Origin of the sequence: Acaryochloris thomasi RCC1774 (assembly GCF_003231495.1) — a bacterium.
GTDB lineage: Bacteria > Cyanobacteriota > Cyanobacteriia > Thermosynechococcales > Thermosynechococcaceae > RCC1774.
In genome coordinates this window covers 57672-288357 of record NZ_PQWO01000005.1, presented here as the reverse complement: position 1 = coordinate 288357, position 230686 = coordinate 57672, and the positions used below count along the sequence as shown (strand labels likewise).

The following is a 230686-nucleotide window of genomic DNA, read 5'->3' as shown; positions in this document are numbered from 1 at the left end:
ACGCCCACAACAGTTGCAAGTGCGGCACCAGAGTTGAGACCAAAGAGGGTTATAGCAGTTGCTATAGCCACTTCAAAGTGATTACTCGCTCCAATTAGAGCAGCCGGAGCCGCATCTTCATAAGTTAACCCCAGCTTTTGCGCCGCCACGTAGCTGATCAAGAAAATGAAATTCGTTTGCAAAAATAAGGGAACCGCAATCAAAACGATGTGGAGCGGATGCTGAACAATCAACTCTCCCTTGAAAGCAAACAGCAGCACCAAGGTCACCAACATTGCAATCACAGCCACCGGACTGAGCCGCTTGAGAAACACACTCTCAAACCAAGCACGACCTTTGTGTTTCAAAATCCAGTAGCGGGAATACATGCCCGCAGCCAACGGCAATCCAACATAGATCAGGACGGATAAAACAATCGTCTGCCAGGGTACAGCCAAATTATTAGACGCCAGTAGCCACCTTCCCAACGGCGCATAAAGGAACAGCATCGCCAAAGAATTTACCGCCACCATCACCAGCGTATGGCCCTGATTGCTATAGGAGAGATACCCCCACATCAGCACCATCGCCGTACAGGGCGCAATCCCCAGCAGAATCGCACCCGCAATATAGGAATCGATTAAAGTGACTTCACTGCCGCGAATCACCTCTGTCCCTGTGATCAGCGGCTGAAAGAGGCGACCTAAGAAAAACTGGGCAAAGGCCACCATCGTAAACGGTTTAATCAACCAGTTGACCACTAAAGTTAAGACCACTGGCTTCGGCGTCCGGGCTGCCCGTCGTGCCTGACCAAAGTCAATTTTGACCATGATCGGGTACATCATGAAAAACAGACAAATAGCGATGGGCACCGACACCTGATAAATACTCCAGGCATCAAGGGTAACCGCCACTTGCGGGAAGAAACGCCCCATAGCGATACCGATCAAAATACATAGAGCCACCCACAGGGTAAGATAGCGCTCAAAAATATTCAGTTGACCACCGGCCTGTACGGCCTTACTCTTTGGCGAGCGCGCTTGAATCATGACAATACAAACCTCAAGTACAGAGAGAATTAGGAACGATAGAAGGCTTCAAATATTGAGAGAGAGGGAACGCGATTTTCGATCTCAGTTCATTCATCGGGCTGAAAGATGCCACAGTCAGTGGCTATCTGTTGCTGACTTATCGCTGTTTCACATCGCTGCACCAGCGGCAGCAGCTCTTCTCGCAGTTTCTGAAGCTGCGCAATCGTCGTTTCAATCTGCTGGAGCTTCTTAAGCAAGCGTTGATGGACCTCACCGCAGGTCAAACCCTGCCCCTCCTGTAGCTGCAGAATTTCTTTGATTTCATCAAGGGTGAGTCCTAGCGCTTTGGCACGCTCAATCAACGACAAACGTTCAATATCCTGCTCAGCAAAGATTCGATAGCCCGATGCATTGCGAGATGGCGATGGAATCAGGCCAATGCGCTCATAGAAATAGAGTGTCTGAGCGTTGAGGTCAAATTGACGGGCAACTTCGCTGACGCGCATGAATTAAACCGGAAGAGAGTTGCAGATGGCTTAATCGTAAACCCTATATCTATGTATAAGGTCAAGCCCGAGAGCGATTAGTCAGCAAGCACAGCAGATGTCGAACCTGAGCATTTCGTTTAAATTCGAGAATATGGACAAGTCTCTGACTCCATCACTTTCGGTACGTCAAGCCCAACCTGATGAGATTTTGAAAATCTTGCGGGTCCAGATTGATGCGTTGAGGGTTCTCTGCGTAAAGGATTACTCATTAGATCAAATCGAAGCCCTCGTTGATCGCAATATTAGCCACTTCAGCCGCGGTGGATATCGGGGTGAAACGACGTTTGTTGCTGAGCTAGAGAATGTAGTGGTTGGAGCCTCCTCTTTGTTGGGACACCGCATCAGTGCTGTTTATATCCATCCTCTCTACAACCGTCAAGGGATAGGAAGCCAGTTACTTGATGCGGTCGAGCACTTGGCATGCTCCCGAAACATCAGGACTTTGCGGGTCACGGCTTCCTTGACAGCCTTCCCCTTCTATAAGGCTAAGGGCTATCAGATCGTGGACGAATCCCATCTTGTGACGAAAGATGGCCTACGAATCCGATGCATTGAAATGATGAAACAAGTGTTGAGTGCTTACTGAAGACTACTCTCCCACCAGCTGCTCATCTGGTGGGAGGCGAACGTAGAAACCTTAGTGGCTTCATGCAAAAAGTCTAATATTCAGGTCAAAGGGTGGTTCGCTAAAATGGGCCTCGTACTCTTTAAGATCCCCTAAATGGAAGCGACTATTAGTCCAGCCAAGCGCTTGAAAAAACTGCAGGCTCGTTTGCGGGGTCTCGTTGGTAAAGCCATTCGAGACTACAACCAGATTGAGGCGGGCGATCGCATCATGGTCTGCCTCTCCGGCGGCAAAGACTCTTATACAATGTTGGACCTATTGTTAGCGCTCCAGCGTAGCGCCCCCATAGACTTTGAGATTCTAGCCGTCAATTTAGATCAAAAACAGCCCGACTTCCCGGCTCATATACTGCCGGAGTATCTAGAGAAGCTGGGAGTTCCCTACCGCGTTGTTGAAGAAGATACCTACAGCACGGTGAAGCGGATTATCCCGGAGGGTAAAACGATGTGCGGTCTCTGCTCTCGCCTGCGCCGGGGGATTCTTTACCGGGTTGCCAACGAAGAAGGGGCCACCAAAATTGCGCTAGGGCATCATCGCGAAGACATAATTGAGACCCTATTTTTAAATATGTTTTACGCAGGCAGGCTAGAGGCGATGCCGCCAAAGTTACTCACCGATGATGGCCGCCATGTTGTAATTCGGCCCTTGGCCTACTGCCCTGAGCAAGATATTCAGCGCTATGCAGATCTGAGACAGTTTCCGATCATTCCCTGTACGCTATGCGGGTCACAGGACAGTCTACAGCGAGTCCAGGTGAAGCGGTTGCTCCAGTCTTGGGAACAAGAGTATCCGGGGCGGACTGCGAGTCTCTTGAGCAGCCTGCAAAATGTTGAACTCTCTCAACTTGCCGATTCCAAAGTCTTTGATTTTGCTTCACTCTCTGGCACGACTGCTCAGACCCATTAATCAGACGGGGAGTCGGTTCGTTGGAGCCTGAGTTTCTCAAAATCTCTTCTAGATACTCAGATACTGGCGCTTGCTGTCTATTGAAACCTGAATGAATGCATGGTGGACCTAAAAATCGAAGTTGCTTTTGATCCGCAACCCAACGAAATCGAATTTGTGGGGCAACAGCTTACCCATTTCAACAGAAGTCATGCAGGTGAGAGCAACTATCGGCGCTTGGCTATCTTTTTAAGAGATACAGAGCAGCAGGTGGTAGGCGGTTTAGTAGGAGAAACTTCTCGACAGTGGCTGCATGTTGACATGCTGTGGGTACATGAGACTTTTCGAAGAAGAGGCTATGGCAGCATTCTCCTAAGCACTGCTGAACAGGAGGCGATAAAGCAAGATTGCCGTTATGCCTATTTAGATACGTTCAGTTTTCAAGCTCCAGATTTCTACCAAAAATGTGGGTACGTTGTCTTTGGAGAACTGCCAGATTTTCCCGAAGGGAGGAGTCGTTTCTTTTTGAAAAAGGAGTTGCAGAGGGTATTGTAATCATCGAATAGCTGTCCGCTCGGAGCTAGATGTTGTCCATCTTGCCTCTAAACTCATCTGACTGAATTTTGCCGTAGTCTAACTTGATGATGCGATCGCAACTCTCAAAATATCGATCATCATGACTGACCACAATCACCGTCTTTCCCTGCTGCTTCAGAGCAGGCACTAACTGCGTATAGAAAACCTCTTTAAACACCGGATCTTGATCAGAGGCCCACTCATCAAAAATATAGATCGGACGATCCTCTAGATAGGCCGTCAACAAAGCCAGACGCTTCCGCTGTCCCTGGGATAAATTAAGCGTCGAGAGCCGTCCATTCTCAATTTTGACCTTGTGGTCAAGTTCCAACAGTTTCAGATAGGTTTGGGCATTGTTATCCTCTAACCCTAAGAAGCGATCGAAAAGATAAAAATCGGCAAACACTGCAGAAAACTGCTGGCGATATTGTTCGCGGTTGCGATCGCAAATCACGTCTCCGTCAAAAACAACCTGTCCCGACTCAGGCTGATATAGACCCGTCAGCAATTTGATCAGCGTAGACTTGCCGCTCCCGTTGCCACCGACAATAAATACAATCTCTCCAGGCCAGAACTGAAGCGTCAGCGGCCCCAATGAGAAGGGATGGTCTCCTCCAAGATAAGTGTGAGTCACGCCCTCAAGCATCCAGGATTGCCACGATGGCTGAGACGAGTCGTTCATCTTGAAACGTTCAGTTGTTTGAGCCGCCAAAGATAGCCCCAAAGACTCCACCTTTGCCAGCGCCACATTCGCCTGCGCAACCTGAGGCAGCAAACCCAAAATTCCATTGATAGGCGTAATCAAAAATAAAATAGTCAGCACATAACTGGTCAACAGTGATGCAGAAATCGTCATAAAGGCAGGGAGCGCAAAAAGGAACAAACCCACCATCAGAAACACCAGCGCAAAGCCCACACCTCCAACAAGGGCATACATCGCCATTCCCCGTAGCCAGTACTTGCGTACCTCCCCCAAAGTCAGCACCAGCTCCTCTGCGAAAAAAGCCTGTCGCCGAACATAGTGCAGCTTCAGCTCCTTCGTTCCAACCGTCACCGCCTGGAAATGCTGAAAGAGTCGATCTTGAACATTGCGAGCCTTAGTAAAAATGCGCTGTCCTTCCGCAATCAAAAACTGCAGCGTGTAGAGAATCACGACCGAAACACCAATCATGATTAAGAAAAGGAGCGGTGAAAGCCAACAGAGATAAACCCAGCAAGCCAATACGATCGCTGAACTCGTGCACAGAATAGAGACAGAAGCCGAAGAGGCAGCGATCGCCTCCACATCCTCTGTCAGCGTGGCCAGTAATTTAGGCACCCCCAACAGCTCAAGATGCTGCAGCGGACAGTTGAGAATCTGACGGGTAAGCTGCAGTCGCAGGGTATACACCACATCCTGCGCCAAAGACGTCAGAACAACTTGAGAGACCGTATAGGTGACCGACAGCAGTCCGCAGAGGCCTAAGAACGACCAGGGTAGCCACGACGGTGGCTGATCCAAATGCAGTAGCGCAAAATTGATGATGGCAATTAAGCCCGCACTACTGCCCCCCGCGAGCAATCCTGTGAACGCAGCCAGTATCACTAGCCAACCTGAGTTTTTCAGCAGCAGACGAAGCAGTGGCATAGGCGATCAGTACAAACCTATATCCTATGCATTTTTAGCTCTCACAATATTTTAGGATCCGTCAGGCTGCAGCCTGACACAATCACAGATTAATCCTTGAGTCCACCCCTCACAAAAAAAATCGCATCTTCCGAGAAAGTGCCTCAGTATAATTAAATAAATTCACTCAATCAGAAGCTAGAAAGAGGCCAACAGGGCAAAGATAGTCATAGCTTTTTAAGAGTTATGCTTCCGAGGCCCAGGCAACATTTAATGTGAAAAATCGACAAAATAGATAAAGGTCAGCTTTTTTTGGGTATTATAGGCAGACGGCGTAAATTATGTCGTTTTACTAAGAAAAGTAAATTGAGTCAAAGGTAATTGATGTTAGACGTAAAAAATCAAACTTATATTAAGCGGCTGAAACACCTTTAAAATCGATAACTTTGCAAGCAGTAGAGCTTTTTATGCTCATGCACTTGGCAATTAGAAGAACGCTTGCGCAACCTTCACATCCTAAAACACAGCAAAGGTATGGAACGGAATATCTTTAACCCCTACGAGCTATTGATTGAGTTATCGAGTTCTCAGGCCACGGGTGTTCTCAAGGCAAGTTATGGTTCGGCTGTTTGGCACATTTATCTATCTAACGGCGATCTTCAATATGCTGACTGTGCCGCCCATACCCTGGCACAACTAAGCTATCTGCTCTGCCGCCAGGGTTTAGAACGAGCTTTGCCCATCTTAAAAGAGGTTCCACAGGTCGCCAAGTCCGCTGGCGAAGCCTCCAACATTAGTCATATCCGCGAGAAAATTCAACAATCAATGTGTTGGCTTGATGAGATGCAGGCATTGGACTCAATGCAGGCTAAACAGCTCATCGAAGATGTAACCCAAGATGCCTTGGAATCATTTTTTTGGCTGCGAGAAGGGCAGGCTAACTGGAAGAAAGGCGCGAGTACACCCAAATGGGTCGCATCAGTACTCAGCGGGACTCCGCTCTTAGAAGTAGCAGACACTATCAAATTTTTGCAGCGGCGAATGAAGGGCTGGCAAGGATGCAGTTCATCACTTTGGTCGCCCTACCAGCGTCCCTATTTATTAGATTTTCGTGACATTAATAAACCCGTTAAAGGCGGGAAATTAGCGCCGGCGGCGCTAACCAAACTAGCGCAGTTGATGAGCCGAGGGCTTAGCATCCGGCAGCTCTCTGTCCTGATAAAGCAGGATGAGCTACATGTGGCTCAACTGCTGGCCCCCTATATCGAACAGGGCGTCATCTTCTTGCGGAACCCTCAACCTCCGTTTGATGCATTGCCAAAGATACCCAGAGCACCTAAGCCACCGGTTGTTCAAGCAGCACCGTCGAAAGAGACTCCCGTTGCGAAGATCATTTGCATTGATGATAGCCCCATCATTCTGGCTGAAATCGAGCGCTTTTTAGCAGGCACTCGATATGCGGTGACCACGGTTAACGATCCGATTCAGGCATCATCGATTATTTTTCGTATTAAACCCGACCTCATTCTGCTCGATATTACGATGCCGAGGGTCAATGGCTACCGTCTGTGCAGTTTACTCAGAAGCAGCGCGATGTTCGATGAGACACCCATCATTATGGTGACAGGGAATACGGGACTGATTGATAAAGCCCGAGCCAGATTGGCAGGGGCGACCGACTATTTCACCAAGCCTTTTACACAACCAGAGCTGCTGAGTCTTGTAGAGCGGTATTTATCGTCACACAATGCTAAGCCAGCGTAAATGAGAATACATTTATGTGATCGTTGATCTTGACATCTCGCTTTCTTTATAAATCTCCCTCAACCTCATCTAGAACCACGAAGGACAACCCATGAGCGCCAAAATCTTAGTCGTCGATGATATGCAAGCGGAACTGGACCTGCTCTGCCAATATCTAACGGAAGAGGGATACACCATTGTGACAGCAGTCAATGGAGCCGAAGCCTTAGAGAAGGTGAAGCAGAATAAGCCGGATGCCATTGTCACGGATTGGATGATGCCTGAGATGGGTGGCTTAGATCTAGCCCGGAAGCTCAGAAAAGACCCTGAAACAGCAGATATTCCTGTGGTGGCCTGCACCGCGAAAGATCGAGATGTTGATCGGATGTGGGCAGCAAAGCAAGGGGTTGAAGCCTATGTCACTAAGCCCTGCACCAAGCAAGAACTCGTGAGCGCCCTTCGGGCAGCAATGAACTAAATGACGGATCAACCCGCGCCCTCAACGGCCTCAACGGCCTCTCTATCTCGACTACAGGAGCTGCTGCCACAGCTCTTTCAGGCCACACAACTGCCAGGGCAGCCCTATCTGCGTTTTGTCCTCACTGAAGGCGTGGGGGCACTGGTGCCGATGGGGGCTGTGCAGGAATCTTTGATTGTTGCGGCAGAGCAAGTCACCACACTGCCCAACATGACACCAGCAGTGATAGGGCTGATGAGTTCGCGGGAGCAGGTGCTCTGTCTTGTGAGTCTGGCACAGATGCTGGGCTATCCCTCTACGATGGGGAGCCTACGGCAATATCCTGTGATTGTTGTTCGCGTCCCCCGCTCTAAGTATCAAGGAGCGGCTGAGGGCGAGACTTTATTGGGGTTAGCTGTGTCTCACATTCAGGGTGTTGTCCGCCTAGAACCCAATCAGCTCCAGGCTAAAACAGAGCTTTGCCCAACCAATTTGAATCCCTACGTCGTGGGGACCAGTCAGCTAGATGGACAGCTCACCTATATCCTAGACGTCCAAACTTTATCAGAAGCCCCGTCTCTCTATTCTTCTACGGCATAGCTCTAGGCTGCGCCGTGACTCGTCAGCTGCTGGCTAGCCGTTGATGTGACTTAGCCCTTTTTTACTCTTTATTGATTTATAAACGGAACGATCATGACGACTCAAAAGGATTTCGTAACCACTAATGCGGTTAGCAGCGGCCATGTCACTGTGGAAGAACAGGTTGAGGCTCCTGTGGCACCAACAGCCAACACAGAGGTAGCAAGGCAGACCGCGCCTGCAGTCACGCTGCGTCGTCGTTTGTTGACAACAATTGTGCCCGTAGCGCTGGCGCCGTTGGCGATCGCAAGTGCCGTTGGCTATACCCAAACAGAAGCACAGCTAAAGGAAAAGGCACTTTTACAGCTCGAAGAAGTCAGTCTACTCACGGCTGAGGCGAGTGAGATTTTCTTGACCGATACCTTGAAGTTTCCTGATTTGATTAGCAGTGACCCCATTTTGCTACAGGCAGTCCAAGCGGGTAATCAGCAGGTGGTCGCAGAAGGACTGGCTCAGAAGCCTGTTGATGCGGTTGAGCAGCAGTTCGCAAATAAGCTGCTCACGCCCAATGCAGCCCTAAATAGCTACCTTAAGCGGGTGACGGAAAATGCAGATCTAGCCCGAGTGGTCGTCACCAGCAAAGATGGTTTTAATGTGGGCTTTAGTCGCCCCACGGATACGTTTGTCCAAAATGAGAAAGTTTGGTGGCAACAGGCTAAAGCCAATGGCCAGGCCATTGAGGAACCCAGATTAGATCAGGTGACCGGGGAGCCGGTCTTGGGGGTTGCTAAGCAAATTAAAGATGTTGCGGGCAACATGATCGGTGTGATGGAAATCACGTTGCCGACCACAGAGCTGGATGAAGCGATTAGTAAGCTGATTATTCCTAACTTGACGGAAACAGAGATTGTCCAAATTGTAGACCCGAGATTAGAAACAAATCAGGTTGTTGATACGATCTCTGCTGAGGGAAGCGATACCGAAAACCAAGACATCACTGGGGGCGCAGATATTTTGACTGCGGCCAATCTCCTTGAAGACTATATCGAGGCAGAGTCAGGAGATCTGAACGCTACGAAGGCACAGATTAGTAATATTGATGGCATGAAGGACGTCACACTAACGGAAAGAGAGGCCGGTGAGTTTAAGTTAGTCTTTGCTGCCTTTACCGACCAAGGTCGTTTTTATAATCTGTCGATTGTTCCGAATACAAAACTGGTTGCGATCGCATCCGTTTCCACTGCAGAAGAAGCCGCCGTTGCCCGAAACCAGTTGCTATTGTTTGCGATTATCGGTTTACTGCTGGGTGCCGTTGTAGTCGCCGTTATTTTCTGGCTCTCCAATACAGTCTCTCAGCCACTCACGGATCTTACGGGCGTTGCCGACGAAGCCGCTGAGGGGAACCTAGAGGTGCAGGCCAAAGAGCAAGGCACCATTGAAACCCGAACCCTGGCTCGCACCTTCAATACGATGGTGGCCGAGGTAAAAGACCTGCTCGGTAAGCAGGAGCAAGCCACTAAAGAGCAGAAAGAGGCCCGCGACAAACTAGAAATGGAGATTTACCAGCTCCTTGACGAAGTAGGCGACGCGGTGGATGGTGACCTCACCGTTCGAGCCAGCTTGAGTTCCATGGAAATGAGTACCGTTGCTGACCTGTTTAACGCCATTATCGACAACCTTAAAGACATCGCTGAACAGGTGAAAGATTCCTCGGTTAAGGTAAATTCCTCCCTAGACGAGAACGGAAATGCAGTTCAGACTCTGGCGGATCAAGCCATTCAAGAAACGGAACGGACCCGAGATACGCTCAGCTCCATTGAGCAGATGTCAATGTCCATTGCGAATGTTTCTGCCAACGCGAGTAAAGCAGCAACCATTTCAGATGAAGCCTACGCCACGGTCCAGGAAGGCAGCACTGCAATGGATCAGACAGTAGACAGTATTCTCGGTCTACGCAACACCGTAGGCGAAACCTCTAAGAAAATTAAGCGGTTGGGCGAATCCTCGCAAAAGATTTCTCAGGTGGTTTCATTGATTGAAGAAATCGCCCTGAAGACCAACCTGCTAGCGATTAACGCCAGTGTTGAGGCCAGTCGAGCTGGCGAGCAAGGTCAAGGTTTCACGGTTGTTGCCGAGCAGGTCGGCGCTCTGGCGGAACAGTCTGCGGCTGCGACCAAAGAAATCGCCCAGATTGTAGCCGGGATTCAGGCTGAAACGAAAGAAGTAACAGAAGCAATGGAAGTCGGCACCACTCAAGTTGTGGATAGTACGCGCCTCGTGGAAGACACCAAAACCAAGCTAGCAGATGTACTCAATCGTTCTCAAGAGATCAACACCTTGATGCAGTCGATTTCGGAGGCAACGACGACGCAAACGGAAACGTCCAGAACGGTGACGGACCTGATGACGGAAATGGCACTTCTGTCAGAGCTGCGGTCAGAATCATCGACCCAAGTGGCTAAATCCATGCAAGATACAGCCACGATTGCCCAAAAGCTAGAGGCCGCTGTCGCTCAGTTTAAGCTCGAAGAAAAGACTGCGGGCTAAACGCTTGCCTTTGCATCCTTTATCTTCCCCAGTACGGGGTCAGCGTAGTGTCCTTGAGCACTGCCTTATTTGCCTAACAGTCCCTTCGCCTTATCAACTCTTTAGTTTGCGATCGCAACTCGCCAAAACATCATGGATACTGACCGACAAATCCAGTACAAATTTCTAGACGAAGCAGAAGACTGCTACGACACTATCGAAGGTGTGCTCCTCGGATTAGCGATGGACGTTGCTGAGGCAAAGAAACTAGATGAGGCACTGCGAGCCGCTCACTCCGTCAAAGGAGGAGCCGCCATGATGGGCCTCTCCGATCTCAGTTCAGTGGCGCACCGTTATGAAGACTCCTTTAAAGTGTTGCGCGTTCATCACGTCGCTAAAAATATTGAAACAGAAGTAGAAACACTGCTGCTTCAAGGATTAGACTGTCTACGGCAAATCGGCAATCGCTATCGAGAAACCACCGATATTGATCAAGATTGGCTCAAAGAAGCCATTCATCCCGTCTTTGACCAGCTCCAGACACACCTAGGCGACGTCACCGACGCAGACGAAGACGCCCTTCTCACCCAAGACGAAGAAGACACCGATCCGGCTTTAATTTTGTTTGAAGACGGGGTCGAAGCCGTTCTCGATCGGGTTGAATCACAGTTCGAGACCTTGTCCGCCCCTCAGCTAGCCACCGAACTGACCACCACCGCCGCAGAGCTAATGGCCTTCGGCCATATGGCTCAGCTTAATGCCTTTATTGAACTCTGCCAGTCGGTCCAGCAATGGGCAGAACAGGTTTCACCGGAGCAAATTCCTGAGCTATCCCAAGCTGCCCTCAAGACCTGGCGACGCTCCCATGCTCTCGTGCTACGCCGTCGGTTTGAAAAACTGCCCAATCAGCTCCAAGACTTCACCCCAAGTCTCACATCAGAAGCGCTCCCTGCCAATGATCTAGACGAAGTAGATACCTTCGCAGATGCCCTCGAAACGCTTGACCTAAACGCCCTACAAACCGATTTCGGTAGCCTAGAATTGCCCGCCGAAGAAAACCTCGAAACACTTTCCATCCCTGTTTCAGCTGAATTGGCTGACGAACTGACGATTGAAACGCCCGATGCTGATGTCTTCGCTGACGCCCTCAGCAATTTTGACGAAGAAGCATTCGCCGATTTGCAGGATGCCTTCAGCGCAGAGTCCTTACAGGCGCTCTCCGAAGCCGAAACCTTAGAAGAAGTCGAACCTGAAACAGTTCAAGAAACAGACCCAGCAGCTATTCCTGAACTTTTAACCGTCGAGAGTGCAGCCCAGGCCCTACAGCAGGCAACGGCCAGCACCCAACCCTCTACTTCTACTGCGGCAGCCCCCATCACCAGCGGCAAAACCGTTCGCGTTCCCGTAGAGCAACTGGAGCAATTCAATACCCTCTTCGGGAAACTGGTCCTAGAGCGCAATACCGTTAACCTGCGCTTAGACCAGCTTCAAACCTTTACCCAACTAATGCGGAAGCGCATTCGCCAGCTAGAGCAATCCAATACCCAGCTTCAGCAGTGGTATGACCGCGCCTCAATGGAAGGGATTGTGCCCACCGAAGGGTCCGTATCTGAGATCCCCAGCACAGCAAAAGATTCCCAACCGCCGGAAGAGCAATCCTCTAGTCAATTTGACGCCCTAGAAATGGACCGGTATACCGACCTCCACCTCATTGCCCAAGAGCAGATCGAAACAATCGTTCAGCTGCAAGAAGTCGGCACTGACGTTGACCTGACCCTGCAAGATATGGGACAGGCCGTCCGCGATCTCAACCAAACCACCCGCTCTTTACAGGGCAACATGACCCGCACACAGATGGTCCCCTTTGGTGAGATTGTGAAACGATTCCCACGGGTAATCCGCGACTTGGGTCTTCAATATGATAAACCTGTGCGATTGGTCATAGAAGGAGAGAACACTCTCATTGACCGGGCTACCGTCGGATCATTATCTCAAACGCTCAACCAGCTCCTGCGAAACGCTTTTGATCACGGCATCGGCAGTCAAGAACGCCGCTCATCGATTGGCAAGCCTGCTGAAGGAACCATTACCATCACTGCCCGCAACCGAGGCACCCAAACAGCCATTACCCTCAGCGACGATGGGGCTGGGATTCGTCTTGATGGGGTGCGAGATCGCCTCCAAGAAATGGGACTCACCCCATCCGAAGTTTCACAAATGTCTGAACCGGACCTGCTCGACTGCATTTTTGAGCCAGGCTTTAGCACCGCCGATCAGGTGACAGAGCTCTCAGGTCGGGGCGTTGGCATGGATATTGTGCGAACCAACCTGCATGAGATTAACGGCGAAGTACAGGTGCAGACGGAGCCTGGTGTCGGCACTACATTTACCGTTGCGGTTCCCTATACCCTATCAATTCTAAGAGTCATGCTGCTAGAGCATTCCGGCCTGATCTTTGCCGTTCCCGGTAACAGCATCCGCGAACTCTTAAGTCTCAGCGCAGAGCAACTGCAACACATTGAGCAATCCCAACAACTCACTTGGCAGAACAGACCGATTCCGGTCATTGACCTAGCCCAGTATTGGGGCTTTAACCATGCTCAAAAGTTCTCTGAGATGCAAGGAGTGCCCGTTATTAACAAACCAACCGTGCTCGTGGTCGGTGAAGGGAATACCATCGGGGGCTTTGAGATTGACCGATTCTGGGGTGAACAGGAAGTCACCATTCGCACAGTTGACAGTCCACTGCCGTTACCACGCGGCTTTGGCAGTTCCACCGTCCTAGGGGACGGCCGTGTAGTGCCCATTGTAGACCCCACCGTGGTGCTGCAATGGTGCCTAGAACAAAAAGCAGCCGGTCTAACGCTGCAGAAGGTCACTCACAACGAATCCTCTGTACCCGCTCAGCAAACCAACACAATCTTAGTGGTGGATGACTCCGTCAACGTTCGTCGCTTTCTAACCAACACCTTTGAGAAAGCGGGCTATCGGGTCGAGCAGGCCAAGGATGGTCAAGATGCCGTCGATAAACTTGAAAGTGGTTTGGTCGTGCAGGCAGTAGTCTGTGATATCGAAATGCCTCGCCTAGATGGTTACGGGGTGCTGGAAGAACTCAAAGGTCAGTCTCGGTTTGAAGAGCTACCCATTGTCATGCTAACTTCGCGCAGCCACGACAAACACCGTAAGATTGCAATGAACTTAGGCGCTTCGGCCTATTTCTCTAAGCCATTCAACGAGCAAGAACTACTGGAAATCCTGGCCAACTTCGTGGCGACACAGACGCCTGAGTATGCATAATGCCCAAGTCATAGTGGGTTCAAAGATCTTTCTCTACGAGTAACTTACTTAACTTCAGCCGTTTGAGGTACTCGCGTAAACCACCAAGCCCAGGCAATCAACACAGCCTGAAAGGGAAGACGTACCCAGTAGGCCACCAGATTATGAGGCATTCCGTCAATCACAAGATCATTGACCGCCATATTCACATTGGCAGGGAAGACGGCAATAAACAGCAGAATCAAGCCCCAGGCGGCATATCGACTCGCGAACGGAATCAGTAAACCCACACCACCCAGAATCTCAAAGACGCCACTAATTTGCACCAGCTCTAGATGATAGGGCAGATAATTGGGCATCATCTGCACAAAAGGGGTGGGCGTCACCCAGTGAGCCACGCCAGCCGCGATCACAAATACGGCCAAGAGGACTCGAAAAATGGTTTTGATGATTTTTGAGTTCATGGTGTACCCATACTGAACGTTGCTATACGCTCTTTGAAAGTAAGGACCTAATCTCTGGACGGTTGGCTGAAAATGCCGAAGGCTGCGGTATATCCATGTAGGAAGGTCGTTCCACCAATGGGACCAATTTCACCATTGCAAAAGAAGCCACTGACCGGAATGTTCTTGATATATCGGTGAAAGAGCTCAGTATCAAAATCAGGCCGATCGTAGAACCCTTCCCCTCGACCGAGACAGTCAAAAAGTAACACTCCAGCAGCAGCGTGATCGCCAATTTGCTTCCTAAGATACTGCTCTAGGAGTGCTTCTAAATCTTCAGCAGAAGCTTCTGCGTCTCTAAGATGGAACTGGATCCGCTGACCAGAACGGATGCGATCGCCAATGGCAACGGCACCAATCCGAGGATCAACGCCGATCAGATTCCGAATCAAAAAGTCACCGGGTTCCAACTTTTGCTTAAACTCGTTGCGAACGACGCCCACCGAAAGCGCGTGCTGCGCCAGCGCTCGGTCCTCTTCATCTAAAGTATCCACCACGCTCTGCAGCGCCTCTAGAGGCGTCTGTTCTTTTCCCGTTTCAGGCAGCTGGTCGAGGTCAAGCGGTGCAAGCTGCTCTTCCACCCGCAGGACAACATTGCGCTCTGCATCGGTAACGCGGTAAGGCTGCCCAATAGGACGACATCCTTGAGCCACGATGGTTTCAACCTTAATATCGCCGCTGAGAGCAACCCCAATCGCACCCTCCCGATAAAGCTGATCGTCACAGAATAGTCCACTGCCGTCGCTTAAGTTAGGGCCGCTGGTCAGACCGCCAATTTTGACGGCTCCAGGATAGGCATAGTCCAGTCCCTGCAGTAGATCGTTAACCTTCGTAGTCGCCGCATCAGCAAGCAGAATGAAGTGAGGTTGATCGGTGGGGTCCACCTGCATCAGATCAACCCACCGATCAGGCGCGCTATCGGGATCAGGTAGGTCTTCTGCCATCAACTGGAAGGTCTGCAGCTTCACACCAGGTAAGGAAGCGAGAGTCAGAGAAACGGCAGGCTGCTCTTCAATTTCTGAGGTCAGCCCTGGGGAGGCTTGGCCAATAATACCGTCCCCCCCACAGCCAATAATGTGGCGCACATTCAGTCGTTCTTGCAGCAGCGGCAGTAGCCGAGGATATTCACTGGTAAAGCTCGTAGAGATGAACAACAGTGCGAGGTCGGCCTGGATCTCAAGGGACTTTTGAGCTTGCCCAATCACGTCATCAAGCGCTGCTTCCAGAGACGGACGCATTGATAATGCACTAACCCACTTCATTCAGCCTCCTTTCGACTTCGCCTTGGCAAAGGCCCACAGAATCCGAAAACGACCGTTAACGTCGTTGAGCGTGTTTATTCGGTCTGATCACGGTCTTCACAATACTCTAAACGATCCGTGTCGCTTTCACTGCCAGATCCCGATCATTCCCGCCGCCAAACCGTTACAGTGATAACAGAAGCGCAATGGCACCCCCTTTCAACTATGCCCCTGGATAACTTACGAACCCTCTATCAGCAGGTCATTCTAGAACGATATAAGAAGCCAAGGCATCGCGGCATAACGGAGCCGGTTCATCGACACCAGCGGGGCCATAATCCCTCCTGCGGCGACACAATTGATCTGACGGTGCAGCTCAATGAGGCCGGTGACAGCATTGAAGATGTCAAATTTGAAGGGGAAGGATGTGCGATCGCAATGTCTTCCGCAGACCTGATGGCCGATGCTGCGCGGGGCAAAACAATTTCTGAGGCCCTAGAAATGGTGCAGCAGTTCCAGAAAATGATGAAGGGTGAGGCCGAGTTCCCCAAAGAGCAGCGGAAGCTCAACGTCATGCAGGGAGTCGCTCAGTTCCCGGTGCGCATAAAATGTGCCACATTAACCTGGCATACCTTGCGGGCGGCACTGGAGCAGACCGAATCTGAATTCATCAGCAACGAGGAGACCTCCTAGATGACCCCAAATAGCATCTTCCTGCAGTATGGCCAGTGGAGTGCCATTTTGATGGCGATCTGCGCCGTGTTCGCGGGTCTGGCCTTCATGTTTAAGTGGGGCTTCCGCTTTCGTATCGTGGGCGCCACCGGATTTTTAGGTGTATTAACCGCAGGGCTATTTGCCCTCAGCCTAGTACCACTGACGCGCACCGCAATTCCAGGAGCGGTCCGGTACTCCTTAATCTATGACTCCGCCGGACCGCAGGCCGTAATTGTGGTGCCGTCTGAGATTACGAAGCCTCAGTTGGAGGCAACTCTACAGCAGGCTGCCAGCAATCTATTCTCCCCTGGACGCACCTCGCAGGGCGCTGATCAGCTCACGATTCGAGCACGTGCCTTAATCCATCCTCACCCTGGCGTCTCAGAAATTGTTGTCCTAGGCCAAGTCAAACGATCGCTCTCCGTTCGTGAAGATGAGAATATGAACGTGGAAATATTTGACGAGCGACTCGCTCAGCTTCCACAGGTTGCCAGTAACGACTCTTAACCGGTTTTCAAACTCGTTTCAGTCCCTCATTTTGATCATGGTACAAGTCACGCGTCCCCGAACCACTGCGATTGCCCCCTCTCAGATTCTGCGGGGAAAAGGAATCCTTGAGAGCTGCGTTGAGGTTTCATCCCTAGGTCAACGCCCCCTCGTGATTGGAGGGAACCACGGTCTCGATCAAGTGCGGTCGTCATTGCAAACAGCACTCGCACATCTGAGCTGGGAAGAAGCGTCCTACGCCCCAGACTGCAGTGAGGCGAGCTTAGAAAAACTCTGTTCAGCAGTCCAAGCACATCAGGCCGACCTAGTCATTGGCGCAGGCGGCGGTAAAGCCCTAGACGCAGCCAAGTGGGTGGGCTATCACTGCCGGCTTCCTGTAGTGACCATCCCCACCTCTGCCGCGACCTGCGCCGCTTGGACAGCACTCTCTAACCTTTACTCCGACAACGGAACCTTCGAGTACGATGTCTCACTCTCCCAATGTCCCAATCTCTTAATTCTTGACTACCAGCTGATTGAAAGCGCACCCCAACGAACCCTGGTCGCCGGAATCGGAGATGCTCTAGCCAAGTGGTATGAAGCCTCCGTCAGCAGCGGTCAGTCTCAAGATACTTTGGTGATTGCTGCCGTACAGCAGGCCCGCGTTCTGCGCGATATTTTGCTGCAAAAATCAGCAGAGGCACTGGCCAGTCCCGGCAGCGATATCTGGTGTCAGGTAGTTGATGCCTCAGTGTTAATGGCGGGCGTGATCGGCGGGCTGGGCGGCGCTCAATGTCGAACAGTTGCTGCCCACGCAGTTCATAACGGCTTGACCCATTTACCTCACCACAAAGGCAGTTTGCATGGGGAAAAAGTTGCCTATGGTATTCTGGTGCAGCTTCGACTCGAAGAAATGCTCCAGGGAAGCCAATTGGCAATGACGGCGCGACACCAGCTTTTAGCGTTTTATCGACAGATTGGCCTGCCCACAACGCTCGCAGATCTGGGGATGGCGGAGGTCTCTCTGCAAGTTTTGATGCAGTCCGCAGACGTGGCCTGTGCCCCTCAGTCCGATCTTCATCATTTGCCCTTTACCGTTGTGCCCGATCAATTAATGGCTGCAATGGTCTCCACGACAGCCCCTATCCCTGGTCGTGTTTCCTGTACTCAGCAGATGAACGGGCTGAACGAGGACTGCCCATGAGCCTAGACTGGATTGCGCCTGCAGAACGACTCAGTGCCTTACCGCCTTACGTCTTTGCCCGCCTAGATGAACTGAAAACTCAAGCGCGTCTGCAGGGGATTGATCTGATTGATTTGGGGATGGGCAACCCCGATGGCTCTGCGCCCCAGCCGGTGATTGATGCTGCGATATCAGCCTTCAAAACCCCGGAGTACCACGGTTACCCTCCCTTCGAAGGCACCGCCAGCTTTCGCAACACGATCACAGACTGGTACCGACGACGCTACGGTGTCGAGCTTGACGCAGACGGTGAAGCGCTGCCGCTGCTAGGTTCCAAAGAAGGACTAACCCATTTAGCGCTGGCCTACGTCAATCCTGGAGACGTTGTTCTAGTTCCCAATCCCGCTTACCCCCCTCACTTTCGTGGCCCCGCCCTGGCCGGGGCCGATTTATACGAGCTATTGCTAAAGCCAGAGAACGATTGGCTCATCGATCTCAACGCTATTCCTGAAGATATCGCGCGTCGTGCAAAGATTCTCTACTTTAATTATCCCTCGAATCCCACAACGGCCGTGGCACCCCGCTCCTTTTTTGAAGAGATGGTGGCCTTTGCCCGCGAGTACAACATTTTACTAGTCCATGATCTCTGCTATGCCGAGCTTTCCTTCGACGGCTATCAACCCGTCAGTCTCCTAGAAATTCCGGGAGGGAAAGATATTGGAGTTGAATTTCATACCCTCTCCAAAACCTACAACATGGCCGGTTGGCGCGTCGGATTTGTGGTTGGGAATCGCCATATTATTCAGGGGCTACGGACCCTCAAAACAAACCTTGACTACGGCATTTTCTCGGTTATTCAATCTGCTGCTGAAACAGCCCTTAACTTACCCGACAGTCATCTCCAGTGGGTGCAAGATCGCTACCGCAACCGACGAGATTTTTTGATCGCAGGTCTAGGAAAATTGGGGTGGCAAATTCCAAAAACCCAGGCCACGATGTATCTTTGGATTCCTTGCCCTGTGGGGATGGGATCCACTGACTTTGCGCTGCAGCTCATTGAGCAAACCGGCATTGTCGTCACGCCGGGGAATGCTTTTGGCTCCGGTGGCGAAGGCTATGTGCGCGTCAGCTTGATTGCTGGAGATGATCGCCTTGCCGAGGCACTAGAGCGTCTTGATGGCGCTGGTATTCGCTATCGAACCCCATAAAGGAGCGCTCTTTGAATTACGACACCCAAATGGGACATTCTCTGGCAAGGGGTAGTTAACAACCAATGACCGTCTCTCGCACGATTTGTCTGGGGTTTTTAGCTCTCATTGTGGTAGGCACCCTATTACTGCTGCTGCCCTTTTCCACGACCAGTGGGCAATGGAATGATCCGCTGGTCGCACTGTTTACGGCAACGTCAGCCGTCTGTGTAACCGGCCACATCGTTGTGGACACCGGCACCTACTTTTCCCGTTGGGGGCAAGGGATTATTCTGGCCCTGATTCAGGTCGGGGGATTGGGCTACATGATGTCCACCACTTTCTTACTATTGCTTCTAGGTCGCAAGTTTGGCCTGCGAGATAAAATTGCGCTTCAGCAATCCCTTGATCGGCGCAAAATGCAGGGAAGCGCTCGACTGGTTCAGTCGATCATTTCTACTATTATCCTATTTGAGCTGACGGGACTGTTCGCGATGCTGTGGGTTTTTGTACCCAACTATGGCTGGTCCCAAGGCCTTTGGCTCTCGCTATTCCATAGCGTGAGCGCTTGGAACAATGCAGGCTTTAGCCTCTTCTCTGATAGCTTGACGGGCTATCAGTCTTCATGGCTGATGCATTTGGTGGTGCCTGCCCTTGTGATTTTTGGCGGTATTGGTTACGAGACGCTGTTCGAGGCTTATCTCTGGGGACGCGATCGCATCTCTGGCAAAGCAGAGCGCATGATTTTTTCCCTTAACTTTCGGGTCGTCATCAGCACTACCGTCGTATTGCTCAGCATGGGCACCGTCGCCTTTTTTCTCACAGAAATTCGGAATCCAGCGACTCTAGGGTCGCTTAATCTCAAACAACAGGTTTTAGCCGCTTGGTTCCAGTCCATGACCGCGAGAACTGCAGGATTCAACTCCATTGACGTGGGCAAGATGAGCACCGCCGGTTTATTCATGACCATTGCCCTAATGTTTGTCGGAGCCAGCCCCGGCGGAACAGGCGGCGGCGTCAAAACAACAACATTACGGATTTTGGCAGGCGCAACCCGAGCCATTCTTCAAGGTCGTGAAGATGTTTGTATGTACGAACGTGAAATTCCCATCTCAATGATTTTAAAAGCCATTGGGGTTTTTCTGGGCTCAATCACAGCGGTGGTCATTATTACCACCCTGATTGCGTTCACTGATCCAGAGATTGGCTTTATTCAGATTTTGTTTGAAGTGGTCTCAGCCTTCGCCACCGTGGGTTTGTCGACAGGCATCACCACCAGCTTATCTGCGACAGCAAAGCTGCTGTTAGTCCTCACGATGTACATGGGTCGAGTAGGGATTCTGCTTTTGATGACGGTCATTTTAGGAGACCCGAAACCAAGAAAAGTACATTACCCAGAGGAGTCTCTGCTAGTCGGCTAGTGTTTTAACTGACCTGCAGCAGAACAGCAAATGCTGATAGCCTTTCAGAGACTGCATGAACAGACTAAAGTTAGAATCAAAGTATTTAGAGATCTATAGTTTTACCTTCTCAAAAGGAATTTAGAGGCTGTTAGCATCTTTCTAAGAGAGCTAGGGGAATCATTGGGTACTCAACATCATGATCCGACACTTTTAAAGCAACCCCTAAAGCTTTGGGCTGACTTTTTTGACGTTAATCTGACAAAACGAGAGATCGAATTAGGAGAATTTTGGGTACCCTACCGTTGGGTCTTGAGAACCCGATCATATTCAGTCTCAGAAAAAAGGCTCACATAGCCATCGGTCCATAGGAGTAGGAATTTATGGCAAAACGATCGCTTTTTGCCACACCTGTCGGTGCCATCAAAGCCAAACAGGCCTTTCAACGCCTTGGGTGGACTCAGGAGTATTTAGCTGCCCAGGTAAGCGTCCAGACCCGGCAACCCATTTGGAAATTTTTCACCGGGAAACCCATTGAGCGACATATTTTTATTGATCTTTGCTTTCAGCTGGACCTGGAATGGCAGGAGATTGCAGGCCTTCCTAGCCCCGACGACCTCAGAGCAACCTCCACGGCGCAAGAGTTAGACGAATGGGTTCAAAGACTGCGAACTTATCAGCAAGGTCAACTACAGGCCCAGTGTGGCATCCTGCAGTCTTCGCTAGACGTAACTCATACGCTGCAGCTCAGTGAGATCTATACCGGCATTCAAACGTTGCCCCAACTGACCCACCAGCGCTGGCTAGAGATTTCTGAGCTACAGACCGCAACGGAATCCACCCGATTTATGCCGGTCCATGACGATTTAACGCAGGGTGCAGAAACCATTAAGGCCCACTCAAAGCTAGTGATTGTGGGTAAACCTGGAGCCGGTAAGACTACTTTTTTACAGCACATTGCCCTTGAGTGCCAAGGCAACCGTCTACGACCGGAATGCATTCCCATTTTTATCCCGCTGCGGATGCTGACGCGCACCGCCCAAGATGATTTCAGCATTGTCGATTACATCAGCCGGGTCTGGAACGGCAGCGGCCTTGCAGATGAGCAACTCGAACGGTTGCTACAGCAGGGCCGTGTACTGATTCTGCTGGATGGCCTTGATGAGGTGGCTCAAGAGAACAGCCAAAGTCTCATTCACCAAATTCAAGACTTTGCCGATCAGTACTATCAATGCCAGATCATTGTCACCTGCCGGATTGCCGCCCAATCCTATTACTTTCGTGGGTTCACCTACGTTGAGCTAGCAGACTTCAATCAGGCCCAAATTGAAGCCTTTGCCCGTCGCTATTTCGTCGCGACGGCCCAGAATTCAAAGACAGCAGGACTCTCTAAAGCCACCCAGTTTTTCGAGCAGCTCCAGCAGCATGAGAATCAGCCGATTCGAGAATTAGTGGTCAGTCCACTGTTGCTCAGCTTGGTCTGTTCTGTTTTTCAGGAGCGGTCTTCCTTTCCCAGCAATCGCGCAAAGCTTTACAAAGCGGCTTTAGATATTCTGCTGGGTCGCTGGGATCAGGCCCGAGGCATCCATCGAGACACGACCTATCAACAGCTCTCGCGGGCGCAAAAAATCACGCTAATGGGGCAGATTGCCGCAACGACCTTTGAGCAGGGCCATTTCTATTTTGAGAAACAGGATGTCCTACGGATTATTGCCGGGTATCTATCCAGTTTTGCCGACGTTAGCTCAGATCCAGAGGTGCTTTGGCAAGCTAGTGAGGCTGTACTGGGCTCCATTGTTCTGCAGCACGGCTTGCTGGTTGAGCGAGCCCGAGATGTCTATTCATTCTCGCATTTGACCTTTCAGGAATATCTCGCCGCTCGCAAAATTGTAGCGACGCCTCCAGCATCTCGCCAGCAAGCGTTGGCGCACTTAGCGACCCATGTCTGTGATGCTCAGTGGCGTGAGGTACTGCTGCTCACCAGCAGCATGCTGCCGGATGCGACCGATCTGGTACAGCAAATCCAGGCTCAAATTCAAGGCTTGGCCCACACAGAATCCTTGCAAAAGTTTCTCGCTGGACTCGATCGCAAGGTAAGTGGGCTAGAGCTCGACTGCAAGCCAGCGGCAGTGAGGGCATTCTACTTCAGTCTGCTGTTTGATCGGGATCTGAACCTTGCGATCGCACTTGATCCAACCCTTGCCAATGACCTGCCTGACGCCTTGGCCCTAGACCTGGCCTTCGTGCGGGCCTTCAACCTCAGCTTGCCATTAGTGAAAGGATCTAGTCTCAAAGAAATTCTCAACTTCAGCTTCGCGTTGGACCTAGAACAGCGGTTTACCTTTGAAACACCACTGCGCCAAAGCTGGCAAGCCCTCAAAGAAAAACTTCCTGACCCCGCCATGGGTGAAATAAATCTCCAGAACTGGTGGCAGACCGATGGGCTCCAATGGGTTGAAAGCTTCCAGGCCTGGCTCACTGAGCATCGTCACCTCAACTGGCCGCCCAAGGGACAAGGACAGCTTCAACAGTACTATCAAGCGAATCAGCGACTAGTAGACTGTCTGAGCGGAGAATGCAGACTCCCTTCCGAGCTGAAATCCCAGCTACAGTCCACAGTCCTGCAGCCCGTCTCGACCCTGCGGCCCGCTAGCCCATGTTCATAGAGATCCGATCACTCAGTGGACATTATGAACAGCCATGAATCAGAGGCGGTCCACCATCTATTAGTCATTCAAGATCAGCAGGGACGATGGTCCGTTGCCCTTCAGGAAGCCACTGGGTCCATTGGTCGCGATGCCAGAAATAACATTATTTTGGATGCTCCGACAGTCTCTCGCCAACATGCGACACTCCTGCGCATTCCACTGCCGCAAGCAGGGCACTATCGATTTCGGCTGGTGGACGGCAACCTCAGCGGGGAAAGGAGCGCAGCCGGTTTAGTGGTCAACGGACAGGCTTGCCTCTGCCATGATTTGCAAACGGGAGACGTGATTCAGTTTGGCGACCAAGCAGAGGCAAAGTACTACGTCGTCTCTCGTCCTCCCGGATGCTCTGATGTCAGAATGTTCGACGATCCCTCAGGATTTTTGCTACCCCAAAATCCTCACAACGATCAGGGCTTCAAAGAGACCAATGATGCCGCCTTAGCCCGTCTCGCTTCCTTCCCTGAACTGATTCCCACACCGATTATTGAGATGAGTGTCGCAGGAGCGATTACGTACCTCAATCCTGCAGCCTTAGCCCAGTTCCCAGATCTTAGAAGCCAGGGAGTACAGCATCCCTTACTGGCTGATCTGCCCTCCATCATCGATTCTTGTTCAGATGAGACGTTGGTTTGCACCACTCGGCTGGGTGAAGTTCTGCTGGAGCAGTCCATTCATTTTTTGCCCAGTAATGGCCTCATTCGTCTATTCGTCACTGACATCACCGAACGGAATAAAATCGAGAGTGACCTCTGGCGGCGCGACCGGCTGCTGCGAGAGGTGATTGCAGCTCAAGATATTAGTTTTGCGGCTCGCTTCAATCGGCTCTTGAAGTTAGGCTGCGAATGGTTTGGGTTATCCACTGGCGTGCTCGCAAAAATGCAGGACGATCAGGTCGAGATTCTGGCAACGCACGGATTACTCACAGCAGAGGATTTGACGTGGGAACTCTCTCAGAACGATCGAGAGCACTGGCGCAATATTCTAAAGACATCGGATCCCGTCGAACAAACGGGCTATTTAGCGGAGAGCAATCCTTTCCTCTCTTCCCTCCCAGACTTACCGATAGTCACCTCCTTTGGCCATCGCGTAGTAGTGAGGGGAGAGGTTTACGGCATCCTCTTTTTTACTAGCCTCGTTCCCTCTTCTCAGGCGTTTCGGGCAGCGGATCGAGAACTGCTGCAGATGATGGCCCAGTGGGTCGGCGGCGAAATCGAGCGTCAGCAGTCGCAGGTCGCACTTCAGCAGCAGCTACGCCGCACGGTGGTCCTCAGACAAATTACCCAAGATATTCGTCAAAGCTTAGACACTCAGCATATTCTGCAAACAGCAGTGAATGAGATGGGTCAGGTCTTTGAGGTCAATCGATGCATTATCCATGCCTATAGTGAGGAACCTGAGCCACAACTTCCCTGCGTGGCTGAGTATTTGACCCCTGGGACCGCTTCAATGCTCAATTTTACAATCCCAGTTGAGGGCAATCAGCATGCACAAACCGTGCTGACCCAGGATACAGCAGTGGTCTCGGAACAAGTAGCAACAGATCCGCTGTTGAAAGACCATCTGGCGTTCTGCGAACAACTGAATGTGCAGTCCATGCTGGCGATTCGAACCTCTTACCAAGGTCAGCCCAACGGTATTGTGGCGCTACATCAATGCGATCGCATCCGTCACTGGCAGCCCGAAGATACTGAGCTGTTCCAATACCTTGCAGATCAGGTGGGATTAGCCCTCGCCCAGGCGCGCCTGCTAGAGCAAGAAACCGACCATCGCCAGCAGCTCGCTCGCCAGAATAAAGCCCTTGCGATCGCACAGCAGGAATCAGAATTAGCCAATCGAGCCAAAAGCCAGTTCTTGGCGACCATGAGCCACGAGATCCGCACCCCCATGAATGCCGTGATTGGGATGGCGGAGCTATTGATGGATACAGGACTGACCGCTCAGCAGCAAGATTTTGCTGAAACCATCACCAAAAGTGGCGAGGCATTGCTAACCCTGCTCAATGACTTACTCGATCTCTCTAAAATCGAGTCCGGAAAGCTGGCATTAAATATCCATCCCCTAGAGATTCGGCAGTGCGTCCAGGAAGTGTTTAATATCCTCCAGTCCCAGGCCGTTGCCAAAGGACTAACGCTAGCGCTGCACATTGACGCGACTGTCCCAGCAGTGGTGATGGGTGATGACCTACGACTGCGGCAAATTTTACTGAACTTGATCAGCAACGCCATTAAGTTTACCGAAACCGGCACCATTTCAGTGACGGTGACGGCCACCACCGTGACGGCAGCCTACGATATTCGTTTTGCAGTCAAAGATACAGGCATTGGCTTGGCGCCTGATCAGCAGTCTCTACTATTTCAGCCCTTCAGCCAGTTAGATGCGTCTATTACCCGTAAATATGGGGGCACGGGCTTGGGCTTAGCGATTTGCCAACAGCTGGTCTTGTTGATGGGGGGCGATATCTGGGCCACCAGCCACGGCAGTGTTGCCGGCGCGCCCCCTCCACAATGGCTGCGAAGGCAGATGCTGAATGATGCTCCTGTTGTCGAGCAACCCTCTGGTTCGACATTCTATTTCACTATCTTGGCCCAGCTTGAGACGGCAGACTGGGTCCAACAGATGTCAGAGACCGTGGAGTCTCTCTTTCAACCTCATGTGCAGGTTCCAGATTTGCCGCAGCACCGCATTTTGGTCGCGGAGGACAACCGCACGAATCAAAAAGTTATTGAGCTGATGCTCGAGAAACTAGGGTACCAGGCGGATATCGTCGATAACGGTGCCGAGGCAGTCGAGGCCCTTCGTTTGCGGTCTTACCGCGTCGTACTGTTGGATATTGAGATGCCTAAAATGGACGGTCTCACGGCAGCTCGGCTCATTTGTGAGCAGTGGCCACCCTCTACAAGACCCTACCTGATTGCCGTTACAGCCTATGCAATGAATGATGACCGCCAGCGATGCTTAGACGCAGGCATGAATGATGTGATCACGAAACCTCTGCGAGGACAGGCTATTCTGCAGGCACTACAGCACGCGTTCCAGGCCCCCGAAATACAGCAACCCCCAGTCCAAGAGCCGCCGCCGGCAGATCAGGATGAAGCTATTTTAGATGGGGAGGTGCTGCAAGCGCTGCGGCAGATGGGGAGTGAACAGGCGCTGACTGAAATTGTCAATCAGTATCTTGAAGATGCGCCCATTAGTTTGCAGAGAGTAGAAGATGCGATCATAATCAAAAACTCAGACGCCCTCCGTCAGGCGGCCCACAGCCTCCGATCCAGCAGCGCAAACCTAGGGGCCTTAGGGTTCGCCCATCTCTGCAAACAGATTGAAGACTTGGGCAAAGCGGGTACGGTTGCCAACGTCACCATTGAACCTCTACGTTCTGAATATCCTAAAGTTAAGGCTGCACTACAGCGAGCCTTTCCGCAGGCCTGAGGAAACGAAGCATGACCGCGCCAGCCCCAGCCTCTCCCGTCGTTCTGATTATTGACGACGATCGCTCTACCCGTGGACTCTTGAATCTCGCCATGTCAACAGAAGGCTATCAAGTGGTGGAAGCCAAAGATGGCGAGCAGGGGCTGGCAGAATATCGGATCAGTCAGCCTAATTTAGTGCTAATGGATGCCGTCATGCCAGGAATGGATGGCTTCAACTGCTGTCAGCGTCTCCGTCAGCTACCAGGGGGCGATCGCGTTCCGCTGCTGATTCTCACGGTGCTGGATGATCAAGCCTCCGTCGATCAGGCCTTTGCTGTCGGGGCCACCGACTACATTACCAAGCCGATTAATTGGCCCGTTCTTTCAGAGCGAGTCCGGAGGCTGTTGGCGACCCACCAAGCTCTGATCACCGCCGAGGCCACGTGCAGCAAACTAGAGGGCTGGACCCAGTGCCTGAGCCAAAGTCTCCATAATCATGACCAAGAGTTGTGGGAACAGCTTCAGCAATTAGTCAATGCTCTGCAGTCCGTCACGTTGACCCATCGTATTCATCTTTGGCAGCAGCAGACTTCACGATGGGTTGAATCAGCAGCACTTCCGTCCCTCGAAAATCCATCCAACTTTGATTTAGCCTTGCAGCCAGATTGGCAGCACAGGCTGCAGCAGGGAGAGATATTAGCCCTTGATCAATTGAGCCTGACGAAGGATCCTGCACCCCCAGCACTCTGGGATAATCTCCAAGCGCTACAAACAAGAGCGCTGGTGGTGGTGCCAATTCTGGCAGAACAGCAGCTCTGGGGAACCCTTTACCTACATTCCCCTCAGCCGGACCCGAACTGGTCTGACACTACGCTTGAACGGCTGGCCGATCTGCAGATCATACTGAAGCTGATTCTGGCTCAGCAGCAATAACAGGGAGAGCATCCCAGGGGCTTCAAGACGCCTCAGCGGAACGGCACCTGCGCCATTAAAACGAGAATCTAAGAAGGATGAAGCTCACAGTTAATCAGATTTTGTTTTGTCCACCTGCGATCGCAAGAACAAACGGAACCCAAGCGGACAGGGGATTCTGTGTATAACGTACAGCGTATAAAACACAATATACATTGAGTATTCTTATAAATTCGCAAATTCCTTTGCGACAAAGCTAAGAGATTGCCTTTGAAGTGGGAATGCTAAGTAAAGCATCAGTTTACTTAGGACAATAGGATCAGTGACAGATGGTTTTTACACCCACTGAAGTAGCCCCTCTTGGGGTGAGTCTCGACCAGCCGGTATCACACAAGCAAAGATATCCATCCAAGCGGAATCACTACAGCTTTTCAGACTTCTTCACCTTCCAGCCAGAGCAGGGGACAATTAATGACTGGCACGAGTCTCGCAATATTTTAGCGAGCGAGGACTTTATTCTAGCTTTAATTGAAGGGCTAGAGCAAGAAGTTGGGAGTGCCTCCAGCGTTATCATGTACAACATTGGTAAAGCTTGGGGAGAGCGTGATGCCGCCTTCTTCCAGAGCTGGTTTGAAAAAGACTATGGCATGGGTTTGCGGCAGTGCAATCCATCCTTTGCTCTAGAAGCCTGGTGGTGGCCGTTTACAAGCCAAGGCTGGGGCAACTGGGATGTGGATCTCAGCGACCAGAAAAATGGATTCATGTTCATCAATATTTTTGACTCTGCCGTGGCCCGCACCTTGGGAGATGTGGGTAAGCCCGTCTGCCATATCTATGCCGGTTTGTTTGCAGGGTTCTTTAGCAACTTAGTCCAAAAAGACATGAGCTGTATCGAGCTACAGTGCTACGCCATGGGCGAAACTTACTGCAAGTTTCTTTTAGGCAAACGCGATCGCATCGACGCCGCTACTTTTTGGCAAAACGAAGGTGCCAGCATGCGCGACATTGAAAAGCGTCTGCACAACGGAGAATACCTGTCATGAGCCGTGACTGGCAATTTTCCACCGTTCAAGAGTTCCTCCGGCAGTGCAACTGGCAGGGCAAAACATTACCCAAAGCCCCAGCCCGAAACACACCCCGACAGCACACACCCCGACAGCACGCACCTCAATCTTGGCAGAGTCAAACCGTCCAAGACTTTCTGAGTCACAGCAACTGGAATGGCAAACTGCAGCCCGTCAAGGCACCCAAAGCAGCCAACCCAACCAACCCAACCCAGACTGTTATCAGTTCCAGTGTCATCAGTTCCATCGCCTTGAACGCGACCCTACCCGTCAACAAATTTTTCAACCTATTTGTTTGGGAAGCCCAGCCTGAAATTGCGGCAGTCCCCAAACTCAACGCCGTCGACCCACCCGTTGACAGCAGTGACTTAAATCTCTCTGACTTCTCTGATTTATTTTAGGGGCCATTATGCACTCTGACTTCCAACAATTTCTGCAGGACGCAGAAGACCATTACCTCACAAACGCTGAGATCACTGACTTTAAACAGCACGTCAGCGCTCTAGAGCAGCGGCTGCAGACCTATGAACTGCTGCGAGACAAAGAACAACAGATCTGGCAACCGATTGCCGATCAGCTTGAGGCCACCTGCCCTAGCGAAAATGCTCAGCGTCAAGAAAAAGCTCTACAGCACTGGATCTCAGCCCTTCGCTACAGCGCGATGGCGATGCTGAGCAACAACCCAGAATTCCTGCGACACCGACTCCTGGAATGGCTCACCGATGTCGTACAGGCCCATCAGCTTGTAGATCTCGAATATCAGCTCAGCCAACTCCTTGAAGCTCGCCTCAAAGAAGTCCTGTCTGCCCATCAGTGGACTTTAATCCAGCCTTATCTAACTCAAACCCAGCAGATCCTGGTGGGTAACGACCTCGTGACCGCAGGCTAATCCCATACCGGAGAACAAAACACCATCATGATTGCAGTTGCTGAATTACTTAACAAAGACCGTTTACCCGGCAATTATTTTGCCCCCGATGCCTACGTACAGGGAGACTTTGAGCTAGGTCTGCTCGAAAATCGCCAGGGCAACCGGCTCATTGCCCTTCCCGACACTCTACTGCAGGCGCTCTACAGCAGCCTAAGAGAGGAAGTGGGTCCATCTGCAGGACTCGTCATGTTCCAGTGCGGACATTGGTGGGGCAAATATTTTTATCGCCGCTTCGCTGAAGAGATCAGCACCTACTATGACAAGCCCTTGGCTGAAATGGAGATGGTGGAGTTTCTCCAGTGCCTCAAGCAGTGCTGGAAAACCTATGGCTGGGGCAATTTGAACCTAGAGTTCAAACACTATGCCCAAGGCTTCATTATCGCAACAGTGGAAAATTCTGCCTTTGCTGCAGTTCAGCAGAGCGACGAGAGTCCCGCAGAACGTCCCACCTGTCATGCAGAAGCGGGCCTACTCAGCACGTTTTTTAGTCAGCTCACCGGCCAGGAACTGCACTGCGTGCAAACCACCTGTGAATCGATGGGTGCACCTGAGAATACCTTTATCTTAGGTCTAGAAGAACGACTGAAAGTAGCGGAAACCGGCATTGAAGAGCAGCAGGACCATGACACGATCATGATGCGCCTAGGACTCGATCAAGCTGAGATTTCTGAGCCCGCATCCGAGCCATCACCCGAGAGCCTGATGCCTGAGGCATCGATGGAGAGCATCGAGACACCCGCCGAGATGCCTGATGCCGCAGCAGAGAGCCTAATGCCGGAGCCAGAGGACTCGGTCGAGATGGCAGAAGCAGATATGGTCCCCTCATCTATGGCTGAGGCAGAAGCACCCGCTGAGATCGCCGCCATCGAAGAACCAGTCATTGCCGCTGCAGAAAGCTTCATGCCAGAGCCGGAGACAGCCATAGAGATGGCTGAGATGCCTGCACCAGCTGAGCCGGAGGCGGCCACAGAAGAGCCACCCACACTAGATTCGGTAGAAGCATCAGAAATGCTGGCAGACCTACCCGATCTCGACAGTCTAGACTTTTCCACAGACATATCTGAGGAAATCGCGGACACAGCCGCGCCTGCCGAGGCAGAACAGCCTGACGCCATCACAGAAGAGGCCACTGATATCTCTGCACCGGAGATGACGGAAGAGCCACAGGAGATGTCTGGAGAAATCACAGACACAGCCGCGCCCGTTGAATTAGAACAGCTGGGCAGCATGACTGAAGAGGCATCTGATGTCTCTATGCCAGAAATGGTGGCAGAGCCACAGGACGAGTCACAGGAGTCCGATCTCTCTCCAGATTCTCTGGAAGCACTGGGCAATCTAGCTGAACTCGCAGATCTCGAGCGTCTTGCCGGTCTTGATGAGCTAGAAAATCTAGGGGCGTAGGGTTAAACCCGTCTAAAGGCCCATCAAGGGCCTCTTTCACTCACTACTCATGTAAAAGGAGCATCTAAGGTGGCGAAGCTTGTCAAGCTGGACCCTATCAATCAGGAGACCGCAATCGCAACGAACGATAATTTGTTGTCGGGGTTATTGCAGCACGATCTCAAGGTGCTGCATGAATGCGGGGGCCGTGGCATGTGCGCCACCTGTCACGTCTACATCAAAGACGGCATGGAGAGCTTGTCGCCCATGAACCGTCGTGAGCAGCGATCTTTAGAGGTGATCACCACCTGCAATCGCATGTCACGTCTCGCCTGCCAAACACGCGTTCTGGGCGAAGGCGTGGTCATCGAGCTACCGTCGGGGATGTACCTCAGCGATATGGCTGATGTCGAAGATTTGATTGGCCGACGGGCTGAACAAAATATTCTCCATCCGCTCAATGGTCAGGTCTTAGTAGAGGAAGGCAAATTGATCACGCGGTCAATGATTAGCCAGCTTGAAGATACGCGCTCTGAAGTCTCGCAGTATCTTAATCAGTCACAAGCCGTATAGGCACCACATTCGTAAGGGGATCTTGAATTATGTTGACACAACTTGCACGGGTCAGTCTGGATGCAGATGGACGCTTTGCCACCGCTACAGAACTCCAGTTTATCAAGGACTATCTAGAGTCTGCCGATCATCGCATCAGCGCCTACGAAAAGATTCGGGATGCTGAAGAGCAGATCATGGATCAGATCGAGGAGAAGGCTTTGGAAAAGAATGCCCGCGTTTTCCATAAGGGCACTCGGGACATGGTCGAAACCTGCCGTCGCGATCGCAAACATCTGCTCAAAAGCTCTGCCGCCGCCATGCTGGTTAGCGACCTCGACCGCCTGCGGGACAGCATGCTGCTCTGGCAACGCACCCTCATCAACGCTTTCCAAGACCAGCAGACCTCACAAATCGTGAGCCAAGTGACGCCCAAGGTCATGGAGCAACAGCTCACACCAGAAGAAGCTAAGCAAATGACGCCAGCCCTCCAGCTCAGCCAAGCGCTGTTGAGCTAAAACCTTTATCAACTTTTCAAGGGATTGAACAAGATTATGCAACACCTATTGAATGCTCAAGCAGAGGCCAAACGGTCCCACTGGCTTAACCATGTCGAGATGATCTCAGTGGTGGGCTCTGTGGGTGGCGCCATTGCCTCGGCAGTGACCAACCAAGTCGTCTTTGCGTCCATTCCGCTGTCGCTCACGGCCACGCTTCATTTGGCAAACCGCCGCCGTCTCACTGAGTCTGCGGGGCAGGTGCGTCAACTGATGATTGCCCAGATCTCACAGCAGGATCAAGAACGGAAGGCTCAGATTGAAACCCTGACTCAAAACGGTCAAAAGCGTAAAGATGCGATCGCAACGCTTACCCAGCAGGACGAAGACAAACAGCTCAGCATCGAAGCCATCACCAAGCAAAATCAGGCCCAACAAAACGCGTTGGAGACCATGAACGAAAAGCTAGAGATCCTCGAAGAGCACGAAGTCGCACTGGTCAAGAAAACGGAAGAACTGCAGGCAGACTCTGATAGTCTCAGAGAGAAAGAACAGAGCCTAGCCACTGCTTTAGAGCAGCTCCACCAAATTGATTTATTTACCCAAATCATCCGCGCGACGCCCAGAGATGCAACCCTTTACTATCGCAGGGGATTGGTCAGAGGAAGCCTTTGTCGCCTAGACGACCAGCGCATTGCCATTGACGATTACTCCCAAGCCATTGCCCTAGATCCCGACTATGCAGACGCTTATTTTCAGCGGGGTGCACTGCGAGGCACAATTGACGAGAAGAAGCACGCCGTGGCCGATTTGCGCATCGCCGCTAAGCTTTACTTTGAAGCAGGTGATTTAGAGCATTATGATGAAGCCATGAGCTTGAGCCAAGAGCAGCATGAACTCGCGCCTGCCGCCGTTGAGATGGAGCCCGAAGCGCCATCTGAAAGTCAGAGCGACGAGCCCCTCGTGATTGGTAGCTTGTTCGATTAAGCCGCAGACCTTGCTCTAGCGGGCAACGAATCAACTCAAACCTGAATAATGAAAACTTGCCCGCTAGGCACCATAGATAAAAATATTGCCGGTCCAAAATATCGCGTTTTAGGACCCATCGGCCAAGGCCAATTTGGTCGAGTGTTCTGCGGCATCCACCGCCAGACAGGAAAGATTGTCGCGCTCAAGCAGCTAGATAATAGCCGGTTAACAACACCACGATTCCTGCATGAACTCAACCTGCTGGCGAGCTTGCAGCACCCAAACATCGTTGCGTTTCATACTCTCGAATACAGTAAGTCGGGTCGCTACCTGGTCATGGACTACTGTGAAGGTGGAACGCTGCGACAGCTCATCGATACGCCTGGGCAACTAAATCTCAAACAATCTCTTCAGCTTGTGATTGACGTCGTAGAGGGTCTTGCCCATGCCCATCAACGCGGAATTGTCCATTGCGACCTGAAACCAGAGAATGTCTTGCTGACGTTGACGGCCACTGGCTGGATGGCTCATCTCTCTGACTTTGGCGTCGCTCGACTGCTGGCTGAACCAGACTCTGAAACTCGACGAGGCGACACCGGCTCCCCAGCCTACATGGCTCCCGAGCGATTTTACAGCAGCTACTCTCCAGCCTCCGATTTTTATGCCGCGGGCGTACTGCTCTATGAGCTAGTGCTCGGACATCGTCCCTTTTCCGGCACGCCGGGCGATCTGATGACGGCCCATCTCAATCAATTCCTCGAGATTCCTGACACCATCCCGACGGTTGTAAGCGATATTATTCGACAAGCGACGCAAAAGCTACCTCAGAAACGCTTCGACTCTGCCCAGTCAATGCTGAAGCTTCTCCGCCTAGCAGCGGCGGCGGAAGAACGCCCCACTCCAATTTCACCACCTTCAGAACTGCCGGTCCTGCATACAACAGCTTTAGCTGCGACTGTTTTGGCCCTCGCAACAGATGCGGATCAACTCTACTGTGGCCTAGATTCACAGGTTACTTGCCAATCCATTACACCCGCAGGCTTTGATGAACCCACACAGTACCCCATAACTCAGGGACGGGTTATGCAAATGTGGAGCAGCCCCCAGGGACTTTTTATTAGAACACAGCGAGCCACTGCTCACGCACTCTGCTGGCGACCCAAAGCGTCTGAAAATGAGGCAGCTCAAGACAGCTCCGTTCACACTTTAGGCACTTGGCAGTCTGAATCATTAAAGATGACAGTCGAATCGGGCGGAGAATGGTTGGGGGTCGCGACTGAAAGCAGTCGTCTAGGGGGCCAATGCCAGATTCTGCGCTTACCAACGCTGCAGCCCCGATGCAGCGTGGCCGGATCGCCAACTCACTGGCTAACGCTGGATGATCGCCGTGGCATCATGGCAATTCCTGAAGCTCAAGGGGTGTGCTTGCGGCTATTCAACCGCCGAGGCAATACGTTTGACTATTGCCGACTGCCTCGACCAATACACCAGCTAATTCAAAGTCAGACGCATCCCTATCAAGTTTTGGCCCTAGCGGCTGAGGCCAGTTTTTGGATCACCCTCAACCCGCTGCGGATCAAGCAGATTGCTCTACCGCTGTCTCCGACCTTTGGTGTTGCGACGCCTTGGGGCTATTTATTGGCAAATCAAACGGGGGGCGTTGCCTTAATTAACGAGTCAGGAGATTTGCTCAGACACCTGAATTTACCTGTGGGCAATCAAGACGTTGTGAGTGAGATCGCATCCCATCAATCTCAGCTAATTGCGGCGACTTGGTCTGGTCAACACGGAGCGTTATACAGCTTTGATCTCCAGCCGTTTATACAATAGAAAGCTGCCGTATTTATACATTAATGACCAAATGCTGTCCCTTCCCCTCTCGGATCTGCAGCACCTTCTAAACTGCCATCTGGCTTGACCAAAATTAGATTGGCATTGCCCCACCCTGAGCCCATGCGAATTGAGTGGCCTCGGTCCTGCAAGTCCTGCACCGTGGCATAATCAAAGCCCCAACGCTCTATCATCAGCGCTTCCGGTCGCCACTGGTGATGCAGTCTCGGCGAGGTGACCGCCTGCTCTGCATCTTGGCCATACACCAGCACATTCAGCAAGATTTGCAGGACCGTCGTGATAATGGTGCTGCCGCCTGGAGCACCGGCAGCCAACCGGAGCTTGCCCCCCTCGGTGACAATGGTTGGAGTCATGCTAGAGAGCGGGATTTTACCCGGTGCGATCGCATTTGCCTCCCCCCCCACCAGTCCAAAAGCGTTGGGAATTCCAGGAGCAGCCGCGAAATCATCCATCTCATTATTGAGAACAATCCCGGTCCCCTCAGCCACAACGCCCGCCCCAAACCCAAGATTGATCGTAAACGTGAGGCTAACGGCATTGCGATCTTTATCGACGACCGTTAGATGGCTCGTATCATTAGACTCTTGTTGCTGGCGAATCGAATCGAGAACCCTAGGGTCAGCAGCCTTGACCTCAGAGGCTGAACGCGCCCGCTGAAGCTGGATTTCTTGTCGCCGCCGGTGGGTATAGGCTGGACTCGTCAACTCCGCCGTCGGCACTGAGACAAAATCAGGATCACCGAGATAGGTCGCTCGGTCAGCATAGGCAATCTTCATCGCCTCTATCAAAACATGCAGAATATCTGGATGATGCCAGCGATCCTGAAAATCTTGATTCTCGACCATCTGCAACATTTGCAACAAATGAACACCACCAGAAGAAGGTGGGGGCATTGAGCACACTCGAGCCTGCTGGAATAGACCACAGACAGGATCACGCCAGGTGGGTCGATAGGATTTCAAATCTTTGAGCGTCACGAGGCCACCGTTGCGAGACATATCCTCCGCAATGTTCATCGCAATCTTGCCCGTATAAAAGCTCTGCGGATCTTTCCCTAGCGATCTCAGCGTTTGCGCCAAATCTCGCTGCACCAACAAATCACCCGCTTGGGGGACTTGATCCTGAGGCAGAAAAATCTGACGCGCCGCCGGATTTTTACGGAAGGTCTCTTGGCGACGCTGAATCGCTTTTGAGAGGCGACTGCTAACGGTAAACCCCTGTGAAGCCAAGAAGATAGAAGGCCGTACCACCTGCGACCAGGACAGCGTTCCGTACTTTTGATGAATCTCAAACAACCCAGCGACAGTACCAGGAACAGCAACCGCAAGATGACCATTGGTGCTAGCTCCTGGCTGCACCTGTCCTTCAGGATCGAGATAAAGATCGCGGTTTGCTTGGAGCGGAGCCTTTTCCCGAAAGTCTAACGCCCTAATCTCGTTCGTCTCAGCCAATCGCAGCAGCAAAAAACCGCCGCCCCCGATTCCGGCAGAGAACGGTTCCACCACTGAAATTGCTAATGTCGTTGCAACAGCTGCATCAACGGCGTTCCCCCCCTGTTGCAGCATCGACAAACCCGCCTGACTCGCGAGCGGATGGGCAGACGCCACCATACCTTGCTGACTGTGCGTAGACTGCGCGACAGCAGCATCGAGCGAAACGAGCGACCCTAGAGCTAGGGCGCAAGCCATGTAGCTTAAGGCTTTATAAACGCGCAATCGGGGCAACAAACCTACGTCAATTAATCGAACTGCGACTGAATATCGGGCTGAGTGCAGGTTCGACTGAGCGCCAATCGAACAGAATCAGACCCAACGCTCTTAGGCACAAACCGTCCGCAAGCGTAGGTGGCATCGGCCAGCGTAGGCTGCAGATCGTACATATAGGCGTAGGGGTTGATTGGCTCGTTTTGATGATAGAGACCATAATGCAGGTGGGGCCCAGTGGAGCGTCCCGTACTGCCGATATACCCCAATAGCTGACCGCGCTTGACTTTCATATTGCGGGCGACAACATACCGACTCAGATGAGCATAGAGGGTTTTATTGCCGTAGCCATGATCAACGACGACATAGTTGCCATTAATGCGAGAAGACTTGGCGCGCTTCACCATGCCATCGGCAGTGGAATAAACGGGCGTTCCGTGAGGGCGAACCAGATCAATTCCCTCATGGAAGTGCAGCCCTTTACCGAAAGGGTTGCGTCGCATCCCAAACTCGGCAGAGATACCGGCCTTGAAAACGGGTACTCCGCGGGGGTGAGCTGCTTCACGGGCTGCGGTTTGCTGAATCATTTCCTGCAGTGCTGGCTCTAGCTTAAGGTTCGGCGGCAAAGACAGAAGGGGATGATTGCGCTTAGAAAACTCGTAAGATAATTCGTGGGGAATGTCTCCGGTGCCTTGATGAGCAGCCTCATGATGCTGATGCTCTTCAGTGCTGTGGCTGTCTGGTATTGAGCTGTGACGAACCTGACTGGATTGCCGCGCGACAACTGCTGTTAACAGAACAATTGGAATGCCTAAAAGGCAGGGACGCACGATTTTCTGGAACGATTGCGCACAACCGGTGAAGAGAGACATTGTCCTCCGAACCCCACGGGGATAAAAGATATGATTTGATTATGCTTAGTAGTATGGGCTGATCTTCAAAAATCAACTTGTATTCTACATTACACAATTTTGGCAATTTCCTCCCCAGAAAGGAAGGAAATCCGTCTTACCGTCAATTGAGAGCGTTTTGTGAAGATTTTAGTGGTCGGCAGCGGCGGTCGAGAACATGCATTGGCCTGGAAGCTACTGCAGTCGTCGAGGGTTAACCAGGTGTTCTGCCTTCCCGGTAATGGTGGCACGGCAGCGCTGAAAAACTGTGAGAACTTGACGCTTGATGCAGATGATTTTGATGCGATCGCAACTTTCACCAAACAGAAAAACATCGCCCTAGTCGTCATTGGTCCCGAACTCCCCCTCGCGGCAGGTCTCACTGACACCTTGCATGAACAAGGCATCGCCGTCTTCGGTCCCACTCAAGCCGGTGCCCAAATTGAGTCCAGCAAATCCTGGGCCAAAGCCCTCATGGAATCGGCGGGCATCCCCACCGCAAAAGCTGCCACCTTCACAGATGCAGCATCAGCCACAGCCTACGTCAAAGAACAGGGCGCACCCATTGTCGTTAAAGCCGATGGTCTTGCCGCCGGAAAAGGCGTCACCGTTGCCCTAACTCTAGAAGCAGCTCTAGACGCCATCAACGAAGTCTTTGCCGGGAAATTCGGGCCAGAATCTCAGATCCTGATCGAAGAGTACCTAACCGGACAAGAAGTCTCCGTTCTTGCCCTCACTGATGGGCAAACCATCCGACCGCTCCTCCCAGCTCAAGACCACAAGCCTATTGGCGAAGGTGACACCGGCCCCAACACAGGCGGAATGGGAGCCTATGCCCCCGTCCCTTGGGTCACAGAGTCACTGCTTCAGCAAATTAAATCCGATGTTCTAGAGCCAACGCTTGAGGCCCTCAAAAGCCGTCAGATCGACTATCGCGGCGTACTATATGCCGGTTTAATCATTACGCCTGACGGTCAGCCAAAGGTGATTGAGTTCAACTGCCGATTCGGAGATCCAGAGACACAAGCAGTCCTGCCACTTTTAGAGACGCCCCTTGCAGACTTATTAAACGCCTGCGCAGAGCAAAAGCTCGCTCAGATGCCCAAAATTGAATGGAAAATAGGATTTGCAGCCTGTGTTGTCATGGCCTCCGGAGGCTATCCAGGTCCCTACCAAAAGCACTACCCGATCACAGGATTAGATGAAGCCGAAGCCACCGGAGCAGTCGTCTTTCATGCAGGCACTCAGCTACAAGAGCAGACCTTGATCACCAGCGGCGGCAGAGTATTGGCCGTCACCGCTGTAGGAAAAACCTTCGAGGATGCCCTTCAGAAATCCTACAAAGCGCTATCACCCATTCAGTTTCAAGAGAGCTATTACCGACGCGATATTGGTCAGCGCGCTCAGCCTAACGGAACTTGACAAGAACTATTTGCAAAAGTGGAATGCACCCACAGAGTGAACCTTGGACAAGGTTTAGAAGGGAATATCATCATAGTTCGGCTCTTCCACTGGCGGCGCAGCTTGAGGTGCAGCCTGCGGCGGCGCTGTTTGAGCAACTGCGGGAGGTGCTGAACGCCCTTGGCTAGCAGTCGTTGGCATACTGGGCACCGATGTGGTCACAGCATTCATTGACATAGGATGAATTCTTGAAGCCGTGACCTCGGCAACCTTCTCTTTAAAGCCTTCGGGTCGGTCAATGCTGTTCATGGTCAGACGGCCCTCGATCACAACTTGGTCGCCCTGCTGATACTGTTCTTGGACCTGCTGCGCCATATTGCCCCAGCTCACCACCTTCACCGTCTCCATCGGATCTTCAGCACGAATGGCTGGAAACTGGACCGTCATCTCTGCAATCGCAGTTTGACCGTCTTGGGTAAATCGCAGCTCTGGCGCTTTGATAATCTCACCCATCAGTACACAGCTATTCATCGCTAGACCCTCTTCGTCCCTTTAGTGAATGACTCAGCAGCAACCCTGCTCCAGAATCCGTACTCAATACTACTATAGTGCTTCAGACAGCAGGCATCGCTTGATCCCCTAAACACCAGAAGCCACCTTGTCGGAGGCTATCTCAGTATCTGGATCACAAACGATGAAATCTTGGACACGCTGGCAATAGTCAGCCAGCCTTGAATCAACCCATTCGCGGTCAGAGCCATTGGCATACAGGTGCACCAAAGGTTCACTAGCATCTGGCAAAATTAGCACCCAGTTATCAGTCTGCGGCTGAATGATCTTCACCCCATCCAGCAGTTCCAGCAATTCTGGCGGATGTGTTTCAATCAGATGACGCATTAACGCCCCCTTGCAAATCCACGGACAGCGTACATCCTGAGCACGGTGGAAAACTTGAGGCAAATCCGCTCTGAGTTGCCCGAGGGGTTGAGACTGCAGCCGCAGCATCTCAATAAGCTTCGCAATGGAAAACATGGCATCAAACCCCGGATGAAGCTGCGGAAAAATAAAGCCGCTTTCGGCACTACCACCCAACACCACGTCAGGATTCTCGCGGCAGGCTTCCATCAGGGCGGTGGGATTGACCTTCGTGCGAATGACTCTAGCATCGTGCCGTCGGGCAACTAAATCAACGGCACTAGAGACATTGACCGGCACCACGACAGTTCCCCGTGAATGAGCCGTTAAGATAATTTCCACCATCAGAGCCGTGAGCTGCTCACCCTCAATGGCGCTACCGGTCTCATCAACTAAAATCAATTGTTCCCCATTCGCGGCCACCTGAACTCCGATGTGAGCCTTGAGAGCTTCGACAACCGGCCCTAATTGCTCCAATAGTTCGGCCCGTTCTTCAGGCGAGGGGTTTGTTTCTCGGAGGCTGGCGTTGAGAACCACGACGTCACAGCCAAACTTATTCAAGAACTGAGGCAGAACAGCCCCCGAAACCGCATAGACATAGTCAATGACGACCTTGAAGTTACCTTCACGAATCGCGTCGGTATTCAGGTGCTTTTCAAAGTCAGTGGCATAGAGTTCGGGAATCTGACTGGGGTAGGTAATCCTGCCAATTTCGTCGATGGGTGCGCGGCGAAAATCTTCTTTGAAGTAAGCCCCTTCGATCTTTTTTTCTTTCCCTTTCGAGACATTGATGCCCTGCTTATCAAAAAACTCAATCAAGATGTAGTCAGACCGGTCAGGGTGAATACGAACGTGGATCCCGCCCGTGACATCGAGGGTACGCACCACGCAACGCGAGATGGGTAAGGCGGTGGCCTCTAGATTCTGAACATTTACGCCCACAGACATTAAACCCGAGACCAAGGACCGTGAGACCATCCGAGAGATGCTGCGCTGGTCGCGCGAGATCACCACTTGAGAGCCAGCCTTCAACGTAGAAGCATAGGCCGCCCCCAATTTGACCGCGAACTCAGGGGTGAAGTCCACGTTGGCTAAGCCCGCCACCCCTCTCTGCCCAAAAAGATTGCGGCGGGCAGTATTGCCCCAAATCAAGTTGATATTTAGCGTAGCGCCGGGTTCTACCCTTTTACTAGGCCATATCCGAACCCCTGAGCTGACCTGGGCTTCTTCACCAATGGCTGACAGGGCACCCACGACAGCACCTTCCAATACATGCGCCCGCCGATCAACCCGTGTCCCCCTCGTCAGCGTGCAGGCCCGTAGATGTGCCTCATCACCGACGGAAACACCGTTCCAAAGAATCGGACGCTTGAGATCAGCATCAGCACCAATAATGACGTTATCGCCAATCACGGTGCCAGGTTCAAGGTTGGTACGAGGGCCAATTCGGCAGTTATCACCCATCAGCACAGGTGGATTGAGCTGAGCGAGTGGATCAATGTAGTTATTTTGCCCCATCCAAATCCCCGCAGCCGTTTCTGGATAGGCAAAGTTGAGCTGCACGGCCCGATGGAGAGCATCATATTGGGCCTCTCGATAGGACTCAAGACTCCCGACATCACACCAATAGCCCTCTGCAACGTAGCCATATAGAGGTTCGCCTTTCTCTAGAAGCAGAGGAAACAAATCATGGGAGAAGTCAGTGGCTTCATCAGTGGGCAGGTAATTGAGAACATCCGGCTCTAAAATATAGATGCCGGTATTAACGGTGTCAGAAAAGATTTCGCTGCTGGAAGGTTTCTCTAGAAATCGGCAGATGCGCTGTTGCTCATCGGTGATCACAACGCCGAACTCCATGGGGTTAGGAACCCGAGCAAGCACGAGGGTTGCCTTGGAGCCTCGCTCTTTATGGAATGCGATCGCATCACTTAAATTAAAGTCAGTGATACAGTCTCCGCTAATGACTAAGAAGGTATCCGTCAACAGGGCTGAGATGTTTTTAACGCAGCCAGCGGTGCCCAGGGGCTGAGCTTCTTCAACCGCATAGGTCATCTGAACACCAAACTGAGACCCATCTCGAAAGTAGTCGCGCATCACATCGGGCAGATAAAACAGTGTGGCGATGATTTCGTAGATTTGGTGACGCTTGAGCAGATTAACAATGTGCTCGGCAATGGGGCGATTGAGAATCGGGACCATTGGCTTCGGGAGGTCGCAGGTCAATGGGCGCAACCGAGTTCCCTCGCCACCGGCCATGAGTACGGCTCTCATTGTTTTGGCTCCATATTATTGGCTCGTTTTTTGCATGAGCAATGCTGCTGCGCTGTCTCTCAATCCTCCTCCGAAGAAAGGAGGGCTTTGGAGCTTCTCGAAGCCGAAGGCTGGGGGGCACTGGCCACCCGACTTGATAGCAGAGCTGCATTGATCAACGCACTGCCAGCCGAGGCCAGCAAGTAGCCAGTGCTTATACTGTGCGTGTCAGACGGGCAGGCTGTAGTGCTTCTACTAAACTGCGGACAGCGGCAATCATCGCCAGTTCACTATTGAGCTGATTGACGGCAGATCCCACACCAATCCCTTGGGCACCGGCCGCAATTGCCAAGGGAGCGGTCACATCGGACAAACCTGAGGCACACATGACCGGCACAGAAACGGCTTTAGAAATTTCAGAGGCGGCGGCTAGGGTTGGGGCCGCTTTTTCAATCAGCCCTAGCGTTCCAGCATGGACAGGCTCGCTACTAGTTCCCCCTTCAGTCTGAATGATGTCAGCACCAGCTGCGACGAGATCAACAGCCAGCTGGACCTGCTGATCTAGCTCCAAAATGTGGGGCACAGTCACCGATAGAGCGACATGGGGGAGATGAGATCGCACCTCTCGGGTCAGCGCCAACACCTCAACAGAACTAAACTGGCGTCCCTGAGCATAGAAACTATCGAAGTTACCAATCTCAATAAGATCGGCACCGGCCTCAACAGCCATCACAAACAGCTTCGTTTCAACAGCGGATACACAGATAGGAAGCTGGGTTTGCTGACGCACCAGCTGAATCAGGTCAGCATCTGCGGCGGTATCAACAAACGTTGCGCCGCCTTGATCTGCAGCTCTGACAACCGCAGCCACTCGCTCATGATCAAAGTTATTGAGACCACTGATAATTTTGAGGGCACTGCTTTGGGCAAACGCGAGCTGCAGGGCAGAGTGCATCATCTTACTTTCGTCCTATCTAGTACTGAAATGCAGAATTTTTAATTTTCGAGATCCCAGAATTTATACCTGTAAAGTAAAAGTACAGGTCTAAACTCCCTTTCATAGTACTGCTTCTAGCTCAAACCAAACCAGCCTAAACAAAGGTAGAGTATGGATGTTGAGCCAGCAAACGCCATGAGCCAGTCGGAAACTCTGTTTAGCAAAATCATCCGCCGCGAAATTCCCGCCGATATTGTGTACGAAGATGATCTTGCGATCGCATTTCGTGACATCACCCCACAAGCGCCGACCCACATTCTCGTGATCCCCAAAAAACCTATCCCTCGAGTCTCTGAAGCCGAAGCGGACGATCAGGCACTTTTAGGCCATTTATTGCTAACGGTCAAAAAAGTCGCTGAGCAGGAAAGCTTAGCGCAGGGTTATCGCGTCGTCATCAACAACGGCAGCGACGGCGGACAAACCGTTGATCATCTGCACCTGCATATTTTGGGCGGACGCCAGATGAAATGGCCCCCTGGCTAAAGCCGGTCTTGGGCTATTCAACCTTGTATATATGTATAAAACCTACCCCCCGATGGCTGGAGGCCGAGGACGCGGATATTGCTCCATTAGCGCTTTGACCTGCTCAGCATGATAAGAACTGCGGGTCAGGGGGGAAGCAACAATCTGCAAAAACCCTAGTTCTTGCCCCGCTGATTCCCAAGCAGCAAACTGGTCAGGATGCACAAAGCTATCGACGCCAAGGTGTTTGGCCGTGGGCTGCAGGTATTGACCAATCGTGAGAATATCGCAGTCCACCTCGCGTAGATCGCGCATTACCGCCCGCACCTCTGCGTCTGTTTCGCTCAGGCCCACCATAATGCCGGATTTTGTATAAACCCAGGGGGCAAGCTGACGGGCGCGTTTTAGGAGATCAAGCGATCGCAAGTAGTCTCCCTGAGGCCGGGTACGTTTATAAAGACGCGGCACCGTCTCTGTATTGTGGTTAAGCACATCTGGCTCAGCCCGCAGGATTGTCTCCAGCGCCTGCCAGTTCCCGCATAAATCGGGGATCAGCACCTCAATCGTTGTCCCTGCAGATATTTCTCGAATCTGCTCAATACAGCGCACAAACTGCGAGGCTCCACCATCGGGTAAATCATCACGATTTACAGAAGTGATCACCACATGGTTTAACCCCATCCGCCGCACGGCCTCAGCCAAGCGATCAGGCTCAGTGGGATCAAGCACCTGAGGCTTCTTTTCAAAATCAATGTCGCAGTAGGGACAGGCACGGGTACAGGCCGGTCCCATAATCAAAAAGGTCGCTGTCCCGTGGTGAAAACACTCGCCAATGTTAGGACAGGAGGCCTCTTCGCAGACCGTGTTCAGCTCTAGGTCTCGCAGAATATCTTTGACGCTGCCCACTCGCTCCCATTGCGGGGCTTTCACTCTTAACCAGTCCGGCTTAACGACCACAGGCTTTCCCAAATTTTCTCTATCGCAGGATTTGATTGTACTGGATTCCTTGCGTGGAAGCTCTCAAAAGCAAGACGAAAGGATTGTCCAGTGATTCGGCTGCCATGGGCATCATTAAATCAACTTCCATAGCGCAGAATTGTGATGCTAGAAACTGGCCTACTCGTTTCCACCGTTCAGCAAGGTTACAACTGGTTAAAAATATGGCATGAGGAACAAGCAACGCCCCCACATCTACCTCGCAATGTCCTGTTGACCTTCCAAAGATTCAAGAAAGCCTACGACACCAAAGATCTTAAGATACTGGCTTCTGTGATATCAGCCAGCTATCAGGGAGATCTATTCGGTGTATCTACTAAAAGTGAATATTTGGAGGTTCAGAGATCCGTCTTCAATTCCCTACCATGGGGAGCATATCCATGCTTAACCGTCAATTTATACAGCATTACTGAAGACACTAACGAAGAGTTTGCAGCCATTATTGATACTCAATCAATGGCGACTGTTCTGGGTATTCCAGTTTTGACATATGACTCTGCCCCTGTTCGCTGCAAGCTCCGTGCCAATAATGGCCTCTGGTCAGTAACAGAGATGTTTGTTGAGCGCCAGCTACTGTGAGGACGAGACTGCGGCCATACAGCTCTCTTTCAGCCTGTATTACAAATAATCTTGAAATCTAGTTCTCGCCCGTATCCCTCCTCATAGAAAAAAGTCGCTAGGGGGATCCAACTAAGCACCATGCAGGCGAAAGTCGAGGTGGAAGCAAGTTGTTATCCTGATCAGTAGCTTCCACACTACGGCGGATGACTGAATCCCTACCCTCATGACACAAACACCTCAAAAAATTTGCATTCTTGGCGGCGGCTTCGGTGGCCTGTTCACGGCCCTGCGGCTCAGTCAGCTTCCCTGGTCCTCTGCCCAGCCTGAGATTACGCTCGTTGACCAAAACGACCACTTTCTCTTCACTCCGTTTCTGTACGAATTGGTGACCGAAGAACTCCAGACCTGGGAAATTGCGCCACCGTTTACCGAACTTCTAGCGAATACCAACGTCCGCTTTGTCCAAGGCGATGTCGAAAAGATTGATTTAGCCACATCCACCGTAGCTCTCAATCAAGGAGCAACGCTGAACTATGATCGACTCGTCCTGGCGCTGGGGGGAGAAACCCCAAAAGATCAGGTATCTGGAGCTGCCGAGCATGCCTTCGCCTTTCGTACCATTGCCGATGCCTATGCGCTAGAAGAAAAACTGCGCCAGCTTGAAGCCACAGACATGGAGAAGATTCGAGTTGCGATCGCAGGAGCTGGCCCCAGCGGTGTTGAGCTGGCTTGCAAAATAGCAGACCGCCTCGGAGAGCGCGGTCGCCTCCGCCTCATTGATCGCGGCCAACAGATATTAGAGACGGCTGATCCCGCCAACCGAGAAGCGGCTCAAAAAGCACTAGAACGCCGCAGTATCTGGCTAGATCAAGAAACAGACATCAAAGATATCACTGCCGATCAGATTTCTTTAGAGTTCAAAGGACAGATTGATACCCTCGACGTAGATTTAGTGCTGTGGACCGTCGGCAATGCCGTTGCCCAGACCATTCAAGCCCTGCCTCTGTCTCACAACGATCAGGGGCAAATTATGACGAACCTAACCCTCCAGGTTTCAGATAATCCCAACATATATGCCCTCGGCGATCTAGCCGACTGCCGCGATCCAAACGGGAAGAAAATTGCGAGTACAGCGCAAGCGGCCCTTCAGCAGGCTGACTGTGCAGCCTGGAATATCTGGGCCTCCTTGACCCATCGCCCCCTCCTTGATTTTCAGTACAACCACCTCGGCGAAATGCTGACCCTGGGGCGAGAAACCGCAGCATTATCTGGTTTTGGCCTCCAGCTAGATGGCCCCCTCGCCTACGTTGCTAGGCGACTGATCTATCTCTATCGCATGCCAACCCTAGAGCATCAGCTCAAGGTCGGCCTCAACTGGCTCTTCAAGCCCCTCTTATCTGAAATCTCTAGCTAGAAACGCTCCTTCAAACAGCGGTATTTGACCTAGCATTACGTCTCAGCACAACTCAGGCGTAATGTAACCGTTTATTAACAGTATGATGGTTTCAGCGTTTGGCTCCATCTCTGTGACTGAGGTGTGGTGAGCGCAGATCTATTCCATCCTGTAAGGAGTAACTGATTTATGACTGAAGACAATGGGTGCCTACGGGTCGGTCAGACCGCCCCTGACTTTACCGCCACGGCAGTATACGACCAGGAGTTTCAAGATGTTAAGCTGTCGAGCTACCGTGGCAACAAGTATGTTGTTGTCTTTTTCTATCCCTTAGACTTCACTTTTGTTTGCCCCACAGAGATCACCGCGTTCAGCGATCGCTACGAAGAATTTAAGTCCCTGAACACAGAAGTGCTCGGAATTTCCGTTGACAGTGAGTTCTCTCATCTAGCCTGGATTCAAACCGATCGCAAATCTGGTGGCGTCGGTGACCTCAACTATCCCCTCATTTCTGACATCAAAAAAGAAATCAGCACGGCCTATAACGTTCTGGAACCTGAAGCCGGTGTTGCCCTCAGAGGCTTGTTCATCATCGACAAAGACGGTGTCATTCAATACGCAACCGTCAACAATCTTGCATTTGGGCGCAGCGTAGACGAAACTCTCCGCATTTTACAGGCCATTCAGCACGTCCAAGCCAATCCTGACGAAGTCTGTCCTGCAGGGTGGACCCCAGGGGCGCAAACGATGAACCCCGATCCCGTCAAATCAAAAGATTACTTCGCCACCGTCTAACACCAGACCAGAAGAAAGCACCGCAAGTTTTCTCACTCTTAAAATACCGATAGTTGTGGCGTCATCGACCTCCCACGGCTATCGGTATTTTTGGCTGCCCGTCCCACCATAAATCTTTTTCACCAAGAGCTTACGGCACATTGTCAACCACTTTCACTACATCTTCATCTATGCGGAGTAGTCTCTTGAGATATTGAGCAGTTATTCTCTCTCGAGGTTGATTCTACAAGGACCTTCTCGAATCTGTACCGATCTCATTGAGGAAAACGTGCACAAAGCTAGTTAGGAACATGTGACGCTCAGTTGTGAAACAATGCACACCTCAGCATCACTCTCAAGAAGGGTTTTGCCTTATGCCAGTATCTTCCAGCCTCAATCATGATCTTGCCTTCAAGCAAGGAGACATTTTGCCGCCATCTGCTGAAAATCTATGGCGCATTGACGAGGGCTTTGTCCGCACACTCACCTGGAATGATGAAGGTGACCTAATCACGCTAGGCGTGTGGGGTGACGGCGATATCGTCGGACGCCCCCTCTCTCAAATTAAGCCCTTCCAGATGGAATGCTTAACGGCAGTAGAAGTTCAGGCAGTATCGCCAACCCAAAACAATGTTCAAGACGCCATGTACTTCCAGATTCGCTGCATGGAAGAATTCCTCAGTATTATTGGCTATAAGCGCGCGCCCTTAAGGCTTTTGAAATTTTTGCAGTGGCTAGCTGCCCGCTTCGGCCGCGATGTCGAACAGGGAAAAATGCTAGATTTACGGCTCACTCACCAGCTTCTCGCTGACATCACAGGCATCACACGCGTAACGGCCACCCGTCTACTGAAGCAATTTGAGCAAGAAGGCCGTTTGACCCGCCTCAAAAAGCATCGAATTTTGCTTAAGGAAGCGCTTTGGCAGCAGAATAATAAGCAGTTACCTGCCGTTCTGCAGGGACTACAGATGGATCCTTCTTAACCAGCCTTCTTAACCAGGATCGATCAGCAGACTACTGGTGATTAACAATTCTGGCGAAACTATCGCCGGTCAAGCTACCACCGCCGACTAACGCTCCGTCAATCTCGGGCTGGGCCATTATTTCGTCCACATTGCCCGGTTTAACGGAGCCACCATACTGAATGGTGACATCTTTATTCGTCAATTGAGAGCGAATCAGACCAATGACTCGGTTTGCTTCGTCTGATGCACAAACGTCCCCAGTACCGATGGACCAGATCGGCTCATAGGCAATGATTAGGTTGTTTTGATCAACGCCATCCAACCCATGCTTGAGCTGACTGAGAATATGTGCTTCTGTTTCACCCTGATCTCGCTGTTGCTTGGACTCACCGACACAGAGAATGGGCGTGAGCTTATGCTTCTGAGCAGCTTTAAGGCGTAGGTTGACCGTCTCATCCGTTTCACCAAAGTACTGCCGACGTTCGCTATGACCAATAATGACGTAACGGACGCTCAGTTCAGTCAGCATTGAGCCAGAAATTTCACCGGTATAGGCCCCTTCAGATTCCCAATGCATATTCTGGGCACCTACCTGTACTCGGCTACCGTGCAGGTTCTGAGAAAGCGTTCCTAGGTCAGTAAAGGGCACACAGAGAATGACGCTTCGATCCTCAGGGGTGGCCTCAAGCAGAGGTAGAAAGGTCTGCAAAAACTCCAGGGTATCGGCCTGGGTTTTATGCATTTTCCAGTTGCCAGCGATCGCAATTTTTCGCACAGTGAATTTAAGTCAGCTCGACTAAAGGTCAACAGTTTTTCAGTTTAAGGGGTCAGGTGACGCTTGGCGATGATTCTTAGTAAAAAGACAGGGCTATGGTGGTGCTTCTAAGGGCAGCGTGCCTAGCCTTCCTTTACGAAAGTCTGTCAGAATCTGATGCGCGGTTCGTTCAATATCGCCTTGATGCTGTTTGTTCGCTAGAGCTTCTAAATATTCTTCACCGGTCGCTTGAGGCTCTAGCTGATAGCGGGACTGGAGCGGGTTTTGCAAACAAAATCCTGGGATACTCTGCAGTTGAAGCCGCTGGAGGTGTTCAATGAACGTGGCGGCAACCAATTGATTATCGTAGGCAGCAGTGCCGATATCGTCGCAGATCGCCAGCTTATAGGCCGCATCTTGATCTTCTAAGAGCGGCGGCAGAACGCCGGGTGTATCTAAGATTTCTAGCTGGTCAGACAGGCGAATCCACCGTAGCTGCCGCGTGACGCCGGGGCGAGGCGCACTGGGAACCACGCGCCGCTTCAGCAAACGATTGATCAGGGCAGATTTGCCCACGTTAGGGAATCCCACAACAACCGCTCTCACGGCTCGAGGGCGCATTCCTCGCTTTTGGCGGCGCTGATTGACCTGAGTCCCTGAAGCTTGAGCGACTTTGGCAACCGCCGCGATGCCTTTACCATGTTGCGCATCGGTAAAATAAGGCGTCAGCTCCTGGGCTTTGAGATACTCTCGCCATCGATCCACCGCACTCACAGGAATCAGATCAACGCGATTCATCACGAGAATATGGGCTTTCTCGCCAATCCACTGGGCAATTTGGGGATGACGGCTGGCGAGGGGAATGCGACAGTCTCGCACTTCTAAGACAACATCAACCCGCTTGAGCTGCTCCACGAGTGCCTTTTCAGCTTTAGCAATGTGGCCGGGATACCATTGAATCGGTGGAGTGCTCATTCAGACTCAACAATCAGAGGATTCAAAGGACTGGCTAGCGGTACTACCGATATCTTCAGGCCCATATTCTCCCTGACTGGAAAAGGTGAGTTCGTCGTTCTGCTGCTCACCACAACCCTTGGCTGTTTTTTCTGCGTCATATTCGTACTCAGCGGCTTTTGTAGGAGGCGCACTTTGCGGCCTATTTGCGCCTGCAGAATTAGGGACCGTCAAGAGGCCGCCAGGAGAAGACAGGACGTCTCTAATACCCTGCTCAACTAAAGTTTGTTCAACGGGGTCCAAAGACTGAGCTTGCGTAGGACAGGCAATACCCGCAAACACACAAAAAATAGCGAAGGGAAATAGTTTAGAGGTGATCACTGACCTGGCACTCCATAAAGACAACAACTGTGAATACAGGCTTTCGTTGCAATACGTGGACATTGACGCGAGACATTTGATTCTATGATCACATATCTACTTTGAGACTGCATACATTTACAACACGAGACTACCGCTGCCACGCAATCAGAATGACGCCACAAACGATGCAGCCTAGCCCTACTAAGCGGCTCAGGGAAATGGCTTCTTGAAAAGCAAAGTAGCCCAACAAAACTGAGACGAGATAAATCAGCGAGGCAGCAGGACCAGCAACGCTAAGACTGACGCGGGTCAAGAGCATGATATAGCTAATGGCACCGAACGCATAGCAGGCCAGTCCCACCAACAAAGCGGGCGTCGTCGCAATGCTGAGCACGTGACTCAGCAGGTTGGTACCTGTGACTTTGCCGAGCTGCAGGGCACCTGACTTTAGGAAAAACTGCCCTGCGCCACTGAACGCAATTGAAATGAGTAGCAGCAAAAATTCTGCGGGTGTCACAAACCTGCGCTGCCTCCTATCGATCGCTGTTTTTATCCCTCACAACTCTAACGCTGGTTGGTGATCAAGACGACCGCGAAAACAAGCAAGGCCCCTACCCAGAAGGTAAAGGCCCTTGCTCAATGAAGTAAAGTCTCTTCGGAACCAGCAGCATCCATACCCCTAAGATGGTTTTTAGGCCCGCTGGTTTGCGCCTTGCCCTTTCGGAACAAGTTGCCATTTCGGAGACTTGGCTGGGCTAATGTGGGGGGTATAACAGCCCGATGAATCCATATTAGAATCTTTATTTTCAGCTTTTAAGCGTGAAAATACGGATTTTCAGCTATTTTCCAGACTCTCGGCTTCCGGGATTATACGGTCGTGCGCTGCGGCACCTCTGTTCTAAAACACAAAGGCCCCTACCCAGAAGGTAAAGGCCCTTGCTTAATGAAGTAAAGTCTCTTCGGAACCAGCAGCATCCATACCCCTAAGATGGTTTTTAGGCCCGCTGGTTTGCGCCTTGCCCTTTCGGAACAAGTTGCCATTTCGGAGACTTGGCTGGGCTAATGCGGGGGGTATGACAGCCCAATGAATCTATAGTAAACCCTAGTTTCAAAGACATTAACCGCGAAAATACGGATATTCTCTTAAATATCGGCGAAAGACACACCGTAAAAACACGGATGTTTTCTTTACACAGAAAAAGTACTGCGCGCTTTGACTCTAATTTTGACTGGGGCGAAGCTTTTGGGTTGTGATAACAAGGCTATCCACAAATTTATCAAGCCGCTCCGCTAATTTGGGGTCCTGGAGATTGCCGCTGGCATCGAAGGCTTGCCAAGCTTGGCCGATGGCGACCTGCTCTGGAATCATCATGGCATGAACCCAACGCGTGATCAGTCGCAGTTGATTGAGCGCATTGCTGTTGGCCTGCCCGCCCAGAACGCTGATGGCTCCGGTAACTTTGCCTGACAAGTGCTCAAAGCTCAGTAGGTCTAAGGCATTCTTCAAAACGCCGCTGACGCCGCCGTGATATTCCGGCGTCACTAAAATCAAGCCATCAGCTTGGCGCACGGCCTGCCTCAGCTTGACAACATCTGGATAGCCTGCGTAGTCATCTTCACCTTTGCAGAAAGGGAGGTTCAGCGTTCGCAGGTCTAGTATCTCCACTTCAGCCCCTAAGGCCTCTGCTCTCTTGAGCGCTAGCTTCAAAGCATCAAATGAGTAAGATTGCGATCGCAAACTTCCACTCATCCCAACCAGTTTTATCATTAAACGTATTCGTAACGACTACACATAAGCTAACAAATTAGCGAAGAGAGCGTTAGGGCGTGGCGGGATCACCACTGCGTAGAATCACTTCTTGCCCTTTGAGAGCAACGAGCTGCAGCACCAATGGACCGGCGGTGAAAACAGGGTTAGGTGCGATCGCCTGAATGGAAACAGGGGTGTTATCATTACGGTCTTTGAGGGCCAAGACAAATCTAAATAGCTCGATTTGCTGGAATGAGCCAACGGTCCCGGTCAGGGGATCGGGCAGCACCCCTGACTGAATGGCCTGCTGATTAGCATCTGAGAACAGAATATTGAGGCGGTTAAGAATCTGTTCATCAGATAAAGCTTCAGGGGTCAAGGACGTCACGGCCAGAGTCTCTTCCGATTCAAGCACCAAGCGATTCACGGCCAATTGAGGTGCCACCAGGACAGTCTCCTCTCCTTCTAGATAGTTGGCTGCTGCTAAAATCCGAATCAGGTAGGGCTTGCCATCGCTAACCTGGCTGACGACTCGCTCAACGGACTGACTCGTAATTTGCACGACCTGCTGATCTGGGGCTAGGTCTGGGGGATTGATGAGCACAATGGCGGCGGTTCGAGCCTGTCTGAGGAGAGTGTTAAGCACTTCGAGAGCCTCCTCACGGGTATCGATGTCCTCAACCACCCCAGAAGACAGCACTTGGCCGGTACGGATAGTAATATTGCCGCGCCGCAACCCAATCAAAAGCGCTTCTACATTTCTTTCAAGGCGCTGGCGGTTGCGCTCTAAAGTCGCCACGTCTTTCTGCAGCTGCGATCGCTGCTGCAGAAGATCGCCTCGCTGGGCATTGGCCTGCTGAAGCTGAGCTTGAGCCTCTACGACGGCGGCTTCAAACTGCTGTTGCTGTACTTCCGCCTGCTGAAGCTGCGTTCGAGCTGTGGCAATAGCATCTGCCAATCGACGGCGCTGTGCTTCTACTCCCTGCAGTCGTTTCTGAGTTTGATTACGCTGCTGAAGAAGGCGCTGCCGTTCAGCCTGAATCTGGCGTTCTTCAGAGACGAGGCGAGAGATTTTCGATCGCAACACCCTCGCCTGCGTGGTCGATTTTCTCAGAGTGTTCTGGGCCTCTCGAAATCGTGCTTGAAACTGCTGCAGCTTCGCTTCGCTTTTTCGCTGACGGCTTACCGAAGTCCGCAGGGTACGATTGACCGCCCGCAGTCGCCGCACTGATTCGGTTAATTCAGCCCTTGCGATCGCAAGCTCATCTTCACTTTGATTTTTCTGTTGCAGCACCTCATCCCGCTCAGCCCTGAACGTACGGAGCTGACGTTGGATAGTCCCGATCCGAAAGATAGCATCCCGGAGTTGACCATTCGTAGCCAGCAAGATCCCCATCGTGGTTGCCGACGTTACGCTCCCCGTCAAAATCGTAATCAACACCGCCGTCTTCTTCGGACGCAGGTTAAATAAACTTAGTCTCGCCTTACCAACACGGGACCCAATTCGGTCGCCCAGTGTCGCAATCACTCCCCCCAAGATGATGATTGACAGAATTAGTAGATAGCCAACCATGAAACTCCAATTGCGAAACGGTTGGTCACTCTAGCAATCTCTCTAGCTGCCGCCGGATATCATCCAGGTTATCCTGCGGCGGGCCAGCCGGCTCCGGTTTTTGATTCTCCTGCCACAGCGTTGCATCCATATTTTGCTCAGGCGGGATTTCTAACTGGCCCTCAGGAACAAACTTGTACCCCAATCCCGACTGCGAACAAATCGCCTTGATTTCCTCTTCATCAATCGGTTCCACCGTCGGCTCCAAGAAATCTTGGGCCTCTAGCAACACCGCAAATCGGGTCGCATCATCCTCAGCCTCAAACGCCAGCACCATATCTTCTCCATCCGGCGGGTTGACCTTGAGCGTATGAATGCCCTCATTATCAGTCCCCACATTGAAAAGCAGAACAAACACTTCCATGATTTCGTCTGGCTAAAGGTCAGTGTGCACGATCTTGACCGATTTAGGCTTTAAAGAGCCGATTAATCTAAGCACCATTTTTCTGTGCCATGATAGCAAGCGCTGGTTCCTCCTGTAGAGTTTTAGCAAACAATCAAGCCGGGTCACACCCAACTCACACCCAGAACATCTACTATATATAACCGCTACACTCGCCCACCCCGCGAGCGCCATAATGTCAGACCCTTCCTCCGAAGTAGAGACTCCCCCTACTTCCTCGCCTCCAACCCGTCCTAGACGTAAGTTTAGACCCGTGCTTAGCCTCCTGCTGTTAGGCATAGGCGGTGGTCTTTGGTGGGGCGATCGCTTCGTCAAACAGGAATTGGCTCCCACCATCGCCAAGGACCTCAGCAAATCTCTTAACCGCCCCGTCAACGTAGGGGACGTCACCGGCTACTCCCTTACCGGCATCGCCATCGGCCCCTCCAGCATTCCCCCCCATGAACAAACGCTCAATGGCCGTACCACCCTCGACAGAGATTCAGTTGAGATCGACGCGGTTAAAGCCAACTTCAACCTCTGGAAGACTCTGTGGACCCGCACCATTGACCTAGACATCACCGTCATTAATCCCCGCCTGTACCTCGATCAGAATCAAGAGGGACAGTGGTTAACCACCCAACTCACGCCTCCCCAAGACAGTAAAAGCTGGCTGAAAACAGAGATTAAAACCGTCCGGCTACGCCAGGGGCAGATCAAGGTGCAGCCTTGGGGCAAAGCGGCCCGGCAGCTCAATCCCCTCAATGGAACCCTTGCGCTCGCTAACAAGAACCAGACACTACGGCTGAACGCCACCGGCACACTTGATTCTGGTGGGCAGGCCACCCTTAAAGCTGACTGGCAGCAACCCGAACAAACCCTGAAGCTATGGGCAAGTCTGAAAGATCTAGATGTCCCGCCCCTACTAGACCTCGCGCCAACCTTACCGATTACCATTAAATCGGGGCGAGTGAGCGGTAACTTAGAGGCTCGTTATCAGCCTGAGCAACCCCTAACTCTGGCCTACAAGGGTCAAATTGAGGCCGCTGACACCACCGTTACCTCCGAGAATATCCGAGTCCAAGCCAGGCGACTGCAGACTGATCTGCAGGTCCAATATCGGCCTAAGGTGCTCCCCAAAATTACCGGTGACGTTCAGGCACAAGACGCCAACGTTTGGGTACCTGAGGATCTATTTTTAGACAACAACCGCCAGCAGCGTCAGAACTTGAGACGCGTCAACGGCACCCTCAAATTTTTAGGCACGCCTCGGCAGCAGGTGCAGTTTGATCTGCGGGGCAACTTGGCCTCTGGCGGACGCCTCAGAACGAAAGGTGCCGCGCTGATTGCGCTCAAGGACCAGAGATCGCTGATCTGGCCGCAGTTGAATCTATTAGTGCAGGGTCGCAACCTCAGCGCCAATATCCTTGATCAGGCTTACAATCTACCGGTTCGTCTCCGTCAGGGTCAGGCGAACGTCAACCTGCTCGTCAAACTTACAAGAGGCAGTCAACCGAACCTGCAGGGCACCGCTACACTCAACAATGTCGCCGGACAGATTGAGGGCCTCCCTCAACCCTTCAGCCAAGCGAACGGCCGACTGCGGCTGCGGGGATTAACCACTCGCTTTGAGAACACCACCGCCCTCTACGGAAAAATCCCGATCCAAGGCGGGGGCTGGATTGATCCCAAACGCGGCTTTAACCTAATGGGCAGAACGGCGGTCATGGAGACCAATTTAGCCCTCAGCGAACTGGGACTGACGAAACTGCCTTTTCCCGTACAGGGCAAAGTACAGGCTCGCAATATTCGCGTAACTGGGGCCTTGAGTGACCCCGTTTTGACAGGAGATATGGTCGCGCCAGGGACGACGATCCTAGACGAGGTCCCCTTTAACCGGCTAACGGCTCAGTTCCGTTTACAGGCTCCCAACCTGACCATCGGAAATATTGTAGGGACGCCCACGCCAGGCGGACAAATCACAGGAGCCGTGGGCTACAATCTGCGACCAGGAGGACAAATCAAGGGATTGTTACAGGCTCAGAACATCCCTGGGGATGCTGTCGCTCGTTTTTACAATGCCGATCCGGGGTTTGCAATTGGCCCAGTACAGGGACCCATTATTCTGTCAGGTCCGGCAGAAGAAGTCGAAACAAAGGTTGAATTTCAGGCGCTGGAGGGCGAATTCCCCACCCAGGGGCAGGTGATCATTCGCAATCAGCTCGCGCGCCTGCAGAACGTGGTCACTCAGCTACCGGGCGGTAATCTCAACATCAACGGTCTGATCGATATTCCCAGGGATCGGGTGCAGGCCAACGTGGAAATTCCGGGTCTCTCGTTGCCCGCCTATGACCCGACGCTACGGGGGCAGATGACGGGACAGTTTGCTTTAACAGCTCCCTTCTCAACGTTTAGCCTCAACAATGCTCAAGGCGTGGGGCGGCTGCGGTTTTCAGAAGGTATTAATCTGGTCGAAGATCCCATTAACGCTCAGGTGGGCTGGAATGGACAGCAACTTTTGGTTCAGCGAGCTACGGCTCCTAACTTCTTAGCCAGTGGCCAGATTGGGGTCAACCTTGACGGCCCTGAGGGACTACAGCTCACAACCTTAGCGCTTAATGTCCAAGCTCAAAAATACGATCTGAGCCGACTCCAGGCACAGGGCATCACGCCTGTTCCGTTGACAGGACGAGCCGATCTGGATGGTCGGCTCACGGGCACGGTGGCGGCCCCTAACTTATTCGCGACGCTGCGCGTCAATCAGTTGGCCGTAACGCGGCTGGCTTTTGAACCATTGAGCGGGCCGATTCGATATAGAGCCGAACAGGGTTTAGATTTGCGGCTGAAAGGGACTCGTGATCGCATCTCCCTCGCCCTCGGTCCCGATCAGCTCCCTCGTTCTTTCGACATCAAGCGCGATCAGGCCATTGCTTTGGGCAGATCTCAGGGCAATGATCTGCGGGTAACGCTGCGCCAGTTTCCGTTAGAGGTGCTCAACCTCCAGGCCGCCAACAACCTTGGCACCGTTTCTGGACTGGCTTCAGGTGATTTCACCGCCAACGTCCGCGCCGCCGCCCTGCAGGGACAGTTTGCCATCGACCGCCCCGGCATCGGCAAGCTACTCGGAAAATCCTTTGCTGGGTCTCTCCGCTATGCCAAAGGCGTAGCCTCCGTCACTGATGCCGATCTAATCTATCGAGACAGCCGTTACCGACTGACGGCCAGCGTCGCCCCTGGCAACAACTTTGAAACATCAGGAGAAATCGAAGTACTGCGCGGCCAGCTAGCCGATTTAGTGCCCGCTTGGCAAATCTTGACTCTGGACAACAAACTCACGGCCCTTGGCTCAGCGGCCGATGTGACAACGGTACCCGTGGGCCTACCCAATGCCCCACTGTTCACGCAACTGCAGCGCCTGACAGAAATAGAGCAGCTCATTGCGAAAGAGAAAGAACAGCAGGAAGAAGCGAGTCCTTTTCCGCCCCTAGAAGACTTAGAAGGACAACTTGTGGGGCAGATTCAGTTCCAGGGATCGACGGCGCGAGGTTTTCAGGGTGACTTTGATCTCAAGAGTGGCTACATTGAATGGCAGCCCTACAGCCTAGACCAGATCGTGGTCCAGGGGCAGTGGCAAGATACAGCGTTCACCTTTGACACCCTGCAGGCGGCCTCAGGCGACAGCATTGCCAAGTTCGAAGGCCAGGTGGGCGGCGAGCGCCAGGGCGGGAAATTGACCTTTGCCAATGTTCCGATTGAGCCCCTCAACCAGTTTTTAGAGTTGCCATTTCAGGTCTCAGGTTCTTTAGAAGGGGCGGCAACGCTGGCCGGAACACTGGCAGACCCCCAGGTTCGCGGACGCTTTTCAGTCACAGAGGCAGCTTTAGATAGAACTCCGGTGCAGCAGGCCCAAGCCGATCTCAATTACAGCCGAGGCCGATTGCAGTTCGATGGTTCAGCCAATGTCAGCAGTCCTGAACCGATTACACTGACCGGCAATATTCCCTATCAGCTCCCGTTCGCAACGGTTGCCCCAGAGAGCGACCAGCTCAATGTGCGGTTAGCCGTTCGTGATCAGGGTCTTTCAGTCTTGAATCTATTTACCGATCAGGTGGCCTGGAGGGAAGGTCAGGGCAATCTCAACGTTGTAGCCCAGGGAACCGTTGCTCGGCCTCAGGTCACGGGGAGTTTACAGGTCAACAACGCCATCATTGCGGCCCAGGCTCTTGATGAGCCGCTCACTAACGTCTCAGGCGATATTCGATTTGAACGCGATCGCATCGCCATTGCCAAGAACCTCAGCGGTCGTTACAGCCAAGGAATCCTGAGGGCCTCCGGGAGTCTACCGCTCTACGCGTCTAGCAGCACCGATCAGCTTCAGGTCAGCCTCCGCAACCTTGATTTGAGCCTCAAGGGGCTCTATCGCGGCCAAATTGGTGGCAACTTAATCGTCACGGGCACGGCATTCAAACCGCAACTGGGGGGCGGCATCACCCTCTCTAAAGGACAGGTGATTCTGCCGGAAACCAGCCCACAGGGAACCGTCGGCAGCAGTCCAGATACGGTCGAGAATGCGATGCCGCTACGGTTTAAAGACTTAAAAGTGACGGTCACGGACACGGTGCGCGTGGCTCAACCCCCCCTTCTCAGTTTTTCGGCGGCGGGAGACGTAATTCTCAACGGCTCCATTGACAACCTTAGCCCTGAGGGGGTTCTTAACTTTCGTCGCGGCACCGTCAATCTCTTCACCAGCCGATTTCGTTTGGATCGGCGGCGAGAGAACTTTGCCCAATTCACGCCGCAGTTCGGGCTAGATCCCTATCTCAGTCTGGGCATGGTCACGACGGTCACCGACGGCGTCGCCAGCCGCCTGTCCACGCTTAATGAAGGCAGTGCGCTGCAGACCAATCCGGTGGGCAATATTGAATCAGTGCGGGTACGGGCCAGCGTGGAAGGGCGCGCCAGTGAACTCACCCGTAATTTCGATCGGGTTCTAGAGCTAGACAGCACCCCCAGCCGCACGGAAGGTGAGATCTTTGCGCTCCTCGGGGGCGGCGTGACCGAATCACTAGAGGAAGGTGATACACAGCTTGCTCTGGTGAACCTTGCCAGTACCGCTGCTCTTACAGGGGTTGAAGGGCTTTTTGATGATGTATTGGGCAGTCGCGGCAGTTTTAGGGTCTTTCCGGTGTTAATTCCCAACGAAGATGACCGCAACCGATCTACGCTAGAGTTTGGAGCCGAGGTGGGCTACGACCTCACCAATAGCTTCTCAGCTTCAGTGCTGCAGATCATCAGCGATCTAGATGAGCCCACTCTCTTTAATCTCAGCTACGAAATTAATGATCAGTTGCGGATTCGTAGCGCTGTCAGTACTGATGGAGAAGCGTTCGGCATTCTGGAGTATCGAATTCGTTTCTAGGCAAATACTATGACTCCAGCAACGTGGATTACGGCTTCTCGGCTGCTGGCCGTCCCCATTCTGCTCTATGGCCTCCAAACACTCGATCCAATGGCGCACTGGATCTGTCTGGGGGTCTTTTTGCTCGCTGCGCTAACCGATTGGCTGGATGGCTATGTTGCCCGTCGCTTTGACCAGGTAACTGAACTAGGTAAGTTCCTTGATCCCCTCGTCGATAAGCTGTTGATTCTCTGTCCGCTAATTGCCTTGGTGGACCTTCAGCAAATTCCGGCCTGGACTGTGGCGGTGCTGCTGACGCGTGAACTTGCGATCGCAGGTTGGCGAGTGCAGCAAACCCAAATCTCGGGCGCGAATCTATGGGGCAAAGCCAAAACCGTCAGCCAAATTGTGGCCGTTTCTCTGCTGATTGCACCCCTGCCCCCAAGCTGGGAATTACCGACGCTGCTGAGCTACGGACTTGCGATCGCATTAACGCTGATTTCAGGTCTCATTTATCTATGGCCACAGCCCTCTGAAGCTTAGGACAACTTATTTTGCAGGCTTGACAAACATATAGGTCATCCCCCCCAAGGTACCTAGCATCACGGCACCCATGACGCCATACAGAATGGGTAGACTCACGCCACCGCTAGACGTAAGACTATCTCTTTGTGCAGAATCACTTCTGTTCGTTTTTGCTTCGCTCATGCCGCCAACACTGCTCAATACAACAGCAGCCCCTAGGGCCATCACAACTCTTTTCATCTCAGTGCTCCAGGATTTATGAAACGGTATCAATAGATACTAAAAATACTCATTACTTCAATAGGTTGCCCTGCACGATATAGATATTCGTCATCCAGAACGTGCACAATTTAAAACTTTATCTTGAGAAGATAGAGACTTGACTCCAATACACTGGATCTTCGATCGCGCTGATACAATACTGACGCTGGTTGAGCTCGTTGTATGACCAATATTGCCCAAGACCCTGAGCGCGAAGAGCGCATCACAATGCAAATTGTCGTGGATGCCTATGACTCAGAAGAGCAAGTTATGGGTTGGTACTACTACTTGCAAGACACAATGCAATTCCCATTCCCAGCCATTCGCGTTAATCAAAAGCGCAATTCTACTGCAGAGAAACATGAGGCGGTGGAAGTGGTCGGCATGGCCACCGAAGAAGAGTGCGAACAGGAAATGTTTGTGGAAATTGCCTTTGAGGGGGACGAATTCGCTGTGCCCTTAATCGAGGTAGAAGCACCAGCAGCAGAAGCCAAAACGCAGCAGGCGATCGAAGACTGGCATTATTGGGTTAATCGGGGCTATTAGTTTGAATAGACAGTTTTTCCCCCGATAAGTGAGCCTGAAGTTTTTCTAAGCTTACGGATGATAAATCCGATAGTTCATAAGTCTGATTCACCTGCGGATACTGCTGCTGGAAAGATCGACTGTAGGCCGGATCATAGTGGTCCTCTAACATTGACTGGACAAATGCTGACCACTGCTGAGTATTAATGAGAGTCGCCCAATGCTGAACTTGGGCCTTGCCGTGACGAGAGATCAAGCGATCCAATTTTTGCTTTAGTTGCTCGGGGTTCTCAATCCATTGCGGATATTCAGCTAGTAAATGATTCACGCGATCGCAAGTCCCCACTTTCAACTCCACCCCCGTCGAGACCTGCATCTTCTTCCACAGCGCTTGAGGTAGATACACCTGACCAATCTTGTTGCTTTCAGCCTCTAGCCATACAGGTTGACTGGGATCTAACTTCTGGAGAGCCGCTAACAATCGAGATTCAAACCCTTTCTGTGTGGGCTGGGGTGAATCGAATAGCACACCGAGCAGTGAGCCACGATGGTTGGCAAGTCCTTCCAGATCGAGGGCTTGGGCTGATAGATTTTGCAGAATGAGCGTTTTAGCCGATCCCGTCAATCCTGCCAAGATCCGGTATTCAAACTGCTCGGGGAGGGTTTCGAGTTGCGATCTCACCCAGGCTCTATACGTCTTATATCCACCTTTGAGTAGCGTCACTCGCCAGCCAATCTGGGTTAACACCAGCGCCATGCTGCCCGAGCGCTGTCCACCTCGCCAGCAATAGATCAGCGGCTGATAATCCTTGGGCTTGTCAGCGAAGTACTGCTGTAGATGGATCGCTATATTTTCAGAGACGAGAGCGGCTCCCAACTTTCGGGCCTTAAAAGGCGACTCTTGTTTATACACCGTTCCCACCTGCGCCCGCTGGTCGTCGTTGAGAACCGGGAGGTTGATGGCTCCAGGGATGTGGTCTTGGGCAAATTCTGCTTGCGATCGCACATCAATAATGTCGCTGTAGATTTCATTCCAGGGCTGATCTGTGAATTGAGGCGTTGGCGTCATCAAATTATCCCTATCGCTAAGCCGGACTCTCGGTGCGGCGCGCTAATACAATACCCAGCAATACAATCATGCCACCCACCCCCTGCCACAGTCCGAGCGCTTCCTTGAATAAAGCCCAGGCCAACAGCGCCGCCACCACCGGCTGCAGCAGCAAACTTAAAGACGAAAAAGCAGTCGGCAAGTGAGCCAAGGCATAGATGATTAAGCTCTGGCCCAGCACTTGAGAAATCACTGCTAAAGCAACGAGCACCAGCCATCCCTGTAGCGTAGTTGGGAAAATCTGATCTCCAGTCATGAGCGCAATGAGCAATAGCAATCCTCCCCCGACTAGGCTTGTCCACAGCGAGACCACCACCGTTGAAAACTGCACCCTCAAGCGAGCGACGGACAACATATAGCCAGCATAAAAAACCGCCGTCAGCAGACCAAGGGCGTCTCCCCACAAATATTGAGCATCCAGCTTCAAGCTTGCGCTGACCAGCAAACAGGCCCCCAGCAGAACCAGGATCACCGCCCCAAAGAATGAACGAGAGCAACGCTGACCCCAGATCAGCCAGCTTCCTAGCACGACAAAGATGGGGGCAAAGTTTGCCAATAGCGTCGCATTTGCCACTGACGTGAGCTGAATCGACCAGTGCCACACGGCCAGATCAGCAGCGAAAAAGGCTCCTGAAATAACTAAGGCTAGGCCCGTGGGTCGCTTTACATTCTCCGATGACTCGGTTTGCATCCACACCCAGAAAAACGGGAGAGCAAGCAGCAAGCGATAGCAGGCCGTGGCAGAAGGCCCCACCTCACTCAAGCGAACTAAAATCGGAGCAAAGCCAATCCCTACCGCTCCACACAACAGAGCAATGAATGGCCCTGCTCCTCCTGACATTTGTTTGATCGACATCCCCTTATCCTAGGGCGATACAGGCCCACCGGGTTCCGCAAACCATCCGCTAAACTTGGGATAAGCAGTGCAAGTCAGAAAAATACGGGCAGACACAGGAAAACAAGCCATGCCTGAAGAGCAAGCCAATCCACCTTATAAAACGATTCCGCACCTGCATGATGCAGCAGGAAAGGTGCTGCCAGACTCTAGACATCGTTCAGCCAATGGTGCTGATTCTGATTCTTCCACGACTCTGTATGAGCAGGACTTTGTGACTTGGGCTGAGACAACGGCTCAGTTATTGCAGCAGCGAAAATTCAGCAACATCGAGTTAGAGAGTCTGATTGAAGAGATACAGGACTTGGCTAGAAGGGATAGACGCCAGCTTCAAAGCCGGTTGTCTGAGTTACTGCTTCACTTGCTTAAGTGGCAATATCAGCCTGAGTTTAGGTCTTACCCGCAAACTGAAAATTCATGGAACGAGAATAGTTGGGCTAGATCCATTGATAAACAAAGAGACGGGATCAGAGATTTACTCAAAGACAGTCCTAGTCTTAAGGCCCTCATATCTGAGTCTTTAGACGAATGCTATACGAGGGCAAGAAAGGGCGCAGCAAGAGAGACTCGAAAATCGATTGAAGTGTTTCCGACATTGTGTCCCTACCAAGAATCTCAAATACTGGATGATAATTTTTGGCCTAACTAGCTTTAGGCCAGCCTCTTTTTCTAACTCATAGCATCTCTTTATGGCCGTATGTTTCAGTGCAAATACGCAACTCTTACTATCAGAAAAATTTAGATTTCTGTGGTAATACTGTTTCGATATTTTTAGCTGATTGAATTGATTTGGCTAGATATTTGTCTGGGTACTATCTGGTTAGCGTATCCTTTTGTATAGTTCCATGGCGACCAGCCGCGACCCTAAAGATCATCCTCAATATCAATATTGGAGCAGTCAAGTAGCTCTGCGGAACAGAGTCTTAATCCTCAGCTCTGAAGATATGCCGGTCTACGAGTTACGGCACCGCTGCACCAACTACGATGATTTGCTGGAGTCTGCTGAATTTCAGGCGCTAGAGGGAGCCGATCGCGTCGCGGCCTATCATGCCCTTCACTACACGGCGACGATGAAGCCGCTGCGCCACCGGGAATATCAGGTTGCAGAGCAACGCAATCAGCTGCTAGAGAAAAAGGCTAAGTACGAAAAAGCTCAGAAAGAAATCAAGAAACTACTGAAGGAAAAGGCTATCCAGCAAGATGAGCAGGAAGACTATATCAAGCGGCTTGAGAAGATCAATGAAACGCTCGTTCAAGACAATCGAGATTGGGAGCAGGTCAACTCAGTTCTAAAGACGGCTAATCTTGAACTGCGAGAAGAGTGCGATCGCATCCGCCAAGACTATGAACAAGCCCTAACAAAAATCAAAGCATTGGAAAAAGATCTAGGCAAAGAAAAGGAGCATCGCGCAAGACTTGCCAAAAACAATCAGTCTCTAGGATCTTACAAAGGCCACTTCAACACACAGAAAGCCAAAAATGTAGACCTGCAGAAAGAGATCGGCACACTCAAAGTCAAACTTCAAAATGTCCAACGCTATGCTGAGGAAATCAAGAATCCTGAGCTACGCGAAATGGCCCAGTTTTAAAAATGGCAAATTCTGTGACACAACAGCAGCTCAAACAGCAAGCCTATCGACTAGCAGGGGTAAAGACAACGTCAGCCCTGAAGAAGAAACACAGCGCACTTTCTACCCTTGATATGCGCCGTAAAGCCTCTTGGGTCAGGGCGATCGAATTATTAGAGAACATTGCCCAAGGCATTCCAGTCTGGGATGGTGCAGCAGACAGCATTGATGGGACGCTCCACAAACTGCTAGATTTTCAGGATCAGCTCGTCGAAGAGATATGTGAGATTAGCCTCAATCAAATCGCGGCAAACAAGGAGTTTATCCTGTGAACCCGACTGAGTATATCGATGTTAGTAAGCTCCCTTCGATGTCCCTCTCAGCAAAGAAGGACTTTCCTGAAATAGCCTGCGTCTATCTGATCATTGACGCCTGTCACCATATTCATTACGTAGGCGGCACCGCCAATTTACGAAAAAGATGGATGAGCCATCACAAATATTCCCCTGCCAGCCTTTTAGACCAGCCTAGATTAGCCTATCTAGAGATCTCCCCCCACCTCGTTTGGGAAACCGAAGCATTTTTGATTCGCACGCTTCAGCCTCAATTGAACCTCAAAACACCCTCTGAGTCAGACTTAGTAAATGCAGCACTGCTTTAGATCATGGAGCCAAATGGCTCTACAAAATGGTTGCTATACTCAGATAGCCAAGTTAATAGCCATTTAATCTATGAATCAGTACTCCATTGCTCAAGCTCGTGATCAGCTTGCCAAGATTATCCATGATGCCGAAGACGGCACACCCATAGAGATTACTCGGCGTGGTAAGCGGGTTGCCATGCTGCTCTCTGCTGACCAATACGATCGCATCTCTACAGGACAGTCCAACTTCTGGGATTCTCTAGTCGAATTCCGCGAGGAACTTGAACGAGAGCAGCTCGATCTAGATCCTGATGAAGTCTTTAAAGATATTCGGGATCAATCTCCGGGGCGTGAGGTCGAGCTGTGACCGCTGCCGTCTTTCTGCTGGATACCAACATTTTCTCCGAAGCGACAAAACTACAGCCCAATCCTCAAGTCTTAGAAAAACTCAAGCAAAATCGCTCAGAAATTGCGACAGCATCGGTTGTTTTGCATGAACTTCTATTTGGCTGCTATCGTTTACCCCGCTCCAAACGTCGTCAAAAACTTGAAGACTACGCCATGACCTCTGTATCACGGACATTACAAATTTTCTCCTACGATGATTCAGCCGCCAAATGTCATGCCGCAGAGCGCTCACGTTTAGCAACAATAGGCCGCACTCCACCCTACATAGATGGGCAAATAGCTGCGATCGCAATCATCAACAACTTAACGCTAGTGACGCGCAATGAATCGGACTACCAAGACTTTCAGCGGTTAAAGATTGAGAACTGGTTCCGTTAACTCCAGACCGACCTTGGTCTTGAATAGCTCCATTATCCACCGGGAGAATCTGTCATCGCAGTCATTCCCCCTAAGTTGTTTTGAACCAACTTAAAAGACTGTTGCAGCGCTTCAAGACGATTATTTGACCAGTGATGCTCGGGTAGGTCATGGAGAATATCCAGGTGCTTCAAGCGCGATTTCACCTGACCATTCGCACCCACCAGAAAAGCAGCATGTCCCTTTCGAGTGGCATCCTTGAGCATATTCTCAATAGCTAGTGAGGCCGTGACCCCCACCCTTGGCACCTCACTCAGATCGAGAATAATCACCTCATATTTCTCTACGATTTTCATGCGCTGAGAGATCGCCTTCGCCGCCCCAAAGCTCATCGGCCCCCCCAGCGAGAACAACAAGACTTGCCCCTTCATCTGGGTCAGCAGATCCTGTTCTGCTTCGGTTAACGATCCGTCATCGGTGGGGTCTGCGATCGTCTTCATGTCCTTCACCTGCAGATCGGTCAACGACTTCACCGTCAGCAAATTAGCGATAAAGGCTCCCACAGCCACCGCCGTGATCAGGTCCACGAAAACCGTCAGGAACAGAACCAGATACATCAGCCCTGCCCCTTTGAGCGAAAGCTTATGGGCTCGCTTTAAGAAAGCCCAATCGATAATATCAATGCCGACCTTGATCAAGATGCCGGCCAAAACGGAGTGCGGAATCGGCTCAGTCAGGCTACTAGCCTGCAGCACAATAATCAACAACACCAGCGCGTGAACCATCCCCGAGAGCGGCGTTCTCCCACCGGCCTGGACGTTGATCACTGTTCGCATCGTGGCCCCGGCTCCCGGCAAGCCGCCAAAGAGGCCCCCCAAAAAATTACCGATTCCTTGTCCGATTAGTTCACGGTCTGAATTGTGTTGGGTCTGGGTGACGTTGTCGGCCACTAGCGAAGTCAGCAGCGAATCGATGGCTCCCAAGGTCGCTAGCATAATACCGTAGCCCAACATCTCTTTGAGAACGGCAACGTTGAAGGTTGGAGGTTGAAAGCTAGGCAGCCCCGCAGGAATCTCACCGATCAGCCGCACGTCAGGATTATCCGGCAGCACAAACACTGACAGCAGCGTACAGATCACCAGGGCCAGCAAAGGGGCCGGAACAACCCGCGTTAACTTAGGCGGCCACAAAAATACAATGGCTAGCGTTAGCAGCCCCAACCCCGCTGAAGTCGGTTCAATATTGGCAAGTACGGCAGGAATCTCGACCACGGATGTCACCACATTGCCTGAAGCGGCTTGCCCCAGCAGGGGACCAATTTGCAGCAGAATGATAATGACGCCAATCCCTGACATAAAGCCAGAGATCACGGTGTAGGGCATCAGGGTAATAAACTTACCGAGCTGGAAGACCCCAAACAAAATTTGAAAGATGCCGCCCAGCATGACGACGGTAAAGGCCATCCCCAAGCCCACATCAACGCCGTACTTAGCCGTCAGCGTGGTCACAATCGTCGCCATCACCACCGTCATTGGCCCGGTCGGACCTGAAATTTGAGAAGGCGTACCCCCGAATAGGGCTGCAAAGAAGCCAACAAAGATAGCGCCGTAGAGACCGTGAATTGCGCCCGCCCCTGAAGAAACGCCGAAAGCCAGCGCTAAAGGGAGCGCGACAATTGCTGCCGTTATGCCACCAAAAAAGTCCCCTCGGAGGTTCTTGAAATGCAGTCCATTGACTAGTTTTAACCGTGAGGGGGGCATTCGATTTTCATCGTACTAACAACAATCGACAGAGCGGAAACTAAGCGATCAACTTTACCTGCCCGGAGTCTAGGTCGTAACGGCCGCCCACGATCTTGAGTTTGCCAGCTTGCGATCGCATCTTAATCAAAGGCGATCGCTGCAGCTTCTCAATTTGGTAAACCACATTGGCCGCGACAGCCTTGTCTACGGTATCACCCGGTTGATCCTTCACTCGTTCCACTGCAGGCAGAATCGCATCGACAAAAGTCCCGATATCACCGGGCAGCGGCTCATATTTCACAGCAGCAGTGACCGCACCGCAGCGCTCATGACCTAGCACCATTAATAGTGGGGTGCCCAGTAGCTCAACAGCGTATTCAATACTACCGATGACCTCCGGGGTCGCAATGTTGCCTGCGACACGCACATCAAAAATATCGCCAATCCCCTGATCAAAGAGAATTTCGACAGGTACGCGGGAGTCGGCACAGGTTAGAACGGTCGCAAAGGGAGACTGGGACTGGGCCACCTCCTGCAATCGTTCTACCGTCTGGTCAGGATAGGTCGGCTTGTGCTGAGCAAAGCGTTGATTACCTGCCATGAGCTGCTTAAGGGCAGCATTGGGGCTGGGGAGCATCACCGCTTGAGCGGGCTGAGCTTTCCATAAGGGACGACTGGCTAACCCCAAAGCCCCTACAGAGACAAGCTTAATCAAGTCTCGACGACCGATAGCGCTAGAGTTTTGATTCATATTCAGACTCCAAAGACTACGGGAGGGCTGCCTCCTAGAGCGCAAACCCTCATGACATTACAGAGAGGCGACACACTTAGTAGAGCGAACCTCCATCACATCAGAGATGTAGCAGGCACCACCAAACTTATTGAGCAGGGGGCGGACGTTACCGACCACATCTTGAACCTGATCCGGCAGACAAAACGCCATGATGTAAATCCCATCCAGCATCGTGAAATCTAAATCTTGAGGGCCGCTGAACAAACCCTTCCCAGCCACATTGCGCATCACCGTATAGCCGTGAACACCGGATTGATCTAGTTTTTCTAAAATTTTGGCAAGTTCAAAGGAATTAGCAACGATCTCAACTTTTTTGGCTAAATGCATTGTTTTATCTCCATAACAGCTCAATGCCGTACAGATACAGCGGAATCCCCACAATAATATTGAAGGGGAACGTCACCGCCAGCGCTGTGGACACATACAGGCTTGGGTTTGCTTCCGGTACCGTCATCCGCATCGCGGCGGGCACGGCAATATAGGAGGCGCTAGCGCACAGTACTGAAAACAGCAGCGCATCCCCCTGGGGCATGTTAATTAGACGGGCAATCAGGATGCCAATGGCAGCATTAACAATGGGGATCAAAATGGCAAAGGAAATCAGAAATGTACCCGTTTTCTGCAAGTCCTTAATCCGCTTGGCCGCGACGAGGCCCATATCCAGCAGAAAGAAGGTGAGCACGCCATAGAATAGCCCTTGGGTAAAGGGGGCTAACACCTCTTCACCATGCTCACCCGTTAAGGCACCAATAATCAGGCTGCCCACGAGCAAAAAGACCGAACTGTTGAGAAAGGCTTCTCGCAAAACTTCAGACCAAGCAAAATCACGGTCGTCGGCGATGGCAAAGAGATTCACCAGAATTAAGCCCACAATGATGGCTGGTGATTCCATAAGTGCGAGGGCGGCGACCATGAACCCGTCAAAGTCGATGCCCAGTTCGGTCAAAAAGGCGCTGGCGGTAATAAAGGTGACGGCACTAATGGAGCCGTAGGTAGCTGCGATCGCTGCCGCGTCGTAGACACCCAGCTTAATTTTGAGAATGAAGTAGGTATAAACGGGCACCAAACTCGCCATAATCATGGCCGCCAGTAGCGTTAAGACCACCTCTTGATTGATGCCGCTTTTAGTGAGTTCGACGCCCCCTTTGAAGCCAATTGCCAGTAAAAGGTAGAGAGAAAATAGTTTAGGAATAGGGGCCGGAATTTCAAGGTCTGACTTGACTAAAACCGCCGTCATTCCTAGGAAAAAGAATAAAACCGGGGGATTAAGAATGTTGGAGATAATTAAACTCACATCCATACTCAACCCTCCTGTCGGCGCATAAAACAGAAGATAAGCATATATTGCCTTCTTAAATTCCTAAATGCTGAATACGCCAATCTTACGCCTGAAGCTGCGGCACTCCACGCTTTACCACCATCATCGATAAGAATCTTTCTATGCCTCTGGATTAGACCAAATGGAAATTCATTCCCTATGAAACGCGACGCCATTTTCTACAAAATTTTTCAACGCTTCCCCAGTCTGTTGTTCACTCTGCTAGACCATCCACCCGATCAGGTCAGGGGCTATCGCTTCGAATCTATTGAAGTAAAAGAACCCAACTTTCGCATCGACGGGGTCTTTCTACCTCCTGAGAATGCCTCTCCCAAAGTGATCTATTTCGCAGAGTTCCAGTTTCAGCCCGATGAATTGCTGTATCACCGCTTTTTCGCGGAGGCACTGCTGTACCTATATCGCAATCCATATTTATACGATGACTGGCGAGGCATCGTGATTTATCCATCTCGGAGCCTAGAGCCAGCAAACACCACCATCCACCGCTCTCTATTGGATAGTCCGCAAGTGCAGCGATTTTACTTGGATGAGTTAGGCGCTCTCGATCAGAAGAATGCCGGGGTTAGTTTGATGCAGTTGACGATTGCCCCCGAGGCCCAACTTGCGGAACAGGCCAAGCAGCTTATCCAACAGGTCAAGCAAGAGGATACCGGGATTCTTGCTAAAAAAGAGATAATTGATGTAATCACCACAATCGCAGTTTACAAATTTGCGAATCTCAGTCGTGAAGAGGTTGAAGCTATGCTGGACATTACATTGAAAGAGACTCGAATTGCTCAAGAACTCAAAGAAGAGGGCCGAGAAGAGGGTCGGGCAGAAATGTTGGCTGTTACGGTTCCTGTGTTACTGAAGGCGGGAATGACGGTTGAGCAGATTGCTAAGCAGTTGAAGGTTGAGGTTGAAGCGGTTCGTCGAGCAGCTCAGGACGATGAGATGAGTGGAAGGGATCGCTGATTCTCTACCCAACCTTGGTCATTTAGAATTCTATATCTACCGTGAATCCATTGAGTAAGGGATGTGGATTCTGATCGGCATAGTGATAGCAAATATTTCTGAGCGCCTCACTATACCTGAAAGCACAAATTAACTTTTCCCATGATGGTGTCTTGCTAAAGTGAATACCTAATTCCTTAGCAGCTCTTCTACAGCCAATGTAGCTATCGTACCTTCGCTTTAATTCTTCCTTATCGATTGGGGGCAGCTCTTGTTCACTGAACAAAAGGGTGTCATCTACGTGCTGCTCAGCCACTTCTTCCAAACGATTTACAGCACCTTGAGCAAGCCCATATATATAGGCAGAGTTTTCAACATCACTTTGGTGATTGTTCTTTAACTTGCTCAAGAGAGCATTAATTCTTTTCTTTCCCATGACTTATATTCAACCCGTATCATCTCTGAGCGCCCTATTAATAGAGGCAGGGTCAGTATGCATTCTTGGGTTTTCTATGCGATCATCGTTTGTGCCATTCTGAATCACTGAAGGCAAAACATTTCCCTGAGATCCCTCTACTACAGGCTGAGGATTATCTCTTCGCCACCACTGAACAATTTGACGAACAGATTTCAGAAATGCAAAGACTCTCTGAGTGAAACTTTGAGATCCCCATTGGGCGTTTGGAGAGTCAAAACCAACGATACCGTCAAACGCATTTGACAAAGTATCTAGATGGCTGCTGAGGTTACCTATCTCTTCCTCAAGTAAATTGATAGCTTCAACTTTTTCTTGAAAAATTTCTTGTTTTTGAGCGGCAAGGCTGTTAATGGCAAGCTGGAGACGACTGGTAGTGTTTTGAAGCTCTGTTATCTCAGTCTTATAGATTTTAATATCGCTTCTATAGTCGTTGTTGTACCGTTTCAGCTGTCCTTGGCTTCGGTTTGTACGTACGAGGTAAGCCCTTATCTCTCGATACATCAAATCTGCTTCAGAGCTATCCAGCCCATCTATAGTTTTCGGGAACTCCGTTGCAGAACGAAATTCTTGAGTATATTGATCTTTACTGTCCATGTTTATGGGCGTCAGTCTTCTCTATGTGCCATGTGTTTCTGTCTTTAAAGTACCCTGCTGCTATTCTGAGTCTACCGTGCAGTCAAAGCTTTAGAGATTGGCACCTGTTGTCGAATCGCGTCAAAGCCCTGAGGACCAGAGACTGTAACACTGCCTCGAAAATCTGATAGGGTGCGCTTCAAAGGCTACAGGATCACTTCATCCCCCCTGTAAACAAAAGCAAGACAATCTCCCTCTTGTATATCTAGTGCCTGACAAGTCCCATGCGGGATTGTGATTTGCCCGCGTCGGCCAACCTTACTTGCATTCATGGCTGACAAATCCAAAATTGACTGACGCTCCTATTCTAGTTGTCTTTTATCTGGGGGTGAATCCGCCCCCAGATAGCTAGAGCGAAGCGCAGATATAGGAATTTGGCTAGCGATCGTCTGGAATTTGAAGCTGCTGCAGATCAGGCAATGCAATCAAGAGTTCTTCGGTCTCTTGTACCTTCTCTTCGATCTTTAATGGAATCTCCATCGGCTTCTCAATCCAGCAGCTCGCAATCGGTAAGGTCTGTTCGAGATCGTCCAGCGGTCGAGGAATGACCATGACGGCGGTGAGTTCACCAATACGCTCGGCTTCATGCATCCCTACATCAACGGCGACGGCCACATTCGCCACCGTTCCGCGAATAATAGCAGTACACAACCCTGATCCAATTTTTTCGTGAGCCGCTAAATGCACGTCGGCAGACTTTAGCATGGCGTCGGCAGCCCCTACCATCGCCGGAAATCCTCGGGTTTCTAGTAGCCCCACAGCTAGATGGCTCAACTGACTATTGCCGCCGCCCTGAGCAAGCTGCGACAGACGACCGCTGATGGGCAATACCGCTTCTAAATTAGGCAAGGGGCGAGGCACGACTAAACTGGTGGCTCTCTGTCCAAACTGCTCAGCCATCTCAACACCAGACTGGACGGCTAAACGCACATCAGCGGTGCGTCCCCGCACAATGGCGGTACAGTAGCCGCCTCCAATTTTTTCATACCCAATTAGGGCAACGCTGGCAGACTTTAGCATCGTGTCGGCAATACCCACAATGGCCGGGAAGCTCTGGGTCGAGACTAATCCTAAGGCTGTATCACGCCATTGATTTTGGGTCTGCTCCTGTCCGGTCATGGAAGATCTCAGAAGGGTTATGAACCGGGCCGATGGGGTAGCAGTTTGTTCAACATGCGTTCGATATGATCTCGCCCAAAGACCACGGAGGTCTGCGCTAAAGATGTGGTCGAGTACCCCGAAACTAACCCATTCGGCGGGGCCGGTTCATTAAATCTAGCAGGTTCTTCAGGCGGTGCAACCGTGGCGTCGGGGGATGCAGCACTTTGACGACCTAACTCACCCAACAGTGAACCGGCGGGAATCACCTGTCCCGGCTCGACGTTGCCGTTGAATATTGTAGTTTTAGGGCCGATGTTAGCTCGGCTACCAATCCGGCCTTTGCCCACCACTAACACTTCAGAGGCGAGGGTTGCCCCTTCACCAATGGCTAAGGTGCCGTGATGGGCATGAATAATGCTACCGGTGCCAATGGAAACACCCGCACCAATCACCAACCGACTGCCGGGATCGGCGAGGAGGAGGACATTGGTTGCGATCGCAACATCTCCATCAACAACCACATCCCCGCTCATCTGGACCTGATTCATGGGCATCTCCATCAGCGCTCAGATAACAGAACGCTAGGGTCTTTGAATCACCGATTCCAGCACCCGCCGCTTCGCCTTCGTATCAATGCCCACGATACGAACATACTCACCCGAATGCTCATTCAAGCAGCTCTCTAACGCTGACATCACAGCAGATTCTTGCTTCGCTTCAATGGGCGCACAGCTATGCCAAGCATTGGCGCGGAACCGTCGCTTATCGGCATGTTCGGTCCCGATCTTGTGTCCCTGCGCTAATAGCTGACGCACCTTAGAGGCCACGTCTGACTGGATAGCGGTCGTGGCTCTCGGAGAAGACGAACCCATGCTAGAGGACTGGCTGTAGGTTGGTGGCCCAGGCTTTGCTGAAGATGAAGAATACCCATTCCGCCCAGCATTACCTGCAGAATGAGAAGAAGATTGCTCACCCGGACGCTGAATAATCTGCTCTTCAACGCGTCGCTTTGCCTGAGTATCAATGCCAATCAGGCGAATATATTCACCGGGATGCTCAGCAGCGCAGGCTTCCAGTGCCGCCATTACCTCTGCAGGACGTTGAGATTCAATGGGAGCGCAGCTATTCCAGGCATTGGCACGGAACCGCCGTGGGCTGGCATGTTCGGTCCCAATTCGATAGCCCTGGCCCAGAAGCTGACGCACGCGAGTGGCGATATCAGGGTCCACTGAAGGATAGGGATCATTTGCTGCAGGCGCAGAAGAAGACCCGGAAGCAGATCGAGAGATGGGCGCAGCGTTATTCTTCGCTGCCTGGGGAGAAGCTCCCTTAACGGGGCGATAGATAATAATTTCTGCAACCCGTCGCTTGGCTTGAGCATCAATCCCAATTAAACGAATATACTCACCGGGATGCTCAGCAACGCACTCATCCAGGCCAATCAAAACATCGGCTTCCCGCTGGGACTTAATGGGAGAGCAGGTATGCCAGGCATTAGCCTTGAACCGACGCGGGCTGGCATGCTCGGTCCCAATCGTATATCCCTGATTGAGAAGCTGGCGGACCTGACCGGCAACATCTGTCGACTTCAGCTTGTTAAAGGCGGGCTGGGCCGCAGGACGAACGGGGGCAGCTGAATATGATTGTGACCCCGAACTCACGTTCACTTCTTCGCCGGGACGTTGAATAACGGTTTCGAGAACGCGACGCTTGGCTTGAGGATCAATGCCTACGAGGCGAACATACTCGCCTTGATGCTCCGCTAGGACAGATTCAAGTTCTGACATTACAGATGATGCTTGATTGGATGCGATCGCACCCCCTGTATTCCAGGCATTGGCCTTAAATCGGCGCGCGTTGGCAAACTCAGTACTAACTTGATAGCCCTGGCGCAGCAGTTGCTGAACCTGAGACAAAATATCGGAACTTGAGGAATGGCTCAATTGATTGCCCCCTTGGTAGGACGGTTGACGACTTTCATTACGAATTGCTTTTTCTTCAGGATGAGAACCGGCTTGATTAACGCCGGCAATGCGGCTGGCAAACTCAACATCAGCAGACTGGACATCAGAGAGGCGGTCGGCCTGCTCTTGGGTCGTAATCACGGCCCCTGACGGCACAAACTTGCCCGGCGGAATCTCAACATCCTGAATTAAGGCGTGCATCATCACGATGCAGCCATCCCCCACCCGAGCATTGAAAATAGTTGAGCGAAATCCAATAAAGCAGCTATCGCCAATAGAGACCGGCCCATGCACCAGAGCCATGTGGGTAATCGATGTGTTTTGACCAATCCACACCGAATACGACTGCTGATCCTTACCCTGCACTTGTCCCTGTTCTAAGCCCTGAATCACAACGCCGTTTTGAACGTTCGTTGAGGGGCCAATGTGAAAAGACTGACCCTTGCCTGCCTGAATCGACGCGCCCGGACCAATCACAACATTGGCTGAAACGCGAATATCTCCCACCAGGGGAGAAGAGGCATGAATAGAGGCCGTCGGATCAATATTGGGGTTGGCTGAACGCTGCGACGGGGCCGCAGGATGTCGAACCACCATGATAGATATCTCCTAACTGGACAGAACCGATGGGGGAAGCCTACTGATACTTCTTGTACAGCGAGCTATTATTCACCGTGACCGTGTCAACAATCGCCACCACTAGGGCATCTAGGGCACGACCATCACTGCGTTCACTCTGGCGAGCCGCGCTGCCACGACTCACCAACACCCACTCATCCGTTCCCGCTCCGACAAAATCTGCCGCCACTTCGTAACTCGGAAGTAGCTCGCCAGATTCGTCAATGAACTGCAATAGCAACAGCTTGCAGCCGGTGAGGCTCGGATCTTTTTGAGTACTGACAACGGTGCCCAAAACTTTTGCAAGCTGCATCGAATCTTACGCCCTAGGGAGAGGGCGGATACCCTGAACGCTCTCGCGGAACTGCTCCACTTCTTCGGTGTAGCGCATCGGCAGCACGTACTCGAGGTTCTCGTGCGGACGGGCAATGATGTGTGTAGACAACACCTGACCGCCATTAACGCGCTTCACGTTCTCGATTCCAGCAGCGACAGAGGCCTGAACTTCGGAGACATCGCCTCGAACAATTACGGTGACGCGACCGCTTCCGATTTTTTCGTAGCCGACCAGCGTGACTCGCGCGGCCTTGACCATCGCATCAGCAGCTTCAACAACGGCTGGGAAACCTAAGGTTTCTACCATACCTACAGCAATTGACATTTAATTTTCTCCCTTGCAAGTTTGAGTTCTAAAAACGATGAGGTAGCGATGGGTGGGGATCTGCACGCTGTGGATCCAAAAAATCACCAAATCGCCAGCATCATCTAGGTTCTAAACTGCTCCACCGATTCTGTGTAGCTCATCGGCAGTACGTATTCCAGGTTTTCGTGGGGACGCGCGATGATGTGTGTTGAGAGCACTTCGCCGCCGTTAACGCGCTTAACGTTCTCAATGCCAGCAGAAACAGACGCCTGAACCTCAGAGACATCGCCTCGAACAATAACCGTCACGCGACCGCTGCCAATCTTCTCGTAACCGACTAGGGTGACGCGGGCAGCTTTAACCATCGCATCGGCGGCTTCAACAACAGCCGGGAAGCCTTTTGTTTCCACCATTCCAACAGCAATTGGCATAATTTCCTCCACAGAAATGCTTTACAGGTTTAAACCCGATGTCAACATCTCGCTGGACATCAGGGCTGTGATAGTTCTTGGCAATACTGGGTTGGCGCTCAGCGCCGTAGTTGCAAGTCTTAACACCAACTTAAGAATATGATTAGAGATGTTCCTTTGGCAATATAAGAGTGGATTATATTTTCAAATTTCATACATCAGCAAAGCTAATAAAGTAAATTTAGACACTTCAACCCCCCGAAGCGCCGTAGTTTAGGGATGACGGGCGGTGAGCAAATATACTCAGGGTGCCTGCGGGGCGGTGGGTTATCTGTGAAAATTGGTCGCGCCTCTTAGGCAAAGCTTAGAGAAACGTAAAGTTACGTGAAATAATGGTTAACGCTAGCCTCCGTTTTCAGGCAGGGCGTCGGGCCTTGATAAGGAATGAAATTGGAAGCTGGTCGTCTCCCAGTCGCGTCATGGATTGGAGACCGCCTTTGACTGTACTGCCTAGAGAGAATAGGTGCGGGTGAAGGGTTACAAACTGCCATCTCTCTGGACATTTTGATGAGTCAACTGCTCCTACAAACAAGCTGGTTAATTCCGATTTATTGCTTTATTGGTTCGGCCCTTTCGATTCCGTGGGCGTCGGGATTGGTGAAGCGAACGGGACCAAGACCCGCAGCCTACGTCAATCTATTGATGACGCTGCTGGCGTTCGCGCATGGAACTTTGGCGTTTCAGGCATCGCTGCATTTTGCTGACGTTACGCTCAAATTTCCTTGGCTGCAGGTTGCAGATATTGACTTCACGTTTTGGATTCATCTTTCATCCACGACGCTGGGGGTGATGGAGTTGGTGACGGGCATGAGTTTGCTGGCTCAGCTCTACGCGCTGGGCTACATGGAAAAAGACTGGTCCGTCGCTCGATTTTTCACTTTGATGGGGTTCTTTGAGGGGGCGTTAAGCGGTTTAGCCATTAGCGATTCGCTGCTGTTGAGCTATGCCCTATTAGAGATGCTGACGCTCTCGACATTTTTGATTGTGGGTTTCTGGTATGCTCAGCCGCTGGTGGTTACGGCGGCCCGAGATGCGTTTTTAACCAAGCGGGTCGGTGATATTTTGCTGCTGTCGGGGATGGTGTCGCTGGCGACTTTCTCCGGCACTCTCAACTTTCCTGAGCTGTATGAATGGAAGGAGACTGCAAATTTATCGCCCATCGTGGCAACGTTTTTGGGTTTCTGCTTAATTGCAGGTCCAATCGGCAAGTGCGCGCAGTTCCCGCTCAATCTGTGGCTTGACGAGGCGATGGAGGGGGCAAACCCAGCATCGATCATGCGAAATACGGTGGTGCTGTCCTGTGGTGCCTATATCTTAATTAAGCTGCAGCCTTTGGTTGCGCTGTCTCCCATCGCGCAAGATGCGCTGATCATTGTCGGGGCGGTGACGGCTATCGGTACGTCGATGATGGCGATCGCACAAATCGACCTCAAGCGCACCCTGTCCCACTCCAGTAGCGCTTACCTGGGTCTTGTGTTTATGGCGGTGGGGCTGAAGTGGACCAATGTGGCGCTGTTGATATTGCTGACCCATGCGATCGCAAAGGGTCTGCTATTCATGTGCGTCGGGGCCATTATTCTCAATACCAATAGTCAGGACCTGCGAGGTTTAGGCGGTCTATGGTCACGGATGCCGGTCACCACAATGTCTTACATCATCGGCTCACTGGGTCTGATCGGTTTATTCCCGTTGGGCGGCTTCTGGGCTTTAGAAGAGGGCATCGCCATTTTTGAAGCCTATGAACCTTGGTACGTGGTGGTCGTGCTGTTTGTAAATGTTCTGTCTGCCATCAACCTGATTCGCGTCTTTCGCCTCGTCTTTTTAGGGGATATTCAGCCCAAGACAAAACGGACCCCAGAGGTAGCCTGGGCGATGGCTGTGCCGATGGTGATCTTGATGGTGGTGACGCTACTGACGCCTTTCTTGATGACCAGCTTGGCGCTGCTGCCCCCCATAGCAAATCTGCGGCTAGCCGGAATTGAGCTGGTTGCTTCTGGAGTTGTGGGCTGCTTGATCGGGGCGCTGATGCCGCTGAGCCGATCTTGGTCGCGTCCGATTCAGCGATATCGCCGGTTTCTTCAGGACTTTTTGGCCTACGATTTTTACACCGAAAAGCTGTACGAAATTACGGTGGTTGCAGCGGTCTCAACGCTCTCTCGCATTGGCGTTTGGGTTGATCGATATATTGTCGATGGCCTCGTTAACTTTGTAGGAGTTGCCTCTCTATTCAGCGGCGAGAGCCTTAAGTACAGCGCCACTGGACAGTCCCAGACCTACGCCCTCACAATTTTGATGGGTGTGGGCCTCATCTCTGGATGCATTATTTATTGGTTTATTTGGTAAGGGGAATTGCTCGCAGAACGTATGCTAAGTGCTCTTATTTGGATTCCACTACTCGGTGCAGCAGTCATTGCGTTGGTACCGGGATTTCAGACTGAAAACCGTGCCCGCCTTTCAGCCTTGGCGATTATCGCAGCGACGCTGGGATTGATTGCCTATCTTGGGCTTCAGTTTGACACCACGCTCGTTGGAGCGCAGTTCACTGAAAATCTGCCCTGGCTGGATGCTCTGGGCCTGAACTACAAACTGGGCATGGATGGCCTTGCGTTCCCGCTGATTGTGCTGAACGCGATTTTGACCGGTATTGCTATTTTGTGTAGCGATCGCAACACCAATCGCCCCCGCCTTTTCTATAGCCTCATCTTGGTGATTTATGGCGCTGTAGCCGGTGCCTTTTTGGCCCAAAATCTGCTCCTATTCTTCATCTTTTACGAGCTAGAACTCATTCCGCTCTATCTGCTGATCGCCATCTGGGGTGGCAAGCGGCGTAGCTATGCGGCCACCAAGTTTTTAATCTATACCGCCGTTTCCGGCATCTTAATTCTGGGCGGATTCCTTGGCATCACTTGGCTCACAGGGGCCACTAGCTTTGATTACGATCCGGCCCTGATTGAAACGCTGTCGATGACGCAGCAGTTTATTTTACTAGGCGCAATTCTGGTTGGGTTTGGCATTAAAGTTCCCTTCGTTCCCTTCCACACGTGGCTCCCCGATGCTCACGTTGAGGCTCCTACACCTGTCTCGGTGCTGCTGGCTGGCGTACTGCTAAAGCTCGGTACCTACGGCTTACTGCGCTTCGGTGTCGGTCTGTTCCCGGATGCTTGGCGGGTGATTGCACCTTATTTGGCGACCTGGGCAGCGGTGAGTGTTTTGTATGGGGCAGTACTTGCGATCGCACAAACTGACATGAAGAAAATGGTCGCCTACAGTTCGGTCAGCCACATGGGCTACATCCTCTTAGCCACCGCTGCAGCAACGCCTCTGAGCCTGGTCGCAACAGTCCTACAGATGGTCAGCCACGGATTAATTTCGGGCCTGCTGTTTGTGCTGGTGGGTATTGTGTATAAAAAGACCGGCACCCGCGATCTGCGAGTTCTCCGGGGTCTGCTAAACCCAGAACGCGGTCTACCCGTCGTCGGCACCCTAATGATTTTAGGCGTCATGGCAAGCGCAGGACAACCTGGCATGGTGGGCTTCATTGCTGAATTTTTAGTGTTTCGCGGTAGTCTAGCGGCGTTCCCGATTCAGACCTATCTCTGCATCGTGGGGACAGGACTGACGGCGGTGTACTTTTTGCTGCTGGTCAACCGCGCCTTTTTTGGTCGCTTAGCCACAGGTGCAAAGGCTAAAGTTGATGACCAAAAAGATGTCTGGATTCCGCAGCCCACAAGCCTTGAGCAAGCGCCCGCATTTGTCTTAGCTGCCTTGATTATCGTTTTGGGTCTGCAGCCCGGTTGGCTCTTAGGCTGGACAGAGACAACAACGATTTCGCTCGTGCCTTCAACCCCTCCGGTGATCCAATTTGTTTCAATGCGTGACCAGTTACCGCCGTCTACGACAAATCAATGACGCTCGGCATCCACAAACGCCGTGTAGATCTACTGCGAGATTAACGCCCCCTCAAGCCAAGATAGAACTCAATTCCAACGTGAATCCAGGCAAAACATCTTCTCCTGATAAATCGGTAGGAGACTGCAGCACCTCAACGTCTTGCCCGAGTCGATAGATTTCGGCCTGTTGGTCTTGAGGATTGATCAGCCAACCTAAACGAACGCCATTCTCGCGATATTCCTGCATCTTGTTCTGGAGTGTGATGAGGCTGTCATTGGCGGAACGGAGTTCCACCACAAAATCAGGGGCCAAGGGCAAAAATTGATTGGGGTTTGCATCTAGAGCCTCGACTCTCTCTTGCTTGACCCAAGCCGCATCAGGAGAGCGATCTGCACCATTAGGGAGCTTGAACCCTGTGGAGGAATCAAAGCCGATCCCTAGCCCGTTTTTTTCTGCCCACTTCCATAACTGCCCTGAGAGGCTGAAGTTTCGTTTACCTGTACCCCATCCGGTGGGTGGCATGATAATTAGTGCTCCTTGAGCTGTGCGCTCAAACCGAATGTCTTGATTGACTTGACAGAGCTGATAGAACTGTTCGTCACTCAGATCAAGGATAGGGTCCAAAGTGAGGGTGAGGGCCGTCATGGGATGCTCTAGGTCTACATATCTGTAGGATAGCTTGTATGAAAGGGTTGCTTTCACTACTGGTCTTTGATTGCAGGTGATGATCCGTTTGGGGTCGAGCCGGAAATATAGGTATCATTGATCCCGAATGCCAAGGACCCTCTGCAATGACTGCTAAGACCCGCCCCGCCAGACCTCATCCCCTCAACACCTACATTGAGCGCCTGCAGGCAGGCGGCGCACTACTGCCCGATAGTCCTGATAACGTTGCGGAGGTGGTGGGCATTCTCAAGAGCTATGGCATTGTTTTAGATGCCTATGCGGTCAATCTAAAGTACATTGGTGACCACCAGTTTTTAGTTATCTTTCCGTTCTTTAAGTACTTCAACGGTGAGGTGAATCCTGCCAAGCTCTTTAAGCACTGGTGGCACGACCGCATCAATTATGAATATGCCGAGTACTGTATGCGCGGCATGATGTGGCACGGGGGCGGTGGGCTAGAACCCTATCTCGACTCAGATGAGTTTAAGCAGATGGCTGAGGTTGCGATCGCAACCCGATTCAAGCGCAACCCTCTTTTCAAAGGCATGGGAAGCATCTTCAAAGACTTCTGGCCTGAGCAGGTCCGGCAGCTCTGCTACACCACCGCCCTCGGTCAGTTTTGGACCGTAATGAGCAAGATTTTCTTAGAACTAAGCGATCGCTTCGACGCAGGTGAGATTAAAACGATCCCCGATGTGGTGCAGCATATTCTCGACGGCCTTGTGGCAGATGCAGCCCTCCCCATCACCTATGCCCCTCTCATCAACGGCAAGCGCTACGAGATTATTCCTGAATCAGCAGGCATCACCTTCTTAATAGATACCGGCGTTCCCTACGTCGAGGCCATTTTCTTCAGAGGCACCCCCTTTCAAGGCACCGTTACCTACAACGCCCAAGAAGATCAGATTCCCATTGACCAGAGCGCTTTTTGCTACGGTGCGCTCTACGCTGACCCTGTCCCCATTGGCGGCTCCGGCATCCCACCAACGCTGTTGATGCAGGATATGCGTCATTACATACCAGACTATTTTACCGACCTCTATAGGCGACAGGGCCGCGATCAAACAGGTCTGAGAGTAAACCTCTGCCAGTCCTTTCAGAAGTCGATGTACTGCGTCACCACCGCCGCTATTTTGGGGCTGGCTCCCCACCCCATTACCTCTCAAGATCCGGCTGAGAAGGAGGCCAACACCGCCTATTTAAAGGGCTGGATGGATCGGTTTATCAAGTCGCGCTTGAGCAATGTGCAGGGGATGCAATTGCCGCAAAAATAGACTAAACGATAGGTTACTTATCACTTCTTACCATCGTGTCGCAGGACTTTACGCACTGCCTCTTGATCTTTGGATTTCCCGGTGCCTAGGATGATGATCTAAGCTGCAACCGTGAGCGTGATCCATGCTAGAGGTAACGGCACATCTACAAATCTTAGAGCTAGAATCTAATGCCTCGCTGGGTGAGATTAAGCAGGCATACAAAGATTTAGTGACCGTTTGGCATCCTGATCGGTTTGGTCATAATCCACGGCTGCGCGAAAAAGCAGAGGGAAAGCTGAAACAGTTTAATCAGGCTTATGAAGCATTGCGATCTTGGCAGGGGCAGTCGCCTTCCAAGTCTTCCCGGAGAGCAGCGGCTCCGCCAGCACAGCAACCACAATCTGCACCCCGTCGTCGCAACCGCTCACGTACCGAAACTAGAACGAAATCGTATCGAAAAACGCCGATGAGCAGCGATAGCCTGATCAGCTTCGCGACAGCTGAATATATTTTGCAGAATTACTGTTTTACAGGCGATCTCAATAGCAATCCGCAGCAGCAGTGTTATCAGGGTGGTCCTTTTGTCTTGAGGGCCTGTGCAGATCCTCCGGAGGTCATGCTGTCAGTCCCCTGCGACTCAGTACGATTTTTTGATCGCATTTTGCTCTCAATTCCCTGCAAATCTGCCGGACATTTTAAGCAGCAAGAAGCGACTAGACTCCTTGAACTGCTTCATGCTCAGCAGAGATGAGAGTTGCTAAGACTTGAGTAGAGGAGTAGCGGTCTAACGAACTGCGCATCACTGGACCGCAACAATGTACGTATTGCGGCTGGTAGTCTATGACTCCCAGTCCATGTGCATGCGCTGGTTAACAGCGTTGCTACCATAATTCTGGATCGCTCAACGATGCTACGCATGATACCTTGAGAGGCTGTTCAGCAGCCCCCGCCTCATTCATGACAATTGCTAGCCACCCGAAAGGATACTGCAACTCGTAAGGTGGCAAATAATGGGTAGCCGTTTCGGCTTTGAACCCGAACTTACCGTAATACTTCGGATCGCCATACACGAAAAGAACATTAACGCCCTTCTTTGAGAGCTGCTCTATGCCGATTTGAATGAGTTGCGCCCCAATTCGACGCTTCTGATAGTTGGGCGTCACGGCAAGTGGAGCCAAGATGTAGCCTTTCAATTTCTGGCTGGTATCAAACGTTACGGGGCTAAAGGCGATGTGACCGACCACCGTGCCATCTATCTCGGCAACTAAGGCAAAGGTTTCGGGACTCGTTTCATCGCTGAGCAGATTAGATGCGAGCGTCGCAACGACCTGCGCTTCGTCCTCAGAGAAGGCGTGTAAGTGCACCTCACGAATCTTGTCACGATCCAGTTTTGTTGCTGTGCGGATTGAAGACATGAGCTGCTAGCAGGTTGGTCTCAGGGGCGCGAGAATGATTTTAAATGTAACCAATAAAGTCCCTGCAGACCCTGGTTAGGCCCATGAGACTCGCTCAACATCATAGTAATTATTTCGCCCTTCATCCTCGTAGGTGCCCAATATGCGAAACTGGGCCTTTCGCAGGATACTTTCGTATTGTTCCCGCCCGAGAGAGCGGCACTCATGACCGGTTTGCATATCAGCCCAGGTCCCAATTTCAATCGGTGCTGTGAACAAGAAACGACCTCCAGGCGATAGAAGTTCGGACACTCGGCTGATTAGGACAACCTGGTCGTCTGCGCTCAAGAGGAAGAGCAGTCCAATAGATATGACTGCACTGAACTTCCGCCCAAAATAGTCACTGTCCAGGGCGCATGTGCATTGAACGGGAATATCTGGAAACCGAACCTTAAACTTGGATATAAGCGTAGGCGAAGAATCGACTGCCCAAAGCTTTAATCCCGCGTTGGCGAGTGTAAGGGTCACTGGAATGCCGCCGCCGCAAGCAATCTCAAGGACATCGCTACCGACAGGAAGTGAGTGTATCCATTGTTCAAGAACATCAATCCCTATCGTCGAACAATCCCGGATATTTAAGAATTTTTGGGCATGATTCTCGTATGCACTTGCTGAATCTGAAACCATATCCTTAAGACAAGAACGGGGGACTAACGTCCAGTTAACCGGCGCTTTACAAGATGTTGTACAGCAAGGCATATAGATTGAGTGACAACTTACGATCCTGAGTAGGCTGAGTGAGTCAAAACTGCAACTACATTGATACGATCACACTAACTTGATACTTGGAAAATGCAATTCTCTTTACCTCATCCAGAGATCCATATTCCTCGCTATCAAAAACCTTACTGACTGATGCTTCATCCGGGTACTCGATCAGAGTCACGTATTGGAATTCATTGGAGCCAACAATGCTATTGGCAAGCTCGAATCGATCGATTATCTTGGCCCCAGCTGACTGCATTAAAGGACCAACGACACTCAGATACTTATTCAACGCGCTTTCAGCACCAACATTCACACTTGTCATCGCCAGTAGTTGTATTGTCACCGCTCGTTCCTAAGAAAGTTTAGCGAGCACCATTTGCTTGCTCGCAAATCTAGATTTTGCCAGACGCGATCTCTCACAGTGCTATACAACGGCCACCCCATCAGGGGCACGACTACTAATTTAAAGCGCTGCTTAAAAACGTGTTTCGAGCGTCCCGCTGCATGGATTTGTCATACAACATTTGGTCGTCGTACTTGAAGAGTCATACCTGGCTTAATACCCACTTCTTCCAGGGTGCGTTCATCCCAATTGGTGCCACGATGCTTGCGAGCAAAGCGAGAACCAATTTGATTATACAATTTTCTATTTTCAGCATTTGCCAAGACCCATTCTCTACCATAACTATGTACCGGTAGGTTATCAACTCTGTGCCACACATATCGAAGAAATAAGCCAATTGATTCGAATTCATCATAAGGTATGTTTATGATTTCTCCTCCATTCCCTGAAATAGGTGTTGTATCCAGGGTAACTGAATGACTTTTCACGAGTTCATTCACGAGTGATTCAACCCTCAGCTCATCATCTTCTACATTCCTAATAGCTTTCTCAGTATTTTCAACCCATTTATCTACCTTCCTGAAACGCCTCTGCATTGCTTCAGAAAAAGCTTCTATTGTTGTATTTCCCTCAAATTCTTTAGGGTGGTAGAACACAATTGGCCTATGCCAAAGTATGTAAAAAAACAAGATAGAAACATGCAAGGGGAAAAAGACAACAAATAGAGTAAGGATTAGTTGAATATGACCGTCTGTTTGTATAGCAACCACGCCAGCTACAGCTTCCGACAAAGAAATAAATAGGGCAATTATCCCAAGCGGAGTCAGTAATTTTTCTTTCATGTTTCTTATTGATCATAAATAGGCGCATGACTATATTTAGCATTCAAATTTTAGTCTGAATAGTCTAACGATTGAAAGTAGGAAATCGTTAGATCCCATACTTAACATGTCTTTTCAAGAAGGTAACACCTCAAACAGCAACATAAGTGCAGATCCGGCAAAACTTCCCGATAGAAACCAGGGTAAGATTAGCTACAGCTTCTGTTCTGAAAGACTTTTAGGCATTTTTTCTCAAAAGCTTGCAAGAGTTTGGGCTGCACTAATCCGCATAACTTCTGTGAACTAAGCGTTGTCCGACAGATTATAGAAGCACAACTGCGATGGAGTTGCGATCGCATCAACAAATTTATCTATTCTTGTTTCCAAGCAAGCGCGAGGAAAGCTCAGAATACTAAGTAATGGCAGCACAGCCCTATGGTTTGTCCAACAGATTTCAAATCTAATGCGCTGAAGAGATCAAGGCGTCCCGCTAAAGGGTTATAGTCTTTCCAGGAGAATTGTGCTGGGCGCAGAAATTGCGCTGGAGGAAATCGCAGTGCCTACTGCTTCCACGAAAAAGCTTTTAGTCATCCTCAATGGTAAGGGTGGCGTTGGGAAAACCACAACCGCTGTCAACCTGGCAGCCGTTCTGGCTGAGGATCATAAGGTTCTACTAGTCGATAGCGATCCGCAGGGTTCGGCGGCTTGGTGGACGCAACGTTCCCCTGACGATGCGCCAAAGTTTGACGTTCAAACTGAAACCGATCCAACGTCGATGAAAGCATTGCGTCGCGATCGCAAGCATGATTTCATCATTGTAGATACGCCCCCTGCCTTAGATTCTGAGACACTTAAAGAAGTCGTCCCTTTGGCCGATTATCTTGTATTACCCACTCCACCAGCACCCATGGACCTCACGGCTCTGATCGAGACGGTGCGGACCCGCGTTAAACCCGTTGGTGTTGACCATCGCGTCTTACTAACGCGAGTAGACCCTCGCAGCCTCCGGGAAGCCCTTGAAGCACAAAACACCCTTAGAGAATTGGGGATTCCAGCCTTCCATGCCTTTGTTAGAGCCTATAAAGCCCACGAGCGAGCGGCCCTAGAAGGCAAGCCCATCACCCAGTGTAAAGGGAAGCAAAGTAAAGAAGCACAGGCGGATTATTACCGCGTTGTTGATGAAATCAAACGAGATTGGGAAAGTTAATGGCGACTAAAAAAGGTTTGGCGGATCTGCTGAGAGAAGAAGTGAAAAAATCTCCAGACTTTGAAGGAGACAGCACTGCAGCGAAAGGAAAGAAACCCGCCGCAGATTCAGCATCAGCAAAGGACAGCGCTATGGACACCCCAAAATCGACCGCCAAAAAGACTGCTGGCCAAGACACAAAATCGACCGCAGCAAAAGCCTCGACAACTGCGAAAAAGAGTAGAACGACGACGCGTAGCCGTCGCACAACAAAGGCAAAAACAGCTGCTAAGCCTACAGCAAGCCGAGGCCGGAAAACGACCGGCTCCACCACGAAATCATCAACTACGGCAAAAACAACTGCAGCCAAGAAGCGGGGTTCAGCCACCGCAGGCACGCAAGCCAATCGTAAGACAACAGCTCGCAAAACGTCCACTGGCAAAGCCTCTACGGCATCTGCAGCGACAGACAGTACCGTGACAACAGCCGCACTGGAGCGGCAGTTAACTGATCTGAAACAAGAACTCAGCATTGCCAAGCAGCAGGAGGTCAACCTGGGAGGGCAGGTAAAAAAACTAGAGGTGGCTTTATCTGATCATCAAACTGCTGTTAAAGCACTCCAGCAGATGGACAAGCTCAAAAAAGAGCTCGATCAGACCAAGAAAGATGCCCTCAAGCTAGCCAAGGAAAATCAGCGCCTCCAGAAGCAGATAGCGAATCAGGAAGCGAAGCCTGCTGCGCCTAAGGCTGAGCCACCTGAGCCGAAGAAAGCTGAAACGGCCCTTGTCGCTGTACCCGCTGCCAGAAGCCGATATCGTTCTTTGCCCAGCCGCCCCGTAATGCCCGATCGCCCGTCGGCAAGGCAAGGAACAGGAACAAAGACAGAGACCTTAGAAACCTGGTGTTTTGACTAATTAGGGTTAACTCATGAAAAACGTACTCGGCATCATTCTGGGCGGCGGTGCAGGAACAAGACTGTATCCACTGACGCAACCGAGAGCCAAGCCCGCTGTCTCTCTGGCGGGCAAATATCGTCTAATTGATATTCCGATCAGCAACTGCATCAACTCTGAGATCACAAAGATCTATGTGCTAACGCAGTTCAACTCAGCTTCACTGAACCGCCATATCAGCCGCACCTACCGCTTCTCAGGCCTCTCTGATGGCTTTACCGAAGTCTTGGCTGCGCAGCAAACGCCCGACTATCCTGACTGGTTTCAGGGAACGGCTGATGCGGTGCGTCAGTATCTATCTCTATTTCGCCAGTGGAACGGTGTAGAAGATGTGATCATTCTTTCGGGTGATCATCTCTATCGCATGGACTACAGCCAGTTTATTCAACACCACCGTGAGACGGGTGCTGATATTACACTGTCGGTGATTCCCATTGATCAAACCCGAGCCTCTAGCTTTGGGTTGATGAAAATCAACGATCAGGGACAGGTCATTGATTTTGCAGAAAAGCCAACAGGAGACGAGCTGGAGCAGATGGCGGTCGATACGACCACTCTGGGTCTGTCTGCAGAAGAGGCTCAGAAAAAGCGATTTATCGCCTCAATGGGCATTTATGTCTTTAAAAAACAGGTGCTCTTTGATCTGTTAGAAAATCTAGCGGACACCACCGATTTCGGGAAAGAGATTATCCCGATGGCAGCGACTGATCACAATGTCCAAGCCTATCTGTTCAATGGCTACTGGGAAGATATTGGGACGATTGAGTCGTTCTACCATGCAAACTTGGCGCTCACGGAGCAACCCCATCCCGCCTTTAGTTTTTATGATGAGCAAGCACCGATTTATACGCGATCGCGTTACCTCCCTCCCAGCAAAATTTTGAACAGCAAGATCACAGAATCGATGATTGGTGATGGCTGTATTTTGAAAGACTGCCAGATTAACCATTCCGTTCTGGGGTTGCGCAGCCGAATTGGCTCTGGGAGCGTGATTGATAACGCCCTAGTGATGGGGGCTGACCACTACGGCTCAGAGCAGGAGCATAGTCCCTTTGACACCATTGCCCCGGTGCCGTTGGGGATTGGCCAAAACTGCCGGATCATGAAGGCAATTGTGGATAAAAATGCCCACATTGGCAACGATGTACAAATTTTCAACAAAGATCGAATTGAAGAAGCTGACCGTGAGGAGCAAGGATTCTATATCCGCAGCGGCATCGTCGTTACGGTTAAAAACGCCGTCATCCATGATGGGACCGTAATTTAAGGCTTTTAGGATGCCTGCATTGCTGCCGTCCATCGGCTGAGTATTGCCTTGCTCGGGCTTTTTCATACAACAATGCCGTATACAACGATGCGCTTCAGGGCTCACCTTCAGCGGAAATAGCGCTGCTGAGAATCATATGCGTCAGTGTCTTCAGCAGCCGCTCTTTCTCCATTGGGATAATTTCCTTGCCGTGCAGCATCTCCTGTAACTGGATGTAATGAACCATTGTGCCCACCACGATGCGGGCCGTCGCCTCTGGATCAGCAAACTTGAGATAGGGCTGAGACGCAAGATACTGGCTGAGAATTTCTAGTCCTGGTTTTGACATATTGCGGACAAAAATCTGGGCCAACTGTGGAAATCGACCTGACTCCCCAATAATCAGCCGAATGAAGGCCAAGTGCTGACCATCTTCAACCATGTGCTCCAGCGCCTTGGTGAAAAAGATCGGTAGGACCTCACGCGGGTCTCCCTGAAGCGTATGCGACCCCAACAAAGTTGAGATCTTCTGCTGAGCCATATTCTTGACCAGGGCTGCGAACAGACTTTCTTTATCTCCAAAATGGCTGTAAACCGTGGCTTTCGAGACACTAGCCGCTGCAGCCACCCGATCCATCGTTGTTGCGGCATAGCCGTGAATTAAAAATTCCTGCATGGCTCCGCCCAAGATGGCATCAGCCTTTTCGGGAGAGAGAGATCGCTTTGCTTTAGCTTCAACCATTACCTTCAAAGAAAAAATGAATCACGACTGTCAGGAGCGTCTTTGGGCGAGCCTTTGTCTCCACTCATGATCATAGAGGACAGCTGCGGCCTCCTGGATGCTCAGCAAAATTGTAGTCGGCACTCGCCTCAAACACGATCAGAACAACAAACGCTATTTGACAAGACTAAACTGATTAGTTTAGTCTAAGTATAGGACACTAAACTAATCAGTTTAGTTCCTGTATAGAAATCTCCCTGCAGGAGTTCAGTAATGGTTCCAGGTTCTGTTAAGACTAGCTCTGCCGCTGCGAAGCCTACCGGACGCTATGGTTTGCCGTTGGTGATCGTTGCTGCGTTCTCTGTGGGTGCGATCGCAAGTTACACCATCCGGCAGGTCCAGCGCTCTGAGCCAGAAGCTCCGATCGCTGAAGTCAAACAGTTCGCGCGTCAAACCGTGACCGCCTTAGGTCGTCTAGAACCCAAGGGAGAAATCGTTAAGCTATCGGCCCCCTCCTCTACCGCTAGCAGTCGAGTTGAGCAGCTTTTAGTCAAAGAGGGAGACCGGGTTACCGCCGGTCAGGTAATTGCGATTTTGGACAGCCGCGATCGCCTCCAGGCCAGTGTTTTGGAGGCACAAGAACGCGTTAGAGTCGCTGAAGCCGAGCTAGCTCGCGTCAAAGCCGGTGCCAAACAGGGTGAACTCAGCGCCCAGCGGGCCGAAATCAATCGACTGGCTGCCCAACAGCAGGGAACCGTAGATGCTCAAAGAGCCACCGTTTCCCGTCTAGAGGCGGAGCTACAGAATGCCACCGCTGAAGCGAGTCGCTACCAGAATCTATACGCTCAGGGGGCGATTTCAACGTCAGAGCGAGACAGTCGGCGACTCACCCAGCAGACCGCCGAGCAGCAGCTTCGAGAAGCTAAAGCCGTCCTCAGTCGCCTACAGACAACGCGATCGCCCGAAATTGATCAGGCTAGAGCCAACCTAGAACGCATTGCTGAAGTCAGACCCGTCGATATCCAGGTGGCCCAGGCCAGTGTGAATCAGTCTATTGCCGCCGTTAAGCAGGCACAGGCGCAGCTTGACCAAGCCTATGTACGCGCCTCCCAGAGTGGCACAGTCTTAGAAATCCATACGCGCCCTGGAGAAGTGGTCTCTGAAGACGGCATTGTTGAGATCGGCCAGACCCGCACCATGTATGCGGTCGCAGAAGTCTATCAAAGCGATATCCAGCATGTGCAGCCGGGTCAAAAGGTGAGGGTCACCAGTGATTCTTTGGCAGGCGAGCTGCAGGGCACCGTGGACTGGATTGACGCCAAGGTGCAGCGCCAAAACGTTGTGAATGCAGACCCCAGCAGCAATATTGATGCGCGGGTGGTTGAAGTCCATGTGCAACTTGATCCAGCCTCCAGTGAGAAAGCGGAGAAGTTCACAAACTTGCAAGTACAGGCGGAGATTAATCTGTGATCGGCTTTATCACGAAACTCAAGCAGCGAACGCCGCTGGGGTGGCTACAGCTCCGGCATGACAAAACACGATTGGCCGTTGCAATTGCCGGGATCACCTTCGCCGACATTCTGATCTTTATGCAACTCGGCTTTATGGGGGCGCTGTTTGAATCCAACGTCAAGCTCCACCGGCAGATCGACGCCGATATTGTTCTTCTTAGTCCCCAGGCCCGTAACCTCAGCAACCTCTCGACCTTTCCTCGACGGCGGCTGTATCAGTCAATGGATGTTCCAGGGATCCAGTCAGCCGATGCCCTTTACATTGGGTTCACTGACTGGAAGCATCCCACAACGCAGAAAAAAACCTCCATGCTACTGGTGGGCATGAATCCCGATCGTCCTGCCTTTATGCTGCCGGAGGTCAGCCAAAATCGAGACAGGATGAAGCTGCCAGATACGTTGCTGTTTGATCGCGGTACCCGAGGCGACTATACCGATCTGATTGCTCAACTGGAGCAGGGGCAAACCGCCACCACTGAAATCGATAAGCGCACCGTCACCATTGACGGTTTATTTGAAGTCGGCGCTTCTTTCACCACAGATGGCGTGCTGATGACCAGCGACCAAAATTTTCTCCGGCTCTTCGGCAGGCGAGAGGCCAGCACCGTCAACCTGGGCTTGGTGAAAGTTGAACCTGGCGCAGATCTAGAGCAGATTGTTGCGACCCTAAATGCTCAGCTACCTGAAGATGTTCAGGCTCTCACCCAAGAAGGCTTTGTCACCTTTGAAACCGACTACATCAAGAAGAATTCCGCCATTAGCTTTGTGTTTAGCCTAGGGGCTGTGATGGGCTTCATTGTGGGCGTTGTGATTGTGTACCAGATTCTGTCTACTGATGTGAACGATCACATGGCAGAGTATGCCACTTTCAAGGCAATGGGCTATCGGCACCGCTATCTGCTGGGCGTCATTTTTGAAGAGGCAGTTATTCTTGCTGCGCTGGGCTTTTTGCCGGGCGTCGGCGTCTCTCTCGGGCTTTATAAGTTGACCAGCGCAGCCACAGCTCTGCCGCTAGCAATGGATCTAGGACGCGTTTTAATCGTCTTTACGTTAACGCTGGTGATGTGTAACGTGTCCGGTGTGGTTGCGACACGACGATTGCAGTCTGCTGATCCCGCTGATATTTTTTAAGATCTATTATCCATTCTCTCCATGTCCATTCACTCCTCAGCCCCCGTCATCTCCATTAACCACCTGGATCATTCCTTTGGTGAAGGCCAGCTTCGTAAGCAGGTGCTCTTCGATATCTGTTTAGAGATTTTTGCCGGAGAGATCGTGATTATGACGGGGCCATCAGGTTCAGGTAAGACGACAATTCTGACAATGGTGGGGGGGTTGCGATCGCCGCAATCAGGCAGTCTTAAACTTCTGGGCCAAGAACTCTGTAATGCATCCTCAGAGAAACTTGTGCAGGCTAGGCGCAACAATGGCTATATCTTTCAGGCCCACAACCTCCATCGCAGCCTCACGGCTTTAGAGAATGTGCGGATGGGGTTAGAGGTGCAGGGAAAGCTGAGCTGGGCAGAGATGCAGACCCGAGCCGTGGAAATGCTCACCCATGTGGGGCTAGGGGATCATGTTCATAAATATCCTGAGAATTTGTCGGGGGGAATGAAGCAGCGGGTTGCGATCGCACGTGCCCTCGTCAGCCATCCGGCTGTTGTCTTAGCCGATGAACCCACAGCCGCCCTTGATAGTAAATCAGGCAGAGACGTTGTGAATTTAATGCAGAAACTTGCGAAAGAGCAGGGCTGCACGATTTTAATGGTCACCCACGACAACCGCATTTTGGATGTCGCCGATCGCATCGTCCATATGGAAGACGGCAGGCTGCAGACCAATACAGTCCTGACAGCAGCTTAAAAAAAGACACCTCGCAGGCCATCAAAAAACGATAATGGCTCTCAGCAAAAGAACTATAGTTGGAAAAGAAGCACTGAGGAGTGCCATAGCGATAGCTGGAATAATGTCTTGAGTGCATCAAAACTTGTCCGTCACCGCGATCTGCTGAATCTTCTGGTCATTGACCGCGCCACCACCGATGAGCTGGGCCGCGTCGAAGTGGTATGGATGCATCCACCTGCCCACCGTGTCCTAGGTTTTATCTGCAAAACAGGACCACTTGGGGGACCGAAGTTAGCGTTCAATCTTAAGCAAATTCACCAGCTCGGGCCAAAAAGCATTGTCGCCAACGGAAACGCGGTGGGCACCAACACCAGCGAAGTCAAACTGTTAGAGTCTTTGATTGGCCTAGAGGTCTGGAGCGATAAAGGCAACAAAATCGGCAAAATCATTGACTGTCTTTTTGACCTCAGATCCGGCGTGATCACCCAATACTTATTTCGCTCAGACGGCTGGCGAGGGGTAACAGGCGGTGTTTATCAACTCCCCACCGGCAGCATCCAACGGTTCGGGAAAAAGCGAGTCTTTGTTTCTGGTACCGTTACCCACAAACCTAAAATTTATCAACCAGGCCTAGAAGAGAAGTTAGCCAAGGCAGGCGATCGCATTCAGTCTCGCTTTGCTGACCTCACTCACCAGGCTAGCGATCAACTCTATCAGGTGACCGACCAAGCCACCCATAGAGTTCAATCCTTAACTGAGCAAGCCACTCAGCAGGTGCAAAGCTTGGGACAGCAGTTGACTGAAGAGACTCAAAATCTGACGCAAACGGCAAAGCAGCGCGGTCAATCGCTCTTCTCGCGGGTTCAAGAGCAAGCTCGCAATCTTGGCGAAGAATTTAGCTTAGAAGATCTGACTTTCACAGACTCCCGGCCATCGCCCCCCGACACCAGTTTGCAAGACGACGACGTTGTCTGGGACTCTCTGAGCCAGGACGATGCTTCTCCAGCAGAGAAGGCTTCGGACCCTTGGGAAGATCTATCTTTAGACGATTCTCAAGTCTCCTCTTTCCCCAATGATCCTCAACTCGTCTCAGCAGATCTCAAAACAGAGCAATCCGATCCCGAAGAACACACCTGGAGTTCAGGCCTCGGAGATATTCCCCTAAAAGATTTAGAGGATGATGATCCGTGGATTTAGCCGCTACCAACCGCAGCAAAGACGCATTGAGTCTCATGCTTGACGGCTTGTTGTGACGGCCAGTACGTGCAGCTGGATTCTCACTTCGCTAGCAATGTTCGCGTTTGCTGGCAACTCTATTCTCTGCCGGTTAGCACTCAAAGAAACAGCCATTGATGCAGGAACATTCACCGCAATTCGGATTCTGTCCGGTGCCTTAGTGCTATGGCTGATCAGCCAGTGGCGTGGCCGGAAAGTCAGGTCTGCTGGCAGTTGGAGATCGGCTGTGGCCCTATTCATCTATGCCACAGCCTTTTCATTTGCATATGTCGAGCTAACGGCAGGCACAGGGGCTTTACTACTGTTTGGGGCAGTACAGGCCACGATGATCGGCTACGGTCTCTGGAAGGGAGAACGCTTAAGCAAGCGTCAGATCTGCGGTTTTATACTCGCATTTGGCGGACTTGTGGGGCTTGTGTTGCCCGGTGTCTCAGCGCCACCAATACTGAGTTCTAGCTTGATGTTGGGCTCTGGTGTGGCCTGGGGAATTTATTCTTTGCGGGGTAGAGGTGCCAGCGACCCCATTCGCGTGACGGCGGGTAATTTTTTGCACGCCGCTCCGTTTGCGGTGGCCTTGGGGATAGCGATGGTTCCAAGCGCTTCATTAGCTGCGATCGCAACAGGTGGCCTATGGGCGATCGCCTCCGGTACCCTGGCCTCGGGCGTTGTCTATACTCTCTGGTACATCGCTCTAAAGAACCTGAAAGCCACCTCTGCCGCCACCGTACAGCTCAGCGTCCCCGTGATCGCAGCCATTGGCGGCATCATTTTCCTAGGAGAGGATCTGACGGTGCGTCTTTTTATAGCTTCCTTCGCCATTTTGGGAGGCATTGCGCTGGCGATTCGCGAAGCTAGGACAAAGTGAATGTGTAGGTGAGCCACACCTTACAAACTATCGACTTCAATCCCTTGTTGCTGCAGCTTGCTGTGTAGCTGAGTGAGCGATCGCTCTGCCCGAACGGCTCGCTGCTGCTCTGCTTGAACCACTTCAGTTGAGTCCTGATCCGCTGCTTCATAACGTGTAAATTGACTGAGAAGCGTACCGATGCGCTGTAAACGCTTGATTTCGAGATCGGCTCTAACGGCATCTTTGGCATTTCTCAACGCGGAACGGGTCAACGATGTTTCGGCAGCTAACTCTTCTAGATCATCGTTTTCTAAAGCCTTCAGATCGATAATGGTGCGTAGACCATTGGTCCGCAGATCCTTGACGCCTTCACCAAAGCAAGCACACAGCTTGGCTTGCAGAATCCAGTCTACGAGCTGTCGAGCACTGTAGGGGGTCTTGAGAATCAGCGGGACAAAATCAGCGGTGGCTAAGTCATAACAGGTATCGATACCTAGCTCTTCTAAGCGCAGGCTGTCATAACTACCAATCCCTTCAATCATCGTTAAAGGCGCTCTGCGAACTGACGGGTGCTCTTCTGACGAGAGCATGGGCACTCGTTCCATTAGCCAGCGCAGCCCCGAACGTGGAAACATGCCAATCAAAAAGGCGAGGGCGGGCCATAGCGTTGCCATAATTTCACCACTTTCGCTCCCTAATAGAGAATCTGTGGCGTTGTACATGACCAGCGCGGTTAGAGAGGCCAGCAGCATCCGAATACCCAGGCTGTAGTAGACAGTAGAGACCAAATCGTTGAGGGAATATCGCTGAAAAATATAGTGCAGTCCCCAGACATAGGCTCCTAAAAAGGCCATGCCAAAAATCAATCGAGAACCGGGTTGGGGGAAATGGAGTACTTCTACTTTCGGAAATTCTGTGAAGCCCAGCTGAGGAGCCAGCAGTAGCATCGATAGACCAATACAGGAGATCACTGTGGCATAGGCAACAGCCCAGAACAGTTGCAGATGTTCACCAAATTTGTGGGATTCTGCTACTACAAAAACGTTGCGATAGTCGCTATCCACCTGCAGCAAATCAAGAATGCGATTAATCTCTAGAGTGCTGCGATCGTGTCGGAAAAGATTGTAACTCAGGGCGGTAAGAGGCAAAAAGGAAGAAAGAACAATGACCGCCGTCATCAGAATCGCCGTGGGTGACATCATAGATCGATCTCCAGGGGCAGATACGAAATTATCGTTGTAGCTGGGTGCTTTTACGCAAGGTGTGGCGGATGAAGGCTGCATCTCCTCTACTGCATTGATGCTCCAATCGCTTAGGGCAGGGCATAATGCAGACACGACTCACTAGAAAACTCGATTGCTATGACTCCAGAGGAACTCCAAGAAATCCTCGACCTTGGAGAAGATCAAGAGCTTGAATTTAAATCCGCAACAGGTGGCTTCCCAAAATCATCTTGGGAAACGGTGTCAGCATTTGCCAACACCGAAGGGGGAACCATCTTTTTGGGTGTTGTAGAGCAAAGTCTTGGTTTCACGATTGAAGGGGTTCGCAACCCCCACTCCATCCTCAAAACCTTTTGGGATAACCACAACAACCCTCAGAAGCTCAGCCATCCCGTCTGCCGAGAAACCGATGTATCCATACTCACGCTTTCAGGCAAAATTCTCGTTAGCATCCATATCCCTCGGGTTGTTCGGCAGCAACGCCCTGTCTATATCAACGGCAACCCTCTAAAGGGCACCTTCAAGCGTAATTATGAAGGCGATTATCGCTGCATAGAAGCCGAAGTCAAACTCATGCTTCGCGATGCTGGCGATAATGCACTGGACGGACAAATTTTAGAAGGGTTTACACTCGACGACTTAGATTCCGAGTCACTAACCGCCTATCGCAATCGATTTGTATCTCGCTCTCCTGAACATCCATTCCTCGCCCAAGACAACCGTGAATTCTTAGAAAGCTTGGGCGGGTGGCGTCGAGATCGAAGTAGCGAACTGAAGGGTGTTACCCTTGCAGGGCTGCTGATGTTTGGAAAAGAACGGAGCTTGCTTGATGCCCTTCCAAACTACCATTTGGACTATCAAGAACAGTTATCCAACGATCCAGATGTTCGTTGGACCTATCGACTTACGCTTGATGGTAAGTGGGCACCCAATTTGTTCAACTTCTACTATCGAATCTATCCTCGACTAGTTGAAGATATCGAAGTCCCTTTTGCTCTTGACGAAACTGCAACTCGTAAAGAAGAAACCCACGTTCATGACGCTTTGAGAGAAGCCTTAGTCAACACCCTGGTTCATGCAGACCACCAGACAACGCGTGCCATTACTATTATTAAACGCGTTGATCAGTTTGTTTTCGTCAACCCCGGACGCCTACGCATTCCTCGTGATCAGCTCTATCGCGGGGGCATGAGTGATGCTCGAAATCCTAATCTCCTCAAAATGTTTCAGATGCTCGGGCTTAGCGAAAAAGCAGGCTCAGGTTTTCCAAAAGTCTTGCGAGCATGGCGAGAACAGTCCTGGCTCATGCCCCTTGTTTCTGAAGATTTGGTCTTAGAAGGAACGATGGTAGGCCTACCATTAGTCAGCATGATTTCTGAAGACGTTAAGCAGGAATTGAAGGCTGTCGTTGGTTGTTCTTACAGCTCACTCGATGAGCTTGGACGACTCATTCTTCTTTTGGCCCGAGGGTTCAACAAAATCCGCAACGCCGATATTCAGCCCTACTGCCAGCAACATCCAAGGGATATTGGAGACAGACTCAAACAATTTGTGGGATCAGGCTGGCTACAAAAAGAAGGCCATGGTCGCGGTACGCAATATCGATGGCCGACTCTTGAAGAGAGAGAATACAGCTCCGAACATACATCAGGTAGCTCCGAACATACATCAGGTAGCTCCGAACATACATCAGGTAGCTCCGAACATACATCAGGTAGCTCCGAACATACATCAGGTAGCTCCGAACATACGTCAGGTAGCTCCGAACATTTGCGTCATTCTCTACAAGCTGATTTGCTTCAAGTTGCAGCACCTGTTAGAGAAACAAAAAAAATTAGTAAGACTCTGGTGGAATCCACTATTCTCAAATTATGTGAGCAGAAATGGCTGACGTTAAGGGAGTTAGCAGAGTTACTTAAGCGTAAGCCTGACACATTGAGAAATCATTACATCACTCCCATGCTCAAAGATGAACGTTTGCAGGCACGGATGCCAAACAACCCTACTCATCCGAGACAAGCTTATCGTCGGGGAAAAACAAAAAATAAAACTTGATGTGCTAACTGCAGCTCTCAACTCAAACTCAGTATGAGATGTGATTGTCGCCCTCATTCTTCTTCGCGAGCAAGTTGCATTGATACATCAAGTGACAAAAAGCGATCGAGGGCTAAATAGACCCAATAGATAGACGATGGTGCTTGCTGCAGTTTCTGAAAACCCAATGCTGCCGTCATTGCTTCAAAACTAGGGTGAATCATCAAGGTATAAAGATCGCAAAGGTTGGGGAAATCTTTCTGCATCTTCAGTAAGGTCTGCTGAGCATCCGCCACAAACTCTGCCCGATAGCACTCAAGGTATGCAGGCTCAATCATCCAGCTCCGAATAAACACCGCCACGCAGGTTTCATCCCCTGGGGTCGCCATCACAAACGGATCAGCATCACTCAAGGAACTCAGGTGCAGTCCTCGATGGGCTACCTCAAAAAAGTTCACTTCAGATTCACTGGCGACAGGGTACAGCAGATAAAACCCCATCGGATTAAGATTGTCGCTACGGCGTAAAACCCGCATTCCCGTTCCATACTGGCCCGCCCATAGGCGCAGAAGTTGAGCGATTCGGTGGGGCGTAGACTGCAGACTTTGGTTCATCCAGCTATAGTTAGTCGCCAGTAGGTTGGCAATCGGAATGGCGTCGCATCGAGGGTCGAAGTCATCAAGCAGCAATTTCACCACAGGTTTGCTATCAGAGCCACCCAGCATTTCAGGAATTTCAGGGATGGCAATTTGCGTGGTGTTACCGTCAAAGGTTTTCTTTAATAATCCCAGAGCCGCTAGCTTGTCGAGAATCAGTCCGGCAGCGCGATCGCTTCCCTGCTCTTTGTTGCTGTAAAACAGGTTGGCCGCTTCTCGATGAGTGCAAGAAATGGGTCCCACTGGGCAGTCAAGCTGAGACAGGGGTGGCTGAAGCTTTGGATTCTCTTGGCGCTTTTGCTGGACCAGTAGATAAACCCATAGCTGTACAAAATACTGCGCTCGAATGCGCGTCAGGCCGACTCGCTTGCGGAGTTTCTCCACAACTGCCTGCTGCTGCTGAGCAGAGAACCAATGATCTGTGAATGCAGGATCGATAGGGGGCTGGCGCATCTGAGCAGTGTGATCACGGCCTATCTATCTTAAGAAACTTCGGAGTACTTCAGACCACTTCTAAAAACTTCTTGATGGTTGGAGTGGGTGGGGGAGAGTTGCGATCGCAACCCAAACTTCATCGCCGCTTCAGCACCACCCTTGCCATACTGCAGTTCAGTTCAGGAGAGCAACATGATATCCCTATTCCAAAACCCACTCCCACCGTAGCTGCATCAACCACCTGATTGACGAGTATCTAGCCATAGCCCCACATCTCATACCCACTAATAGAGCTAAACCCATGAAAACGAACGTCAACGCCACCCACACCAACGCCTGGATTACCCAAACCTGGATCTCTTTTTTCTTATCCATCACCGCCACGGGAATCGGCATCCTTTATTTACCCGTCAACCCATGGGTCAAAGGGTATTTAGGCATGGGCTTTCTATTCTCCATTGGCTCAACCGTCAGTCTTGCCAAAACAATCCGAGACGTAGACGAATCCAAGCGCATGCTGTCGCGGATCGATGAAGCAAAACTAGAGCGATTGCTGGCTGAGTATGATCCCTATCAATCTGCCCAGTAATATAGCGGTACGCGTATTGATTAGGACATCAAAATAGCTGAACACCATATCCGCCAAAGAAGGGCTGTCCTAACTCAGCCGCGTATTGCTATAAAAGCTGATCCTGCCCCATCGAAGCTTCTGGATTGGAGATCTTCTAAAATCGGCACTGCTTCCTAGACAGTAAATATGATCTGCAGCAGGAACAGTCCCAAGGCATGAATGATAAAGACAGAGCCTTATTCATTCACCCAAATTGCTTAGAGTCAAGCCTGGAAAAAGAGCTTATGATAGAGGCAATGAGCCGACTCTAATAATCGTGGCAGATTGACCAATTCTCCATAAAAGAGTTGCTCTTTTTTATTGCTCACGACAAGGCTTCCTATCACCCCTTCACTTTTGCACAGTTGCACTTCGTAATTTCTGCAAGCAGGCTTGCTCTGCGAGACGCGAAATATCGTTAATACTACTCTATGCCTAAGAAAACTCCACCTACCTTCAACTTACTCAGCATTGGTCATCGAGGCGTCGGCAAATCCGTTTTTCTGGCAGGTTGCTACGCTCAACTGCATAAAAGTCGCCTGATGCATTCCAAAGGAAAGTGGTTTGAACCGGCAGATACAAAATCTCGACAAATCCTGCGGGACATGCTGGAGTACATGCAGCGTTCTGGCCGGTATCCATCGGCAACCATGAAGATTACCGATCTTGCCTTTAAGGTAAAGTCGCGGGAGCTGCAGGGAGACTTAACGCTATGTGAGTTTCGCTGGGCCGATATCCCTGGCGAAATTTGTCACTTAGACAACCCAGACTTCAAAGCTCTCATGCTGAACTCACACGGATGCTGTGTGTTTATGGATGCCGCAGCACTTGTGCGGGACACCGATTACTGGGGGCAAATCGAGGAAACAATCAACCAAATAGAAGTCATTTCCACTCTAGCGGATCAGCAAAATATCAGTTATTTCTTCTCTTTGATTTTGACCAAATGTGATCAAATCAATGCTGATACCAATCAAATGGCTGAAATTGAGAAAAAGTGGGAATCGCTCAACACCCGCTTGATGGCATCTAACACAGTTTATCGCCGCTTCAGCACCTTTATCATCCTGGTTCCCACAGGACAAAATATTGCGATTAAGACGGAGGGAACCGCCGATCCAATTTTGTGGCTCGTATCCCAATTGAGTGAGGTCTACAAGACTGAGGAACCTCGCAGCGTCGGGGATAGCGCTGAACCAGCTCCAGAAAGCAATCGACCGACGACAGGACCGACGGCTTCACTCTCGATGCAGTCTAAGGTAGTGATCGCACTGATCAGCGTGAGTGTCATAGCCAGTTTAGGATTTGGGCTGGGAATCATACTGTCTAACCCAGAGCCTAAGAATTCTCCAGATGTTGAGCAGAGTTCCTCTGGAGTGCTGGTTAGAGGGTAGCTGAGAAAGAGACCGCTAGCACCCATTAAAATTGAAGCAATCCTAACCGCTGACTCAGCTATGACTCTTGCCACTGTTGAACACCTCACTCTTGAGGCTTATCTCAATTATGACGATGGCACTAATACCCGTTACGAACTGGTTAATGGAGAACTCACGCCGATGAGTTTGGGGTTGGGTCAGCATGGCGAAATCGCAGATTTCTTAAACAATCAGTTTCGCTCTAATATTTCAGAAAACAAGCAAGACTGGGTTTCTAAACAGATGGTGGTTGGAGTACAGTCTCCTCGGGCAGGTCGCTGGGATACGGTTCGAATACCTGATGTTGTGGTGATGTTGCGCTCTCAATGGCGCAAGCTGCAGAATCGTGAAGCCGTTATTACGTTGAGTGAGCCACCCCCGGTTTTGGTGGTGGAAGTGGTAAGCCAGTCTACGCAATCTATCGACTATCGGGCCAAGCGATCAGAATATAGCGTCCTTGATATTGCGGAATACTGGATCGTCGATCCCACAGAAGCAAAGGTCACCATTTTAAGTCTGAAAGAGGGCTGGTATGACGCAGCTGAATTTACAGGAACAGCTCTTATTGAGTCGGCAACTTTTCCAAGTTTAGATCTAAGTGCAGACCAAATCTTACAGGGAGATCTTTACGTGAACTAATCGTATGTCTTGCTAAGTCTTGACGCCTTGCGGAGCAGCAATCTATCAACGTGATATGGGAAGGATCGCTAACTATCGCGCAGCCACAGCCGCGCTACGGATTCTGGAAGTGAGATCGCAACTCCCTTCACCCTCTCCCAATCAGGCAGGCGATCTCGCTGATTCACAAAATAAATACTCACCAGCGTTAAACACACTCCACCAAACTGAATCGGACTTAGGACCTCTGACAACGCCAAATTACCAAAAATCAAAGCAAACACAGGCGTCAAAAAAGTCAGAGAGCTCAAGCTCGTCAAACTCCCAGTAGACGCAAAATAGAAAAATAGACCGTAGGCTACCGCACTACCAAAAACAGCCGCATAGACCATCAACCACCAAGATGCCGAATCAAGATCGGTCCACTGGTTCGACTCCCATAGCCCCGACCCCAAAAACAGCGTTAGCCCCCCCAGAATCATGTGCCACCCTGTTGCGCTAATCGGGTCGCAATATTCACAAACCTTGCGAATCATCACCGTGCCCACAGCCATTGACAGGGCCGCCACCAGCATCAAGGCTTGACCACTATCAAAAATCTGGCTCCACTGCAGGCTGCTCAAGCTTATAGAGCCGTCAAACCAGTGTCCCTGAAACAACTGCACAATCCATTCATCTGGTAGACCAATGCAGCTAATGCCAGCAATACCAACAGCTAAGCCCAGCCAACCCCACAAACCGATGCGCTCACCGTAGAGCCACAGGGCCAACAGCGCCACCGCTAGGGGCTGAGTATCAATCATCACTGACCCCAGACCTGCATTGGTGCGCACCAAACCAAAAGCCAGAAACCCTTGAAACAGAGTCACGTCTACAAGGGCAAACAGCACAATCCACAGCCATGCTCGCCACCCCTGCGGCTGAGAACGCCCCAACAACAGCGAAACAGCCAGTACTAGAAATCCCGCCGGACCAATTCGCAGACCCGCCAAGAACAGAGGCGTCGTATGCGGGATCACCCCCTTCATAGCAACCATCGCAGTTCCCCAGAAAAAGAAGGGTGCAATCAGCAGCAAACGATCAAAGGGGCGTGGGACAGAACTTAACTGCATTGAAGAGAAATTTTGAAGGATTTTTAATTTAAAGGCCCCAGCTACAGGGGATTCAGACCTTAGCCCTGACAAAGGTACTGGTGGCCAAGAACAGCTCAATCCTAAACGCGGATTGCTCAATATTTTGTAACATTCGTTATAAATTATAGAGGGTGCGGCTCTGAGATCACAATCAGCCCGCTATTCTAGCCAGAAGGTTGAGGGCCAAGAGCCTACCGCTATCGGCAGAAAGCCTCAAGATAGAATAGAACGCTACAGTTATTGACGGAGTAAACATCGACTGCCCATGATTTGGCCCTTTAAGCCTGCTCGCAAACAAATTGCCCGGATCGAAATCAAAGGTGCGATCGCAGGTAAAACCCGTGATCAAGTCCTGGAAGCGATCAAAACCGTAGAAGAAAAAAAATTTCCGGCCCTGTTGTTGCGCATCGACAGCCCTGGCGGCACCGTCGGCGACTCTCAAGAAATCTACAGCGCCCTCAAGCGTCTGGGTGAAAAAACTAAAATTGTTGCTAGTTTTGGCAATATCTCTGCCTCTGGCGGCGTCTACATTGGCGTCGGTGCCCATCACATTATGGCGAATCCCGGCACGATCACCGGCAGCATTGGCGTAATCCTGCGGGGTAACAATTTAGAGGGCTTATTAGATAAAGTGGGGGTCTCCTTCAAAGTCGTGAAGTCTGGACCCTACAAAGACATTCTGGCCTTCGACCGCGAAATCACAGAGCAGGAACAGCAAATTCTGCAGGACATGATTGACAGCAGCTACAGCCAGTTTGTACATACAGTTGCTGAAGGCCGCAATCTAGAGCCAGACGCCGTCAGAACCTTTGCCGATGGTCGCGTGTTTACCGGTCAACAGGCCGTCGATCTCGGTCTCGTCGATCGCCTTGGCACTGAAGAGGATGCCAGACGCTGGACCGCTGAGCTAGCAGGTCTTGACCCAGAGAAGACCAAGACATTCAACATTGAAGCACCCAAGTCACTCTTGAATCGGCTGCGGTCTAGTAACCAGAGCAATCAGTTCCGGCTGCCCTTGACCGATCAGGCGATCAATTGGCTAGAGTTTGAGGTCTCAACCAGTGGTCTGCCGCTGTGGCTTTATCGCCCCTAGACCTGCATCTTGATGTCAACATTAGCTAATACGGAACCAATTTGCCTGTATTGTGAGGCATGATTGAGCTAAGGAGGACGTGCAGTGACGGTGCGAGCGATACGTGGAGCAACCACAGCAACCGATGATTCTGCGATCGCAATTCAAGAGGCTACTTACGAATTGCTCGACATCATCGAAGCCAGGAATCACGATGTTTTGTATTTGCCAGATGTTGTGAGCGTCATCTTTTCAGTCACGCACGATCTGAGACAGATTTTTCCCGCCGCCACTGCTCGCCACCGTCCTGGCTGGGAAAATATTCCTTTGCTAGACGTCCAGCAAATGTATGTCAAGCAAGGTTTACCCAAGTGCATTCGCTGTCTGATCCAGTTCAACACCCTCGACCCTGCCCTCAAAGTCCATCACGTCTACCTCCATCAAGCAAAAGGGTTGAGACCTGACTGGGGTTAACCCTATCGTCTACCCATCGATTAAGAACCCATGAGCAATTCTTCTCCCACTGTTCAAGAGTGTATGACGACAGATCCGATTGCGGTCAAACCATTGGATTTGATCGAAACAGTAATCCAGCTCCTTGAAAAGCATCGGATTAGTGGACTGCCCGTCGTTGACGATCAAAACTATGTCGTTGGCGTGGTGACTGAGGCCGATCTTCTGATCCGTGAATCTCCGCTACAGCCACCCCTACACTTCACATTTTTAGGCAGCATCATCTACTTTGAATCACCCTCACATTTCCACGAGCAGATTAAGAAGTCATTGGGCATGCTAGTTCAGGACGTAATGACCGCTAAACCCGTCACTACAACCCCTGAAACCTCACTGGTTGACGCCGCTCAGATCATGCGCGATAAAAAGGTAAATCGTTTGCCCGTGCTTGATCAGACACAGGCTTTGATCGGTATTCTGACCCGTCACGACTTAATCTGCGCACTCAAGCCCCAGGTTTTTGGTCAGTCCGAAAGCTGAGCGTTTCAGACACAAGTTGCCAGCACAATACAAGCATCATTTACCCCTCTAAGCAAATAAACGATAGACCTATCTGCAATTTTAAGTCGGCGATTAATAAACAATCGCACTATTATTGAAGGGTGCATCGATTGAGGGGTGCATCTGTGCGCGGGGAACAGTATTTATGAGATCCGGGCTATAAAGAACGCCCTATCAGACTATTGAGAGTGAGTTTGCTGGGTTTTGCCTCCTTTGCTCTTGACTATCTCATCATGCCTCTAGACACTTTGGTCTAGGGGGTTCGACACTGCTGTACTGCCGACAATGCTTAATTCCTTCTCTAAAGGGCTTCAGGTCTTCATCTCTTCTACCTTCGTAGATTTGAAAGCCGAACACAGCGCAGCGATTGCAGCAATTCTTAGCTGCGGCCATCAACCAGCGGGTGCCGGTCAGTTCCAAATCCCGGGGGAGCAGCTTTTCCCACGGCCGATCATTGAGCAGTGGATTGATCAGTCCGACGTATACGTTTTGATCTTGGGTCATCGCTATGGTGACCTTGAGCCTGAGATGGACAAAAGCGATGTTCATTTTGAGTATGACTACGCAGTTGCCCAGGGGATGCCCGTGATTGCTTGCCTGATCGCTGGAGATCAGGAGCCGCAGGCAGCAGGCGAAACAGCGGAAAGCATCGACCGGCTGCTGCAGTTTCGACAGCAGGTTCAAGCGCACGACCCCCATTACTGGCATGAGACTCTCGATCTAAAACAGGGCCTAGTCGCCCGCCTCTCTGAGCTCCCTCAGCCCCTCCCAGATCTGTCTGTTGTGCAGCCCAGTCACGGCAACCAGACAGAAGCCTTAAGTGTCATTCTACTCACGCTCCAAACCTGCACTCAATCGATTCACGATGCAACAGCGGCAACCCAAGAGGCCTATCATCTTGCAGAGCAGTCGCTAACGATGGCGATTTCAAGCACAGCATCCGTGCAGGAAACGGTGGCTGATTTGACACAGATTCAGGCAGCCGTTGCTGAGGGTGCCCGCACAGCTAAACGCTTAGGGGAAAGCGCTCAGCAAATGTCGAAGGTCATGAAGCTGGTGAATCAACTGGTCTCTCGCACGAATGTTATTGCCCTGAATGCCAGTATTGAGGTCTCCCGCATGGGAACCCGTGGGGCAGAGTTTACGACGGTGGCGAACGATCTGCGCCAGCTAGCCAACCATACGGCCAAAATCGGAACGGCGGTGGAGCAAATTGTCCAGCCGATGCAGAAAAAAACTAATCTTGTGGTCACGGCTCTGGCAGAAGGGGTACAAGTTGCGATCGCAACCACTCAACCCGCAACACAAACCAGAGCAGCCCTAGAACAGCTCAGCCAAGCCTTAAAACAACTGAATCAAAACATGCAGCTTATCGTTCAATCGACAGCAGAACAAACGGCTGCATCCACCTGCATGACCGAGATTCTGCAATCGCTTGACGTTGGCTTTGATATTCAAAACGACAGCACACCTTGAAGATTTGATCTATAAAAATAGACCAATCTTGCGAATATGGGGTAGTGTTGGGTGACAAGCTCAACACTTCTTAAGATAGGCGTGCCATGCGTGTTTTACTCGTTTACCCCGAATTCCCTCAAAGTTTTTGGTCCTTTGACCAGGCCCTGAACTTGGTGGGTCGCAAAGCACTCCTGCCGCCCTTGGGTCTAGTCACCGTCGCGGCCATCCTGCCCCAAGAGTGGGAATTCAAGCTGGTGGACCGCAACGTCCGTGAGGTCACCGAAGAAGAATGGAATTGGTCTGAGCTGGTGATCCTCTCGGCCATGATTGTGCAGCAAGAAGATTTTGCCGCCCAAATAAAAGAAGCGAAACGGCGCGGAAAGATCGTGGCCGTTGGCGGTCCCCACGCCACATCTCTCCCTAAATTAGCCGAGGCCACTGGCGCAGATTTCCTAGTCTTAGACGAAGGCGAAATCACGCTGCCGCTGTTCGTCGAAGCCCTCGAACGGGGCGAAACCAGCGGGATTATCCGCTCAGAAGACGTCAAACCCGACGTGACCACCACGCCCGTCCCCCGCTTCGACCTGCTGGAGATGGACGCCTACGACAATATGTCGGTGCAGTTCTCACGCGGATGCCCGTTTCAGTGTGAGTTCTGCGACATTATTGTGCTCTACGGCCGCAAGCCGCGCACGAAAACGCCGGAGCAGCTAATCGCCGAACTGCAGTGCCTCTACGACCTGGGCTGGCGACGCAGTATCTTCCTGGTGGACGACAACTTTATTGGCAACAAGCGCAACGTGCGGTTGATGCTCAACGCCCTCAAAGAATGGATGATTGAATACAACTATCCGTTCACCCTCAACACAGAAGCCTCAGTGGATCTCGCCCAGGATACTGACTTCATTGACCTGATGGTGGAATGTAACTTTAATGCTGTCTTCTTAGGTATTGAGACCCCTGACGCCAGCAGCTTGGCTCTGACGCAGAAGTTTCAAAACAATCGCGATCCGCTCTCAGAATCAGTGCACACGATCATGAGCCGAGGGTTGCGGGTGACGGCAGGCTTCATTATTGGCTTTGATGGCGAGAAAACCGGAGCAGGCGATCGCATCATTCAGTTTGTTGAAGAGACCTCTATTAGTCTGGCGATGTTCAGTATGCTGCAGGCGCTCCCCAACACGGCCCTATCCCTGCGGCTCGCCAAAGAGAACCGGCTGATCGATGACGAGGGCACCGGCAACCAGACGAAGCTGATGAACTTCATTCCCACTCGCCCGGTTGAAACGATTGCCGATGAGTACGTGCGCGCCTTCTGGGAACTTTACGATCCAGAAAAATATCTCGACCGCGTCTACCGTCAGTTCAAAATCTTGGGCGAGCCAGGACATAAGACGGCCTCACGCAAGCCCGACCTAGTGACAATCAAAGCCATTGCTACCATCTGCTGGCGACAGGGCGTCCTGCGTAAAACCCGCTGGAAGTTCTGGCCCTATCTATTCAACATGATGCGGCTGAAGCCCAAAAATTGGCAGCTCTATCTGACAATCTGCGCCCTGGGTGAGCACTTCTTAGAGTATCGGCAGTTGGTGCGATCCCAGATTGAAGAGCAGCTTGCTGAATATGTACAGGCAGAATCAGCCCTCAAGCAGCAGCAAGCGAAAGAAGAACAGGCCGATCAGCTTGTTGCATAGCGCTGCTGTATAGCCTTCAATACCCCTCTACTCGTAATGAGACCAAAGCGAGACAACTCTGCTCGCCTGATTCTCTTGATCAATCGAGTAGACAAGATGATGCTGGATGTTGATGCGTCGAGAGTAGTAGCCTTTTAGATTGCCGGAAAGCTTCTCATAGGTCGGCGAATAGGGATTTTGCTTTAGAGCCTCCAGTAGCGTAACTGCATTGCCAGACAATCCAGCAGCTCGGAGCTTTTTCGCATCTTTGAGAGCACGACGACTAAATTCAATCGTCCAGGCCATTGAGTACCTTCATAAATTCCGCTTCAGAAACCCAATCATCAGCCTGCTCCGCCTCTCTAACAGAATCAACCAGACCGGGGACTGACTGCAAATAAAGCGTCTCTTGCAAACTCTCCCAGTCAGCCTTGGATAGCAGGACCGCATCTCCTTTACGACTGGTGATAACGCGTGGCACATGGTCAGTGTTGACCTGCTCTACCAAACCGAACAAGTTGGCTCGGGCCTCGCTAGCATTAACAATTTCCATAACGCTTCCACCATCGTACGACTTATTGTACCAATCTTTATCTAAGCAGCTTAGCCAGCATCAATCAGGGTCGCTAGAGCATCACGGGCAAAGCTTGCCCCGTTTGGGTCACCTTCGATGGTGGCCATTAGGCTCGCTCCCCCAATCAGGAGCAAATACTGCTGTGAAAAGAAGGAAGGGTTTTGCATACCTGCTTCAGATGCTAGCTGCATGACATAGGTTCGAATCGCCTCTCTGACCTTCACCGACACCAGGTGAGCAGGATGGTCGGCATCGGCAATCTCCAAGACAGCGTTGATGAAGGGACAGCCACGGAACTTAGGGTCAGCATACCAATCTTGAAGAACATCAAAGGTCGCAAGCAAGCGCTCTTTGGCCGTGTTGCCTTCGTTGGAAACAGCATCTTCAAACCAGGCCAGCCACTGAGTCGCCCGATACTTCATTACCTCTTCAATCAGCTGGTCCTTGGAAGAGAACCAGCGATAGAGAGTTCTTTTAGCAACACCAGAAGCCGTGATGACTTCATTGATCCCAACGTACTGAATGCCCTTTTGATAGAACAATTCAGACGCAGTCTCCAAAATCTGTTGACGGGCAGCACTCGAATCAGAACGCATGATCTTCCATAGTAGACAGACTTGTCTCCGCAAGGATATATTAGCTACTATTCTGGGTAGACAGGCTTGTCTACCTTATTGAGTTGAGAATTACGATGGAATTTACCATTCACACGATTGAAACCGCTCCAGAAGCGTCTAAGCAGCCCCTGGTTCATGCTCAGGAGACGTTTGGATTTATTCCTAACTTAGAAGGAATTCTGGCCGAGTCTCCAACAGCGTTGCAGAGCGGGATGGCACTTTGGGATTTGTTCGAGGCCAGCAGCTTCTCAACGATTGAGCAGCAGGTTATTTACCTAACCGCGAATTACGAAAATGGCTGTAGTTACTGCGTAGCAGCCCACTCAGGCTTAGCAAAAATGATCGGTATGCCTGCAGAGCATATCGAAGCTCTCCGTATCGGTCAGCCACTATCAGATCAAAAGCTGCAGGCGCTACGTCTGTTCACTCAACGCATGATTGAAGCGCGGGGCTGGCTTCAGGAGCAAGAAATTAGTGATTTCCTCGCTGCAGGGTATACAAAACAGCAGATTCTAGAAGTCATCGTCGGAATTGCTGTTAAAACGATTCACAACTATACGAACCACATTGCCGAAACTCCTTTAGATAAAGAGTTTCAAGCTCACAAGTGGTCTAAACCATAGGGATCCGCAAGAACAAAGCCCGACTGCATCACCATATTGCAACTCATAATCGTTATGAGTATGATTAAAGAGATGTTTGTGATTTGAATTATGAGTACCGTTGCGATGATCTTCGATCAGTCTGCCGCTGCCGGAGGCGGGACAACGGTTGCGATCGCATTTACAGCCAGCCTGATCGCCGGTCTCGGAACAGCCGTAGGGGCCTTACCCGTCTTTTTGCCCATCAACCTCACTGAACGAGTCCAGGGCGTTCTACTGGGGATCGGCGGCGGTATTATGCTAGCGGCTACTGCATTCTCGTTAATCGTTCCAGGGACTGAAGCGGCTATTGATTTGGGTTACTCAAAGGCCACTGCCGCTCTGCTGATGGGCGCAGGCATTCTGATTGGCGGCGGGTTTCTGTGGATAGCTAATCGCTACCTACCCCACGAACACTTCTTCAAAGGTGAAGAGGGTCCAGTCAAGCAAAATCTGCAGCGGATGTGGCTGTTTATTATGGCAATTACGATCCACAACTTTCCTGAAGGGCTAGCGGTTGGGGTGGGCGTTGGGTCCGGTGGCTTAGGCAGCAGTGGTTTAGCTCTCACCGCCGGAATCGGTCTACAAAATATGCCAGAGGGTTTAGTGGTGGCTCTTGCGCTCAGGACGCTTGAGTATTCTGCCCTCTATGCCTTCGGGGTCGCTTTGTTAACAGGTTTAGTGGAACCGATTGGCGGCGCAGTGGGAGCCAGCGTCATTGGCTTAGCTCAGCCCCTTCTACCCTGGGGGATGGCCTTTGCGGCTGGAGCAATGCTGTTCGTGATCAGCGATGAAATTATTCCTGAGACCCACCGCAAGGGCTTTGAGCAGGAGGGCACCCTCGGGATCATGCTGGGGTTTGTGGTGATGATGTGTTTGGATACTGCGCTCGGCTAGCCATTGACCACCGTAAAAGCAACGAATTGGTCACCACACCCACAGAGCTGAAGGCCATCATCGCGGCGGCGGCTGCAGGGCTAAGCAGAATACCAAAGGTGGGCAGCAAAAAGCCTGCGGCTAGAGGAATACCAACGATGTTATAGCCAAAGGCCCAAAAGAGATTTTGCTGAATTTTGCGAAAGGTGGCGCGGCTAAGGCGAATCGCAGACACCACGTCCGAAAGCTGAGAGGCTTGGCCCGCTTTCTGCATCAGGACAATATCGGCTGTTTCTACGGCCACATCGGTGCCTGAGCTAAGGGCAATGCCTACATCGGCCTGGGCTAAGGCAGGAGCATCATTGATGCCGTCCCCCACCATTGCGACGCGCTGGCCTTGAGACTGGAGGGTTGCGATCGCATCTGCTTTCTCTCCCGGTAAAACCTGGGCCTGAACTGCATCAGCATCAAGATCGAGAGATTGGGCCACTGCGATGGCAGTGTCTTGCTGATCACCCGTTAACATCTGGACCTGCAGCCCCATTGTCTTAAGCTGCTTCACGGTGTCTGCTGCCTCAGGTTTTAGGGGATCTTTAATTGCGATCGCACCTTGAAAGCATCCCGAAACTGCTAAATAAATGACGCTATTACCCTGAGCCGATAGCTGCTGTGCTCTTTGCCGGTCTGAGAGGGGCACCTCAATACCCTGCTGACACAACCAGCGCTGACTGCCCAGCAAGACTGGCTCACCCTGTACCCGAGCCGATAGGCCACAGCCCGGAATCGTTTGGCTTTCTTCTGCCTGCAAGGGGGAGATCTGCAGGGACTGCGAGCGCCCTAAAATCGCAGTGGCTAGCGGATGTCGGGTGTCCGTTTCTGCTGCCGCCGCAATTTGCCAGAAGCGCTCACGGCCCAGCGTTGCCGCTTCAGATAGCCAATCGTCAGTGACAACGGGCTGACCTGTCGTCAGCGTCCCGGTCTTATCGAAAACAACGGTATCGACGCGGTGGACCTGCTCCAGTACGTCTCCGCCTCGAATCAAGAGACCTTGCTCGGCCCCAAGACTGGTGCCCACCAGAATTGCGGTGGGGGTGGCTAAACCGAGGGCACAGGGACAGGCAACAACTAAAACTGCGATCGCAAGCTTCAAGCTCAATAGCAGTCCGTGGTTAGAACCAACATCGTGTGCCATTCCATGCATCATCGGTACTGCATGGTAGGCGACTAAATCCGGCCAAAGATGGGTGCCTAATGTGGCCCAGAAAAGCAGCGTTAGAGTTGCGATCGCCATTACCCCGTAGGTGAAATAGCCCGCCACCTGATCGGCCAATCGCTGGACCGGCGCTTTGCGGGTTTGCGCCGTCTCCACAAGATTAATAATTTGAGCCAGCGTCGTACTGGCACCCGTACGCGTCACCACCATCGTGATCGTTCCTGACTGGTTGAGCGTGCCCGCCACCAACTCATCTCCCACAGCCTTCACAGCCGGTAAAGACTCTCCCGTCAGCATCGACTGATCCACCAGCGTTTGCCCCGCCACTAGCTCCCCATCCACCGGAACCTGATCCCCCGGCAGCACCCGCAAATAGGCACCCACGGCCACCTGATCCACAGGGGTTTCCACCGCCTGATCCGTCGGCGCATCCGCCTGCGGCAGTAGATAGGCCTGGGTCGGACGCAGCGCCAGCAAAGCTTCAAGGGCCGCCGTTGCCTGTCCTCTGGCGTAGGCCTCTAGGGTTTGCCCCAGCAAAATCAAGCCCACCACCATCACCGGCGCATCAAAAAAGCAGTCCCACTGCAGAGACGGCCACAGCAGCGCCACGACGCTTGCGCCATAGGCAGTTACGGTCCCCAAGCCCACCAGACTATTCATCGTCGGCGTCCAGCGTCGGAAGCCCTGCCAACCATCCCAGAGAATCTCGCGGCCCGGACCGGCCAGCGCCAAAGTGGCCAGCACCCAGTGGAACCCCATACTCGTCAACCCTGGAATCGCCAAGCCGAAGTGACCCAGATGCCCAATACCCGACAGAATGACCAAGACCACCGCCGTCACCAAACGCTGGAGCTGCTGCACCCAAACCTGACGCCGCTTCTCGTCGTCCCGCCGCTCATCAGTACTCGCTGTCACCTGGCTCGGGAAACCGGCCTCTGTTAGCACCGTCGCCAGTCCATCAGGCTGGGCGAGGTGCGGCTGATATTCAACGGTGGCCTGCTTGGTAACCAAATTAACCACGCTGGAACAAACACCAGGCTGCTGCTGTAGACGATTTTCAACCGCCTGCACACAGCCTGCACATTTCATTCCGTCCACGTTGAGAACCGAGGTGGCAGATTCAGCAGCAGGCCGCTGCAAAGCCGATGTCTTCATAAAGTTAAGGCGCTAGGAGCAGGGTTCGAGGCGGGCCAACAGCATCAGCATCTCGTCAAGAATTGGGGTGAGTTGGCGCCTAGATTGATTGTACTGATTAAAAAAGATAGTGAACGCCAAGGGTGCGAAGGTATCACTGCGAACATAACCCGACAGATTAGAGACCCCCGTCATGCTGCCTGTTTTAACCAAAACGGTCTCCGGCGACAGGCCCGCCAACGCTCGGGAGCGTAGGGATTTTTTGAATACTTCTGCATGGGGTGAGCGGTCCATCGCCTTCAGGGTCTGCACCAGCGCTTCAGGGCTAACCAGGTTGTGTCGAGATAGCCCTGAACCGTCAGCAATGTCGTAGGTCGTCGAATCAATGCTCAGCTTGGTCAGCGTTTGCTTCAGCGTCTGCAGTCCCTGGGTCAGGGTGTCGGAATTAGAAGGCTTCTGGACACCCAAGGTTTTCAAAACGGCCTCAGCGTACAAATTATTGCTGTCTTGATTGATGGTATAGATCAGCTCTGACAGCGGCGGCGACTGAATCTCAGTTAATGTTTGCTCATCAGAGGTATCAGGCTGTTCAACATCTGGATCAGCAATCAGCTGCGTTTTATTGACCTTAATGCCCTGACCTTCGAGCTGTGCCCGCAGCCGTCGCAGAAAATAAGGGCCAGGATCGACAACAGCAATCCAAGATCGGTCAGAATCTCCCCCAGCCCGGAGCTGCCCCAAGACTTCAATCTCCAGCACACCTTCGTTGAAGCGCCGCACAATTTCGGTGTACTCAGGCTCAGACGCAGAGACGGTTCGCGATCGATTGATCAATCGCCACGGTACAGTCGGCTCATGGAGCTGCCATTCCAGCCTCAGCGGCTCACCCAGCACCTGCGGATACAGACGCACCTCGTAGGCGTTTTCGTTGACCATTAGACTGTTGACTGGCGACCCCCATCCGGCCTGGAGGTCTTCCCATTCCCAACTGGGCACTACAGCTGGCCCCTTGAAGACTGTATCGTCACCAATAAGGGTCTTAATACGTCGAACACCTTGGCTATGAAGCGTTTTTGCAATCTTCTGCAGCGTTTGATCTGAAAAACTAGGATCACCTTGACCGACAATTTTCAGGGCGTCGAGAGTGGGCGGCTTGCCAACGCTCTGAACAGGCGTTTTAATTTGATAATCAGGGCCTAGAGCCGTCAAAGCAGCAGCAGTCGTGAGCACCTTTGTCGTAGAGGCGGGTAGAAAAAATCGCTGTGCTTCTCGTGCGTAGAGCGGCTTAGAAGAATTGAGGGGTTGAACAGAAACGCCGATGCGCGCCCGCTGTAGCGCGGGTCGGGCCGCAATTTGATCTAAGGCGGTTTCTAGGTCAGCCGCGCAGATGCGATTATCTTGGCGAACGTCAGGGCGATTAGCCTGGGCATTTCTAAAGTCAGCCGCAAAAACAGAGGAAGCAATCGTCAACCAAACGGTTGCGCAGCACAGGAAAAAACGAGGGGCTGTTGAAGTCATAGGGTCTGCTCTAGAAAATCTGGTTGCTAGCTTAGCTCGAATTCTAGCCTGGGTTCAAAAACGCTATTCTTTGGAAAAAGTAAATCCATTTAAGATAGACATTAGCAATTTAAGACTGTTAGCAAGATAATCTTAGGCATTCAACAGGAGGCAGCAAGAAAAAGAGGACATATTGATCAGTCAATCTTCTGTTATCTCCGCCATCCAAAAAATGACGAACAAGAAAGAGAAATAGTTGATTTTTAGCGAATACCCTATTGTGCTAAGGTTGGCAGCTTGAGTAGAATAGATATTAGTTGAACTCTAATTCTCTAGAGAGACACATTAGAATTTAAGAGGACTAATGTTAGAGTTCAATAGAATATATTGCGTGATACTGCTAGTAGGATAATGACCATGGCTACGAAGAGTGAACCCTTAACCGGTTCAGATTTACTCAATAAAGTTAAAGATCTCAATAATCTAAGTGCCGAAGCTAAAGCGAAAAAGTGCGGCTACTTCACGGTTACGAAAGATGGCGCTGAGCGAGTGAGCATGATGAAGTTCATGAACGCTCTATTAGACGCGGAGGGAGTTGAGCTAGACAGTAAATCATCCAACGGAAACGGTCGCGGAGGCCGGAGTGCCAGCTACCGCATCAGTGTGCAGGCCAATGGTAACTTGCTCATCGGTTCAACCTACACGGAGCGCATGGATTTGAAGCCCGGAGATGAGTTTGAAGTCTCCTTGGGTCGTAAGCATATTCACCTCAAGCAAATTTCTGAGGACGACGAATAGCCGGAAGAGATCAGCGTCAATTGGCTAAGCCTCTGTAATGCTGATCTGACTGATTGACAAAAAAATCTTCAACTCTCTAAGACCATCTAGTCTTGTCACTTTTAAGTTTAAATGGCAAGGTTCGGGTGGTCTTTGCTCGTTTATTGTGGGTGTTATGGCTCTCAAAACACACCGATTCTCTCGCTCAGCTAACACAATTGGGACATATTTGGTCTTAGTTGCGATCGCAACTATCATGCTAATTCCTTTACTTTGGCTAACCCTAACGGCCTTTAAGCCTGCCAGCGAGAGCATATTTCCACAAACTGAGAATATCGTTCAATTCTTCCTAGATTTAAGTCCAAGACAGCCAACCTGGGAAAATTTTGTACGCGTTCTCTGCAATAGCTCGACCCCAGACTGGGATAGCTGTATGCAGGCATTATTTGATATCGATAGTCCCCAGCCCTTCGGACGTTATTTCCTTAATAGCTTTTGGATTGCGACCCTAACGGTCACCCTCAATCTGCTGTTTTGTTCCCTTGCAGCCTATCCGCTCGCTAGACTTGACTTCGCAGGCAAAGACTGGATTTTTACCGCAGTGGTTTCCACCATCATGATTCCGTTTCAGATTGTGATGATTCCGCTTTACGTATTAACAGTAAAGCTGGGCCTGACTAACACTTACCTCGGCGTTATTTTCCCTACTATTGCCTCTGCCTTCGGTATTTTTCTGCTTCGACAAGCCTTTCAGGGTGTACCCAAAGAACTTGAAGAAGCCGCCCGCATTGATGGCTGCACAGAGTTAGGCATCTGGTGGCATGTGATGCTACCGTCGGTGAGACCGGCGCTGGTCACGCTGGCGATTTTTGTCTTCATTGGCTCCTGGAGTGAGTTTCTCTGGCCGTTGCTGGTGCTAGATGAGGTGCAGTCCTACACGCTGCCGTTGGGAGTCGCTCGACTGGCGAGCTTTGACTCCATTGACTGGCGACTGACGGCTGCCGGTTCCGTGATTTCAATTGCGCCCATTTTGCTATTTTTCTTGATTATGCAGCGCTATATTGTTCCCTCTGAGGTGGGCAGCGGTCTCAAGGGCTAGCGCTTGTAGAAAGTCTAAAGCCAGAGACAATGAACCTAACATCGTGGTTTGATCGGTAAAACAATTCATCCTATGGAAACGGCAAGCATGGCTGTGACACTGATTCAGAACTGGCTTACGGAAACGCACCTAATCCATGATGCAATCGCGCAGATAACGCCCCACCTAACACCGCTCGCCCAAACTTACAGCGATGATTTAGGAAGCACGGTTCAAGGGGCCTGGGATAATTTCATTCAGTCGGGGCAAGTTTGGGCCTTACTGATTGGCTTCGTCATCGGCTATATTTTCCGCAGCATTACGTCTTACTAAAATCCACGCGCCGACTCGAAGCCGCAGGGATTTAAACTTCTTAACGGCATAGATCTAGTTGCGAATCACCATCACCATGACGTCGTCTCCTAATTTTGACTTCGGAGGGAGAGGGCTTCTAGATTGCAGTTGCTTTTTATTTTCCACACTATCGACGGAACGTTCACCTTGGCTGCTTCTACTTCCAACCCCCAACCCTGGAGTCAGCGTTTTGAAGGAGCATTGCACCCTGCGATCGCAACTTTCAACGCCAGCATCAGCTTTGATATTGCCCTGATCGAGTACGACATCACGGGTTCTCAAGCCCATGCTCAGATGCTAGCCCAGACAGGAATCATTTCTGAAACCGAAGCTGAGCAGATCACCACAGGTCTGGAGCAGATTCGTCAGGACTACCGCCAGGGCAATTTCCAGCCCGGTGTCGATGCCGAAGACGTCCACTTTGCGGTGGAGCGACGGCTGACAGAACTGATCGGCGACACAGGTAAGAAACTACATACAGCTAGATCGCGAAACGATCAGGTGGGTACCGACATTCGGCTCTACCTGCGAGATCAGATTCAACAAATTCAGGGACTGCTGCACCAGTGGCAAACAACGCTCGTTGAATTAGCGTCAAAGCATGTCGAGACAATGATCCCCGGCTATACCCATCTGCAGCGCGCCCAGCCCCTGAGCTTAGCCCATCACCTATTGGCCTATTTTGAGATGGCCCAGCGAGATCAGCAGCGGTTAAGTGAGATTTGCGATCGCGTTAACGTTTCCCCCCTCGGTTTGGGGGCGTTAGCAGGGACCCCCTTCCCCATCGACCGTCAGTTCACCGCCGACCAGCTTGGATTTGGAGGTTTATACGCCAATAGCCTAGATGGCGTCAGCGATCGTGATTTTGCCATTGAATTTCTCTGCGCCGCCAGCCTAATCATGGTTCACCTGAGCCGTCTTGCCGAAGAAGTGATTTTCTGGGCCTCTGAAGAATTTAAGTTCATCACCCTCAAAGATAGCTGCGCCACCGGCTCCAGCATCATGCCTCAGAAAAAGAACCCCGACGTACCGGAGCTAGTACGGGGCAAAACCGGGCGCGTCTTCGGCCATCTCCAGGGCTTACTGGTGCTGATGAAAGGGCTACCGCTGGCCTACAACAAAGATCTGCAAGAAGACAAAGAAGCAATTTTTGACGGCGTGAATACGGTCAAAGCCTGTCTAGAGGCAATGAACATTCTGATGTCAGAGGGCTTAGAGTTCCGCACCGCTCGGCTGAATACGGCAGTGACCGAAGACTTCTCTAACGCCACCGATGTTGCGGATTATTTAGCCGCCAAGGGCGTTCCCTTTCGAGAGGCTTACAATATAGTCGGTCAGGTGGTTAAAGTTTGTCTGGCTGATGGCAAGCTTCTCAAAGACCTAACGCTTGTTGAGTGGCAAGAGCTTCATCCGCAGTTCAGCGATGATATTTGGGATGCGATCGCACCTCAACAGGTCGTCGCCGCCCGCAACAGCATTGGCGGCACAGGATTTGATCAAGTTCGTAAGGCTCTAGCCAGAGCAACCTCAATTCTCAGCTCTGATAATGCCTAGGATCTACCAGGAAAACCTGTACAGTTGTCTGAATCGGATGACTACGACACAGATCTAATTTTCACTGCGTTCTTCTTATGGAGCCATCATGAGAAGCAGCAGCTCAACCACAAATTTCAGACAGCTTGCACAGTAAAGCACTAGCCCCTTAAGTTTTAGGAAAACAACTCGCACTCCTGATACTCTGCCCCCAGAATTGGGGGGTTGGGGGGGCCAGTGCAAAAAAATTTGCGACGTTCCTATCCACTCGCTGGTCTTGATTCCAAGCAAATCTAAACAGGACTCCAACATGATTGCATCCGCTCCCTTAAGCCAAGCCACCGCTAATTTACCCCCCATTTCTGGCTCAGAAGCAGACCTAGCCCAAATCACGAACCACAGCGATCACATCTATTTATCCCAGACAGACTTAAACCTCGACGCCCTCAAGTCTGGCTTCGCCTGTGCCCTACACATGCATCAGCCGACGATCCCCGCCGGAGCCAACGGAGAGCTGATCTGCAACCTGCAGCATATGTTCGAGCATCCCGACCAAGGGGACAACCACAACGCCGAGACCTTTGCCTGGTGCTATCGCCGCATGGGTGAGTTCATTCCTGAACTAGTTGCCAAGGGCTGCAGTCCTCGGATTATGCTCGACTACTCCGGGAATTTACTCTGGGGTCTGCAGCAGATGGGTCGCCATGATGTCTTAGATGCCCTGAAGAAAATCACCTGCGACACTCAATATCAGCCCTATGTCGAGTGGCTGGGCACCATGTGGAGTCATGCCGTCGCCCCTTCCACACCGATCCCCGATCTGAAGCTCAACATCCAGGCTTGGCAGCAGCACTTTGCCGATCTGTTCGGCGTGGAAGCCCTGAAGCGAGTCAAGGGATTCTCACCCCCAGAAATGCATCTGCCCAACCACCCTGACGCCCTTTATGAATACCTCAAAGCCCTCAAAGAATGCGGCTATCGCTGGCTAATGGTTCAAGAGCATTCCGTCGAGCGCCTGGATGGCTCTGGCCTACACCACGAAGATAAGTACATTCCCAATCGCCTCGTGGCCCGCAACTCTAAGGGTGAAACCGTCAGCATGACGGCCCTGATTAAAACCCAGGGATCAGACACTAAGCTGGTTGCCCAAATGCAGCCCTATCACGAAGCGAAGGGAATGCAGCAACAGCAAATTGGATCTGTCTCTGTGCCGAGCTGCGTCACGCAGATTGCCGATGGCGAGAACGGCGGCGTGATGATGAATGAATTCCCCCGCGACTATCCGCCGGTTTGGGAAAATCTCGATCAGGGGATCGCTGGCTTTAACGGCACTGAATATCTCGAACTCCTGGAGGCCGCTGGCGTCAATCCTGAAGATTATCCAAGCTGTCAGGCGGTGGGACAGCATAAAATTTGGCAGCAGGTCGCGCCGGAGCAAGCCACGCCAGCAGCGGTAGAACAAGCCATCCGAGACTTGACTGAATCTGATCATCAGTTCCATATGGATGGTGCGTCCTGGACGGATGATCTGAGCTGGGTCAAGGGCTACGAAAATGTCCTCGAACCAATGAATCAGCTCAGCGCTAAGTTCCATGCGAAATATGATCCCCTGGTTGCGGCAGATCCAACCGTTACGCAACAGTCCGGTTATCAAGAGGCACTGCTCTACGTGCTGCTGGTGGAAACAAGCTGCTTTCGGTACTGGGGTCAAGGCACCTGGACGGACTATGCCCGAGAACTCTATCGTCGAGGTGAAGCACTGCTGTCATAGCGTTTGCCCGTAATATTACGGAAATCCTAGACACACCGACCTATTGAAAGGCCGTCTGGGAATCCTAAATTGAGGGATTCCAGACGGTTAGTTCATGGCATTGTCGATCCGCAGGTCCTATGCCTGGGCCTATTTGACGATCTTATTTTTGGGGTACACGCTAGCGGGGTGGATCTTGGCAGCCTACGGGGCGCCCAGCTTCGTTTGGATTTTGACGCTGGTGCTGACAGTGCATTTGGCGAAAGCAGGACCAGATGCGATCGCACTTTCGATCACTTGGGTCGTTTCTTTGTTGTGGGGTGCCGCCTATCTGGGGATTCACCCCCAGGATTTTCAATGGGCGACAGGATATGCCTGGGGAATGTCCCTGCTATCGCTGTGGTTTCTGGCCCTGCTGCTCGTAGTGCAATTGGCCTTTGCCAGTCCATTCATACCCAGATATCGAGATCACGAAATGCAGAAGGCATATTTTTTGGTGAAGCTCATCTGGAGCGGCTTAGGAATCGGGGGCCTCACCTACGCATTGGGAGGATTAACGTGGGTCGGTTAACGGGAAGATTACAGTCAAGACAATCAGATCGGGGGCCTACAGCGGAAAAACTGCTACAGCGCTTAGACCCTAAAATTTTCGATAGTCTGACTTCAGAACAAACAACAGCAATAACCACGCTACTGACTCAGATCACGCTTGGCTCCTCGGCTCAGCGACCGAAGATTATCGACATTCGATTTGTCGTTGATCTGATCATCACCCGCTTTTACCTCGTCTTACTGGTGGGCAAAGATCGGCGTCATAGAGAACGATCCCGCCAATCAACAGGTCTCAAAAAAATCGGCAACGCCATCGCCGCAGGGCTGCTCCTAGTAGCAGCTAATTTAGTGATCAGCGCCGTTATTTTACTGAGCGCTTACTTAATAAAGTCAGCGTTGGGTATCGACCTCCTACCCGGACATTTTGCTAGATACCTGCAGCAGCTATAGACCCTTGGCGCTTGAGCTAGAGACGTCCCCTAGATAATAGTCCTCGCCGCCATCGACTTCGCGGAGATCGGCTGCTTTGGAAATCACTCTCATCATAGATTTCGCCCACCAACTCTTCCAAAATATCTTCTAGGGTGACAAGTCCCACGGTGCCGCCATACTCATCAACAACAATGGCAAGATGAAGCTGCTTTTGCAGCATTTCTTTTAAGAGCGCCGCCACCCACTTTGTCTCAGGCACATAGAAGGGCGGATCCATTGCCGATGTGACCGATTGATTACCGTTTGTCTTCAGGGCTTGCAGAGCCTGTTTCAAATGGGTAATGCCGACAATGGCATCTTTAGATTCTTCCTGCACCGGTAGGCGGGAATGTCCGCTCTCCAGGCAGAGATCAATGACATCCTGTAGCGTCGCCTCATGGGAAATCGTGAACATATCAACACGGGGCTTCACCACTTCACGCACCCGCAGCTCATCTAGCTCCAGCGCCTTATTGAGAAGCTGGCGCTGCTGTAGGTCCAGTTGACCTCTACCCCCCAGAACGTCGATCAGAAGCTGCAGATCGCTCACGGACTCAGCCTGCTGCGCCGAGTTGCTGCTCAGGAGTCGAATAGCAAACTGGGCAATGGCTTCAAACATACGCACAATCGGCAGCAGTAGGACTGACAGCCAATAGATGGGTCGTACCACCCACTGAAAAATAGCGCTGGCGTTGCTAATGGCCAGGGACTTGGGGGTGATTTCACCGAAGACGAGCAGCAGAAAGGTGACGACGGCGGTTGCAATTCCGAGTCCAGCCCCACCAAACCAGATCACGAATAGATTGCTGGTCAAAATTGCCGCGAAATTATTAACGAGGTTATTACCGACCAGTAGGGTGGTGATAAATCGCGCCCGCTTTTCCAGAACAAGTCGAAACAGCCCGTCCGTGTCTCCCTGCTCCTGCATTAGGCCCCGCAGCTTCAGGTTGTCCATTGACGTAATGGCGGTTTCTGAGCCAGCAAAGAAGGCGGACAGCAGAAATAAAATGATCAGAGCAACAATGTCTAGCCTGACGTCTCCGAGTAATGGGGCTGTTGCTGCTAGGGGATACGAAAGAAAGGAGGGAATCACAGGCAGCTATAGTGGCGGATGTGATTGATTGTATTATGCCAACCCTGATGCGTCTCAACTATTCATGAGCCCACCTACTGTAATTAAAGCTGCGATCGCAATTCTCTATCAAGACGGGCGATTCTTACTGCAGCTCCGCGATGACATCCCTACGATTGTCTATCCCAACCAGTGGGCCTGCTTTGGCGGTCATATGGATCCGGGCGAAGAGCCTGAAGCGGCCCTCTACCGAGAAGTTGATGAAGAGATCGGCTACACCGTCCCTGAAGCCACTTTCTTCAAGGAGTATCGTGACCCCGGCGTGATTCGCTATGTCTTCGCCTGTCCCCTCACGGTTGAACTTGGCAGCTTAGAACTAAAGGAGGGCTGGGATATGGGATTATTTACCCCTGAGGAAATTCGCATTGGTAGCTGCCGCGCACCCCGGGATGAGCAGCCTCGATCGATTGCGATCCCTCACCAGGCTCTGCTGCTCGACTATATTTAAGCAAAATAGATTGGAATAAAAAAATAAACTTGAGGCACCTGTTTAAAGGGAGTTTGAAATCAGGACACTGACAAAGAGTCAACGTTAGTCATTCTGAGGCTGTGCTCAGCTAGGCGGTCTCCAATTGTCCACAAGCTCCTTCAAATTCATTTTGGGCCTCTTCAAACTGCCCTTGAGCCTCTTTAAATTTCCTTTGAGCCTCTTCAAACTGTCCCTGTGCTTCTTCAAAGTTCCCTTGGGCCAAACTTGCCGCAGCCCCATTCGCTGTTTGCTCAGCTCCGTCTATTGTTTGTCCAGCGTCAACAAAATATACGTCATAGGCATCTTTCGCTTTTGTCTGGGCCTCTTTAAAAGGCTCCTGTGACGAATCTGATCCAGCCTCATTCGCTCTACCTTGCACAGCTTCGTTGAATTTATCCAGAGCGCTTTGTGCTTTTTGCCGAGTCTCTTTTACTTGTTGGTAAGCCTCATCTGCTTTTTGCTGAGCCGCTTTAGCTTCACTTTTAGCCGCTTGTTGCTGGACACTTTGCTCCCCGTTTCCAGATGTTTCTGTATTTCCATCTGCTTGTTGTTGAGTCGCCTGTTGTGAAGCTCCGTCTGACTTCTGCTGAGTTCCGGCTTTGCTATCAGTTGCTTGCCCCTGGGCGTCTCGCTCGCTAGGTTCTTCTTCTGAACTCTTACTCGCCTGTTCTTGAGCAGTCTTTTTCTGTCTCGGAGTCCGCTCAGGCATTTTCAACTGCTCCCTGGCTTTCGCAATCGAACTAGAAGCTCCTTTTTGAATTCCTGTCCAAAGCTTGGTCCCTGCCTCGGAAACTGTGCTGCTGTCAGAATTGTTGTTTGCTTTGGCAAGATCTGAAACACTCTCGGTCACCCTCGATGAGCTACTCCAAATCCATTCAAAAGAAACAAGGACACCACATAGGAGCAGCCACAACAGTGAAACTGACTCTCTCAAGATTTCCCAGGTTCGCTTGAAAAAGTCTTGATAAACCTTTGCTGTATCTTCTCCTGAAATAAGCCGCCACCAATCGGTGGCCTTATCTTTGATCGGACTGCTTGCTGAGTTGCTCATGTAGGATATCTCCGTTCCAGGAAACCTCTTATCGTTACTATGATGGACTGTTCCCTGAACCGGGTCAATCGGTCCAGTCTTGATCGGCAGTGCTGGGATACGGTGAGAAATTTTTGCGATCGCAACTCACCCCCCACCTCTTCCCAAAGCAGCGAGAAGATTAACCTAAAATTTTCTCAAGGTTAATGTTCGGTTTACATCCCGTTGAGTTGGATCGCTATCGCGGTAGAACTAGAGTGAGCTAACCGCCTGAGCCAAAAATTTTTACATCCGCAGGCGATCAGCCATCCGTCCTTTCCCCATGGGGAAGCCCAGCGATGCAAATCGATTTTCACCACGGGGTCACCTACGTCGTCGCCCGACTAGCTGGCTTTGAACACCAAGACGCACAGGTAATTGCCTATTCGGCGCAGTACGTCGATGACGCCACCAACGCTGGCATCATCCGCTTTAACAACGGCACTGAATTCAACCACGTCAGCTCTGCCCACAAATTTTTAGACTACCGAAACTTTCGTGAACTGGCCCATCACCAAGTCTGGATGCCCTTTCACTTTCTCCCCGGAAACGGTGGCCTGCCCGCAGATCAAAGCCCCATCGGTTCATTCATCGACAAACTAATCTGTCGGCCCAACAGCTACATCGCTCAAGATATGGTGGCCGCCTGTATTTCTAATAGCTTATTTAGCACTCACCCCACCCACCCACAATCCCATAGTCTTCACCGCTTAGGCATCACCATGCACGTCTATGCAGATACCTGGGCCCATCAGGGATTTGCAGGCATCAGCCACCCGGTCAACGAAGCCAAAATATTAGTCGATGCCCAGGGTAAAATCGACCAAAAATCAACGGAGCGCGTCAAGCGATATTTCAACAAAAACTTCGTCAACCGATTTGCTCACTTCTTCATCAGCGAAGTCTTTCCCCTCGGCCACGGCGCTGTTTTGAGTAATCCTGATCGCCCCTACCTGAAATGGGGCTACACCAACGGCCTCAATCAGAGAATCATGCGCGATAACCCGACCGATTTTCTCGAAGCCGCCGACCAGATGTGTCGCTGGATGCAGCGCTATCGCATCGGTGACCCCGCTGCCTGCTGTCCCGGCCTACCTCAAGCTGATAAGCAACTCATTGCCAAACTGCTGCAAACGACAACCAAGCGCAGCAGCCGCAGCAGACATAAAATCTGGCTTAGAGCGATCGCAGAAGGCCAATTCAGCTTTGGCAAGACCCAAGTAACCTATAAAGCAAAAGGAAAGGGATCTTGGAAACACCAAGCCCTGGGCACGGAAGCCGTTGTTGATACCGGCGACGAAATTTTTCCGTTTCAGGCCACATTCCTAGACAGCCACTGGAAACGATTCCACGATGCCCTCGAAGAACACCGCACCTACGTTGTCCATAAGCTGCTCCCTAAGTACGGCATCCGCATGGGATCGCAGATTGAGCAGCCTAGCATCCATTAACTATTCGCCTACTCTCGCAACGTCTTGTTGCTGTTCACAATCGCTGGCTTCAAAAACCGAGAAGATAACCACTCCGACCGATTTAAAATACTAATCATCAACCGGCCACATCGCTTGGCAATCTGAGCCACAATCGGGGAAGCCGTCGGCCCACGCAAATTCTCAGTCGTCATCCAATCGCCCGACGCCTGCATCGTCTTGTAATGCTCACAGCGAGTGCAGGGAATATCGTCTCGCGGCTCAGCCTTACCCATCACCATATCCTGGGCATACCCCACCTTTTCCTGGTAGCCCTGCTTCCCATCAGCCTCAAACATATTGCCGAAATCACCCCAGTAGTTGAAACAGCAGCCCAAAACTCGACCATCCCAGTTGACTTGAGGCGACGTCCATAGCTGCTGGCAGATATCTTTGCGGATATACCCAGTGCCGTAGGTTTCAGCATATTCGCTACGGCTAGAAACACCGCTTGAGGTCTGCTGCCGCACCAGTTCCTTATCCTGAATCGGCGAAACCTCCTCATCCCATGAAAGTTTCAGATAAAACTCCATGTTGAGGTCTTTCGCTAATTCTCGGGCCGTCTGAATTTCATGCTCATTGTGACCAAAGGCCACAAACTGCCAGAGCAAGAGTGGAAAGTCAGACTTATAGATCTTCTTATAGTGATTGATGGTTTTGATATTCTCAATCACGCGATCAAAGTCACCGCCGACTCGGTATTGCTTGTAGGTCTCTTGGCTGGCCCCATCAATAGAGCAGTCGATGTGGCGAAACTTATATTTAACGAGATTTTCAAGAACTTCTGGCTTGACCGTATTCAGGTTCGCTCCGTTACTGGCCGTCAGAATCACACCTTTTTGATAGGCATATTTCATAATCTCCGTCAGCTCAGGGTTTAAGAAAATTTCTCCCCAGTTAGACAGCTCAATATGAACAATGGCAGGATTGCGATCGACTAAATCCTTAAAGTTCTTGAACGCTAAAAATCCGCTGCCCAGGTTCTTTTTGGTCTCACCCTGAGCGGTCGGACAAGACGGGCACTTGAGCTGACAAAAGGTTGAAGCTTCTAGACGAATCGAGATTGGCTCTTGAACAACGGTCATCTTCATCTCTCCAGTAAGCGCCTAGGGGACTAGCGTTCATCTTAATACGCTCTTCTGAGAAGCGTATTAACACCCACACGACAGCCAGAGAAAGCTAGCGAATAGAATTCGCGCCTACAGGAACAAAGTCTGCCCGCGCAGACTACATATATCGGGGCTTACAGCAATCCGCGCAGATGCATTTTGCTTGTGTAGCTGCGGTTGAAACCGCTCAAAACCCGGCAGTCAACGGCTGGCGGTCTGGGTTGGTTTACGCGATGGCCGTGGACGATGCTGGAGCGGAAATCTCATATCTAAAGTTGCTAGCCCTGCTCCCAGCGCTTCAGCAATGGTGTTGACGAGGCGATGAATACCGACAGCGCCCAAGGCTAGCCCCACAGAGAGCGTTTGATCGCTAGTCAGAACACCGGGCTGGCTAAGAAGTGTACTGGTCACCAACTCTAAAACCCCAACCCCCCCCGGAACCCCAGGGATAATAAAACCGAGCAGCCAGCCCAATGTATAGATACTCATATATTTGGGTATCAAGAGCGGCTCGATGGGGGTCAGAACGCTGAGGGTGACAATGAACCCCAGCGATCGCACCAAAACAAACAGGATTTGTCCCAGAAGCGGTCTCAGCGGATATCGCTCAAGCTTAATAGCATCAGAGGCATCCGCTGGCTGATTTTTCTTCGACCCTTGGGGCACAAATTTGACGAGCCGCTGCAGAATACGGGGATGAACCACGAGCAAAATCACAATCAGGCCTAAAACTGCAAAGATCTGTTGCTGCTGAGGCACACTCAACAGAGACACAATCACGCCCGAGGCCGCCATCAGCAGGGTATCGAGGACCACGCTCAAAGAGGCAGGTCCGAAGGGAATACCAATGTCTGTAGCCGCAAGGGTGCGGCCATACAGATGAACGACGTTACTGGGTAAATATTTGGCAATATTGGTGGTCAGGTAGATCTGAGCGGCCCAGGCTTTATTCACAGGCTGCCCTAAATCTTGCAAAATCTGGCCCCAGATCCAGCCCGCCCAAACGAACGCCAGCAGCGTAATGCCTGTTGCAAACACGAGACTAGCCCAGGCGGGAGGCGTAATCTGAATGCTGGCGATGCCTTGCCAGTGACTGTGCAGCGTTTTGCCTAAAAAAGCTAGCGCTGCTGCCATGATGAACAGATAGACCCAGCGCTTGTAGCGGCTCCATTTTTGCTTCAACCCGCCCCAGAAATTTTGCATGAATCCCATAATAATGTTGAGGGCAATGGGTCTAAGCCTGGGGAGACAGTCCCTTGGCGGCTAACCACTCTGGATTGAAAAGCTTGGATTGATACCGCGTGCCGCTGTCACACAGAACAGTCACGATCGTGTGCCCCGGCCCCATTTGCTTCGCCAGGGCAACGGCGGCACCCACGTTAATACCGACCGATCCCCCCATGAACAGGCCATCCTGCTGCAGAAGCTGATAAACGACCCGCAGGCATTCAGGGTCGTCGATTTGAATCGCGTCATCAATGGGGGCATCCTGAAGATTGGCGGTGATCCGACTGTTACCGATGCCTTCAGTGACGGAATTACCTTCGGATTTGATTTCTCCGGTTTTCACGTAGCTATACAGACCACTCCCCATTGGATCGGCGAGGACTGTCTTCACTTCAGGGTTTTTCGCTTTCAGGTAGAGGGCAACGCCTGCATAGGTACCGCCAGTGCCGGTCGCGGCAACCCAGGCATCCACTTTGCCATTGGTTTGTTCCCAAATCTCTGGACCCGTGGTTTGATAGTGAGCCTGACGATTAGCAAGATTATCGAACTGATTGGCCCAAACTGCATTCTCGGTTTCTTCGGCTAAGCGACCCGAGAGCTTGACATAGTTGTTGGAGTCACGATAAGGGACGGCCGGGACAGCCCGCACTTCAGCACCTAAGACGCGCAGGGCATCCATTTTTTCTTGGGACTGGGTTTCAGGAATCACAATCAGGCAGCGGTAGCCTTTGGCGTTACAGATATGGGCAAGGCCAATGCCGGTGTTGCCTGCGGTGCCTTCAACTACGGTGCCGCCAGGTTTCAGTAACCCCTTGGCTTCGGCATCTTCGATGATAAAAAGAGCAGCACGATCTTTGACGGATCCACCGGGGTTAAGAAATTCTGCTTTACCGAGAATTTCACAGCCTGTTTCGTCGCTGAAGCTATTCAGACGAATGAGGGGCGTATGGCCGACGGTACCGATGAATCCGCTCTTAATATCCATGAATGATTATTGATGCTGCACGTCTATCATCCCATTGATGATAAACGTTCTGGCGATGGGAAATAGAGGATCCACGGAAAAAGGCTGGGTTCGTTATCATGAGTTTCATGCATCTCCCTGGCCACAGCGCGGATGACGGTCGTATTAAAGGGTTAAATGATCAATTCTCAGGCTAGTGCTGCGTCTCTGAAGCAAACGCTAAAGCGCACGATATTCTTTGATCAAGACCCCAGCCCCGAGCTGTTCGCTATCTTGGCTGTCTATTTCGTCCAGGGTATTTTGGGACTGGCTCGATTAGGGGTCAGTTTTTTTCTTAAGGATGATCTCGGCCTGAGTCCGGCAGCGGTGGCGGCGATGATGGGGATTGCTTCACTGCCTTGGGTGGTCAAGCCGCTGTTTGGCTTTCTGTCGGATAGCCTTCCAATTTTGGGCTATCGTCGCCGGTCTTATTTGGTGCTGTCTGGCATTTTAGGCTGCTTGGCTTGGGTAGCAATGGGAACGGTGGTGAACTCGGCAGTGGCGGCAACGGTTGCGATCGCAACCACTTCAACTTCAACCGCAATCAGCGACGTAATTGCCGACTCAATCGTCGTCGAGCGCATTCGCCAAGAATCGCAAAGTGATGCTGGCTCTCTGCAGTCATTGTGCTGGGGAACAACCGCGTTAGGCGGCGTTGTGACGGCCTACTTCAGCGGCTGGCTGTTAGAGCATTTAAGTACTCGCAGCTTGTTTTTGATCACGGCAACATTTCCGCTGATTGTATGTGCGATCGCAAGTCTGATCATTGAGGCCAAAGCCAATACGCCACCTAGCTTTAAGACCGCTAAGCATCAGATTGTGCAGGTAAAAGATGCGATCGCACAGCCCAGCATCCTGCTGCCGGTGCTCTTCGTCTTTCTATGGCAGGCCACCCCAAACTCTGAATCAGCCTTTTTCTTTTTCACCACCAACGAGTTAGGATTTAACCCCGAATTTCTGGGGCGCGTTCGCCTCGTGACCAGTCTGGCCTCTCTGTTCGGCATTTGGCTCTTTCAGCGGTTCTTCAAAGCCGTCGCCATGCGCACCATCTTTCTGTGGACAACGCTGCTGTCTTCAGCCCTCGGCATGACAACGCTACTGTTAGTCACCCACGCCAATCGCACCCTTGGTATTGACGATCACTGGTTCAGTTTAGGGGACAGCCTGATTTTGACGGTCATGGGTCAGCTTGCCTACATGCCGGTTTTAGTCTTAGCCGCTCGCCTATGCCCAGCAGGAATTGAAGCGACAATGTTCGCTCTGTTAATGTCAATTATTAACTTAGCGGGCATCCTGTCCCATGAATCGGGCGCTCTGCTAATGCATCAACTCGGCGTCACTGAATCCCAATTTCAAAATTTGTGGCTGCTGGTGATGATTACCAACCTCAGTACGCTGTTGCCGCTGCCGCTGTTGCGTTGGCTTCCCAAAGCAGAGCCTGATTCCCAGGATTCTCTGGATTTAGCAACACTGAAGGTTCCGCCTTCTCAACAGGGCGAGATCGAATCAACTGTTCCCCTCTCGCCATAGTTCTCCATCGCCCTGAGCTCTAATTCTCTTAGAGGATGTGTTTAAATCCTCAAGTCCTGTCTCTCTTGTTTCCTTTTCAAGACCGTAGAGGAACAAACCGTTATTAAGCCTGTCTTCAGTAAATATCTGCTGCGCTTGCCCATTCCACAGCCGTTTGATAGCGTTGATCCTAGGAGATCAAGCTCGCACAGTCCCTCAGCCGCAGTCCTGACACGAACCTCTAATCTTCTTTCTTCCAGTCTCAAAACTCGATCCGCCGAGCCAAGATAGGACTCTTGCTCAACATGTATCGTATTTTAATTGCTGACGATGAGCCTCGCATTGCTTCTTTTATTCAAAAGGGGCTAAAGGCCAATGGTTTCACGGTCTCCACATCCCAGAGTGGCGGTGAGGCCTTAAATCTAGTTTTAGGCAGTGACTTCGACCTTCTGATTCTTGACCTGGGGCTGCCTGACAAAGATGGTCTTCAGGTCTTAGAGGAGCTACGCGGCCAAGGTGAAACGCTCCCCGTTATTATTCTGACAGCCCGAGACGATATTCACGATAAAGTGACGGGCTTAGAAAGCGGGGCTGATGACTATGTCACCAAACCATTCCGCTTTGAAGAACTACTGGCGAGGGTCCGGGTTCGCTTACGGGATACCGGTTCATCGAAGGATGACTCACAGATGCTCAGGGTGGGTGAGATCGAACTAGACTTACGCACTCGACGCATTACGGTCGGCGATCGCGTTGTTGATCTACCGGCGCGCGAATTTACGCTAGCAGAAACGTTTTTCCGACATCCTGGTCAAGTCCTCAGCCGCGAACAGCTCCTTGATCGAGTGTGGGGCTACGACTACAGTCCTGGCTCTAACATTGTGGATGTCTATGTCGGCTATCTACGCAAGAAACTCGGAAGTGGCGTTTTTGAAACCATTCGAGGCATGGGATATCGCCTGCGAGCTTAGGGTCTAGATTCATCCGGTAAACAATGCACACCTCTATCTAACATTCGTTCGCATCCTACCCCTTTATGAGAAAGTTCTCATGCAAGCCTTTCGTAACCTTTAGATAGTTACGTCAGAATGAGTATATGTACGGGTCAACGCTTCAATTTTGGGAAGAGCCTAGCTTGGAAGTTAAGAAGACAACCGGGTCAAAATAGCAGTTGTCTACTGTACCGACGGATCTGGTACTTTTTGATGTGTTTGATTTTGATTGTCGAGGATGAACAACGGGTCGTTGCGTTCGTGGATAAAGGTTTACGCCGAAACGGATTCAGGACACGAGTGGCTATAGATGGAGAGCAGGCGCTTCAGGAGTTGCGATCGCAACCTTTCGATCTGATTATCCTGGACCTAGGACTCCCAAAAGTAGACGGCTGGGCCATCCTGCAAGAACTACAGCGACTGGGTAACCAAGGCCCGGTGATTGTTGTGACAGCAGAGATAGATGTGCGCGACGCCGTTTTGCAAACCGGTGCCCATGACTATCTAGCTAAACCCTTTCGTTTTCAAGACTTATTAACCTCCATACAAGCTGCCCTGAGTCTCTAGCCCCTGCTGCCGAGGCAGCGTGAGGATAAAAGTCGAGCCGCTCCCCTGCTGACTGACCAGCTCAATCGTCCCTTGATGGGCTTCTGTGAAAGCTTTGACAATCGCTAATCCCAGCCCCGATCCGTCCACTCGCTGGCCCTCAATGCGGGCAAACCGGTCGAAAATTCGGTGCTGATCGTCTATAGAAATCCCGTCCCCCGTATCCTGAACCCAAAACCGGACCTGAGCAGGCATTTGTCTGTAGCCCAATTCGATCACATCTGTCGGCTGAGTATGCTGTGCGGCATTTCTCAACAGGTTCAGCAACGCCCCAGTCAGCCGCTGGCGATCGGCCACGATTGTTCCAGAGCCTTGACTCGATAGGTGCCAGTTGCGATCTGCTAAGGTTTGAGCTTTGGCAAACAGATCTTGGACGAACGGACTCAGTTCAATCGTTTCACACTGCAAGAAATCAGGACGCTCGGATTTAGCAAGGGCGATCATGTCATTCACAAGCCGCCCCATCCGATCCAGTTCATCAAGGACCAGTTCAATCGTTTCCTGCTGTTCCTTGGGGTCACCATCTATCAGTTCCAGATGACCGCGCACAATCGTAATGGGCGTCCGCAGTTCATGACCCGCATCGTTGACGAAGCGGCGCTGACTGTCGAAGGCTGACTGCAGCCGATTCATCATCGCGTTGAAGATTTGGGAAAGATCTGCCAATTCGCCCGTTCCTTGAACAGAGAGGCGTTGGGAAAGATCTGATTCACTAATATTGCGTGCGGTTTTCGCCAGTTCCCGCACCGGAGCCAGTAACCAGCCCGTGCCGAACCAGGCTAAAAGACAGGAAAGAAACAGCACGCCCGCTGCAACCTGCGCAAAAATGTAAACGCTGGCTAACGCCTCCGACTGCTCACCAGCCGTAGTGTGAGCAACGATAAAAATTCCCTGCTGTTTTCCTTCTAAAAACAGAGGATCTGCTTTGTAGATGATCTTTTCAATCCGAGGATCCTGGGTGAGCCATTCTCCACGACTATACTTATTCACCCTTAGCCAATACTGGAAGAGCTTTGAATCGGGCCGCAGGGGCTTGAATAATCGCGATGGATTAGAACGGTAAAGTTTCTGATCTATCAAAATAATCAGGAAATTATCGTCTTCCGGCAGTTGATTGGCTAAAAACTCATCCACAAATACTTTGAGGTCGGCCTGCGTTTGATTAGGAGATTTTTCCCAGGCAAGATAGGCATCCATGAAGTTTTCCCTAGCCTCTACCAGGTCTTCTCGAACGCGCAGTGAGACTTGCCGCTCAATCAAATGGCGAAATAGAGGAACAGAAAGTCCCATGAACACAAGCATCAGAAAAACGTACAGCAGCAAAATGCGGGTGCGCGTCTGGCGAAAAACCTGCGCTAGCGCTGAGCGAGGGAGAAAAAAGTTCTGGTTTTGCTGCCGTGCCACAAGCCATGCCTCATCAGGGTTCAGCCATTAAAACTCGAAGGTGGTGCGAATCGCTCCCAAGACAATGGGAGACCGATTGGGATCTGCCTCGGGGTTGGTAATTACAACAATCCCTGGGGTGACGGAAATCTGCTCATTCATATGGATTTTATAAAACAGTTCTAGGTGCAGTGAATGAGTAGCGGGGCCTTGGACAGAAATAACCTGGGGCGGATAGCCAATCACAATGCCGCCCACATTGCTGTCTCCCAACAGGTCAGAATATCCCAGCGTAACGGCCCAGTTGAGAATATCAGCTTCGGGACTATTGGACAGATCGGTGGCCGTTGCGCGGGTCAAGCCTGCCCAGCCAGACAAGGTGAACTGGGGCGTTACGTCTGCAGTCGCCTGGATGCCGACGGAGTGAGATGAGATGGCATCACTCTGATCCATAAATGGGTCGTTAGACTGCTCGCTCCCCGTGCCAGTATCCAATCCGTTGAAGCCATAGGCGTAGAGCAGTCCCAGGCTCAGGGTATCCGTGGGTTCGTAGGTGGCCTGGGCAAAGGCAACGTACTCCTCTTCCGGCAGCAGATTCTCGGCATCGCTGAGATAGCCCAAACTGAGTTCGAGATGATCGGTCACTTCATGGGTTAAACCCACACCGGCCCCCCCTCCCTGACGATAGAGCGGATTGCGTTGGCCAAAGCGCGAAACCGAACCGCTGCCGCTACCGCTAAAGAGGGGATTGAGCGGATCAGCAATATCGCTAATGGAGCCGCCGACCACAGGAAGGAAGACTTCGGTGCGATCGCCAATGGGAAATGTGTAATCTAAGCGACTGAGGGCAATCTCATTTTTGTCATCCCCCTGAATCGACAGACGGGCCATATCGGTCCCGAAGACATCATCTAGCTCTGCAACATTGGTGTTCTGGAACCGGAAGCGAAGCTGGTCTTCGCCACTAAAGCTGGTTTCAACATCCAAACGGATTCGACGCCCAAGACTAGGACGGATAGACGCTGACCCAGGACGATCGCCTGCAGCATAGACGAACGCAAATACAGCCTCACCACTGAGCTGAGTCGTGGGCTGGAACTCAACTGTTTCTGGTTCATTCGGGCTATCTACTGGCACCTGTCTGGGAGCAACTTCTTTAGCTTCTGGGACGAGCTGCCACACCGGGGTAATCACTTGTCCTTCTAAACCGGAGGTCTCGTCCTCTGGTGTAGTCACAGAAGGCTGAGCCGCTGCGATGGGGCTAGGCATAACGATCCATCCCACTAGACCCAGACTGAATCGCCAAAAGCATGATGGCATCTGACTATGCACATCGAGGCCGGACGCTATAGTGGCGAAGAGAATGCAGCTTAACCGTGTGGTACGTGTGATACCACTCCACAAAAGCATGAATGCCATCCTCAAGGGAGGTCTGCGGTTGAAATCCAGTATCTTGCATCAGATCGGTCACATCGGCATAGGTAATCGGCACGTCCCCTGGCTGCATGGGTAGCCAATTTTTCTGGGCAGTTTTGCCCAGTTCAGCTTCAATAACCTCGATAAAGCGGAGTAGATTGACGGGGGTGTGATTGCCGATGTTATAGATTTTGTAAGGGGCCGCCGATGTTTGGGGTGGGCGGTGAATGACCCGAACAATGCCTTCAATCACGTCATCAATGTAGGTAAAATCGCGCTCCATATATCCGTGGTTATATACATCTATGGGTTGGTTGGATGCGATCGCATCTACAAACGCAAAATAAGCCATATCGGGCCGCCCCCACGGCCCATAGACCGTAAAGAACCTGAGTCCCGTCACAGGTAAGTCGTATAAATGACTGTAGGAATGGGCCATCAGCTCATTGGCTTTCTTGGTCGCCGCGTAGAGAGAAACCGGATGATCTACGTTGTCTTCAACGGAGGACGGCACTTTGTGACTAGCTCCATATACCGAGCTAGAGGAAGCAAACACTAGGTGCGCAATTTTTTGATGACGACAGCCTTCTAGAACATTGGCAAAACCCACAATATTGCTGTCTATGTAGGCATCAGGATTTTTTATTGAGTATCTAACCCCTGCCTGAGCCGCGAGATGAACGACGCAATCGAAGGTTTGTTCAGAAAATAGGGCTGCTGTGGAGTTGCGATCGCTTAGATCAAAACACTGAAACTGAAAGTTAGGGTGCGACCGGAGCTGAGCCAAGCGGGCCTGCTTGAGATTGACATCATAATAATCATTAAGGTTATCGATGCCGTACACCTGCACCCCATCATGCAAAAGGCGCTGAGCCAAATGGAACCCAATAAACCCAGCAGCACCGGTTACTAAGATGCGCATAACATTGATCCTCTTTGTGAAAGAGCAAAATCAGCAAAGTTCATCGCCTGCAAAATAGGCAGCGGCTGTGATTTGGCATAGTGAACAACATTCACCCGTCCAGCTGCGAGTAATAGCCCCTTACTTAACGATGGATCCCCTCCTAGCACTTGGCTGAGCATCTCCTGCAAAATTTCAGTTTTTGCCACCATCAGCCCCGTCAGCATTTCAGTCCCAACTTGCCCTGAGATTTGCCGCTTATTGAGCGTCTGAAGCCAGAGATGAGGGATATCGGTTCGATTTATCTGCAGCTGCACTGCCTGTGGATTCTGGGCTAGGAGCATTTTTGCTAGCCGCTGTGCCGACTCACCATTGCTGACGCTGAAGGTAATCTCCATCTGATCCAATAGCTTGGGTTGAAGATCAGGGACACCAGTATCCGGCACAAGGAGTAAACGAAGCCCCTGTCGCCCGGCCTTGAGTTTTGGCAAAATTTCACCCAGATGGCTCGTATCATTCATTCCCTCTAGACAGGCAGACTGCTGATACGGAAAATTCAGCACGCTAATGCCGCAGTTAGATTGCTGAAGGGTATGGAACTGATCAGAGGGAATCCCCAAAGCTTGACTAAGCAACGCTTTAATCGTGCCGCCATGACTCACAACTAAAATCGTTTGTCCCGCATGGCGCGGCAGCACCTGCCGCCAGAATCGCCGCGCTTGAGCATAGAGATCCTGAACAGGCCGCCGAGGGCTCACATCTTTAGCCCCCGCCTGCGGCAACATTTCAAAGGTATGGGGACGCTCTATCCAGCAGCGATAGTCGTCAGTTAGCGTTTCCTGCACATGCCGATAGGACAACCCTTCCCATCGCGGCAGGTCAATCTCTTTCAGATCGCCATGCACATTGATGGAGATAGGAGAGCGGCGGCTGAACTTGAATGCCGCTGAGACTTCCTGAGCGGTCTGCTGGGTGCGAAGGAGAGGGCTGACATAAAGGGCAGAGAACGAAATATCATTGAGCGCTAGGCCGGTCTGAAACGCATCCTGACGACCTTGAGCCGTCAGAACTGATGCGTCACTGGAGCCCTGGTAGCGCCCCTGATCGTTATAGGTGCTGCGCCCATGTCGGACCAAAATCACACGGGTGGGGGCAGCATTCGGATTGAAGCACTGTAGTTTCATGATGCAAGTCACAGTAATCGATAGTTGCTGCCCTACGACTGTTCGAAACGCTGGGCATAGCGGTTAAACCAGTAGTTGTTGAACGGCCTTTCTAGACTGATCAAAAGTTTTTCTAGCCAGGGACTGCCCTTACCAAAGGTGAGGTACTGAACAATAGGCTGAATGAGTAATTCATGGCGACGACTACCCAGTCCGGCATAGCGTTTCGTAAAGTACTTATCTTCAGCCAAGTTCCACTTCTGTCGCAGATGGTCGAGGCTCGCGCGGTCCCAACGATCGCTCCAGCGCAGCATGAAGTAGGGCAGGTCTGACCATTGAAAATCGGGTAGCTTAAGCTGACCAAACCGGGCCATCAACCCCGCTTTATTGGAAGCCAGCCCCAACGTATCCGTCGTAACGACGGCTTCCCGCTCGTTATAGATCTCCCCTCCGGTCTGGGCCACCATGAAACAGAAATCAATATGTTCTCGGGTTGCCAACATCCCTTCATCTAGCAGACCGGTCATGGCGAAGGTGTCGGTGCGCACCAACATGCAGTGGAATTCCACATAGTCACACGGGGTACGGTGGAGCTGATCTCGGACATCAGCCACGGCCCGCCCGGTCAAATAAGCAGATTGCTTAATCCGGCGTCGAGCCTGACCGTTTTTAAAGTCGGTCTTGATATAGCACTGACCGCCAGCGTTGTGAATCACCTGGTGAGCCGGATTCCCAATACAGGTGAGGGGGCCAACGACACTGGCATTTGTCTCTGCTGCGCAGTTGACCAGTCTTGTGAGCCAGCCCCGCTTTACAACAACATCATTTTCAATGAAGACAACATATTGGCTGTCGGTGTGGTCGAGAACGTAGCGAAGACCCACATTGCGAGCCTGGTTAGGAGAAAGATAGTGGTCCGTCCTCAAGATTTTGAAAGACTGCGACGTTGCTTTGAGGTAAGTCTGCACCGATTCCGGTGAACAAACATCCACGAAGACTAAGTCGAAAGGATAGTCGGTGTTTGCATAGATGCTCTCCAGAGAGGCACGGGTATAGCTAAACCGCTCTCGCGGGCTAACGACGAGGGTAACTTTGGGTTGAGTCATGTGTCTCCATCCTGAGAAGCTCGGAGTCATAAATTGAAGTAAGGAATGTCTGAAAACTCCTCACCAATGACCCTGAGGCCAAAACCAAATAAGGAAACGAGGTTTTCGTATCTTTTAGAGATAGGGATCGACTCTCTCTGCGAGATCGTGAAACCTACATTCCAGACATTCTTTTGCAATCTGCTATGAGCAATAGCAGTTATCTTCGATCTTCGGATTCACCTGTCAATGGAACGTGAAGAGTCTGTGAGAAAGTTCTCATCATCGGGCTGCAACGGCAGTCTTTCCCGCTGTTTTCGGCAATTTAGTGAGCTGAATCAGATCTTCGCACTCTTTGGGCGTCAGGAGCGCATCTCCCACGGCTGCATTCGCCTGAGCCTGTTCAGGAGACTTAGCACCCGGAATCGCAACGGGCTGCATGGGGTGAGAAATCACAAAGCGTAGGGCCTTAGAAACCATCTCTGATCCAGGCTGCAGAGCAGTTTTAAGCTGTTCGACTTTGGCTAGTTTGCGGTTCAGTTTCTCGCGGCTGCGATCGCTCTCATACCACTCTGACCGCACCGTATCGGTAAACTGGGTCTCGCTTGAATACTTGCCTGAGAGCAGCCCTTTGTGCAGCGGCCCTCGCACCAGCACTCCAATTCCGTGGGCTTGGCAATAGGGCAGAAATTCTTGTTCAGGGTTGCGGCTCAGCAGTGAGTAGTCCACCTCAACCACGCTACAGGTGTTGTGAGTATTGAATCTCTGGAGTACATCTAGCCGATCTGTTGAGATACCATAGGCGCGAATCGTACCGGCATCTTTAAGCTGCTCGAAGCCTTCTAAATAGATGCTGGGGTCTTCAATTTTGCCTTCGTGACAGAGCATCACGTCAATGTAATCCGTCTTGAGTCGGTGGAGTGAGGCATGGGTACAGAGTCGAATCATATCCACCGTGGTCATGGGAACCGTTTGCCCGGTACGGCGGCCCCAGCGCCCAATTTTAGTAACCATGTGGACCTGATCACGAATCCCAATGAGCGCTTTGCCAAGGCGTTCTTCAGACAGTCCCGCTGGAATGCCGTAGGATTCTGCAGTGTCAAAGATATTGACGCCACTGTCGTAGGCACTACGAACGGTTGCTAAGGCAGTGGATTCATCAATTTGTCCCCACTGATTGCCAATATTCCAGGTGCCCATACCGATGGCAGAGAGCATCAGGTCAGTGGTACCTAATTGTCGATAAAGCATAGTGATTGGCCCTTTACTTGGATTGTGTTGATTAGAAAATGAGTTGCGCAGCTCTATTTGTGTTGCGCTTGAACGTTCGGCTTCCCAGGTTTGTGATGTTCTTAGGAATCGCCAGGTGTATTGCACTGCCCCCCGGCCCCCCAATTCTGGGGGGAGAGCTGCTGACTGCATTGCTGCTTAGCGATGAATAGGTGCTGCAGGCTAGGTGATGCTTGAAATCTACAAACTTATGGAGTGCTTCGGATTCGGTTATTAAAGTTATGAACTGGCTTCCTCAATCGTTGCTACAACATGAAGTCTTTGAGTACTCTCCCCCCAGAATTGGGGGGCTGGGGGGGCCAATGCAGAAGCATTCGCGAATTCAGACAGGAGGTCTATTACCTGCAACTGGCGAGGCAATAAAATTCGCTTGATCTCAGCTCGCAAAGCCAATCGATCTGAACGTCAGCAATACATGGAGAGATAAGGATGAAATCTGAATACGACTTTAGTCAAGGTAATCGGGGTGCCATCAGCGCCAGGATGAGCCGATGGAAGAGACGTTCCGCCGAGTTTTGCGAGAAGAACTGGGAAGGGTTGAAAAATCTGCGTCGATCCCCAAAGCTCGGCCCAATGCGTGAGGCTCAGCCATCGCAACGGCATTCGAATGAAGGTTCGTGAGTATCTGATTGAGCTGCTTTTCTAGCTGGAAGAGCTGATTTTCAATCCACTTTTTGGCAGGCTTCCCCAGGAAGGCAAACCGCTTAGCGATGGGTTTGACCAGAGCTTTGCGGCGGCGTTGACCTAACTTTTGATAGCGCTTCTGAAAGTAGCTGCTCTCCTTTAAGTTCCATTTCTTTTGAAAATGAAGGAGATTGCTTAGCTCCCATTGATCACTCCAGCGCAGCATGAAGTAGGGTACGTCAGACGGCTCCAGGGCCGGAGCTGGGGGATGAGTCAAAAAGGTGACAACAGAGGTTGGTTCAAGGTAAATCTGACCACCCGCACGAGTAACCATCATGCAGAAATCAAGGTATTCCTTAGTGCAGCAAAAGCCTTCGTCGAGGGGACCAATGCGGTCAAAGATAGCCGTGCGCACAAGCATGGTGTGGAATTCGACAAAGCCAGTGGGTTGGCGTGGGATGCGATCGCAAACCTCAGCCAGCGGTTGATTTTGAAACGGCGTTTTCTCTTGAAGCTGCCAGCCACCCATCATGCCCAAGGTGCCGGAGGGATTTAGCTCTCCGCGAGCGAAGGCTGTATACATCTCAGGAGCCATATAGGTCCCCCCAGCACAGTGAATCGTTTCATGAACGGGGCGATACTGACACACGAGTGAACCGACAACCGTTGCGCCGGTTTCTTCGGCACAGTCTACTAGGTTGCTGAGCCAGTCTGGGGCAAACACAACATCATTATCGACAAAGACCACATAGGGCGTTTTGACGTGCTGTAAACCTAGATTACGAGCCTGATTAGGAGATAAATAATGCTCAGAACGAATGAGTTGAAAGTCGTGCCTTGGGACCTGAGCTTTGAGGTGAGATCGCAACCCCTCGGGTGAGTTGTTATCGATATAAATCAGCTCAAAGGGAAGCGTCGTGTTTTCATAGAGGCTTTCGAGAGACTCGCGGGCAAATTGAAAGCGCTCTCTGGGGGCAACAATAATGGTGATCTTGGGGTTAGTCATGGGAGTAACCTCTTAGCTAGAAGAGTAATGAAAAATTAGAGATTGGGTACAGCAACTCCTGTCTCTGGGGGCTTTGAAAGACGGAGGATTAAAGCTCGATGCTTTGGGAAAAGTGATCAGTATCCACCGCAGATTGGAGCTGATAGAGAGCCGCATAGTGCTGACCCTTCTGCATCAGTTCTGAATGGGTACCTTGTTCTAGGGCTTGTCCAGACTCGATATAGAGAATCTGATCGAAGTTTCGTGAGGCACTGAGATCGTGGGTAATAAGGATGGTTGTACTATTTTGGGCAAGACGGTTGAGAGCTTCGCTGACCGCTTGCTCACTTTTGTTGTCGAGGCCCACGGTGGGTTCATCAAGAATGACGATCGGGGCTTTACGGATAGCGGCTCTTGCGATCGCAACTCTCTGCCGTTGCCCTCCCGAAAGGGTCACCCCCCGCTCACTCATCATCGTGTCGTAGCCGTTTGGCAAATCCATGATGAAGTCATGGGCATTGGCAAGCTGCGCCGCTTTCCGCACTTCAGCATCCGTGGCCCCCAGCGCACCGTAGGCAATGTTGTCGCGAATGGAAGTGCCGAACAAGATGCTGTCCTGCAGCACAATGCTGATTTGGTTCCGCAGGGATTCAAGCTGGTAGTCTCGCAAATCTTGGCCGTCAATCAAGATTTGGCCGAGCTGTGGATCGTAGAGACGTAGCAGCAGACTGACTAGGGTTGACTTGCCGCCGCCGGATGGTCCGACTAAAGCGATTCGTTGACCGGGCTGTACCTTAAAGTTGAGATCTTTCAGGATAGGCTGATCGATCTGGTAAGCAAAGCTGACGTTGCGGAAGCTGATAGCACCTCGGAAAGGAGGGGCTATGATTGCATCCTTCGCATCCTGCACCGCAGGTTCAACCTTGAGTAGGTCAATCACCCGTTCGGCTGAGACAATCCCCCGCGTAATTTTGGCCATTTGCTTGGCGAGTTCGCGGGTGGGCTTAAAGGCGGTTTTGAGGTAGGTGATGAACACTAACAAATCTCCGGGCGTGGCAGATCCGCGCTGGACGAGATAGACGCCGCGCCAGAGGACTAGAGCGGTTGCGATCGCAACTAAAATCTCTGCCGTCCGCTTCAGCCCTGCCGAGAACTGCTGGGTTCGCGCACTCTCTTCTAGGCTCTTGCGGTTATCGTGAGCAAACACCTGCTCTAGGAGATTTTCCAGCGATAACGCCTGGACCACTTTAATCGCGCCCATTGACTCCGCCGCTGTTGCTGCCATTGCGCTTTCCCGACGTCGCTGACGCTTAGCAACCTGACGAATACGCTTCGTAATTTTCAGGGTTGAGAGCAAAAAGATCGGAAAAACAGCAAGGGCAATCAGCGCCAGCTCCCAATCCATCCAAAACATCACCGCCACCATGCTCACCAACGTGAGCAGATTGATGATTAGAGGCAAAGCATGGTTGACCGTCACATCCCGCAGCCGATCAATATCGCTGGTAATCCGAGTCAGTAAGTCACCACTCTTCGCCTGGTAATGAAACGCTAAAGACAGGCGCTGCAGATGGGCATAGAGCTGGCTGCGAATTTCAGTAATGATGCGACTGGCCGCAATCGACATACTCACAATGCTGATGTAGGCCGAAACCGAACTTAACGCCGCTGTCGCAACAATCGAGAGGGAGAGAAGCAGCACCAGCAGCGTCGGACTGGCATCCCGTAGAAAAGGGAGATCGAGTTCAGCGGTATGGGCATCGGGCAGCAGCACGTAGTCAAAGATTAGCTTCAAGGGCCAGGGACCGAGCAAACGCGCAAAGACTTCAACCACAAGTCCTAAAATCGAGACCAAAATCAGCGCTTTCTCTTTGCGGATCTGAGGCCAGAATTGCAGAAAGACAGTCCGCATTCCAGGGAAAATTTGAGTTGGGGTAAATGTCCAAGGCATTGTGGTTTGCTCCTGACCATTGCAGAAATTCTGAAGAAAACAAAGAGAAAAATGAAGGACGTTCTCACTAAACCACGGACAAAATCCTTTCGATATCGGCAGGGATGTTTAAGGCTTGCTGATAAACCTGCTGCCAGTTCTGTTGCTCAATGGCTGGCGTCAACCGCTGCAGCACAGTCTCTTGAGCGGCCCGTCCCAGTTGCTCACGTAGAAGAGGCTGATCGATCAGTTGCTGCAGAGCGCTGGCGAGTCCCTCAGCATCAGCAGGATTAACGACCCGTCCATTAACGCCATCTTCCAGAATTTCTCCAATGGCATCGACGCTTGTCCCCACCACGGGTCGGGCGGCCAGCATAGCCTCTAACATGGCGTTGGGGCAGCCATCATGGAGTGACGGAATCGCAAAGATATCAATATGGGGGAGATAGGCCAAAGCTTCGTCGTGACTCACTTTGCCCGTAACCAGAACCTGACAGGCCAGGCAGCTTTCGATCTCTTGCATCCAGTATTCGCGCTCTTTTTCGACAAAATCACCAACCAATAACAGCGTCAGGGGTTGACCTTGCAGAGATTGACAGGCATCGAGTAAATACTCCAGCCCCTTCTTGTCACGGAAGCTGCCGACTGAGCCAATGACGGTTCCCTGGAGGCGATGGACCAGTGGAGGCTGGGGTAAGTTGCTGAAATCGAGAGGTGCGATCGCATTCCAAAACGCAGAAGACTTATCTGTAATCCCGGGCACCAAAGTACGGGCGCGATGCATCAACCCTTGGCTTACAAACGTTGTCCAGGTCGAGTTTTCTAAAGTCCAGACAATCTGACCAAACTGCTGCGGGCTAAACAGATGCTTGTGCAGATCAGCCCCGCGCACGCTATTAATGATGGGAATAACTTCTTCTTGTCCCAAAAGAGTGGTGAGAAACCCCATTTCATTGATAAAGAACGCATGGAGTACATCAAACTGATATTGCCGATGTAAACTCTGGAGCTGTCCGTACAGATCACAAAAATAATCCTGTTCCTTCGCTTGAATTGACCGAACCGCAGGCTTGAGACGGTGAACCGTCACCCCTTCCTGCATCGTGGTGTGGCAGCTCTGGCGCTGGAATTCGCCCGCTGCCGCCATTGCCCGCTGATCGCGAAACACAGCCCGGAAGACAGCAACATGCACGTCATAGCCAAGGTCCATCAGCATATGGGCAATTCGCTGAACAGACTCACCCACTCCCCCAATATCAGGCGGAAATTCTAGAGCGGTCATACAAACTTTAGGTTTCATGATGGGTTCCTCAAGACGTAATGAAGCGTTGATTGGGCTTCTTGTATAAGTGGCTGTAGCTTTTGCGCTGGCCCCTCACCCCCCGTGCTGGGGGACTTTAAAATTCTTTTGTCCCTAAACTCTTTGAAGAACTCACTCCAGATTTTGGGCACTCTCCCCCCAAAATTGGGGGGCCGGGGGGGCCAATACAGAATTGAATGCTCAAATCAGAACGATGACTACCTGTGGCTATTGAGAAATAGCTCGGAAAGCTAACTTACGCTGCAGTAGTAATCTGTCGCTTAGAAGGAGCTTTATAGAGAAGCGATCGCAACCGCTCAGATGCATTTCGGGCCCCCTCAAGATTGATGGCATGAGTAGGTTTGGGCTGCGCTAAACGCCGGAGAATGGCATAGGCCAGCGCATAGGGAGACAACTGCCTTGCAGTCAAAAGATCCACGATGTTTCTCTGCGCGAGTAAGGCCGCACGTGACCGTTGCTCATCGGCTTGATCGACTGAAGGCGACGGCACGATCAGCGATCGGACATGCGTTCTGAGCACATTCATCGTCGTGTTGTACCCCCCCAAGCTAATGGAGAGATCTGCCTGCAATAAAGAGCTGATCAGATTGGGCGTAAAGCGACGCAGCGTTAGGTTAGATTTCGTCGCAGCCAGAGCCTGAAGCGCTTCAAACTGCGACACCGGCATGAAGGGGCCGGCAAACGCATAAATGTGATGGGGAATCGCGTCCGTTAGCAGAGGGCTAGCTCCGATGACGGCTTTGAGCAAGGGGTAGCCATCTCTCCCACCCCCGACGCTGGCGACGATGCTGGGTCCCTGTATCTTCTCTTGCAGCATCAATGAGGGCGCTTGCGCGACATAGCCGGTGTAGAACACTTCGCAGTCAAGATCGGCAGCGGTAGGGAAACAAGCGTCTAGAGGCTGGAGGTTGCGATCGCAATGATACAAAACCAAATCATAGTACCGACAAATCTGGTCATGGATTCTGGCCTTTTTTCTGACCATTCCTTTCTCGCTCATCTTCTGAGTCATCACCAGATCTCTGAGGCTACAGACCACCTTCACCTGAGCAGCTTTGGCCCACTCCAGCAGCGGCACTAGCTCAAAAGACATCTTGTACTTACTGAAGGGAAAGCATTCCGTAATCACACAGTCCGGCTGAAACTGGTCACACACCAATAAGAGCCGTTCAATACGCCTAGCTTTGATCGACTCAAGAGACTGCCCAAAAGCGATTAGTTCACCGGCATCCTCTCGCAATGCAGGCAAATAGACGACCTCAGCCCCTGAAGGAACAGTGAAGCCAGTAATCGGCTCTCCTCCAATCACAAGGCAAACCTGAAAGTCTTTGACTAAACTGCGAATAATTTCAGTACTGCGGACAAGGTGTCCCATACCCGCTAGATACTGGCAATAAAACAAAATCTTTTTCATAACAATCAACTCGAATTCACTTCCATCAATCGTGGGAAAGCAACCCAATCTTTCGGCACTTTTCCCCCAGAATTGGGTGGCCGGGGGGCAATGCAGTCTCTAAGCCGCAACCAAGGACGCCCGATCGCTCTGCTCAAAAAGCGATCGCACCAACATCGCTGTCTTCTCAACCCCATCAAGATCAAAGCCAATGACTTGGGGCTGCTGAAGTAGCGCATCCTGCACCCGCTGGGCTAAACGCTCCGGCGTCACGTCAGTTTCTTTAAGCATCTGCACGCGACCCAACTGCTCTAATCGCCGCACCCGCATTGTTTGCTCTTGGTCATCATTGCCGGTGAACGGCAGCATCAGTGCCCGCACGCCCGTTGTCAGAATATTCATCGTCGTGTTGTAGCCCGCCATGTTGACCGAGAGGTCCGCCTGCTGCATGTAGGCCAGCAGATTCGGGGTATAGCGATGGATCGTTAGATTAGAAAAGTCCTGCCCCGCCTGTTTCAAATCCCAAAACACATCATCAGGAACAAAAGGCCCCGCAAACACTTGAATATGATGGGGAATACGTTCTGATAGCCATTCAGCAGCCCTGACCATCCCCCACAATAGAGAGTGACCGAAGCGACCGCCGCCGACACTCACCACAATCATCGGCTCCGTCCGATTTAGGGCCATCTGATCGAGCAGCGTCAGGCGACTCTGCGGCTTCTGGACAACGTAGCCGGTGTAGTGAACCTCACAGTCCAGATCTTTCACTCTTGAAAAGCTGTCCTCTAACGGATGCAGATTCGGATCGCCGTGAATCAAAAGTTGATCAAAATATTGATTCATGAGGCGACAGATCTTGGCCTCATGCTTGGCTTGATCCTGCTTGGTGACCACAATATCTCGCAGGCTGCTGACAATTCTGACACCCCGTTCCTTAGCCGCCTCCATCAGCGGAATCAGCTCAAAGGAAAACCGGCGACGGCCAAAGGGAAACAGTTCCACCACCAGTACATCCGGTTGAAATTGCTCTAGGGTTTGCAGGAGTTGGGACTTGCGATCGCATTCCACCTCCCCTAAATTCCTATGCGGATCCACTGGCTGCAGCTCTCGAAATTCACGATCGGTCTTGATACCCGGCAAGTTGACCACCTGAACCGCAGCCGGAACCGGAAAGCCCTGAATGACCTCACCGCCATTGATAAAGCACACCTGAAACTGATCGGTCAGTCCCCGAACAATTTCCATACTGCGGATCAAATGCCCCATCCCCAGAATGTGCTGGCAGTAAAACATAAGCTTTTTCATCCTGAATCTCCTCAAAAGTGCATGACATAAACCGAAATCGTTGAGACTTTCCCCTCAGAATTGGGGGACTGGGGGGCCAACGCAGAGCCTCCGTTTTTCAAAAAACATCAGACCGTAAGCAAACCAGTCAAAGGACAGGCAGGTGACGGCGAAACCAGCTCTGAAAGATAGTGAGAAATCTGAGGTAAACCGCCAAAATTAAGCGGCTGAGCGGGTGTTCTAGCAGGATCAATGGGGTCAAGCACGGCAGAAAGAAGCGATCGCGGGGTCAGCACTTCGGGATGAATCCCCTGCACCAGTCCTCGCTGCATAAACCGCTCCATGCGAATTAGCTGCTCTTGCGATGGTGAGGTTCGAGGCACCACAACCGCCCGTTTATTCAGGGCCAAGATTTCAGTCAATGTGTTGTATCCCCCCATCGCCACCACGACATCAGCCGCACTGAGGTAGCCTAATAGGTTATCAGTGAAAACCTCCAACGTGACGCCGAGCAGCGGCTCAGCCATTTTTTGGAGGATTGCCTGCTGCTCAACAGGCATCTCAGGCCCGCAAAGAATCAGGCTGCGGAGTTTGATAGCCGGGTCAATGGTTCGAAGTCCCTGCAAATAAGCTTCGACTAAGGGCAAGCCATCCTCACCGCCACCGGGGGTGACCAGCACCAGCGTTTCAGCAGGACTCAGCCGCAGAAATCGACGAACTTCAAAGCGTTGAGGGCGACAGAAGGGCTTGCGAATATAGCCGCAGTAGCGAACTTTACGCGCTGCCGGGAGCGGGAACTGATATTCCTGAGCCAGATCAAAGACCTCCGGCATTCCCACCACCAGCACCTGATCGTAGTGGACCTGTATGGCTTGGTAATATCCCTGGGTCAGCCACTCCTGCCTCATTTTCTCTGGTGCGTCGAGAATATCCCGCAGCAGCAAAACGCACTTAGACTGCGGCAGTTTTCGCTCCATATAGGCAAGGGTATGTGCCAATTCCTGCTGGATACCGTAGGGCTTTTTATCGACCAGCAGCAGGTCGGGCTTGAAGTGCTTGGCTGCAGACAGAATCAGATGAGATCGAAAGACAATCGTTTCATCAGCTGTGGTTTTAAGATATTTTGCCGATAGATCGCCAGATACACCGCGACTAAGACAGGGCAGCTTGATATAGTCCAACCCTTCAGGGAGCCGAAACCCCTGCAGCATCGGAGAACCAGAGACCAACAGAATTGAAAGATTTTGCCAATGCTGCAGCAGGTGCTCACAAATAGCAAGCATTCGGCGGAGATTTCCCAATCCAAAGGCATCATGGGAATAAACCATTAATCTCATAGGACGTTCCTCAGTGAGGGGCTGAAGCACTGATTTGCAATGGCTTCAGTACTTTTTAGAGATAAACAAAGGAGATGGGCGAGCGTGGGGCATCATCGAATGGCACACACCCTAAAAAATTGTCCGTAGCAGCCGCTATCGGGATTCAATATCTACACATTCGCCACTTGCAATGAATCCGGCATTAGATATGTGTGAGAAGAGTTTCATGAGGAAATTCTCACAACAGAAAAGCCACATTCTATCGGCGCAGACCTTTCAGAAACGCTGGCTCGAAGGTCGCCCTTAGGTGTCTCAGAAACACGTGAGGGTCAATCGACGCGCCCCAAGTTCCTCATGGGCTGCGAAAGTACCACGCATTAATATTGATTTTTGTTAAAGAGTTAGAATATTTGCAACGAAGATTTTTAGCTTCCACTCGTGACATCTTTGTTTTGCAAAATGCCCCTGGTTCACCCATCGCTTCATTAGATATGACAACTAGCGCTTCAAGCACCCTAGATCGCAGCTACAGTCTCCAAAACTGGCAAGGCGGTCACCAGTCTCTGAAGGAAGAGTACTCCTACTGGATTGACGAGATTGACGGCCAAATTCCGGCCGATCTGCAAGGCACTCTCTTCCGCAACGGCCCAGGGATGCTAGACGTCAATGGAGAGCTACTACATCATCCCTTTGACGGTGACGGTATGATTTGCGCCATTACATTTGACCAAGGGCGCGCTCACTTTCGCAATCGCTTTGTCCGCACCGAGGGCTACGTCGCCGAGCAGGCTGCAGGCAAGATCCTCTACCGAGGCGTCTTCGGCACCCAAAAACCTGGCGGCTGGATGGCAAACGCCTTCGATCTCAACTTTAAAAATATTGCCAACACCAACGTCATTTACTGGGGCGGCAAGCTCCTTGCCCTTTGGGAAGCCGATCAGCCCTACCGACTCGACCCCGCAACCCTAGAAACTATCGGTTTAGACGACCTCTCTGGGCTACTAAAGCCCAAGACTCCCTTCTCAGCTCACCCCCGCATTGTGCCCGGAACCGATGGCTCCAGACTCGTGAACTTCTCGGTCCAGTCCGGTCCGATTACTAGTATCACGGTGTATGAGTTCGATGAAGCCGGGAAATGCGTCGCTGAGCGCAAGCACACTATTCCTGGTTTTGCCTTTATCCATGACTTTGCGGTCACGGAGCATTACTACATCTTTTTTCAGAACCCGGTCACATTAAATCCTTTTCCTTTCTTAGTGGGCCTCAAGGGCGCAGGGGAATGTTTAGAGTTTCAGCCCAGCCAACCGACAAAGATCTGGCTGATTCCACGCGATGCTCAGCAACCCGTCCAGAAACTCACGACAGATGCCTGCTTCGTCTTTCACCACGCCAATTCCTTCGATCAAGATGGAAAGGTTATCGTTGATTCCGTTTGCTACGACACCTTTCCATCCCTGGATGCGGGTCAAGAATTTCGAGAAATCGATTTTGACACCGTTCCCAGCGGTCAACTTTGGCGATTCACAATCGATCCAGAGGCTCAGACCGTGCAGCGAGAATGCATCACCCAACATAGCTGTGAGTTCCCAACCCTCAACCCGGCCAAGGCCAGCCATCCCTACCAATATCTCTTTATCGGAGCAACCCATACCAGCACTCGCAATGCGCCGCTACAGTCCATTCTCAAGCTTGACCTAAAGTCCGGCGATCAAGAGCAGTGGAGTGCGGCCCCCGAGGGCTTCGTTGGTGAACCCATCTTTGTTCCTAAAGCAGAGGCCGACCGTGAAGATGCAGGCTGGATTTTGAGCCTCATCTACAACGCAGCCAACCATCGCTCTCAACTGCTCATCCTAGATGGAGAGAATATCAGTCAGGGTCCAGTGGCCCGCTTACATTTGACCCACCATGTCCCCTATGGTTTACATGGAACGTTTACACCTCACGTGTTTTCTCCTGTCGACCTCTAGGAAACCTAATGCCTCAGAAACTCCTGTTTGTTTGCCTCGGTAATATCTGTCGCTCTCCCTCTGCAGAAGGGATTATGAATCACCTGATAGCAGAAGCCGGTCTCAGCCAAGAGATCATTTGTGATTCAGCAGGCACTAGCGGATTCCACATTGGCGAACCCGCCGACCGTCGGATGTCAGCAGCAGCTCAACAGCAGGGGTTCACACTAACCAGCCGTAGCCGCAAGTTTGAAGTCAGTGATTTTGAAGAATTTGATTTGATCCTAGCGATGGACCAAGATAACTACGATGCGATGCTGGCCTTAGACCGCACGGGTCGCTATCACCATAAATTGAAAATGATATGTGAATTTTGTCAGAACCACAGCGACCATGATGTTCCCGATCCTTACTATGGCGGTCCTTCAGGATTTACCTACGTGATTGATCTGCTGGCCGACGCTTGTGCAGGTCTATTACATTACTTGACTCAAGAGCAGCGGGCTTAAGCTCTGGCTCTTCGTGACTGCCAATCTCGATTAAGTGATGATCGAGAGCAAAGCGCACAATCTCTGCTCGATTGCTGGTTTCAGTCTTCTGCAGCAGCTTGCTGACGTATTTCTCAATTGTGCGAGGGCTGAGATGGAGATGATCGCCAATTTGAGCGTTGGATAGCCCCTCAGTTAGCAAAACCAGCACCTGCTGTTCGCGGGACGTGAGGTCTAAGGTCAGGTCAGCAGCCTGTGGCACCTGAGTCTGGACCTGCAGTTCCGACTGCACGATTTGAGAGCGATCTAACAGGTTACGAACAACGGCCCCTAGCTCTTCGAGTTCAAAGGGCTTAGGCAAGTAGAGATCGCAGCCAGCTCGGTAGCCTTGGATGCGATCGCAAGTCTCGGTCTTAGAAGTCAGAAAAATCACCGGCATCAGTCGAAAAGCAGGCTGTTTACGAACCTGCCGCATGAGTTCAAATCCATCCATCTGCGGCATCCTGATATCCGTCACAATCAGATGAGGCCGATACTGCTGAACAAGTGACCAGGCTTGCCGACCATTGTGGGCCGCCAGCACGCCATAGCCGGACAGCTCTAGATAGTCCGTGAGCGCTAAACAAATAGCAGGGTCATCGTCAACTACAAGTATGGTTAAAGGCATGGTCTATCTCGTCCCAAGACCGTGAATCATCCCATTAAGCCTCATATGAACATTTGCCGTTCTCTGATAACGCCTTTCTCCGTTCCCCACACAGTATGGCTTGCCTATTCTTTTTTAATTTCAGCGTGTCATGAAAGTCATCATTCACAAGCACGCAAACAAATGCAGCAGAACTGCGCCTAAAATACCCAGGTAATTCAACTCACATTAACACGCAGTTTCAGGGGCGGCAGATCTCAACCCTAAAATCAACAACACACTACCGAATTTGAATCGGCATGATTAGATAGGTTACCTTTCGCCCACCCAAAGGCGACAAAATCGCGGGCATAGTGGGTTCATTAAGCTGCAGTTGAATCTCTTGAGCCGCCATTGATTTGAGGCCGTCACTGAGATATTTAGCGTTAAAAGCTACTTCGACCGATTCCCCTGAAATTTGAGCGGGGATACATTCTTCACCTGTCCCAAATTCCGGTGCCTCAGCAGACAGCGCGACCTGCTGCTCTTCACTATTGAGGCGCAGGCGAATGATGTTGTTCTTACGCGCCGCTAAGACCGCAATGCGCTCAACACCACTCAGAAGCGCCTGCCGGTCAAGGGTAACCTGACGTGCAAATTGAGTCGGCACCAGTTGCTGATAGGTGGGGTATTGTCCCTCTAGTAAGCGACAGTTGAGGCGCTCTGTTCCCTGTTCAGTAGTCAACTCAAAGGCAGCTTGCGTGTTATCAAACCGAAAAGAGATTGCCGAAGCGACACGGCCCAACATCCGCTCTAGCTCTCGGAGAGCTTTGGCCGGAATGGTCAAAGTCATGGGAGTTTCGGTCATAGTTTCGGGGAAGGTTGCGATCGCAAGTCGATGCCCGTCCGTTGCCGCAAACTCCAGGCCATCCGCAGACGTACTTACATGTAGCCCCGTCAAAATCTGCTTACTCTCATCTGTACTGGCCGCGAACAGAGTCGCCTGCAGTCCTTCAAGCAACAGCTCCACTGGAATTTCTAAAGGCTCCACTTCATCCAGCGTCGGCAAAGCCGGAAACTCATCAGCAGCCAATCCCTGCATCTGGTAGTGTCCCATACCGCAGGTGAGCGTGGCGCTGAGATCCTCAATCTCCACCTCCACATCAGAGCTGGGCAAACGAGAAATAATATCGCTGAGAAACCGAGCCGGGAGAGTAATTGAACCTGCTGTCTCAACCGTCGCTGGCAACCACACCTGCATTCCCAAACTGAGATCAAAAACGGCTAGTCCCAAGCGCTGAGCTTCTGCCGTTACCAGCACATTAGCGAGGACTGGATGGGTCGGATTTGTCGGTACAACCCGACTGAGTAACGAAAGCTTCGCGCTTAAATCTCCTTGGCTGCAGATCAGTTTCATTCGGTTCCTGTGACTTCACCAATCTCGATTAGCTGCCACATCGTAACACTAACGGTTCCTGCCCACGACCTTGAAAAATCCGCTCAATTTTTGTCCCTCTATTACTCTCTTAATATTTAAATTTAAAAGATAGTAGTAGTAGTAGAGCCTGTGGAAACTGTGGAAAAGATCGTGGAGTTTCTACTCTGAAAGGAATAGAGCGATTTACCACCTGTGGAAAACCTGTGGAAAAAAACGCGAGTTTTCCACAGGCTGTTAATTACTTTTTATTTATCCACAGACACCCAGAGTTTTCCACAGAGTTTTCCACAGATTTTTCCACAAAAAAAGCCGAGTTTTCCACAGGCTTTTTTGAGGTTTACATAAGTTAATATATAAAAATATACATATTGGTTTTAAGTAGCTGTAAGTCTTTGAGAGCAGGTTTTTTGGACGTTAGTCTGCCTGGTTGCTGGCGAGATTGATGCGATCGCTTAACTGCCGGAGCTGTTGTGCCACATCAGGGTCATTTGTTTCTAGAACCGAGACCTTCTCGCAGCTGTACATGACTGTCGTGTGGTCTTTGCCGCCAAACTCCTCACCGATCTTGGGCAGGCTCAAATCTGTGTGCTGCCGCATCAGATACATGCCGATTTGGCGAGCTAGGCTAATTTCACGGCGGCGAGAATTGCTCTTCAGATCCTCTGTTGAGATTCCATAGGTTTCGACAATGGCCGCCATGATCGTCTCAGGAGAGGCCGCCACCTTCTCTGTTGGCGGATTCAAGACCGGAGCAATATTGGCAACCGTCATCGGCAGGCCCGAAATCGAGATGTAGGCAACCGCGCGAATCAAAGCCCCCTCCAGCTCCCGAATGTTAGAGGTATAGCTCGAAGCAATATACTCAATCACCTCTCTGGGCAGACGAATGCTTTCGTATTCAGCCTTTTTCTGCAGAATCGCCATCCGCGTTTCTAAGTCAGGGGGCTGAATATCAGCGATCAGGCCCATTGAAAATCGAGAACAAAGGCGCTCCTGCAGCCTCGGAATTTGGCTCGGTTGACGGTCTGAAGCGAGGACCACCTGCTTACCAGCTTCGTGCAGGGTATTGAACGTATGGAAAAATTCTTCTTGAGTGTACTCTTTCCCCTCAATGAACTGAATATCATCCACCAGCATCACGTCCACAGCTCGATAGTGTTCGCGGAAGCTCTGCATACCATCCTTACGAATCGCCGCAATCAGATCATTCGTGAACTGCTCAGTCGAAATATAGAAAATCTTAGAATCAGGCTGAATTTCCAGACGATAATGGCCAATTGCCTGCATGAGATGGGTCTTGCCCAAACCAACGCCGCCACAGAGAAACAGAGGGTTATATTCCCGGCCCGGATACTCTGCCACCGCTAGACAGGCCGCATGAGCCATGCGATTATTCGGACCCACCACGTATCGAGAAAAGGCATACTTCGGATTCAATGGGCTAGCGCGTTTACGGTCTTTCTCCTTTGCTCCGTTGGTTTCTGCTCCCTGAGCTGCTGGCGGCGTTGGCGGCAAAGACGGAGACTCTATATCATTCGCCGTACTGAGATCGTCACCTTGGGCAATCTCAATGCGAATATCAACAGGGTGGCCGAGAATATCATGAACCACGCTGGCAATGGTTTTGATGTAATACTTCTGAATCCAGTTGCGGGCAAAGGGGTTGGGCGTATGGATGACCAAGCAGTTATCCTGTAGTTCTTCCGCACTGGCCGTCTTGATCCAGGTTTCAAACGTGGGCCGACTGAGCTGTAGCTGCAGTCGCTCCAGAACTTGACTCCATAGATTTTCAACGGTGCTTTCCACAGGGAACCTCAACTGAGCAGATGGGCGGACGCAGCTCAGATGAAGAGCTGGTGATAAGATTGTAGACGATGAGTTCTAAGCTCTACTTAGGGCCATTGCAGGATAACCTTTGAGTTAACGACATGACGAAACGCACATTAGGCGGTACCAACCGTAAGCGCAAGAGAACCTCGGGCTTCAGGGCTCGAATGCGGACTAAAAATGGTCAAAACGTGATTAAAGCTCGTCGCCGTAAAGGTCGGGCGCGGCTGGCTGTTTAACCTCGTCTCTCACCTACCCGAATAGACAGGTTGATGGCTACTCGTGTTATCGAAGCTGCACCGATTGAGAAAAACACAAGACTTTTTGACGGTCTACCAACGCGGTTACCGTCGAAATTCTGCTGACTTATCTTTAAGAGTTTATCGGCGACCCCATGCCCAAGACGCGGTTTCGCCAACTCGAATCGGAATTTCAATTAGCCAGAAGGTTAGCAAGCGCGCTGTCGTGCGAAATCGCCTGAAGCGCCAACTCCGAGCCGCTTGTTCGCAGCTTTTGCCCCAGATAAAGCCAGGACAAGATATCGTTCTTGTTGTACGATCGACTGCTTTGCAGTGCAGTTATCAGCAATTTCTGCAACAATTGAAACAGTTGTTTACACAAGCGGAGATCCTACATGGGCATTAAAGAGGACACCTATTTTGAGGGAGCCCCTCATCGTGGCGATCTGCTGATCAACCTTTTGATGGGAATGACGATTATTTGCTTGCCGTTCACAATCGGCGCAATTGTCAGAGCCATTTGGGTTCGATATAAAATTACTAGCCGACGCGTAATCGTTACAGGTGGATGGTTTGGTCGTACCCGGTCCGATATTATCTATGGCGAGATTGCGAAGATCGTGACGGTTCCTAGAGGCTTTGGGTCTTGGGGAGATATGGTGATCACACTAGATGATGGCAGTCGCTTAGAGATGAGAGCTGTGCCTAAGTTTAGAGAAGTGTCGGCCTATATTGAAGATCACATCAAGTCTCCCAAGAAGACCGCAGTTGCCGCCAGCTAGTCTTTATTCAACGGGCAAACTGTAGAAGCTCCTGATCTCTGGAGTTTGGCATACGTGAGTCCTTAATTTATCTACTTAATATTTTGTGCAAAGGTCAGCGTAACGAATGATTGGATATCTCTCGAATAACATCATGTTGCCGATCCTAGATTTTTTCTACGGAATCGTGCCCAGCTATGGTCTTGCGATTGTGGCGTTGACGTTAGTCATTCGCTTTGCGCTGTACCCGGTGAGTGCGGGGCAAATTCGCAACATGCGGCGCATGAAAGTGGCTCAACCGGCGATGCAGAAGCGTCAGCAAGAGGTTAAAGAGCGCTACAAAGATAACCCGACCAAGATGCAAGAAGAGCAGGCCAAAATTATTCAAGAATTTGGTAACCCTCTTGCTGGCTGTCTGCCTCTTCTGCTGCAGATGCCCATCTTATTTGCCCTATTTGCTACTCTGCGGGGGTCGCCCTTTGCCGACATTAAGTACTCCGTCAATGTCAAGGTTTTACCCCAGGACAAAATCGAGCAAGTTGACGTTCAACCGTTCTCAACCAAGCCACAAAATATCTACGTGGATGAGGGGATTCATTACTCTGTAGCTGCGATTGTTCCTGCCGGGAATCGTCTGGCAGTGGGAGACAATGCAAAAGTTGAGCTGCAAACCGTAACGGGCAAGCCGTTCTCGGATGTTCTCAGTGATTATCCAAGTAGTGAGATTCGCCCAACTTGGTCTGTGATCAAAGGTGAAGACCGTGTGGCACTCGATGCTCAAGGTCATCTCAAAGCTTTGCAGCCCGGAGATGCAACTCTGCAGGGCTCTGTACCTGGAATCGCTGCTCAGAAAGGCTTTTTGTTTATCAAAGCTCTGGGCCGCGTGGGGGCGCTTGAGGGCGATTTGATGACGGAAACCGCTGATGGTGGTACACGGTTCAATAGTGATGCGATTCACTGGGATATTTTGCTAATGGTGATTGGATTTGGCATCTCGCTCTACATCAATCAACTGTTTTCAGGCCAGAGCGGCAGCGGCCAAGGACAGCAGCAGGCGATTCAGAAATACATGCCCGTGATGTTTTCTGGGATGTTTCTGTTCTTTCCCCTACCGGCTGGTGTGTTGCTCTATATGTTGATTGCCAACGTCTTTCAGACCGTTCAGAGCTTCTTCCTTGCCCGTGAGCCGCTACCCGAAAATTTGCAAAAGATTGTAGACGAAGAACAGCGGAAGGCAGCCAAGGCTTCACCTATGAAATCTGCTAAGCCTGGGGATGATGAGGATCGTAAGCCCCTTCCCTTCGAGCCTGAGTACTCTAAGAATGCTGACTCATGAGCGAAGATAACCAAGGGAAGCAATGGCTGAGCGAGTTGCTATTGCGCTGTGGCCTAGAGGCGACAATTAGCGTAGATCCTCCCGATATCACCAACCCTCAACTACTAGAGTCTAGTGGTACCTGGCTGACGATTGATGCTGAAGTACTCTCGTCTGAGCAGGTGCAGGTCTTCACAGCACGAGATATGGCTGCTCTTGATGCGATGCAGTATCTGCTGAATTCCACGATCAATATGGGCCGTTCAGATGAAGAGCGAGAAGCCTATACCGTTGAGCTTGGAACCTTCAGGGCGCAGCGATATACAGAACTTTCTGCCTTAGCGGCTGAAGCGGCTTCTAAGGTTCGGGAAAGTAAAGAGGAATATCAGATGCCGCCGTTATCAGGTGCTGAGCGACGGTTGGTACACACGATTTTGTGTGATGAAGCTGACTTAGAAACCCATAGTCAAGGAGAAGGGGCAGACCGCCGCTTGATGATTTCTCCTATGTCATCAGAAGAGCAAAGCTAAACGCTTTTGCCTTGGGCTAGGTCGCGCTCAGGAAAAACGCAAATGGATGCAATCTATATCCCTCAGCTAGAAAAAGCGAGGCAGCAGACGGAGCTCATTAATGTCAACGAATGCTTGACGAGCCTTGACTCCTTGACGCCTGTAAAAGGCCAGTTAAAAGCGGTCCACCAGGGGAATTATCTACAAGTCTCTGCTCAAGTGGAGACAATTGTGACCCTGACTTGCGATCGCTGTTTGCAGCAGTACAACCATCGGCTAGCTGCAGATGTCGCCGAGATGTTGTGGTTCGAAACAGACGGGGCCGACTTAGAGGCTGAGATTACGCTTGAGGGACCTGTGGAAACCATTTCTCCGCAGGGATATTTTGAACCGGATGACTGGCTGTACCAGCAGCTTTGTTTGCAATGGCCCCAGTGTCAAATCTGCAGCTCAGATTGCAAAGGGATGGATCAAGAGTTGATGGCAACGGGGTATCAAGGAAACGATCATCGCTGGGCAGCTCTGGAAGCATTAAAGCGAACGCTTGTGGACTCTCAAGAACCATAGTGGGGTGGCTGATTGAGTGCAAATGCAAAACGACCTTGGTTGGGGCATTGCATTCGTTCTCTTCTATGCCTTATGATTAAAAACTGGGATTTACCGTGAGACAACATGCCTAAGCTCAAAACCCGGCGTTCTGCCGCAAAACGCTTTAAACGCAGTGGAAGTGGAAAATTCATGCGTCGTAAGGCATTCAAGAATCATCTTCTAGAGCATAAGAAGACAAGTCGTAAGAACGATCTCTCTCAGAAGTCAGTTGTCAAAGACTGTGATGCAGATAATGTAAGTGCCATGATGCCTTACTCCTAGGGTGAGTTGGCCTGATGAGATTGCTATTTGATTATTAAGGAACAAGCATAATGAGAGTCAAGCGTGGGAATGTTGCGCGCAAACGCCGCAAGAAAATCCTAAAGTTAGCAAAGGGATTTCGCGGATCCCATTCTCGGTTATTTAAGATAGCCAATCAGCAGGTTATGAAGGCACTGCGCAATGCCTATCGCGATCGCCGTAAGCGCAAACGAGATTTTCGACGTCTATGGATTGCTCGAATCAACGCTGCTGCTCGTCAGAACGGCGTCAGCTATAGCAAGTTGATGGGGCAAATGAAAAAGGCTGATGTGCAGATTAACCGCAAAATGCTGGCTCAGCTTGCCGCAACCGACCCAGCTACTTTTTCTAAAGTGGTTTCAGTTTCGAGTTGATCTGGCTGAGGTTGCTGATACTTTATCAAATCCCCTAAAGCTTTTGCTGAAGGGGATTTTTTTCGGCTCTCAAGGAAAGCACTAACAATTTCTTTCACTTTAAGCCTATTATCTACATATTGATGCTAGGGAGCTGTCCAGCGATCGCTCTATCTGACGCTTGACACCATCATGCTGTTAATTGAGCTGATTGCTAGATTATCTAACTTTGCGTAATGACTAACAAAGGCACAACTGAGGGAGGCTCCTCAGCCGTCGATAAGACTCTCGAAAATGAGGCTGCTGAGCTATCACAAGGTTCTCTCCACGTTGCTAAGGTGCAGAAAGCCTTTGTAGGCGTTTCACAGTGGCGAGCGTGGCCCTGGGTTATTGTCCTGGTGGTCTCTTGGCTCACTGGGGTGACTGCCTTTCGGTGGCTGTCGAGTTTACCGCCGTCACCTAACTGCAAGATAGCACCCACGCTCTCAGATGCTGACCGTCTGGACTGTGCTGACCAAGTAGCTCGTAAGGGAGATGTTGAGTCTTTATCCTCAGCTCTGAAGCTCGTGAGTTCATGGGATAAAGACAATCCTCTTTATGTGCGGGCTAGTGACCTAGCAGATGAGTGGTCCAAGGCCATGTTAGTGATGGCCCGCCGTGAGATGGACAGTGGAGACCTCAAGAAAGCTGTTGAATTAGCCAACCAAGTCCCAGAAACGGTGGAGTCCCATACTGAGGCGCAGGCACTGATCAGTAAGTGGCAGGAAAATCGGGGTAAGGGACAAAAGATTTTAGAAGAGGCCCGTGAACAGATTAAGGAGCAGAACTGGACGCAGGCCACGCTGAGAGTCCGGTCTCTCGTGGAGTTGGGTGATCAGTATTGGCAGGATCGTGCCGATCAGCTTCTCAAGGAGATGGCGATTGAAAAAGAAGCCTTCAAGATTCTCTACGAAGCTCAAAGCGTGACTCGAAGTGTAGGCAAGTACAGCCGCCGTCGCCCTGAGAAGATTGCTGAAGCGATTCAGCTTGTGAGTACAATCGATTCGAAACGACTGGCCCGTGAAAAAGGCCAGGAAACAGTTGAGGAATGGAGCGAAGACTTACTGGAAATTGCTGAGTATCGAGCTGAACGAGGAGAGTTTGATCAGGCCGTTGCCGCTGCTCAGAAAATCCCCCCAAATACTGAAGCTGCAAAAGACGCGACCGCACTGATTCAACTGGGTCGGGCTGAGGTTGTGGCGGAAGAAGAAGATGTTCTTTCTTATTTACAGGCTTGGGCTTTGGCGCAGCAGGTCGGTGACAAAGAGATGGCTCAGACTGAAGGTCAAGAGAGAGTGGATGAATGGGAGCAGCAAATTCGTAATTTTGGTCAACTTCAGCTGGCCAAGCTGTTTGCCAATGTTGACAGTATCTTTACTTATCAAGCTGCGATTAATCATGCAGCCCTGGTTAAAGCTGAGCAGCCCCAGCGTATTGAAGCACAAACTTTGATTGCGCAATGGACCAAGCAAATTGAGACCTACAACGATCGTCAGCACATAACTCGATCTCGTCGGTTTGCAACTCAAAAAACGGTTCCAGGCTACCAAGCTGCGATCTCAGCTGCCCGCAAGGTCGAGATTGGTCAACCCCTAAGACTCGATGCCCAGAGCCTAGTTGCAGAATGGGAAAATGAAATCGAGAAAATTGAAGATCGGCCGATCCTTGAAGAAGCTAGAGCTAAAGCTAAATCAGGTGACTTGAATGATGCAGTCCAAATTGCCAGAAAAATTGAATCAGATCGGGCTCTCTATTCTGATGCTCGATCTGACATTGCTGATTGGGTCGCTCAGATTCAGACGGCTGAAGATCGACCCATCTTAAATGAGGCGGAAGCCCTTGCCAGCCGCGGAAGTCTGTCGAGGGCGATCTCGAAAGCCTCACAGATTCGATATGGCAGAGCCCTATACTATGATGCCCAGAGACGAATCTCGCGCTGGGCAGGTCAGCGCGATGCCATTCTAGCTGAACGGCGGCGGCGTGAAGCAGCTCGTCAACAGCGCCAGCGGCCTCAGATCCAGCAACGCCAGCGGCCCACAGCACCTTCAAGATCTAGGCCAGAGGCCGTTGAAAGTGCGCCGGAATCGGTTCCTGATGTTTCCGAGTCAGAATAGCGTCTTAACCCTTTTTGAGTCCGCCGTGCCAGCATTTGCAGGGTACCCTGCGTGATAGGATAAAGCTGTTTCTGGTTTGGCCAGAATGCTGCTGTAGTTTCGCAAAGCAGCAATGTACTTATCGCTTACATCAGCCGCTGTGCTTGGTTCTGGTAGATCTGAGCAAATAACTCGGGGACGAAAAACTCTACTGACAAGCCTCAGCAAACCTATGCAGTTTTCTAAAATCTTAATTGCCAATCGGGGAGAGATTGCTCTCAGAATCCTGAGAACCTGTGAAGAAATGGGCATTGCTACCGTTGCAGTGCATTCCACCGTAGACCGAAATGCTCTCCATGTTCAGCTTGCAGATGAAGCTGTCTGTATTGGTGAGCCTGCTAGCGCGAAGAGCTATCTTAATATTCCCAATATTCTCTCTGCAGCTTTGATGCATAATGCCACTGCTATTCATCCTGGCTATGGCTTTTTGGCTGAAAACGCACGTTTTGCTGAAATTTGTGCTGACCATAAAATTCACTTTATTGGCCCAGCTCCTGAATCTATGCGATCCATGGGGGATAAGTCCACGGCTAAGGAAACGATGCAGCAGGCTGGTGTTCCGACGGTTCCGGGTAGTGATGGCCTCGTGCCAGATCCAGAGGCCGGTCAGAAGCTGGCTGAAAAAATGGGTTACCCCGTCATGATTAAGGCGACAGCTGGCGGCGGCGGTCGCGGCATGAGATTGGTGCGTGAGCCTGAAGATTTAAAGCAATTGTTTCTAGCGGCTCAAGGAGAGGCTGATGCGGCCTTTGGCAATCCAGGGGTCTATATTGAAAAATTTATTGAGAACCCTCGCCACATTGAGTTTCAAATTTTGGCGGATACCCACGGCAATGTTGTGCATTTGGGGGAACGGGACTGTTCAATTCAGCGGCGGCATCAAAAGCTATTAGAAGAATCTCCCAGCGCTGCTTTGAGCCCTGAGCTGCGAGAAAAGATGGGCTCAGCAGCTGTGAGGGCAGCCCAGTCCATTGATTATGTGGGGGCAGGGACCGTTGAGTTTTTGCTGTCCTCTGCGGGCGAGTTCTATTTTATGGAGATGAATACTCGCATTCAGGTGGAGCACCCTGTTACGGAGATGATTACGGGGCTTGATTTAATTGAAGAGCAGATTCGCGTTGCTCAGGGTGAGAAGCTTCGGTTCACTCAAGATCAGATTCAGCTGAAGGGACACGCCATTGAATGCCGGATCAATGCTGAAGACCCGGATCATAATTTTCGCCCCCACCCCGGTCGCATCAGTGGATATTTGCCCCCGGGTGGGCCTGGTGTTCGGGTTGATTCCCATGTCTATACTGATTATGAAATTCCACCCTACTATGATTCTTTGATTGGCAAATTGATTGTTTGGGGGCATGACCGGGAAGCTGCGATCGCAAGGATGAAGCGAGCGCTTTACGAATGTGCAATTACGGGGTTGCCGACCACCATTGGCTTTCATAAGAAAATCTTAGAAACGCCTGAGTTTAATCAGGGCAAAGTCTACACAAATTTTGTGCAGGATGTGATGCAGCCTTAAGCCAGCATCCGTAAAAGGCCCTGCTGGCCCAAGAGTAATTCTCGAATTAAGCTGATAATGCCGACCCAGATAATAGGGCTGATGTCGACGCCACCGATGGGAGGCACAAGCTTGCGGACTGGAATCAAAAAAGGTTCTGTCGGCCAAGCCGCTAATAAAAACGGTAGGCGGTTCAGGTTTGCCTGAGGGTACCAGCTCAGAACGATGCGACAGATAAAGAGCAGGGTCATGAGACCGAGGAGGGGGCCCAAGAACCAGTTTGAAAGGAGGGAGGCGTTCATAAGCTTAGGAAGAAAGTCTGATCTAATTCCAAGTTTAACGCTGTCTGTAAAAGGGCAAAAGATGATGATTTAAGGTGAACGATGGAACCTTAACCTCAATCTAAGGCTTCTCAAGCGTCTGACAACCCTCTAAGATAAAGAATACTGTTGCAATAAAAAACGGTTATGACTTACACCTTAATGGCAGTGACCTCCTCATTGGTGGGTTTCTTTTACAGTCTTGGTTTCGGCGCGGTTGTTTTGGGTGGGCTAGGTGCATTTTTTATCTATGCCAGCCAGACTGATCCTGTTAATCGCCGCTAAGTAAAGCTTGAGGGCGTCCAGCAATCTAAATTGTTTTCTGGAAGTATTCTAGCGTCAAGGTTAATAAGCTGCTCTCTGAGATTGGAGGCAGTGAGTTAACCTTGATTTTGTTGTTAGTAATGTCTTCCGTCGCTAGGATAGAGATGCGACGTCTACTGGTAGCAGCACAGTTCGGGGAAATTTGAATGGTTGAGGTTTTACTAGGTTCGTCGGGACAGATGCTTCTGTACTCGCCGCTATTGGCACAGGTCAATGTAGGGTCACCACAGGCGGTTTTCCTGGGCTTAATGATTGCTAGCTCGGGGGCAGGTCTTTACTTCCTGCGGTCTTTTCGACCTGAACTGGCCCGCGATCATGATATTTTCTTTGCGGCTATTGCACTTCTGTGTGGCGGCATCGTTTTCTTCAACGGCTGGCGGTTAGACCCCATTTTGCTGTTTTCCCAAATTTTATTGGGAGGGTCAGCCATTTTCTTTGCTGTAGAGAGTATCCGTTTGCGCGGAATTGCGACGGATCAGGCTCGCCGGAATACGCCTATCGTGGACGATGATCGACCGGTGGGTCGCGTTTATCGAGCAGAACTTGACGAGCTATCTCCGAGCGATCAGGTACCGTCTGTCCGGAGAATTCGCAGTGCCCGAGATAGTAATGCCGAAGATGACGATACTTATGCGCGAGAGAGAGTAGGGGAGTCCAGATCGAGCCGCCGGCCTCGTCGTTCACGACCTAGTTCTGGAGGTCGTCAACAGGGTTTTGATCGGGGTGAGGCAGAGCGACCTCGCCGTCGTTCTGCTGAAGGTAGTCGGGATAGAGATCGGCGTCCTTCTGCTTCTGGAGACGATTCGGCTTACAGCCGTCGCTATCGATCTAGCGCAGAAGATCCCTATGCTGCTGCTTCTGAAGAGCCGCGTCGCCGTCCGCGTCGGACTTCGTCGTCATCATCTTCTGCTGAGTCCACTGGCCGTAGACGTCGCCCTCGAAGCGCCCCTGAGTCGAGCAGACAGCAGCGAGATGACTATGTTGATTATCGACCGATGGACTATCGAAGCAGCTCTAATCGAGGCTATGATGCTTCAGCAGATGATGAGTGGGCTTAGGGCTTGAAAACTTCTTCTAAGAAATTAATTAACAGCTTTGCTTTACTAAGTCTCTTGAGTCTTCTATCGCAGAAGATTCAGGATCTTATGGGTGAATTGAAAGTCTGTTGATGATGGACGTGAAAGAATGATGCTAAGCGTTAAAGAAGCGGCTTAGACTTGAACTTTAGACTTCTGCGCTTTCAGATATTCTGTGTTGACGCGTGATTCTCGTGTGAGGGCAATTTTGCCGGTGCGAGCGATCTCTTGGATTCCAAATTTGCTAAGCATTTGTACAATCGCAACCATTTTGCCTGGGTCGCCTGCAACTTCGATGGTCAATGATTCCTCAGAGACGTCTACGACTTTGGCGCGAAATATTTTGACGATTTCGGTGACTTCTGATCTAAGGCTAGCTGTGGCACTGACTTTAATTAGCATCAGCTCTCGTTCAACGCAGGGCTTTTCAGTAATGTCCTGAACTTTGAGGACGTTAATTAGTTTGTAGAGCTGCTTGGTAAGCTGCTCTATGCCTCTATCATCGCCGGGGACAACCATCGTAATTCGGGAGATGCCGCCCTGTTCTGCGGGGCCTACGGCTAGGCTTTCGATATTGAAGCCACGACGGGCAAAAAGGCCTGCAATGCGGGTGAGGACTCCGGCTTCGTCTTCTACCAGCACAGATAAGGTATGTTTCATGGTTCTTCGGCGGTCAAAGGATCTATTGTTGCCCAGCTATTTATCGTAGCTCAATGATTGGGGCTTGGATAGCCAGCTATGGATCCAGGTTGCGATCGCAACATTCACTTTTTCAGGACACTCATCCTGGGGACAATGCCCCGCATTATCTAGCTCAACTAGCTGTATCGCCTGATTGTACTTGACGAATAGGGGGGCCAGCTTCGGCGGTATCAGCCTGTCCTGACGACCCCAGATCAGCAATATCGGAACCGTTAATTTTGGCAAAATGTTTGTCGCCCAGTATTCCGCCTTCCGGGTGGGTTTGGCATTAAACATTGCCCGTAGCGCCCGAGAAGCACCTCGATCGTGCGTTGGCTTCACTAAGATATCAACCAGTTCGTCAGTGACTGCATCGGGACTGGAATAGGCCTTTCGCGCCCAAAATCGGATCACGCTAGGACGACGAATCCAGCGGAAAAACGGCTCAAAGACAAGGCTGCTCGTAAAGATGGTTTTCGTAACCCATAGAGCTGGAAATAAGCAGACCTTGACCAACGAAAGGGACTTTGTAATCCATGCTGGCGTCTCTAGAACCGATGAATCAGCGACATTGATCATGACCGTCGCTCGCACCATCTCAGGGTAGCGGGCAGCGGCAATCAGACAAACCATCGAGCCCAGAGAATTACCCACCAAGATCACGGGCTCATTGATAAACGTGTGCCAGAAATCGTGGACCTGCTCGGCCCACAGGGAAGCAACACTGTAGCTGATGTTGGCTTTCTCAGATCCTCCAAAGCCCAACAGATCTAGTGCATAAACGGCGTGATCTTCACTGAAAAAAGGCAGATTGTGCTTCCAGTGACCGATAGAGGCCCCGAAGCCATGAATAAACAACATGGGAGGAGAGGAATGGCCGGCCTTCGCTGCACTGATATAGCTATAGCGGGTTTGCCAGCCCCGCCAGACCCAATCTCGTTGAGCACCCACGCATTGTTGCCAAGTCAAAGTCTGGGTCACGTCTGCTGCCTCATCTCTACCTTGATTGTAGTCAAAGGGGCTACCGCCGGTTGGCTTGCCAGAGCAAGACGCCGCTGACCATCAGGCCAACAATCGTCGTTAACCAAGCGCCGGTAATAGCGGTGAGGATACCGGCTTCCCCTAGAGAACGACAGACAAAATCAAGGGTGTAGTAGCCGAAGATAATTAGAATGCTCAGACCAAAGCCTTTGCTGCTGGCCCGTCGCTGTTCCTGCAGTCCTAGGGTTGAACCCACGAGACCAAAGACCACGCAGATCCAGGGGAAGGCGTATTTCGTTTGCACCTGCACCTGAAGCTTACGAATTCGCCTGAGGTCGCCGCTGCGGTTCACGAGTTTTAGAAGCCGCTGGGTTGCAAACACGCTCATCTGTTCAGGACGACGGGTTTCTGTCGCTAGGTCCAAAGGTGCCCGAGAGAGCTGCAGATTTTGGCGCTCAAAGTTAGAAACGGTTTGATAGGATGAGCTGCCCCGCGCTAAGCGGTAAACGGTGCCGTTGAGCAGGTTCCACACTTCTTGACTCGGGTTCCACTGCGCTGACTCGGTGACGGTAATGTCGTTGAGGCTGCCCTGCAGAAAATTGAGAACGGTGAGGTCCTGCATCCACTGACCATCGAAGCGGCGAGCATAAAAGACACGGGTGAGCTGGTCGCCGTCAAACTCCCGATAGAAAATATTCTTCTCTTGGAACGTGGGTCGTTCTCGATTAAGGGCTTGATCGAGGATTTTGCTGGCTTGATAATTGCTGGGAGGAACGACCAGTTCACTGAGGGCAAAGGTGAGCAAGGTAACCAGCAAGCTGAGGCATAGTGCTGGCACAACCAGTCGGTAGATGCTGGTGCCGCAGTTCCGTAGAGCGATAATTTCACTGCGGCGGGAGAGCTGGTTATAAACGGTTAAGGTGGCGAGCAGGGTCGCCATCGGTAGCGCTAACACTAAAAAGCTAGGAATCTGAAGGCCTAGAATCTGAAGGGCAATGGTGAGGCCAAGGCCCTCCTCGCTGACCTGACGCAGCAGATCGAAGAGGCTGCCCAGGGTGAGGCTGATAGCTAAGAAGGCCCCGACACCAAACAAGAAAGGCAGTGCTAATGCCTTCAAGATATAGAGGTCCATGATTCCAAAACCCAGAACAGGAGATCTTGAGTTGGGAAGATAGGACCGCAGAGCTTTGGGGAATTTAACCGTCATCAGGGTTGAGCATTTTCAGGCGAACGGTGATCGGCTGAGCAGATTGGCTACCCAGCTCAATTTCTAGTACCTCGCCACATAGACCTTCTAAAGATTGCACAAGCGATCGCAAGTTGGGGGTACTGGCACCACTATCGGCGTATACTTTGCCCGAAAGTCGCTGAATCCGCCGCCAAGTCGTATAAAGTTTAGCAATTGTCTGTTCAAGTTGGGCCGCCTGGTTGACCATATCAGCGGCTGAGTTAAGACACCCAAGGCGCAGCGCTTCTTCTAGACTGGCTTCTAAATCAATACTGTGGGCAGTGATTGCCTGCACTTCAGTAGAGGCCGACAAATATTTGGCCAACTGCTTGGCTTCGTTGGTGACCTGCTTGAGAGTATCGATGTCAGGATCTTCACTCAGGGATTCCTGCAGGGCGGACTGGTGGACCTCAGGCAGCTTCTCTAGCTCTCGTACAAAGGGTGCTAAATAGCGAGTGGGAATTGTTTGATCGGCTGCTTTCGCTTTAATCTCTGCTGGAACCAGGTCTGAGGTCATCCCGACCCACTCATCGGTAAGCTGCTGTACTTCGCGGCGGGTGATGGCGGTCCCTTGGTTGGCGGTTTCGCTGATTAACTGCTGCACTTCGGGGGCGGCTTGGGCGGTTTCCACAAAGGCGCGCTTGCTGAAGTTGTCAATGGCGGAGGCTTCTAGGTGCCCGTTTTCGAGCAGGGTATCGGCGCTGTTGGCCAGTTCGATCCAGCTATAGGCCTGACTTTTACTGATCTCTTGCTCCTGCAGCCAGTGCAGAAAACCAGTGCCCCGGCCTTCGCCGCTGTGTTTTTCGCGGTCGCGCACGGCCCTTAGAATGCGACCTCGCCATATGTCGGACTGCAGATTGATGCGATCGCAAACCAACCAGGCTGCATTCACCTGTTGCTGAAAATCAAAATCAGAAATTATTTCATCTTCTGGATCCGGTAGCTTGAGGTTGAGTTCATTAGACCCTTCAACTACGGCATCTGACAAAACAATCTGAGACTCGACACTACTCTGCGCCATGAGATACCGCTAGATAATTGCCGGATTATTATGCCACATATCCCATATCCACTTTGATAAGCTCTTCAGAATGCTAGCCTGAGCTATTAGTAGGCTGTAGTAGAGATTTCACTGCGGTGCTTTTCTACTACCGTCTACAAAAATAATTGTGAGAATGTAGTAAATTAGTAGCATTCTGCAAAATCAAAAAAATTTGATTTTGTCTCAATATCTTAAATCCTAAAGGAGGTCATGAAAGCGATAAGCACACTTGAATAGAGTTCTTTTAATTTAAAATAAAGGTGTTGAGAACAGAAAAATAAATAAACTGATGCTAAGAATTTTTACTGAATTAATAAATAAATCTTATAGAAATTAAATAAATAGGTTTTAATATTTGAAGGAGCGGATGATAATGATCAAAAATTTTGTGATAATCATTGGGGCAATGAAATGTGGAACAAGTAGTTTATATAACTATATTGCAAAACATCCTGAAATTTGCTCGTGCATCAAAAAAGAACCTAAGTTCTTTAGCACTAACGACACATTTAAGATGGAAGATTATCAAAATCTTTGGGTAGACTATGATCCCAGTATTCATAAAATGGCTTTAGAAGCATCAACGACATATACGAAAACGCCTCATTTTCCAGATTGTGCTGAAAGAATTTCTGAATTCTCTAAAGAACATGATTTGAATTTTCATTTCATCTATATTATGAGAAATCCTTTTGATAGAATTGAATCTACTTATATTGATGGACAGGTCAAAGGATGGAAATCAACTGAAAAACTCTCGAAGACAGAAAGTATCCATAAAAATTTAATTTCTACTAGCAAGTATTTTACTCAAGTTAATAAATACTCGAATTATTTTACTAACGATAATATACTGATGCTGTCTTTAGATGAATTGATTTCAGATAAAGAAGCTACTTTACTAAAAGTGTTTGATTTTTTAAATCTCGATGAGTCGATCAGCAAAAAATGTGCATCTCTGTTAGATAAAGTATATAACTCAAGATCTGAAAAACTTGTAGTCAGCAGTTTCTTTAAAAAAGCTGCTAGATTTCTTGAGCATAATATTCCATTTGATGATGGATTTAGAACTCTCAGAAGAAAGATAAAGAAAATAGTTGGAAAGCAAGTAGATGAAAGCTTATACAGGCTTTCAGATTATCAAAAGGAAATGGTTTACTCTGAACTTGAAGATGATATGAAAAGATTGCAAGACGTTTATAAGTTTGATGTTAAAGAGTGGGGATTTGAGTTTAGTGAACTAAAGAATTGATGTGTTGAAATATTTCACACCATAGCAGTACCCGGCTGAGTTAGGACAGCTCCTCTTTAACAGACGTGATGTTCAAAACTTTAGATGCCTTAATCAATACGCATGTTGCTATAATTAGATTTCTCTAAGTTTTTCAGAGACTAAATATCCATAATAATAAATTTACTTAGTTTACCTAGAAATGCAAAAGTGAATTTAAATTTTCTTCTAGAGTAGGAGGTTTTAGGATGCCTTGTGATTCTCACTTATGGATCTTTTTCTTGCTTTTATAGTAATAAAAATAATTACGAGAAATGCAGCTAGAAAGTATAAAATATATTTTCTGAAACTCATCGTAGTATACAGCAAAAATTTATTTTTATTTAATTTAGGAACACCAACTTCTTCCCAGGTTTCACCACCGTCAACTGACCTAAAGGTGCTTTTATCAGAATATCCATAAACTGTATTATCTTCAGAAAATGTAGGTGAAAACTTTATTGGTTGAGAAGTGACGTTAGAGCTGCTGCTGAAGTTTGATAAAAGGTGGTTATTTTTTATAAGTTCTCTTCCGACTTCATAAAATATTTCTCCCCCATTATTGCTCTTGAATAAACCTTTACCGCTGACGCTAACAAGCAGTATTTCGTCATTTTTAAAATTAGGGGAAACTGCCAATGCTTCGATGTACTGATCGACATTTTCATCGCTAAATTTTTCCCACGACTCTTCTGATGTTGACTGAGAATAGATCCCTTCATTAGTCGCAACTATAGACTTTATACCTGACGAACTATCAGTCAATATTTCTGCACTTCTAACAAAGAGTTCACTAAAAAAATTAACTTCTTTCCAGGATTTTCCAGCATCTGAAGTCTCGTGCAATTTATTGTTTACAATTGCAAGAATTTTTCGATTAGATTTGAAGCTTGGTGAAATACTTAGACTTGATATTTCTCCTTTAAAACTTTTGACTTTAGAAAAGTTTTTCCCTCCATCTTGCGACTTAAAAATGTGTCCTCTATCTGATCCAGTATATAGAGTTTGATCTTCATCATAGTCTGGAGAAAAATCAATCGTTACTGCAATATTCTCTTTCTTTCCTGGAACTCTTACCCAAATTTTATTGCTACTTTTGAATCTTAGAAAATCCCACCAAGACGAAGAAAAAATTGTCCTATCTTTAATGTAGTTGGGTGAAAATTTTATTGAAAAAATACGTTCTATTTGATCTTTTTCAAATAACCTTGCAAAGGATAGTATCCCGTTATTGATCGGAGACCAATCCATCCCTGAATTATTTGTCAAATATGCTCCACCCAGATATGTTGAAACAGCTGCTGTTGAATCATTTTTATAGTTTGGCGAGACATCTAAACCAACGATAATTTCAGGCGAAAGCGTGTCAACTTCAGACCATGATTCTCCTGCATTCTCAGATTTAAATAAGCCATTAAATCCTTCAAGAAAAATAGTTCTATCTTTGCTAAAAGAAGGTGATATTGCTAGTTTTGTGAAGTGTGGCTCTTTATATTTTTCAGCTTGCTTATCTTTTGTAAGACCATTGCTACACTCTTCCCAATTTTCCTCATCCTTTATGAAGCAAAAAGCGCCTTTACCAGTAGTGGAAAGATAGATTTTGGAGTCGACACTGAAATCAGGAGAAAATTGAATTGATTTGATAGGTTCATCTAGGAATTTATCTTCAGCTTTCTGAAATGATGATAGATCAGTATTGGAATAAAATAGGCCGCAGTTATTGGTTCCTAAAAATAACAGTGGAGATGCAGAAGAATTTTTATTAGCTGCTATGGAGCTTATTTGGCATCCGCCTTTTATTTCTACTGTTTCCGTATCTTTTCGATTATTTTTGAGTATATGCAATCTGCCGTCTTGCCCGCCTAATAAGACTTTCTCTTCGAAAAATTCTATGGCGTTAATCTTTATTTTTTCTGAAATTACCTGTTTCCAACTTCCCCCTCCATCTGTTGTTATATAAACTCCACCTGCTTGCCCAGATGCTATAACTTCTTGAGATGAAGTAGGTGAAGCTTTGATAGTGCCAATTTTTTTGTCTTGTAGATTTCTGCTGGTGTTTTTCCACGACAGCCCATAGTCTACCGATTTATATATGCCGTTACCTTCTGATGAAAGATAAATAGTATTACTATCTTTTGGAGAGCTGTCTAGTTCATTGAGTCGATATGAGCTGGGTAAGCCCTGTACAATTTTTTTCCATGTCTTGCCTTCATCAGTAGATCTTAAAAGAATTCCTCTAATTACTGAAAGTAGAACTTTGTTAGTCTCAAATTCAGGAGAAATATATATATCTGAAATTACATCATGTGGAGCGTGAGCTTTTGATTCTTCTGTGAAAGCAAGGAAGAAAATCTGAATACTTATTGCTGTTAATAATAATATTTTTCCCTTCATTTTTTAATTCCTACCTATCGGAGATTGATTAATTCCTGTTTCCGTTTTCTCTAAAGTTTATAGAGCTAGATTACTAAGCCCTTAACCCTTCATTTTTATTCCTATCTAAGTGCTGCATACTTTCCGCCTGGAAGCCAAGTCTCCTCATATCATGAAGGTGAGATAGGTTTACAGCGTTAGCATCTCTGTCCCAATAAAAATAGGATCTTGAGCAGATCTATGTTTATTTGGATTGAGGTGCACATAGTACCGTGCATATATTATGCTGTCGAATAGTATATGCCAAGTTTTTATCATACTTTGTGTATTTTGACCTGTGCTTGAGAGGTCATAGTACTTGTAATAATTTCTGTTTCAAGTAGCACACGCTTCGTTCGCTTACTGCTGAAACTCAAAGTTTATACTGTCGGTCAGATCCAGCCGAAAAAGATCTTGCATTTTCCGCTTTTCTAGGGTCTCTACTGTAGTATTTTTTTGAGTAGTTTTTGGCACGAAGACTGGTGCCGTAGGATACGGCTAGGTCATCTGTGACTAACTGTCTTGCATGCCTGAACAATGCCCTTTGCTTATTCTCAGCCCAGGCAAGTTAATCAATATCTGTCGATTCTATCGTAATGTAACGTGTAAACCTTGAGCCTCTTGCCGTACCCCCTGCATGAGTCGATGCCACCGCTCCATCGTCACCATCGATCCTATTGTGTCAACAATCCTCGTTGGAAATTGTTCTTGCATCAGTAATGCTTCCAGATGGGCTTGACTAAAAATTTTTCGACTGAAGCTATCACGATCTAAAAGCAGATCGCAGACAGTCTGTCTTACAGGACCAGCTAAGGCAGACGCTTGTAAATCTCGAGGCGTATAAGCATTAGCCGCAACGCTTTCTCTCCATAGCCCCAGACGCCGTAAACCGCGTTGATACTTTTTCCTGTAGCTAGCGATTAGCTCACTACTGCGAAGAGCTGGCAGCGTTTGACCATTGACGGCCATCCAATAAGCTTCGGGCAAGTATCGACGAATGGCTTCCTGGTGAATCCGTGCATGGTAGCCCATTGGAGCCGGTAGTCTCAGGGCAAGCTTGAGTAACTGGCGACTGGAGAAGGGACTCCATTTGGGGCTCGGATTCCAGGGGTTTTGCTGTCTTGCTCCCCAGACACCACTCACCTCATAAATATTGAATAGATCGAGTATGTCATATCCATCTGTCGTCACTGTTGAATAGTGTCTGATAAGGCCTTCTAATCTTCTGTGAACAGCATTCTCAAGTTCTGAAGAGTCCCATGGCAAATGATGACTGCTGACTCTTTCACCAGCGAGCATTCCCACAACACTATGGAGCGCTAGAGGTCGTAGATTTGGGAAAAGACATTTTCGATAAGAAAAGCCTCGAAAGATTTCTGCAGCCAAACCACCTAAGTGGGGTTGGTTATTAGGCTGAAAGTTGGGTAGCGGACTAATAAGACCGACTTTACTGGTTGCATCTCCATTGAAATAGAAGGCCAGCAGATCAGCATAATTGATAAGATTCTCATTATGTTTTTCAGGAGACATAACATTATGTTTAACTCCTGCTATATGCGCTAATTTTTGAGCTATCTGAACATCAAGACAATTTGGCTGACCGCTGGTAAAAGTTGTGATTTTTTTGGGATCGACAACCGAAATTAGTAAGCTCAACATGGCTCTGCTATCTAGGCCAGCCGTTAGTGAAGCTTTAATTTCAGGCTCACTGACTAGTGGTTTCAAGTGAGAGCGTGCAGTCTCAATGAGCTGATCTCGATGCCGCTTAATTCCTTTAATATCACGGGATGAAATTCGTTCATCGGGATTGATGAGCGGTAGTGAATGTGAGCTGATGTGCCCTTCTGAGTAGTGGATATATTCCGACGGATGACAGCTTTGAACGGAACTCAATAAGCTTTTGCCGCCTAAAGACCACTTAACAACAGCGATGCTAGCTGCACTAATATCATCAAACTCTACCGGCACCTTGCCAGTGGCGACTAGAGAGACATCATGGGGAGAAATGAGTAACGTTCCTCTGGTGCGGGCATAGTGGTATCTGAGTCGGCGCCGACCCATGATGTCACCCATCCAGACAACAGCACCTGTTGCTCGATTGATGATAACGGCTGAAAAGCTCCCTTCCAAGGCCTGTACACCCTTTGCTCTACCTATCAGCCAGGCGTTGAGAATGTGTTGAGCTGTGCTGCAAGATGTTGGTAAGACGACTCCGAAAGCAAGGACCGCATAGTGTTCATTGATGACATCACTCATTATTGGGTACTTAACGTCAACTGTTGGCTGTAAATAAAACCAACCAGCACTAACATCAGGTAGCCAGCAGACCCTTTTCGTAAGAGAGGTGTCTAAAGATGGCATCCATTTCTTTGTTAGATTTGCCCAGCGTTTGAGTTCCGCTTCTGAACTCTTACCTTTAGGATTTTGGACGAAAAGAAAAGTATACATACCTGTACTTAATTCTCAGAAAAACTTTCTTTGAAATCAAGACGCACAGAAAATTTTCGATAGCACAGAAAAAATAGCTACTCGAAAAAATTAAATCAATATCTACAGATATTAATTTCCGTCTTTTTTATATTCAGTTCAAAAAATAAATATGCAAAATATTGCCTGCCTCTTCCCGCATAAGTAAAAGCCACTAAAGTTGCTCTAGTACTTATTCTGGAAGGTAATACAGGTGCGCCCCTTTTCTAACCCCATAGAAATTAGGACCAGCAAAAACTTTGCTGATTTGATAATGCAGTTCACCGGGTATTATCATACTATTTCTGAATCAAAAGTCAATTGTGATGCAATCATAATTTCTACAGCGCTTCCATATCTATGCTCAAGAATTCGATCGGAATGGCTTGTTCAGAGCTGCTGTCAACGAAAAACAGGGTATCCAAGTCTGCCATTATGGCGCCTGGAAATATTTAGATACCTTAATTATTTTTAATGGCTTAACAGGTCTTTTAAACTCTGGTGAAATTCAAATAATCTCGATTGATCTGTTTAATTTTTGCTTACCGGTAATGGCTTTAATATTCTGTCGCCTTCTGTGAGTCTCTCTTGCAGCGTTTGATAGATCGAATCTGGGACTGATGCTCTAAGTGCACGACCCAAGCGATTTTTCTTTTGCGCGAGTCTAAGACAGTCAGCTTGAGCACAGAGATAAGCTGAGCGCCCCATACCGTGATCGAGCTGCACTGATCGGTCAGGATGGACTCTAACGACTCGCCAGAACTCTTGTTTGGGCGCAACTTTGCGACAGCAAATACAGCGACGATAATTAGGTTCCATGAAAGGCTGGATTATTATTGAGGGCCGTAAGTCACACTACGGCCCTCTTGTTTGTTTGCCAAGGCAATGGCAGAACTACTGTTGCCTCAGAGAGGCTTTCTAGACAGCGTGATAAATAATTGCGCCATCTGGCTCTCGGTTATCAATGCTGAGCAGGCCATCAACGCTGAGGCGGTGGACAATAGCTTTAATCTCTTCAGGATCGGCTTCGGTTTCGATAACGCAATCGCTCATTGTTGCCCCACCAAGATCTCGACAAATTTTGAGAACGCTAACGTCTAAGCGCTTGTTAGCGGTGTTTGCTGTCGGTAGCTCGGTGAAGGCTGGGGACGTGGTGTTGTGATACCCCTCACCCACATTCACTACAACTTGAGGGACTGCTGTTTGATGTGGAGAGCCATACAGTGCCCGGTATTTTGTGTTTTTCTCATCTACCATACCGGGGATGAGGGCAATATCGAGCAGTTGTCCGACGCCAAAAAACCCCAAGGTGCAAAGATATAAGACACCACTGATAGGTTTACCCAGATAGAATCGCTGGATACCACCCAATCCAAAAAAGAAAGCCAGCCAGAAAAGATAAGCTGTTCCGTTATTAACCATCTTTTTACCCTGATGTCCTCGACTCCACGATAGCTCAAGCGCTCTGTGAGTTTAGGGTGCCCTATTGCTGGGAGCAATTTGTGAAACGTGGAAGTCCTTCATCTTTATCTCCAGCCTTCTGCCGAACATGGATATAGTAGATTTGAGATCCTTCTGGGTCGGCCTTGTTTTTTAATTGAGTCTTGCCGTGGCTGTTGCCGTTCAATCTTTGTTGACCCCTGAAATCATGAAGCCTGCTCGTTACTTAGGTAATGAGTTAGGGGCTGTGCATAAGCCTTGGGAGAGTGCCAATGTTCGCTGGGTGCTGACCTATCCTGAGATTTATGAGGTAGGGGCTTCAAACTTAGGGCACATTATTCTATACAACATTCTTAATGCGCAGCCGAGACAGCTTTGCGATCGCGCCTATCTCCCCGCTCTCGATCTCGCAACAAAACTCCGCGACACAAACACCTCCCTGTTTGCCGTAGAGTCCAAGCGTCCCCTCATCGACTACGACATCCTCGGCTTTAGCCTCAGCTACGAACTCGGAGCTACCAACATCCTCGAAATGCTGGATTTGGCTAATATTCCGTTGACTTGGGCCGAACGAGCAATGGATCCTAACAAAAGCTATCCACTGATTTTTGCGGGGGGCCAGACCGCTACCTCTAACCCAGAACCCTATGCTGATTTCTTCGATTTCGTTGCCCTCGGTGATGGCGAAGAACTGCTGTCTGAGATCGGCCTCATTTTAGAAGAAGGAAAAGCAGCGGGACTCAGTCGAGAAGCCCTCCTGCTGGATCTAGCCCAAGTGCCAGGGGTTTATGTGCCGCAGTTCTACGACATGGCTGATGACGGCTCGGTCCACCCCAATCGACCCGGTGTACCAAAACGCATCCTCAGGCGGGTGGCCGACCCCATGCCGGAGTACTCCATTGGTTTGGTGCCCTATGTGCAAACGGTTCACGATCGCCTCACGGTAGAAGTTAGACGCGGCTGCACCCGTGGCTGTCGCTTCTGTCAGCCAGGAATGCTCACTCGCCCAGCGCGGGATGTGGACCCTGAACAGGTTGTCAACGCCATTGAGAAGGGGATGCGAGAAACCGGATACAACGAGTTCTCGCTGCTATCGCTGAGCTGTTCTGACTATCTGGCTCTACCCGCAGTAGGGATGGAAATCAAAAATCGGCTCCAGGATCAGAATATTTCGCTCTCGCTGCCCAGTCAGCGGGTCGATCGCTTCGATGAAAATATTGCTAATATCATCGGCGGTACTCGCAAAACTGGCCTTACCTTCGCCCCTGAAGCCGGTACCCAGCGGATGCGAGACATCATTAATAAGGGTCTGACCAATGAGGAGCTATTAAGGGGCATTAAAACCGCCTGTGAGCAGGGCTGGAGCAAGGTAAAGCTCTATTTTATGATTGGGCTTCCTGGTGAAACGGATGCCGATGTGATCGGTATTGCTGAGACGCTGCGCTGGCTGCGCCGAGAATGTCAGGCTCAGGGCCGCAAACGTCTGAATTTCAACGTTACTATCTCTAATTTCACGCCGAAGCCCCATACGCCTTTTCAGTGGCATTCGGTTTCCACAACGGAATTTAAGCGTAAACGAGAGCTATTATTTGCGGAGTTCCGGCAGATTCGCGGAGTGAAGGTCAACTTCACTGACGTTCGTATTTCTGCGATGGAAGATTTTGTGGGGCGTGGCGATCGCCGTCTGTCTCCAGTGGTCCGTCGCGCCTGGGAACTCGGTGCGGGTATGGATTCCTGGTGGGAGAACTTAGACAAGGCATTTCAAGCTTGGACGGATGCAATTGAAGAAGCTAACCTCACTTGGAAATATCGCCAAGTTGAAACCGGTGAGTGGAATATCTTCGATCCTTCTACTCCCGCTGAAGCTGGCGATGCATCCACTCCAACACCCCAACACCCCAACTCAGAACTCGAAACTCAAGACTCAAAACTCGACTTTCCTCTCCCTTGGGACCACCTTGATACCGGAATTGATAAGCAGTGGCTTAAGGATGATCTGCAGCGAGCGTTGGAAGCTGCCACTGTACCTGACTGCGCCTTTGAAGGCTGTTCTCACTGTGGTGTCTGCAGCATCGATTTCGGCCATAACGTCGTGGTGCCGCCCCCTGAAATCCCTGAGTTTTCGGGCCACTTTGTCCCTAATAAAGATCGGGTGCAGCGGCTGCGGGTTTGGTTTGGCAAGCAGGGCGATATGTCTTTAGTCAGTCATTTAGATCTGCTGCGGTTGTTTGATCGGGTGGTGCGGCGATCGCAAATCCCCATCGCTTTCACAGGCGGTTTCCATCCCGGCCCTCGAATTGCCCCAGCCAATGCTTTAGCGCTCGGCGCAACCAGTAATTGCGAGATTGTAGACTTCGAGCTAACCCAAATGATGGAGGTTGATCAGTTTCGTCAAACGTTGGCGGAATGTTTGCCTGCAGACATTCCTATCTATCGAGTCGATGCTATTGAGCTATCAGATCCCTCTGCAACCCAGGCGGTGCATCAGGCAGAATATTTACTGACGATCGCTTCTCAGGAGTCTGGGACCTCGGAACAATGGCAGGGTTGGATTGATCAAATTAAGGCGGCGACTGAGATTAATTTTGAGCATACGACCAAATCTGGGAAGAAGCGGGTTGTTAATTTGTGCGATCGCCTGCTTGAGCTGGAGCTAACTCAAATGGAACCAGTGAGCGTTCGATATGTGGGCACCTGCTGCAATGACGGAAATATTCTGCGGCCTGAGCATTTAATCTTTATGCTTGAGAAGATTTCAGACCAGGCTATTGAGTTGCGACACATTCATCGCCAACGGTTGATTTTGCAGCATCAAACAGACACTGTTGCGATTTAGAGCTGAAAATGAGCCTATTTCTGCCTTTTTGCTTTGCGACAGGAATGGCACTCGACAGCCTTTGCATCGATATGCCCTTTTGCTTCTTCGTAATACCATTTCTGGGATGCGGCTTTCCAGATTTCTCGTTTGCCACAGAGTCGGCAGGTGAACGGTTGGTCGATGTAGTACTCTGGCAGGCGACCGTAGGTGTTGATGTGAGAGAGTTTGCTGGTATCTGAAGCGATCGCAGAGGGGTGAGCTTTCTGCTGTTCTGCATGAAGCTGGAGGACTCGCTCAGCTTCTCTCAATTCTTTGTTCGATGGGTTGCGACCATAGTCAGACTGCTTGGACATGCGATCGATTTTTAACGTCTATGGTAACCAGGCGTTAAGTTGACATGGATGAGCGAAGCGAACGCCCGACTTGTTATCGCTCCGGTTCATCTAATCATGCTGGCGGACAAGTGCGATCGCATCTTCAAATCTATCAATGACAATCGAGTCAACCAGGACTCCCGTCATTTTGCACCCCGCATCAGCGCCGCAAAACTTCTCCCTGGGAAGCAATGACCTGTTTATACCAGTGAGCCGAATCTTTCAACGTTCGCTGCTGGGTACCGTAGTCAACGTGGATGATGCCGAAGCGCTTTTGGTAGCCATAGGCCCACTCAAAGTTATCCATAATTGACCAGAGGAAGTACCCCTTTGCAGGGATGCCAGATGCGATCGCATCTCCAAAAGCCCCCAAATACCCCTTTAGAAAGTCGATCCGCTGCGGATCATGGACCTGACCATCATGGTGAACCCAATCGCTGTTCGCCATTCCATTCTCAGTGATTGCAATTGGGAGCTGATAGCGTTCATGGATAAACTTTGGCCCCCAGTAAAGTGCCTCAGGCGTAATCGGCCAATCCATCGTCGTACGCGGCGCTCCCACCGCAGGCGAAACAAACGTGTACCCTCCATTTGGCTTTGCCGTGACGGTATAGCCCTGATAAATATTGAGACCATAAAAGTCTAGGGGCTGGTGCATCGTCTTCAGATCCTCTGCGCTGATTTCAGGCAGATGTTCCCGGAAAAGCTGCAGCCCATCAGCAGGATATTCGCCGCGCAAAATAGGATCGGCGAACCAAGTATTATTCCAGCAGTTTTTGGCCTTGACCGACAGAGTTGCTTTGCGGGCTGCCTCAATATCTGCGGGGCTGTCGGTGGCCGGTATCGCCACAATGCCCACTAGCGCGGTGCCAATAGTCGGAGGAAGCTGGGCGCGGTCACGAATCACCTGAACTGATTTCCCGTGGGCTAAAAACGAATGGTGGGCAGCCAGCAGCATTTCCCGCAGGCTTAATTTCAGGCCCGGTGCATGTTCGCCTTGCTGATGGCCGAGGCCAATAAAGCACTGCGGTTCGTTTTGTGGAATCCAGTGTTGCACCCGGTCTGAGAGCTTATCCACTATCACTTGGGTATAGTCTGCAAACCAGTCGGCGCTGTCCCGATTGAGCCAGCCTCCGCGACAGTAGAGGTCGTAGGGATAGTCCCAGTGAAATAGCGTTACCCAGGGCTGAATGTTGTGGCTTAACAGGCAATCAACGAGACGGTCGTAGAAGTCTAAGCCTTCTTGGTTAACGGTGCCGACGCCCGCAGGGAGCACTCGTGGCCAAGAAATAGAGAGTCGATAAGCCTGCAGACCGATCTCACTCATTAGTTGCACATCATCAATAGAGCGATGGTAATGATCGCAGGCTACGACGCCATTGTCGCCCCCAGCTACTTTGCCCGGTTGCTGACAAAAAATATCCCATACAGACAAGCCTTTGTCGTCAGCATGGGCGGCTCCCTCAATCTGGTAGCTCGCAGCAGCGGCTCCCCAGGTGAAGTCGGGCTTAAAGGGGTTGGTGTCCATCGGCGATTCTAACAACGGCATCTAACAGGTTACAGTGCTTGTCCAGGGGACTTGAAGCTAGGTTTAGTAGTGCTTGCTACAGTTCTTTGATTTAGGTCTTGCTAGCGTTGTAAACAAGTCAATGAAATTTCAGTTTTAATCATTACAAATCATCGCTTCTAGGGTTCCGGTTCTCGTTTTTAACGATGAATGTCTGGTCCGAGAGAAGCAGCTAGAACCTAGAGCCGAATGTTGTGCTTCGGTTGTTTATCTAGTGACACGGCGGGACAAAAGCCCGGGAGGAACAGTCGTAGGGATCGGTATCTCTATGAGTTGTTGCCCCGGGTTTTATGTATGCTGTTGAGGAGCGATTTGGGACATTCAGAAAAGATATTCCTTTAAAAAGAAAAATACAATTCTTTGACCTACTGACGGATGAATCATGACTGACGATCCTTTATTCCAACAACCCGATGCTGTTTTTCAACCGGGCGAGAGCGTTGCTGAACAGGCTCTAGAACGAGAATCCCGACTGCCGCTGACCGGATGGCAGCAAGAAGTGGATCAAGGGCTGCAGTTTGGCTTAGAGGCGGCTGAAAGCATTCGCGATCGCACTATCCCCACCTTCTCTCGCGGTGAACTGCCCCACTACGCAGGCATCAATACCTTTCTCAAGGCTCCCTATCTAGAAGTGTCCGCAAAGTCGGCAACTACGACGTCGCTATTGTCGGCGTTCCCCACGACTCCGGCACCACCTATCGACCCGGCACCCGCTTCGGTCCCCAAGGTATACGACGTATATCAGCGTTGTATACGCCATACAATTTTGAACTGGGCGTCGATCTCAGAGAGCAAATTACTCTCTGCGATGTTGGGGATATCTTTACCATCCCTGCGAACAACGAAAAGTCTTTCGATCAGATTTCTAAGGGCATTGCTCACATCTTTAGTTCTGGCGCGTTCCCAATCATTTTGGGGGGCGACCACTCCATTGGCTTCCCCACCATTCGAGGCGTTTGCCGTCACCTAGGCGATCTAAAAGTGGGCATCATTCACTTCGATCGCCACGTTGATACCCAAGAGACCGATCTCGACGAACGGATGCACACCTGTCCTTGGTTCCACGCTACCAACATGGCCAATGCGCCAGCCAAGAACCTGGTGCAGCTTGGGATTGGCGGCTGGCAGGTGCCCCGCCAGGGCGTCAAAGTCTGCCGTGAGCGGGCCACCAATATTCTGACCGTGACCGACATCATGGAAATGGGCATGGATGCCGCCGTAGACTTTGCCCTTGAGCGTGCCCTAGACGGTACCGACTGCGTCTATATTAGCTTTGATATTGACTGTATTGATGCAGGCTTTGTCCCCGGTACGGGCTGGCCGGAACCAGGCGGTCTGATGCCCCGTGAAGCGCTGTACATGCTGGGCAAAATTGTCCAAAATGCCCCCGTTTGCGGTCTGGAAATCGTTGAGGTGTCCCCGCCCTATGACGTCAGCGATATGACCTCGTTAATGGCGACCCGCGTCATCTGTGACACGATGGCTCACTTAGTCACCTCTGGTCAGTTGCCTCGACCTGAGAAGGCAGCCTACATTCACGAGCAGGCCAATATGTCTGTTGGTATGGGTGACTGGCGGTAATGCACGAGACGGATATGACCAAGGCTCTGCTCATGACGGTCACGGACTGGTGGGAAAGCCAGCCTGAGCGACCGGAGGTGAGTAAGGTTCATCTCGTAGTGGGCCGATTCACCTGCGTGGAGCCGGTGAGTCTCCAGTTTGCCTACGAGGTGCAGACTCGAGGCACCTTTTTAGAGAATACCGAACTGGTGATTCGCGAGACGCCGCTGATTGCCTTTTGTCATTCTTGTGAGCAGGAATACTCCCCTGAAATAGGTCTGCAATATGCCTGCCCTGACTGCAAAGCCCCAATGGACGATATCCGCTCGGGGCGGGAGCTAAAGATTGATCGCATCGAATACTGTACCGATTCGGAACAAACCTATGCACCAAACCGTTGATGCGGCGCTGGGGATTAACCTCCTCCATGCCAACCAAGAAGGGGCCGATCACAATCGTGTCCATTTTGATGAATGGGGTGTGACTTGCCTAAACCTGATGAGCAGTCCCGGTGCTGGCAAGACAGTCCTGCTGGAGAAAACCCTAGCTGCACTGCGCCCCGAACTCAAAATTGCGGTGATCGAGGGTGATATGACGACTGAACTGGATGCAGACCGCCTTAGACAATATGATGTGCCCGTTATTGCCATTAATACGGGTCGCTCTTGTCATTTAGATGCCAAGATGGTCGCCGGGGGAATTCATCAGCTCAAGCAAGATCATCGACCCACCGATCTAGACCTGGTGCTGGTGGAAAATGTGGGTAACTTAGTCTGTCCCGCTGAGTTTGAAGTCGGCGAACATGCCAAGGTAGCACTGCTCAGCGTCACAGAAGGGGAAGACAAGCCGCTGAAATATCCGGTGATGTTTCAGGCGGCAGATTGTTTGCTGATTACTAAAATTGATTTGGCACCGTACCTTGACATTGAGATTGAGCGCATTGTTGCTAATGTGCGACAGCTTAATCCCCGTGTGAAAGTTATTCCGGTCTCGGCGCAGTCGGGTGATGGGTTAGAGAGGTGGTTTGACTGGTTGCGATCGCAAGTCAGAAGCCGTAAACCGGCCCATCAATCAGCATAGTGGTTTAATTTCACATCGTATCAATTCAATCTAAGGAAAGCCTATGAAGCGGCGTAGCTTTTTATCTATCTGTACTCTTTTTCTATGTAGCTTGCTGTTGACGGTGAGCTGTACCCAAACGCCATCTGGTAATGCGCCCGCTGGTGACGGTGGCTCCCCTGTGGTGATTGGCTACAGTAGCTGGCCGGGCTGGTGGCCTTGGGTGATTGCTGAACAAGAAGGACTCTTTGAAAAGAACGGGGCTAACGTCGAACTCAAATGGTTTGATGGTTATCTACAGTCGATGGAAGCCTTTGCTGCAGGTCAACTAGACGGCAACACCCAAACGCTCAATGACACAATTTCTTTCGCTGCCGATTCGACCAATGGTCAAGTAGTGGTGCTTGTAAACGATAACTCTGATGGCAATGACAAAATTATTGTTACAGAGGAAATCAATAGTATTCAAGATCTGAAAGGGAGAAAAGTTGCCGTTGAAGAAGGCGTTGTTGACGACTTTTTGCTGACCTTAGGGCTAGAAGAAGAGGGGATGAAGCGCGAGGACGTCGAAATTGTTCCCCTAGAGACAGGTAAAGCGGCAGCGGCATTTGTTGCAGGTCAGGTGGACGCAGTGGGTGCATTCCCGCCCTTCTGGCTGACGGCCCTTCAACGAGAGGGGAGTAAAGAGCTCTTCTCTTCAGCACAGTTTCCAGGGGCGATTCCTGACTTGCTGACCGTGAGCCAAAAGCTGATCGATGAGCGCCCTGATCAGGTACAGGCGCTTGTGAATACTTGGTTTGATATCCGAGCCTTCATGGAAGAAAATCCTGAAGAAGCGGACAAGATATTGTCAGAGCGTGCCGGGGTGTCGCCGGAAGAATTCGAGAAGTTCAATGAAGGGACGCGCTTTTTCACGATTGAAGATAATCTCGAAGCCTTCAGCGACGGAGACAACATGAAGCATATGCCCTTCGCTGCGGAGCGGATGACGAAGTTTATGGTGGATGTTGGCTTTATTCCTGAAGGTCCAGACTTGACGAAGATCTTCGACGATACCTTTGTCAAAGCTTATGCTGAACAGAACAAGGGCTAGTTAGGCTGATTGGCTATTTGATATTGGGCGGGCATTAGCCTGCCCATTGATCATTTTGTAGGCACCTCCATGATCTCTCACCCGACCTCAGCGCCAGACACTAAATTAGAAGGACTTCGGCCCACCGTTTTTTGGCGCATCGTTGATGATATTCCGATCGGTCTTAAGTGGTTTTTGATTGCACTATCGTTTCTAGTGCCTTTGATACTCTGGTGGGGTCTTTCTAGCGCGGGTTTTGTTGATCCAAAGTTTTTGCCCTCTCCTGCCAAGGTGATTGAAGCGTTCGGTACGCTTTGGGAGAAGGGATACTTGCTCAAAGATACGACTGCAAGCTGTTTTCGAGTGGGTGGTGGATTTCTACTGGCTGCGGTTCTCTCAGTTCCGATTGGAATTGGTATGGGGACATTTCCCAGCATCAGGGCACTTTTGGAACCCATCATTGGCTTTGTCCGCTATATGCCAGCTCCAGCCTTTATCCCACTCCTGATCATTTATCTCGGTTTAGATGAACCGCCTAAAATTGCGCTAATTTTCATTGGCACCGTTTTCTTCAATATTTTGATGATTATGGATGCGGTGAAGTTTGTGCCCAAAGAACTGATTGAAACGACGTATACTCTGGGCGGGCGTCAGCGGCAAGTGCTGATGCAGGTGATTACGCCCTATGTCATGCCTAAAATTATCGACGCCTTCCGGGTGAACATGGCTGCATCATGGAATTTAGTGGTGATTGCAGAGCTGGTGGCAGCTACCGAAGGTCTCGGGAAGCGGGTGGAGCTGGCGCAGCGATTTTTTCGCACTGACGAAATTTTTGCCCTGCTGCTGATCCTGGGCTTGATTGGCTTTTGTTTGGATCTGTTTTTCCGCTGGTTGCTGAACATATCCTGTAAGTGGGCGGTGGATTAGGGCCATGCATTTAGAAATTACGGATCTCTATAAGTCATTCCCCACCCAGCAAGGTTCGCTTTCGGTTCTCGAAGCAATCAATCTCCATGTTGAAACCGGCGAGTTTGTCTGCGTGGTGGGTGCCTCTGGTTCAGGTAAGTCAACGCTATTGCGCATGGTCGCTGGGCTAGATCTGCCAACCACTGGCTTGATTACCGTCGATGATAAAACAGTGGTAGGTCCTGGACCCGATCGCGGGATGGTGTTTCAACGCTACACGCTTTATCCCTGGATGACGGTGGCAAAAAATGTAGAGTTTGGTCTGAAGCTTCAGGGCTTTTCTCAGAAAGAGCGGCGAGATCGAGTAGCCTATTACTTAGATGTTGTAGGTTTGACGGCGTTTGCAAAGGCGCTACCTAGAGAATTGTCGGGGGGGATGAAGCAGCGAGTTGCTATAGCCCGTGCCCTAGCCTGCCAGCCCAAAATCTTGTTAATGGACGAGCCGTTTGGGGCTTTGGACGTCCAAACAAAAGAGACCATGCAGCAGTTCTTGCTTAATCTGTGGCGACAGACCGGCACCTCAATTTTGATGATCACCCATGACGTGGGCGAAGCCGTCTTTCTCTCCCAGCGGGTTTATGTACTTACCGCTCGTCCCGGTATGGTCCAGCGCGAAATTGCCGTGGATTTGCCAAGCGAACGCACTTACCTTGTCAAACGAGAATCCAAATTTCAACAATATCAAGATGAAATCATGGATTTACTCCGCACGACTGAAGCAGCGCCGCTCGCTTAGGTCGCTGCTGGTGCTGGTTTTGGTTTCTGCATGGTCTATCTCTACGCCCAGTGTGGGCCGTCTGGTCTCTCTTCTATAGCCGTCGCCAGCAGCGCGGCTTCGGCAGACATAGCTTTCAATCGCTTTGATGTCCTAATCAATATGTCGAAGGCTATACGTGCAGACATAAACCATCAGAGGTTTGAGCTTTCTGTGATGCCTGTGAGTTTATGCTGTTCAGTCCTTTCCTCGCTCCCTTCTATAAAAACACCCCCATAGACACTCATCACTGAGAGTCCAAAGAGGTGCAGATGGTTTATTTTGCGGAGGAAATTGAATTTTTTAGTGAGCAGCTAGTTGAATGCCTCGATAGATCATTTGGCCGAGTAATTCATCAAGACCTTCAGTCACCTGTGGCAACGTGATTTGTGTAGAGATGCCGTGATACAGCCCTTGAACTGTCCCTTGAGAAGAGACTTCTACAGGGTCAGGAGCATGGTAAGAAATGCCGCGATAGGTGAGTTGCATCGTTGTCTCCGTAGGTTGATTGAGGTGTGCTGCTCTCTTAACTAGGCTGATAATCCAATAATCCAGAAGCTGCCGCCGTGATCTACGCCCTACCCCCTCGTGATCATCATCACGTTGCCCATAGCCTGGAGAAAAACTGCTCCACATATGTGGAGTGGAGGTAGAGAAGCCTCATGAGATAGTGGCCTCTAGGCTCTTCTAGACACAATCCATTACCACAAGAACCACAAATAAAAATACCATTTGACATTAACGTTACAACTTGTTACATTATTGATACAAAGCGTTACACAAAGGGATTTATTTATGACTTCCGCTACTTCTACTGCTCAACAGTATTCCGTTGCTAACGAACTCATCCCTGCTGAGGCAGCAGCACGCCTCAAGCGGTCAGAGGGTTTTCCTATGCCTCGCGTCTTTGGTGGCACCGTTGACCAAGAGGGTCTAGCCAATAACTATGCAGTCGGACCTACAAGTTCCGCTGCTGAGAAAACTTCAGTCAAGACACGAGCATGGCAAGCCGTAGCATTTGCGGCTGTCACCTGGATTCCAGTCTCTATTGCAATTCTCGTTAGCTAGTCCATTTCGACTTGAGAATTACCTTATGGCCCTTCTAGGGTTATAGGTAACGCGACTGAATCTTGCATTTGATTCAGAAAGCTCCCCCAGTGCATACAGCTTGTATGAACTGGGGGTTCCTCAATTAAGCGCTGAAGGATCTATCTATATAGAAGGGAAAAGGTCTCACCCCTTATCCTTGTGTAAATAAAGCTGACGTATCGGTCGAGTAAAGGAACTCATGAATCCACAAGATAATCAGACCCTTGAAACTTGCCCCGCCTGTAACGTTTCCATCACAGCAGACGAAAAAGTAAATTTTGCAGTGGGTCAGCCAGGGACGCGGGCCAAGCTCTACGCCAGAGTCTGTCAGTTCAATCAGAAGCCAGGATGCATCAACCAACAGCCTGAACTCATCGGCGAGAAGACAGAAGATGATGATTTTAGGTCAGCAGAAGACTTGATTATCCCCGGCATCCACGACACCTAAAATTGACTCGAATTGTTAAGAGAATTAGAAGAATACGCTCAAACGCCCTTGTAATGGGAGGCAGAGTCTGTTACATTAGTTAACAAGAGCGACACATCATATTCACCCCGTCGTTCATTACATACCCATTACCCGCACTTATATTATGACAACTGTTCTACAACGTCGCGAAAGCGGCAGCGCCTGGGAGCGCTTTTGTAGCTGGATCACAAGCACCGATAACCGTTTATACATCGGTTGGTTCGGCGTATTGATGATTCCTACGCTCCTCGCTGCGACTACTTGTTTCGTCATCGCCTTTATTGGCGCCCCTCCCGTCGACATCGACGGCATCCGTGAGCCAGTCGCTGGTTCACTCATGTACGGCAACAACATCATCACCGGTGCAGTTGTTCCTTCCTCTAACGCTATTGGCCTCCACTTCTACCCTATCTGGGAAGCAGCTTCACTCGATGAGTGGCTGTACAACGGTGGTCCTTACCAGCTCATCTGCTTTCACTTCTTGATTGCAATCTGCTGCTGGATGGGTCGTCAGTGGGAATACTCTTACCGCCTCGGCATGCGTCCTTGGATCTGTGTTGCATATTCTGCTCCAGTATCCGCTGCCTTTGCAGTATTCTTCATCTACCCATTGGGTCAGGGTTCCTTCTCTGATGGTATGCCTCTCGGTATTTCTGGAACCTTCAACTTCATGTTTGTCTTCCAGGCAGAGCACAACATTCTGATGCACCCTTTCCACATGTTGGGAGTTGCTGGTGTCTTCGGTGGTTCACTGTTCTCCGCGATGCACGGTTCACTCGTTACTTCTACTCTCATCCGTGAGACAACTGAAGTTGAGTCAGCTAACTACGGTTACAAATTCGGTCAAGAAGAAGAGACTTACAACATCGTTGCAGCCCACGGCTACTTCGGTCGGTTGATCTTCCAATACGCTTCCTTCAACAACAGCCGCGCACTGCACTTCTTCTTGGGTGCATGGCCGGTGATTGGAATCTGGTTTACTGCAATGGGCATCAGCACCATGGCTTTCAACCTCAACGGTTTCAACTTCAACCACTCCATCGTTGATTCAAGCGGCAACGTGATCAACACTTGGGCCGATGTTCTGAACAGAGCTAACCTTGGTTTTGAAGTCATGCACGAGCGCAACGCTCACAACTTCCCTCTGGACCTAGCGTCGATGGAATCCACTACTGTTGCTCTGACTGCTCCAGTCATCAATGGCTAATCACGCAAGTCTAATGAAATGACCTAACGAAAGTTAGCTCAATAATTAGATAGTGATTATAAAAGCGCCCTCAATGTTGAGGGCGCTTTTATAGGCTATTTATATTGATGTGTTAGCTCTTAAGGTTTCTATATGCGTGACAGTAGCGAGGGAATGATTGAACTGCTCAACGTCTCCAAAAAGGACGAGGGCTATTTCTTAACTATCTCTGTACCGAAAAACCTACAGCGGAGACACTTTAGCTTCGGAGTTACGTCCAATACTTACTCTGCCTTGTGTAGAATTTTTGATTCCCGTCCTCTAGATCGCCTGACAGGCTTGAGATATCGATACTTTTGGAATGGTTCGACGAGTGGAAAAATAGAGATAAATATATTCTTGGGGATTAGATGCGAGGTGGGACAAGATGGGAAAAGTATAGATTTTGACGTTCCTCATGCTCTTGCAGCAAATCTAAGATGGTTCCATGAGCTTGAAAAATTTGATGAAGCTGAGCATCTCGAGACAAAAGTAAGTAGGCAAGCATAACTAGACTTGACACTATCAAGCCCACAAAGCCCTACTCTGAAAACATCTCAGGATATTTCTATCTTAAAGATAAATCAGCCAGCCTACTTATAATTGTCTACCTCATTGCAGTACATCTGATTCTCCCCGGTGCCACTGCTAGAATCAGCTTAGTATCCCTGGAATAAATCTGAAGTGAGTCATCTACAACAAAACATTCACGCCATTATTCGACCTGGTGAAGAGCAAGGATATTTTGCTGAATGCATGGAAATATCAGTTGTTACGCAGGGTTTGACACTGGATGAAGTTTCAAAGAATTTAAGTGAAGCCGTTAGCTTACATCTTGAGGATGCAGACGCTACAGAGTTTGGCTTAGTAGCCCAGCCGTCTCTGGCTGTTACCTTTGAACTGCAGCCAGAGTATGCCTAAATTCAAGCAGCTACCAGGGCCAGAAGTCGTCAAGATACTTGAAATATTCGGTTTTAAGATCCACAGTCAACGTGGCAGTCATATCAAAATGCGGCGCGTAACCGAGATAGGCAAAGAGACTTTGACCATTCCTAATCATAAGCAGCTAGATACTGGAACATGCAGGGCCATTTTTAAGCAGGCTAGTCAGTATATTCCAGCTACAGAGCTGTCGAAATATTTCCATATATGAGCACATGATCTTTTGCGTTTTCTGTTAGGGGGCAATGAGAATAAGATTGCGCTAATCTCCACTCCAAGGATTCACGAGCATTACCCCCGTCGGCTCAAAGTCAGAAATGTTTCGTGTCATCACCTTTAGGCCATGATGTTGAGCTGTTGAGGCAATCAGCCCATCACCAGTAGGGATGATTCGCCCTTTTCTCTGAGCGTTTGCCGTAATTTCTCCCCAAATTTTTACCACCTCAAGATCGACGGGTAGAAGACGATCTGAATAATTCTTTTCCAGCTTGTGGATCCAGGTTAAAAGCTCCTGTTTACGTTTACTCGCCTCAAGTAATGCAATCCCCTTCGTAATTTCACCTATGGAAATCACGCTGATGAATAGATCTTGACTGGCTAGAGTAGATACTGCGATCTTGACCCCCTCATCACAATTGGGATGTCTCAACTCAGATAAAACGCAAGTATCGAGCAGTGTGCTCACAATTCTACATCTCGCATGGGGGAGCGATCTCGTTCTAGCTCAATTCCCTCTAGACTGGGACCGTCCTGCAGCAAAAAGTCTTTAAAGCTAGGCTTTGTACCAGTTAATAGTTCATAGTCATGCTCAGCTAACACAACCACAACATCATTCCGACGTTTTACTTTTTGAGGCCCTTCCGAAAGTGCAAGGTTGACCAACTCACTGAATTTATTCTTTGCCTCTGCTAGTCGCCATTCCATTATTCATTACTCATCTAGCTAATCTAGCTATATTATGGCAGATGAATACTGTTGGTTAAATTGTGATCATGACTCAAGGTCAGATTATTGCCATTGGCGGCGGCGGCCTCTGCGAGAAGGCTAAAGCCGGTCTTGATACCTATGTTCTTGAGCAGAGTCAAACCAGCCAACCGAAGATCGGCTTTCTAGGAACCGCCAGCGGAGACTCAGATAGCGCTTGCCTAAAGTTCTATTCCCGCTTTTCCAAACTCAACTGTCAGCCCTCGCACCTCACCTTTTTCCACCGGACACCCAATCTCGCTGCTTGGGTCCAACAGCAGGACATTATTTATGTAGGGGGTGGCAATACCCTTACGATGTTGGCGATTTGGGAAGTCTGGAGCCTAGTCCCCCTATTGAAAGAGGCCGTTCAGAACGGAACTGTTCTCGCAGGCATTAGTGCAGGTGCTGTTTGCTGGTTTGAATGCGGTGTTACAGATGCCAGAGCGGGCGGGCTAGGTCTTATCAAGTGCCTCGACTTCATCTCCGGGAGTTGTTGTCCTCATTATTCTGCCGATGAAGCACGTCAGCCAACTTTTGAAGAACATGTGGCAACGGGCAAACTCCCCCCTGGCATTGCTATTGATGATGGTGCTGCCGTTCATTTTGTGGATGGTGAGCTGCAGCGGATTATCTCTGGTCGTGAAAATGCAGCCGCATACAACGTTGTCCCAACTGCGGATGGGGCGACTTCTCAGTTGATTGAAAGCGCTGAAGTTCTTCGCTTGGTTTAGTGGCTTTGAAAAGAGACGACGAATAGCGTTGAGAGAGCTATACCCGACCCGAGAGAGAGTCTGCCCAGGCAAACATCAACTGATAATGGGCTTGAAGGCTTGCTCTAGTTCTCGGAGACTCCTTTGAATGACGCGAGTGGCTTTTGTATCACCTTGAGCTTTAAAAAGTGATTCTGCTTGGTGATAGTCTGCCATTGCGCCGTCGTATTCTTTAAGAAGAGCTTGGGAACGACCTCGATTGTAATAAGCCTTGGCATTCTCAGGTTCCAGGCGAATGGCTTGGGTAAAATCTGTAATTGCACTGAGGTAATCTTGCTGCTTCTGTTTCGCGTAGCCCCGGTTATTGTACATATCGGAATCTTGCGGATCGAGCTGAATCGCCAAGTTATAGTCTGCGATCGCACCGGCATAGTTCTGTAACTGGGCCTTTAAGTTGCCTCGATTGTAGTAAGGCCAAGAAAACCCTGGATCAAGCTGGATGGCCTGAGCATAGTTTGCGATCGCATCTTTACTGTTTTTAAGTGTGCCGTGGGCATTGCCCCGTGCATTGTAAGCCTTTGCATCTCTGGGATTGAGCTGAATGGCTTGACTGAAGTTTGCGATCGCATCTCCATACTTCTCTTGCTCGTGATCAGACAACCCCCGATTGAAATAGAGCCGAGCATCCTGGCTGTCAGGGCCTCGTCGTTCTAGAACTTCAGCGGCAACAGGAAGCAGCGGAGTGCTGAAGCCAAGAACAATACCGAACGTTAGATATTTCAGCATGTGCAGGTGCCAATGATGGATGAAAAGCAGAAAAGCATGCCCAACCTAACCTTTCTTCAGAGAAAAATCTATCGTGGTGGGTCGATAAAAAGCGCGGGTGATCCTATGGTCACCCGCGCTGATGAAAGTTTATTCCTGCTGATATCAGGTGACTGAATCGCTAGGAATTCTAGTGAAACCTGAGAAGTCAGCGGCGGCTAAAAACTGATCTTCTGTTAATTGAGAAGAGGAAACCCGTCTAAGAATGGCCAGGTCTTCTCCCGTTTCGGTGACGCCTAGAACCGTGTTGCGGCCCCGGCGAGAGATATCGAGGTCATCAAAGGTTAACCCGTCCACTAAGCCGATGAAGTCAGTGCCTACCTTGAAATCAAAGACGACATCTTTGCCGTCGCCGTTGCCGAAGATAAAGCCATCACGTCCCCGACCGCCGAACAGAACATCATTGCCCTGATCGCCCATCAGGATGTCATCAGCGCTGCCGCCCTTGAGGACGTCACGATCGTGGCCACCCGTCAGGTAATCCCGTCCGGTGCCGCCCAGCAAAGCATCCCGACCGCTGCCGCCACTTAGAGAATCGCTGCCCTGTCCGCCGAAGATCACATCACGCCCATCGCCCCCAAGTGCCCGATCATTGCCGCGACGAGCCCAGATGACATCATTGCCACCGAGACCCACGATGCGGTCATCCCCACTAGTGCCGCGTAAAAAGTCACGGCGCTCGGTACCGGTAATGGAGTTGACGGCTTGGCCTCCGTTAATAAAAAGCAGGGTCTGATCGAGGACAGAGCGACCGACTTGGCGACCCAATGCTCGACCATTAAGGTCACCGTCATCGAAGTGAATGCCACCATAAATCCGAGAAATTCCGGCTTCGTCGGCTGCCGTCGTGAAAGTATTCCAGTCTAGGGTTGTTTCATCCCCTGGCGTGAGACCTGGCTCAAACCGTGATTCACCGGGTGCAAAGGTGACAGACCCGCCGAAGGAATCACTGCCCGTAAACAACTTCAAGATTTCGGCACCGGAAGCGCTGAAGGCGCTGTGTCCTGAGGTGTATTCAGCAAACGGAGGTGACGGGTCTGTGCCGGGGGTTTGATAGGTGATGAAGTCTGTCGCCAGTATTCTTTGGGTGCCTTCACCGGGGCCTGCCCAAGCATCAACGGCAAAGCCACCCAGGTCTGCATCAAATTCGCCGATCAGGCCGAGTTCACCGAGATCGCGGATTGCGCGAACCGGACGGGCGTAGTCGTAGAACGTTTTGGCTTCCCAGGTAGTCACGCCCGCGTCGAAGACAGCATTGCCAAGTCCGAAGAACAGTTGAGCATCGGTGTCGAGGCTGTTGTTGTCGCGGGCTGAAACAAACTGCCCGAAAGTCATCCAGGTGCCGGGAGGGAATGAAGTCCCGCCGCCGTCTTCCCAAAATTCAGCAACCAGCTTTTCCTCATCGGTTAGATTGGCACTGACTTCGACGACTCTCTCGGCTTGCTCAATAAAGCCAGGGTTAATAACGGTACCAATCAGGTCTTTGCTAATGGGGAGTACCGTGCCGTCGGCTAGCGTAATGGTTTTGGCTTCGAGATCGACGGTTCCCCCAACGCCGTCAACCAAAAAGGGTTCAGGGGCTTCGGGGCGAAGCTGATCGCCGGAGTCTAGGCTGAAGGGGGTGACATCACCCCACTGGGGCGTTAGGAATTGTTGGGTTCGAAGTTCTTCTCCGGGGGCCGCGTCAATGGGAACGCTCTCGGGGGTCCAGCGTTCGATGTCAATGCTTTCGCCCGTATTGTTGAAGGGGGTGTATCCACTGTTGTCAGAGTAGGGAGTACCCAGCGTGCCGTTCGGATCGTTACCGAGCTGATTTGAGCCATCCGTACGGCGAAACTCTAGAAGCGCTTCTGCTGATACATTTCCAATCCCGGCAGCGGTGGTGGTGTCGGTGGTGGTATTGCTGGGGTCAAAGCCCAATTCAGCCATCAAGGCGTCAAAGCTAGCAATCTCTTCAGGAAAAAGATCGGTGAGTACGCGATAGGCGGCGTAACTCATGGCCTCTGTTTTGTTTTCGACGGTGTTGGCTGAGGCGGACTGCTGCAGGTCATCGCCCAGTTGGGTTGCGATCGCAACGGGGTCATAGGCTGCCCAAGCGTCAAACATGGCCGTGTGCAACATACCGTAGGCGCGGGATGCGACCGTTGGACCTGGAGCGCCATTGATCACCGCTAGCTGCACGGCCCGGTCCCAGAGGACAGAAACAGTAGGGGAATCATCGTCAACCGTCACCAGTTGTGTAACGGGATCGAGAATGAGTTCGGGTAATGCCTCATCACTCAGCGGTGCTGCTGTCTGTGTGCTGCCCAACGATCTGAAAGCGGAGGGTGGCTGAATGACGGATGCCAAACCTAAAGAACCGTTCTGACTCACTTCAGTACGAAGGAGTGGCTGTTGTATTGAGCTTGAAGGCTCCGTAGGCACATCAGGTTCTTGCTGTATGAAGCTGTAACGCTCAGAAAATAAGCTTTTCTGTGCCTTAAACTCTCGAAGCTGATCGAGTATGCTTTGATTGTTCACGATACCTATACCTTAAAAAACTCATTTACCTTTGTTGCTGCACGAAATCATGTCGCAACACGTCAGTTTGATTTTTGCATAGAAAAATCTTTTTTTTAGCATCGTTACGAACTTGACTATCTATGCTCCCAAGTGTATGGATTAATACGTCAGCGCTACCAAAAGTTTGTTTCTGTGCTTGGTCAATCGATAAGAATGGCCAAACCTAGTTCAAAAGATCAGCACCAAAGCGGTTTCCGAGCCTCATCTCCTATAGACCCACTTGTAGAGAATCTGATTAGGCGCTGCGGAGCGCGACAATGGGATCCATCCTGGCGGCGCGACGGGCGGGCACGACGCCGAAGAAGAGACCAATGCCGCCGGAAACGCTGACTGCCATAACCACGGCAGGGATTGAAATGCCCGTCTCTAAGGGTGTGAAGGCTCCTACTACGAGGGTGCCGCCGACGCCAACTGCGGTCCCGATCAGGCCGCCTGCCGCTGAGAGAATGATGGCTTCAATCATGAACTGCACCAAAATATCCTGCTGTGAAGCGCCAATGGCTTTCCGCAGGCCAATTTCTTGAATGCGCTCGGTCACAGAAACCAACATGATATTCATAATGCCGATGCCGCCGACCAAGAGCGAGATGCTGGCAATGGCGGCGAGCATAACGGTTAAGGCACCGCTGACGTTGCCAATAATTTCGAGGGCCTGCTTTTGCGATCGCACCGTGAAATCATCTTCATCGATTATCTTGTGCCGGAGCCGCAGCAGGTTGCGAATCTGGAACTGTGCGGCTGGAATACTGGCCTGATTGCGGGCAGAAACCGAAATAAAAGTGAGCTGAGTCCCGAAGGGAGAAGTGGAACCTGACAGCCGATCCGCCATCACCGACAGCGGAATAAAAATGACGTCATCTTGACTGGAGCCAAGGAAAGAACCTTTCGTCTCCATAATTCCCACGATTTGAAAACTGAGGTTGTTGAGCCGCAGTTGTTTGCCTAGGGGATTTGTGCTGCCAAAGACTTTATCTACGACATCAGAGCCAATGACGGCTATAGGATTGCCGCGTTTAACATCGAGAGCCGTAATAAATCGCCCCTGAGCGACGTCATGGTCGCGCACCGCAGCATAATTTTCGTCGGTGCCCGTCACTGAAATGCTGGTATTGACGTTTCCGTATACAACAGAAAGCTGCTCTTGAATTTGCGGAGCAACCCCCTGGACCGTTGGAACTTGAGTCCTAATCGCTTCGGCATCGGCCAGAACAAGAGTCTTGGGAACCTCAAAGGTGCGCCGCCTTGCTCTGTCGCTACCGGGGACAATAAATAGAGAATTAGGACCGAGTGATTCAAACTGCCCAGCTGCATATTTCTCTGCTCCTTGCCCGACAGCAATCATCGAAATCACGGAGGCGTTGCCAATAATCATGCCCAGCATGGTCAAGCTGCTGCGGAGCCGATTGGCAATCAGGGTGGCCCCGGCCATCTTAACGCTCTCAACAATATCCATTATTCTGCCTCACTGTCCTCCGGCTCTACGCCCTCCGGGAAGTCGATGAAGACACGCTCGCCCGGTTCTACGCCATCTAAAATCTGGGTTTTGTCAGCAACAGAGGTGCCGATGGTGACGGGCTTGAATTCTGGTTTGTCGTCCTCGTCAGGGAGATAGACACCGGCTTGGCCCTTTTGGGTTGCGATCGCAACCGTCGGCACCACCACCGCATCATCTACCTTGTCACCCAAAAAGGTGAGGTCTGTATTCATCCCTGATAGCAGCTGGTCCTGTCCGCTCAGCAGTGATATACGCACCTCAAATGACGTGACATTTTGATCCACAACCGCTTCAGGAGAGACCAGACGAACCCGTCCTGTAAAGGTTTTTTCGGGATAGGCATCAGCTCTGATTTCGACCTGCTGGCCAGGTCTAACCTTGCCAATATCGATTTCCGGCACCTTCGCGACCACCTCTAACTCTCTTGCCAGCGACACAATAGAAGCTGACGTTGAAGATAGGGTGGAAGATGCTGAGGTCGTGGGGGTGACAAAAGCGCCCACGGAGGCAAACTTCTGCGTGATAATCCCTGCAAACGGGGCGCGAATGTCTGTATCTCGAAATTGATTTTCAACGATTCGCAAGCGACCCTCAGCTTCTCGAGTCGCGGCAACAGCTTGCGCAATTTCTTCGGGACGTGTGCCCTGTTGAGATAAACGGAACGCTTGCTGAGCCTCTTGAACGCTGGCAACAGACTGCTGGACCTCTCTCTCCGTCTCGTTTTGGACCCTCTGGAGCCGCATTCTAGCCTCTCGCAGCATTGCCTGGGCATTCTGATTGTCTGCAATGACTTCATCCACACGATCGCGCGTTTCAGCCCCAGCCTCCGCTAAGCCCTGATAGCGGTCCACCCGCTTTTGGGAGAGTTTTGCCATGGATTCAGCGGCTGCGACTTGACTGCTGGCTTCGGCCACTGCCTCTGGGCGACGATCTCGGCGGCGTGCCAATTCGGCCTGCGCTTGAGACATCCGAGCCTGTGCCTGCGCCACCTCTTCAACCCGATTTCCGGCCCGTAGCTCTGCCAATCTTGCCTGAGCTTGAGCGACAGAAGCTCGGGCTTGAATAATCTGCCCTTCTAAGTCGCGGCGATCCATGCGAGCAATCACTTGACCCTGCTCAACCTGATCGCCCTGCTCAACGAGAAGCTGCGCTACAACGCCTGCGACCTTAGGGCTGAGATTGACGTTCTGAGCAGGAATCAGCGTTCCGCTGGCAGCGATCCGAAGCGTTAAACTTTCTGATTTGACGGGAACTGTTAGCTGATTGAGATCAATATCGCCAGATGCACTCTGGCCGATCACATATACTCCTGAGACTCCAAGCACAATTCCTGCTCCCATCAAGCCCAACAGCCACATCGGAGGCTTCGGTCTATGGGTAAGCGGTTGCTGAATCGGGACCATGAAACCTAAATCTTTAACATTTATTAACTCTACACATCATTGTAACGATAACAGTCCTGCATCTGCCGAATATTTCTCACTGTAGTTCGGTCTCAGGGATTGTAAAGAAAACCTGATAGAACAAAGCTGAACTACAATCATTAATAGATCGCATTGAGTCAATCTGAATCCTTGCTAAGTAGTTGAGTCATAATGACATCCCGTAATTTTCAAGTTCTGTTAGTTGAAGATGATCCCGGTGATGCTGAACTCACTCGCATTGGTCTAGCTCGCACTGGGGCTGCCCTAGACCTTAACGTGGTGGGTAATGGACAGGATGCACTTAGTTATCTACGCAATGAGGGTCAGTATGCCAACGTACAACGCCCCAACTTAATTCTTTTAGATTTGAATTTACCTGGCCTGAGCGGCAAAGAAGTTTTACAGACTGTCAAACAAGAAAAAAATTTCAAGTCAATTCCTGTGGTTGTGTTGACAACCTCAGATGCAGATGAAGATATCTTGGGGACCTATGCACTGGGAGCTAATTGCTACGTAAGGAAGCCGAGCGACCTGGATCAGTTTATGCAAATGGTTGAGCAAGTCCAGCACTTCTGGCTCACGACTGCCGAGCTACCGTTGCAGAATGAATGATTTTTTCACCACCCTATTGTCAGCAAGGTAAGACTCCCTGATCTAAGCGGGCACACTGAATGTAGTCGATCATTTCAGGCTGTCTGAAAATAGAATTTATGCACCCGCTAGGCAAACTTAAGTCAGTTCTCTTAATAGACGATGATGGAGCTGACAACTACATTCATCGTATTCATCTTGAGTCGTCTGGCTTAATCGAAACGGTTCATGAATTCCTCTACGCTGATGAGGCACTGGAATATTTGCAGGCCAGTGATCATGAAGCTGTCGATCTAATCTTTTTAGATATCCACCTGCCTCGCATGGATGGCTTTGAGTTTCTAAGGGCTTGTCGTGATCTCAAGGTTTCTAGGCAGACAGAAGTTGTTTTATTAGCAACGCATTTGTCCCCTCATGTTCTTGAGCAGATCGCGCAATTTCCAGAAATCTTGACTAGCTGTTCTAAGCCACTGACAAAGACATGTGCCGACGATATTCTTAAGTTCGTTCTACAGTCCAATAGGCGTCAAAGCGATCCAGCTCTTACGAACACCACGGAGACACAAGCTATGGTGTTGCCGAACTTCTTAGCTTAATATCGGTTCAGTGCATGAGCATATTGAACTCCTGCGGCAGCGTGAAGTAAAAAGTAGAGCCTTGACCCACTTCTGACTCAACCCAGATTCGTCCGCCAAGATTTTCTATAATTTTCCGACAAAGTGCGAGACCAATCCCCGTTCCAGGATACTGGGTACGGCTATGGAGGCGCTGAAAGATCACAAAAATACGGTCCTTGAATTTTTGATCAAGCCCGATTCCGTTATCCTCTACAGCAATGAGCCATCCTTGCGGCTGCTTTTGAACAGAAATGTTGATAGTGGGTGGTTTGTCGCTTCTGAACTTAATGGCATTGCTGATCAGGTTGAGAAAGAGCTGCTGCATAGCCATGGCATTTGCTGTGATTGTGGGCAGCTCGCTATCGCAATAGGTAATAGAGGCTTGGTGCTCATCAATGAGCAATGCTAGGTCCTGCAATACAGCCTTTAACGTTGTCCCAAGATCAACCTCGACGAGTGTGTTGGTGTCTTGACTGAGACGCGAGTAGGTCAACAGGTCTTGAATCAGGGCTTCCATGCGCTCCACACCGCTGGTCATGAAGTCGATATATTGTCGGGCATTGCTATCTAACTGCTCTCTGTAGCCCTGTACCAACAATTCAGAAAAGCTTTTGACTTTACGGAGCGGTTCTCGAAGGTCGTGGGAGGCGACGTAGGCAAACTGCTCAAGATCCCGATTGGAGCGGGTCAGGGCATCCAAAAGACTCTCTTGGTGATTCTCAACCTGCTTGCGCTCGGTGATGTCTTGGCAGAGACAGATGAGATCACCTGCAGGGGTCAAGGACAGAGACAGCTCTTCGTCAAAGAGCTGTCCATCCTGGCGCTTTGCCTGAACTTCTCCTTTCCAGTAACCCTTTTCCTGTAATTGTGGAAAGATTTCTTGCTCAATAACGGCTATTTGATCTGCTTCGTAGAGACTTTGCCAGGGCTGGTCGATTAAAGCTTGAGACCCACTAAAGCCAAAGAGGTGACTATGGGCCTGATTGACGTAAATAAATCGACCAGCATTGAGCATCGCAATGCCGATGCTTGCTGATTCCATTGCGACCAGCTGACGTTGAATGCTGCGTTCTGTGGCTTTGCGATCGCGAATATCTCGCACGACCCCAATAAATCCCACCGTCTCTCCATTTTCAGCTTGAACCGTGGTGCCGACCGTTTCAGCTGGAAAGGTCTCTCCATCCTGGTGACGGTAGCAAATTTCATAGGGCTTGAGTTGATCCGCAGCTTCTAAGTTAAACCGAGTTTGGCTCTGGGCTTCGTAGTCTGTGGGATTGGCATAGAGTCGCTGAGTCGACTGACCCAGAATATCTGCCGTAGTGTAGCCGAAAAGCTCATTGAAGGCAGGGTTTACCATTTGAATTTGCCGATCTAGATCGGCAAACACAACAGCGTCTGGCAGGGCACGAAAAATAGCATCTAACTCCGCGTTCTTGAGACGTAAAGAAGCTTGTGTATGCTTAAGCTCTGTGATGTCACTGGCGGTTGCGTAGATCCTGCCATCTGGTGCAGGAACGCTGGACCAAGCCAACCAGCGATAGGATCCGTCTCGGCAGCGATAGCGGTTTTCAAAGTAAGCTGTTCTAAAACCCTGGGACTGTTTGTTAACTTCAGCGAGTGTCGCGTTGATGTCATCTGGATGAATAAAGTCAACGAACGGTCGCTCTAGGAGTTCAGCGGAACTGTGCCCCAATATTTTTTCAAAGCTGGGATTGAGCCGCTTAAAGTAGCCATCAACATTGGCAATACACAGTAAGTGAAGGGACACCTCAAAAAATTGATCGAGTTCTGCCTGAACTTGCTTACGCTCAGAGACCTCTTGCAATAGCTGGCGATTGGCTAGTAACAGTTCAGCAGTTTGCTCCTTGACCCGCTGCTCCAGTGTCTTATTGAGGGTTTGTAGAGCCGCTTCAGCCCGCTTGCGATCGTTGACTTCCTGTCGCAGCAGTACCTGAGCCTGTTTGATGGTGCTGATATTCACGAAGGTCAGGACAACACCTTGCGATTGCTGACCTTGAAGACGATAAGGATGAACCCGCATTAATAGTGGGGCACCGCCTGAATTAACGCTCACTTCCTGCTCAATGGAGTCGTCTGTCTCCATGACTGTCGTTAGCGTCTCCAGCAGGTCAGGGCAGTCAAGGTTATGGGAAAAATGACCCAGAGGCCGACCCACATCCGCATTGACGAGGTTCAAGAATTGAGTTGCAGCAGAGGTAAACTTCCGAATTCTTAGCTTTGCGTCTAGAAAGATGACGCCAATATCAATATTGCTGAGCAAATTATCAACGTCATTGTTGAGGTCAGTGAGTTCTTGAATTTTAGATTGGTACTCTGCATTAACGGTGTAGAGTTCTTCATTAACGGCGTGTAGCTCTTCATTTGTACTCTGCAGCTCCTCATTAGAAGCGACCAGCTCTTCATTGGTCGCCTGCTGCTCTTCATTGGTGGTTTCTAGCTCTTCAATTGTGGCCTGTAAATTTTCACGAGTTTGCTGCAGTTCATGCTCTAACTGCATAATTCGCTGGGTGACTTCTGTATCTGCTTCAAAGGTTTGGGCAGCAGTAGTGATACCTAAGGATAAGGACTCCACCGACGAAATTGCGACCAATATAAAGGCTTTGCCTAATTTACTGCTTTGATGATAGGTGACCTTCAAGTTGATACTTTGAGCTGTGTCTTCCCCAGTTAGCTGAATGCCTGTGTACTCTACTGTTTCTTGATTCCGCTGTGCTCTATGAAGTGCTGTGCTGAGCGGGAGCTGCAACGGCTGCGGCACCATCTTTGTCAACTCTCGAGTGACGGGACCGTCTGGCATCTGCAGTATGTTGAGCGGATCGCCACAGACATGGAGGAGTTGATGATCTGGATCAACGATTAAGCAGGTGATATTGCCCGCCACTAAGAACGACTTAAATGCCTCACTCAGCATTGGATCGAGTCGTGGTGGACTGATAGTCTGGGCTGTATAGCGAGAGACTGGACTTGAAAGTTGACCTGACCCCTGCATACTAATTGGGAGGCGAACATCCCGCAGTTTCTGAAAAATTTTATTCCGTTGATGCAGGGTGCCGAACTCTTCTTGCAGGTCGGCTAGGGTTTCTGATTCCCCCAAAAACAGGACGCCCTGAGCGATTAGCGAAAAGTGAAGATTGCGCAGCACCCGCTGCTGCAGGTCAGGTTGCAGATAAATCAAAACATTGCGGCAGCTCACCAAGCTCATGCGCGTGAAGCCTGCATCTTTACCCAAATTGTGAGGGGCAAAAATCAGCATCTCTCGCAGTTGGCGGCTGACTTCGAAGGTATTCTCTTTTGGGGTGAAATAGTGTTGGAGACGCTCTTCTGTTAAGTCATTGGCAATGCTGGCCGGGTAAACGCCTTGGGCCGCTTTTTCTAAGGCTGCCACATGAACATCAGTGGCAAAAATCTTGACGTCAATGGATCGCCCAGAGCGTTTAATGGCTTCATGGGCAAGGATAGCCATTGAGTAGGCTTCTTCACCCGTGGCACAGGCTGTGACCCAAATACGGAGCTGAGTCTTCTCTTTTGTGTTCGCTACGAGCTGCGGCATCACCTCCTGTTCGATAAAGTCCCAGGCGTCTAGATCTCTAAAGAAACGGGTGACGCTGATCAGTAGATTGGTGCGGAGCAGTGCCTGCTCTGTGGCTGTGTTGGTTAAGTACTCAATATAGTCATCAAGATCGGTAAACCCTGCAATGACGCAGCGGCGATGAATCCGACGACTTAACGTATTGGGTTTGTAGTGAGAAAAATCAAACTGGCCTTGCTCAGCCAAAATGGAAATAATGTGCTGCAGTTTTTGTGAACCTGCGCGTAGGAGACTGGTCTCAGCCCTAAACTGCTGGGCATCAATAGGGGACTGGCTGAAGTGGTAAATGACTTGGGCGAGTTCTGAAGGTGGAGCGACCTGATCAATAATGTCTGTGTTAATAGCGCTCTGGGGCATCCCGTCAAACTCAGCCGTTGTGGGATCTTGAACTAAGGCAATGCCGCCGGCTTGGTGAATATCTTGAAGTCCACGGGTGCCGTCGCTGCCTGTCCCAGAAAGAACAATTCCAATGGAGCGCTCTGCACAGTGTTTGGCTAGGGACTGGAAAAAGATGTCAATGGGAAGGTTGAGGGGAGAACCTGTTCCCCGATGTTGATCGGATAGACGGAGACGGTTCTCTTCGATAACGAGGTTTTTTCCTGGGGGTATCAGGTAAATGGCGTTTGGCTCTAAGGCCATGCCCTCTTCTACTTTATAGATACCCATTTGAGTGCGTCGTCCCAGCAGCTCATTCATAAGACTCTTAAAGTCGGGAGAGAGATGCTGAATGACCACGAAGGCTGCTCCACTGCCTTGGGGCATGTTTTCAAAGAACTGCTCCAGTGCCTTGAGACCGCCAGCAGAGGCTCCTATCCCTACGACTAGAAGGGGATGAGAATTCTGAGAATCCACTAATAATTGCGACTCTGATGGGTCAGAGTTAGACATGCCTTGTATCCCCCGTGGCTTGTGCTGAAACCTAGTATTAAACTGACGACGCAACTATAGGTTTAACTTTAAAAGCATAATTATTGGAAAGTTTATTTTATTTTTCCAGTAAAAAAATATGGTTAATTCGTAGATTGTGTTCGGAAGATACTCTGGTTAATCTGCCTAATATAGTTTATCGATTCTGCAATACGGCTGCTTTGCTTCCCAGCTTAAAATCTTGATGAGCTATTAAGTAATATCTTTCATTTGCTAAGTGTTTGAGATCATTCTGTAAATGTTTGTTTTCTTGAAGGATTTGTATGTTTTTGAGTGCTGATTTGTATATTATCTGCTTTGCCTAAAAGTATTTCTTGACGCTTCATGCTGATCACATTGTCTGTTCAGGCCTCGTGGTACCGATCTGCTTCTCTACCATTCTTGGAGAGCAAGAGTCACTCCCGTGGTGAGCTCGGCCGTCACTTCAGGATTATTTGCTAAGGTCTGCAAGTGCTGGTGCACATTACAGTTCTGGAGCTGTTTGAGGGCTGCGATCGCATGTAGTCGAACCCCTAAATCCGGCTGGGCCAAAAGCTGAATCAGGGCCTCCATCGCTTCGGGTTGTCTGAGTTGACCGAGGGCAGTTGCGATCGCATTTAAAATCATCATCGGCTGCGGCTGCTCTAGAATCTCTAGCAACATTTGGGTGGCCAATGGCTGCTGGGTTTGTAGAGTTGCGATCTCATCAATCACGCCTCGCGCCAGATCCCAAGACTCTGATGCCGCTGCTAACTGAAATGCCTGCCTTAGATGCTGCAAAGCCTGACGATTACCCACCCGCCCCAAAGCTTGAATAACCGTGCGCTTCAGTGCAACAGAACAATCTGTCTTTAAATGGTTCAGCAAAGGCTGGGTCAACCCCAACCGTCCCAGGGTTAAGGCTGTCTGCTGACTAACCTGCAAGCTGTCATCGTGCAGCAGCGGCTGAACCAGAGTCATCCAGTCGAGTGGCTCTTGTGGCCGATATCCAAGCCCCATCACAGCGATCTGCCGTACCTGAGGACTCAGATCGCTCAGTCCTTGTATCAGAGCAGGGACAACTTGAGGTCTATGAAAAGCGCTAAGTGCTTCCATCGCCGCTGCCCGAATCTCTGCCCGTTCCTGCTGAGCGGCCTGCAGCAGCAGGGGAATTGTTTTAGCATCACGGATATGGGCTAGTGCTTGAATCGCAGGTAACGTCGTCTGATGGCTCTGCAGATAGTCCTCTAAAATCGGAATCGCCGCTGCCCCCATACTGCCTAGGGTCTCCGCGGCAATTTCGCTAATCTCGTCATCTTCAGTGGTACAGAGCGAAGTGGCTAATGCCATTAGTGCATCAGGGTGCTGAAAGTCACCCAGCGCCCGTGCCGCCACCCACTGCAGCTCTACATCAGAGTCAGGACTCTGCAAAAGCTGCGCCAGGGGTGCGATTGCTTGTTCTCCAAAACCCGCAAGTGCCTTGGCCGCATCCCAGCGGGCATGAAAGTCACCGGATTGTAAAACCTCAAGTGCGGCGGTCAGTGTTGACATATCGTGGCTTGCGTCAGGGACCAACTTCTCTATCTCTTATATGCACTCAACTAGAGAAACAATGCGATTTTTGCATGTCGATCTTGCATAGAAATATCGCGTGTTCTTCATAAAAGCTTAACATTTGGTAGCTATCGCTACGAACCCTATGAGTGACCCTCGCTATCTTGACTTCTAATGAGTTTTTATACCTGTGCAGCCGTGGGCCATCAGATTAAATCTTCATTCGACTGTCTTTAGGGAGTGCCCCGCTTTGACTACGACCATAAATTTGCCAGAAAAACTAAATAAGTTTGAGCGCTATAAGGTCGAGAAAGATGGTCTTGCAGTCAAAGAAGAGCTAGACCACTTTGCTCAGATTGGCTGGGAAGCCATGGATGAGACCGATCTGACGCAGCGCCTTAAGTGGCTGGGCATTTTCTTTCGTCCCGTCACCCCTGGTAAGTTCATGCTGCGGCTGCGGATGCCCCACGGCTGTATTACCAGTGGTCAAATGCGGACGCTCGCTGAAATCGTTCAGCGCTACGGCGATGATGGTAATGCAGACATTACGACCCGTCAAAATCTGCAGTTGCGGGGGGTTCGTCTTGAAGATATTCCTGATATTTTTCAGCGCCTAGAGCAGGCGGGGTTAACCAGCATTCAGTCGGGCATGGATAACGTTCGCAACATCACAGGGTCGCCGGTGGCGGGTCTCGATGCTGATGAGCTGATCGACACGCGGGGCCTGGTCCGTAAGGTCCAAGACATGATTACCAACAACAGCAAGGGGAACCCTTCGTTCACCAATCTGCCCCGTAAATTCAACATTGCGATCGCAGGTTGCCGCGACAACTCTGTACATGCTGAAATCAACGACATTGCCTTTGTACCGGCATACAAGAATAAGAAACTGGGCTTCAACGTATTAGTGGGCGGCTTCTTCTCTGCCAAACGCTGCGCCCCCGCGATTCCGCTCAATGTTTGGGTGGAGCCACTAGACGTTGTTGCTATCTCTGAAGCCATTCTTGTTATCTTTCGAGATCATGGTTCCCGAGCTAAGCGTCATCAGTCGCGCCTGATGTGGCTGATCGAAGAGTGGGGCATGGAAAAGTTTCGTGCTGCCATTGAAGCGCACATTGGCTGTGACCTCGAAACCGAAGCTGAAAAAGATGAGATTCTGTGGGATAAACGTGATCACATTGGTGTCCATGCCCAAAAGCAGCCGGGGTTGAACTTTGTGGGTGTGCATATCCCCGTGGGTCGCCTCTTCGCTGCTGAAATGTTTGATCTGGCTCGACTTGCAGACGTATACGGCAGTGGTGAAATTCGGCTCACGGTGGAGCAGAACGCAATTATTCCAAATATCCCAGACTCACGCTTAGGTGCTTTTCTGCGGGAGCCACTCCTCGACGTTTTTTCCGTCGAACCTAAACCCCTAGCCCGCGCCCTTGTCTCCTGCACCGGTAGCCAGTTTTGCAAATTTGGCCTGATTGAAACCAAAAATCAGGCGACGGCACTGATCGATGAACTCGATCAAGAACTCGATCTTCCCAAGCCGGTGCGAATGCACTTTACCGGCTGTCCTAACTCCTGCGGTCAGCCCCAAGTTGCCGATATTGGCCTCATGGGGACTAAGGCCCGCAAAGATGGCAAAACCGTTGAGGCCGTCAATATTTACATGGGCGGCACCGTAGGCAAAGACGCAAAGCTCGGTGAATGCGTCCAGCAAAGCGTTCCTTGCGAAGATCTTAAAGATGTCCTCAAGGGGTTGCTCACAGAAAACTTTGGTGCCCAACCTCGCGATCCTGAATGCTCAGATTCAGTCACAGGCGCTCGACTCGGTCGCCATCGTTCAGCAAGTCTAACGATGGTTGCCGACCGTCAAGACCAGCAAGTTTTCACACCTCCAGCCCCGACAGCGGCGGCGACTACTGCCCCTGCAGAACCTGCCGCCCCGCCCAAGCCTGCCGTGGTCTGCATCGCAGGCCAAGCCATTGAGGGAGACGACAGTCAAACCATTCTTGAGTTTGCTGAACAGGCTGGGGTTGCCATTGAGAGCAGTTGCCAGTCCGGTAGCTGCGGCACCTGCAAGCAAAAGCTACTAGAGGGAGATATCTCCTACGCTGGTGACCCCGATGGCTTGGAGGCCGATGAGCAAGAGGCCGGGTATATCCTGACCTGCATTGCCCATCCCGTAGGGCGAGTTGTGCTCACTGACTGAAGAGAGCCTGAATCCAGGGAAGCTCTACCCCTACGGTTTGTTGAAAGAAATCCTCAGCCATCTATGGGAGCTAGATCGGCTGTTGTATAAACTGAATTTTTTTTGGAACAGGAGACGAGTCCATGCTCACGCAATTGCTGTCCTTTAAGGGCCGCTACAAGATCTTACATTTGACCTGGTTTGCTTTTTTCCTGAGCTTTGTTGTCTGGTTTAACTTTCCACCTTTTGCCACCACAATTCAGCAAGAATTTGGCTTGTCACCACAGCAGGTCCAGACCATCGGACTCTGTAACGTAGCGCTGACGGTTCCTGCCCGTATCTTAATCGGGATGGTGTTAGACCGCTACGGTCCCCGTTTGACCTACTCTTGTTTGCTCGTCTATTCAGCGATTCCCTGCCTGATTTTTGCGACGGCTCCAGCAGAGGGCGGCTTCAGTCAGCTGGTAGTGGGTCGTCTGTTGATGGGGATTGTCGGTGCTGGCTTTGTGATCGGCATTCGTATGACTGCAGAGTGGTTTCCGCCGAAAGAAGTGGGTACGGCAGAAGGTATCTATGGCGGTTGGGGGAACTTCGGCTCTGCTTTCTCTGCTTTCACAATGGTGATCTTTGCCGTTATCTTGAGCAGCATTATCCCCGGAGCCTTTAATTTCGGAGAGCCTGAAACCTTTAAGATTTTGTTTTTCCCTTCATTTAGTAGTGATGTGCTGAACTGGCGGGCCGCCATTGCCGGGTCTGGAATCTTTGCCGCTATTTACGGCGTCATTTATTACAACAACGTCACTAACACACCACCGGGCAAAGTCTATCAGCGTCCCACTAGCGCCCGAGGCATGGAAGTCACCTCTGCCCGTGACTTTTGGTTCTTGATGGCGATGAATGTGCCCTTGACCCTGATTTTGATGGTCTTGGCTTGGCGTTTAGAAAAAGTTGGCTTCCTCTCGAATGGAGCCATGGTAATTGCTTGGCTGGCACTACTGGGCTTGTACCTCTTTCAGGCCTATAACTGCTGGACCGTTAATAAAGATCTGCTGGCCGGTCGCAAGCGGTATCCACCCGAAGATCGCTTTAAGTTCAAGCAAGTTGCAATTTTAGAGCTCACTTACATTGTTAATTTCGGTTCTGAGTTAGCGGTGGTGACCATGCTGCCAGCTTTCTTTGAAGGTACCTTTGGTTTGGACAAGGCGACTGCCGGTATTATTGCTGCCAGCTATGCCTTTATGAACCTAGTGTCTCGTCCAGGGGGCGGCATTATTTCTGACCGTATGGGCAGCCGCAAGTGGACCATGGTGATTCTCACAGGCGGTATGGGAATTGGCTATCTGCTGATGGGCAGCGTTAACGGGGGCTGGTGGTTACCGGGTGCGATTCTGCTAACGATGGCTTGCTCATTCTTTGTGCAGGCATCTGAAGGCGCGACCTTTGCGATTGTGCCGCTGGTGAAGCGTCGCGTCACCGGCCAGATTGCTGGGAATGTTGGTGCTTACGGAAACGTCGGTGCAGTGGCCTATCTTACAACTCGCCTTCTATTAACAGAAAACTTTTCAGGAGGCATAGATCCGACTCCTGAGGTGCTTGCCAGCGTCAACGCTGCTTTTTTCCAGGTTTTAGGTGTAGCCGGATTGATTGTGGCTTTCCTTTGCGTGTTCTTTTTAGAAGAACCCAAGGACTCTTTTGCTGAGCTGCATGAAGGTGAAGAAAGTAACTATGCGGCAGCCCCAGCTCAAGTTAGAACCAATGTCTAGCGTCTCAATATGTCTCCGATGAGACAGTTGCTTTGATCAATGTTCAGCATCATAGGGCCAAGGTCTTGTGATGCTGATTTCTCTATTTTTAATCTGTCGTTTAAAAGACGCATTATGGTAGCTCCTACTAAGACTCTTTGTCCTTACTGTGGTGTGGGCTGCGGCTTAGAAGTTTTGCCCCCGGCCCTACCGGGTAAGCCCGTGACCCGTGATTCATTGGGCAATCCCATGTGGCAGGTGAGGGGAGATCGCAACCATCCCTCTAGTAAAGGTCAGGTCTGCGTCAAGGGGGCCACTATTGCTGAATCTCTAGAGAAAGATCGGCTTAAAGTCCCGATGATTCGTGATTCTTTGGATCAGCCCTTTCGTGAAGTCACTTGGGATGAAGCCCTCGATCGGATTGCGCTTCAAATCAAAAAGGTCGTAGCAGCCCAAGGGCCAGACGCCATCTGCATGTATGGATCGGGCCAGTTTCAGACAGAGGATTATTACATTGCCCAAAAGCTAATCAAGGGCTGCTTAGGGACGAACAACTTCGATGCTAACTCACGTCTGTGCATGTCTTCGGCGGTGGCAGGATATATCCAAAGCTTTGGTTCTGACGGCCCTCCAGCCTGCTATGACGATTTAGAAGAGACGGACTGCGCGTTTTTGATTGGCACCAATACGGCTGAATGCCATCCCATCGTTTTTAATCGCCTGCAGAAGCATCACAAGAAAAACCGAAACGTCAAGCTGATTGTGGTGGACCCGCGCGCTACCAGTACGACTAAGAACGCAGACTTACATCTAGCGATCAAACCGGGAACTGATATTAATCTCCTCAACGGCATCGCCCATTTACTGCTGCGCTGGAATAAATTTGACTCGTTGTTTATCGACGAGTGTACGGCTGGCTTTGCTACCTTTGCAAAGGTCTTAAAGGATTATCCACCGGAATTGGTGGCTCGAGACTGCGGCATTCGCGTTGATGATCTAGAGAAAGCGGCTCGTTACTGGGGCGAGTCTAAAAAAGTGCTGTCTCTATGGTCAATGGGCATCAATCAATCTTCTGAAGGGACGGCTAAAGTTCGTACGATTATTAATCTGCACCTCATGACGGGCAATCTTGGTAAGCCGGGAGCGGGTCCTTTTTCGTTGACGGGCCAACCCAATGCGATGGGGGGCAGAGAAGCGGGTGGACTGTCGCATATTTTGCCCGGTTATCGGGTGGTGAAAAATCCTGAGCATCGCCAAGAGGTTGAGCAGGTCTGGCGTTTACCGGAGGGCAGCATCTCTCCGAATCCAGGGCTAGCGGCCTGGGACATGATTGTGGGCTTAGAGCAGCGAAAGGTCGGCGTTTTTTGGGTGGCTGCGACCAATCCCGCGGTGAGTATGCCTGATATTGAACGCACGAAATCGGCGTTGCGAAAGTCACCGTTTACGGTCTGTCAGGATGCTTATTACCCTACCGAGACGGCGGAGTTTGCCCATGTGCTGCTGCCTGCGGCTCAGTGGGGTGAGAAAACTGGGATTATGACCAATTCTGAGCGGGTGGTCACCTACTGCCCCAAGTTCCGTAACCTAACCTGGGATGCTAGGGCTGACTGGGAGATTTTTGCAGAAGTAGGACGACGTTTGGGCTATGAGGCAGCGTTTGATTTTGAGAGTTCGGCTGAGGTTTATGACGAGTTTGTACGGCTAACGCAGAACCGAGTCTGCGATATGGCAGGTCTTAGTCATGAGCGTTTACGCAACCAAGGCCCGATTCAGTGGCCCTGCCCTGAGTGGGAAATGAATCCGCAGCAGTCGGGTAAGCGCTTATACACCGATCAGCGCTTCCCAACGGCGGATGGACGGGCTAAGTTCAGTGCGTTTCATGCCAAAGGTTTAGCAGAACCCCCCGATCCTGAGTTCCCTCTGGTGCTGACGACGGGGCGGCTGTACGGCCACTGGCATACCCAAAGCCGTACGGGTCGGATTCCTAAGATTGTTAAGATGCACCCCGAGCCGTTTCTTGAGATTCATCCCCGTGATGCTCAAAAACTTGAGATTGAAGAGGGGGAGTGGGTGGAGTTGCGATCGCGTCGTGGTCAAGCAAAACTCCCGGCTCAGATCACTAAAGCTATTTCTCCTGGCACCGTCTTTATGCCCATGCACTGGGGTGCGCTTTGGGCCGATGATGCTGAAGTGAACGCGCTCACCCATCCAGCAGTCTGTCCCATTTCTTTAGAGCCAGAACTCAAAGCCTGTGCCGTGCAAATTATCCCCCTGAGAAAGTCTCGGGAGCAATCGGCTGTTCAAGCGCAGGAGTCTGGTAAAAATAACCTGTCTGCTTCCGCTGCGTTAGGTTCACGGCGATAGGTTGGCTAGGTCAAGGACATAAAATCTGTTGGATCAACACTGCTGGCTTGGATACCCACCAGCGTTGCCAGGGCTTCCTCTGTCGATGCAACCTGGATTGTGGATCGTCCACGACCTTGGAGAATCTCAAGATCAGCAAACTCTAGACCATCCAGCACTAGAGAATCAATGCCATCTCGATAATCAAAAACGGTGTCGTTGCCGTTGCCTATCCGCAGCACAAACTGATCAGCCCCAGCACCGCCAAAGAGACTGTCGCCTCCGAAACCGCCGTCAAGTCTGTCATTGCCCTGACTGCCCTGAAGTAGGTCTATACCATTGCCGCCGCGCAGCGTATCGTTGCCGACTCCGCCGAACAGTTGGTCGTCACCCTTGAACCCTTTAAGAAAATCATCGCCGCTGCCGCCACTCAATAAATCCGAGCCACTGCCGCCATTGAGGCTGTCATTGCCTGAACCACCATTAAGGATATCGTCCCCTTCATTACCTCGCAGGATATCGTTGCCCTGATTGCCGAAGAGTGCATCTCTACCTTTTCCGGCTCTCAAGAGATCGTCTCCGCTGCCGCCATTGAGGAAGTCGTCACCCCGATTGCCATTGAGGAAGTCATTGCCCTGACCGCCAAATATTTGATCATTTCCAGCTTTGCCCGCTAGAGAATCATCTCCAGAACGCCCAGAGATGAAATCATTGCCGCCCAAGCCGATAATTCTGTCTGCTTCTTGGGTGCCCACAAGTCGATCTGCATCATTTGTACCGTCAATCCGATTGAATCGCTCGAATGAAACCGTTGTCGTGGCGACTGCGCTGGTATTGCTGAACGCTGCCCCATCGTCGAGCACAAACTGAACAATACGATCGTCAAGGCTGGGCTGATTTGCGGAGTTGTCGTACGTAACCGTGCGTAGTACCCGCTGATAGTTCCCCGTCGTATCTTCGCCATCAAGCGTCAACGTTGAGCTTGTACTGTCATAACTAGCCGTGATGTTTGTACCATCGACAACAGCTGTCAGGACTTCTGCCTCATTATCTAGCGGATTGGTAAGCGCAATGACGGCTCCTGCAAGCGTTGCGTCGTTAGCATCTGCAATTGTGAGACTATCGCTGCTAGCGATTGAGACCGATTCACCCATAAAAGTGGTGGTAAAGCTGTTGCCTGCTTGCTCGCTATTGAGATCTAGCTCTGGCGCAGCATTGCCATACACAACATAACTGGCACCCGCATTGTTACCATTCGAATCCGCCTCTGGCGCGCTCACCAGGACATCATCAATGCCGTCATTGTTGATATCTCCAGCGCCACTGACTGAGCGGCCTGTCAAATCGCCAGCTGCAACACCATTTAAGACAACGCCATTGAGACCATTTAGATCTCCAAGATTGAGGGTCGACGCAAATCCTTCTGCTTGTCCAAAGACAAAATAAGCCTCACCGCTGTCTTCGTTGCCATTTGAATCGGCTCGACTCGCTCCAATAATCAGGTCGCTGAGACCGTCGCCGTTGACGTCACCCGCCCCACTAACAGAGACACTAGCAGAATCACCACGATTGATACCTGCAATGACAAATCCATTGGTACCATCAAGATCCGCGAGGTCAAAGCTAGCATCAAACCCGCCAGTGTTGCCAAAGACAACATAGCTCTGTCCAGTATTGGGGCTGCCAATAGCACCCACAATCAAATCATCAATGCCGTCTCCGTTGATATCTTCGGTGCCACTAACTGAGAACCCTGTTTGATCACCGCGGAACAAGCCTTCAACAACGAAGCCATTAGAGCCATCTAAATCAGCAACGTCGACGCTGGCATTGAAGGCATTCCCATCGCCAAAGACAACGTATGCTCTGCCTGTCTTACTTCCGTAGTAAGGACGCCGAGTATCACCAATAATGATGTCAGAAAAACCGTCTCCGTTAATATCGCTTGTGGATACCTCCATTGGATCTTCTAGGCCTGCAATTAGAAAACCATTGGTACCATCAAGGGTCGTGAGGTCAAAGCTGGAGTCAAAGCCATCTAATTGACCAAATACGACGTAGCTTTCCCCTAGTCGAAAACCGCCCCTGAAATCAGATTCAATATCTCCTGGACCTCTGATAATCAGATCATCTATGCCATCACCATTGAAATCTCCTCCACTGACAGAGCCTCCTATCGCACCAGGCTCTTTAAACCCAGGAATAATAAAACCGTTAGCGCCATTAAGATCACTTACTTCAAGACTGGCATTGAAACCCTGATCACTGCCAAAAACGATATAGGCTGCACCTGTTCGAGGATAGTAAAATGCGTCATTCCCGAAATCTGCATTCTGATCACCGATAACCAGATCGTCGAAGCCATCCCCGTTGATGTCTCCAGCACTGCCAATGGAAGGATTAAAGCGACCGGACGAGGTGCCTGAAAAAGAGAAACCATTGTTGCCATCAAGCGTCGCTAGATCGAAGGTTTCGAATAATTCTGATTCTTGACCAAAGATGATGTAGCTTTCATTCCCTGACTGACCTTGAAGACTGACAGCTAGATCGTCAATTCCATCTCCGTTGATATCGCCAGCACCGCTAACGGCACTGCCTAGAAGATCGCCCTCCTGTAGGCCATTGATCACAAAGCCATTGCGGCCATTTAAGCTAGAAAGCTCCAAAGTGGCGGTGGATCCTCCCCTAACCGTTACCGTTACTGCCGCTGTATCCAGTCCCCCTTGACCATCACTGACCGTGTACTCAAAGCGATCGGTGAATGTAACACCGGGCGCAGGAAAATCGAACGCACCGCTGGGATCATAGGTGAGGGTACCGTTACCCTGATCAATGACTGACCCACGGGTACCGCTAACATCAACACCCACAAGCGTTAACGCATCGCTATTTGCATCGCTATCGTTATCGAAAACGTTGAAGGTGATGGGGGAATTTTCTAAGGTTATGACCGTGTCATCCGTCGCCTCAGGAGACAGGTTAGGCTCACCCGGAGGAAAAACAACGGAGACAATCGCAGCATTCCCTGTATTGCTATGTGCTTCGCCATCGTCTGCCACCACTCGCAGCCGTCGAGCCGTCTCATTTGGATTGATCGCCGTATTGTTGTAGGTGAGCGTTGCCAGAACCTGTTGATAGGCATCTTGAGTCTCGCTACCGCTGAGCGTGAGGATGCCAAGAGTAGGATCAAAGTCAGCGCTGATATTGGTTCCACCGGCATCTACAGAGAGTACCTCTGCATCACCATCGAGAAGGTTGGCAATGCTAACGGTGACGCCTGTCAGTACAGGAGAATTTGGATCGGATAAGACAATGGTTGTATCTTCAAAAACTTGAGCAGGACCACCAGAGAAGTTAACCGCAATATCACGCCCATCCTCTGAACCATTGAGATCTACCTCTGGAGCAATATTGCCAAAGACGACATAGCCTGTGCCCCTGTCTTTGTAGGGCACACCAATGGCGAGATCATCAATGCCATCACCGTTGATATCTCCAGCCTGATTAACAGAAGAATATTTAGCATTGGTCGGCGCAACGCCCAGAATTGAAAAACCGTTGCTGCCGTCAAGCTCGGCAAGATCAAGCTCTGCTTTAAATGGAGCCCCAGAGCCAAAGACGACGTAGCTTACACCTGGGCCGTAGCCAAAGGTCAGATAGTTGTCTGGCGACCGAACTTGAGGAGCGCCGATTAAAAGGTCGTCGAACCCATCACCGTTGATATCGCCAGCGCTACTAACAGATGTACCTGAAGAGTCAGCGATGCTAGCGCTACTAATGACGAAACCGTTTGTGCCATCAAGGTTTGCAAGATCAAAATCTGCCTCAAATCCCTGATTGCTGCCCAAAACAAGATAGCTCTCACCTGCTGCTGCAGTGTTGTTGGGATTAGCCCTCGGCGCACCGATAATGAGATCGTCAATGCCGTCACCGTTAAAATCGCCTGCCCCACTCACCGAATAGCCAGCGCTATCAAAGGCGTCAATCCCGTTAATAGTGAATCCGTTGCTGCCATCTAAGTCTTCGAGGCGAAGCGTTTCATCAAATCCTTGACCACTCCCGAAAATGACGTGACTTTCTTCTGCAGGGACAGAATTGCGGGTACGACTTGTGCCAATAATGAGATCGTCAATGCCATCTCCGTTGACGTCTCCAGCATCGCTCACTGAGAGGGTGCGGATATCTTCTCCCTGCACAGCGAAACCATCATTGGCGTTGAGGGTCGTCACATCAAAGGATGTGCTAAACCCCTGACGATTTCCGAATATCACAAAGTTTGTGCTGTTAGATGTATCCCGAACAATTAAGTCATCAACGCCATCATTATTGACGTCACCAACACTGTCTAGGAAAGCGCTACCTTCAATGACAAAGCCGTTTGTTCCATCAATCTGCGACAGGCTGATGCTGGCGTCAAAGCTGCCACGTTGACCGAAGAGAACGTAGCTGGTATCACGACCGGGTACGCCAATCAGGACGTCATCAATACCGTCGCTATTGATGTCGCCTACGCCACTGACAGTAGAGCCAGCCTGATCTCCTCGTTCATCCCCTCGAACAATAAAACCATTACTGCCGTCTAAACTAGCTGGACTAACGCTAGCACTGAAGCCATCAGAGCGGCCAAAGACAACGTAGCTTTCTCCGCCATCATATGGGTCGCCAACGTTGGCATTTCCAATAATTAGATCGTCGATTCCGTCTCCGTTAATATCTCCTGCACCGCTAACCGAGAGTGTTCTCTGATCAAAGGAGCTGGGGCCACGACTATTGAGTGAGAATCCGTTATTGCCGTTGAGGTCTGAGAGGTTGAAGGTTGAATTAGCCATAGCTGTTATCTGGGTTGAAGTTAGAGGCCTGAGGGGACAGTAATGAAAACAATCGATTGAGTGATTTTAAATATTTCTCAAGTCAGAACAGTAAAATCAGTGTCTTCGATAATTGATGCCTGTACGTTCTGCAAAATTGCCAAAGTTTTTTGGGTCTCTTGGATCTGAATCGTTGTCTGTCCCGCTCCTTGAAGAATTTCAAGATCAGTAAAATCTAGACCATCTAGCCCTAAAGAATCAATGCCATCTTGATAGTCAAAAATGGTGTCTTTACCGTCCCCTGCCCGCAGCACGAACTGATCGACACCTGCACCGCCAAATAGGCTGTCGTCTCCGAAGCCACCGTCAAGCCGGTCATTACCCTGCCCGCCCTGGAGTAGGTCTACGCCATTGCCGCCGCGCAGCGTATCGTCGCCGACCCCACCAAACAGCCGATCATCACCCTTGAACCCTTTGAGGAAATCATCGCCGCTGCCGCCACTCAACAGATCGAGACCGCTGCCGCCATTGAGACTATCATTGCCCAAGCCACCACTGAGAAAATCGTCCCCGTCATGGCCTTGGAGAATATCGTCTCCTCGGCTGCCGAAGAGCTTATCCTTACCTTTGCCGGCTCTGAGGAGATCGTTCCCGCTGCCGCCATTCAACAAGTCATCACCCCGATTGCCGTTGAGGATGTCATTGCCTTGCTCCCCAAAGACCCGATCGTTTCCGGAGCGCCCTGCTAACCTGTCATTGCCCGAGCGTCCGGTGATGAAGTCATTGCCGCCGAAGCCAATAATTCGATCAGCGTCACGCGTCCCAACCAGCTGATCATTAGTATTTGTGCCGTCAATCTGATTGAGTGACTCAAAGGTAATTGTGGCGGTAGCGACAGTGCTGAAATTGTTGAAGTGTGATCCATCATTCACAACGAATTGAATCGTGCGATCTGTGGTGTCAGGATTATTTGATGTGTTGCTGTAGGTAACGGTTTGTAGGACCTGCCGGTAGTTCTCAATCGTATCTTCTCCACTGAGGGTCAAGATACCTGAGTCAGCAGCGTATGTAGCGGAGATATTTGTGCCCTCGACTTGAGCTGCCAGAACTTCTGCTTCGCTGTCTACAGGGTTGGTAATGAACACTGTTGCGCCAATCAAGCGATTTTTGTTGTCGGACAAGCTGAGGTCACGACCCAAAGATGCGGCCCTACTGCCATCAAAAGTGGTCACAAAATCTATGCCAGACTCAGATCCATTTAAATCTAGTTCCGGTGCGACATTGCCAAAGATGACATAACTTTCGCCACGGCTATTGCTGTAGGTCGTCTCGAACGTACTGCCGTCATAGGTTGAGATCGTTCGGGTGATTGATGGACCCGCAAACGGTGCCCCGATGATTAAATCGTCCAGTCCGTCACCATCAATATCTCCGGCGCTGCTGACTGATTCACCGGCACCGTCTCCTGCAGCAATGCCGGGGATTTTTAAGCCGTTGCTGCCGTCTAAGTCAGCGACATCAAGGCTGGCATCAAACCCTGCAGCATCTCCAAAGATGACATAACTTGTACCTGGCTCACTCGCGGCGCGGCGACCATAGCCATAGCTATTGGCACGGGTGCCGCCATTGGGTGCGCCAAGTAAGAGATCCTCAATCCCATCGCCGTTGATATCTCCGGCACTGCTAACAGAGGTGCCCAGCATGTCACCGCTATTGGTTCCATTAATCGTGAAACCATTGCTGCCGTCTAGGTCTGCCAAGCTGAGGTCTGATGCGAATCCCGCTGTTGTCCCAAATATAATGTAGGTCTGACCGGCTCTATTGGGTCTGCTGCCGTCTAGAAAGACAGTTTCTGGCGCGCCAATTGCTAAATCCTCAATCCCGTCACCGTTGATATCTCCAGCGCGCCCCACGGCAGTCCCGACTTCGCCATTGACGGCAAAACCATTGAGAACAAAACCATTACTGCCGTTGAGGTCGTCAACATTAAGACGGGTGCTAAAATCCTCGCTGCTTCCAAACACGACAAAGCTTTGTCCAATGCCGTTAGATGTTACGAGATCATTCGGATCTCCGTTGGGGGCACCAATGACGACATCATCAATTCCATCGCCGTTAATATCTCTGGCGCTACTCACTGAGGCGTCATAGAGTTCACGGCCATTGCTATTGATGATAAAGCCGTTATTGCCGTTGAGATCAGCAAGGCTAAGCGTTGAGCTAAATCCCTCGGTCCGTCCGAATATCACATAGCTCTCGCCCGAGTAGTACTGATCTGACCGCAAGGGGCCAACAATCAGATCGTCTATCCCATCCCCATTCACATCGCCAGCATTGCTAACGGAGGTCCCCAATAGATCATAATCACCCATACTGTTGATGATGAAACCATTTTGACCATTGAGGCCAGGTAGATCTACGTTAGGGGCAAACCCTTCAGTGGTGCCAAACACGACATAGGCCTGTCCAGAAAAGGCGGCACCATCACTACCAGGATTAGGGCCTGCGTTCGGTGCCCCAATGAGTAAATCATCGAGTCCGTCACCGTTGATGTCGCCGGCATCACTGACGGCTAAGCCGCGCGGCCCGACTGCGATACCATCCAGCACGAATCCGTTGCTGCCATCAAGGTTTGATAAGTCTAAGGCGGGTTCAAAGGTTTGCTGATTGCCAAAAACGACATAGCTTTTGCCTGAACGAAATCTATCGCTGTAGCCTCGCTTAAACTCACTTTCTCCAATGATGACGTCGTCGAACCCGTCACCGTTGATGTCACCGGCACTGCTGACAGAGTGACCTGTATAATCTTCGGCACTAACACCGTTAATTGTGAAGCCATTATTGCCGTTGAGGTTTGCAAGATCGAGGGTTGATGGAATGGTGCTGCCGGCAACAGTGAGGGTGGCCGTTGCAGTGCTTTGGCCCCCCAAATCGTCTTCGATGGTATAGCCAAAGCTATCTGTGAGACTAATTCCGGGTGGTATAGCGGCAAATGCAGGTGGGGGATTGTAGGTTACTGTACCTTCGTCATTGAGGCTGACTGCTCCTCGGGTATTGGAGGTGTCAATCTCAACCACCTTGATTGCATCTGCGTTGGGATCGCTATCATTTGCCAGCAGGTCAATGGTGATCGGGCCACTATTGGCGGTTGTGATGTTGTCGTCGGTTGCATTAGGCAGGAGGTTGGGGAGGTCTGGTGCAAAGGTGACGGTTGCAGTTGCGATCGCACTTACATTGCTAAAAGCCCCGCCATCATCCACGGTAACTTCAATCAATCGATCGGTGGTGTTTGCATTGGCAACGCTGTTGTTATAGGTCAGGGTCCGCAAGGCCTGCTGGTATTGGGTGACGGTATCTTCCCCTGTTAGCGTTAGCGTCCCAGTTTCTGCGTCGTAGCTAGCGGTGATATTTGTCCCTTGGGTATCAACAGCCAGTCCTTCTGCTGCACCATTAATGGCGTTTGTGATCTCGATGGTTGCTCCTACGAGGGAAGTATTATTGGGGTCGGTGAGACTTAAGTTGAAGTGGTTTGCGATCGCAACCGCATTTCCTTCAAAGACTGCTTCAAAGTTGATTCCTGTTGAGCCACCGTTGAGATCAAGCTGCGGCGCAGCATTGCCAAAAATCACATAACCTTCGCCAACTTCACTACCTTGACCATTGCTGACATCAGCGCCTGGCGCACCCACAATAATGTCATTAATGCCGTCGCCATTCACGTCTCCAGCACCACTCACCGAAAACCCAAGATTGTCATAGGCATCAGTACCGTCAATGACAAACCCCTCGTCACCGCTTAGAGCAGCTAGATCTAAACTTGCTGAGAATCCATCAGTCCGACCAAAGACGACGTAACTCTGCCCTTCGAGTATTCCCAACAGGCTGCCATTGTCCGGGTCAGCCGAGGGATCACCAATCAGAAGGTCATCTATGCCATCCCCATTGACGTCACCGATCCCACTGACCGAATATCCTGATTCCCCACTGAAGGTGCTAGAGCCATTGATTGCAAAACCATTACTGCCGTTGAGGGCAGTGAGAGAAAGACTACCCGATGCTCCAATTTCAGCATCACCAAATATGACGTAACTCCGGCCATCTTCCCCGTCATCTCTGGCACCAACCACGAAATCATCAAAACCATCATTGTTGATATCGCCAGCACTGCTGACGGAAAAACTGCCGCCATCTGTCAACACAAAGCCGTTCGTACCATTCAAGCTTGTGATATCAAACGTTGGTGCAAATGCTGCTGCTTGGCCAAACACAATATGACTCCGTCCCCGACCACCTCGTCCACCACTGATCGCGCCGATAATCAAATCGTCAAAACCGTCTCCATTGACGTCACCCGCACCGCTGACTGACCAGCCAAAGTTGCCACGTGTGGTAGTGCCATTGATGACAAAACCATTGCTGCCATTGAGATCTGAAACCCCAAAGCTCGCCGAGAATGCTTCAGTCTGACCAAAAATGACATAGCTTTCTCCCACATCATCATTGGCGCCGGAAGCTCCAATAATCACATCCTCTAGGCCATCTCCATTAATATCTCCTGCACCTCTGACAGACGTACCGGGGAAGTTGGCGACGACGTTGCCATTGAAGAGAAAACCGTTACTGCCATCAAGATCCGACAGGTCAACATTTGCAGAGAATGGGCCAGCTTGACCAAAGACAACATGGGTTTTGGCACCGGGCGCATTAAAGTATGGCCCCGATGAACCAATAATGACGTCATCGAAACCATCGCCATTAACGTCTGCACTGCTAACTGCGAAACCAGAATAGTCCCCTGCTTCAACGCCATTGAGGACGAAACCGTTGCTGCCATCCAATGTAGCCAAATCCAGGCTGGCATTGAAGCCCGTTGATTGTCCGAACACAACATAGCTTTTACCGAGGCTATTTTGAGCGTTGGCTGCGGGTGCTCCAATGATCAGATCACCAATGCCATCACCGTTGAAATCGCCTGCGGCACTAACTGAGAAACCAGTCTGGTCGTTTGTATTGATACCGCTGATGATGAAACCATTGCTGCCATCAAGGTCAGAGGCTTGAATGATGATGCTGTCCATCTCTATGCTCGCTATCAAATATTTGGGTGAATCAGTCGTTCACTGCTGATTTTAAGCAGTATGAAAAGTGCTGGTGATCAGTTTAGGCAGTACTCAGACCAGCACAATAAAATCTGTGGCCTCAATTGCAGACGCTTGAATGCCAATTAAGGTGACTAAAGTATGCTCGTTTTTGGTCTGAATCGTTGTGTGGCCTAATCCTTGCTGAATCTCAAGATCGGCAAAATCTAAACCATCCAGCACAAAAGAATCAACGCCATCTTGATAGTCAAAAATCGTGTTGTTGCCATTGCCTGCCCGCAGCACAAACTGATCGGCTCCAGCACCGCCAAATAGACTGTCGCCCCCAAAGCCACTGTCAAGTCGGTCATTGCCCTGGCCGCCCTGGAGTAAGTCTACGCCATTGCCGCCGCGCAGCGTGTCATCGCCGACCCCGCCGAACAGTCGATCATCACCCTTGCCTCCCTTCAGGAAATCATCGCCGTTGCTGCCGTTTAATAGATCAAGACCATTGCCACCATTGAGGCGGTCATTACCCGCACCACCCAAGAGGAGATCGTCCCCGTCGTTGCCCCGCAGAATATCGTCCCCTCGACTGCCAAAAAGTTTGTCTTTACCTTGCCCAGCTCTCAGGAGGTCGTTGCCGCTGCCGCCATTGAGAAGATCGTTGCCCCGATTCCCGTAGAGAGAGTCGTTGCCTCGACTGCCAAATATTTGATCTTTGCCAGAGTTGCCAATTAGTACATCGTTACCCGAACGTCCGCGAATGAAGTCATTGCCGCCAAAGCCGCGGATTCGATCTTCATCAGGTGTGCCCGTCAGCCGGTCCGCATTGTCGGTGCCGTTAACTTGATTTAGCAGCTCGAAGGAGACTGTCGTGGTTGCCACCGTGCTGTTGTTGCTAAAGCCAGACCCATCGTCCAGAACAAACTGAATGGTGCGCTCTGTGGTGTCAGGTGCTGCTGAGGTGTTGCTATAGGTAACGGTCTGCAAGGCTTGCTGATAGTTCTCGACCGTATCTTCTCCAGTGAGCGTCAAGGTTGATCGGGCACTGTCGTATACTGCGGTGATGTTCGTGTCATTGACGACTGCGGCTAGGCTCTCAGATGCACTATCTAGAGAGTTAGTAATAACAATGGTTGCCTTTGCGAGGGTGGGGCTATTGGCGTCAGCAACCGTCAGATTTAGATTGATGGCGACGGCTTCACCCGTGAACGTGATTGCTGCATCACGGCCTGCCTGCCCATTATCAAGGTCCAATTCAGGCGCGGCATTGCCGTAGACAACGTAGCTGCTTCCCGCATCATCTCTGCCGTTTGGGTCAGCATTGGGCGCCCCTACGATCAGATCGTCAATACCGTCGTTATTGATGTCTCCGGCGGTACTGATGGCGCTACCCGCATCGTCATTAGCCGCAACGCCATTTAAGATGAAACCGTTAAAACCGTTCAGCTCTGTCAGGTTGAGTATGGGGGAGAACCCTTCTGTTTGACCAAAAACGACGTAGGCTCTGCCGCTATCTTCGCTGTCATAGTCGTCAGTATCGCCAACGATGAAGTCGTTTAAGCCATCGCCGTTGATGTCTCCAGCGCCACTGACCGATGTGCCTGCATTGGTATTAATGGCTGCAAGGGTAAAACCATTGGTGCCATCGAGATCGGCAAGACTAACGGTGGCGTCGAATCCGTTGGCGTTGCCGAAAACGATGTAGCTTTGCCCCGTATTGATGTTGCCGAAAAAGCGAGTACCGGTTGCGCTAATCAGCAGATCATCAACGCCATCCCCATTGATATCTCCCGTTCCACTGACTGCGCCCCCTGCTTGATCGCCTCGCACGACGCCTTCGAGAACAAAGCCGTTGGTGCCGTCTAGCTCAGAGGTATCAAGACTGGCGTTAAAATCGCGACGGCCTCCAAAAATAACGTATGTTTTGCCAATCTGACTGTCGTAGTTGTCTCTGCGGGTATCGCCAACAACAATATCGGCAAAGCCGTCGCCGTTGATGTCACCTGCAGCCCCCACCGTCGGAGAAATCAAGTTTGTGATTTGAAAGCCATTACTGCCATCAAGAGCTATAGGGTCGATGCGTGGGTCAAAGCCACTGGTGGTACCAAACACAACAGTGCTGGAACCCAATACGTAGCCGTTCCCTGAACCGCTGTCTCCAGTCACGATGTCATCAATACCATCCCCGTTGAAGTCGCCGATGCCATCGGCAGAAACGCTGTCTGCACCGGCATTGCTGATCCTAGAGATGACAAAACCATTGGTACCGTCTAGATCTTCAATCCCAAGCCTAGGGCTGAAGCCTTGATCGCTGCCGAAAACGATATAGGTTCCAAGACCGCCTGATTCGTAGGTGTAGGTTGCCTCGCTAATAATGAGATCATCGAAGCCATCGCCATTGACATCGCCAGCGCTGCTGATGGCGTTGGGGCCATAGGAACTTCGAAGAGAGAAACCGTTCGTACCGTCTAGCACCGTAAGATCCGTCGCTGATGGTTGGCCCGCCTCTTGACCAAAAACAATGAGGCCTTCGACACCCGAGAAGAAGGCAAGATCGTCAAGGCCATCACCATTAATATCGCCAGCATTGCTGACGGCACGGCCGAGGCGATCGTCTGCCTGAAGACCGTCGATAGTGAAGCCGCTACTGCTGTCTAGATCGGCTAGCTCAAAGGGTGTGTCGAATGTGCCCGTGACTGTGACGATGACTTCTGCTGTGTCAGTTCCGCCCTGGCCGTCGCTGACGGTGTATTCAAACCGATCTGTGAATTCAATACCGGGTGCCGGGAAATCAAATCCGCCACTAGGGTCATACCTGAGGGTGCCGTTGCCGGTCTCCGTGACGGTGCCGCGAGTATTGCTGACGTTGATGTTCGTAAGCTCTAGGGCATCACCGTTTAGATCGCGATCATTGTCGAGTACGTTGAGGGTTATAGGGATATTCTCTAGGGTTGCGATCGCATCCCTCTCAGCCTCAGGCAAACGATTCAATTCACCTGCAGGCGGAAAAACAACTGAAGCAATGGCGATGCTGCCCTTGTTGCTGTGAGCCTCGCCATCGTCAGCGACAATACGGAGCCGACGCGCAGTGCTATTGGGGCTAGCCGATGTGTTGTTATAGGTCAGCGTGGCAAGAACCTGTTGGTAAGCTGCGGGAGTGTCCTGACCGCTGAGCGTCAGGGTGGCCATCGTCGGATCAAATGCAGTGGTGATGCTCGTCCCGCCTGTTTCAACTGCTAGCGTTTCAGCATTACCATCTAAGGGATTGGCAATCGTGACGGTGATACCTGCCAGCGTAGAAGTGTTGGAGTCTAAGATGCTGGCGCTCTCAAGCACTCGAATAGGACCGCCGGTAAAGTTGACGGAAATATTATTGCCATCGTCTGAGCCATTGAGATCGAGCTCTGGTGCAGTATTGCCAAACACCACGTAGCTCGTACTGTCTTCAGGAGTGCCAATGACCAGATCATCAATGCCGTCGCCGTTGATATCGCCTGCACCACTGACAGAAGAGCTTTGAAAATTGCCGTTGAGATCAGGCTCCTCAATAGAAAAACCATTGCTGCCATCAAGATCTGCAAGATTCAGCTGATCTTGGAAACCACCGCTAGACCCGAAGATGACATAGTTCTGACCAGGGCCATAGGAAAAAGTTGGCGTGTAGTTGCCGGGTGAGCGAACTTGGGAGGCACTGATGATGATGTCATCAAAGCCATCGCCGTTAATATCGCCTGCATCACTAACGGCATAACCCGCTTGATCGCTGATGCCAATGCCGTTGATAGCGAAACCGTTTGTGCCATCTAAGTCAGCCAGATCAAAATTGGCCTCAAAGTCTTGGCCACCAAAAACAAGATAGCTTTGGCCTGCGCTAGCAGTATTGCTGGGACTGGCGAACGGTGCCCCGATCACAAAGTCGTCAACTCCGTCTCCGTTGAAATCACCCACGCCGCTGACCGCAACGCTGTCTCCCGATCCATTAAGCGTGAATCCGTTACTGCCGTCTAGGTTAGCAACGTTGAGACTGGCTGCAAATCCTTGGCTGCTGCCGAAAACAATGTGGCTTGTGCTTGTTGTATTTTGTCTAGATGGACGACCGATAATGAGATCGTTAATGCCGTCGCCGTTGATGTCTCCTGCATCTTGAACAATGTCTCCTGTATCTCGGATGAGGGAGATCTCCTCACTCACCTGCAGTTCAAAGCCATTGGTGCCGTCTACGTTCGTACCGTCTACGTTCGTACCGTCGAAGGAGTCGTCAAAACCTTGACCGTTACCGAAGATGATATTGACTGTATTGTTGGCAGATCCTTCAAAAATGAAGTCATTAAAGCCATCATTATTGATGTCTCCCACACTGCTCACTAAACCTGCAACGTTAAGAACAGAAGCGTTTTGGCTCTGCTGCAGATCAATACTGGCGCTGAAAGCTTCGGACTGACCGAAGATGACAAATCTTGAATCACCTGAAAATGTACCAATGGCTACATCACTGATTCCATCTACATTGATGTCTCCGAGGCCACGGGCGAAAGAACCAATACCAAAGCCACGGGTAAGTCCAGCAATACCGTTGATAATGAACCCATTACTGCCATCAAGGCTAGATAGATCAAGCCGATCGATAAACCCATCAGAGCGCCCGAATATGACATAGCCTTCTCCCAATGAATCTGCACCACCAGCAGGGTTGCCGATAATGATGTCATCGAGTCCATCGCCATTGATGTCCCCGACTTCATCGATGGCCAACCCGCTGTAAGGAACACCGTTGCCCACAATGGCAAATCCGTTACTGCCGTTGAGATCTTCGAGCTTGAGAATTGAGTTAGCCATGGTTGTTGTCTGGATTGCAGTTCAATGTTTAGGGCGAGGGTCGTGAAAACTAAAGCTTTTGTGCTTGCAAAAGACTTTTAAGTTGAGATAGTAAAATCTGTGTCTTCGACTATCGATGCCTGTATATTCAGCAAGGTTGCCAACGTTTCTTGTGTCTCTCTGACCCGAACGGTTGTTTGACCTAATCCTTGATGAATCTCAAGATCGGCTAAATCTAGACCATCCAGAGCAAAAGAATCAATGTCGTCTTGATAGTCAAAAATAATGTCGTTGCCGTCGCCTGCCCGCAGCACAAATTGATCACTCCCCGCACCGCCAAAGAGACTGTCGCTTCCGAAGCCGCCGTCAAGTCGGTCATGACCCTGACTGCCCTGGAGTAGGTCGATGCCATTGCCGCCACGCAAGGTGTCATCGCCAACCCCGCCGAACAGTCGATCACCCCCACTGCCTCCCTTGAGGGAATCATCTCCGCTACTGCCATATAAGAGGTCAAGACCCTTTCCGCCATTGAGGCTGTCGTTGCCCGAACCGCCCAGGAGGATATCGTTTCCCTGATTGCCCCGCAGAATATCGTCTCCTCGACTGCCGAAGAGTTTATCTTTGCCTTGTCCAGCTCTCAGGAGGTCGTCCCCGCTGCCGCCGTTGAGCAAATCGTTGCCCCGATTGCCGTTGAGGCTATCATTGCCGTTGTTACCAAAGATCTGATCGTTTCCTGATCTGCCTGCTAAGACATCGTTGCCAGAACGCCCAGAGATGAAGTCATTGCCGCCGAAGCCAATAATTCGATCCGCTTCTCGGCTTCCGAACAGCGTATCGGGATCACTTGTGCCGTCAATTCTGTTAAGTAACTCGAACGTGATGGCTGTCGTTGCGATGGTCTCCGACCGGCCATCGGCCATCGCACTTTCATTACTAAAATCTGCACCATCATTGATGACAAATTGGATGGAGCGATCTGTCGGGTCAGGGCTATCAGCCGTATTGTTATAGGTAATGGTTGCTAGAACTCGCTGATAGTTCTCAAGCGTATCTTTCCCGGTCAGGGTCAGCGTCGATGTCGCACTGTCGTAGGTGGCCGTAATCTCAGTGTCATTAACGTTAGCCGCTAGGATCTCTGATTCATTATCTAGAGGATTAGTAATTGAGATCGTTGCGCTTCTCAGAGTGGAAGTGTTGGCATCTGTGACCGCTATGCTACCTGGTCTAGCAAGGGAAATGGCTCCTTGTGTAAAGGTTGCGGTAGAGTTCAAACCATCCTGCTTGGAATTTAGATCAAGCTCAGGCGGAGCGTTGCCAAAGACAACATAGCTCTGTGCAGAACCGGTCCCTATGATGAAGCCGCCCCTTGAACCGATGACCAAGTCATCAATCCCATCCCCATTGATATCGCCTGCTCCACTGACAGCATCGCCAATGTAAGCGTACGAATTTGAGCCACGACTGAAGTTCTCATCACCGGGGATCAAGAATCCCTGACTGGGAGATAGATTCGCTAAATCTACGGCTGGCTCGACGCTGTCTTGTTGGCCGAAGAGAACGTAGCTAGCGCCAGCTAAATAATTGGTATCGGGGGCGCCGACAATAACATCACCTAAGCCATCACCATTAATATCACCTGCACCGCTGACAGACCGGCCTGCGCCAGTCCGTTCTTCACCGACGATGCTAAAGCCATTCCTGCCGTCGATTTCGTTCACGTTCAAAGCTGCAGGAAAACCGTCAGCTTGTCCAAAGATCACGTGGCTTACTCCTACACCGTTTGTGCCACTCCCTGTACCAATAATGAGGTCATCAAATCCATCGCCGTTAAAGTCATCAATGTCACTGACAGAAAGTCCTGAGATGTCGTATGTTTCTTCTCCAAAGATTGCGAAACCATTGTTTCCATTTAAGCTGTCGACGTTGATACTTCTGGGCGTCGTATTAGTACCGAAAAGGACGTAGGTAATGCCTGCTGCATTGCTGCCGTTGGGGGCAGCAACAATGAGATCATCAAATCCATCACCGTTGACATCGCCTGCTCCACTGACAGCAGTCCCCGTTTGATCACCAATGCTGCTGCCAGATAGGGCGAACCCATTACTGCCATTTAAGTCTGATAGCGCAAGGCTTTTATCGAAGCCCTTATCTGAGCCGAAGATTAGATAGCTAGTTCCTGCAGGGTCTAAGCCAGGTGCTCCAATGATAATGTCGTCTAATCCATCGCCGTTAAAGTCCCCAACGTTGCTGACGGATTGTCCGGTGAGGCTTCCGGTCGTGTCGCTTTCAATGACAAAGCCTGTCTCACCATCAAGCTCGGCTAGGCTGAAGTTTTTGCTAAAGCCTTCAGAACGACCGAAGACGACGTAACCTTGTCCTGAACCGACGGGGGTAGGGGGACTGAATGGTATCTTGAGCGGTCTTCTGGGTGCGCCAATAATGAAGTCATCAATGCCATCTCCGTTGATGTCGCCTAGCCCACTGACCGAAAATCCGGCATTGCTGTCCGCTGTGCCCGTTTCAATACTGTATTCGCTGCCAAAACTGGAGGGTCTAATGGAAGTGCTGTTGGGGTTGGCACTCTCGATGATAAAGCCATTGTTTCCATTGAGATCGGCTAAGCCCAAGCTACCGCTGGTATTCTCACTGCTTCCGTATATGACATAGACTTTGGTCTCTCCATATTTGTACATGCCACTATCTGGCCCCAGAATCAGATCGTCAAATCCGTCACCGTTAATGTCTCCCGCTCCACTAACAGACGAGCCAACACCCTCTGACGGATCTGGGAAGGTAATTCTGCGGACGACAAAACCATTTTCTCCGTTTAAGTTCGAAAGACTGACTGTGATCATGCTGACATGCTCCACTCATTTGAAAACTTAGTTGATCAACTGTGTCGAACTTGATCCAACGGTGATGGTGCGTCGAATTTCATCGGTTTTGAACCCAATGGCCATCGGTCTCTGCACGCCGGGCAAGAATGCGACATCATACATTTCGGTCACTATTCCCTCCAGGTTGAGGGTATGAACGATGTCACCCGACCGCAGGTCAATCACGAGCAAGCCACACCGAGGTTCGACGTCTTTCTCTTTTAGGGTTTCGTTGAAGGGTAATCCCGAGAAGGTTTTGTTCTCGCGTGGCTTGGATAAACCGACGATCGCGAAGTCTCCGCAAAATGCCAGTCCCCTCAAATACCCCGGACAAAAGGCTACGGGTTGAAAGGTTCCAAATTCTAAGTCAATAAATCCAAATTCGCCGGTGCCGGAGTTGAGCACCCACAGCTTGTCTCGATACCACCGAGGCGAGTGGGGCATCGACAGTCCGCTGGCAACGATTTCATTAGAGACAATGTCAATCATGCAGCCACCGTCTTGCCTGCGATCTCGCCAGCCTTCGGTGACGTCGCTGCGGCTGACAGCGGTGACGTAGCGGGCCTTTCCATCGCGCATTGCTAGGCCGTTCAGGTGACAGCGATCTTCGGCGGCGAGTTTGGTGATGAAGGGGGGCTGCCAAAGGGGGATAAAGCTGTTGCGATCGCAAACCGTCGCTAAGCAGCTAAAGAGCGTATTGACAAAGATGAGCTGTCCATCCCGGTCAACGACAATATCGTGAATATCTAAATCACCCGTAACGTAACCAATCTGGGGTACATAGAGACGGTCATGTCCTTGATGGGTTTGCCCTGGCTCTAGGGCATTTTCAAAGCGCCAAAGCTGATAGAGCGAACTCATATAAAGGCTGGAGTCTTGTGCAAACAAACCCATACAGCGATTAAAGGTGCGCTCAAAAACCGAAAGTTTACCGTCGGGCTGTAGGCCGATGAAGAAAACCTTACCGGCCTGATAGGTTGTGAACGTCAGGCTCACTTGCTGCTCTGCCAACCAAGATGTAAACTGCCGTGAAGCATTGATCTCTAAGGCCGGTGTCTTAGTGCTCTCGCTGATACGTTGGGAATCGTCGTGGGGGGGGTGCATGCTTTTTTGTGCCTTCTGCAATTAGAGGGGTTGGATGGTGATCCCTGCGATAATAGCGGTTTTGCTAGAACGCTCTATCGTGCCCCTTTGCCAAGACGCTCAATGACCATCAGAATTCTGACGCTTTTTGCATACCAAATCATACCAAAAGTGTGGCTCTTTATCGATTTGGATCTGAGGCTGTAGAAATAGTCGTCGGTCTTTGGCAGGAGGTATCCGTGCCGAACCACCCTTGGGGAATGCACCAAAGTTCGCTAGCGTGGAGTGTAAACAACTTGAGGTACCTCAATGACTCGCGCCATTATGGAAACGAATAAAGGCACCATTAACCTGGAGCTGTTTGCTCAAGATGCACCCAACACGGTTAAGAACTTTGTTGATCTTGCGAATAAGGGCTTTTATGACGGCCTTACGTTTCATCGAGTGATTCCCAACTTTATGATTCAGGGGGGCTGTCCCAAGGGAACCGGTACCGCTGGCCCCGGCTACACCATCAAGTGTGAGATTAATGACAACAAGCACAAGGCCGGGACGCTTTCGATGGCCCACGCGGGCAAAGATACCGGCGGCAGTCAGTTCTTTATCTGTCATGCACCGCAGGCACACTTAGATGGTGTACATACCACCTTCGGCCAAACTGAGGATATGGATGTTGTCAATGCGATCGCCCAAGGCGATAAGATTACATCGCTCAAAATTGAGGATTCTTGATCAGTTGAGTTTTTGCCCCGGTTTGCGATCGCAAATATCTTAGAAAATTGCATCCGGGGCTGGCTGTTACTGTCTCTCTAGCCACTCAACAAGATCAGACTGTTCTGCAAAATCTAGCAGTGCCTCTGCCAGTGCTTCAGTTTGCTCTAGGGATAATCTTGCGAGTTGCGATCTCAGTTCAAAGGGCAACTCCCCAACACGGCGATTGAGTTGACGGAGAATAAGGGATTGACTTTCTTCTAGACGCCCCTCTCGATGCCCTTCTAGACGCCCTTCATCAATAATGTCCTGGTAAATAACAGACTGCTTCATAATTTCCTTGCGCAGAACCTGATTAATAAAGCTTCTCTCCAATGATAGCCCGGCCAGAATTGCAGCAGAAGCCACCACATTACTTTGTACTTGCTTGTCCTGAATAGAGTCAGCTTGAACAGCTACCTGTTTCAGTGTCTGA

Annotated in this window: 203 protein-coding genes, 1 pseudogene and 3 riboswitches (2 of these 207 only partly in view); of the genes and pseudogenes, 110 read left to right on the top strand and 94 right to left on the bottom strand. The window is 50.6% G+C overall.

Translation table 11 applies throughout. The features are described from left to right. Both arsB and C1752_RS10835 read right to left on the bottom strand, forming a co-directional pair. On the bottom strand, nt 1-1028 hold the 5' portion of the coding sequence (gene arsB / locus C1752_RS10840) for an ACR3 family arsenite efflux transporter (protein WP_110986081.1). The gene continues 124 nt to the left of window position 1, outside the view; only the first 1028 of its 1152 coding nucleotides appear in the window; the start codon lies at nt 1026-1028; the stop codon falls past the left edge of the window. An 89-nt stretch (nt 1029-1117) separates the two neighbouring features. Continuing rightward, nucleotides 1118-1516 (bottom strand): heavy metal-responsive transcriptional regulator, encoded by a 399-nt coding sequence (locus tag C1752_RS10835; RefSeq protein WP_110986080.1) that lies wholly within the window; start codon nt 1514-1516, stop codon nt 1118-1120. A gap of 133 nt (nt 1517-1649) precedes the next feature. Here C1752_RS10835 and C1752_RS10830 point away from each other — a divergent pair, with 133 nt between their 5' ends. From C1752_RS10830 to C1752_RS10820, 3 genes are all read left to right on the top strand, one after another. Continuing rightward, a complete protein-coding gene (locus tag C1752_RS10830; RefSeq protein WP_158535063.1) occupies nt 1650-2144 on the top strand; it encodes a GNAT family N-acetyltransferase in 495 nt (164 codons plus the stop codon). Between the two features lie 135 nt (nt 2145-2279). Further along, nucleotides 2280-3089 (top strand): tRNA 2-thiocytidine(32) synthetase TtcA, encoded by an 810-nt coding sequence (gene ttcA / locus C1752_RS10825; RefSeq protein WP_110986078.1) that lies wholly within the window; start codon nt 2280-2282, stop codon nt 3087-3089. A gap of 99 nt (nt 3090-3188) precedes the next feature. Next, entirely contained in the window at nt 3189-3623 is a 435-nt protein-coding gene (locus tag C1752_RS10820) for a GNAT family N-acetyltransferase (RefSeq protein ID WP_110986077.1), read from the top strand. Between the two features lie 25 nt (nt 3624-3648). Here the strand turns inward: C1752_RS10820 and C1752_RS10815 are convergent, their stop codons facing one another. After that, nucleotides 3649-5271: a cyclic peptide export ABC transporter gene (locus C1752_RS10815; RefSeq protein WP_110986076.1), complete on the bottom strand. Its 1623-nt coding sequence runs from the start codon at nt 5269-5271 to the stop codon at nt 3649-3651. 513 nt (nt 5272-5784) lie between these two features. Between C1752_RS10815 and C1752_RS10810 the strand changes: the two genes are divergently transcribed. The 5 genes from C1752_RS10810 to C1752_RS10790 all read left to right on the top strand — a co-directional run bounded on the left by C1752_RS10810 (nt 5785) and on the right by C1752_RS10790 (nt 13852). After that, nucleotides 5785-7014, top strand: coding sequence for a response regulator (locus tag C1752_RS10810; protein WP_110986075.1), 1230 nt, complete (start codon nt 5785-5787; stop codon nt 7012-7014). Nucleotides 7015-7105: 91 nt separating this feature from the next. Beyond that, nucleotides 7106-7471 carry a response regulator transcription factor gene (locus C1752_RS10805; RefSeq protein ID WP_110986074.1) on the top strand — a complete coding sequence of 122 codons (366 nt, stop codon included), beginning with the start codon at nt 7106-7108 and terminating at the stop codon, nt 7469-7471. Then, a complete protein-coding gene (locus tag C1752_RS10800) occupies nt 7472-8050 on the top strand; it encodes a chemotaxis protein CheW (protein ID WP_110986073.1) in 579 nt (192 codons plus the stop codon). Between the two features lie 93 nt (nt 8051-8143). Continuing rightward, on the top strand, nt 8144-10576 hold the full coding sequence (locus C1752_RS10795; protein WP_110986072.1) for a methyl-accepting chemotaxis protein: 2433 nt from the start codon (nt 8144-8146) through the stop codon (nt 10574-10576). Between the two features lie 132 nt (nt 10577-10708). Continuing rightward, on the top strand, nt 10709-13852 hold the full coding sequence (locus C1752_RS10790) for a response regulator (RefSeq protein WP_110986071.1): 3144 nt from the start codon (nt 10709-10711) through the stop codon (nt 13850-13852). Between the two features lie 44 nt (nt 13853-13896). Here the strand turns inward: C1752_RS10790 and C1752_RS10785 are convergent, their stop codons facing one another. Together C1752_RS10785 and C1752_RS10780 are read right to left on the bottom strand one after the other, a co-directional pair. Continuing rightward, nucleotides 13897-14295, bottom strand: a complete 399-nt coding sequence (locus C1752_RS10785; RefSeq protein WP_110986070.1) for a DoxX family protein — start codon at nt 14293-14295, stop codon at nt 13897-13899. Between the two features lie 47 nt (nt 14296-14342). Beyond that, a complete protein-coding gene (locus C1752_RS10780) occupies nt 14343-15596 on the bottom strand; it encodes an FIST signal transduction protein (protein ID WP_110986069.1) in 1254 nt (417 codons plus the stop codon). Nucleotides 15597-15800: 204 nt separating this feature from the next. Between C1752_RS10780 and sufU the strand changes: the two genes are divergently transcribed. The 16 genes from sufU to C1752_RS10700 all read left to right on the top strand — a co-directional run bounded on the left by sufU (nt 15801) and on the right by C1752_RS10700 (nt 34798). After that, entirely contained in the window at nt 15801-16268 is a 468-nt protein-coding gene (gene sufU, locus C1752_RS10775; RefSeq protein WP_110986068.1) for a Fe-S cluster assembly sulfur transfer protein SufU, read from the top strand. Beyond that, complete coding sequence (locus C1752_RS10770; RefSeq protein WP_110986067.1) at nt 16269-16796, top strand: Ycf51 family protein; 528 nt, start codon at nt 16269-16271, stop codon at nt 16794-16796. It begins immediately after the preceding gene. A gap of 37 nt (nt 16797-16833) precedes the next feature. Beyond that, nucleotides 16834-17979: an iron-containing alcohol dehydrogenase family protein gene (locus tag C1752_RS10765; RefSeq protein ID WP_110986066.1), complete on the top strand. Its 1146-nt coding sequence runs from the start codon at nt 16834-16836 to the stop codon at nt 17977-17979. Next, nucleotides 17976-19166: an aspartate aminotransferase gene (locus C1752_RS10760; RefSeq protein WP_110986065.1), complete on the top strand. Its 1191-nt coding sequence runs from the start codon at nt 17976-17978 to the stop codon at nt 19164-19166. The genes C1752_RS10765 and C1752_RS10760 overlap by 4 nt, the downstream gene beginning before the upstream one ends. A 65-nt stretch (nt 19167-19231) precedes the next feature. Further along, nucleotides 19232-20566, top strand: coding sequence for a TrkH family potassium uptake protein (locus tag C1752_RS10755; protein ID WP_110986064.1), 1335 nt, complete (start codon nt 19232-19234; stop codon nt 20564-20566). A 362-nt stretch (nt 20567-20928) separates the two neighbouring features. Then, nucleotides 20929-23211: an NACHT domain-containing protein gene (locus tag C1752_RS10750; RefSeq protein WP_110986063.1), complete on the top strand. Its 2283-nt coding sequence runs from the start codon at nt 20929-20931 to the stop codon at nt 23209-23211. Nucleotides 23212-23235: 24 nt separating this feature from the next. After that, complete coding sequence (locus C1752_RS10745) at nt 23236-26682, top strand: ATP-binding protein (RefSeq protein WP_110986062.1); 3447 nt, start codon at nt 23236-23238, stop codon at nt 26680-26682. Nucleotides 26683-26693: 11 nt separating this feature from the next. After that, nucleotides 26694-27596 carry a response regulator gene (locus C1752_RS10740; protein ID WP_110986061.1) on the top strand — a complete coding sequence of 301 codons (903 nt, stop codon included), beginning with the start codon at nt 26694-26696 and terminating at the stop codon, nt 27594-27596. 308 nt (nt 27597-27904) lie between these two features. Then, nucleotides 27905-28618, top strand: coding sequence for a V4R domain-containing protein (locus C1752_RS10735; RefSeq protein WP_110986060.1), 714 nt, complete (start codon nt 27905-27907; stop codon nt 28616-28618). Further along, nucleotides 28615-29040, top strand: a complete 426-nt coding sequence (locus C1752_RS10730) for a hypothetical protein (RefSeq protein WP_110986059.1) — start codon at nt 28615-28617, stop codon at nt 29038-29040. The genes C1752_RS10735 and C1752_RS10730 overlap by 4 nt, the downstream gene beginning before the upstream one ends. Before the next feature lie 8 nt (nt 29041-29048). Further along, a complete protein-coding gene (locus C1752_RS10725) occupies nt 29049-29528 on the top strand; it encodes a bilin-binding protein (RefSeq protein WP_110986058.1) in 480 nt (159 codons plus the stop codon). Between the two features lie 27 nt (nt 29529-29555). Continuing rightward, the gene (locus tag C1752_RS29875) at nt 29556-30971 is read left to right on the top strand and encodes a V4R domain-containing protein (RefSeq protein WP_110986057.1); all 1416 of its coding nucleotides are present in this window, start codon (nt 29556-29558) and stop codon (nt 30969-30971) included. A 69-nt stretch (nt 30972-31040) separates the two neighbouring features. Continuing rightward, a complete protein-coding gene (locus C1752_RS10715; protein WP_110986056.1) occupies nt 31041-31523 on the top strand; it encodes a 2Fe-2S iron-sulfur cluster-binding protein in 483 nt (160 codons plus the stop codon). Nucleotides 31524-31552: 29 nt separating this feature from the next. Further along, entirely contained in the window at nt 31553-32020 is a 468-nt protein-coding gene (locus C1752_RS10710; protein ID WP_110986055.1) for a bilin-binding protein, read from the top strand. Between the two features lie 36 nt (nt 32021-32056). Continuing rightward, nucleotides 32057-32986, top strand: a complete 930-nt coding sequence (locus tag C1752_RS10705) for a tetratricopeptide repeat protein (RefSeq protein WP_110986054.1) — start codon at nt 32057-32059, stop codon at nt 32984-32986. Nucleotides 32987-33034: 48 nt separating this feature from the next. Further along, a complete protein-coding gene (locus tag C1752_RS10700; protein ID WP_110986053.1) occupies nt 33035-34798 on the top strand; it encodes a serine/threonine-protein kinase in 1764 nt (587 codons plus the stop codon). 20 nt (nt 34799-34818) lie between these two features. Here C1752_RS10700 and ggt read toward each other — a convergent pair whose 3' ends face one another. Then, nucleotides 34819-36507: a gamma-glutamyltransferase gene (gene ggt, locus C1752_RS10695; RefSeq protein ID WP_110986052.1), complete on the bottom strand. Its 1689-nt coding sequence runs from the start codon at nt 36505-36507 to the stop codon at nt 34819-34821. A 50-nt stretch (nt 36508-36557) separates the two neighbouring features. Continuing rightward, nucleotides 36558-37394, bottom strand: a complete 837-nt coding sequence (locus C1752_RS10690) for a M23 family metallopeptidase (RefSeq protein WP_110986051.1) — start codon at nt 37392-37394, stop codon at nt 36558-36560. 159 nt (nt 37395-37553) lie between these two features. On the opposite strand from C1752_RS10690, the gene purD reads away from it, so the two are divergent. Continuing rightward, nucleotides 37554-38834 carry a phosphoribosylamine--glycine ligase gene (purD, locus tag C1752_RS10685; RefSeq protein ID WP_110986050.1) on the top strand — a complete coding sequence of 427 codons (1281 nt, stop codon included), beginning with the start codon at nt 37554-37556 and terminating at the stop codon, nt 38832-38834. A 54-nt stretch (nt 38835-38888) separates the two neighbouring features. Here the strand turns inward: purD and C1752_RS10680 are convergent, their stop codons facing one another. The 3 genes from C1752_RS10680 to C1752_RS10670 all read right to left on the bottom strand — a co-directional run bounded on the left by C1752_RS10680 (nt 38889) and on the right by C1752_RS10670 (nt 42933). After that, entirely contained in the window at nt 38889-39344 is a 456-nt protein-coding gene (locus C1752_RS10680; protein ID WP_110986049.1) for a single-stranded DNA-binding protein, read from the bottom strand. Nucleotides 39345-39452: 108 nt separating this feature from the next. Next, entirely contained in the window at nt 39453-41999 is a 2547-nt protein-coding gene (locus tag C1752_RS10675) for a mannose-1-phosphate guanyltransferase (protein ID WP_110986048.1), read from the bottom strand. A gap of 193 nt (nt 42000-42192) precedes the next feature. Continuing rightward, nucleotides 42193-42933, bottom strand: coding sequence for a DUF561 domain-containing protein (locus tag C1752_RS10670; protein ID WP_110986047.1), 741 nt, complete (start codon nt 42931-42933; stop codon nt 42193-42195). A 177-nt stretch (nt 42934-43110) separates the two neighbouring features. Here C1752_RS10670 and C1752_RS10665 point away from each other — a divergent pair, with 177 nt between their 5' ends. After that, on the top strand, nt 43111-43458 hold the full coding sequence (locus C1752_RS10665) for a histidine triad nucleotide-binding protein (RefSeq protein WP_110986145.1): 348 nt from the start codon (nt 43111-43113) through the stop codon (nt 43456-43458). A 42-nt stretch (nt 43459-43500) separates the two neighbouring features. On the opposite strand, the gene lipA is transcribed toward C1752_RS10665, so the two are convergent. Beyond that, complete coding sequence (lipA, locus tag C1752_RS10660; RefSeq protein ID WP_110986046.1) at nt 43501-44406, bottom strand: lipoyl synthase; 906 nt, start codon at nt 44404-44406, stop codon at nt 43501-43503. A gap of 132 nt (nt 44407-44538) precedes the next feature. Here lipA and C1752_RS10655 point away from each other — a divergent pair, with 132 nt between their 5' ends. The 4 genes from C1752_RS10655 to C1752_RS10640 all read left to right on the top strand — a co-directional run bounded on the left by C1752_RS10655 (nt 44539) and on the right by C1752_RS10640 (nt 48144). Continuing rightward, nucleotides 44539-45012 (top strand): hypothetical protein, encoded by a 474-nt coding sequence (locus tag C1752_RS10655; RefSeq protein ID WP_110986045.1) that lies wholly within the window; start codon nt 44539-44541, stop codon nt 45010-45012. A gap of 205 nt (nt 45013-45217) precedes the next feature. Further along, a complete protein-coding gene (locus C1752_RS10650; protein ID WP_110986044.1) occupies nt 45218-46408 on the top strand; it encodes an NAD(P)/FAD-dependent oxidoreductase in 1191 nt (396 codons plus the stop codon). 168 nt (nt 46409-46576) lie between these two features. Further along, entirely contained in the window at nt 46577-47182 is a 606-nt protein-coding gene (locus C1752_RS10645; RefSeq protein ID WP_110986043.1) for a peroxiredoxin, read from the top strand. Nucleotides 47183-47535: 353 nt separating this feature from the next. Next, nucleotides 47536-48144, top strand: coding sequence for a Crp/Fnr family transcriptional regulator (locus tag C1752_RS10640; protein ID WP_110986042.1), 609 nt, complete (start codon nt 47536-47538; stop codon nt 48142-48144). 31 nt (nt 48145-48175) lie between these two features. On the opposite strand, the gene tpiA is transcribed toward C1752_RS10640, so the two are convergent. The 7 genes from tpiA to C1752_RS10605 form a co-directional block, all read right to left on the bottom strand. Then, nucleotides 48176-48901 (bottom strand): triose-phosphate isomerase, encoded by a 726-nt coding sequence (gene tpiA / locus C1752_RS10635; RefSeq protein ID WP_110986041.1) that lies wholly within the window; start codon nt 48899-48901, stop codon nt 48176-48178. A gap of 93 nt (nt 48902-48994) precedes the next feature. Beyond that, entirely contained in the window at nt 48995-49855 is an 861-nt protein-coding gene (gene ylqF / locus C1752_RS10630) for a ribosome biogenesis GTPase YlqF (protein WP_110986040.1), read from the bottom strand. 6 nt (nt 49856-49861) lie between these two features. Next, complete coding sequence (locus tag C1752_RS10625) at nt 49862-50215, bottom strand: hypothetical protein (protein WP_110986039.1); 354 nt, start codon at nt 50213-50215, stop codon at nt 49862-49864. A gap of 130 nt (nt 50216-50345) precedes the next feature. Further along, the gene (locus C1752_RS10620) at nt 50346-50714 is read right to left on the bottom strand and encodes a DMT family transporter (RefSeq protein WP_110986038.1); all 369 of its coding nucleotides are present in this window, start codon (nt 50712-50714) and stop codon (nt 50346-50348) included. Between the two features lie 137 nt (nt 50715-50851). Then, nucleotides 50852-50942, bottom strand: a riboswitch (cyclic di-GMP riboswitch). 213 nt (nt 50943-51155) lie between these two features. Continuing rightward, nucleotides 51156-51246, bottom strand: a riboswitch (cyclic di-GMP riboswitch). A gap of 170 nt (nt 51247-51416) precedes the next feature. Beyond that, the gene (locus C1752_RS10615; protein WP_110986037.1) at nt 51417-51965 is read right to left on the bottom strand and encodes an NADPH-dependent FMN reductase; all 549 of its coding nucleotides are present in this window, start codon (nt 51963-51965) and stop codon (nt 51417-51419) included. Between the two features lie 52 nt (nt 51966-52017). Continuing rightward, nucleotides 52018-53520, bottom strand: coding sequence for a DUF3084 family protein (locus C1752_RS10610; protein ID WP_110986036.1), 1503 nt, complete (start codon nt 53518-53520; stop codon nt 52018-52020). 25 nt (nt 53521-53545) lie between these two features. Beyond that, nucleotides 53546-53923 (bottom strand): DUF3110 domain-containing protein, encoded by a 378-nt coding sequence (locus tag C1752_RS10605; RefSeq protein WP_110986035.1) that lies wholly within the window; start codon nt 53921-53923, stop codon nt 53546-53548. Nucleotides 53924-54215: 292 nt separating this feature from the next. Here C1752_RS10605 and C1752_RS10600 point away from each other — a divergent pair, with 292 nt between their 5' ends. Further along, nucleotides 54216-59360, top strand: a complete 5145-nt coding sequence (locus tag C1752_RS10600) for a translocation/assembly module TamB domain-containing protein (protein ID WP_233501507.1) — start codon at nt 54216-54218, stop codon at nt 59358-59360. Between the two features lie 9 nt (nt 59361-59369). Further along, nucleotides 59370-59882 (top strand): CDP-diacylglycerol--glycerol-3-phosphate 3-phosphatidyltransferase, encoded by a 513-nt coding sequence (gene pgsA / locus C1752_RS10595; RefSeq protein WP_110986033.1) that lies wholly within the window; start codon nt 59370-59372, stop codon nt 59880-59882. A gap of 6 nt (nt 59883-59888) precedes the next feature. Here pgsA and C1752_RS10590 read toward each other — a convergent pair whose 3' ends face one another. Then, nucleotides 59889-60104: a hypothetical protein gene (locus tag C1752_RS10590; protein ID WP_146242322.1), complete on the bottom strand. Its 216-nt coding sequence runs from the start codon at nt 60102-60104 to the stop codon at nt 59889-59891. A gap of 204 nt (nt 60105-60308) precedes the next feature. Between C1752_RS10590 and C1752_RS10585 the strand changes: the two genes are divergently transcribed. Beyond that, the gene (locus tag C1752_RS10585; protein WP_110986031.1) at nt 60309-60671 is read left to right on the top strand and encodes a calcium-binding protein; all 363 of its coding nucleotides are present in this window, start codon (nt 60309-60311) and stop codon (nt 60669-60671) included. Here the strand turns inward: C1752_RS10585 and mnmH are convergent. Then, the gene (gene mnmH / locus C1752_RS10580; RefSeq protein WP_110986030.1) at nt 60655-61719 is read right to left on the bottom strand and encodes a tRNA 2-selenouridine(34) synthase MnmH; all 1065 of its coding nucleotides are present in this window, start codon (nt 61717-61719) and stop codon (nt 60655-60657) included. The genes C1752_RS10585 and mnmH overlap by 17 nt on opposite strands. Nucleotides 61720-61735: 16 nt before the next feature. Then, nucleotides 61736-62614, bottom strand: a complete 879-nt coding sequence (locus C1752_RS10575) for a DMT family transporter (RefSeq protein ID WP_199464350.1) — start codon at nt 62612-62614, stop codon at nt 61736-61738. Nucleotides 62615-62723: 109 nt separating this feature from the next. Between C1752_RS10575 and C1752_RS10570 the strand changes: the two genes are divergently transcribed. The 6 genes from C1752_RS10570 to C1752_RS10545 all read left to right on the top strand — a co-directional run bounded on the left by C1752_RS10570 (nt 62724) and on the right by C1752_RS10545 (nt 65650). Beyond that, a complete protein-coding gene (locus tag C1752_RS10570; protein WP_110986028.1) occupies nt 62724-63302 on the top strand; it encodes a DUF29 domain-containing protein in 579 nt (192 codons plus the stop codon). A gap of 196 nt (nt 63303-63498) precedes the next feature. Beyond that, a complete protein-coding gene (locus C1752_RS10565; RefSeq protein WP_110986027.1) occupies nt 63499-64242 on the top strand; it encodes a hypothetical protein in 744 nt (247 codons plus the stop codon). Nucleotides 64243-64244: 2 nt separating this feature from the next. Next, nucleotides 64245-64553, top strand: coding sequence for a hypothetical protein (locus C1752_RS10560; RefSeq protein ID WP_110986026.1), 309 nt, complete (start codon nt 64245-64247; stop codon nt 64551-64553). Beyond that, the gene (locus C1752_RS10555; protein ID WP_158535062.1) at nt 64550-64882 is read left to right on the top strand and encodes a GIY-YIG nuclease family protein; all 333 of its coding nucleotides are present in this window, start codon (nt 64550-64552) and stop codon (nt 64880-64882) included. Before C1752_RS10560 ends, C1752_RS10555 begins: the two co-directional genes overlap by 4 nt. A 70-nt stretch (nt 64883-64952) precedes the next feature. Continuing rightward, entirely contained in the window at nt 64953-65231 is a 279-nt protein-coding gene (locus tag C1752_RS10550) for a type II toxin-antitoxin system Phd/YefM family antitoxin (protein ID WP_110986024.1), read from the top strand. Continuing rightward, a complete protein-coding gene (locus tag C1752_RS10545) occupies nt 65228-65650 on the top strand; it encodes a type II toxin-antitoxin system VapC family toxin (RefSeq protein ID WP_110986023.1) in 423 nt (140 codons plus the stop codon). The genes C1752_RS10550 and C1752_RS10545 overlap by 4 nt, the downstream gene beginning before the upstream one ends. 32 nt (nt 65651-65682) lie before the next feature. Here the strand turns inward: C1752_RS10545 and C1752_RS10540 are convergent, their stop codons facing one another. From C1752_RS10540 to C1752_RS10525, 4 genes are read right to left on the bottom strand one after another with little or no spacing between them, the layout of a single operon-like run. Further along, entirely contained in the window at nt 65683-67389 is a 1707-nt protein-coding gene (locus C1752_RS10540; RefSeq protein WP_110986022.1) for a SulP family inorganic anion transporter, read from the bottom strand. A gap of 40 nt (nt 67390-67429) precedes the next feature. Then, nucleotides 67430-68122 carry a carbonic anhydrase gene (locus tag C1752_RS10535; protein ID WP_199464349.1) on the bottom strand — a complete coding sequence of 231 codons (693 nt, stop codon included), beginning with the start codon at nt 68120-68122 and terminating at the stop codon, nt 67430-67432. A gap of 57 nt (nt 68123-68179) precedes the next feature. Then, on the bottom strand, nt 68180-68491 hold the full coding sequence (locus C1752_RS10530; RefSeq protein WP_110986021.1) for a P-II family nitrogen regulator: 312 nt from the start codon (nt 68489-68491) through the stop codon (nt 68180-68182). A gap of 4 nt (nt 68492-68495) precedes the next feature. Further along, entirely contained in the window at nt 68496-69464 is a 969-nt protein-coding gene (locus C1752_RS10525) for a sodium-dependent bicarbonate transport family permease (protein WP_110986020.1), read from the bottom strand. A gap of 177 nt (nt 69465-69641) precedes the next feature. Between C1752_RS10525 and C1752_RS10515 the strand changes: the two genes are divergently transcribed. Then, entirely contained in the window at nt 69642-70457 is an 816-nt protein-coding gene (locus tag C1752_RS10515) for an Rpn family recombination-promoting nuclease/putative transposase (RefSeq protein ID WP_110986018.1), read from the top strand. Nucleotides 70458-70479: 22 nt separating this feature from the next. On the opposite strand, the gene C1752_RS10510 is transcribed toward C1752_RS10515, so the two are convergent. The 9 genes from C1752_RS10510 to C1752_RS10470 form a co-directional block, all read right to left on the bottom strand. Continuing rightward, on the bottom strand, nt 70480-70872 hold the full coding sequence (locus C1752_RS10510) for a hypothetical protein (protein WP_110986017.1): 393 nt from the start codon (nt 70870-70872) through the stop codon (nt 70480-70482). Nucleotides 70873-70881: 9 nt separating this feature from the next. Further along, nucleotides 70882-71508 (bottom strand): hypothetical protein, encoded by a 627-nt coding sequence (locus C1752_RS10505; protein ID WP_110986016.1) that lies wholly within the window; start codon nt 71506-71508, stop codon nt 70882-70884. A 185-nt stretch (nt 71509-71693) separates the two neighbouring features. Then, nucleotides 71694-71819, bottom strand: coding sequence for an AbrB/MazE/SpoVT family DNA-binding domain-containing protein (locus C1752_RS30455; protein WP_110986015.1), 126 nt, complete (start codon nt 71817-71819; stop codon nt 71694-71696). Between the two features lie 106 nt (nt 71820-71925). Continuing rightward, nucleotides 71926-72666 carry a beta-carboxysome assembly protein CcmO gene (gene ccmO / locus C1752_RS30245; RefSeq protein WP_110986014.1) on the bottom strand — a complete coding sequence of 247 codons (741 nt, stop codon included), beginning with the start codon at nt 72664-72666 and terminating at the stop codon, nt 71926-71928. A gap of 17 nt (nt 72667-72683) precedes the next feature. Beyond that, nucleotides 72684-73196, bottom strand: a complete 513-nt coding sequence (gene ccmN, locus C1752_RS10490; RefSeq protein ID WP_146242321.1) for a beta-carboxysome scaffolding protein CcmN — start codon at nt 73194-73196, stop codon at nt 72684-72686. A gap of 33 nt (nt 73197-73229) precedes the next feature. Beyond that, nucleotides 73230-75209, bottom strand: coding sequence for a RuBisCO small subunit-like domain-containing protein (locus C1752_RS10485; protein WP_110986012.1), 1980 nt, complete (start codon nt 75207-75209; stop codon nt 73230-73232). A gap of 40 nt (nt 75210-75249) precedes the next feature. Then, nucleotides 75250-75543 (bottom strand): beta-carboxysome shell vertex protein CcmL, encoded by a 294-nt coding sequence (ccmL, locus tag C1752_RS10480; protein WP_110986011.1) that lies wholly within the window; start codon nt 75541-75543, stop codon nt 75250-75252. Nucleotides 75544-75549: 6 nt separating this feature from the next. Beyond that, complete coding sequence (locus C1752_RS10475; RefSeq protein ID WP_110986010.1) at nt 75550-75891, bottom strand: carbon dioxide-concentrating mechanism protein CcmK; 342 nt, start codon at nt 75889-75891, stop codon at nt 75550-75552. 104 nt (nt 75892-75995) lie between these two features. Continuing rightward, entirely contained in the window at nt 75996-76304 is a 309-nt protein-coding gene (locus tag C1752_RS10470; RefSeq protein WP_110986009.1) for a carbon dioxide-concentrating mechanism protein CcmK, read from the bottom strand. 546 nt (nt 76305-76850) lie between these two features. Here C1752_RS10470 and C1752_RS10465 point away from each other — a divergent pair. Both C1752_RS10465 and C1752_RS10460 read left to right on the top strand, forming a co-directional pair. Then, the gene (locus tag C1752_RS10465) at nt 76851-78686 is read left to right on the top strand and encodes an NAD(P)H-quinone oxidoreductase subunit F (protein WP_110986008.1); all 1836 of its coding nucleotides are present in this window, start codon (nt 76851-76853) and stop codon (nt 78684-78686) included. 21 nt (nt 78687-78707) lie between these two features. Further along, nucleotides 78708-80252, top strand: coding sequence for an NADH-quinone oxidoreductase subunit M (locus C1752_RS10460; RefSeq protein WP_110986007.1), 1545 nt, complete (start codon nt 78708-78710; stop codon nt 80250-80252). Nucleotides 80253-80303: 51 nt separating this feature from the next. On the opposite strand, the gene C1752_RS10455 is transcribed toward C1752_RS10460, so the two are convergent. Then, complete coding sequence (locus C1752_RS10455; RefSeq protein WP_110986006.1) at nt 80304-80879, bottom strand: Uma2 family endonuclease; 576 nt, start codon at nt 80877-80879, stop codon at nt 80304-80306. 146 nt (nt 80880-81025) lie between these two features. On the opposite strand from C1752_RS10455, the gene cupB reads away from it, so the two are divergent. Continuing rightward, nucleotides 81026-82174 (top strand): CO2 hydration protein CupB, encoded by a 1149-nt coding sequence (gene cupB / locus C1752_RS10450; protein WP_110986005.1) that lies wholly within the window; start codon nt 81026-81028, stop codon nt 82172-82174. Between the two features lie 124 nt (nt 82175-82298). Continuing rightward, a complete protein-coding gene (locus C1752_RS10445; RefSeq protein ID WP_110986004.1) occupies nt 82299-82907 on the top strand; it encodes a J domain-containing protein in 609 nt (202 codons plus the stop codon). A 130-nt stretch (nt 82908-83037) separates the two neighbouring features. Here C1752_RS10445 and C1752_RS10440 read toward each other — a convergent pair whose 3' ends face one another. From C1752_RS10440 to C1752_RS10425, 4 genes are all read right to left on the bottom strand, one after another. Further along, a complete protein-coding gene (locus C1752_RS10440; protein ID WP_110986003.1) occupies nt 83038-83571 on the bottom strand; it encodes a GNAT family N-acetyltransferase in 534 nt (177 codons plus the stop codon). A 75-nt stretch (nt 83572-83646) separates the two neighbouring features. Next, on the bottom strand, nt 83647-84237 hold the full coding sequence (locus tag C1752_RS10435; protein WP_158535061.1) for a class I SAM-dependent methyltransferase: 591 nt from the start codon (nt 84235-84237) through the stop codon (nt 83647-83649). Between the two features lie 127 nt (nt 84238-84364). Further along, complete coding sequence (locus C1752_RS10430; RefSeq protein WP_110986001.1) at nt 84365-84661, bottom strand: DUF1330 domain-containing protein; 297 nt, start codon at nt 84659-84661, stop codon at nt 84365-84367. A gap of 170 nt (nt 84662-84831) precedes the next feature. Then, entirely contained in the window at nt 84832-85503 is a 672-nt protein-coding gene (locus tag C1752_RS10425; protein ID WP_110986000.1) for a hypothetical protein, read from the bottom strand. A 535-nt stretch (nt 85504-86038) separates the two neighbouring features. On the opposite strand from C1752_RS10425, the gene C1752_RS10420 reads away from it, so the two are divergent. Genes C1752_RS10420 through C1752_RS10405 form a run of 3 tightly spaced genes read left to right on the top strand, consistent with a single transcriptional unit; the run spans nt 86039 to nt 88888 of the window. Next, complete coding sequence (locus C1752_RS10420) at nt 86039-86689, top strand: AAA family ATPase (protein WP_199464348.1); 651 nt, start codon at nt 86039-86041, stop codon at nt 86687-86689. Further along, complete coding sequence (locus C1752_RS28060) at nt 86689-87582, top strand: hypothetical protein (protein WP_146242320.1); 894 nt, start codon at nt 86689-86691, stop codon at nt 87580-87582. Before C1752_RS10420 ends, C1752_RS28060 begins: the two co-directional genes overlap by 1 nt. Before the next feature lie 13 nt (nt 87583-87595). Next, nucleotides 87596-88888 (top strand): glucose-1-phosphate adenylyltransferase, encoded by a 1293-nt coding sequence (locus C1752_RS10405; RefSeq protein ID WP_110985997.1) that lies wholly within the window; start codon nt 87596-87598, stop codon nt 88886-88888. Between the two features lie 94 nt (nt 88889-88982). On the opposite strand, the gene C1752_RS10400 is transcribed toward C1752_RS10405, so the two are convergent. Further along, nucleotides 88983-89609 (bottom strand): TetR/AcrR family transcriptional regulator, encoded by a 627-nt coding sequence (locus C1752_RS10400; protein ID WP_110985996.1) that lies wholly within the window; start codon nt 89607-89609, stop codon nt 88983-88985. A 252-nt stretch (nt 89610-89861) separates the two neighbouring features. Between C1752_RS10400 and C1752_RS10395 the strand changes: the two genes are divergently transcribed. From C1752_RS10395 to C1752_RS10375, 5 genes are all read left to right on the top strand, one after another. After that, entirely contained in the window at nt 89862-91058 is a 1197-nt protein-coding gene (locus C1752_RS10395) for an ABC exporter membrane fusion protein (RefSeq protein WP_110985995.1), read from the top strand. Then, nucleotides 91055-92230 (top strand): ABC transporter permease DevC, encoded by a 1176-nt coding sequence (gene devC / locus C1752_RS10390; protein WP_110985994.1) that lies wholly within the window; start codon nt 91055-91057, stop codon nt 92228-92230. The genes C1752_RS10395 and devC overlap by 4 nt, the downstream gene beginning before the upstream one ends. Nucleotides 92231-92251: 21 nt before the next feature. Beyond that, on the top strand, nt 92252-92962 hold the full coding sequence (locus tag C1752_RS10385) for a DevA family ABC transporter ATP-binding protein (protein ID WP_110985993.1): 711 nt from the start codon (nt 92252-92254) through the stop codon (nt 92960-92962). A gap of 108 nt (nt 92963-93070) precedes the next feature. Next, nucleotides 93071-94141, top strand: a complete 1071-nt coding sequence (locus C1752_RS10380; RefSeq protein ID WP_110985992.1) for a PRC-barrel domain-containing protein — start codon at nt 93071-93073, stop codon at nt 94139-94141. 94 nt (nt 94142-94235) lie between these two features. After that, nucleotides 94236-95045: a DMT family transporter gene (locus C1752_RS10375; protein ID WP_110985991.1), complete on the top strand. Its 810-nt coding sequence runs from the start codon at nt 94236-94238 to the stop codon at nt 95043-95045. Between the two features lie 20 nt (nt 95046-95065). On the opposite strand, the gene C1752_RS10370 is transcribed toward C1752_RS10375, so the two are convergent. Beyond that, a complete protein-coding gene (locus C1752_RS10370) occupies nt 95066-96229 on the bottom strand; it encodes a hypothetical protein (RefSeq protein ID WP_110985990.1) in 1164 nt (387 codons plus the stop codon). A 159-nt stretch (nt 96230-96388) separates the two neighbouring features. On the opposite strand from C1752_RS10370, the gene C1752_RS10365 reads away from it, so the two are divergent. Further along, entirely contained in the window at nt 96389-98305 is a 1917-nt protein-coding gene (locus C1752_RS10365; RefSeq protein ID WP_110985989.1) for an RNA/DNA-binding domain-containing protein, read from the top strand. Between the two features lie 53 nt (nt 98306-98358). Here the strand turns inward: C1752_RS10365 and C1752_RS10360 are convergent, their stop codons facing one another. Then, nucleotides 98359-99393: a hypothetical protein gene (locus tag C1752_RS10360; protein WP_110985988.1), complete on the bottom strand. Its 1035-nt coding sequence runs from the start codon at nt 99391-99393 to the stop codon at nt 98359-98361. Nucleotides 99394-99467: 74 nt separating this feature from the next. Between C1752_RS10360 and C1752_RS28390 the strand changes: the two genes are divergently transcribed. The 4 genes from C1752_RS28390 (at nt 99468) to C1752_RS10345 (ending at nt 102039) form a co-directional block, all read left to right on the top strand. Beyond that, a complete protein-coding gene (locus tag C1752_RS28390; protein ID WP_158535060.1) occupies nt 99468-99620 on the top strand; it encodes a hypothetical protein in 153 nt (50 codons plus the stop codon). A gap of 56 nt (nt 99621-99676) precedes the next feature. Continuing rightward, nucleotides 99677-99964, top strand: coding sequence for a YiaA/YiaB family inner membrane protein (locus tag C1752_RS10355; protein ID WP_110985987.1), 288 nt, complete (start codon nt 99677-99679; stop codon nt 99962-99964). Nucleotides 99965-100416: 452 nt separating this feature from the next. Then, nucleotides 100417-101379, top strand: coding sequence for a hypothetical protein (locus C1752_RS10350; protein ID WP_110985986.1), 963 nt, complete (start codon nt 100417-100419; stop codon nt 101377-101379). A 60-nt stretch (nt 101380-101439) separates the two neighbouring features. Then, nucleotides 101440-102039 (top strand): Uma2 family endonuclease, encoded by a 600-nt coding sequence (locus tag C1752_RS10345; protein ID WP_110985985.1) that lies wholly within the window; start codon nt 101440-101442, stop codon nt 102037-102039. 68 nt (nt 102040-102107) lie between these two features. Here the strand turns inward: C1752_RS10345 and C1752_RS10340 are convergent, their stop codons facing one another. Continuing rightward, on the bottom strand, nt 102108-103130 hold the full coding sequence (locus tag C1752_RS10340) for a DMT family transporter (protein ID WP_110985984.1): 1023 nt from the start codon (nt 103128-103130) through the stop codon (nt 102108-102110). Nucleotides 103131-103416: 286 nt separating this feature from the next. Between C1752_RS10340 and sppA the strand changes: the two genes are divergently transcribed. The 5 genes from sppA (at nt 103417) to C1752_RS10315 (ending at nt 108389) form a co-directional block, all read left to right on the top strand. After that, the gene (gene sppA / locus C1752_RS10335) at nt 103417-104244 is read left to right on the top strand and encodes a signal peptide peptidase SppA (RefSeq protein ID WP_110985983.1); all 828 of its coding nucleotides are present in this window, start codon (nt 103417-103419) and stop codon (nt 104242-104244) included. A gap of 84 nt (nt 104245-104328) precedes the next feature. Further along, complete coding sequence (aroH, locus tag C1752_RS10330; protein ID WP_110985982.1) at nt 104329-104697, top strand: chorismate mutase; 369 nt, start codon at nt 104329-104331, stop codon at nt 104695-104697. A 30-nt stretch (nt 104698-104727) separates the two neighbouring features. Further along, a complete protein-coding gene (locus C1752_RS10325) occupies nt 104728-105216 on the top strand; it encodes a CBS domain-containing protein (RefSeq protein WP_110985981.1) in 489 nt (162 codons plus the stop codon). Nucleotides 105217-105522: 306 nt separating this feature from the next. Continuing rightward, nucleotides 105523-106713, top strand: a complete 1191-nt coding sequence (locus C1752_RS10320; protein ID WP_110985980.1) for a DUF4062 domain-containing protein — start codon at nt 105523-105525, stop codon at nt 106711-106713. Nucleotides 106714-106799: 86 nt separating this feature from the next. Further along, nucleotides 106800-108389 (top strand): B12-binding domain-containing radical SAM protein, encoded by a 1590-nt coding sequence (locus C1752_RS10315; RefSeq protein ID WP_110985979.1) that lies wholly within the window; start codon nt 106800-106802, stop codon nt 108387-108389. A 27-nt stretch (nt 108390-108416) separates the two neighbouring features. On the opposite strand, the gene C1752_RS10310 is transcribed toward C1752_RS10315, so the two are convergent. From C1752_RS10310 to C1752_RS10300, 3 genes are read right to left on the bottom strand one after another with little or no spacing between them, the layout of a single operon-like run. Then, nucleotides 108417-108674, bottom strand: coding sequence for a Txe/YoeB family addiction module toxin (locus C1752_RS10310; protein WP_110985978.1), 258 nt, complete (start codon nt 108672-108674; stop codon nt 108417-108419). Further along, nucleotides 108658-108921 carry a type II toxin-antitoxin system Phd/YefM family antitoxin gene (locus C1752_RS29700; RefSeq protein ID WP_110985977.1) on the bottom strand — a complete coding sequence of 88 codons (264 nt, stop codon included), beginning with the start codon at nt 108919-108921 and terminating at the stop codon, nt 108658-108660. The genes C1752_RS10310 and C1752_RS29700 overlap by 17 nt, the downstream gene beginning before the upstream one ends. A gap of 50 nt (nt 108922-108971) precedes the next feature. Beyond that, a complete protein-coding gene (locus C1752_RS10300) occupies nt 108972-109538 on the bottom strand; it encodes a TetR/AcrR family transcriptional regulator (protein ID WP_110985976.1) in 567 nt (188 codons plus the stop codon). Between the two features lie 95 nt (nt 109539-109633). Between C1752_RS10300 and C1752_RS10295 the strand changes: the two genes are divergently transcribed. Beyond that, nucleotides 109634-110182 (top strand): carboxymuconolactone decarboxylase family protein, encoded by a 549-nt coding sequence (locus C1752_RS10295; RefSeq protein WP_110985975.1) that lies wholly within the window; start codon nt 109634-109636, stop codon nt 110180-110182. A 105-nt stretch (nt 110183-110287) separates the two neighbouring features. Then, nucleotides 110288-111097 (top strand): ZIP family metal transporter, encoded by an 810-nt coding sequence (locus C1752_RS10290; protein ID WP_110986142.1) that lies wholly within the window; start codon nt 110288-110290, stop codon nt 111095-111097. Here C1752_RS10290 and C1752_RS10285 read toward each other — a convergent pair. Next, nucleotides 111048-113444: a heavy metal translocating P-type ATPase gene (locus C1752_RS10285; protein WP_110985974.1), complete on the bottom strand. Its 2397-nt coding sequence runs from the start codon at nt 113442-113444 to the stop codon at nt 111048-111050. The genes C1752_RS10290 and C1752_RS10285 overlap by 50 nt on opposite strands. 12 nt (nt 113445-113456) lie before the next feature. Then, nucleotides 113457-114941 carry a D-alanyl-D-alanine carboxypeptidase/D-alanyl-D-alanine endopeptidase gene (gene dacB / locus C1752_RS10280; RefSeq protein WP_110985973.1) on the bottom strand — a complete coding sequence of 495 codons (1485 nt, stop codon included), beginning with the start codon at nt 114939-114941 and terminating at the stop codon, nt 113457-113459. Nucleotides 114942-115331: 390 nt separating this feature from the next. Between dacB and C1752_RS10275 the strand changes: the two genes are divergently transcribed. The 7 genes from C1752_RS10275 to C1752_RS10240 all read left to right on the top strand — a co-directional run bounded on the left by C1752_RS10275 (nt 115332) and on the right by C1752_RS10240 (nt 121414). Continuing rightward, nucleotides 115332-115718, top strand: a complete 387-nt coding sequence (locus tag C1752_RS10275) for an AbrB/MazE/SpoVT family DNA-binding domain-containing protein (protein ID WP_233501504.1) — start codon at nt 115332-115334, stop codon at nt 115716-115718. A gap of 154 nt (nt 115719-115872) precedes the next feature. Continuing rightward, nucleotides 115873-116796 (top strand): carbohydrate ABC transporter permease, encoded by a 924-nt coding sequence (locus C1752_RS10270; protein ID WP_110985972.1) that lies wholly within the window; start codon nt 115873-115875, stop codon nt 116794-116796. A gap of 87 nt (nt 116797-116883) precedes the next feature. Then, nucleotides 116884-117108, top strand: coding sequence for a hypothetical protein (locus C1752_RS10265; RefSeq protein ID WP_233501502.1), 225 nt, complete (start codon nt 116884-116886; stop codon nt 117106-117108). A gap of 168 nt (nt 117109-117276) precedes the next feature. Further along, the gene (gene argH / locus C1752_RS10260; RefSeq protein WP_110986139.1) at nt 117277-118683 is read left to right on the top strand and encodes an argininosuccinate lyase; all 1407 of its coding nucleotides are present in this window, start codon (nt 117277-117279) and stop codon (nt 118681-118683) included. 289 nt (nt 118684-118972) lie between these two features. Then, complete coding sequence (locus tag C1752_RS10250; RefSeq protein ID WP_110985970.1) at nt 118973-120433, top strand: polysaccharide deacetylase family protein; 1461 nt, start codon at nt 118973-118975, stop codon at nt 120431-120433. Nucleotides 120434-120527: 94 nt separating this feature from the next. Next, nucleotides 120528-120983, top strand: a complete 456-nt coding sequence (locus tag C1752_RS10245) for a hypothetical protein (RefSeq protein WP_110985969.1) — start codon at nt 120528-120530, stop codon at nt 120981-120983. Beyond that, nucleotides 120971-121414 carry a hypothetical protein gene (locus tag C1752_RS10240; protein ID WP_110985968.1) on the top strand — a complete coding sequence of 148 codons (444 nt, stop codon included), beginning with the start codon at nt 120971-120973 and terminating at the stop codon, nt 121412-121414. The genes C1752_RS10245 and C1752_RS10240 overlap by 13 nt, the downstream gene beginning before the upstream one ends. 16 nt (nt 121415-121430) lie before the next feature. On the opposite strand, the gene C1752_RS10235 is transcribed toward C1752_RS10240, so the two are convergent. After that, on the bottom strand, nt 121431-122528 hold the full coding sequence (locus C1752_RS10235; RefSeq protein WP_315865252.1) for a hemolysin family protein: 1098 nt from the start codon (nt 122526-122528) through the stop codon (nt 121431-121433). 64 nt (nt 122529-122592) lie between these two features. Here C1752_RS10235 and C1752_RS10230 point away from each other — a divergent pair, with 64 nt between their 5' ends. Continuing rightward, a complete protein-coding gene (locus tag C1752_RS10230) occupies nt 122593-123015 on the top strand; it encodes an NUDIX hydrolase (protein ID WP_110985966.1) in 423 nt (140 codons plus the stop codon). 109 nt (nt 123016-123124) lie between these two features. Here the strand turns inward: C1752_RS10230 and C1752_RS10225 are convergent, their stop codons facing one another. Next, nucleotides 123125-124087 carry a hypothetical protein gene (locus tag C1752_RS10225; protein ID WP_110985965.1) on the bottom strand — a complete coding sequence of 321 codons (963 nt, stop codon included), beginning with the start codon at nt 124085-124087 and terminating at the stop codon, nt 123125-123127. A 317-nt stretch (nt 124088-124404) separates the two neighbouring features. On the opposite strand from C1752_RS10225, the gene C1752_RS10220 reads away from it, so the two are divergent. Then, complete coding sequence (locus C1752_RS10220) at nt 124405-125556, top strand: DUF6765 family protein (RefSeq protein WP_110985964.1); 1152 nt, start codon at nt 124405-124407, stop codon at nt 125554-125556. Nucleotides 125557-125564: 8 nt separating this feature from the next. On the opposite strand, the gene C1752_RS10215 is transcribed toward C1752_RS10220, so the two are convergent. The 3 genes from C1752_RS10215 to C1752_RS10205 all read right to left on the bottom strand — a co-directional run bounded on the left by C1752_RS10215 (nt 125565) and on the right by C1752_RS10205 (nt 128895). Further along, a complete protein-coding gene (locus C1752_RS10215) occupies nt 125565-126659 on the bottom strand; it encodes a radical SAM/SPASM domain-containing protein (RefSeq protein WP_110985963.1) in 1095 nt (364 codons plus the stop codon). 225 nt (nt 126660-126884) lie between these two features. Continuing rightward, complete coding sequence (locus C1752_RS10210) at nt 126885-127886, bottom strand: lysylphosphatidylglycerol synthase transmembrane domain-containing protein (RefSeq protein ID WP_110986138.1); 1002 nt, start codon at nt 127884-127886, stop codon at nt 126885-126887. 31 nt (nt 127887-127917) lie between these two features. Further along, a complete protein-coding gene (locus C1752_RS10205; protein ID WP_110985962.1) occupies nt 127918-128895 on the bottom strand; it encodes a cysteine synthase A in 978 nt (325 codons plus the stop codon). Between the two features lie 156 nt (nt 128896-129051). Between C1752_RS10205 and C1752_RS10200 the strand changes: the two genes are divergently transcribed. The 3 genes from C1752_RS10200 to C1752_RS10190 all read left to right on the top strand — a co-directional run bounded on the left by C1752_RS10200 (nt 129052) and on the right by C1752_RS10190 (nt 131981). After that, nucleotides 129052-130443 (top strand): folate/biopterin family MFS transporter, encoded by a 1392-nt coding sequence (locus C1752_RS10200; protein WP_110985961.1) that lies wholly within the window; start codon nt 129052-129054, stop codon nt 130441-130443. A gap of 284 nt (nt 130444-130727) precedes the next feature. Beyond that, nucleotides 130728-131393 carry a response regulator transcription factor gene (locus C1752_RS10195; protein WP_110985960.1) on the top strand — a complete coding sequence of 222 codons (666 nt, stop codon included), beginning with the start codon at nt 130728-130730 and terminating at the stop codon, nt 131391-131393. A gap of 234 nt (nt 131394-131627) precedes the next feature. Further along, a complete protein-coding gene (locus C1752_RS10190) occupies nt 131628-131981 on the top strand; it encodes a response regulator transcription factor (RefSeq protein WP_110985959.1) in 354 nt (117 codons plus the stop codon). On the opposite strand, the gene C1752_RS10185 is transcribed toward C1752_RS10190, so the two are convergent. The 12 genes from C1752_RS10185 to C1752_RS10130 form a co-directional block, all read right to left on the bottom strand. Further along, nucleotides 131949-133424, bottom strand: coding sequence for a sensor histidine kinase (locus C1752_RS10185; protein ID WP_233501500.1), 1476 nt, complete (start codon nt 133422-133424; stop codon nt 131949-131951). The genes C1752_RS10190 and C1752_RS10185 overlap by 33 nt on opposite strands. A 27-nt stretch (nt 133425-133451) precedes the next feature. After that, nucleotides 133452-134723 carry an iron uptake porin gene (locus C1752_RS10180; protein ID WP_110985958.1) on the bottom strand — a complete coding sequence of 424 codons (1272 nt, stop codon included), beginning with the start codon at nt 134721-134723 and terminating at the stop codon, nt 133452-133454. Between the two features lie 4 nt (nt 134724-134727). After that, nucleotides 134728-135741, bottom strand: coding sequence for an NAD-dependent epimerase (locus C1752_RS10175; RefSeq protein ID WP_110985957.1), 1014 nt, complete (start codon nt 135739-135741; stop codon nt 134728-134730). Then, nucleotides 135729-136904, bottom strand: a complete 1176-nt coding sequence (locus C1752_RS10170; RefSeq protein ID WP_110985956.1) for a histidine phosphatase family protein — start codon at nt 136902-136904, stop codon at nt 135729-135731. Before C1752_RS10170 ends, C1752_RS10175 begins: the two co-directional genes overlap by 13 nt. Nucleotides 136905-136936: 32 nt before the next feature. Continuing rightward, nucleotides 136937-137989: a glycosyltransferase family 2 protein gene (locus C1752_RS10165; RefSeq protein ID WP_110985955.1), complete on the bottom strand. Its 1053-nt coding sequence runs from the start codon at nt 137987-137989 to the stop codon at nt 136937-136939. A gap of 261 nt (nt 137990-138250) precedes the next feature. Then, nucleotides 138251-139219, bottom strand: a complete 969-nt coding sequence (locus C1752_RS10160) for an aldo/keto reductase (protein WP_110986136.1) — start codon at nt 139217-139219, stop codon at nt 138251-138253. Nucleotides 139220-139730: 511 nt separating this feature from the next. Continuing rightward, a complete protein-coding gene (locus C1752_RS10155) occupies nt 139731-140888 on the bottom strand; it encodes a glycosyltransferase family 2 protein (RefSeq protein WP_110985954.1) in 1158 nt (385 codons plus the stop codon). A gap of 88 nt (nt 140889-140976) precedes the next feature. Further along, a complete protein-coding gene (locus C1752_RS10150; RefSeq protein ID WP_110985953.1) occupies nt 140977-142818 on the bottom strand; it encodes an ABC transporter ATP-binding protein in 1842 nt (613 codons plus the stop codon). 67 nt (nt 142819-142885) lie between these two features. Then, on the bottom strand, nt 142886-144097 hold the full coding sequence (locus tag C1752_RS10145) for a glycosyltransferase (protein WP_199464347.1): 1212 nt from the start codon (nt 144095-144097) through the stop codon (nt 142886-142888). Nucleotides 144098-144353: 256 nt separating this feature from the next. Further along, nucleotides 144354-145532, bottom strand: coding sequence for a glycosyltransferase family protein (locus tag C1752_RS10140; RefSeq protein WP_110986135.1), 1179 nt, complete (start codon nt 145530-145532; stop codon nt 144354-144356). Between the two features lie 99 nt (nt 145533-145631). Then, on the bottom strand, nt 145632-146819 hold the full coding sequence (locus C1752_RS10135; protein WP_110985951.1) for a glycosyltransferase family protein: 1188 nt from the start codon (nt 146817-146819) through the stop codon (nt 145632-145634). A gap of 107 nt (nt 146820-146926) precedes the next feature. Next, a complete protein-coding gene (locus C1752_RS10130) occupies nt 146927-148135 on the bottom strand; it encodes a glycosyltransferase family protein (RefSeq protein ID WP_110985950.1) in 1209 nt (402 codons plus the stop codon). Nucleotides 148136-148608: 473 nt separating this feature from the next. Here C1752_RS10130 and C1752_RS10125 point away from each other — a divergent pair, with 473 nt between their 5' ends. Both C1752_RS10125 and C1752_RS10120 read left to right on the top strand, forming a co-directional pair. Next, complete coding sequence (locus C1752_RS10125; protein WP_110985949.1) at nt 148609-150084, top strand: carotenoid oxygenase family protein; 1476 nt, start codon at nt 148609-148611, stop codon at nt 150082-150084. A gap of 8 nt (nt 150085-150092) precedes the next feature. Further along, the gene (locus tag C1752_RS10120; protein WP_110985948.1) at nt 150093-150572 is read left to right on the top strand and encodes a low molecular weight protein-tyrosine-phosphatase; all 480 of its coding nucleotides are present in this window, start codon (nt 150093-150095) and stop codon (nt 150570-150572) included. Here C1752_RS10120 and C1752_RS10115 read toward each other — a convergent pair. From C1752_RS10115 to dnaA, 3 genes are all read right to left on the bottom strand, one after another. Continuing rightward, nucleotides 150496-151218 (bottom strand): response regulator transcription factor, encoded by a 723-nt coding sequence (locus tag C1752_RS10115; protein ID WP_110985947.1) that lies wholly within the window; start codon nt 151216-151218, stop codon nt 150496-150498. The two genes, C1752_RS10120 and C1752_RS10115, sit on opposite strands and share 77 nt — an antisense overlap. Before the next feature lie 259 nt (nt 151219-151477). Then, nucleotides 151478-152593, bottom strand: a complete 1116-nt coding sequence (dnaN, locus tag C1752_RS10110) for a DNA polymerase III subunit beta (RefSeq protein ID WP_110985946.1) — start codon at nt 152591-152593, stop codon at nt 151478-151480. A 435-nt stretch (nt 152594-153028) separates the two neighbouring features. Then, the gene (gene dnaA, locus C1752_RS10105; RefSeq protein WP_110985945.1) at nt 153029-154420 is read right to left on the bottom strand and encodes a chromosomal replication initiator protein DnaA; all 1392 of its coding nucleotides are present in this window, start codon (nt 154418-154420) and stop codon (nt 153029-153031) included. A 122-nt stretch (nt 154421-154542) separates the two neighbouring features. On the opposite strand from dnaA, the gene rpmH reads away from it, so the two are divergent. The 10 genes from rpmH (at nt 154543) to accC (ending at nt 162217) form a co-directional block, all read left to right on the top strand. Beyond that, complete coding sequence (gene rpmH, locus C1752_RS10100) at nt 154543-154680, top strand: 50S ribosomal protein L34 (protein ID WP_110985944.1); 138 nt, start codon at nt 154543-154545, stop codon at nt 154678-154680. Nucleotides 154681-154723: 43 nt separating this feature from the next. After that, entirely contained in the window at nt 154724-155086 is a 363-nt protein-coding gene (gene rnpA / locus C1752_RS10095; protein WP_110985943.1) for a ribonuclease P protein component, read from the top strand. Further along, nucleotides 155076-155462 carry a PH domain-containing protein gene (locus C1752_RS10090; RefSeq protein WP_110985942.1) on the top strand — a complete coding sequence of 129 codons (387 nt, stop codon included), beginning with the start codon at nt 155076-155078 and terminating at the stop codon, nt 155460-155462. Before rnpA ends, C1752_RS10090 begins: the two co-directional genes overlap by 11 nt. A 106-nt stretch (nt 155463-155568) precedes the next feature. Next, nucleotides 155569-156777 carry a membrane protein insertase YidC gene (gene yidC, locus C1752_RS10085; protein WP_110985941.1) on the top strand — a complete coding sequence of 403 codons (1209 nt, stop codon included), beginning with the start codon at nt 155569-155571 and terminating at the stop codon, nt 156775-156777. After that, nucleotides 156774-157286 carry a Jag family protein gene (locus tag C1752_RS10080; RefSeq protein ID WP_110985940.1) on the top strand — a complete coding sequence of 171 codons (513 nt, stop codon included), beginning with the start codon at nt 156774-156776 and terminating at the stop codon, nt 157284-157286. Before yidC ends, C1752_RS10080 begins: the two co-directional genes overlap by 4 nt. A gap of 42 nt (nt 157287-157328) precedes the next feature. Next, complete coding sequence (locus tag C1752_RS10075; protein ID WP_110985939.1) at nt 157329-157832, top strand: YceD family protein; 504 nt, start codon at nt 157329-157331, stop codon at nt 157830-157832. A 105-nt stretch (nt 157833-157937) separates the two neighbouring features. Further along, a complete protein-coding gene (rpmI, locus tag C1752_RS10070) occupies nt 157938-158135 on the top strand; it encodes a 50S ribosomal protein L35 (RefSeq protein ID WP_110985938.1) in 198 nt (65 codons plus the stop codon). Between the two features lie 47 nt (nt 158136-158182). Further along, nucleotides 158183-158527: a 50S ribosomal protein L20 gene (gene rplT / locus C1752_RS10065; RefSeq protein ID WP_110985937.1), complete on the top strand. Its 345-nt coding sequence runs from the start codon at nt 158183-158185 to the stop codon at nt 158525-158527. Between the two features lie 215 nt (nt 158528-158742). Continuing rightward, complete coding sequence (locus tag C1752_RS10060) at nt 158743-160659, top strand: hypothetical protein (protein ID WP_110985936.1); 1917 nt, start codon at nt 158743-158745, stop codon at nt 160657-160659. Nucleotides 160660-160870: 211 nt separating this feature from the next. Beyond that, nucleotides 160871-162217 (top strand): acetyl-CoA carboxylase biotin carboxylase subunit, encoded by a 1347-nt coding sequence (accC, locus tag C1752_RS10055; RefSeq protein WP_110985935.1) that lies wholly within the window; start codon nt 160871-160873, stop codon nt 162215-162217. Here the strand turns inward: accC and C1752_RS10050 are convergent. Beyond that, nucleotides 162214-162498 (bottom strand): YggT family protein, encoded by a 285-nt coding sequence (locus C1752_RS10050; protein ID WP_110985934.1) that lies wholly within the window; start codon nt 162496-162498, stop codon nt 162214-162216. The genes accC and C1752_RS10050 overlap by 4 nt on opposite strands. A 165-nt stretch (nt 162499-162663) precedes the next feature. On the opposite strand from C1752_RS10050, the gene psbX reads away from it, so the two are divergent. Continuing rightward, complete coding sequence (psbX, locus tag C1752_RS10045; protein WP_370664148.1) at nt 162664-162801, top strand: photosystem II reaction center protein PsbX; 138 nt, start codon at nt 162664-162666, stop codon at nt 162799-162801. Nucleotides 162802-162986: 185 nt separating this feature from the next. After that, nucleotides 162987-163898: a Ycf66 family protein gene (locus C1752_RS10040; protein ID WP_233501498.1), complete on the top strand. Its 912-nt coding sequence runs from the start codon at nt 162987-162989 to the stop codon at nt 163896-163898. A 153-nt stretch (nt 163899-164051) separates the two neighbouring features. Here C1752_RS10040 and ilvN read toward each other — a convergent pair whose 3' ends face one another. From ilvN to C1752_RS10020, 4 genes are read right to left on the bottom strand one after another with little or no spacing between them, the layout of a single operon-like run. Then, nucleotides 164052-164576, bottom strand: coding sequence for an acetolactate synthase small subunit (gene ilvN, locus C1752_RS10035; protein WP_110985932.1), 525 nt, complete (start codon nt 164574-164576; stop codon nt 164052-164054). A gap of 36 nt (nt 164577-164612) precedes the next feature. Continuing rightward, nucleotides 164613-165578, bottom strand: coding sequence for an alpha/beta fold hydrolase (locus tag C1752_RS10030; protein WP_110985931.1), 966 nt, complete (start codon nt 165576-165578; stop codon nt 164613-164615). A 40-nt stretch (nt 165579-165618) separates the two neighbouring features. After that, nucleotides 165619-166785, bottom strand: a complete 1167-nt coding sequence (locus C1752_RS10025) for an LptF/LptG family permease (RefSeq protein WP_199464346.1) — start codon at nt 166783-166785, stop codon at nt 165619-165621. Next, nucleotides 166775-167827 (bottom strand): hypothetical protein, encoded by a 1053-nt coding sequence (locus tag C1752_RS10020; protein ID WP_199464345.1) that lies wholly within the window; start codon nt 167825-167827, stop codon nt 166775-166777. The genes C1752_RS10025 and C1752_RS10020 overlap by 11 nt, the downstream gene beginning before the upstream one ends. A gap of 394 nt (nt 167828-168221) precedes the next feature. On the opposite strand from C1752_RS10020, the gene C1752_RS10015 reads away from it, so the two are divergent. Beyond that, entirely contained in the window at nt 168222-169100 is an 879-nt protein-coding gene (locus C1752_RS10015) for a sulfotransferase domain-containing protein (RefSeq protein WP_158535059.1), read from the top strand. A 222-nt stretch (nt 169101-169322) separates the two neighbouring features. On the opposite strand, the gene C1752_RS10010 is transcribed toward C1752_RS10015, so the two are convergent. From C1752_RS10010 to C1752_RS09995, 4 genes are all read right to left on the bottom strand, one after another. After that, entirely contained in the window at nt 169323-171512 is a 2190-nt protein-coding gene (locus C1752_RS10010; RefSeq protein ID WP_110985929.1) for a VPS10 domain-containing protein, read from the bottom strand. Nucleotides 171513-172118: 606 nt separating this feature from the next. Continuing rightward, nucleotides 172119-173786 (bottom strand): hypothetical protein, encoded by a 1668-nt coding sequence (locus tag C1752_RS10005; protein WP_146242319.1) that lies wholly within the window; start codon nt 173784-173786, stop codon nt 172119-172121. A gap of 741 nt (nt 173787-174527) precedes the next feature. After that, nucleotides 174528-174815 (bottom strand): YlxR family protein, encoded by a 288-nt coding sequence (locus C1752_RS10000; protein ID WP_110985927.1) that lies wholly within the window; start codon nt 174813-174815, stop codon nt 174528-174530. A 99-nt stretch (nt 174816-174914) separates the two neighbouring features. Beyond that, nucleotides 174915-175418, bottom strand: a complete 504-nt coding sequence (locus tag C1752_RS09995; RefSeq protein ID WP_110985926.1) for a TM2 domain-containing protein — start codon at nt 175416-175418, stop codon at nt 174915-174917. Between the two features lie 187 nt (nt 175419-175605). On the opposite strand from C1752_RS09995, the gene C1752_RS09990 reads away from it, so the two are divergent. Continuing rightward, a complete protein-coding gene (locus tag C1752_RS09990) occupies nt 175606-178272 on the top strand; it encodes a TIGR03960 family B12-binding radical SAM protein (RefSeq protein WP_110986131.1) in 2667 nt (888 codons plus the stop codon). 14 nt (nt 178273-178286) lie between these two features. Here C1752_RS09990 and C1752_RS09985 read toward each other — a convergent pair whose 3' ends face one another. Together C1752_RS09985 and C1752_RS09980 are read right to left on the bottom strand one after the other, a co-directional pair. After that, nucleotides 178287-178607, bottom strand: a complete 321-nt coding sequence (locus C1752_RS09985) for a zinc-ribbon domain containing protein (protein ID WP_110985925.1) — start codon at nt 178605-178607, stop codon at nt 178287-178289. Between the two features lie 181 nt (nt 178608-178788). Then, on the bottom strand, nt 178789-180156 hold the full coding sequence (locus tag C1752_RS09980) for a GH1 family beta-glucosidase (RefSeq protein WP_110985924.1): 1368 nt from the start codon (nt 180154-180156) through the stop codon (nt 178789-178791). Nucleotides 180157-180303: 147 nt separating this feature from the next. Further along, a riboswitch (guanidine-I (ykkC/yxkD leader) is annotated at nt 180304-180439 on the top strand. Between the two features lie 138 nt (nt 180440-180577). Here C1752_RS09980 and C1752_RS09975 point away from each other — a divergent pair. The 6 genes and pseudogenes from C1752_RS09975 (at nt 180578) to C1752_RS09950 (ending at nt 185588) form a co-directional block, all read left to right on the top strand. Next, nucleotides 180578-181776 (top strand): annotated as a pseudogene (locus tag C1752_RS09975) (agmatinase family protein). Then, on the top strand, nt 181776-182156 hold the full coding sequence (gene hypA / locus C1752_RS09970) for a hydrogenase maturation nickel metallochaperone HypA (RefSeq protein WP_110985923.1): 381 nt from the start codon (nt 181776-181778) through the stop codon (nt 182154-182156). The pseudogene C1752_RS09975 and the gene hypA overlap by 1 nt, the downstream one beginning before the upstream one ends. After that, nucleotides 182140-182835 (top strand): hydrogenase nickel incorporation protein HypB, encoded by a 696-nt coding sequence (gene hypB / locus C1752_RS09965; protein WP_110985922.1) that lies wholly within the window; start codon nt 182140-182142, stop codon nt 182833-182835. The genes hypA and hypB overlap by 17 nt, the downstream gene beginning before the upstream one ends. A 43-nt stretch (nt 182836-182878) precedes the next feature. Further along, the gene (locus C1752_RS09960) at nt 182879-183907 is read left to right on the top strand and encodes an ABC transporter substrate-binding protein (RefSeq protein WP_110985921.1); all 1029 of its coding nucleotides are present in this window, start codon (nt 182879-182881) and stop codon (nt 183905-183907) included. A 69-nt stretch (nt 183908-183976) separates the two neighbouring features. Beyond that, complete coding sequence (locus tag C1752_RS09955; protein WP_110985920.1) at nt 183977-184813, top strand: ABC transporter permease; 837 nt, start codon at nt 183977-183979, stop codon at nt 184811-184813. 4 nt (nt 184814-184817) lie between these two features. Next, nucleotides 184818-185588, top strand: a complete 771-nt coding sequence (locus tag C1752_RS09950; RefSeq protein WP_110985919.1) for an ABC transporter ATP-binding protein — start codon at nt 184818-184820, stop codon at nt 185586-185588. 321 nt (nt 185589-185909) lie between these two features. Here C1752_RS09950 and C1752_RS28385 read toward each other — a convergent pair whose 3' ends face one another. Beyond that, on the bottom strand, nt 185910-186095 hold the full coding sequence (locus C1752_RS28385; protein ID WP_158535057.1) for a DUF4278 domain-containing protein: 186 nt from the start codon (nt 186093-186095) through the stop codon (nt 185910-185912). A 306-nt stretch (nt 186096-186401) separates the two neighbouring features. Between C1752_RS28385 and C1752_RS09940 the strand changes: the two genes are divergently transcribed. The 5 genes from C1752_RS09940 to C1752_RS30240 all read left to right on the top strand — a co-directional run bounded on the left by C1752_RS09940 (nt 186402) and on the right by C1752_RS30240 (nt 189542). Next, on the top strand, nt 186402-186674 hold the full coding sequence (locus C1752_RS09940; protein WP_110985917.1) for a hypothetical protein: 273 nt from the start codon (nt 186402-186404) through the stop codon (nt 186672-186674). Between the two features lie 220 nt (nt 186675-186894). Beyond that, a complete protein-coding gene (gene nblD / locus C1752_RS09935) occupies nt 186895-187143 on the top strand; it encodes an NblD family protein (protein WP_110985916.1) in 249 nt (82 codons plus the stop codon). A gap of 145 nt (nt 187144-187288) precedes the next feature. After that, a complete protein-coding gene (psbA, locus tag C1752_RS09930; protein ID WP_110985915.1) occupies nt 187289-188371 on the top strand; it encodes a photosystem II reaction center subunit D1 in 1083 nt (360 codons plus the stop codon). A gap of 702 nt (nt 188372-189073) precedes the next feature. Further along, the gene (locus C1752_RS09925) at nt 189074-189310 is read left to right on the top strand and encodes a type II toxin-antitoxin system HicB family antitoxin (protein ID WP_110985914.1); all 237 of its coding nucleotides are present in this window, start codon (nt 189074-189076) and stop codon (nt 189308-189310) included. Then, complete coding sequence (locus C1752_RS30240) at nt 189303-189542, top strand: type II toxin-antitoxin system HicA family toxin (protein WP_110985913.1); 240 nt, start codon at nt 189303-189305, stop codon at nt 189540-189542. Before C1752_RS09925 ends, C1752_RS30240 begins: the two co-directional genes overlap by 8 nt. Before the next feature lie 51 nt (nt 189543-189593). On the opposite strand, the gene C1752_RS09915 is transcribed toward C1752_RS30240, so the two are convergent. Then, entirely contained in the window at nt 189594-190016 is a 423-nt protein-coding gene (locus C1752_RS09915) for a type II toxin-antitoxin system VapC family toxin (protein WP_233501497.1), read from the bottom strand. Next, complete coding sequence (locus tag C1752_RS09910) at nt 190013-190255, bottom strand: type II toxin-antitoxin system prevent-host-death family antitoxin (protein WP_110985911.1); 243 nt, start codon at nt 190253-190255, stop codon at nt 190013-190015. Before C1752_RS09910 ends, C1752_RS09915 begins: the two co-directional genes overlap by 4 nt. Nucleotides 190256-190323: 68 nt before the next feature. Between C1752_RS09910 and C1752_RS09905 the strand changes: the two genes are divergently transcribed. Continuing rightward, nucleotides 190324-191028, top strand: coding sequence for a Type 1 glutamine amidotransferase-like domain-containing protein (locus C1752_RS09905; protein WP_110985910.1), 705 nt, complete (start codon nt 190324-190326; stop codon nt 191026-191028). 75 nt (nt 191029-191103) lie between these two features. Here the strand turns inward: C1752_RS09905 and C1752_RS09900 are convergent, their stop codons facing one another. From C1752_RS09900 to C1752_RS09885, 4 genes are all read right to left on the bottom strand, one after another. Further along, nucleotides 191104-191793, bottom strand: coding sequence for a tetratricopeptide repeat protein (locus C1752_RS09900; RefSeq protein ID WP_110985909.1), 690 nt, complete (start codon nt 191791-191793; stop codon nt 191104-191106). A 144-nt stretch (nt 191794-191937) separates the two neighbouring features. Beyond that, nucleotides 191938-194142, bottom strand: coding sequence for a DUF6851 domain-containing protein (locus C1752_RS09895; RefSeq protein ID WP_407061215.1), 2205 nt, complete (start codon nt 194140-194142; stop codon nt 191938-191940). Between the two features lie 487 nt (nt 194143-194629). Next, nucleotides 194630-195847: an ABC transporter permease gene (locus C1752_RS09890; protein WP_110985908.1), complete on the bottom strand. Its 1218-nt coding sequence runs from the start codon at nt 195845-195847 to the stop codon at nt 194630-194632. Continuing rightward, complete coding sequence (locus C1752_RS09885; RefSeq protein ID WP_110985907.1) at nt 195847-197292, bottom strand: efflux RND transporter periplasmic adaptor subunit; 1446 nt, start codon at nt 197290-197292, stop codon at nt 195847-195849. Before C1752_RS09885 ends, C1752_RS09890 begins: the two co-directional genes overlap by 1 nt. 192 nt (nt 197293-197484) lie before the next feature. On the opposite strand from C1752_RS09885, the gene C1752_RS09880 reads away from it, so the two are divergent. Together C1752_RS09880 and C1752_RS09875 are read left to right on the top strand one after the other, a co-directional pair. After that, nucleotides 197485-197925 (top strand): response regulator, encoded by a 441-nt coding sequence (locus C1752_RS09880; RefSeq protein WP_110985906.1) that lies wholly within the window; start codon nt 197485-197487, stop codon nt 197923-197925. A 98-nt stretch (nt 197926-198023) separates the two neighbouring features. Continuing rightward, nucleotides 198024-198500, top strand: a complete 477-nt coding sequence (locus C1752_RS09875; protein ID WP_110985905.1) for a response regulator — start codon at nt 198024-198026, stop codon at nt 198498-198500. A gap of 7 nt (nt 198501-198507) precedes the next feature. On the opposite strand, the gene C1752_RS09870 is transcribed toward C1752_RS09875, so the two are convergent. Continuing rightward, nucleotides 198508-203019, bottom strand: coding sequence for a chemotaxis protein CheB (locus C1752_RS09870; protein ID WP_110985904.1), 4512 nt, complete (start codon nt 203017-203019; stop codon nt 198508-198510). 411 nt (nt 203020-203430) lie between these two features. After that, nucleotides 203431-204567 (bottom strand): HEAT repeat domain-containing protein, encoded by a 1137-nt coding sequence (locus tag C1752_RS09865; protein ID WP_110985903.1) that lies wholly within the window; start codon nt 204565-204567, stop codon nt 203431-203433. Nucleotides 204568-204820: 253 nt separating this feature from the next. Here C1752_RS09865 and C1752_RS09860 point away from each other — a divergent pair, with 253 nt between their 5' ends. From C1752_RS09860 to C1752_RS09850, 3 genes are all read left to right on the top strand, one after another. Next, entirely contained in the window at nt 204821-206770 is a 1950-nt protein-coding gene (locus C1752_RS09860; RefSeq protein ID WP_110985902.1) for a ferredoxin--nitrite reductase, read from the top strand. A gap of 122 nt (nt 206771-206892) precedes the next feature. Beyond that, a complete protein-coding gene (locus tag C1752_RS09855; protein ID WP_110985901.1) occupies nt 206893-208512 on the top strand; it encodes an MFS transporter in 1620 nt (539 codons plus the stop codon). Between the two features lie 114 nt (nt 208513-208626). Continuing rightward, nucleotides 208627-210855 carry a molybdopterin oxidoreductase family protein gene (locus C1752_RS09850; RefSeq protein ID WP_110985900.1) on the top strand — a complete coding sequence of 743 codons (2229 nt, stop codon included), beginning with the start codon at nt 208627-208629 and terminating at the stop codon, nt 210853-210855. A 5-nt stretch (nt 210856-210860) separates the two neighbouring features. On the opposite strand, the gene C1752_RS09845 is transcribed toward C1752_RS09850, so the two are convergent. The 5 genes from C1752_RS09845 to C1752_RS09825 all read right to left on the bottom strand — a co-directional run bounded on the left by C1752_RS09845 (nt 210861) and on the right by C1752_RS09825 (nt 229521). Next, complete coding sequence (locus C1752_RS09845) at nt 210861-215663, bottom strand: beta strand repeat-containing protein (protein ID WP_110985899.1); 4803 nt, start codon at nt 215661-215663, stop codon at nt 210861-210863. Nucleotides 215664-215740: 77 nt separating this feature from the next. Next, on the bottom strand, nt 215741-220720 hold the full coding sequence (locus C1752_RS09840; protein WP_110985898.1) for a cadherin-like domain-containing protein: 4980 nt from the start codon (nt 220718-220720) through the stop codon (nt 215741-215743). A gap of 93 nt (nt 220721-220813) precedes the next feature. Then, complete coding sequence (locus C1752_RS09835; RefSeq protein WP_110985897.1) at nt 220814-225562, bottom strand: beta strand repeat-containing protein; 4749 nt, start codon at nt 225560-225562, stop codon at nt 220814-220816. 77 nt (nt 225563-225639) lie between these two features. After that, nucleotides 225640-228396, bottom strand: coding sequence for an FG-GAP repeat protein (locus C1752_RS09830; protein WP_110985896.1), 2757 nt, complete (start codon nt 228394-228396; stop codon nt 225640-225642). 27 nt (nt 228397-228423) lie between these two features. Further along, nucleotides 228424-229521, bottom strand: coding sequence for a TIGR03032 family protein (locus tag C1752_RS09825; protein WP_110985895.1), 1098 nt, complete (start codon nt 229519-229521; stop codon nt 228424-228426). 288 nt (nt 229522-229809) lie between these two features. Between C1752_RS09825 and C1752_RS09820 the strand changes: the two genes are divergently transcribed. Continuing rightward, nucleotides 229810-230232: a peptidylprolyl isomerase gene (locus tag C1752_RS09820; RefSeq protein ID WP_110985894.1), complete on the top strand. Its 423-nt coding sequence runs from the start codon at nt 229810-229812 to the stop codon at nt 230230-230232. A gap of 66 nt (nt 230233-230298) precedes the next feature. Here C1752_RS09820 and C1752_RS09815 read toward each other — a convergent pair whose 3' ends face one another. Next, a protein-coding gene (locus C1752_RS09815; RefSeq protein WP_110985893.1) for an Rpn family recombination-promoting nuclease/putative transposase crosses the window boundary here: on the bottom strand, nt 230299-230686 show its 3' portion. The gene runs 446 nt beyond the window's last position; the window shows 388 of its 834 coding nt (coding positions 447-834); its start codon lies beyond the right edge, outside the window; the stop codon is at nt 230299-230301.

Bases quoted from the DNA above. Each gene is read 5' to 3' on its own strand.
- C1752_RS10835 (WP_110986080.1), bottom strand. From the start codon at position 1,516: ATGCGCGTCAGCGAAGTTGCCCGTCAATTTGACCTCAACGCTCAGACA.
- C1752_RS10830 (WP_158535063.1), top strand. From the start codon at position 1,650: ATGGACAAGTCTCTGACTCCATCACTTTCGGTACGTCAAGCCCAACCT.
- ttcA (WP_110986078.1), top strand. From the start codon at position 2,280: ATGGAAGCGACTATTAGTCCAGCCAAGCGCTTGAAAAAACTGCAGGCT.
- C1752_RS10820 (WP_110986077.1), top strand. From the start codon at position 3,189: ATGGTGGACCTAAAAATCGAAGTTGCTTTTGATCCGCAACCCAACGAA.
- C1752_RS10815 (WP_110986076.1), bottom strand. From the start codon at position 5,271: ATGCCACTGCTTCGTCTGCTGCTGAAAAACTCAGGTTGGCTAGTGATA.
- C1752_RS10810 (WP_110986075.1), top strand. From the start codon at position 5,785: ATGGAACGGAATATCTTTAACCCCTACGAGCTATTGATTGAGTTATCG.
- C1752_RS10805 (WP_110986074.1), top strand. From the start codon at position 7,106: ATGAGCGCCAAAATCTTAGTCGTCGATGATATGCAAGCGGAACTGGAC.
- C1752_RS10800 (WP_110986073.1), top strand. From the start codon at position 7,472: ATGACGGATCAACCCGCGCCCTCAACGGCCTCAACGGCCTCTCTATCT.
- C1752_RS10795 (WP_110986072.1), top strand. From the start codon at position 8,144: ATGACGACTCAAAAGGATTTCGTAACCACTAATGCGGTTAGCAGCGGC.
- C1752_RS10790 (WP_110986071.1), top strand. From the start codon at position 10,709: ATGGATACTGACCGACAAATCCAGTACAAATTTCTAGACGAAGCAGAA.
- C1752_RS10785 (WP_110986070.1), bottom strand. From the start codon at position 14,295: ATGAACTCAAAAATCATCAAAACCATTTTTCGAGTCCTCTTGGCCGTA.
- C1752_RS10780 (WP_110986069.1), bottom strand. From the start codon at position 15,596: ATGAAGTGGGTTAGTGCATTATCAATGCGTCCGTCTCTGGAAGCAGCG.
- sufU (WP_110986068.1), top strand. From the start codon at position 15,801: ATGCCCCTGGATAACTTACGAACCCTCTATCAGCAGGTCATTCTAGAA.
- C1752_RS10770 (WP_110986067.1), top strand. From the start codon at position 16,269: ATGACCCCAAATAGCATCTTCCTGCAGTATGGCCAGTGGAGTGCCATT.
- C1752_RS10765 (WP_110986066.1), top strand. From the start codon at position 16,834: ATGGTACAAGTCACGCGTCCCCGAACCACTGCGATTGCCCCCTCTCAG.
- C1752_RS10760 (WP_110986065.1), top strand. From the start codon at position 17,976: ATGAGCCTAGACTGGATTGCGCCTGCAGAACGACTCAGTGCCTTACCG.
- C1752_RS10755 (WP_110986064.1), top strand. From the start codon at position 19,232: ATGACCGTCTCTCGCACGATTTGTCTGGGGTTTTTAGCTCTCATTGTG.
- C1752_RS10750 (WP_110986063.1), top strand. From the start codon at position 20,929: ATGGCAAAACGATCGCTTTTTGCCACACCTGTCGGTGCCATCAAAGCC.
- C1752_RS10745 (WP_110986062.1), top strand. From the start codon at position 23,236: ATGAACAGCCATGAATCAGAGGCGGTCCACCATCTATTAGTCATTCAA.
- C1752_RS10740 (WP_110986061.1), top strand. From the start codon at position 26,694: ATGACCGCGCCAGCCCCAGCCTCTCCCGTCGTTCTGATTATTGACGAC.
- C1752_RS10735 (WP_110986060.1), top strand. From the start codon at position 27,905: ATGGTTTTTACACCCACTGAAGTAGCCCCTCTTGGGGTGAGTCTCGAC.
- C1752_RS10730 (WP_110986059.1), top strand. From the start codon at position 28,615: ATGAGCCGTGACTGGCAATTTTCCACCGTTCAAGAGTTCCTCCGGCAG.
- C1752_RS10725 (WP_110986058.1), top strand. From the start codon at position 29,049: ATGCACTCTGACTTCCAACAATTTCTGCAGGACGCAGAAGACCATTAC.
- C1752_RS29875 (WP_110986057.1), top strand. From the start codon at position 29,556: ATGATTGCAGTTGCTGAATTACTTAACAAAGACCGTTTACCCGGCAAT.
- C1752_RS10710 (WP_110986055.1), top strand. From the start codon at position 31,553: ATGTTGACACAACTTGCACGGGTCAGTCTGGATGCAGATGGACGCTTT.
- C1752_RS10705 (WP_110986054.1), top strand. From the start codon at position 32,057: ATGCAACACCTATTGAATGCTCAAGCAGAGGCCAAACGGTCCCACTGG.
- C1752_RS10700 (WP_110986053.1), top strand. From the start codon at position 33,035: ATGAAAACTTGCCCGCTAGGCACCATAGATAAAAATATTGCCGGTCCA.
- ggt (WP_110986052.1), bottom strand. From the start codon at position 36,507: ATGGCTTGCGCCCTAGCTCTAGGGTCGCTCGTTTCGCTCGATGCTGCT.
- C1752_RS10690 (WP_110986051.1), bottom strand. From the start codon at position 37,394: ATGTCTCTCTTCACCGGTTGTGCGCAATCGTTCCAGAAAATCGTGCGT.
- C1752_RS10680 (WP_110986049.1), bottom strand. From the start codon at position 39,344: ATGAATAGCTGTGTACTGATGGGTGAGATTATCAAAGCGCCAGAGCTG.
- C1752_RS10675 (WP_110986048.1), bottom strand. From the start codon at position 41,999: ATGAGAGCCGTACTCATGGCCGGTGGCGAGGGAACTCGGTTGCGCCCA.
- C1752_RS10670 (WP_110986047.1), bottom strand. From the start codon at position 42,933: ATGCACTCTGCCCTGCAGCTCGCGTTTGCCCAAAGCAGTGCCCTCAAA.
- C1752_RS10665 (WP_110986145.1), top strand. From the start codon at position 43,111: ATGAGCCAGTCGGAAACTCTGTTTAGCAAAATCATCCGCCGCGAAATT.
- C1752_RS10655 (WP_110986045.1), top strand. From the start codon at position 44,539: ATGCTAGAAACTGGCCTACTCGTTTCCACCGTTCAGCAAGGTTACAAC.
- C1752_RS10650 (WP_110986044.1), top strand. From the start codon at position 45,218: ATGACACAAACACCTCAAAAAATTTGCATTCTTGGCGGCGGCTTCGGT.
- C1752_RS10645 (WP_110986043.1), top strand. From the start codon at position 46,577: ATGACTGAAGACAATGGGTGCCTACGGGTCGGTCAGACCGCCCCTGAC.
- C1752_RS10640 (WP_110986042.1), top strand. From the start codon at position 47,536: ATGCCAGTATCTTCCAGCCTCAATCATGATCTTGCCTTCAAGCAAGGA.
- ylqF (WP_110986040.1), bottom strand. From the start codon at position 49,855: ATGAGCACTCCACCGATTCAATGGTATCCCGGCCACATTGCTAAAGCT.
- C1752_RS10615 (WP_110986037.1), bottom strand. From the start codon at position 51,965: ATGATAAAACTGGTTGGGATGAGTGGAAGTTTGCGATCGCAATCTTAC.
- C1752_RS10610 (WP_110986036.1), bottom strand. From the start codon at position 53,520: ATGGTTGGCTATCTACTAATTCTGTCAATCATCATCTTGGGGGGAGTG.
- C1752_RS10605 (WP_110986035.1), bottom strand. From the start codon at position 53,923: ATGGAAGTGTTTGTTCTGCTTTTCAATGTGGGGACTGATAATGAGGGC.
- pgsA (WP_110986033.1), top strand. From the start codon at position 59,370: ATGACTCCAGCAACGTGGATTACGGCTTCTCGGCTGCTGGCCGTCCCC.
- C1752_RS10590 (WP_146242322.1), bottom strand. From the start codon at position 60,104: ATGAAAAGAGTTGTGATGGCCCTAGGGGCTGCTGTTGTATTGAGCAGT.
- C1752_RS10585 (WP_110986031.1), top strand. From the start codon at position 60,309: ATGACCAATATTGCCCAAGACCCTGAGCGCGAAGAGCGCATCACAATG.
- mnmH (WP_110986030.1), bottom strand. From the start codon at position 61,719: ATGACGCCAACGCCTCAATTCACAGATCAGCCCTGGAATGAAATCTAC.
- C1752_RS10575 (WP_199464350.1), bottom strand. From the start codon at position 62,614: ATGTCGATCAAACAAATGTCAGGAGGAGCAGGGCCATTCATTGCTCTG.
- C1752_RS10570 (WP_110986028.1), top strand. From the start codon at position 62,724: ATGCCTGAAGAGCAAGCCAATCCACCTTATAAAACGATTCCGCACCTG.
- C1752_RS10565 (WP_110986027.1), top strand. From the start codon at position 63,499: ATGGCGACCAGCCGCGACCCTAAAGATCATCCTCAATATCAATATTGG.
- C1752_RS10560 (WP_110986026.1), top strand. From the start codon at position 64,245: ATGGCAAATTCTGTGACACAACAGCAGCTCAAACAGCAAGCCTATCGA.
- C1752_RS10550 (WP_110986024.1), top strand. From the start codon at position 64,953: ATGAATCAGTACTCCATTGCTCAAGCTCGTGATCAGCTTGCCAAGATT.
- C1752_RS10540 (WP_110986022.1), bottom strand. From the start codon at position 67,389: ATGCCCCCCTCACGGTTAAAACTAGTCAATGGACTGCATTTCAAGAAC.
- C1752_RS10535 (WP_199464349.1), bottom strand. From the start codon at position 68,122: ATGAATCAAAACTCTAGCGCTATCGGTCGTCGAGACTTGATTAAGCTT.
- C1752_RS10530 (WP_110986021.1), bottom strand. From the start codon at position 68,491: ATGCATTTAGCCAAAAAAGTTGAGATCGTTGCTAATTCCTTTGAACTT.
- C1752_RS10525 (WP_110986020.1), bottom strand. From the start codon at position 69,464: ATGGATGTGAGTTTAATTATCTCCAACATTCTTAATCCCCCGGTTTTA.
- C1752_RS10515 (WP_110986018.1), top strand. From the start codon at position 69,642: ATGAAACGCGACGCCATTTTCTACAAAATTTTTCAACGCTTCCCCAGT.
- C1752_RS10510 (WP_110986017.1), bottom strand. From the start codon at position 70,872: ATGGGAAAGAAAAGAATTAATGCTCTCTTGAGCAAGTTAAAGAACAAT.
- C1752_RS10505 (WP_110986016.1), bottom strand. From the start codon at position 71,508: ATGGACAGTAAAGATCAATATACTCAAGAATTTCGTTCTGCAACGGAG.
- C1752_RS30455 (WP_110986015.1), bottom strand. From the start codon at position 71,819: ATGAATGCAAGTAAGGTTGGCCGACGCGGGCAAATCACAATCCCGCAT.
- ccmO (WP_110986014.1), bottom strand. From the start codon at position 72,666: ATGACCGGACAGGAGCAGACCCAAAATCAATGGCGTGATACAGCCTTA.
- ccmN (WP_146242321.1), bottom strand. From the start codon at position 73,196: ATGAATCAGGTCCAGATGAGCGGGGATGTGGTTGTTGATGGAGATGTT.
- C1752_RS10485 (WP_110986012.1), bottom strand. From the start codon at position 75,209: ATGGTGGTTCGACATCCTGCGGCCCCGTCGCAGCGTTCAGCCAACCCC.
- ccmL (WP_110986011.1), bottom strand. From the start codon at position 75,543: ATGCAGCTTGCAAAAGTTTTGGGCACCGTTGTCAGTACTCAAAAAGAT.
- C1752_RS10475 (WP_110986010.1), bottom strand. From the start codon at position 75,891: ATGTCAATTGCTGTAGGTATGGTAGAAACCTTAGGTTTCCCAGCCGTT.
- C1752_RS10470 (WP_110986009.1), bottom strand. From the start codon at position 76,304: ATGCCAATTGCTGTTGGAATGGTGGAAACAAAAGGCTTCCCGGCTGTT.
- C1752_RS10465 (WP_110986008.1), top strand. From the start codon at position 76,851: ATGAGTCAACTGCTCCTACAAACAAGCTGGTTAATTCCGATTTATTGC.
- C1752_RS10460 (WP_110986007.1), top strand. From the start codon at position 78,708: ATGCTAAGTGCTCTTATTTGGATTCCACTACTCGGTGCAGCAGTCATT.
- C1752_RS10455 (WP_110986006.1), bottom strand. From the start codon at position 80,879: ATGACGGCCCTCACCCTCACTTTGGACCCTATCCTTGATCTGAGTGAC.
- cupB (WP_110986005.1), top strand. From the start codon at position 81,026: ATGACTGCTAAGACCCGCCCCGCCAGACCTCATCCCCTCAACACCTAC.
- C1752_RS10445 (WP_110986004.1), top strand. From the start codon at position 82,299: ATGCTAGAGGTAACGGCACATCTACAAATCTTAGAGCTAGAATCTAAT.
- C1752_RS10440 (WP_110986003.1), bottom strand. From the start codon at position 83,571: ATGTCTTCAATCCGCACAGCAACAAAACTGGATCGTGACAAGATTCGT.
- C1752_RS10435 (WP_158535061.1), bottom strand. From the start codon at position 84,237: ATGGTTTCAGATTCAGCAAGTGCATACGAGAATCATGCCCAAAAATTC.
- C1752_RS10425 (WP_110986000.1), bottom strand. From the start codon at position 85,503: ATGAAAGAAAAATTACTGACTCCGCTTGGGATAATTGCCCTATTTATT.
- C1752_RS28060 (WP_146242320.1), top strand. From the start codon at position 86,689: ATGGCGACTAAAAAAGGTTTGGCGGATCTGCTGAGAGAAGAAGTGAAA.
- C1752_RS10405 (WP_110985997.1), top strand. From the start codon at position 87,596: ATGAAAAACGTACTCGGCATCATTCTGGGCGGCGGTGCAGGAACAAGA.
- C1752_RS10400 (WP_110985996.1), bottom strand. From the start codon at position 89,609: ATGGTTGAAGCTAAAGCAAAGCGATCTCTCTCTCCCGAAAAGGCTGAT.
- C1752_RS10395 (WP_110985995.1), top strand. From the start codon at position 89,862: ATGGTTCCAGGTTCTGTTAAGACTAGCTCTGCCGCTGCGAAGCCTACC.
- C1752_RS10385 (WP_110985993.1), top strand. From the start codon at position 92,252: ATGTCCATTCACTCCTCAGCCCCCGTCATCTCCATTAACCACCTGGAT.
- C1752_RS10375 (WP_110985991.1), top strand. From the start codon at position 94,236: ATGTTCGCGTTTGCTGGCAACTCTATTCTCTGCCGGTTAGCACTCAAA.
- C1752_RS10370 (WP_110985990.1), bottom strand. From the start codon at position 96,229: ATGATGTCACCCACGGCGATTCTGATGACGGCGGTCATTGTTCTTTCT.
- C1752_RS10365 (WP_110985989.1), top strand. From the start codon at position 96,389: ATGACTCCAGAGGAACTCCAAGAAATCCTCGACCTTGGAGAAGATCAA.
- C1752_RS10360 (WP_110985988.1), bottom strand. From the start codon at position 99,393: ATGCGCCAGCCCCCTATCGATCCTGCATTCACAGATCATTGGTTCTCT.
- C1752_RS28390 (WP_158535060.1), top strand. From the start codon at position 99,468: ATGGTTGGAGTGGGTGGGGGAGAGTTGCGATCGCAACCCAAACTTCAT.
- C1752_RS10355 (WP_110985987.1), top strand. From the start codon at position 99,677: ATGAAAACGAACGTCAACGCCACCCACACCAACGCCTGGATTACCCAA.
- C1752_RS10350 (WP_110985986.1), top strand. From the start codon at position 100,417: ATGCCTAAGAAAACTCCACCTACCTTCAACTTACTCAGCATTGGTCAT.
- C1752_RS10345 (WP_110985985.1), top strand. From the start codon at position 101,440: ATGACTCTTGCCACTGTTGAACACCTCACTCTTGAGGCTTATCTCAAT.
- C1752_RS10340 (WP_110985984.1), bottom strand. From the start codon at position 103,130: ATGCAGTTAAGTTCTGTCCCACGCCCCTTTGATCGTTTGCTGCTGATT.
- sppA (WP_110985983.1), top strand. From the start codon at position 103,417: ATGATTTGGCCCTTTAAGCCTGCTCGCAAACAAATTGCCCGGATCGAA.
- C1752_RS10325 (WP_110985981.1), top strand. From the start codon at position 104,728: ATGAGCAATTCTTCTCCCACTGTTCAAGAGTGTATGACGACAGATCCG.
- C1752_RS10320 (WP_110985980.1), top strand. From the start codon at position 105,523: ATGCTTAATTCCTTCTCTAAAGGGCTTCAGGTCTTCATCTCTTCTACC.
- C1752_RS10315 (WP_110985979.1), top strand. From the start codon at position 106,800: ATGCGTGTTTTACTCGTTTACCCCGAATTCCCTCAAAGTTTTTGGTCC.
- C1752_RS10310 (WP_110985978.1), bottom strand. From the start codon at position 108,674: ATGGCCTGGACGATTGAATTTAGTCGTCGTGCTCTCAAAGATGCGAAA.
- C1752_RS29700 (WP_110985977.1), bottom strand. From the start codon at position 108,921: ATGGAAATTGTTAATGCTAGCGAGGCCCGAGCCAACTTGTTCGGTTTG.
- C1752_RS10300 (WP_110985976.1), bottom strand. From the start codon at position 109,538: ATGCGTTCTGATTCGAGTGCTGCCCGTCAACAGATTTTGGAGACTGCG.
- C1752_RS10295 (WP_110985975.1), top strand. From the start codon at position 109,634: ATGGAATTTACCATTCACACGATTGAAACCGCTCCAGAAGCGTCTAAG.
- C1752_RS10290 (WP_110986142.1), top strand. From the start codon at position 110,288: ATGATCTTCGATCAGTCTGCCGCTGCCGGAGGCGGGACAACGGTTGCG.
- C1752_RS10285 (WP_110985974.1), bottom strand. From the start codon at position 113,444: ATGAAGACATCGGCTTTGCAGCGGCCTGCTGCTGAATCTGCCACCTCG.
- dacB (WP_110985973.1), bottom strand. From the start codon at position 114,941: ATGACTTCAACAGCCCCTCGTTTTTTCCTGTGCTGCGCAACCGTTTGG.
- C1752_RS10275 (WP_233501504.1), top strand. From the start codon at position 115,332: ATGACCATGGCTACGAAGAGTGAACCCTTAACCGGTTCAGATTTACTC.
- C1752_RS10270 (WP_110985972.1), top strand. From the start codon at position 115,873: ATGGCTCTCAAAACACACCGATTCTCTCGCTCAGCTAACACAATTGGG.
- C1752_RS10265 (WP_233501502.1), top strand. From the start codon at position 116,884: ATGGCTGTGACACTGATTCAGAACTGGCTTACGGAAACGCACCTAATC.
- C1752_RS10250 (WP_110985970.1), top strand. From the start codon at position 118,973: ATGATTGCATCCGCTCCCTTAAGCCAAGCCACCGCTAATTTACCCCCC.
- C1752_RS10245 (WP_110985969.1), top strand. From the start codon at position 120,528: ATGGCATTGTCGATCCGCAGGTCCTATGCCTGGGCCTATTTGACGATC.
- C1752_RS10230 (WP_110985966.1), top strand. From the start codon at position 122,593: ATGAGCCCACCTACTGTAATTAAAGCTGCGATCGCAATTCTCTATCAA.
- C1752_RS10225 (WP_110985965.1), bottom strand. From the start codon at position 124,087: ATGAGCAACTCAGCAAGCAGTCCGATCAAAGATAAGGCCACCGATTGG.
- C1752_RS10220 (WP_110985964.1), top strand. From the start codon at position 124,405: ATGCAAATCGATTTTCACCACGGGGTCACCTACGTCGTCGCCCGACTA.
- C1752_RS10215 (WP_110985963.1), bottom strand. From the start codon at position 126,659: ATGACCGTTGTTCAAGAGCCAATCTCGATTCGTCTAGAAGCTTCAACC.
- C1752_RS10210 (WP_110986138.1), bottom strand. From the start codon at position 127,886: ATGCAAAATTTCTGGGGCGGGTTGAAGCAAAAATGGAGCCGCTACAAG.
- C1752_RS10205 (WP_110985962.1), bottom strand. From the start codon at position 128,895: ATGGATATTAAGAGCGGATTCATCGGTACCGTCGGCCATACGCCCCTC.
- C1752_RS10200 (WP_110985961.1), top strand. From the start codon at position 129,052: ATGATCAATTCTCAGGCTAGTGCTGCGTCTCTGAAGCAAACGCTAAAG.
- C1752_RS10195 (WP_110985960.1), top strand. From the start codon at position 130,728: ATGTATCGTATTTTAATTGCTGACGATGAGCCTCGCATTGCTTCTTTT.
- C1752_RS10190 (WP_110985959.1), top strand. From the start codon at position 131,628: ATGTGTTTGATTTTGATTGTCGAGGATGAACAACGGGTCGTTGCGTTC.
- C1752_RS10180 (WP_110985958.1), bottom strand. From the start codon at position 134,723: ATGCCATCATGCTTTTGGCGATTCAGTCTGGGTCTAGTGGGATGGATC.
- C1752_RS10175 (WP_110985957.1), bottom strand. From the start codon at position 135,741: ATGCGCATCTTAGTAACCGGTGCTGCTGGGTTTATTGGGTTCCATTTG.
- C1752_RS10170 (WP_110985956.1), bottom strand. From the start codon at position 136,904: ATGAAACTACAGTGCTTCAATCCGAATGCTGCCCCCACCCGTGTGATT.
- C1752_RS10165 (WP_110985955.1), bottom strand. From the start codon at position 137,989: ATGACTCAACCCAAAGTTACCCTCGTCGTTAGCCCGCGAGAGCGGTTT.
- C1752_RS10160 (WP_110986136.1), bottom strand. From the start codon at position 139,219: ATGCTTTATCGACAATTAGGTACCACTGACCTGATGCTCTCTGCCATC.
- C1752_RS10155 (WP_110985954.1), bottom strand. From the start codon at position 140,888: ATGACTAACCCCAAGATCACCATTATTGTTGCCCCCAGAGAGCGCTTT.
- C1752_RS10150 (WP_110985953.1), bottom strand. From the start codon at position 142,818: ATGCCTTGGACATTTACCCCAACTCAAATTTTCCCTGGAATGCGGACT.
- C1752_RS10145 (WP_199464347.1), bottom strand. From the start codon at position 144,097: ATGAAACCTAAAGTTTGTATGACCGCTCTAGAATTTCCGCCTGATATT.
- C1752_RS10140 (WP_110986135.1), bottom strand. From the start codon at position 145,532: ATGAAAAAGATTTTGTTTTATTGCCAGTATCTAGCGGGTATGGGACAC.
- C1752_RS10135 (WP_110985951.1), bottom strand. From the start codon at position 146,819: ATGAAAAAGCTTATGTTTTACTGCCAGCACATTCTGGGGATGGGGCAT.
- C1752_RS10130 (WP_110985950.1), bottom strand. From the start codon at position 148,135: ATGAGATTAATGGTTTATTCCCATGATGCCTTTGGATTGGGAAATCTC.
- C1752_RS10125 (WP_110985949.1), top strand. From the start codon at position 148,609: ATGACAACTAGCGCTTCAAGCACCCTAGATCGCAGCTACAGTCTCCAA.
- C1752_RS10120 (WP_110985948.1), top strand. From the start codon at position 150,093: ATGCCTCAGAAACTCCTGTTTGTTTGCCTCGGTAATATCTGTCGCTCT.
- C1752_RS10115 (WP_110985947.1), bottom strand. From the start codon at position 151,218: ATGCCTTTAACCATACTTGTAGTTGACGATGACCCTGCTATTTGTTTA.
- dnaN (WP_110985946.1), bottom strand. From the start codon at position 152,593: ATGAAACTGATCTGCAGCCAAGGAGATTTAAGCGCGAAGCTTTCGTTA.
- rpmH (WP_110985944.1), top strand. From the start codon at position 154,543: ATGACGAAACGCACATTAGGCGGTACCAACCGTAAGCGCAAGAGAACC.
- C1752_RS10090 (WP_110985942.1), top strand. From the start codon at position 155,076: ATGGGCATTAAAGAGGACACCTATTTTGAGGGAGCCCCTCATCGTGGC.
- yidC (WP_110985941.1), top strand. From the start codon at position 155,569: ATGATTGGATATCTCTCGAATAACATCATGTTGCCGATCCTAGATTTT.
- C1752_RS10080 (WP_110985940.1), top strand. From the start codon at position 156,774: ATGAGCGAAGATAACCAAGGGAAGCAATGGCTGAGCGAGTTGCTATTG.
- C1752_RS10075 (WP_110985939.1), top strand. From the start codon at position 157,329: ATGGATGCAATCTATATCCCTCAGCTAGAAAAAGCGAGGCAGCAGACG.
- rpmI (WP_110985938.1), top strand. From the start codon at position 157,938: ATGCCTAAGCTCAAAACCCGGCGTTCTGCCGCAAAACGCTTTAAACGC.
- C1752_RS10060 (WP_110985936.1), top strand. From the start codon at position 158,743: ATGACTAACAAAGGCACAACTGAGGGAGGCTCCTCAGCCGTCGATAAG.
- accC (WP_110985935.1), top strand. From the start codon at position 160,871: ATGCAGTTTTCTAAAATCTTAATTGCCAATCGGGGAGAGATTGCTCTC.
- C1752_RS10050 (WP_110985934.1), bottom strand. From the start codon at position 162,498: ATGAACGCCTCCCTCCTTTCAAACTGGTTCTTGGGCCCCCTCCTCGGT.
- psbX (WP_370664148.1), top strand. From the start codon at position 162,664: ATGACTTACACCTTAATGGCAGTGACCTCCTCATTGGTGGGTTTCTTT.
- C1752_RS10040 (WP_233501498.1), top strand. From the start codon at position 162,987: ATGGTTGAGGTTTTACTAGGTTCGTCGGGACAGATGCTTCTGTACTCG.
- ilvN (WP_110985932.1), bottom strand. From the start codon at position 164,576: ATGAAACATACCTTATCTGTGCTGGTAGAAGACGAAGCCGGAGTCCTC.
- C1752_RS10025 (WP_199464346.1), bottom strand. From the start codon at position 166,785: ATGACGGTTAAATTCCCCAAAGCTCTGCGGTCCTATCTTCCCAACTCA.
- C1752_RS10020 (WP_199464345.1), bottom strand. From the start codon at position 167,827: ATGGCGCAGAGTAGTGTCGAGTCTCAGATTGTTTTGTCAGATGCCGTA.
- C1752_RS10015 (WP_158535059.1), top strand. From the start codon at position 168,222: ATGATCAAAAATTTTGTGATAATCATTGGGGCAATGAAATGTGGAACA.
- C1752_RS10010 (WP_110985929.1), bottom strand. From the start codon at position 171,512: ATGAAGGGAAAAATATTATTATTAACAGCAATAAGTATTCAGATTTTC.
- C1752_RS10005 (WP_146242319.1), bottom strand. From the start codon at position 173,786: ATGAGTGATGTCATCAATGAACACTATGCGGTCCTTGCTTTCGGAGTC.
- C1752_RS10000 (WP_110985927.1), bottom strand. From the start codon at position 174,815: ATGGAACCTAATTATCGTCGCTGTATTTGCTGTCGCAAAGTTGCGCCC.
- C1752_RS09995 (WP_110985926.1), bottom strand. From the start codon at position 175,418: ATGGTTAATAACGGAACAGCTTATCTTTTCTGGCTGGCTTTCTTTTTT.
- C1752_RS09985 (WP_110985925.1), bottom strand. From the start codon at position 178,607: ATGTCCAAGCAGTCTGACTATGGTCGCAACCCATCGAACAAAGAATTG.
- C1752_RS09980 (WP_110985924.1), bottom strand. From the start codon at position 180,156: ATGGACACCAACCCCTTTAAGCCCGACTTCACCTGGGGAGCCGCTGCT.
- hypA (WP_110985923.1), top strand. From the start codon at position 181,776: ATGCACGAGACGGATATGACCAAGGCTCTGCTCATGACGGTCACGGAC.
- hypB (WP_110985922.1), top strand. From the start codon at position 182,140: ATGCACCAAACCGTTGATGCGGCGCTGGGGATTAACCTCCTCCATGCC.
- C1752_RS09960 (WP_110985921.1), top strand. From the start codon at position 182,879: ATGAAGCGGCGTAGCTTTTTATCTATCTGTACTCTTTTTCTATGTAGC.
- C1752_RS09955 (WP_110985920.1), top strand. From the start codon at position 183,977: ATGATCTCTCACCCGACCTCAGCGCCAGACACTAAATTAGAAGGACTT.
- C1752_RS09950 (WP_110985919.1), top strand. From the start codon at position 184,818: ATGCATTTAGAAATTACGGATCTCTATAAGTCATTCCCCACCCAGCAA.
- C1752_RS28385 (WP_158535057.1), bottom strand. From the start codon at position 186,095: ATGCAACTCACCTATCGCGGCATTTCTTACCATGCTCCTGACCCTGTA.
- C1752_RS09940 (WP_110985917.1), top strand. From the start codon at position 186,402: ATGACTTCCGCTACTTCTACTGCTCAACAGTATTCCGTTGCTAACGAA.
- nblD (WP_110985916.1), top strand. From the start codon at position 186,895: ATGAATCCACAAGATAATCAGACCCTTGAAACTTGCCCCGCCTGTAAC.
- psbA (WP_110985915.1), top strand. From the start codon at position 187,289: ATGACAACTGTTCTACAACGTCGCGAAAGCGGCAGCGCCTGGGAGCGC.
- C1752_RS30240 (WP_110985913.1), top strand. From the start codon at position 189,303: ATGCCTAAATTCAAGCAGCTACCAGGGCCAGAAGTCGTCAAGATACTT.
- C1752_RS09910 (WP_110985911.1), bottom strand. From the start codon at position 190,255: ATGGAATGGCGACTAGCAGAGGCAAAGAATAAATTCAGTGAGTTGGTC.
- C1752_RS09905 (WP_110985910.1), top strand. From the start codon at position 190,324: ATGACTCAAGGTCAGATTATTGCCATTGGCGGCGGCGGCCTCTGCGAG.
- C1752_RS09900 (WP_110985909.1), bottom strand. From the start codon at position 191,793: ATGCTGAAATATCTAACGTTCGGTATTGTTCTTGGCTTCAGCACTCCG.
- C1752_RS09890 (WP_110985908.1), bottom strand. From the start codon at position 195,847: ATGGATATTGTTGAGAGCGTTAAGATGGCCGGGGCCACCCTGATTGCC.
- C1752_RS09885 (WP_110985907.1), bottom strand. From the start codon at position 197,292: ATGGTCCCGATTCAGCAACCGCTTACCCATAGACCGAAGCCTCCGATG.
- C1752_RS09880 (WP_110985906.1), top strand. From the start codon at position 197,485: ATGACATCCCGTAATTTTCAAGTTCTGTTAGTTGAAGATGATCCCGGT.
- C1752_RS09875 (WP_110985905.1), top strand. From the start codon at position 198,024: ATGCACCCGCTAGGCAAACTTAAGTCAGTTCTCTTAATAGACGATGAT.
- C1752_RS09870 (WP_110985904.1), bottom strand. From the start codon at position 203,019: ATGTCTAACTCTGACCCATCAGAGTCGCAATTATTAGTGGATTCTCAG.
- C1752_RS09865 (WP_110985903.1), bottom strand. From the start codon at position 204,567: ATGTCAACACTGACCGCCGCACTTGAGGTTTTACAATCCGGTGACTTT.
- C1752_RS09855 (WP_110985901.1), top strand. From the start codon at position 206,893: ATGCTCACGCAATTGCTGTCCTTTAAGGGCCGCTACAAGATCTTACAT.
- C1752_RS09850 (WP_110985900.1), top strand. From the start codon at position 208,627: ATGGTAGCTCCTACTAAGACTCTTTGTCCTTACTGTGGTGTGGGCTGC.
- C1752_RS09845 (WP_110985899.1), bottom strand. From the start codon at position 215,663: ATGGCTAATTCAACCTTCAACCTCTCAGACCTCAACGGCAATAACGGA.
- C1752_RS09840 (WP_110985898.1), bottom strand. From the start codon at position 220,720: ATGGACAGCATCATCATTCAAGCCTCTGACCTTGATGGCAGCAATGGT.
- C1752_RS09835 (WP_110985897.1), bottom strand. From the start codon at position 225,562: ATGGCTAACTCAATTCTCAAGCTCGAAGATCTCAACGGCAGTAACGGA.
- C1752_RS09830 (WP_110985896.1), bottom strand. From the start codon at position 228,396: ATGATCACAGTCAGTCTTTCGAACTTAAACGGAGAAAATGGTTTTGTC.
- C1752_RS09825 (WP_110985895.1), bottom strand. From the start codon at position 229,521: ATGCACCCCCCCCACGACGATTCCCAACGTATCAGCGAGAGCACTAAG.
- C1752_RS09820 (WP_110985894.1), top strand. From the start codon at position 229,810: ATGACTCGCGCCATTATGGAAACGAATAAAGGCACCATTAACCTGGAG.